The sequence below is a fragment of the Pseudomonas sp. 3-2 genome, from assembly GCF_019710535.1.
GTDB lineage: Bacteria > Pseudomonadota > Gammaproteobacteria > Pseudomonadales > Pseudomonadaceae > Aquipseudomonas > Aquipseudomonas pharyngis.
On the sequence record NZ_CP081200.1, the window covers coordinates 1779212 to 2000343 of the forward strand.

At 59.8% G+C, this 221132-nt stretch carries 232 protein-coding genes, 4 tRNA genes and 1 riboswitch (2 of these 237 running past the window's edge); of the genes, 122 read left to right on the forward strand and 114 right to left on the reverse strand.

Translation table 11 applies throughout. The annotated features are described in order from the left end of the window. The 8 genes from K3819_RS08065 to K3819_RS08100 form a co-directional block, all read left to right on the forward strand. On the forward strand, positions 1–1010 hold the 3' end of the coding sequence (locus K3819_RS08065; protein ID WP_085611521.1) for a chemotaxis protein CheA. The gene continues 1261 nt to the left of window position 1, outside the view; 1010 of the gene's 2271 nt are visible here — the last part of the coding sequence; its start codon lies beyond the left edge, outside the window; the stop codon is at positions 1008–1010. 49 nt (positions 1011–1059) lie between these two features. Continuing rightward, a complete protein-coding gene (locus tag K3819_RS08070) occupies positions 1060–2196 on the forward strand; it encodes a chemotaxis response regulator protein-glutamate methylesterase (protein ID WP_221398982.1) in 1137 nt (378 codons plus the stop codon). Then, positions 2196–2936: a flagellar motor protein gene (locus K3819_RS08075; protein ID WP_011333074.1), complete on the forward strand. Its 741-nt coding sequence runs from the start codon at positions 2196–2198 to the stop codon at positions 2934–2936. The genes K3819_RS08070 and K3819_RS08075 overlap by 1 nt, the downstream gene beginning before the upstream one ends. A 12-nt stretch (positions 2937–2948) precedes the next feature. After that, complete coding sequence (motD, locus tag K3819_RS08080; protein WP_011333075.1) at positions 2949–3839, forward strand: flagellar motor protein MotD; 891 nt, start codon at positions 2949–2951, stop codon at positions 3837–3839. Between the two features lie 43 nt (positions 3840–3882). Then, a complete protein-coding gene (locus tag K3819_RS08085; protein WP_011333076.1) occupies positions 3883–4671 on the forward strand; it encodes a ParA family protein in 789 nt (262 codons plus the stop codon). Positions 4672–4673: 2 nt separating this feature from the next. Further along, positions 4674–5627, forward strand: coding sequence for a CheW domain-containing protein (locus tag K3819_RS08090; RefSeq protein WP_221398983.1), 954 nt, complete (start codon positions 4674–4676; stop codon positions 5625–5627). A gap of 86 nt (positions 5628–5713) precedes the next feature. Then, on the forward strand, positions 5714–6199 hold the full coding sequence (locus tag K3819_RS08095; RefSeq protein ID WP_007959223.1) for a chemotaxis protein CheW: 486 nt from the start codon (positions 5714–5716) through the stop codon (positions 6197–6199). After that, positions 6200–6592 (forward strand): DUF2802 domain-containing protein, encoded by a 393-nt coding sequence (locus K3819_RS08100; RefSeq protein ID WP_085611518.1) that lies wholly within the window; start codon positions 6200–6202, stop codon positions 6590–6592. 123 nt (positions 6593–6715) lie between these two features. Here K3819_RS08100 and K3819_RS08105 read toward each other — a convergent pair whose 3' ends face one another. Together K3819_RS08105 and K3819_RS08110 are read right to left on the reverse strand one after the other, a co-directional pair. Next, on the reverse strand, positions 6716–7045 hold the full coding sequence (locus K3819_RS08105; RefSeq protein WP_221398984.1) for an EscU/YscU/HrcU family type III secretion system export apparatus switch protein: 330 nt from the start codon (positions 7043–7045) through the stop codon (positions 6716–6718). Beyond that, a complete protein-coding gene (locus tag K3819_RS08110; protein ID WP_221398985.1) occupies positions 7042–8616 on the reverse strand; it encodes a flagellar hook-length control protein FliK in 1575 nt (524 codons plus the stop codon). The genes K3819_RS08105 and K3819_RS08110 overlap by 4 nt, the downstream gene beginning before the upstream one ends. 197 nt (positions 8617–8813) lie before the next feature. Here K3819_RS08110 and ccmA point away from each other — a divergent pair, with 197 nt between their 5' ends. From ccmA to K3819_RS08170, 12 genes are all read left to right on the forward strand, one after another. Further along, positions 8814–9449, forward strand: coding sequence for a cytochrome c biogenesis heme-transporting ATPase CcmA (ccmA, locus tag K3819_RS08115; protein WP_007959232.1), 636 nt, complete (start codon positions 8814–8816; stop codon positions 9447–9449). Then, positions 9446–10114, forward strand: coding sequence for a heme exporter protein CcmB (gene ccmB, locus K3819_RS08120; RefSeq protein ID WP_011333083.1), 669 nt, complete (start codon positions 9446–9448; stop codon positions 10112–10114). The genes ccmA and ccmB overlap by 4 nt, the downstream gene beginning before the upstream one ends. 78 nt (positions 10115–10192) lie before the next feature. Further along, complete coding sequence (gene ccmC, locus K3819_RS08125) at positions 10193–10948, forward strand: heme ABC transporter permease (RefSeq protein ID WP_039769743.1); 756 nt, start codon at positions 10193–10195, stop codon at positions 10946–10948. After that, positions 10945–11121: a heme exporter protein CcmD gene (gene ccmD / locus K3819_RS08130; RefSeq protein ID WP_011333085.1), complete on the forward strand. Its 177-nt coding sequence runs from the start codon at positions 10945–10947 to the stop codon at positions 11119–11121. Before ccmC ends, ccmD begins: the two co-directional genes overlap by 4 nt. Continuing rightward, positions 11118–11573, forward strand: a complete 456-nt coding sequence (gene ccmE / locus K3819_RS08135) for a cytochrome c maturation protein CcmE (protein ID WP_011333086.1) — start codon at positions 11118–11120, stop codon at positions 11571–11573. Before ccmD ends, ccmE begins: the two co-directional genes overlap by 4 nt. 3 nt (positions 11574–11576) lie before the next feature. Further along, a complete protein-coding gene (locus tag K3819_RS08140) occupies positions 11577–13565 on the forward strand; it encodes a heme lyase CcmF/NrfE family subunit (RefSeq protein WP_221398986.1) in 1989 nt (662 codons plus the stop codon). Further along, positions 13562–14098 (forward strand): DsbE family thiol:disulfide interchange protein, encoded by a 537-nt coding sequence (locus tag K3819_RS08145; protein WP_085611514.1) that lies wholly within the window; start codon positions 13562–13564, stop codon positions 14096–14098. The genes K3819_RS08140 and K3819_RS08145 overlap by 4 nt, the downstream gene beginning before the upstream one ends. Beyond that, positions 14095–14565, forward strand: a complete 471-nt coding sequence (locus K3819_RS08150) for a cytochrome c-type biogenesis protein (RefSeq protein WP_064378637.1) — start codon at positions 14095–14097, stop codon at positions 14563–14565. The genes K3819_RS08145 and K3819_RS08150 overlap by 4 nt, the downstream gene beginning before the upstream one ends. Next, positions 14562–15764 carry a c-type cytochrome biogenesis protein CcmI gene (gene ccmI, locus K3819_RS08155; RefSeq protein WP_221398987.1) on the forward strand — a complete coding sequence of 401 codons (1203 nt, stop codon included), beginning with the start codon at positions 14562–14564 and terminating at the stop codon, positions 15762–15764. The genes K3819_RS08150 and ccmI overlap by 4 nt, the downstream gene beginning before the upstream one ends. Positions 15765–15789: 25 nt before the next feature. Beyond that, positions 15790–16197 carry a hypothetical protein gene (locus K3819_RS08160; protein ID WP_085611512.1) on the forward strand — a complete coding sequence of 136 codons (408 nt, stop codon included), beginning with the start codon at positions 15790–15792 and terminating at the stop codon, positions 16195–16197. 236 nt (positions 16198–16433) lie between these two features. Continuing rightward, positions 16434–16646 carry a type II toxin-antitoxin system HicA family toxin gene (locus tag K3819_RS08165; protein ID WP_085611511.1) on the forward strand — a complete coding sequence of 71 codons (213 nt, stop codon included), beginning with the start codon at positions 16434–16436 and terminating at the stop codon, positions 16644–16646. Further along, positions 16646–17050: a type II toxin-antitoxin system HicB family antitoxin gene (locus K3819_RS08170; RefSeq protein ID WP_221398988.1), complete on the forward strand. Its 405-nt coding sequence runs from the start codon at positions 16646–16648 to the stop codon at positions 17048–17050. The genes K3819_RS08165 and K3819_RS08170 overlap by 1 nt, the downstream gene beginning before the upstream one ends. Before the next feature lie 46 nt (positions 17051–17096). Here the strand turns inward: K3819_RS08170 and K3819_RS08175 are convergent, their stop codons facing one another. Further along, positions 17097–18284: an MFS transporter gene (locus K3819_RS08175; protein WP_085611510.1), complete on the reverse strand. Its 1188-nt coding sequence runs from the start codon at positions 18282–18284 to the stop codon at positions 17097–17099. A 241-nt stretch (positions 18285–18525) separates the two neighbouring features. On the opposite strand from K3819_RS08175, the gene K3819_RS08180 reads away from it, so the two are divergent. After that, on the forward strand, positions 18526–19146 hold the full coding sequence (locus K3819_RS08180; protein ID WP_221398989.1) for a DUF5666 domain-containing protein: 621 nt from the start codon (positions 18526–18528) through the stop codon (positions 19144–19146). A gap of 54 nt (positions 19147–19200) precedes the next feature. Here K3819_RS08180 and K3819_RS08185 read toward each other — a convergent pair whose 3' ends face one another. The 8 genes from K3819_RS08185 to gcl all read right to left on the reverse strand — a co-directional run bounded on the left by K3819_RS08185 (position 19201) and on the right by gcl (position 28805). Further along, complete coding sequence (locus tag K3819_RS08185; protein WP_221398990.1) at positions 19201–20199, reverse strand: sulfate ABC transporter substrate-binding protein; 999 nt, start codon at positions 20197–20199, stop codon at positions 19201–19203. Positions 20200–20304: 105 nt separating this feature from the next. After that, positions 20305–21129, reverse strand: a complete 825-nt coding sequence (locus K3819_RS08190; RefSeq protein WP_039769763.1) for an ion transporter — start codon at positions 21127–21129, stop codon at positions 20305–20307. Between the two features lie 21 nt (positions 21130–21150). After that, the gene (locus K3819_RS08195) at positions 21151–22065 is read right to left on the reverse strand and encodes an urea transporter (protein WP_085611507.1); all 915 of its coding nucleotides are present in this window, start codon (positions 22063–22065) and stop codon (positions 21151–21153) included. A gap of 145 nt (positions 22066–22210) precedes the next feature. Then, the gene (pyk, locus tag K3819_RS08200; RefSeq protein ID WP_221398991.1) at positions 22211–23626 is read right to left on the reverse strand and encodes a pyruvate kinase; all 1416 of its coding nucleotides are present in this window, start codon (positions 23624–23626) and stop codon (positions 22211–22213) included. Then, on the reverse strand, positions 23623–24897 hold the full coding sequence (locus tag K3819_RS08205) for a glycerate kinase (protein WP_085611505.1): 1275 nt from the start codon (positions 24895–24897) through the stop codon (positions 23623–23625). Before K3819_RS08205 ends, pyk begins: the two co-directional genes overlap by 4 nt. A gap of 156 nt (positions 24898–25053) precedes the next feature. Next, complete coding sequence (locus K3819_RS08210) at positions 25054–25947, reverse strand: 2-hydroxy-3-oxopropionate reductase (RefSeq protein ID WP_221398992.1); 894 nt, start codon at positions 25945–25947, stop codon at positions 25054–25056. A 159-nt stretch (positions 25948–26106) separates the two neighbouring features. After that, positions 26107–26889, reverse strand: a complete 783-nt coding sequence (hyi, locus tag K3819_RS08215) for a hydroxypyruvate isomerase (protein ID WP_007959286.1) — start codon at positions 26887–26889, stop codon at positions 26107–26109. A 140-nt stretch (positions 26890–27029) separates the two neighbouring features. Further along, positions 27030–28805 carry a glyoxylate carboligase gene (gene gcl, locus K3819_RS08220; RefSeq protein ID WP_064594456.1) on the reverse strand — a complete coding sequence of 592 codons (1776 nt, stop codon included), beginning with the start codon at positions 28803–28805 and terminating at the stop codon, positions 27030–27032. Positions 28806–29073: 268 nt separating this feature from the next. On the opposite strand from gcl, the gene K3819_RS08225 reads away from it, so the two are divergent. Beyond that, positions 29074–29514, forward strand: coding sequence for a heme-binding protein (locus K3819_RS08225; RefSeq protein WP_011333104.1), 441 nt, complete (start codon positions 29074–29076; stop codon positions 29512–29514). A 198-nt stretch (positions 29515–29712) separates the two neighbouring features. Then, positions 29713–30171 (forward strand): REP-associated tyrosine transposase, encoded by a 459-nt coding sequence (locus K3819_RS08230; protein ID WP_221399666.1) that lies wholly within the window; start codon positions 29713–29715, stop codon positions 30169–30171. A gap of 112 nt (positions 30172–30283) precedes the next feature. Here the strand turns inward: K3819_RS08230 and K3819_RS08235 are convergent, their stop codons facing one another. Continuing rightward, on the reverse strand, positions 30284–30889 hold the full coding sequence (locus K3819_RS08235) for a TetR/AcrR family transcriptional regulator (protein ID WP_007959290.1): 606 nt from the start codon (positions 30887–30889) through the stop codon (positions 30284–30286). Between the two features lie 134 nt (positions 30890–31023). On the opposite strand from K3819_RS08235, the gene K3819_RS08240 reads away from it, so the two are divergent. Then, positions 31024–31938, forward strand: coding sequence for a DUF808 domain-containing protein (locus K3819_RS08240; protein WP_085611503.1), 915 nt, complete (start codon positions 31024–31026; stop codon positions 31936–31938). 63 nt (positions 31939–32001) lie between these two features. Here the strand turns inward: K3819_RS08240 and K3819_RS08245 are convergent, their stop codons facing one another. Beyond that, positions 32002–32790, reverse strand: coding sequence for a VacJ family lipoprotein (locus tag K3819_RS08245; protein ID WP_007959292.1), 789 nt, complete (start codon positions 32788–32790; stop codon positions 32002–32004). Continuing rightward, complete coding sequence (locus tag K3819_RS08250) at positions 32783–34081, reverse strand: serine/threonine protein kinase (protein ID WP_085611502.1); 1299 nt, start codon at positions 34079–34081, stop codon at positions 32783–32785. Before K3819_RS08250 ends, K3819_RS08245 begins: the two co-directional genes overlap by 8 nt. A gap of 223 nt (positions 34082–34304) precedes the next feature. On the opposite strand from K3819_RS08250, the gene K3819_RS08255 reads away from it, so the two are divergent. Next, positions 34305–34673, forward strand: coding sequence for a hypothetical protein (locus tag K3819_RS08255; protein ID WP_064594465.1), 369 nt, complete (start codon positions 34305–34307; stop codon positions 34671–34673). A 122-nt stretch (positions 34674–34795) separates the two neighbouring features. On the opposite strand, the gene K3819_RS08260 is transcribed toward K3819_RS08255, so the two are convergent. After that, a complete protein-coding gene (locus K3819_RS08260; protein WP_085611500.1) occupies positions 34796–36391 on the reverse strand; it encodes a beta (1-6) glucans synthase in 1596 nt (531 codons plus the stop codon). 287 nt (positions 36392–36678) lie between these two features. Between K3819_RS08260 and K3819_RS08265 the strand changes: the two genes are divergently transcribed. The 3 genes from K3819_RS08265 to K3819_RS08275 all read left to right on the forward strand — a co-directional run bounded on the left by K3819_RS08265 (position 36679) and on the right by K3819_RS08275 (position 39727). Next, positions 36679–37530: a glycine betaine ABC transporter substrate-binding protein gene (locus tag K3819_RS08265; RefSeq protein ID WP_064594471.1), complete on the forward strand. Its 852-nt coding sequence runs from the start codon at positions 36679–36681 to the stop codon at positions 37528–37530. A 230-nt stretch (positions 37531–37760) separates the two neighbouring features. Continuing rightward, complete coding sequence (locus K3819_RS08270; protein ID WP_011333111.1) at positions 37761–38072, forward strand: DUF485 domain-containing protein; 312 nt, start codon at positions 37761–37763, stop codon at positions 38070–38072. After that, the gene (locus K3819_RS08275; RefSeq protein WP_074687559.1) at positions 38069–39727 is read left to right on the forward strand and encodes a cation acetate symporter; all 1659 of its coding nucleotides are present in this window, start codon (positions 38069–38071) and stop codon (positions 39725–39727) included. Before K3819_RS08270 ends, K3819_RS08275 begins: the two co-directional genes overlap by 4 nt. A gap of 562 nt (positions 39728–40289) precedes the next feature. Here K3819_RS08275 and K3819_RS08280 read toward each other — a convergent pair. The 6 genes from K3819_RS08280 to K3819_RS08305 form a co-directional block, all read right to left on the reverse strand. Beyond that, positions 40290–41141: a DNA cytosine methyltransferase gene (locus K3819_RS08280; protein ID WP_221398993.1), complete on the reverse strand. Its 852-nt coding sequence runs from the start codon at positions 41139–41141 to the stop codon at positions 40290–40292. Next, on the reverse strand, positions 41102–41302 hold the full coding sequence (locus K3819_RS08285; protein WP_221398994.1) for a Com family DNA-binding transcriptional regulator: 201 nt from the start codon (positions 41300–41302) through the stop codon (positions 41102–41104). Before K3819_RS08285 ends, K3819_RS08280 begins: the two co-directional genes overlap by 40 nt. 62 nt (positions 41303–41364) lie before the next feature. Further along, positions 41365–42219, reverse strand: a complete 855-nt coding sequence (locus K3819_RS08290) for a glycine-rich domain-containing protein (RefSeq protein ID WP_221398995.1) — start codon at positions 42217–42219, stop codon at positions 41365–41367. Continuing rightward, positions 42219–42773, reverse strand: a complete 555-nt coding sequence (locus tag K3819_RS08295) for a phage tail protein I (RefSeq protein WP_221398996.1) — start codon at positions 42771–42773, stop codon at positions 42219–42221. The genes K3819_RS08290 and K3819_RS08295 overlap by 1 nt, the downstream gene beginning before the upstream one ends. Further along, a complete protein-coding gene (locus K3819_RS08300) occupies positions 42766–43887 on the reverse strand; it encodes a baseplate J/gp47 family protein (protein ID WP_221398997.1) in 1122 nt (373 codons plus the stop codon). The genes K3819_RS08295 and K3819_RS08300 overlap by 8 nt, the downstream gene beginning before the upstream one ends. Next, entirely contained in the window at positions 43871–44248 is a 378-nt protein-coding gene (locus K3819_RS08305; RefSeq protein WP_221398998.1) for a GPW/gp25 family protein, read from the reverse strand. The genes K3819_RS08300 and K3819_RS08305 overlap by 17 nt, the downstream gene beginning before the upstream one ends. A 111-nt stretch (positions 44249–44359) precedes the next feature. Between K3819_RS08305 and K3819_RS08310 the strand changes: the two genes are divergently transcribed. Together K3819_RS08310 and K3819_RS08315 are read left to right on the forward strand one after the other, a co-directional pair. Further along, positions 44360–45319 (forward strand): hypothetical protein, encoded by a 960-nt coding sequence (locus K3819_RS08310; RefSeq protein WP_221398999.1) that lies wholly within the window; start codon positions 44360–44362, stop codon positions 45317–45319. A 164-nt stretch (positions 45320–45483) separates the two neighbouring features. Beyond that, the gene (locus K3819_RS08315; RefSeq protein WP_221399000.1) at positions 45484–46311 is read left to right on the forward strand and encodes a hypothetical protein; all 828 of its coding nucleotides are present in this window, start codon (positions 45484–45486) and stop codon (positions 46309–46311) included. Positions 46312–46313: 2 nt separating this feature from the next. On the opposite strand, the gene K3819_RS08320 is transcribed toward K3819_RS08315, so the two are convergent. The 5 genes from K3819_RS08320 to K3819_RS08340 form a co-directional block, all read right to left on the reverse strand. Then, positions 46314–46847, reverse strand: coding sequence for a phage baseplate assembly protein V (locus K3819_RS08320; protein ID WP_221399001.1), 534 nt, complete (start codon positions 46845–46847; stop codon positions 46314–46316). A gap of 87 nt (positions 46848–46934) precedes the next feature. Beyond that, a complete protein-coding gene (locus K3819_RS08325) occupies positions 46935–47969 on the reverse strand; it encodes a phage late control D family protein (protein ID WP_221399002.1) in 1035 nt (344 codons plus the stop codon). Continuing rightward, positions 47957–48163 (reverse strand): tail protein X, encoded by a 207-nt coding sequence (locus K3819_RS08330; protein ID WP_221399003.1) that lies wholly within the window; start codon positions 48161–48163, stop codon positions 47957–47959. The genes K3819_RS08325 and K3819_RS08330 overlap by 13 nt, the downstream gene beginning before the upstream one ends. Beyond that, the gene (locus tag K3819_RS08335) at positions 48163–49041 is read right to left on the reverse strand and encodes a phage tail protein (protein WP_221399004.1); all 879 of its coding nucleotides are present in this window, start codon (positions 49039–49041) and stop codon (positions 48163–48165) included. The genes K3819_RS08330 and K3819_RS08335 overlap by 1 nt, the downstream gene beginning before the upstream one ends. Then, positions 49041–51491, reverse strand: a complete 2451-nt coding sequence (locus K3819_RS08340) for a phage tail tape measure protein (protein WP_260329043.1) — start codon at positions 51489–51491, stop codon at positions 49041–49043. The genes K3819_RS08335 and K3819_RS08340 overlap by 1 nt, the downstream gene beginning before the upstream one ends. A 138-nt stretch (positions 51492–51629) precedes the next feature. Between K3819_RS08340 and K3819_RS08345 the strand changes: the two genes are divergently transcribed. Continuing rightward, a complete protein-coding gene (locus tag K3819_RS08345; RefSeq protein WP_221399006.1) occupies positions 51630–51890 on the forward strand; it encodes a hypothetical protein in 261 nt (86 codons plus the stop codon). Between the two features lie 59 nt (positions 51891–51949). On the opposite strand, the gene K3819_RS08350 is transcribed toward K3819_RS08345, so the two are convergent. Then, positions 51950–52264, reverse strand: a complete 315-nt coding sequence (locus tag K3819_RS08350; RefSeq protein ID WP_221399007.1) for a phage tail assembly protein — start codon at positions 52262–52264, stop codon at positions 51950–51952. Positions 52265–52439: 175 nt separating this feature from the next. On the opposite strand from K3819_RS08350, the gene K3819_RS08355 reads away from it, so the two are divergent. Next, the gene (locus K3819_RS08355) at positions 52440–52757 is read left to right on the forward strand and encodes a hypothetical protein (protein WP_221399008.1); all 318 of its coding nucleotides are present in this window, start codon (positions 52440–52442) and stop codon (positions 52755–52757) included. 45 nt (positions 52758–52802) lie between these two features. Here the strand turns inward: K3819_RS08355 and K3819_RS08360 are convergent, their stop codons facing one another. Together K3819_RS08360 and K3819_RS08365 are read right to left on the reverse strand one after the other, a co-directional pair. Further along, positions 52803–53192: a DUF6124 family protein gene (locus K3819_RS08360; RefSeq protein WP_221399009.1), complete on the reverse strand. Its 390-nt coding sequence runs from the start codon at positions 53190–53192 to the stop codon at positions 52803–52805. Between the two features lie 120 nt (positions 53193–53312). Next, positions 53313–53675 carry a DUF6124 family protein gene (locus K3819_RS08365; RefSeq protein ID WP_221399010.1) on the reverse strand — a complete coding sequence of 121 codons (363 nt, stop codon included), beginning with the start codon at positions 53673–53675 and terminating at the stop codon, positions 53313–53315. 1222 nt (positions 53676–54897) lie between these two features. Between K3819_RS08365 and K3819_RS08370 the strand changes: the two genes are divergently transcribed. Beyond that, positions 54898–55779, forward strand: a complete 882-nt coding sequence (locus K3819_RS08370; RefSeq protein ID WP_221399011.1) for a FitA-like ribbon-helix-helix domain-containing protein — start codon at positions 54898–54900, stop codon at positions 55777–55779. Between the two features lie 176 nt (positions 55780–55955). Here K3819_RS08370 and K3819_RS08375 read toward each other — a convergent pair whose 3' ends face one another. Next, complete coding sequence (locus tag K3819_RS08375) at positions 55956–57257, reverse strand: hypothetical protein (protein WP_221399012.1); 1302 nt, start codon at positions 57255–57257, stop codon at positions 55956–55958. A 263-nt stretch (positions 57258–57520) separates the two neighbouring features. Here K3819_RS08375 and K3819_RS08380 point away from each other — a divergent pair, with 263 nt between their 5' ends. Beyond that, a complete protein-coding gene (locus K3819_RS08380) occupies positions 57521–58684 on the forward strand; it encodes a hypothetical protein (protein WP_221399013.1) in 1164 nt (387 codons plus the stop codon). A 110-nt stretch (positions 58685–58794) separates the two neighbouring features. Here the strand turns inward: K3819_RS08380 and K3819_RS08385 are convergent, their stop codons facing one another. The 8 genes from K3819_RS08385 to K3819_RS08420 are packed head-to-tail and all read right to left on the reverse strand — an operon-like array spanning position 58795 to position 64133. Continuing rightward, positions 58795–59319: a phage major tail tube protein gene (locus K3819_RS08385; RefSeq protein ID WP_221399014.1), complete on the reverse strand. Its 525-nt coding sequence runs from the start codon at positions 59317–59319 to the stop codon at positions 58795–58797. After that, positions 59320–60741: a phage tail sheath subtilisin-like domain-containing protein gene (locus K3819_RS08390; protein WP_221399015.1), complete on the reverse strand. Its 1422-nt coding sequence runs from the start codon at positions 60739–60741 to the stop codon at positions 59320–59322. It lies immediately after the preceding gene. Between the two features lie 6 nt (positions 60742–60747). Beyond that, entirely contained in the window at positions 60748–60978 is a 231-nt protein-coding gene (locus K3819_RS08395) for a hypothetical protein (protein ID WP_221399016.1), read from the reverse strand. Next, on the reverse strand, positions 60975–61460 hold the full coding sequence (locus K3819_RS08400) for a Gp37 family protein (protein WP_221399017.1): 486 nt from the start codon (positions 61458–61460) through the stop codon (positions 60975–60977). The genes K3819_RS08395 and K3819_RS08400 overlap by 4 nt, the downstream gene beginning before the upstream one ends. Then, on the reverse strand, positions 61457–61891 hold the full coding sequence (locus K3819_RS08405; RefSeq protein WP_221399018.1) for a gp436 family protein: 435 nt from the start codon (positions 61889–61891) through the stop codon (positions 61457–61459). The genes K3819_RS08400 and K3819_RS08405 overlap by 4 nt, the downstream gene beginning before the upstream one ends. A 3-nt stretch (positions 61892–61894) precedes the next feature. Then, complete coding sequence (locus K3819_RS08410; RefSeq protein ID WP_221399019.1) at positions 61895–62875, reverse strand: major capsid protein; 981 nt, start codon at positions 62873–62875, stop codon at positions 61895–61897. Positions 62876–62886: 11 nt separating this feature from the next. Beyond that, entirely contained in the window at positions 62887–63255 is a 369-nt protein-coding gene (locus tag K3819_RS08415; protein ID WP_221399020.1) for a head decoration protein, read from the reverse strand. A gap of 2 nt (positions 63256–63257) precedes the next feature. Then, positions 63258–64133, reverse strand: coding sequence for a peptidase (locus K3819_RS08420; protein ID WP_221399021.1), 876 nt, complete (start codon positions 64131–64133; stop codon positions 63258–63260). A gap of 281 nt (positions 64134–64414) precedes the next feature. Between K3819_RS08420 and K3819_RS08425 the strand changes: the two genes are divergently transcribed. Continuing rightward, positions 64415–65089, forward strand: a complete 675-nt coding sequence (locus K3819_RS08425; protein ID WP_221399022.1) for a hypothetical protein — start codon at positions 64415–64417, stop codon at positions 65087–65089. Next, positions 65089–65913: a hypothetical protein gene (locus K3819_RS08430; RefSeq protein WP_221399023.1), complete on the forward strand. Its 825-nt coding sequence runs from the start codon at positions 65089–65091 to the stop codon at positions 65911–65913. The genes K3819_RS08425 and K3819_RS08430 overlap by 1 nt, the downstream gene beginning before the upstream one ends. 89 nt (positions 65914–66002) lie before the next feature. Here K3819_RS08430 and K3819_RS08435 read toward each other — a convergent pair whose 3' ends face one another. The 3 genes from K3819_RS08435 to K3819_RS08445 form a co-directional block, all read right to left on the reverse strand. Then, complete coding sequence (locus tag K3819_RS08435) at positions 66003–66899, reverse strand: hypothetical protein (protein WP_221399024.1); 897 nt, start codon at positions 66897–66899, stop codon at positions 66003–66005. Positions 66900–66982: 83 nt separating this feature from the next. Then, on the reverse strand, positions 66983–67336 hold the full coding sequence (locus tag K3819_RS08440) for a DUF6572 domain-containing protein (RefSeq protein WP_221399025.1): 354 nt from the start codon (positions 67334–67336) through the stop codon (positions 66983–66985). Positions 67337–67346: 10 nt separating this feature from the next. Further along, positions 67347–68546 carry an S-type pyocin domain-containing protein gene (locus tag K3819_RS08445; protein ID WP_221399026.1) on the reverse strand — a complete coding sequence of 400 codons (1200 nt, stop codon included), beginning with the start codon at positions 68544–68546 and terminating at the stop codon, positions 67347–67349. A gap of 196 nt (positions 68547–68742) precedes the next feature. Here K3819_RS08445 and K3819_RS08450 point away from each other — a divergent pair, with 196 nt between their 5' ends. After that, complete coding sequence (locus K3819_RS08450) at positions 68743–69756, forward strand: hypothetical protein (protein ID WP_221399027.1); 1014 nt, start codon at positions 68743–68745, stop codon at positions 69754–69756. A 46-nt stretch (positions 69757–69802) separates the two neighbouring features. On the opposite strand, the gene K3819_RS08455 is transcribed toward K3819_RS08450, so the two are convergent. The 16 genes from K3819_RS08455 to K3819_RS08530 all read right to left on the reverse strand — a co-directional run bounded on the left by K3819_RS08455 (position 69803) and on the right by K3819_RS08530 (position 80361). After that, a complete protein-coding gene (locus K3819_RS08455) occupies positions 69803–70819 on the reverse strand; it encodes a hypothetical protein (protein ID WP_221399028.1) in 1017 nt (338 codons plus the stop codon). Positions 70820–70959: 140 nt separating this feature from the next. Further along, positions 70960–71472 carry a GNAT family N-acetyltransferase gene (locus K3819_RS08460; protein WP_260329044.1) on the reverse strand — a complete coding sequence of 171 codons (513 nt, stop codon included), beginning with the start codon at positions 71470–71472 and terminating at the stop codon, positions 70960–70962. Then, on the reverse strand, positions 71430–71726 hold the full coding sequence (locus K3819_RS08465) for a DUF1778 domain-containing protein (RefSeq protein ID WP_221399029.1): 297 nt from the start codon (positions 71724–71726) through the stop codon (positions 71430–71432). The genes K3819_RS08460 and K3819_RS08465 overlap by 43 nt, the downstream gene beginning before the upstream one ends. A 347-nt stretch (positions 71727–72073) precedes the next feature. Beyond that, positions 72074–72550, reverse strand: coding sequence for a phage virion morphogenesis protein (locus tag K3819_RS08470; protein WP_221399030.1), 477 nt, complete (start codon positions 72548–72550; stop codon positions 72074–72076). Between the two features lie 88 nt (positions 72551–72638). Beyond that, complete coding sequence (locus tag K3819_RS08475; protein WP_221399031.1) at positions 72639–73385, reverse strand: phage minor head protein; 747 nt, start codon at positions 73383–73385, stop codon at positions 72639–72641. 1 nt (position 73386) lies between these two features. Continuing rightward, positions 73387–74877: a DUF935 domain-containing protein gene (locus K3819_RS08480; protein ID WP_221399032.1), complete on the reverse strand. Its 1491-nt coding sequence runs from the start codon at positions 74875–74877 to the stop codon at positions 73387–73389. Continuing rightward, on the reverse strand, positions 74874–76481 hold the full coding sequence (locus K3819_RS08485; RefSeq protein ID WP_221399033.1) for a terminase large subunit domain-containing protein: 1608 nt from the start codon (positions 76479–76481) through the stop codon (positions 74874–74876). Before K3819_RS08485 ends, K3819_RS08480 begins: the two co-directional genes overlap by 4 nt. Further along, positions 76478–77029 carry a phage protein Gp27 family protein gene (locus K3819_RS08490; protein ID WP_221399034.1) on the reverse strand — a complete coding sequence of 184 codons (552 nt, stop codon included), beginning with the start codon at positions 77027–77029 and terminating at the stop codon, positions 76478–76480. Before K3819_RS08490 ends, K3819_RS08485 begins: the two co-directional genes overlap by 4 nt. Positions 77030–77031: 2 nt before the next feature. After that, the gene (locus tag K3819_RS08495) at positions 77032–77325 is read right to left on the reverse strand and encodes an ArsR family transcriptional regulator (protein WP_221399035.1); all 294 of its coding nucleotides are present in this window, start codon (positions 77323–77325) and stop codon (positions 77032–77034) included. Next, positions 77322–77627, reverse strand: coding sequence for a DUF2730 family protein (locus tag K3819_RS08500; protein WP_221399036.1), 306 nt, complete (start codon positions 77625–77627; stop codon positions 77322–77324). Before K3819_RS08500 ends, K3819_RS08495 begins: the two co-directional genes overlap by 4 nt. 22 nt (positions 77628–77649) lie before the next feature. After that, positions 77650–78132, reverse strand: a complete 483-nt coding sequence (locus K3819_RS08505) for a structural protein (protein ID WP_221399037.1) — start codon at positions 78130–78132, stop codon at positions 77650–77652. Between the two features lie 98 nt (positions 78133–78230). After that, on the reverse strand, positions 78231–78794 hold the full coding sequence (locus tag K3819_RS08510) for a hypothetical protein (protein WP_221399038.1): 564 nt from the start codon (positions 78792–78794) through the stop codon (positions 78231–78233). Further along, on the reverse strand, positions 78794–79009 hold the full coding sequence (locus tag K3819_RS08515) for a hypothetical protein (protein WP_221399039.1): 216 nt from the start codon (positions 79007–79009) through the stop codon (positions 78794–78796). Before K3819_RS08515 ends, K3819_RS08510 begins: the two co-directional genes overlap by 1 nt. Before the next feature lie 84 nt (positions 79010–79093). Beyond that, a complete protein-coding gene (locus K3819_RS08520; protein WP_221399040.1) occupies positions 79094–79633 on the reverse strand; it encodes a hypothetical protein in 540 nt (179 codons plus the stop codon). Between the two features lie 38 nt (positions 79634–79671). Beyond that, entirely contained in the window at positions 79672–80025 is a 354-nt protein-coding gene (locus tag K3819_RS08525; protein WP_221399041.1) for a hypothetical protein, read from the reverse strand. 15 nt (positions 80026–80040) lie between these two features. Continuing rightward, complete coding sequence (locus K3819_RS08530) at positions 80041–80361, reverse strand: hypothetical protein (protein ID WP_221399042.1); 321 nt, start codon at positions 80359–80361, stop codon at positions 80041–80043. Between the two features lie 219 nt (positions 80362–80580). Between K3819_RS08530 and K3819_RS08535 the strand changes: the two genes are divergently transcribed. Genes K3819_RS08535 through K3819_RS08570 form a run of 8 tightly spaced genes read left to right on the forward strand, consistent with a single transcriptional unit; the run spans position 80581 to position 85970 of the window. Continuing rightward, the gene (locus K3819_RS08535; protein ID WP_221399043.1) at positions 80581–80817 is read left to right on the forward strand and encodes a DNA-binding protein; all 237 of its coding nucleotides are present in this window, start codon (positions 80581–80583) and stop codon (positions 80815–80817) included. A gap of 8 nt (positions 80818–80825) precedes the next feature. After that, positions 80826–81065 (forward strand): hypothetical protein, encoded by a 240-nt coding sequence (locus K3819_RS08540; RefSeq protein WP_221399044.1) that lies wholly within the window; start codon positions 80826–80828, stop codon positions 81063–81065. Continuing rightward, complete coding sequence (locus K3819_RS08545) at positions 81065–81367, forward strand: helix-turn-helix domain-containing protein (RefSeq protein WP_221399045.1); 303 nt, start codon at positions 81065–81067, stop codon at positions 81365–81367. The genes K3819_RS08540 and K3819_RS08545 overlap by 1 nt, the downstream gene beginning before the upstream one ends. A gap of 10 nt (positions 81368–81377) precedes the next feature. Beyond that, a complete protein-coding gene (locus K3819_RS08550) occupies positions 81378–82307 on the forward strand; it encodes a hypothetical protein (RefSeq protein ID WP_221399046.1) in 930 nt (309 codons plus the stop codon). A gap of 2 nt (positions 82308–82309) precedes the next feature. After that, complete coding sequence (locus K3819_RS08555) at positions 82310–84073, forward strand: DDE-type integrase/transposase/recombinase (protein ID WP_221399668.1); 1764 nt, start codon at positions 82310–82312, stop codon at positions 84071–84073. Continuing rightward, positions 84073–85254, forward strand: coding sequence for an ExeA family protein (locus K3819_RS08560; protein WP_221399047.1), 1182 nt, complete (start codon positions 84073–84075; stop codon positions 85252–85254). Before K3819_RS08555 ends, K3819_RS08560 begins: the two co-directional genes overlap by 1 nt. 1 nt (position 85255) lies before the next feature. Further along, positions 85256–85576, forward strand: coding sequence for a hypothetical protein (locus K3819_RS08565; protein WP_260329045.1), 321 nt, complete (start codon positions 85256–85258; stop codon positions 85574–85576). A 31-nt stretch (positions 85577–85607) separates the two neighbouring features. Next, positions 85608–85970, forward strand: a complete 363-nt coding sequence (locus K3819_RS08570; protein WP_221399049.1) for a Mor transcription activator family protein — start codon at positions 85608–85610, stop codon at positions 85968–85970. A 703-nt stretch (positions 85971–86673) separates the two neighbouring features. Here the strand turns inward: K3819_RS08570 and gltA are convergent. Further along, entirely contained in the window at positions 86674–87963 is a 1290-nt protein-coding gene (gltA, locus tag K3819_RS08575) for a citrate synthase (protein ID WP_007959044.1), read from the reverse strand. A 364-nt stretch (positions 87964–88327) separates the two neighbouring features. Between gltA and sdhC the strand changes: the two genes are divergently transcribed. The 12 genes from sdhC (at position 88328) to K3819_RS08635 (ending at position 102625) form a co-directional block, all read left to right on the forward strand. After that, complete coding sequence (gene sdhC, locus K3819_RS08580) at positions 88328–88702, forward strand: succinate dehydrogenase, cytochrome b556 subunit (protein ID WP_011333113.1); 375 nt, start codon at positions 88328–88330, stop codon at positions 88700–88702. Then, a complete protein-coding gene (gene sdhD, locus K3819_RS08585) occupies positions 88696–89064 on the forward strand; it encodes a succinate dehydrogenase, hydrophobic membrane anchor protein (RefSeq protein ID WP_007977503.1) in 369 nt (122 codons plus the stop codon). Before sdhC ends, sdhD begins: the two co-directional genes overlap by 7 nt. A gap of 3 nt (positions 89065–89067) precedes the next feature. After that, positions 89068–90840 carry a succinate dehydrogenase flavoprotein subunit gene (gene sdhA / locus K3819_RS08590; protein ID WP_011333114.1) on the forward strand — a complete coding sequence of 591 codons (1773 nt, stop codon included), beginning with the start codon at positions 89068–89070 and terminating at the stop codon, positions 90838–90840. A gap of 11 nt (positions 90841–90851) precedes the next feature. Next, positions 90852–91556 carry a succinate dehydrogenase iron-sulfur subunit gene (locus tag K3819_RS08595; protein WP_007959035.1) on the forward strand — a complete coding sequence of 235 codons (705 nt, stop codon included), beginning with the start codon at positions 90852–90854 and terminating at the stop codon, positions 91554–91556. Between the two features lie 253 nt (positions 91557–91809). Next, complete coding sequence (locus tag K3819_RS08600; protein WP_039769786.1) at positions 91810–94641, forward strand: 2-oxoglutarate dehydrogenase E1 component; 2832 nt, start codon at positions 91810–91812, stop codon at positions 94639–94641. A gap of 42 nt (positions 94642–94683) precedes the next feature. Then, positions 94684–95907: a 2-oxoglutarate dehydrogenase complex dihydrolipoyllysine-residue succinyltransferase gene (gene odhB / locus K3819_RS08605; RefSeq protein WP_039769789.1), complete on the forward strand. Its 1224-nt coding sequence runs from the start codon at positions 94684–94686 to the stop codon at positions 95905–95907. Positions 95908–96004: 97 nt separating this feature from the next. After that, positions 96005–97441, forward strand: a complete 1437-nt coding sequence (gene lpdA / locus K3819_RS08610; RefSeq protein WP_011333117.1) for a dihydrolipoyl dehydrogenase — start codon at positions 96005–96007, stop codon at positions 97439–97441. A gap of 201 nt (positions 97442–97642) precedes the next feature. Further along, positions 97643–98809 carry an ADP-forming succinate--CoA ligase subunit beta gene (gene sucC, locus K3819_RS08615; RefSeq protein ID WP_007959029.1) on the forward strand — a complete coding sequence of 389 codons (1167 nt, stop codon included), beginning with the start codon at positions 97643–97645 and terminating at the stop codon, positions 98807–98809. Continuing rightward, positions 98809–99693, forward strand: a complete 885-nt coding sequence (sucD, locus tag K3819_RS08620) for a succinate--CoA ligase subunit alpha (protein WP_011333119.1) — start codon at positions 98809–98811, stop codon at positions 99691–99693. Before sucC ends, sucD begins: the two co-directional genes overlap by 1 nt. Positions 99694–100021: 328 nt before the next feature. Further along, entirely contained in the window at positions 100022–101335 is a 1314-nt protein-coding gene (brnQ, locus tag K3819_RS08625) for a branched-chain amino acid transport system II carrier protein (RefSeq protein ID WP_039769790.1), read from the forward strand. 151 nt (positions 101336–101486) lie between these two features. Continuing rightward, positions 101487–102224 (forward strand): DUF599 domain-containing protein, encoded by a 738-nt coding sequence (locus K3819_RS08630; RefSeq protein ID WP_011333121.1) that lies wholly within the window; start codon positions 101487–101489, stop codon positions 102222–102224. After that, positions 102224–102625 carry an MAPEG family protein gene (locus K3819_RS08635; protein ID WP_064594489.1) on the forward strand — a complete coding sequence of 134 codons (402 nt, stop codon included), beginning with the start codon at positions 102224–102226 and terminating at the stop codon, positions 102623–102625. Before K3819_RS08630 ends, K3819_RS08635 begins: the two co-directional genes overlap by 1 nt. A gap of 77 nt (positions 102626–102702) precedes the next feature. Here the strand turns inward: K3819_RS08635 and K3819_RS08640 are convergent, their stop codons facing one another. After that, complete coding sequence (locus tag K3819_RS08640; RefSeq protein WP_007959016.1) at positions 102703–102939, reverse strand: hypothetical protein; 237 nt, start codon at positions 102937–102939, stop codon at positions 102703–102705. Between the two features lie 158 nt (positions 102940–103097). Between K3819_RS08640 and K3819_RS08645 the strand changes: the two genes are divergently transcribed. From K3819_RS08645 to K3819_RS08660, 4 genes are all read left to right on the forward strand, one after another. Continuing rightward, a complete protein-coding gene (locus K3819_RS08645) occupies positions 103098–103574 on the forward strand; it encodes a PaaI family thioesterase (protein ID WP_085611496.1) in 477 nt (158 codons plus the stop codon). After that, entirely contained in the window at positions 103571–104023 is a 453-nt protein-coding gene (locus K3819_RS08650; protein WP_085611495.1) for a PaaI family thioesterase, read from the forward strand. The genes K3819_RS08645 and K3819_RS08650 overlap by 4 nt, the downstream gene beginning before the upstream one ends. A gap of 81 nt (positions 104024–104104) precedes the next feature. Continuing rightward, entirely contained in the window at positions 104105–106009 is a 1905-nt protein-coding gene (gene htpG / locus K3819_RS08655) for a molecular chaperone HtpG (RefSeq protein WP_085611655.1), read from the forward strand. Positions 106010–106077: 68 nt separating this feature from the next. After that, entirely contained in the window at positions 106078–106806 is a 729-nt protein-coding gene (locus K3819_RS08660; RefSeq protein ID WP_221399050.1) for a dienelactone hydrolase family protein, read from the forward strand. A 42-nt stretch (positions 106807–106848) separates the two neighbouring features. Here K3819_RS08660 and K3819_RS08665 read toward each other — a convergent pair whose 3' ends face one another. Then, entirely contained in the window at positions 106849–107739 is an 891-nt protein-coding gene (locus tag K3819_RS08665; protein WP_085611494.1) for a pirin family protein, read from the reverse strand. A gap of 61 nt (positions 107740–107800) precedes the next feature. Further along, the gene (locus tag K3819_RS08670) at positions 107801–108217 is read right to left on the reverse strand and encodes an OsmC family protein (protein WP_007959010.1); all 417 of its coding nucleotides are present in this window, start codon (positions 108215–108217) and stop codon (positions 107801–107803) included. 129 nt (positions 108218–108346) lie between these two features. Between K3819_RS08670 and K3819_RS08675 the strand changes: the two genes are divergently transcribed. Further along, a complete protein-coding gene (locus K3819_RS08675) occupies positions 108347–109402 on the forward strand; it encodes an amidohydrolase family protein (protein WP_409348322.1) in 1056 nt (351 codons plus the stop codon). 131 nt (positions 109403–109533) lie between these two features. Then, positions 109534–111159 carry a methyl-accepting chemotaxis protein gene (locus K3819_RS08680; protein ID WP_085611492.1) on the forward strand — a complete coding sequence of 542 codons (1626 nt, stop codon included), beginning with the start codon at positions 109534–109536 and terminating at the stop codon, positions 111157–111159. Positions 111160–111212: 53 nt separating this feature from the next. Here K3819_RS08680 and K3819_RS08685 read toward each other — a convergent pair whose 3' ends face one another. From K3819_RS08685 to purM, 3 genes are read right to left on the reverse strand one after another with little or no spacing between them, the layout of a single operon-like run. Continuing rightward, the gene (locus K3819_RS08685) at positions 111213–111926 is read right to left on the reverse strand and encodes a DUF3108 domain-containing protein (RefSeq protein ID WP_007950391.1); all 714 of its coding nucleotides are present in this window, start codon (positions 111924–111926) and stop codon (positions 111213–111215) included. Between the two features lie 8 nt (positions 111927–111934). Continuing rightward, positions 111935–112585, reverse strand: coding sequence for a phosphoribosylglycinamide formyltransferase (gene purN / locus K3819_RS08690; protein WP_064378664.1), 651 nt, complete (start codon positions 112583–112585; stop codon positions 111935–111937). Further along, positions 112585–113643 (reverse strand): phosphoribosylformylglycinamidine cyclo-ligase, encoded by a 1059-nt coding sequence (purM, locus tag K3819_RS08695; protein ID WP_011333132.1) that lies wholly within the window; start codon positions 113641–113643, stop codon positions 112585–112587. The genes purN and purM overlap by 1 nt, the downstream gene beginning before the upstream one ends. A gap of 375 nt (positions 113644–114018) precedes the next feature. Between purM and K3819_RS08700 the strand changes: the two genes are divergently transcribed. The 5 genes from K3819_RS08700 (at position 114019) to K3819_RS08720 (ending at position 118691) form a co-directional block, all read left to right on the forward strand. Beyond that, positions 114019–115077 (forward strand): DUF2066 domain-containing protein, encoded by a 1059-nt coding sequence (locus K3819_RS08700; protein WP_221399052.1) that lies wholly within the window; start codon positions 114019–114021, stop codon positions 115075–115077. A 35-nt stretch (positions 115078–115112) separates the two neighbouring features. Continuing rightward, the gene (locus tag K3819_RS08705; protein ID WP_039769808.1) at positions 115113–116186 is read left to right on the forward strand and encodes an AI-2E family transporter; all 1074 of its coding nucleotides are present in this window, start codon (positions 115113–115115) and stop codon (positions 116184–116186) included. A gap of 209 nt (positions 116187–116395) precedes the next feature. Continuing rightward, a complete protein-coding gene (gene hda, locus K3819_RS08710; protein ID WP_007950396.1) occupies positions 116396–117100 on the forward strand; it encodes a DnaA regulatory inactivator Hda in 705 nt (234 codons plus the stop codon). 215 nt (positions 117101–117315) lie between these two features. Then, positions 117316–117936 (forward strand): C40 family peptidase, encoded by a 621-nt coding sequence (locus tag K3819_RS08715; protein ID WP_039769810.1) that lies wholly within the window; start codon positions 117316–117318, stop codon positions 117934–117936. Positions 117937–118154: 218 nt separating this feature from the next. Next, complete coding sequence (locus tag K3819_RS08720; RefSeq protein ID WP_039769812.1) at positions 118155–118691, forward strand: C40 family peptidase; 537 nt, start codon at positions 118155–118157, stop codon at positions 118689–118691. Positions 118692–118756: 65 nt separating this feature from the next. Here the strand turns inward: K3819_RS08720 and K3819_RS08725 are convergent, their stop codons facing one another. Together K3819_RS08725 and K3819_RS08730 are read right to left on the reverse strand one after the other, a co-directional pair. Then, the gene (locus tag K3819_RS08725) at positions 118757–120070 is read right to left on the reverse strand and encodes a sorbosone dehydrogenase family protein (RefSeq protein WP_221399053.1); all 1314 of its coding nucleotides are present in this window, start codon (positions 120068–120070) and stop codon (positions 118757–118759) included. 65 nt (positions 120071–120135) lie between these two features. Continuing rightward, positions 120136–120720: a hypothetical protein gene (locus K3819_RS08730; protein WP_039769816.1), complete on the reverse strand. Its 585-nt coding sequence runs from the start codon at positions 120718–120720 to the stop codon at positions 120136–120138. A 166-nt stretch (positions 120721–120886) separates the two neighbouring features. After that, a riboswitch (cobalamin riboswitch) is annotated at positions 120887–121113 on the forward strand. Positions 121114–121193: 80 nt separating this feature from the next. Here K3819_RS08730 and cobO point away from each other — a divergent pair. From cobO to K3819_RS08795, 14 genes are all read left to right on the forward strand, one after another. Beyond that, positions 121194–121805 carry a cob(I)yrinic acid a,c-diamide adenosyltransferase gene (cobO, locus tag K3819_RS08735; RefSeq protein WP_007950401.1) on the forward strand — a complete coding sequence of 204 codons (612 nt, stop codon included), beginning with the start codon at positions 121194–121196 and terminating at the stop codon, positions 121803–121805. Continuing rightward, the gene (locus K3819_RS08740; RefSeq protein WP_221399054.1) at positions 121802–123097 is read left to right on the forward strand and encodes a cobyrinate a,c-diamide synthase; all 1296 of its coding nucleotides are present in this window, start codon (positions 121802–121804) and stop codon (positions 123095–123097) included. The genes cobO and K3819_RS08740 overlap by 4 nt, the downstream gene beginning before the upstream one ends. After that, a complete protein-coding gene (gene bluB, locus K3819_RS08745) occupies positions 123094–123744 on the forward strand; it encodes a 5,6-dimethylbenzimidazole synthase (protein WP_085611486.1) in 651 nt (216 codons plus the stop codon). The genes K3819_RS08740 and bluB overlap by 4 nt, the downstream gene beginning before the upstream one ends. Next, positions 123741–124649: an adenosylcobinamide-phosphate synthase CbiB gene (gene cbiB, locus K3819_RS08750; protein WP_064594520.1), complete on the forward strand. Its 909-nt coding sequence runs from the start codon at positions 123741–123743 to the stop codon at positions 124647–124649. Before bluB ends, cbiB begins: the two co-directional genes overlap by 4 nt. After that, a complete protein-coding gene (cobD, locus tag K3819_RS08755; RefSeq protein WP_221399055.1) occupies positions 124642–125652 on the forward strand; it encodes a threonine-phosphate decarboxylase CobD in 1011 nt (336 codons plus the stop codon). The genes cbiB and cobD overlap by 8 nt, the downstream gene beginning before the upstream one ends. Continuing rightward, positions 125649–127151: a cobyric acid synthase gene (locus tag K3819_RS08760; protein WP_221399056.1), complete on the forward strand. Its 1503-nt coding sequence runs from the start codon at positions 125649–125651 to the stop codon at positions 127149–127151. Before cobD ends, K3819_RS08760 begins: the two co-directional genes overlap by 4 nt. 99 nt (positions 127152–127250) lie before the next feature. Continuing rightward, the gene (gene cobU / locus K3819_RS08765; protein WP_221399057.1) at positions 127251–127772 is read left to right on the forward strand and encodes a bifunctional adenosylcobinamide kinase/adenosylcobinamide-phosphate guanylyltransferase; all 522 of its coding nucleotides are present in this window, start codon (positions 127251–127253) and stop codon (positions 127770–127772) included. Further along, the gene (gene cobT, locus K3819_RS08770; RefSeq protein ID WP_085611482.1) at positions 127769–128824 is read left to right on the forward strand and encodes a nicotinate-nucleotide--dimethylbenzimidazole phosphoribosyltransferase; all 1056 of its coding nucleotides are present in this window, start codon (positions 127769–127771) and stop codon (positions 128822–128824) included. Before cobU ends, cobT begins: the two co-directional genes overlap by 4 nt. Continuing rightward, entirely contained in the window at positions 128821–129396 is a 576-nt protein-coding gene (gene cobC, locus K3819_RS08775; RefSeq protein ID WP_221399058.1) for an alpha-ribazole phosphatase family protein, read from the forward strand. Before cobT ends, cobC begins: the two co-directional genes overlap by 4 nt. A gap of 1 nt (position 129397) precedes the next feature. After that, the gene (locus K3819_RS08780; protein ID WP_221399059.1) at positions 129398–130129 is read left to right on the forward strand and encodes an adenosylcobinamide-GDP ribazoletransferase; all 732 of its coding nucleotides are present in this window, start codon (positions 129398–129400) and stop codon (positions 130127–130129) included. A gap of 56 nt (positions 130130–130185) precedes the next feature. After that, positions 130186–130590 (forward strand): MarR family winged helix-turn-helix transcriptional regulator, encoded by a 405-nt coding sequence (locus tag K3819_RS08785; RefSeq protein WP_007950413.1) that lies wholly within the window; start codon positions 130186–130188, stop codon positions 130588–130590. Positions 130591–130643: 53 nt separating this feature from the next. After that, on the forward strand, positions 130644–131852 hold the full coding sequence (locus K3819_RS08790) for an MFS transporter (RefSeq protein ID WP_011333148.1): 1209 nt from the start codon (positions 130644–130646) through the stop codon (positions 131850–131852). After that, a complete protein-coding gene (locus K3819_RS29385) occupies positions 131849–131971 on the forward strand; it encodes a hypothetical protein (protein ID WP_007950415.1) in 123 nt (40 codons plus the stop codon). The genes K3819_RS08790 and K3819_RS29385 overlap by 4 nt, the downstream gene beginning before the upstream one ends. A gap of 55 nt (positions 131972–132026) precedes the next feature. Next, the gene (locus K3819_RS08795) at positions 132027–132587 is read left to right on the forward strand and encodes a glutathione peroxidase (RefSeq protein WP_039769833.1); all 561 of its coding nucleotides are present in this window, start codon (positions 132027–132029) and stop codon (positions 132585–132587) included. Between the two features lie 81 nt (positions 132588–132668). On the opposite strand, the gene K3819_RS08800 is transcribed toward K3819_RS08795, so the two are convergent. From K3819_RS08800 to K3819_RS08810, 3 genes are all read right to left on the reverse strand, one after another. Then, positions 132669–133940 (reverse strand): OmpP1/FadL family transporter, encoded by a 1272-nt coding sequence (locus K3819_RS08800; RefSeq protein WP_064594534.1) that lies wholly within the window; start codon positions 133938–133940, stop codon positions 132669–132671. 146 nt (positions 133941–134086) lie between these two features. Beyond that, positions 134087–134569 carry a hypothetical protein gene (locus K3819_RS08805; RefSeq protein WP_085611479.1) on the reverse strand — a complete coding sequence of 161 codons (483 nt, stop codon included), beginning with the start codon at positions 134567–134569 and terminating at the stop codon, positions 134087–134089. Between the two features lie 276 nt (positions 134570–134845). Then, positions 134846–135070 carry a hypothetical protein gene (locus K3819_RS08810; RefSeq protein WP_007950419.1) on the reverse strand — a complete coding sequence of 75 codons (225 nt, stop codon included), beginning with the start codon at positions 135068–135070 and terminating at the stop codon, positions 134846–134848. Between the two features lie 954 nt (positions 135071–136024). Here K3819_RS08810 and K3819_RS08815 point away from each other — a divergent pair. Both K3819_RS08815 and rmuC read left to right on the forward strand, forming a co-directional pair. After that, positions 136025–136348, forward strand: coding sequence for a hypothetical protein (locus tag K3819_RS08815; protein ID WP_085611478.1), 324 nt, complete (start codon positions 136025–136027; stop codon positions 136346–136348). Between the two features lie 175 nt (positions 136349–136523). Continuing rightward, positions 136524–137888, forward strand: coding sequence for a DNA recombination protein RmuC (gene rmuC, locus K3819_RS08820; RefSeq protein WP_178076463.1), 1365 nt, complete (start codon positions 136524–136526; stop codon positions 137886–137888). Positions 137889–137897: 9 nt separating this feature from the next. On the opposite strand, the gene K3819_RS08825 is transcribed toward rmuC, so the two are convergent. Both K3819_RS08825 and K3819_RS08830 read right to left on the reverse strand, forming a co-directional pair. Next, positions 137898–141368 (reverse strand): hybrid sensor histidine kinase/response regulator, encoded by a 3471-nt coding sequence (locus K3819_RS08825; RefSeq protein WP_221399060.1) that lies wholly within the window; start codon positions 141366–141368, stop codon positions 137898–137900. A gap of 134 nt (positions 141369–141502) precedes the next feature. Beyond that, positions 141503–142045 carry a TetR/AcrR family transcriptional regulator gene (locus K3819_RS08830; protein WP_221399061.1) on the reverse strand — a complete coding sequence of 181 codons (543 nt, stop codon included), beginning with the start codon at positions 142043–142045 and terminating at the stop codon, positions 141503–141505. 91 nt (positions 142046–142136) lie between these two features. On the opposite strand from K3819_RS08830, the gene K3819_RS08835 reads away from it, so the two are divergent. The 4 genes from K3819_RS08835 (at position 142137) to K3819_RS08850 (ending at position 146931) form a co-directional block, all read left to right on the forward strand. Next, complete coding sequence (locus K3819_RS08835; protein ID WP_221399062.1) at positions 142137–143324, forward strand: MFS transporter; 1188 nt, start codon at positions 142137–142139, stop codon at positions 143322–143324. Positions 143325–143377: 53 nt separating this feature from the next. After that, positions 143378–143689: a cupin gene (locus K3819_RS08840; protein WP_221399063.1), complete on the forward strand. Its 312-nt coding sequence runs from the start codon at positions 143378–143380 to the stop codon at positions 143687–143689. A gap of 105 nt (positions 143690–143794) precedes the next feature. After that, positions 143795–144946 carry a TDT family transporter gene (locus K3819_RS08845; protein WP_221399064.1) on the forward strand — a complete coding sequence of 384 codons (1152 nt, stop codon included), beginning with the start codon at positions 143795–143797 and terminating at the stop codon, positions 144944–144946. Between the two features lie 110 nt (positions 144947–145056). Next, positions 145057–146931, forward strand: coding sequence for an MFS transporter (locus K3819_RS08850; protein ID WP_221399065.1), 1875 nt, complete (start codon positions 145057–145059; stop codon positions 146929–146931). Between the two features lie 122 nt (positions 146932–147053). Here the strand turns inward: K3819_RS08850 and sugE are convergent, their stop codons facing one another. From sugE to rdgC, 3 genes are all read right to left on the reverse strand, one after another. Continuing rightward, entirely contained in the window at positions 147054–147368 is a 315-nt protein-coding gene (sugE, locus tag K3819_RS08855) for a quaternary ammonium compound efflux SMR transporter SugE (protein WP_008077894.1), read from the reverse strand. 118 nt (positions 147369–147486) lie between these two features. Continuing rightward, the gene (locus K3819_RS08860; protein ID WP_039769848.1) at positions 147487–148452 is read right to left on the reverse strand and encodes a bile acid:sodium symporter family protein; all 966 of its coding nucleotides are present in this window, start codon (positions 148450–148452) and stop codon (positions 147487–147489) included. A gap of 74 nt (positions 148453–148526) precedes the next feature. Beyond that, positions 148527–149447: a recombination-associated protein RdgC gene (gene rdgC, locus K3819_RS08865; protein WP_007950430.1), complete on the reverse strand. Its 921-nt coding sequence runs from the start codon at positions 149445–149447 to the stop codon at positions 148527–148529. A 159-nt stretch (positions 149448–149606) separates the two neighbouring features. On the opposite strand from rdgC, the gene K3819_RS08870 reads away from it, so the two are divergent. From K3819_RS08870 to K3819_RS08885, 4 genes are all read left to right on the forward strand, one after another. Further along, positions 149607–149682, forward strand: a tRNA-Val gene (locus tag K3819_RS08870). Positions 149683–149701: 19 nt separating this feature from the next. Then, positions 149702–149778 (forward strand) — tRNA-Asp (locus K3819_RS08875). A gap of 190 nt (positions 149779–149968) precedes the next feature. Further along, a tRNA-Val gene (locus K3819_RS08880) sits at positions 149969–150044 on the forward strand. 19 nt (positions 150045–150063) lie between these two features. Beyond that, positions 150064–150140 (forward strand) — tRNA-Asp (locus tag K3819_RS08885). Between the two features lie 144 nt (positions 150141–150284). On the opposite strand, the gene K3819_RS08890 is transcribed toward K3819_RS08885, so the two are convergent. Both K3819_RS08890 and K3819_RS08895 read right to left on the reverse strand, forming a co-directional pair. Beyond that, positions 150285–151421: a catalase family protein gene (locus tag K3819_RS08890; protein ID WP_221399669.1), complete on the reverse strand. Its 1137-nt coding sequence runs from the start codon at positions 151419–151421 to the stop codon at positions 150285–150287. Positions 151422–151447: 26 nt separating this feature from the next. Then, positions 151448–153256 carry a di-heme-cytochrome C peroxidase gene (locus tag K3819_RS08895; RefSeq protein ID WP_221399066.1) on the reverse strand — a complete coding sequence of 603 codons (1809 nt, stop codon included), beginning with the start codon at positions 153254–153256 and terminating at the stop codon, positions 151448–151450. 270 nt (positions 153257–153526) lie between these two features. On the opposite strand from K3819_RS08895, the gene K3819_RS08900 reads away from it, so the two are divergent. The 7 genes from K3819_RS08900 to K3819_RS08930 all read left to right on the forward strand — a co-directional run bounded on the left by K3819_RS08900 (position 153527) and on the right by K3819_RS08930 (position 161629). Next, complete coding sequence (locus tag K3819_RS08900; RefSeq protein WP_039769851.1) at positions 153527–154249, forward strand: FKBP-type peptidyl-prolyl cis-trans isomerase; 723 nt, start codon at positions 153527–153529, stop codon at positions 154247–154249. Positions 154250–154546: 297 nt separating this feature from the next. Next, positions 154547–155002: a YkvA family protein gene (locus K3819_RS08905; RefSeq protein WP_007950434.1), complete on the forward strand. Its 456-nt coding sequence runs from the start codon at positions 154547–154549 to the stop codon at positions 155000–155002. Positions 155003–155116: 114 nt separating this feature from the next. Next, complete coding sequence (locus tag K3819_RS08910) at positions 155117–155458, forward strand: helix-turn-helix transcriptional regulator (RefSeq protein ID WP_221399067.1); 342 nt, start codon at positions 155117–155119, stop codon at positions 155456–155458. Continuing rightward, positions 155455–155826 carry a hypothetical protein gene (locus K3819_RS08915; protein ID WP_003223109.1) on the forward strand — a complete coding sequence of 124 codons (372 nt, stop codon included), beginning with the start codon at positions 155455–155457 and terminating at the stop codon, positions 155824–155826. The genes K3819_RS08910 and K3819_RS08915 overlap by 4 nt, the downstream gene beginning before the upstream one ends. Next, positions 155827–156234 carry an SEL1-like repeat protein gene (locus tag K3819_RS08920; RefSeq protein WP_039769853.1) on the forward strand — a complete coding sequence of 136 codons (408 nt, stop codon included), beginning with the start codon at positions 155827–155829 and terminating at the stop codon, positions 156232–156234. Positions 156235–156460: 226 nt separating this feature from the next. Then, positions 156461–161218 carry an RHS repeat-associated core domain-containing protein gene (locus K3819_RS08925; protein ID WP_221399068.1) on the forward strand — a complete coding sequence of 1586 codons (4758 nt, stop codon included), beginning with the start codon at positions 156461–156463 and terminating at the stop codon, positions 161216–161218. A gap of 6 nt (positions 161219–161224) precedes the next feature. After that, positions 161225–161629 (forward strand): hypothetical protein, encoded by a 405-nt coding sequence (locus tag K3819_RS08930; RefSeq protein WP_221399069.1) that lies wholly within the window; start codon positions 161225–161227, stop codon positions 161627–161629. A gap of 89 nt (positions 161630–161718) precedes the next feature. On the opposite strand, the gene K3819_RS08935 is transcribed toward K3819_RS08930, so the two are convergent. Then, on the reverse strand, positions 161719–163509 hold the full coding sequence (locus tag K3819_RS08935) for a bifunctional diguanylate cyclase/phosphodiesterase (RefSeq protein WP_221399070.1): 1791 nt from the start codon (positions 163507–163509) through the stop codon (positions 161719–161721). A gap of 133 nt (positions 163510–163642) precedes the next feature. Continuing rightward, positions 163643–165727 carry a carboxy terminal-processing peptidase gene (locus K3819_RS08940; protein ID WP_166742345.1) on the reverse strand — a complete coding sequence of 695 codons (2085 nt, stop codon included), beginning with the start codon at positions 165725–165727 and terminating at the stop codon, positions 163643–163645. A gap of 181 nt (positions 165728–165908) precedes the next feature. On the opposite strand from K3819_RS08940, the gene K3819_RS08945 reads away from it, so the two are divergent. Then, positions 165909–166871, forward strand: coding sequence for a zinc-binding dehydrogenase (locus tag K3819_RS08945; protein WP_221399071.1), 963 nt, complete (start codon positions 165909–165911; stop codon positions 166869–166871). A 45-nt stretch (positions 166872–166916) separates the two neighbouring features. On the opposite strand, the gene K3819_RS08950 is transcribed toward K3819_RS08945, so the two are convergent. From K3819_RS08950 to K3819_RS08975, 6 genes are all read right to left on the reverse strand, one after another. After that, the gene (locus K3819_RS08950; RefSeq protein ID WP_221399072.1) at positions 166917–167570 is read right to left on the reverse strand and encodes an HAD family phosphatase; all 654 of its coding nucleotides are present in this window, start codon (positions 167568–167570) and stop codon (positions 166917–166919) included. Between the two features lie 34 nt (positions 167571–167604). Beyond that, complete coding sequence (locus tag K3819_RS08955; RefSeq protein ID WP_085613510.1) at positions 167605–168594, reverse strand: ABC transporter ATP-binding protein; 990 nt, start codon at positions 168592–168594, stop codon at positions 167605–167607. Further along, a complete protein-coding gene (locus K3819_RS08960) occupies positions 168591–169391 on the reverse strand; it encodes an ABC transporter permease (protein ID WP_007960203.1) in 801 nt (266 codons plus the stop codon). Before K3819_RS08960 ends, K3819_RS08955 begins: the two co-directional genes overlap by 4 nt. After that, positions 169378–170214, reverse strand: a complete 837-nt coding sequence (locus K3819_RS08965; RefSeq protein WP_172829520.1) for an ABC transporter permease subunit — start codon at positions 170212–170214, stop codon at positions 169378–169380. Before K3819_RS08965 ends, K3819_RS08960 begins: the two co-directional genes overlap by 14 nt. A gap of 5 nt (positions 170215–170219) precedes the next feature. Beyond that, positions 170220–171026, reverse strand: a complete 807-nt coding sequence (locus tag K3819_RS08970; RefSeq protein WP_221399073.1) for an alkaline phosphatase family protein — start codon at positions 171024–171026, stop codon at positions 170220–170222. A gap of 181 nt (positions 171027–171207) precedes the next feature. Then, complete coding sequence (locus tag K3819_RS08975) at positions 171208–172272, reverse strand: ABC transporter substrate-binding protein (protein WP_221399074.1); 1065 nt, start codon at positions 172270–172272, stop codon at positions 171208–171210. Positions 172273–172623: 351 nt separating this feature from the next. Here K3819_RS08975 and K3819_RS08980 point away from each other — a divergent pair, with 351 nt between their 5' ends. Continuing rightward, entirely contained in the window at positions 172624–173337 is a 714-nt protein-coding gene (locus K3819_RS08980) for a UTRA domain-containing protein (RefSeq protein WP_011333178.1), read from the forward strand. Positions 173338–173745: 408 nt separating this feature from the next. Here K3819_RS08980 and K3819_RS08985 read toward each other — a convergent pair whose 3' ends face one another. The 8 genes from K3819_RS08985 to minC all read right to left on the reverse strand — a co-directional run bounded on the left by K3819_RS08985 (position 173746) and on the right by minC (position 181503). After that, positions 173746–175905 carry a mechanosensitive ion channel family protein gene (locus K3819_RS08985; RefSeq protein WP_221399075.1) on the reverse strand — a complete coding sequence of 720 codons (2160 nt, stop codon included), beginning with the start codon at positions 175903–175905 and terminating at the stop codon, positions 173746–173748. 76 nt (positions 175906–175981) lie between these two features. Beyond that, the gene (locus K3819_RS08990) at positions 175982–176158 is read right to left on the reverse strand and encodes a hypothetical protein (RefSeq protein ID WP_169429504.1); all 177 of its coding nucleotides are present in this window, start codon (positions 176156–176158) and stop codon (positions 175982–175984) included. Positions 176159–176289: 131 nt separating this feature from the next. Beyond that, positions 176290–177579, reverse strand: coding sequence for a M18 family aminopeptidase (locus tag K3819_RS08995; RefSeq protein WP_134334366.1), 1290 nt, complete (start codon positions 177577–177579; stop codon positions 176290–176292). A 76-nt stretch (positions 177580–177655) separates the two neighbouring features. After that, positions 177656–178756 carry a hypothetical protein gene (locus tag K3819_RS09000; RefSeq protein WP_221399076.1) on the reverse strand — a complete coding sequence of 367 codons (1101 nt, stop codon included), beginning with the start codon at positions 178754–178756 and terminating at the stop codon, positions 177656–177658. Between the two features lie 46 nt (positions 178757–178802). Beyond that, on the reverse strand, positions 178803–179438 hold the full coding sequence (locus tag K3819_RS09005; RefSeq protein ID WP_039769876.1) for an RluA family pseudouridine synthase: 636 nt from the start codon (positions 179436–179438) through the stop codon (positions 178803–178805). A gap of 91 nt (positions 179439–179529) precedes the next feature. Then, positions 179530–179784: a cell division topological specificity factor MinE gene (minE, locus tag K3819_RS09010; RefSeq protein WP_007960071.1), complete on the reverse strand. Its 255-nt coding sequence runs from the start codon at positions 179782–179784 to the stop codon at positions 179530–179532. Beyond that, complete coding sequence (gene minD / locus K3819_RS09015) at positions 179784–180596, reverse strand: septum site-determining protein MinD (protein ID WP_039769880.1); 813 nt, start codon at positions 180594–180596, stop codon at positions 179784–179786. Before minD ends, minE begins: the two co-directional genes overlap by 1 nt. A 169-nt stretch (positions 180597–180765) precedes the next feature. Further along, positions 180766–181503: a septum site-determining protein MinC gene (minC, locus tag K3819_RS09020; RefSeq protein WP_039769884.1), complete on the reverse strand. Its 738-nt coding sequence runs from the start codon at positions 181501–181503 to the stop codon at positions 180766–180768. 117 nt (positions 181504–181620) lie between these two features. Here minC and K3819_RS09025 point away from each other — a divergent pair, with 117 nt between their 5' ends. Both K3819_RS09025 and K3819_RS09030 read left to right on the forward strand, forming a co-directional pair. Next, a complete protein-coding gene (locus tag K3819_RS09025; protein WP_221399077.1) occupies positions 181621–182553 on the forward strand; it encodes a lipid A biosynthesis lauroyl acyltransferase in 933 nt (310 codons plus the stop codon). Between the two features lie 36 nt (positions 182554–182589). Continuing rightward, positions 182590–183762: a patatin-like phospholipase family protein gene (locus tag K3819_RS09030; RefSeq protein ID WP_221399078.1), complete on the forward strand. Its 1173-nt coding sequence runs from the start codon at positions 182590–182592 to the stop codon at positions 183760–183762. 123 nt (positions 183763–183885) lie between these two features. Here K3819_RS09030 and K3819_RS09035 read toward each other — a convergent pair whose 3' ends face one another. The 8 genes from K3819_RS09035 to puuE form a co-directional block, all read right to left on the reverse strand. Then, the gene (locus tag K3819_RS09035) at positions 183886–184671 is read right to left on the reverse strand and encodes an outer membrane protein OmpK (protein ID WP_064594588.1); all 786 of its coding nucleotides are present in this window, start codon (positions 184669–184671) and stop codon (positions 183886–183888) included. 372 nt (positions 184672–185043) lie between these two features. Continuing rightward, positions 185044–185829 (reverse strand): outer membrane protein OmpK, encoded by a 786-nt coding sequence (locus tag K3819_RS09040; protein ID WP_221399079.1) that lies wholly within the window; start codon positions 185827–185829, stop codon positions 185044–185046. Between the two features lie 159 nt (positions 185830–185988). After that, a complete protein-coding gene (locus K3819_RS09045) occupies positions 185989–187347 on the reverse strand; it encodes a nucleobase:cation symporter-2 family protein (protein WP_221399080.1) in 1359 nt (452 codons plus the stop codon). Between the two features lie 169 nt (positions 187348–187516). Next, positions 187517–188830 carry a urate hydroxylase PuuD gene (locus tag K3819_RS09050; RefSeq protein ID WP_039769892.1) on the reverse strand — a complete coding sequence of 438 codons (1314 nt, stop codon included), beginning with the start codon at positions 188828–188830 and terminating at the stop codon, positions 187517–187519. A gap of 51 nt (positions 188831–188881) precedes the next feature. Next, positions 188882–189385 carry an ureidoglycolate lyase gene (locus K3819_RS09055; protein WP_027613342.1) on the reverse strand — a complete coding sequence of 168 codons (504 nt, stop codon included), beginning with the start codon at positions 189383–189385 and terminating at the stop codon, positions 188882–188884. 135 nt (positions 189386–189520) lie between these two features. Beyond that, positions 189521–190516, reverse strand: coding sequence for an allantoicase (alc, locus tag K3819_RS09060; RefSeq protein ID WP_007960036.1), 996 nt, complete (start codon positions 190514–190516; stop codon positions 189521–189523). 90 nt (positions 190517–190606) lie between these two features. Then, entirely contained in the window at positions 190607–191122 is a 516-nt protein-coding gene (gene uraD / locus K3819_RS09065; protein WP_085613502.1) for a 2-oxo-4-hydroxy-4-carboxy-5-ureidoimidazoline decarboxylase, read from the reverse strand. Continuing rightward, positions 191119–192045, reverse strand: a complete 927-nt coding sequence (gene puuE / locus K3819_RS09070) for an allantoinase PuuE (RefSeq protein ID WP_064594599.1) — start codon at positions 192043–192045, stop codon at positions 191119–191121. Before puuE ends, uraD begins: the two co-directional genes overlap by 4 nt. Before the next feature lie 429 nt (positions 192046–192474). Between puuE and uraH the strand changes: the two genes are divergently transcribed. Then, positions 192475–192828: a hydroxyisourate hydrolase gene (uraH, locus tag K3819_RS09075; protein WP_011333195.1), complete on the forward strand. Its 354-nt coding sequence runs from the start codon at positions 192475–192477 to the stop codon at positions 192826–192828. Between the two features lie 122 nt (positions 192829–192950). Here uraH and K3819_RS09080 read toward each other — a convergent pair whose 3' ends face one another. The 4 genes from K3819_RS09080 to K3819_RS09095 all read right to left on the reverse strand — a co-directional run bounded on the left by K3819_RS09080 (position 192951) and on the right by K3819_RS09095 (position 197337). Then, positions 192951–194489, reverse strand: a complete 1539-nt coding sequence (locus tag K3819_RS09080; RefSeq protein ID WP_221399081.1) for a hypothetical protein — start codon at positions 194487–194489, stop codon at positions 192951–192953. A gap of 141 nt (positions 194490–194630) precedes the next feature. Continuing rightward, positions 194631–195260: a LysE family translocator gene (locus K3819_RS09085; RefSeq protein WP_221399082.1), complete on the reverse strand. Its 630-nt coding sequence runs from the start codon at positions 195258–195260 to the stop codon at positions 194631–194633. 87 nt (positions 195261–195347) lie between these two features. After that, the gene (locus K3819_RS09090) at positions 195348–196697 is read right to left on the reverse strand and encodes an NCS2 family permease (RefSeq protein WP_064594610.1); all 1350 of its coding nucleotides are present in this window, start codon (positions 196695–196697) and stop codon (positions 195348–195350) included. 196 nt (positions 196698–196893) lie between these two features. Beyond that, the gene (locus K3819_RS09095) at positions 196894–197337 is read right to left on the reverse strand and encodes a MarR family winged helix-turn-helix transcriptional regulator (RefSeq protein ID WP_039769905.1); all 444 of its coding nucleotides are present in this window, start codon (positions 197335–197337) and stop codon (positions 196894–196896) included. An 82-nt stretch (positions 197338–197419) separates the two neighbouring features. Between K3819_RS09095 and K3819_RS09100 the strand changes: the two genes are divergently transcribed. Then, the gene (locus tag K3819_RS09100; protein WP_221399083.1) at positions 197420–198586 is read left to right on the forward strand and encodes a PLP-dependent aminotransferase family protein; all 1167 of its coding nucleotides are present in this window, start codon (positions 197420–197422) and stop codon (positions 198584–198586) included. A 34-nt stretch (positions 198587–198620) separates the two neighbouring features. Here the strand turns inward: K3819_RS09100 and K3819_RS09105 are convergent, their stop codons facing one another. From K3819_RS09105 to K3819_RS09125, 5 genes are all read right to left on the reverse strand, one after another. Beyond that, positions 198621–198992 carry a glutathione S-transferase N-terminal domain-containing protein gene (locus tag K3819_RS09105; RefSeq protein ID WP_085613494.1) on the reverse strand — a complete coding sequence of 124 codons (372 nt, stop codon included), beginning with the start codon at positions 198990–198992 and terminating at the stop codon, positions 198621–198623. Between the two features lie 101 nt (positions 198993–199093). After that, on the reverse strand, positions 199094–199639 hold the full coding sequence (gene folE / locus K3819_RS09110) for a GTP cyclohydrolase I FolE (RefSeq protein ID WP_003204506.1): 546 nt from the start codon (positions 199637–199639) through the stop codon (positions 199094–199096). Between the two features lie 77 nt (positions 199640–199716). Beyond that, a complete protein-coding gene (locus K3819_RS09115) occupies positions 199717–200274 on the reverse strand; it encodes a Smr/MutS family protein (RefSeq protein WP_039769915.1) in 558 nt (185 codons plus the stop codon). 73 nt (positions 200275–200347) lie between these two features. Beyond that, positions 200348–200668, reverse strand: coding sequence for a hypothetical protein (locus K3819_RS09120; protein WP_007960009.1), 321 nt, complete (start codon positions 200666–200668; stop codon positions 200348–200350). Positions 200669–200799: 131 nt separating this feature from the next. After that, positions 200800–201390 carry a cysteine hydrolase family protein gene (locus tag K3819_RS09125; RefSeq protein WP_011333204.1) on the reverse strand — a complete coding sequence of 197 codons (591 nt, stop codon included), beginning with the start codon at positions 201388–201390 and terminating at the stop codon, positions 200800–200802. Between the two features lie 239 nt (positions 201391–201629). On the opposite strand from K3819_RS09125, the gene prmB reads away from it, so the two are divergent. Continuing rightward, positions 201630–202538, forward strand: a complete 909-nt coding sequence (gene prmB / locus K3819_RS09130) for a 50S ribosomal protein L3 N(5)-glutamine methyltransferase (protein ID WP_221399084.1) — start codon at positions 201630–201632, stop codon at positions 202536–202538. Between the two features lie 86 nt (positions 202539–202624). Here the strand turns inward: prmB and K3819_RS09135 are convergent, their stop codons facing one another. Both K3819_RS09135 and K3819_RS09140 read right to left on the reverse strand, forming a co-directional pair. Further along, positions 202625–203416, reverse strand: a complete 792-nt coding sequence (locus K3819_RS09135; RefSeq protein WP_085649374.1) for a hypothetical protein — start codon at positions 203414–203416, stop codon at positions 202625–202627. A gap of 96 nt (positions 203417–203512) precedes the next feature. Then, a complete protein-coding gene (locus K3819_RS09140; RefSeq protein WP_039769918.1) occupies positions 203513–204466 on the reverse strand; it encodes an alpha/beta hydrolase in 954 nt (317 codons plus the stop codon). 130 nt (positions 204467–204596) lie between these two features. Here K3819_RS09140 and aroC point away from each other — a divergent pair, with 130 nt between their 5' ends. From aroC to mtnC, 5 genes are all read left to right on the forward strand, one after another. Next, a complete protein-coding gene (gene aroC, locus K3819_RS09145; protein WP_221399086.1) occupies positions 204597–205688 on the forward strand; it encodes a chorismate synthase in 1092 nt (363 codons plus the stop codon). Between the two features lie 31 nt (positions 205689–205719). After that, entirely contained in the window at positions 205720–206865 is a 1146-nt protein-coding gene (locus tag K3819_RS09150; RefSeq protein WP_221399087.1) for an MFS transporter, read from the forward strand. Continuing rightward, positions 206862–207488 carry a methylthioribulose 1-phosphate dehydratase gene (locus K3819_RS09155; protein ID WP_007959997.1) on the forward strand — a complete coding sequence of 209 codons (627 nt, stop codon included), beginning with the start codon at positions 206862–206864 and terminating at the stop codon, positions 207486–207488. The genes K3819_RS09150 and K3819_RS09155 overlap by 4 nt, the downstream gene beginning before the upstream one ends. Before the next feature lie 91 nt (positions 207489–207579). After that, positions 207580–208125: an acireductone dioxygenase gene (locus K3819_RS09160; protein ID WP_039770173.1), complete on the forward strand. Its 546-nt coding sequence runs from the start codon at positions 207580–207582 to the stop codon at positions 208123–208125. Positions 208126–208129: 4 nt separating this feature from the next. Beyond that, positions 208130–208813, forward strand: coding sequence for an acireductone synthase (gene mtnC / locus K3819_RS09165; protein WP_221399088.1), 684 nt, complete (start codon positions 208130–208132; stop codon positions 208811–208813). A 78-nt stretch (positions 208814–208891) separates the two neighbouring features. On the opposite strand, the gene K3819_RS09170 is transcribed toward mtnC, so the two are convergent. Next, the gene (locus K3819_RS09170; RefSeq protein ID WP_039769924.1) at positions 208892–209170 is read right to left on the reverse strand and encodes a DUF3509 domain-containing protein; all 279 of its coding nucleotides are present in this window, start codon (positions 209168–209170) and stop codon (positions 208892–208894) included. Positions 209171–209559: 389 nt separating this feature from the next. Between K3819_RS09170 and K3819_RS09175 the strand changes: the two genes are divergently transcribed. The 10 genes from K3819_RS09175 to K3819_RS09220 all read left to right on the forward strand — a co-directional run bounded on the left by K3819_RS09175 (position 209560) and on the right by K3819_RS09220 (position 218504). Next, positions 209560–211398 (forward strand): long-chain-acyl-CoA synthetase, encoded by a 1839-nt coding sequence (locus K3819_RS09175; RefSeq protein WP_221399089.1) that lies wholly within the window; start codon positions 209560–209562, stop codon positions 211396–211398. Positions 211399–211494: 96 nt separating this feature from the next. Continuing rightward, positions 211495–212013: an ankyrin repeat domain-containing protein gene (locus K3819_RS09180; RefSeq protein WP_039769928.1), complete on the forward strand. Its 519-nt coding sequence runs from the start codon at positions 211495–211497 to the stop codon at positions 212011–212013. Positions 212014–212103: 90 nt separating this feature from the next. Beyond that, positions 212104–212634 (forward strand): hypothetical protein, encoded by a 531-nt coding sequence (locus K3819_RS09185; protein ID WP_085613486.1) that lies wholly within the window; start codon positions 212104–212106, stop codon positions 212632–212634. 71 nt (positions 212635–212705) lie between these two features. Next, positions 212706–212897 carry a PLDc N-terminal domain-containing protein gene (locus K3819_RS09190; protein ID WP_221399090.1) on the forward strand — a complete coding sequence of 64 codons (192 nt, stop codon included), beginning with the start codon at positions 212706–212708 and terminating at the stop codon, positions 212895–212897. A 134-nt stretch (positions 212898–213031) separates the two neighbouring features. Then, positions 213032–213907, forward strand: a complete 876-nt coding sequence (speE, locus tag K3819_RS09195) for a polyamine aminopropyltransferase (protein ID WP_011333216.1) — start codon at positions 213032–213034, stop codon at positions 213905–213907. 156 nt (positions 213908–214063) lie between these two features. Then, positions 214064–214297 (forward strand): hypothetical protein, encoded by a 234-nt coding sequence (locus tag K3819_RS09200; protein ID WP_085613485.1) that lies wholly within the window; start codon positions 214064–214066, stop codon positions 214295–214297. A gap of 210 nt (positions 214298–214507) precedes the next feature. Then, on the forward strand, positions 214508–214855 hold the full coding sequence (locus tag K3819_RS09205; protein WP_221399091.1) for a ribonuclease E inhibitor RraB: 348 nt from the start codon (positions 214508–214510) through the stop codon (positions 214853–214855). A 476-nt stretch (positions 214856–215331) separates the two neighbouring features. Further along, positions 215332–216741, forward strand: a complete 1410-nt coding sequence (locus K3819_RS09210) for a circularly permuted type 2 ATP-grasp protein (protein WP_039769936.1) — start codon at positions 215332–215334, stop codon at positions 216739–216741. Positions 216742–216753: 12 nt separating this feature from the next. Continuing rightward, positions 216754–217704, forward strand: coding sequence for an alpha-E domain-containing protein (locus tag K3819_RS09215; protein ID WP_007959974.1), 951 nt, complete (start codon positions 216754–216756; stop codon positions 217702–217704). Beyond that, positions 217701–218504: a transglutaminase family protein gene (locus K3819_RS09220; protein ID WP_221399092.1), complete on the forward strand. Its 804-nt coding sequence runs from the start codon at positions 217701–217703 to the stop codon at positions 218502–218504. Before K3819_RS09215 ends, K3819_RS09220 begins: the two co-directional genes overlap by 4 nt. A gap of 109 nt (positions 218505–218613) precedes the next feature. On the opposite strand, the gene K3819_RS09225 is transcribed toward K3819_RS09220, so the two are convergent. Further along, on the reverse strand, positions 218614–219393 hold the full coding sequence (locus K3819_RS09225) for a cytochrome c (RefSeq protein ID WP_221399670.1): 780 nt from the start codon (positions 219391–219393) through the stop codon (positions 218614–218616). 138 nt (positions 219394–219531) lie between these two features. Continuing rightward, complete coding sequence (locus K3819_RS09230) at positions 219532–219735, reverse strand: hypothetical protein (protein WP_143491825.1); 204 nt, start codon at positions 219733–219735, stop codon at positions 219532–219534. 284 nt (positions 219736–220019) lie between these two features. Here K3819_RS09230 and K3819_RS09235 point away from each other — a divergent pair, with 284 nt between their 5' ends. Further along, positions 220020–221132, forward strand: partial view of an acetyl-CoA C-acetyltransferase gene (locus tag K3819_RS09235; protein WP_221399093.1) — the 5' portion only. It continues 93 nt past the right edge of the window; 1113 of the gene's 1206 nt are visible here — the first part of the coding sequence; its start codon is at positions 220020–220022; the stop codon falls past the right edge of the window.

Sequence of the window (221132 nt, forward strand, 5' to 3'; positions counted from 1 at the left end):
ACTTGCAGACCGCCGTCATGAAGACCCGGATGCAGCCGATCAAGAAAGTCTTCGGCCGCTTCCCGCGTCTGGTTCGCGACCTGGCACGCCAGCTCAAGAAAGAGATCAACCTGGAACTGGTGGGCGAAGAGACCGACCTCGACAAGAACCTCGTCGAGGCATTGGCCGACCCGCTGGTCCACTTGGTGCGCAACGCGGTTGACCACGGCATCGAGTCGCCGGAAGAACGCGAAGCCTCGGGCAAGGCCCGTGGCGGCAAGGTGATCCTGGCGGCCGAGCAGGAAGGCGACCACATCCTGCTGTCGATCTCCGACGACGGCAAAGGCATGGACCCGAACGTCCTGCGTGCCATCGCCGTGAAACGCGGTGTGATGGACAAGGATGCCGCCGATCGCCTGAGCGACACCGAGTGCTACAACCTGATTTTCGCCCCGGGTTTCTCGACCAAGACCGAGATCTCCGATGTGTCCGGCCGCGGTGTCGGCATGGACGTGGTGAAGACCAAGATTTCCCAGCTCAACGGTTCGATCAACATCTACTCGACCAAGGGCCAGGGCTCGAAGATCGTCATCAAGGTGCCGCTGACGCTGGCGATCATGCCGACCCTGATGGTGATGCTCGGCAATCAGGCGTTCGCGTTCCCGCTGGTGAACGTCAACGAAATCTTCCACCTCGACCTGTCGACCACCAACGTGGTGGATGGTCAGGAAGTGGTGATCGTGCGGGACAAGGCGCTGCCATTGTTCTACCTCAAGCGCTGGCTGGTCAGCTCCGCCGCTCACGAAGAGCAGCGCGAAGGCCATGTGGTGATCCTTTCGGTGGGCACCCAGCGGATCGGCTTCGTCGTCGATCAACTGGTCGGCCAGGAAGAAGTGGTCATCAAGCCATTGGGCAAGATGCTCCAGGGAACTCCGGGCATGTCCGGCGCCACCATCACCGGTGACGGCCGCATTGCACTGATTCTCGATGTTCCGAGCATGCTCAAGCGTTACGCCGCACGGCGTATTTGAATCCGGGGTGGCGGGGCGACAACGTCCCGCCGCACCTAATGGAGTGTTTATGGCAGTCAAAGTCCTGGTGGTGGACGATTCGGGTTTTTTCCGCCGCCGCGTCTCGGAAATTCTTTCAGCGGATCCGAGCATCCAGGTTGTCGGCACGGCAACCAACGGTAAAGAGGCGATCGATCAGGCCCTGGCCCTCAAGCCGGACGTGATCACCATGGACTACGAGATGCCGATGATGGATGGCATCACGGCCGTGCGGCACATCATGCAGCGCTGCCCGACGCCGGTGTTGATGTTCTCCTCGCTGACGCACGAAGGCGCCCGGGTGACCCTGGATGCGCTGGATGCCGGCGCGGTGGATTTCCTGCCGAAGAATTTCGAAGACATCTCCCGCAACCCGGAGAAGGTCAAGCAACTGCTGTGCGAGAAGGTTCACAGCATCTCGCGCAGCAACCGTCGTTTCAGTGCCTACAGTGCGCCGGCGCCTGCCGCTGCACCGACGCCTGCGCCGGCTGCTCCTGCACCGTCGAGCTTCAGCAGTCACAGCAGCGCTCCGGCCCGTCCGGCACCTGCGCCGGCACCGACTCGCGCGCCAGCGGCCAGCGCTTCGTCGCCGGCGCCGAAACGCAAGAACTACAAACTCGTCGCCATCGGTACATCGACTGGCGGCCCGGTCGCGCTGCAACGGGTCCTGACCCAGTTGCCGGCCAGCTTCCCGGCGCCGATCGTGCTGATCCAGCACATGCCGGCGGCCTTCACCAAGGCCTTCGCCGAACGCCTGGACAAGCTGTGCCGCATCAGCGTCAAGGAAGCCGAGGATGGCGACATCCTGCGTCCGGGCCTGGCGCTGCTGGCACCGGGTGGCAAGCAGATGATGATCGACGGCCGTGGCGCGGTGAAAATCCTGCCGGGCGACGAACGTCTGAACTACAAGCCGTGCGTGGACATCACCTTCGGTTCTGCAGCCAAATCCTACAGCGACAAAGTTCTGGCGGTGGTACTGACCGGCATGGGCGCCGACGGCCGTGAAGGTGCACGCCTGCTCAAGCAGGGCGGCAGCACGGTCTGGGCCCAGGACGAAGCCAGTTGCGTGATCTACGGCATGCCGATGGCCATCGTCAAAGCTGACCTCGCCGATGCGGTGTACAGCCTGGACGATATCGGCAAGCACATCGTCGAGGCATGCGTCTGATGGATGTTCTAAGCCTTATCGGGATCATCATGGCGTTCGTCGCCATCATCGGCGGTAACTACCTTGAAGGCGGTCACCTCGGCGCGCTGGCCAACGGCCCGGCGGCGCTGATCGTGCTTGGTGGCACCATCGGTGCCGCGCTGCTGCAATCGCCGATGAGCGCGTTCAAGCGCGCCATGCAGATTCTGGCCTGGATCTTTTTCCCGCCGCGTGTGGACCTGGCCGGCGGCATCGACCGCGTGGTCAACTGGAGCCTCACCGCCCGCAAGGAAGGCCTGCTGGGTCTGGAAGGCGTGGCGGATGCCGAGCCTGACGCCTACTCGCGCAAGGGCCTGCAACTGCTGGTCGACGGCGCCGAGCCGGAAGCGATCCGCAGCATCCTCGAAGTGGATTTCTACACTCAGGAAGCCCGCGATGTCGAAGCGGCCAAAGTGTTTGAAAGCATGGGCGGCTACGCGCCGACCATCGGCATCATCGGTGCGGTAATGGGCCTGATCCACGTGATGGGCAATCTGGCCGATCCGTCGCAACTGGGTAACGGGATTGCGGTGGCGTTCGTCGCCACCATCTACGGTGTGGCCAGTGCCAACCTGATCCTGTTGCCCGTTGCCGCCAAGCTCAAGTCAATCGCGTTGCGACAGTCGCGTTATCGCGAAATGTTGTTGGAAGGTATTTTGTCGATCGCTGAAGGTGAAAACCCACGCTCCATCGAGTTGAAGCTTCAGGGCTTCATGGATTAAGGGACTGACCTCATGGCACGTCGTCGCCAGCATGAAGAGCACGTAAACCATGAACGCTGGCTGGTTTCCTACGCCGACTTCATCACCTTGCTCTTTGCCTTTTTCGTGGTGATGTACTCCATCTCGTCGATCAACGAAGGCAAATACAAGATCATCTCCGAAGCGCTGATCGGGGTCTTCACCGACTCCGACCGCGCGCTCAAGCCGATTCCGATCGGTGAAGAACGACCGAAGACCGTGACCCCGGCCAAGCCGCTGGTCAAGGACGCCGAACAGGTCGATGCCGGTATCGCCGGAGCCAGCGATCCGCTGAAAAGCATCGCCGATGACATCAGCGCTGCGTTCGGCGACCTGATCTCCTCGAACCAGATGACCGTGCGCGGCAACGAGCTGTGGGTCGAGATCGAACTCAACTCCAGCCTGTTGTTCGGCAGTGGTGATGCGATGCCGAGCGACATCGCGTTCAACATCATCGACAAGGTCGCGGCGATCCTCAAACCGTTCGACAACCCGATTCACGTCGAAGGCTTCACCGACGATCAACCGATCCGCACCGCGCAGTACCCGACCAACTGGGAGCTGTCCTCGGCGCGTTCGGCGAGCATCGTGCGCATGCTGGCGATGCAGGGTGTGAATCCTGGCCGCTTGGCTTCGGTGGGCTACGGCGAATTCCAGCCGGTGGCCAACAACGCCACCGCTGAAGGCCGGGCGAAAAACCGTCGTGTGGTGCTGGTGGTGTCGCGCAATCTCGATGTGCGCCGCAGCCTCACCGGCACCGGAACCGCTCATGCGCAACCGGATGCCGCGTTGAAGCGTGCTGGCACACAAACTGCACCGACCCCGGTCAAGACGCCGGGACGCGAGAGTGCCGTCAATTCTCCGTCGCCCGCATTAATACGCTGAACCATGTCTCGGCCGAGTATCCCGGCCGGGAGGAACGATCCGAATGAGAGTCTGGGCAGTCGCCAATCAAAAGGGTGGTGTTGGTAAAACCACTTCTTCCATCGCTTTAGCCGGTTTGCTGGCAGAGGCGGGCAAGCGCGTGGTCGTGGTTGATCTCGACCCGCACGGCTCGATGACCAGCTATTTCGGTTACGACCCCGACAGCCTGGAACACAGCAACTACGACCTGTTTCTGCACAAGGGCGGCGTGCCGCAAGGCCTGCCGGGCCAGCTGCTGTTGTCGACCAGCGATGAACGCATTTCCCTGTTGCCGTCGAGCACCGCGCTGGCCACCCTCGAGCGCCAGTCGCCAGGGCAGAGTGGCCTGGGTCTGGTGATCGCCAAGAGTCTGGCGCAGCTGTGGCAGGACTTCGATTACGCGATCATCGACAGCCCGCCATTGCTCGGCGTGCTGATGGTCAACGCGCTGGCCGCCAGTCAGCAACTGGTGATCCCGGTGCAGACCGAGCACCTGGCCGTCAAAGGCCTGGAGCGCATGGTCAACACCCTGGCGATGATCAACCGCTCACGCAAACAGGCGCTGCCGTTCAGCATCGTGCCGACCCTGTTCGACCGCCGCACCCAGGCGTCGATGGGCACCTTGCGCGTGCTGCGCGACAAATTCCCCGACGAGATCTGGCAGGGTTACATCCCGGTCGATACCCGTCTGCGTGACGCCAGTCGTGCCGGTGTCACCCCTTCGCAGTTCGACGGCAAGAGCCGTGGCGTGCTGGCCTACCGCGCGCTGCTCAAGCATCTGCTGGCGCAGCAACTCGTTCCGCAGGTGGCTTGAGCATGAATCGGCCGATCAAGCTGACGTCCAAGCCGCAACTGGCGCTGCAGTCCTATCTGGACGGCTTGCTGCAGGAAGTGACGGACGAGGTCGAGCAGGAAATCGCAGCGCCGGTCGAGGTGGTCGAGACCGCTGCGGCGCTCGATGAATTCCAGGCTGCCGTGCTCGAAGAGCAGGCCCGGGATGCGCAAAAAGCCGCCCGGCCGGTGGCCCCGGTTGCAGCGCCTGCCGCTGTAGTAGCGAAGGCAACTGCGACGTTGATCAAAGAGCCTGAGCCGGTGCGCGTGGTATCGACCCTGGCACCGCTGCTGCAAACCCAACTTCTGCAAACGCCACCGGCTCCGGCGGCGCCAGAGCCCGAGCCTGTAGCGCCTGCGCCAGCCCCGGTCGAACCGACCCTGGTTGCGCCGCTGGTGGAAGTGCATCTGCCACCCAGCAACACGCCGCCACCGGTGGAAACCGACGGCCGTCCGGCCTGGGCTTCGGAAGCGTTCGAATGCCTGCTGTTCGACGTCGCCGGGCTGACGCTGGCGGTGCCGCTGGTGTGTCTGGGCTCGATCTATTCGCTGGCCGGCCATGAGCTGACGCCGCTGTTCGGTCAGCCGGAATGGTTCCTCGGGATCCTGCCGAGCCAGGCCGGCAACCTGAAAGTGCTGGACACCGCACGCTGGGTCATGCCGGATCGCTATCGCGACGATTTCCGTCAGGGCCTGCAATACGTGATTTCGGTGCAGGGTTACGAGTGGGGCCTGGCGGTGCATCAGGTCAGTCGCTCGTTGCGTCTGGACCCGAATGAAATCAAATGGAGAAGTCACCGAGGTCAGCGGCCATGGCTCGCCGGCACGGTGATTGAACACATGTGCGCCTTGCTCGATGTTTCCGCACTGGCCGAGTTGATCGCCAGCGGTGGGGCAAGGCACATGTCCGGCAGTAAGCCGAACCACAAACCGACATAACACTTACATAACAGACATGTACCGGTATTCAAATGCCGGCGAACGAAACACACACCGCCAGGCGCGGTTTTTCGAGGGGCTAGGGTATGAACGACAAGGCTACGGCGGCAAAGGGTTCCGAAGATCCGATCCTGCAATGGGTGACCTTCAAGCTGGACAACGAAACCTACGGCATCAACGTGATGCGCGTTCAGGAAGTCCTGCGCTACACCGAGATCGCTCCGGTGCCGGGTGCGCCAAGCTACGTGCTGGGCATCATCAACCTGCGCGGCAACGTGGTGACCGTGATCGATACCCGTCAGCGCTTCGGCCTGATGAGCGGTGAGATCAGCGACAACACCCGTATCGTCATCATCGAAGCCGACAAACAAGTGGTCGGCATCATGGTCGACAGCGTGGCTGAAGTGGTTTACCTGCGTCAGTCGGAAATCGAGACCGCACCGAACGTCGGTAACGAAGAGTCGGCCAAGTTCATCCAGGGCGTGTGCAACAAGAACAACGAGTTGCTGATCCTGGTCGAGCTGGACAAGATGATGAGCGAAGAAGAGTGGTCGGAACTGGAGAACATCTGATTGATTCTCGAGGTAGCGGTCATTGTCCTGTTCCTGTTCTGGGCAGGCACGCTGGCGATGTTTCTGGCGTACATCAAGGCGCAGCGCGTAATCGCTGCGCAACAGGCCCAGGGTGATGCGCTGCGTGATCAGCGCATCAGGGACTTGGCCAAGCGTGTCGACGATTACCAGAATGGCAACGTGCGCATGGGCGAAGCCCTGCACGAACTGCGCGCGGTGGTCGGTCCGATCCCGGACAAGCTCTCCCAGCTCGAACAGCGCGATCCTTCCAGCCTGTCATTTGCCCAGGCGGCGAAACTGGTGGGGATGGGCGCGAGTGTCGATGAGCTGACCCAGTCCTGCGGGTTGACCCAGGCTGAGGCGGAGTTGATGCGCAAGCTGCACAAGAACTGATTTTTGCGTTGAGGCTGATGGCCTATTCGCGAGCAAGCCCGCTCCCACATTTGGCTGGATTCCTTCAATAGGATCGAGGACAAATGTGGGAGCGGGCTTGCTCGCGAAGGGGTCTTTAAAACCTCAGTAATCGTCGCCGCGCTCGGTGATGTCTTTCTCGACCATTGGTGCATCCGGGTCGTGTCCGGCCGGGAACTTGCCCTTGAGGTTCCAGGCGAACGCGATGATCTCGGCAATCGTGCGATACAGCTCCTCGGGAATGCTGTCGCCCAGTTCCATCCGCGCCAGCAACTTCACCAGTTCGGCGTTTTCGTAGATCGGCACTTCACAGTCGCGGGCGATCCGCAGGATTTCTTCGGCCAGTTCTTCGTCGCCCTTGGCGGTAAGAGTCGGGGCGTGGCTGCCGTCGTATTTGAGGGCGATGGCCTGGCGTGGAGCGGTGGTGTCATTCATGCGGTTTCGTCGACCCAGCGGTGTTCGAGGCGGGTTTGGATGCCTTGCGGCGGGGTGCCGAGGTGGCAGTCGAGGTCGCCGACGTTCAGCCCGGAATCCAGCAGGCGCTGGCGCAGTGCGGTCAGGTTGCTTTCGATCAGGCTCGCGGTGTAAGGCCGCTCGGCCCACAACTGGCTGGACAGGCTGCCGCTGATCAATTGCGCCTGAATCTGCATCGGCCCCAGCGGTTCCATGTCGAACGCCAGATCGACGCGCCACAGTTGTTGTTTCGGCTCGCGCTCATCGCGGCGCTGCTCGTTCGCTTGCTGTTTCTCCGGCGCTTCCTCGCGCTGGAACTTGACCTGCAATGGCACGATGTCCTGCAGGTTGCGCATCGGGATTTCCAGTTGCCAGGTGCTGAGCAGGCGACCGTCGTCGGTGACGCCGGTCTGCTCCAGGCTCGACAGCTGATGACTTTGCAGGCGCGACACGGCGGCTGCGGCGAGGCGCAGCAAATGTTCCAGATCGCCTTCGCCCTCCAGACTTTGCAGCAACCGGTCGGGCAGGGGGAAACTGCTCGGCACCGGTTTCGCGCTGACCTGACCGAGCATGCCGAGGGCGTTGCGCACGAAGCTCGGCAATGCCTGAGCCAGAGTATTGGCGGCGATGATCGCGTTCAGATTGGTGTTGCCGGGCAGGCCGGGGGTGAGCTGGGCGATCAGCTTGAGCAGATCGGCTTTCATGTCCGGAGCCAGCGTCGGGTTTTGCCCGGTCAGCAGTTTGGTTTCGAGGAACACACCGCTGTTGGCCAGCGCCTGGGCCAGACCTTTCGGCGTGCTCAGTTGCTGCACGTCCGGCAGATTGGCGAGTAGTTTGTCCACGGCCGCACGCAAATCCCGGGACGTCTGATCGGTGGCGGGGGGCAGGCTCTGGAGCATTTTCAGCAAGCCGTCGAGGGAGCCCTGACGGCTTTGCTGGCTGACCAGCTGCTGGCTGACCGCCAGTTGTTCCTGGCGATTGCTCAGCGGCAGGAACTTCAGGGTCTGCGAGTCCTGCACCAGCGCCGACAGCAGGGTGCCGATGCGCAGCGGTTGCGGGCTGTCGATGCTCAGTGTGCTGCCGCTCAACGCCGTGTTGAGCAGGCTGACCATCGAGCGGTACACCGTCGGCTGCCCCGGCACCTGCGGCAAGGCCTGAGCCGTCAGCACCTTGCCTTGCAGCAGCGTGCCAACCGGCAATTGCGCGGTGTCGATGCGGGTGAGGGTGGCGACGCTGCTGGCGATGGCCTGTTGCACGGTGATCGCCAGATTGCCCGCCGACGGCTGGGTGATCGCCAGACTGGTGCCCTGGGGCAGCGGCAGATTGCTGGTCGCCTGCACGGTGGTCTGACGGCCGCTGTCCAGTGTCACCTTGAGCAGCAACTGAAAGGTCTGATCCGCCTGCTTGAGCGACAACACCTCGGCTTTGGCGCTCTGGCCGGCGGCAATCAGCCCGTCGACCGGCGTCAGCAACTTCAGCAGCTCACCCACCTGCGGGCGAACGGTCGCCGGGGTGGTGGGCGGGAGCGGGAGGATGTTCATTTCGCCTGTCATACGCGGACACAACCTGAGGAAAATGCACTCGGGAGAGCGGGGGACGCCATGTATAATGCCGCCCGTCCTTCCATTCGTTCAAAAAACATAGCAATTGTTTGACGCAGCTCTCTGGATTGAGCCGTCATTGCATTTATGCTGCAACTCTTTAACGGCCGCGCCAGAGCCGACTTGAACCGTATAAGGCCCGTGAACCCTTGACCAGTCCTGTCCTGCAAACCGTTGCCCTCGCGTGTGAACGTGATCTCAGACTGCTCTTCGACAATCTCGAATTGAGACTGGCCAGTGGCGATATGGTGCAGATCAGCGGCCCCAACGGCAGCGGCAAGACCAGCCTGCTGCGTTTGCTGGCCGGTCTGATGCAGCCGACCGACGGTCAGGTGCTGCTCAACGGCAAGCCGCTGGGCGAGCAACGCAGCGAGCTGGCGCGCAACCTGTTGTGGATCGGCCATGCCGCCGGGATCAAGGATCTGCTCACGCCGGAAGAAAACCTCGCCTGGCTCTGCGCCCTGCATCAACCCGCCGAACGCGACGCGATCTGGCAGGCCCTGGCGGCGGTTGGATTGCGCGGTTTCGAGGATGTTCCGTGCCACAGTCTGTCCGCCGGCCAGCAGCGCCGCGTGGCGTTGGCGCGGTTGTATCTGGACAGCCCGCCGTTGTGGATTCTCGACGAACCGTTCACCGCCCTCGACAAGCAGGGCGTGGCGCAGCTTGAAGAACACCTGGCCGGGCACTGCGAACGGGGCGGCCTGGTGGTGCTCACCACGCACCACACGCTGAGCCGGATGCCAGCCGGTTATCGCGACATTGATCTGGGGAATTGGGCGGTATGAGTGTGTTCGGCCTGCTGGTTGCCCGTGAATCCCGACTGCTGTTCCGCCGCCCGGCGGAGCTGGCCAATCCGCTGATTTTCTTTGCCATCGTCATCGCGCTGTTCCCGCTGGCCGTCGGCCCGGAAACTCAAGTATTGCAAAACTTGTCCCCGGGGTTAGTCTGGGTGGCGGCACTTTTGTCGGTTCTGCTCTCGCTGGACGGGCTGTTCCGCAGTGATTTCGAAGATGGCTCCCTTGAACAGTGGGTCCTTTCGCCGCACCCCCTGCCACTTCTGGTATTGGCCAAGGTGCTGGCACACTGGCTTTTTTCCGGGCTGGCACTGGTTTTGCTCTCGCCGTTACTGGCGTTGATGCTCGGGTTGCCGGCTGCGTGTCTGCCGGTATTGCTGCTTTCGTTGCTGCTGGGAACACCGGTGCTGAGCTTGCTCGGCGCGGTGGGCGCGGCGCTGACGGTCGGTCTGAAACGCGGAGGCCTGTTGCTGGCGCTGCTGATTCTGCCGTTGTACATCCCGGTGTTGATCCTCGGCAGTGGCGCCTTGCAGGCGGCGTTGCAGGGCATGCCGGCGCTTGGTTATCTGTTGTGGCTTGGCAGCCTGACCGCCCTGGCGATAACCCTGACACCTTTTGCAATAGCGGCTGGCCTGAAGATCAGCGTCGGCGAATAATGAGGTCTGGTTAAAATTTAACCAGCAAAGACCCTGAGACTGCTCACACCGATGAGCGGCACCCGTGATGGAAACAGTATGAACTGGACCTGGTTTCACAAGCTCGGCTCGCCCAAGTGGTTCTACGGCATCAGCAGCAAGTTTTTGCCGTGGTTGAGCCTCGCCGCGTTGTTGCTGATCTGCGTTGGCGTCATCTGGGGCCTGGCCTTCGCGCCGCCGGACTATCAGCAAGGCAACAGCTTTCGCATCATCTATATCCACGTTCCCGCCGCGATGCTCGCCCAGTCGATCTACGTGATGCTGGCGGTGTGCGGCGTGGTCGGGCTGGTGTGGAAGATGAAACTGGCCGACGTCGCCCTGCAATGCGCCGCGCCGATCGGTGCCTGGATGACCGCCGTGGCGCTGGTCACCGGGGCGATCTGGGGCAAGCCGACGTGGGGTTCGTGGTGGGTCTGGGACGCGCGCCTGACCTCGATGTTGATTCTGCTGTTCCTGTACTTCGGCGTGATCGCCCTGGGCAACGCCATCAGCAATCGCGACAGCGCCGCCAAGGCCTGCGCGGTGCTGGCCATCGTCGGCGTGATCAACATTCCGATCATCAAATACTCGGTGGAGTGGTGGAACACCCTGCACCAGGGCGCGACCTTCACCCTCACCGAAAAACCGGCGATGCCCGTCGAGATGTGGCTGCCGCTGCTGCTGACGGTGCTGGGTTTCTACTGTTTCTTCGGCGCGGTGCTGTTGTTGCGCATGCGCCTTGAAGTGCTCAAGCGCGAAGCCCGCGCCAGTTGGGTGAAAGAAGAAGTGCAGAACAGCCTGGAGGCCGCTCGATGAGTTTCGCGTCATTTGGCGACTTCCTCGCCATGGGCCATCACGGCCTGTATGTCTGGTCGGCCTACGGCATCTGTCTGGCGGTACTGATCCTCAACGTAGCGGCGCCGATTGCGGCCCGCAAGCGTTATCTGCAACAAGAGGCGCGTCGTCTGCGCCGGGAGAACGGCAAGTGAATCCGCTGCGTAAAAAGCGTCTGATCATCATCCTGGCAATTCTGGTCGGGGTCGGCGCTGCCGTCGGCCTGGCCCTGAGCGCCCTGCAGCAGAACATCAACCTGTTTTACACGCCGACCCAGATCGCCAACGGCGAAGCGCCGCAGGACACCCGCATCCGCGCCGGCGGCATGGTCGAGAAGGGCTCGCTGCAACGCTCCACGGATTCGCTGGACGTCAAATTCGTGGTCACCGACTTCAACAAGTCCGTGACCATCACCTATCGCGGGATCCTGCCGGACCTGTTCCGCGAAGGGCAGGGCATCGTCGCGCTGGGCAAGCTCAACGCCGACGGCGTGGTGGTTGCCGATGAAGTGCTGGCCAAGCACGACGAGAAATACATGCCGCCGGAAGTGACCAAAGCCCTGAAGGACAGCGGTCAATCCGCGCCAACCCCTGCGAAGGAGGGTTGATCGATGACATCCAGCATTTTCATTCCCGAACTCGGCCATCTGGCCATGATCCTGGCGCTGTGTTTCGCGCTGGTGCAGGCGGTGGTGCCGTTGCTCGGTGCCTGGCGCGGCGACCGTCTGTGGATGGGCCTGGCGCAGCCAGCGGCGTGGGGGCAGTTCGCGTTTTTGCTGTTCGCCTTCGGTTGCCTGACCTATGCGTTCATGACCGACGACTTCTCCGTGGCCTACGTCGCGATGAACTCCAACAGCGCGCTGCCGTGGTACTACAAGTTCAGCGCGGTGTGGGGCGCCCACGAAGGGTCGCTGCTGCTGTGGGCGTTGATCCTCGGCGGTTGGACCTTCGCGGTGTCGGTGTTCTCCCGGCAACTGCCGCAAGTCATGCTCGCTCGTGTGCTGGCGGTGATGGGCATGATCAGCACCGGTTTTCTGCTGTTCCTGATCCTCACCTCGAACCCGTTTTCGCGGATCCTGCCGCAGATCCCGGCCGATGGTCGTGACCTCAATCCATTGCTGCAGGACATCGGTTTGATCGTGCATCCGCCGATGCTCTACATGGGTTACGTCGGTTTCTCGGTTGCGTTTGCTTTCGCCATCGCCGCATTGCTCGGCGGTCGTCTCGATGCTGCCTGGGCACGCTGGTCGCGTCCGTGGACCATCGTCGCGTGGGCCTTCCTCGGCATCGGCATCACCCTCGGTTCGTGGTGGGCCTATTACGAACTCGGCTGGGGCGGCTGGTGGTTCTGGGACCCGGTGGAAAACGCCTCGTTCATGCCATGGCTGGTGGGCACGGCGCTGATTCACTCGCTGGCGGTCACCGAGAAACGTGGCGTGTTCAAGAGCTGGACGGTGTTGCTGGCAATTGCCGCATTCTCCCTGAGCCTGCTCGGCACGTTCCTTGTGCGTTCCGGCGTGCTGACCTCGGTGCACGCGTTCGCCTCCGATCCTGAGCGTGGCGTGTTCATCCTGATTTTCCTGCTGTTCGTGGTCGGTGGTTCGCTGACGCTGTTTGCCTTGCGTGCGCCGGTGGTCAAGAGCCAGGTCGGTTTCAATCTGTGGTCGCGGGAAACCCTGCTGCTGGGCAATAACCTGGTGCTGGTGGTAGCAGCGTCGATGATCCTGCTCGGCACGCTGTATCCGCTGATCCTCGATGCGATCAGCGGCGCCAAACTGTCGGTCGGCCCGCCGTACTTCAACGCATTGTTCATTCCGTTGATGGCGCTGTTGATGCTGGTGATGGCGGCCGGAGTGATCGTGCGCTGGAAAGACACCCCGGTGAAATGGCTGGTCAGCATGCTGACGCCGGTGCTGCTGGGCAGTGTTGCGCTGGCGGTGGTGGCCGGTGTCGCCTACGGCGATTTCAACTGGGCCGTCATCGCGACGTTCCTGCTCGCGGCCTGGGTGTTGCTGGCCGGTGTGCGCGATATCTTCGACAAGACTCGTCACAAAGGCCTGATCAAAGGCCTGCCGACCCTGACCCGCAGCTACTGGGGCATGCAGATCGCGCATCTGGGCATCGCCGTCTGCGCGCTGGGTGTGGTGTTGTCGAGCCAGAACAGTGCCGAGCGCGACCTGCGCCTGGCGCCGGGCGAGTCGATGGACCTGGCCGGTTATCAGTTCGTGTTCGAAGGCGCCAAACATTTCGAAGGCCCGAACTTCACCTCCGACAAGGGCACCGTCCGGGTGATCCGCAACGGTCAGGAAGTCAGCGTGCTGCACCCGGAAAAACGCCTGTACACCGTGCAGAATTCGGTGATGACCGAGGCCGGGATCGACGCCGGTTTCACCCGCGACCTCTACGTCGCACTGGGTGAACCGCTGGGTGACGGCGCCTGGGCGGTGCGGGTGCATGTGAAGCCGTTCGTGCGCTGGATCTGGTTCGGCGGTCTGCTGACCGGTTTCGGTGGTCTGCTGGCGGCGCTGGATCGGCGTTACCGGGTCAAGGTCAAAGCCCGCGTGCGTGAAGCGCTGGGCATGGAAGGAGCCGCTGCATGAGACGTTGGTTGATGCTGGTGCCATTGGCGATTTTCCTGCTGGTGGCCGTATTCCTTTATCGCGGTCTGTACCTGGATCCGGCGGAGTTGCCGTCGGCGATGATCAACAAGCCGTTCCCGGAGTTTTCCCTGCCGGCGGTGCAGGGCGACAAGACCTTGACCCGCGCCGACATTCTCGGCAAACCGGCACTGGTCAACGTCTGGGGCACCTGGTGCATTTCCTGCCGGGTCGAGCACCCGGTGCTGAATAAGCTCGCTGAGCGCGGTGTGGTGATCTACGGCATCAACTACAAGGACACCAACGCCGATGCGTTGAAGTGGCTGGCCGAGTTCCACAATCCGTATCAACTGGACATCCGTGACGACGAAGGCTCCCTGGGCCTGAACCTGGGTGTCTATGGCGCGCCGGAAACCTTCTTCATCGACGCCAAGGGCATCATCCGCGACAAGTACGTCGGGGTGATCGACGAGCAGGTCTGGCGGGAAAAACTGGCAGCCAAGTATCAGGCGCTGGTTGACGAGGCCAAACCATGAAGCGCTTTTTAGCTGCCGTGGTGCTGGGCTTGAGCCTGGCCGGCGTGGCCCACGCCGCCATCGACACCTACGAGTTTGCCAAAGAAGGCGACCGCGAGCGTTTTCGCGAACTGACCAAGGAACTGCGCTGCCCCAAGTGCCAGAACCAGGACATCGCCGACTCCAACGCGCCGATTGCCGCTGACCTGCGCAAAGAGATTTTCCGCATGCTCGGCGAAGGCAAGGACAATCAGCAGATCATCGACTTCATGGTCGACCGCTACGGTGATTTCGTCCGCTACAAACCGGCGCTCAATGCCAAGACCGCTTTGCTCTGGTTCGGCCCGGCCGGCCTGTTGCTGGGTGGGTTCGTGGTGATTGCCGTGATCGTCCGCCGCCGTCGCGGGCAACGCGCCGAGACGCCGCAATCGCTGTCCCCTGAAGAGCGTCAGCGCCTCGACCAACTGTTGGATAAAAACCAAGAATGATTGATTTCTGGCTTGCCGCAGGGCTGTTGCTTCTGGTCGCCCTGAGTTTTCTGCTGATCCCCGTCCTGCGCGAACGTCGCGCCCAGCGTGAAGAGGATCGAACCGCTCTCAACGTCGCGCTTTATCAGGAACGCGTCGCCGAGTTGCAATCGCAGCAGGCCGAAGGCGTGCTCGACGCCGCGCAAATGGACAGCGGCCGTACCGAAGCGGCCCGGGAACTGCTGGCGGACACCGAAGGTGTGGCGCCGGCGCGGGTTTCGCGTTTGGGTAAACCACTTCCATTGCTGGCAGCGGTGCTGGTACCGGTGTTGGGCCTCGGTCTGTACCTGCACTTTGGGGCGAGCGACAAGGTCGAACTGACCCGGGAATTCGCCCAGGCGCCGCAGTCGATGGAAGAGATGACTCAGCGTCTGGAGCGCGCAGTCGCTGCGCAGCCGGATTCGGCTGAAGGCGTGTATTTCCTCGGTCGCACCTATATGGCCCAGGATCGTCCGGCGGACGCGGCGAAGATGTTCGAGCGCGCGGTCAATCTTGCCGGTCGTCAGCCGGAACTGCTCGGCCAGTGGGCGCAGGCCCAATATTTCGCCGACAACAAGAAATGGTCGGACAAGGTACAGGCCCTGACCGATGAAGCGCTGAAAGCCGATCCGAAAGAAGTCACCAGTCTTGGCCTGTTGGGTATCGCCGCGTTCGAAGGCGAGCGTTATCAGGAGGCCATCGACTACTGGAACCGTCTGCTGGCGCAACTGCCGCCACAGGACAAATCCCGCGAGGCCCTGCAAGGCGGCATCACCCGCGCTACCGAAAAACTGCAGGCCAGCGGCGGCAAGGTCGCCCAGGCACCGGCGGCAAAAGCGGCGGCGCTGTTGAAAGTGCGTGTGGATCTGGCCAGCGAGCTCAAAGCCAAGGTGCAACCGGGCGACAGCGTGTTCATTTTTGCCCGTGCGGTTTCCGGCCCTCCAGCGCCGCTGGCAGCCAAGCGCCTGACCGTCGCCGATCTGCCGGTCACCGTCGAACTGGGCGATGCCGACGCGATGATGCCGCAATTGAAACTGTCGAACTTCCCCGAAGTCCAACTGGTTGCGCGCGTCTCCCGTGCCGGTCAGCCGACCGCCGGGGAGTGGGTCGGTCGCAGCGGGCCTCTGGCCAGCAGCACCACCACGCCGCAGACACTGACCATCGACAGCCCGGACAAATAGCCGGAACCAACAGGAAAGCACCGCCATGAACGCCATCGCCCGAATCACAGTCCTCACACTGGCCCTGGGCTTGAGCGCATGTGCGGTGCAACGACCGGAGCCGACCACCAGGCTGCCGCCGATCCCGCCGTCACAACCCAGCCCGACCCCGTCGACCAGCCCGACGCCGAGCAAACCGGGCATCCCGGCCAAACCCGCCAAACCTGTCCCGCGCACCTCCGCCAGCTTCGCCCCGCCACCGGGCGGCAACAGCCACTGGGACCAGAAACTGGGCGTTTACGTGCTCGACGACCAGACCAACACCTTCTACCGTCAGCGCACCTACTACCGCTGGAACAACGGCTGGAGCCGCTCGATCAGCCCCAACGGCCCGTGGGAAGAAACCAACATCCATGGCGTACCGGCGGGACTGGGCAAGCAGTTCGGGGAGTAATGAAAAACGGCGATCTCTGGATCGCCGTTTTGCTGTCTGGGGTGATGAGCAATGCCTCACTCGTATCCTGTCATCAACGCCTGAGTTTGCTTTGCGAGAAGCGCCAATGCCAGCTCGCTGGGGCAGTGCATCAATCACATGCTGCAAAACAACCGAACGTCGTCCTGCTAATTTCTGTGCTTGAGTAAAGATAACTCTAGGGTTACTTTTGTTAAGCCGAAGCAAGGAGGCGGTTGGTGCAGAGCAGGTTATTGATCAAGGAGCTGGAGGAGGCAGGCTGGACGCTGGACCGGATAACCGGCAGCCACCACATCTTCACGCACCGTTACAACCCATACACGATCCCCGTCCCGCATCCGAAAAAGGATTTGCCGGTCGGGACGGTCAAGAGCATCAGGAGGCGTGCCGGGTTGTACAACCCGCCAGCCAGTTACAGAGGAGATCCGTAATGCAATACCCAATCTGCATCGAGTGGGGTGACGAGAACACCGCCATCGGGATTCAGATCCCCGACATTCCCGGCGCAGTAACGGCCGGGGATACGTTTGAGGATGCCTACAACGCGGCCGTCGAGATTGCCCACATCATGCTGCAGGAGATCGCGGCGGATGGTGATTTGATTCCGATGCCGACTTCGGCGGCCACCCATCGCAACAACCCGGAGTTTGCCGACATGGGCTGGGGCATGCTCGAGCTGGACATCTCGCCGTACATGGGCAAGACCGAAAAGGTCAACGTGACGTTGCCGGGCTATGTCATCCAGCGCATTGACCGCTATGTGCGTGAACACAATGTCAAAAGCCGCTCCTCTTTTCTGGCGGATGCCGCCATGGAAAAACTGGTCCGGCATTGAACCTCGAGCCCTGTCGGATCAGCGATCCGACAGGGCTTTTCAGATGCTAGGCCGTTGCCAGAACAGGCTTTTGCGAAGCACTCAAGAACCGCACCAGCGCCAGCAGCGGGAACGCGCTGCCAACGATCACGATCCACAACCAGCCGCCATGCTCGTACACCGCACTCGCCACCGACGAGCCGAAGGCGCCGCCGACGAAGATGCTGGTCATGTACAGCGCGTTGAGGCGGCCGCGGCTTTTGGCGTCGAGGGAGTAGACCGCGCGCTGGCCCAGCACCATGTTCATCTGTACGCAGAAGTCGAGCACCACACCGGTCACGGCCAGGCCGATCACGCTGTAGGCCGGGTGGATGAAGGCCGGCAGGAAGCTCAGGCTGGCGAACAGCATGGCCAGCAGCGAGGCGATGCGGGTGTGGCCGGCATCGGCCAGGCGTCCGCTGATCGGCGCGGCGATGGCACCGATGGCACCGACCAGGGCGAAGATCGCGATTTCACTCTGGGACAGGCCATGGTTGCGCGCCAGTTCCAGCGGCACGGCGGTCCAGAACAGGCTGAACGTGGCGAACATGCAGGCCTGGTAAAACGCCCGCTGACGCAGCACCGGTTGTTTGCGCAGCAGCGTCCACAACGAACCCAGCAACTGGCCGTAGGACGCGCTGTGATCCGGTTGGCGCTTGGGCACGGTCAGCGCCAGCACCACGCTGATCGCCGCCATCAAGGCTGCGGCGATCATGAACATCGCCCGCCAGCCGAGGTGGTCGGCGACCACGCTCGACACCGGACGCGCCAGCAGAATTCCCAGCAGCAAACCGCCCATGATCCCGCCGACCACCCGGCCCCGGGATTCCTCGGGCGCCAGGTGCGCCGCCAATGGAATCAGCACCTGCACCGACACCGAACTGAAACCCACCAGCAACGAAATCAGCAGGAATACATTCGGCTGATCGGTAAACGCCGCGCCGAGCAGGCTGGCGATCGCCACTACGGTGGTGATGATCATCAACCGGCGGTTTTCCAGCAGATCCGCCAGTGGCACCAGGAAGAACAGGCCCAGCGCATAGCCGATCTGGGTCAGCGACACGATGAAACTGGCCATGGTGTCGCTCAGGCCGATGTCCGGCGCGATCAGGCCGATGATCGGCTGGGCGTAGTAGATGTTGGCAACGATGGCGCCGCAGCAGAAAGCGAACAGCAGCACCATGCCTCGGGTCATTGCGTGAGTTGTGGCGGTCATAGGGTTTCTCGATCCAGCGAAAAGGAATGCGGTGAGGCTAAGGGACGGGCCGAGCCGGCAGTAGAGGCTTCTGATCGATATCAGTTATTCCGTTGCGGAACAGGTGGCGCCGAACAATCCATTGTTCATCGGCGAACCTTGCGTCCGACCGTTGAGCGTCGATGATACATTCACTTACATCTTGTTCGATAGCGTGCTTATGTTGTGACCGGGTTTCAGCATTCATCAACGGAGGATTGCGATGTTTCGTCAGTTGCTTCGCCACACCACAACGATTGCCCTGATCAGTTTGCTCGGCGCCACTGCCGCACAGGCCGCCGAAGCGCCCGGCATGCGCATGGGCGTGCGCGGCGAGATCACCGGGGTCAGTGCCGACTCGCTCAAGGTCCACGTCAACACGGGTGAAAACGTGGTGGTCCAGTTGACCCCGGACACCAAGGTCCGCGCGGTCACCCTGGCCAATATCGAAGACATCAAGCCCGGCAGCTACATCGGCTCGGCCGCCATTCCCCAGGAGGATGGCACGCTCAAGGCGCTGGAGGTTCACGTGTTCCCGCCGGAGCTGGCCGGCAGCGGCGATGGTCATCGGCCGTTCGACCTGGCCAAGGGCAGCAGCATGACCAATGGCAGCGTCGGCGATCTGGTGGTGAGCAACGGCCGGGTGCTGACCGTCAACTACAAGGGCGGCCAGCAGAAGATCCTGGTGCCGGAGGACGTGCCGATCGTCAACCTGACGCCGGGCGATCGCAGCCTGCTCAAGGTCGGGGTGAAGATCGTCACCTTCGTGACCCAGAGCGCGGACGGCACGCTGACCGCGCAATCGATCTCGGCGGGCAAGGATGGCGTCAAGCCGCCGATGTAAACGCTCACAAAAAAGGCGACCTCTGCAGGTCGCCTTTTCATGTCAGCTCACGCCTTACTGGCCGTTGTAGATCTGGTCGAAGACTCCGCCATCGTTGAAGTGGGTCTTCTGCACGGTGCGCCAGTCGCCGAAGGTCCTCTCGACCGACAGGAAGTCGACTTTCGGGAAGCGATCGGTGTACTTGGCCAGTACCGCTGGGTCACGTGGACGCAGGTAGTTGGCGGCCGCGATTTCCTGACCTTGCGGCGACCACAGGAATTTCAGGTATTCCTCGGCAGCGGCGCGGGAGCCTTTCTTCTCGACCACTTTGTCGACCACCGACACCGGCGGCTCGGCTTCGGCGGAGACGCTTGGGTAGATGACTTCGAACTGGTCGCGGCCGAACTCGCGGGCGATCATTTCGGCTTCGTTTTCGAAGGTCACCAGCACGTCGCCGATCTGGTTGGTCATGAACGTGGTGGTCGCGGCGCGGCCACCGGTATCCAGCACCGGCGCCTGTTTGAACAGCTTGCCGACGAAGTCTTTGGCCTTGTTCTCGTCACCGCCGTTTTTCAGCACGTAGCCCCAGGCCGACAGGTAGGTGTAGCGGCCGTTACCCGAGGTTTTCGGGTTCGGCACGATCACTTGCACGCCGTCCTTGAGCAGGTCCGGCCAGTCTTTCAGGGCTTTCGGGTTGCCCTTGCGCACGATAAACACCGTGGCCGAGGTGAACGGCGCGCTGTTGTTCGGCAGACGGGTGACCCAGTCCTTCGGCACCAGTTGGCCGTTGTCGGCCAGGGCGTTGATGTCGGTGGCCATGTTCATGGTAATGACGTCAGCCGGCAGACCGTCGATCACCGAACGGGCTTGCTTGCTCGAACCGCCGAAAGACATCTGCACCGTGATGTTTTCGTTGTGTTCGGCCTGCCAGTGTTTCTGGAACGCAGTGTTGTAGTCCTTGTAGAAATCGCGCATCACGTCGTAGGACACGTTGAGCAGGGTCGGTGCGGCCTGAGCCACGCTGCCGAAGGCAAGACCTGCGGCGAGAAGTGAGGCGCCAAAGAGTTTTTTCACTGCGCATTCCTTGTTCTGTGGGGGTGTTTTTGACAATGATAAGGCCATTTGCCAGCGACTATAGCGGGGCGCGCATAGTCGCTTAAAGATTAAAAAGAACTTTGCTTATTCCATTTTCTTGAATAGCGGATTACCGCATCGCGAACAGAATGCGGCGCCGCTTTCATGGCTCTTTTTCTGGCAAACCGGGCAGTCGTGTTGCAACTGTTCACCACGCATCGCATTGGCCAGTTCGGCGGTGAAGATCCCGGTGGGTACCGCGATGATCGAGTAACCAGTGATCATCACCAGCGACGAAATCACCTGGCCCAACGGAGTCTTCGGCACGATGTCGCCGAAGCCGACGGTGGTCAGGGTCACGATAGCCCAATAGATGCCCTTGGGAATGCTGGTGAAGCCGTGTTCCGGGCCTTCTATTACGTACATCAACGTGCCGAACACGGTTACGAGTGTGCAGACGCTCACCAGAAACACCACGATCTTCTGCTTGCTGCCACGCAGCGCCGACATCAGGTAGTTGGCTTGCTTGAGGTACGGACTGAGTTTGAGGACGCGGAAAATTCGCAGCATCCGGATGATCCGGATAATCAGCAAGTACTGCGCATCGCTGTAGTACAGCGCGAGGATGCCCGGCACGATCGCCAGCAGATCCACCAATCCGTAAAAACTGAAGGCATAGCGCAACGGTTTGGGCGAGCAGTACAGACGCAGAATGTACTCGCCGGCAAAGATGATGGTGAACCCCCACTCGATATACGCCAGCACATCGGCGTAATTGCGGTGAACGCTGTCGATGCTGTCGAGCATCACGATCACCAGGCTGGCGAGAATGATCAACAGCAGGATGCCGTCGAAACGTCGCCCGGCGGGGGTGTCGCTCTGGAAAATCATGACGTAAAGCTGTTCACGCCAGTGCTGGTTACTGTCCATGGATCACGCCTGAATCAAAGATCAGCGCAGCCTAGGTTGATTCTCCCCGCGAGCGCAAGGCGCGCCGCTGATCTGCGGTTGTTGCATCAGGCGAATGCCGGTGCGCAGCAGCCAGCAAGCAAGAATGAACGGTGCCGTGAGGGTTGCCAGACCCAGGGCACTGAACAGCGGCGCCAACAGCAGCGCCAGGCCGATGCCGAACAGCGGCAGCCACGGTTGCTGGCGCTGGGTGCTGAAGGCGAGGGCGGCGAGGACTGCGTTGTAACCACCCAGACCCAGCAACGCGATTTGGCTGTCATGGTGTAACAGGCTGGAACTCAAACCGATGACCGAAGCCAGCAACGCCCAGGCAAAGGCCCGGCGATCGGCGATCAGCAAACCGGCGGCGATCAAACCACCGGCCAACGGATGGTCGAGGAACATCACCTGACCGAAGCCTTTCAGGGCGGCACCGAGCAGGTTCACGGTGTTCAGTTCAAGCGCCGGTGCGGCGGACAAAGGCTCGGCGAAACACAGGAACATCCAACTCAGCAACACGAACGGGGCGGTGTAGGCGGGCAGGTATTCGGTGAGGCGTGCGCGTTTGAGCCACTGCTGCGTGATCATCGCGCTCAGCCCACCGGCCGCCAGAATCAGCGGCGGCAGCATCGGCGACCAGGGGAAATACAGGCTCAGCAACAGGCCGACCAACACGCCGTTGTAGCTGAACAGTCCGGCCTGGCGATCCGCCTTGGCGTAGTTGCGCCGTTGCGCGGTGAGCAATCCGGCGACCGCGCCGAGCAGCGCACCGGCGAACAGCACCGGCGCGGTGAATAGAATGGCCAAAAGGCACAGGAGTCCACACAGCGGATGACGCTGGAGGAAAATTTGACTGAAGCCGTTGAGCAAAGCCTCGGCCCAGTCAGGGCAGTGGGTGTTGAAATGATTGGCAGGCATGTCTGGAGAATCTGGGCAGTAGGAAAATCAAAGGGTCTTGCTTGAAGCTGTGGCGAGGGAGCTCATGCCCGGTGAATGCGGTGTCTCTTGTGGAAACCGTCATGCCGGGCGTCGGGAGCACGCTCCCTCGCCACACAGGTGTTGCTTAAATCAATGTTTCGATCCGCAGCGAATTGGTCGACCCCGGCTGCCCGAACGGCACACCCGCGGTGATCAGCAACGTATCGCCACGCTCGGCCATTCCTTGCGCCTGAGCGATTTCCAACGCGGTCGAGCACACCTCATCCACCTGACGCAGGCGATCATTGACCACCGAATGAATGCCCCACGCCACGCTGAGGCGGCGGGCGGTCTGCAGGTTCGGCGTCAGGTTGAGGATCGGCGCTTTCGGCCGCTCCCGCGCCGTACGCAGACTCGATGCACCGGACTCGCTGTAGTTGACCAGCACTGCCACCGGCAGCACGTTGCTGATCCGGCGGATCGCGCAGCTGATCGCATCGGACACGGTCGCTTCGGCTTTCGGCCGGCTGACGTCGAGTTGGGTCTGGTAGTCCGGACCGTTCTCCACCTGGCGGATGATCTTGCTCATCATCTGCACGGCTTCCAGCGGGTACTCGCCGGACGCGGTTTCCGCCGACAGCATCACCGCATCGGCGCCTTCGGCCACGGCGTTGGCCACGTCGGTGACTTCGGCGCGGGTCGGCGCCGGGGAGAAGCGCATCGACTCAAGCATCTGCGTCGCCACCACCACCGGTTTGCCGAGGTGGCGGCAGGTGGTGATGATGTTTTTCTGGATCTGCGGCACGCTCTCGGCCGGCACTTCCACGCCCAGATCACCGCGAGCCACCATGATCGCGTCGCTCAGCTCGGCGATCTCGCGCAGTTGCTCGACCGCCGACGGCTTCTCGATTTTCGCCATCAGGAACGCCTTGTCGCCGATCAGCGCGCGGGCCTCGATGATGTCTTGCGGACGCTGCACGAACGACAGCGCGACCCAGTCCACACCCAGCTCCAGACCGAAGCTCAGGTCGCGGCGATCCTTGGTGGTCAGCGGGCTCAGGTCGAGCACCGCTTGCGGCACGTTCACGCCTTTGCGATCCGACAGTTCGCCGCCATTGAGCACGGTGGTGTCGATCGCGTCGGAGTATTTGCTGACGACCCGCAGACGCAGTTTGCCGTCATCGAGCAGCAAATCCATCCCGGCTTCCAGTGCCGCAATGATCTCCGGATGCGGCAGGTTCACTCGGCGCTCATCGCCCGGCGTTGCGTCCAGATCGAGGCGGAAGGCCTGACCGCGATGCAACTGAACCTTGCCGTCAGCGAACTTGTCGACCCGCAGTTTCGGCCCTTGCAGGTCCATCAGGATCCCGAGCGGGTAGTTGAGCTGGCGCTCGACTTCGCGGATCCACTGATAGCGCTTGGCGTGGTCGGCGTGATCGCCGTGGCTGAAGTTGAGGCGGAAGATATTGACCCCGGCCTCGACCAGCTCGCGGATGTCTTCGATGCCGTCGACGGCAGGCCCGAGGGTGGCGAGGATTTTGACCTTTTTATCAGGCGTCATGATTTAGAGCTCTCGAGGATCAGGATGGCGCGGAAGTCGTTGACGTTGGTGCGGGTCGGTTCGGTGACGATCAGCGCATCGAGCGCCGCGAAGTAGCCGTAACCGTTGTTGTTATCCAGCTCGTCGCTGGCGCTCAGGCCCAGGGCGGCGGCACGGGCATAGCTGTCCGGGGTCATGATCGCGCCGGCGTTGTCTTCCGAGCCGTCGATGCCGTCGGTGTCGCCGGCCAGCGCATAGACGCCGGGCTGGCCCTTGAGGCTGTCGGTGAGGCTGAGGAGGAATTCGGCGTTGCGTCCGCCCCGGCCATTGCCGCGCACGGTCACGGTGGTTTCGCCACCGGAGAGGATCACGCACGGCGCTGCCAGGGGCTGGCCGTGATGGATGATCTGGCGCGCGATGCCGGCGTGGACTTTTGCCACTTCGCGGGATTCGCCTTCCAGGTCGCCGAGGATCAGCGTGCTGAAACCGGCCTGACGGCATTTCACCGCTGCGGCATCCAGCGATTGCTGAGGGCGGGCGATCAACTGGAAGTGACTGCGGGCCAGGCTCGGATCGCCGGGTTTGACGGTTTCCGATTCCGGGCTTTGCAGCCAGCTGCGCACCGACGCCGGAATCTCGATGCCGTAGCGCTTGATGATGGCCAGCGCTTCGGCGCTGGTGCTCGGGTCGGCCACGGTCGGGCCGGAGGCGATGACCGTGGCAAGATCGCCCGGTACATCGGAAATCGCGTAGGTGTAAACAGTCGCCGGCCAGCAGGCCTTGCCCAGGCGTCCGCCCTTGATCGCCGAGAGGTGCTTGCGCACGCAGTTCATCTCGCCGATGGTCGCGCCGGATTTGAGCAGGGCTTTGTTGATCGATTGCTTGTCGGCCAGGGTGATGCCTTCGGCCGGCAGCGCCAGCAGGGCAGAGCCGCCACCGGACAGCAGGAAAATCACGCGGTCGTCTTCGCTCAGATTGCTGACCAGTTCCAGCACGCGTTTGGCCACGGCCAGACCGGCAGCGTCCGGCACCGGGTGCGCGGCTTCGACCACTTCGATTTTTTCGCACGGGGCGCCGTGACCGTAGCGGGTCACCACCAGGCCCGAGACTTCACCTTCCCAGCAGCGCTCGACCACTTGCGCCATGGCAGCGGCAGCCTTGCCGGCGCCGATGACGATCACGCGACCGGTGCGATCGGCCGGCAGATGCGCTTCGAGGACCTGGTTCGGATGGGCCGCGTCGATGGCTGTGGCAAACAGCTCGCGCAGCAGTTGTTGCGGATCGACCGACATGGCGGGCTCCCGGAATTCTTGTTATTCGAAAGGGCAACTCAGATCCATTGTGGGAGCGGGCTTGCTCGCGAATGCGGTGGGTCAGTCAATCTCCATGTCGACTGACACGCCCTCTTCGCGAGCAAGCCCGCCCCTACATGGAAAGTGGGGCAGGGCTTACTTCTGGTCGCGAATCGAGAAGTTGGCCATGTGTTCCAGGCCCTTGATCAGCGCCGAGTGGTCCCAGTTGCTGCCACCAATGGCCGCGCAGGTGCTGAACACTTGCTGGGCGTTGGCGGTGTTCGGCAGGTTGATGTTCAGCTCCTTGGCGCCTTGCAGGGCCAGGTTCAGGTCCTTCTGGTGCAGGCTGATGCGGAAGCCCGGATCGAAAGTGCCCTTGATCATGCGCTCGCCGTGCACTTCGAGGATCTTCGAGGAGGCGAAACCGCCCATCAGCGCTTCACGCACCTTGGCCGGATCGGCACCGTTTTTCGAAGCGAACAGCAGGGCTTCGGCCACGGCCTGAATGTTCAGGGCAACGATGATCTGGTTCGCCACCTTGGCGGTCTGACCGTCGCCATTGCCGCCGACCAGGGTGATGTTCTTGCCCATGGCCTGGAACAGCGGCAGTGCGCGTTCGAAGGCATCGGCGTCGCCACCGACCATGATGCTCAGGGTTGCAGCCTTGGCGCCGACTTCACCACCGGACACCGGAGCGTCGAGGTATTGCGCGCCTTTCTCGTTGATCTTTGCCGCGAAAGCCTTGGTGGCGGTCGGCGAGATCGAACTCATGTCGATCACTACTTTGCCTTTGCCGATGCCGGCAGCGACGCCGTCCGCGCGGAACAGCACGTCTTCGACCTGGGGGGTATCCGGCACCATAACGATGATGAATTCAGCTTCCTGAGCCACTTCGCGTGGGTTGGCCAGAGCGACGGCGCCAGCGGCGACCAGGTCGGCAGGGGCAGCATCGTGGTGCGCCGACAGGAACAGGCTGTGACCGGCTTTCTGCAGGTTCGCCGCCATTGGGTGGCCCATGATGCCGGTGCCGATGAATCCGATTTTAGCCATGAGAAATTCCTCTTGTTTTTGTCTTGCTCAAGCAAATAGGGGGTGTCGATTCGGGTGGGAGCGGGCTTGCTCGCGAATGCGGTTCAACATTCAACATCTTCGGTGACTGACACACCGTCTTCGCGAGCAAGCCCGCTCCCACAGGGTTTTGCGTTGTTCTTAAATCGCGTTGTGGGTCTTCAGCCAGCCGAGGCCCGCTTCCGTGGTGGTCAGCGGTTTGTACTCGCAGCCGACCCAGCCCTGATAACCGATGCGATCGAGGTGTTCGAACAGGAAGCGGTAGTTGATCTCGCCGGTGCCCGGCTCGTTGCGGCCCGGGTTGTCGGCCAGCTGCACATGGTTGATCTCGGCCAGGTGCGATTGCAGGGTGCGGGCCAGATCGCCTTCCATGATTTGCATGTGATAGATGTCGTATTGCAGGAACAGATTGGCACTGCCGACCTGCTCGCGAATCGACAGGGCCTGCGCCGTGTTGTTCAGGTAGAAGCCCGGGATATCGCGGGTGTTGATCGCTTCCATCACCAGTTTGATGCCGACGGCTTGCAGCTTGTCGGCGGCGTACTTGAGGTTGGCGACGAAGGTCTTTTCAACGGTGGCATCGTCCACGCCCTGCGGACGGATACCGGCCAGGCAGTTGACCTGGGTGTTGCCCAGAACCTGGGCGTAAGCGATGGCCAGGTCGACCCCGGCGCGGAACTCTTCGACCCGGTCCGGCAGGCACGCGATACCGCGCTCGCCCTTGGCCCAGTCACCGGCCGGCAGGTTGAACAGCACTTGGGTCAGACCGTTGGCGTCGAGTTTGGCCTTGATTTCGGCAGAGCTGAAATCGTACGGGAACAGGTACTCGACACCGCTGAAGCCAGCCTTGGCGGCGGCGTCGAAACGGGCAAGGAAATCCTGTTCGGTGAACAGCATGGACAGGTTGGCTGCGAAACGCGGCATGGTGGTCTCCCGTATATCTTGTGAGGTTCCCCTTGTGGGAGCGGGCTTGCTCGCGAAAGCGGTAGATCAGCCAACATCGGTGTTGGATGTGAAATTGCTTTCGCGAGCAAGCCCGCTCCCACAGGGAGAGCGGTCAGCAGTTAATCGAGCAGCGAAATCGCCGTTGGCGCATCGTTGCCGACCAGCGCCAGGTCTTCGAATTCGTTGACGGCGTTGATCTCGGTCCCCATGGAGATGTTGGTCACACGCTCCAGAATGATCTCGACGATCACCGGCACCTTGAACTCTTCGATCAGCTCTTCGGCCTTGCGCAGGGCAGGGGCGATGTCAGCCGGTTCGAACACACGCAGTGCCTTGCAGCCCAGGCCTTCGGCGACTGCGACGTGGTCGACACCATAACCGTTGAGTTCCGGCGCGTTCAGGTTATCGAAGGACAGCTGCACGCAGTAGTCCATATCGAACCCGCGCTGGGCCTGACGGATCAGTCCCAGGTACGAGTTGTTCACCACGACGTGGATGTACGGCAGTTTGAACTGAGCGCCGACCGCCAGTTCTTCGATCATGAACTGGAAGTCATAGTCCCCCGACAGGGCCACGACTTTACGGTTCGGATCGGCCTTCACCACGCCCAGCGCTGCCGGAATGGTCCAGCCCAACGGGCCGGCCTGACCGCAGTTGATCCAGTGACGCGGCTTGTAGACGTGCAGGAACTGCGCGCCGGCAATCTGCGACAGACCAATGGTGCTGACGTAGCAGGTGTCCTTGCCGAACACCTGGTTCATTTCTTCGTAGACGCGCTGCGGCTTGACCGGCACGTTGTCGAAGTGGGTCTTGCGGTGCAGGCTGGCCTTGCGCTGCTGGCAGTCCTGCAGCCAGGCGCTGCGGTTTTTCAGTTTGCCGGCGGCTTGCCATTCACGGGCGACTTCGATGAACACGGTCAGCGCGGCGGCAGCGTCGGAAACGATGCCCAGGTCCGGGGTGAACACGCGGCCGATCTGGGTCGGCTCGATGTCGACGTGAATGAACTTGCGGCCTTCGGTGTAGACGTCGACCGAGCCGGTGTGACGGTTCGCCCAGCGGTTGCCGACGCCCAGCACCACGTCGGACTTGAGCAGGGTGGCGTTGCCGTAACGGTGCGAAGTCTGCAGACCGACCATGCCGACCATAAGCGGGTGATCGTCCGGAATGGTGCCCCAGCCCATCAGGGTCGGGATCACTGGAATGCCGGTCAGCTCGGCGAACTCGACCAGCAGTTCGCTGGCGTCGGCGTTGATGATGCCGCCGCCGGCCACCAGCAATGGACGCTCGGCCTGATCCAGCATTGCCAGGGCTTTTTCGACTTGCACGCGGGTCGCGCTCGGCTTGGCCAGCGGCAGTGGCTGGTAGGCGTCGATGTCGAATTCGATTTCAGCCATCTGCACATCGAACGGCAGGTCGATCAGCACCGGGCCCGGACGGCCGGAACGCATTTCGTAGAAGGCTTTCTGGAACGCATAAGGCACCTGGCCCGGCTCCAGAACGGTGGTCGCCCACTTGGTCACCGGCTTGACGATGCTGGTGATGTCGACGGCCTGGAAGTCTTCCTTGTGCATACGGGCGCGGGGTGCCTGGCCGGTAATGCAGAGGATCGGGATCGAGTCCGCGGAGGCGCTGTACAGACCGGTGACCATGTCAGTACCGGCCGGGCCGGAAGTACCGATGCACACGCCGATGTTGCCGGCCTTGGTGCGGGTGTAGCCCTCGGCCATGTGCGAGGCGCCTTCAACGTGGCGAGCGAGGACGTGATCGATGCCACCGACTTTCTGCAGGGCGGAGTACAGCGGGTTGATTGCAGCGCCCGGAATGCCAAAAGCGGTATCAACCCCTTCACGGCGCATCACCAGAACGGCGGCTTCGATTGCTCTCATTTTGCTCATGGTTTTGTGCCTCTTTACGTTTTGTAATTGTATACAAGTGGCTTTTCGCAGAGTGTATTCACGGCGGACGGCGCAGGTCAATCCATTTTCTCAAGCGCCTGTTTCATTCGTCGGAAGCCTGTTCTGCTGTGTCTTTTCGTCGCATGGAGCGCTTTTCTGGAATTATTGTATACAAAAAAATAATTCATTGTGTTCTATTTGTTGCATCGGGCTGCGGCACTTGCGCGCAGTCCAACGACTTTCCCAATAACAAAATGAGGACGGCACCATGAGCGCTTTAACCTTGAAAGTCGCAGTCAAGCTGGTCAACGAAGCCATCAATGCAGGGCGGGCCATTTCCGCCGCGCCGCTGACCATCGCGGTACTGGATACCGGCGGCCATCTGGTCACCTTGCAGCGCGAAGACGGCGCCAGCCTGCTGCGCCCGAACATCGCCATCGGCAAAGCCTGGGGCGCCATCGCCCTGGGCAAGGGCTCACGCCTGCTGGCGCTGGACGCGCAACAACGCCCGGCGTTCATCGCCGCACTCAACAGCATGGGGCAGGGCAGCGTCGTGCCGGCACCGGGCGGTGTGTTGATACGTGATCAGGCGGGGAACGTGCTGGGTGCAATCGGCATCAGCGGCGATCTCTCGGACATCGATGAGCAGGTGGCAATCAAAGCCGTAGAGGCCCTGGACCTGCGGGCGGATGCGGGGGTGGCTGCGTGATTTGCGGCGTTTGAACTGACGCCATCGCGAGCAGGCTCACGGTGACCTCATTTGTACTGAAGGAACTCGGTCGAATGTGGGAGCGGGCTTGCTCGCGAAGGCGATTTTCCAGACACATCCAGCTAAAAATCCTGCCTTCAATGTTCGATGTTCCGGGCTAGCCTTTTCATGAAGTCAATCATGAGAAAAGGCAAAGGAATGCCGGAACTGTCTGCATCACACCGACTGAGAGTCGGACGCTTTTCCGAACAAAACCACATCTATCTCCTGACAGCCAATACTCATAAGCGCGAGCCTGTCTTCAAGGATTACGCCTTGGGAAGACTAGTTGTTCATCAGTTCAGGCATGCACAAGAAAAGGGGGTTGTCGACTCATTGGCCTGGGTCGTCATGCCGGATCACTTCCACTGGCTGGTGCAATTGCAGAAAGGTTCGCTGGGGCAGTTGATGTGCCAGGTCAAATCCTTGAGTGCTAGATCAGTCAATTCAGCGACTGGCAGGAGGGGTAGCCTGTGGCAGCCAGGCTTCCATGATCATTCGCTTCGGCAGGAAGAAAGTCTGGTTAGAGTGGCGCGGTATGTCGTGGCCAACCCGTTGCGGGCTGGACTGGTGGAAAAGCTTGGTGACTATCCGCTGTGGGATGCGATCTGGGTCTGACCGTGAGACCGAGTTGCTACATTCGCGAGCAAGCCCGCTCCCACATTTGATTTGTGGTGCTCATAGATCAAATGTGGGAACAGGCTTGCCAGCGAAGCAGTCAGTGCGGACTTCAGTCCGGCTCGCAGCCCTTGAGCACCAACCGGATGATGGTTTGTGCTGCGGCTTCATAGTCGGCTTCGTCGAGCTTGTCCTTGCCGGTGACGGCGGAGATCTGCCAGTCGAAGTCGGCGTAGGTCTGGGTCGCGGCCCAGATGCTGAACATCAGGTGGTTGGGGTCGATCGGGGCGATCTGGCCGCGGTCGATCCAGGTCTGGATGCAGTCGATGTTGTGCTTGGCCTGGCCGTTGAGCTGCTCGACCAGGTCGGCGCTCAGGTGCGGGGCGCCGTGCATGATTTCGCTGGCGAACACCTTGGAGGCGAAAGGCAGGTCGCGGGAGATGCGGATCTTCGAGCGGATGTAGCCGCTCAGCACTTCGCTCGGTACGCCGTCCGGATTGAACGGGGTCGAGGCCTGCAGGATCGGCACGATGATACTTTCCAGCACCTCGCGGTAGAGGTTTTCCTTGGACTTGAAGTAGTAATAGACGTTGGGCTTGGGCAGTCCTGCCTTGGCGGCGATGTCGCTGGTTTTGGTCGCAGCGAAGCCCTTGTCGGCAAACTCTTCACTGGCTGCACGCAGGATCAGTTCTTTGTTGCGCTCGCGGATTGTGCTCATAAACCCGGTGGTTCCTTGCCTGTTCTGGCGGTTGCGCATGGTAGCACCGGCCTCGCGCGGCGCTCAACAATGCCCCGTGTGGCCCGCAGTCGCGGTATGCTGCGCGGCATTATTCACATAAGGAAACATGATTCATGGCAGGAAGCAGTTTGCTGGTGCTGATCGACGACATCGCTACCGTTCTGGACGATGTTGCGTTGATGACCAAAATGGCTGCCAAGAAGACCGCCGGCGTGCTCGGCGACGACTTGGCGCTCAATGCCCAGCAGGTCTCCGGCGTACGCGCGGAGCGGGAAATCCCGGTGGTCTGGGCGGTGGCCAAGGGCTCGTTCGTCAACAAACTGATCCTGGTGCCCTCGGCGCTGGCGATCAGTGCGTTCGTGCCGTGGCTGGTGACGCCGCTGCTGATGGTCGGCGGCGCCTACCTGTGTTTCGAGGGTTTCGAAAAGCTCGCGCACAAGTTCCTGCACAGCAAGGCCGAAGACGAGGCCGAGCATGCGCAACTGGTTGACGCCGTGGCCGATCCGGCCACCGATCTGGTGGCCTACGAGAAGGACAAGATCAAGGGCGCGATCCGCACCGACTTCATCCTCTCGGCGGAAATCATCGCCATCACCCTCGGCACCGTGGCCGATGCTTCGCTGACCCAGCAAGTGATCGTGATGTCGGGCATCGCCATTGTCATGACCGTGGGCGTTTACGGATTGGTGGCCGGTATCGTCAAACTCGATGACCTCGGTCTGTGGCTGACTCAGAAGCCCGGGCAGATGGCCAAAAGTATCGGCAACGGCATCCTGCGCGCTGCGCCGTACATGATGAAAAGCCTGTCGGTAATCGGCACGGCGGCGATGTTCCTGGTCGGTGGCGGCATCCTGACCCACGGCGTGCCGGTGGTGCATCACTGGATCGAAAGCGTCGGCGCAGCGGCCGGTGGCGCCGGGTTTGTGGTGCCGATGCTGTTGAACGGCGTGGCGGGGATCATCGCGGGTGCGGTGGTACTGGCGGGCGTGTCCGTGATCGGCAAAGTCTGGAAATCGCTGAAGGGTTGAATCTGAGGCAAACAAAAAGGCCATTCGACTCGCATCGAATGGCCTTTTTTGTGGCCGGCGTTTTTACTCGGCGATCTGCAACTTGCGCGACTCGGTGTAGACGTAGCGCACCTTTTCGTACTCGAACGGCGAGTTCAGCTGACCATAGCGGAAGCTGGTCTGGTAGCGCTTGTCGACGCCACGCAGTACCCACACTTCCGGGTGGTTGGAGCTGACTTCCGAGACGTTGAGGAAGTTGATCGCGGACTCGGCGGTGTAGTCCACGGCAAGGCCTGCAGTATCACGCAGGTTCGACGGGCCGAGAATCGGCAGCACGAAGTAAGCACCACCCGGTACGCCGTAGAAGCCCAGGGTCTGGCCGAAGTCTTCGCTCTGGCGCGGCAGGCCCATGGCGGTAGCCGGGTCCCAGAGTCCGGCGATGCCGATGGTGGTGTTGAGCAGCAGGCGCGCGGTGGTTTCCATCGAGCGCTTGCCCTTGAACTGCAACAGGCTGTTGACCAGGTTCGGCACGTCGCCAATGTTATTGAAGAAGTTGCTCACGCCGGTGCGCACGAAGCTCGGGGTGATGTAGCGATAGCCATCGACCACCGGCAGGAACACCCATTGGTCGAAGCGGTAGTTGAAGTGGTAGACGCGGCGGTTCCACTCTTCCAGCGGGTCATAGACGTTCAGCGCGCTGAGGGTCGAGCGCTCGAACTCGCGCTGATCCAGCCCCGGGTTGAACTTGAGTTTGGACAGCGGCTCCTTGAAACCGTCGCTGTCGATGACCACTGGTGCATTGGCTTTGCTGTTGTCGGCCTGGGCCATACCTGCACTGAGGAGCGCTGCAATCAGCAGGAGATATTTAGCCACGGAAGAACTCCAGCATGGCGTCGCTGTTGACGCGGTAATTAAGGTTGCCGCAATGGCCGCCCAGCGGGTAAACGGTCAGGCGATCGCCGAAGGTCCGGCGCAGGAAACCGAGGTCGCCCGGGCCGAGGATCACGTCGTCGGCGTTGTGCATGACGGCGATTTTCGGGCTGTCGTGCAGGTAATCCTTCAACGCATACAGGCTGACCTGATCGATTAGTTGCAGCAGGCTGCCGCCGTCGGTGCGGGCGCGCCACATCGGGATCACCTGTTCGGTGAGGTAGCAGTCGAAGTCGCATTGCAGCGCACGCTTGAGGAACGGCGTGAGGCTGGTGCCTTCGGTGATCGGGAATTTCGGCGGGGTGATCAGGCCGCGACGGTTGATCAGGTCCGAAGTGAACGCAATATCGGCTGCCGAGAAGCGGAACGAGGTGCCGATCAGCATCGCCATTTGCTCGTTGCTCAGGTGCTGCTTGGACTGCTGGAAGTCGTAAAGCAGCGCATCGTTGAGGTCGATGTAGCCCTTCTGCTGGAAGTAGCGGGTCAGTTTGTTCAGTACCAGTTCATAGAACGTGGTGCTGTTGTTGATGCCCTTGACCTCGGTCTGCACCAGCTTGTCGAGGTTGGTGATCGAGGTGTAAAGGTTGACCGGCGGATTCAGCAGCAGGACTTTCTTGAAGTTGAAGCTGCGACGGGTTTCATCCAGATGGGCGACGAATGCCGCGTCCAGTGCGCCGAGGCTGTAGCCGCTGAGGTAGTAGTCGGTGACCGGCAGTTTCGGGTTCTGCGCCCGTACGGCCTGCATCACCCGGTACATGTCTTCGGCGTCTTCCTTGGTCACGCCGGGGGTGGCGAAACGCGAGGCGGCGCTCATGAAGTCGAAGCTGGTCGGCGAGGACAACTGCACCACGTGGTAGCCAGCCTTGTAATAAAGCTTCTTCAGGTACTCGTTGAGCGTGCTGTCGTAGCGCGCGCCGGTGCCGGCGATCAGGAAGATCAGCGGCGCGGCCTTGTCCTGAGTGGCGATGCGGTAGGTGAGTTTTTTCACCGGCCAGAAATTGTCCGGCAGGATGAATTCGCGCTCGGGGCGCAGGGTGACGCTGCGATCGGCCTGATCGATGTCGTCGTCCAGTGGCAGTTCCGGGCGCAAGTCCGGCGGCGTGGTGGCGATGGTCGCCTCGAACGGGTTGGTCAGGGGATAGCCATAGCTGGCGGCGTCGATATCCACCGCCAGCGCGGACGCACTCAGAATAAGGCCGCCAAACAGGGCGGCGAAGCGCAAGGAACGGAGCATGACTGGATCCCTTAGAGGAAGGTGCCGAATGAAGTTCGCAGGCTATGACCACCGGGTTTGCGTCAAAGTGCCATGCCACGGCACCAAACTGACAGAATTCGGAGTAATAGTAGCCGGACGATACACTTTGCAAGGAAGGAATGACCAGTTAAGAGTTGTTAGTCCTTGCGTATGCGCGGCGGCAGATTAAGCTGGCCGCCGATTTCGTCGATTGGAGTGTTCCATGTCCCGCCGCTTGCCCGTAATTCTGCTGCTCGTTCTGTTGCCGTTGTGGCTGGCCGCCAGTTATGGCGCGCGTTATGGCTTCATGGAGGACGCGCAGTGGGTGGGCATCTGCGTGGATGAGGCGAGTCGCTGGGAATGCTCGGTGCGCTCCAACCTGGGCCTGATGATTCATTTCCAGCTGCTGGGCTGGGCGGCGGTCGCTGCAGCCGTGCTCGGTTTTGTCGTGCCGGGCCGGGCAGGGTGGTGGCTGGCGGTGCTGGCGCTGGTGTTCGGGTTGCCGGCGCTGGCGCTGTACAACACGACGCTGGCGGTGTTCGCGGTGGTGATTGCCGGGTTGCGACTGGTTAGAGAGTCTCGCGGCGTCTGACAGTCAGCCATCGCTGGCAAGCCAGCTCCCACACTTGATCCATGTAGATGCAGAACCTGTGGCAGACAGGAATCCTATGGGAGCTGGCTTGCCAGCGAAGAGGCCGGTTCAGCCTTTGAAGATCAGCCCTTGCGAACCCGCAGGCAGCGCCACAACGCAGCCACCATCAACACGCTGACCAGCGCCCAGCCCCACGCCTGCTGATTCTGCAATCCTTCACGGAACAGCTGCGGCGCAATGCCCGCGCCGATGATGAAGGTCAGCAGGGCGATCTCCCGACGGGCCACGGGCACCGGGCGGCACAGGTAAACCAGCGCCGGCAGAATGAAGGCCACGCTCGGAAAACTGCGATAACGCGGATCGAACACCAGCTCGAGCATCATCACGGCAGCGGCGAAACCGGCTGCCGCCACCAGCCAGCCGGCCCGTCGCTCGAAAGCGTTGAACGCCTGTTCACGCCAGCCATTGCGGGCGCTCAAGGTCAGTGCGGCGTGGGCCAGCACCAACAGATTCAGGATCGTCAGCAAGCCGACCCACAGCCATTCGCTGGCAAACCGCGTGGTCACCCGCGCCAGATCGCCCCAGGCGCCGATGGAGCAGGCGGCGAGGGCGCCGAGCAACGGCAGGATCAGCGCCGAGCGCGTCGTACGAACCCGACCGCCCAGCAGCAATGTGCCGAGGAAGATCACTCCGCCGACCGCCAGCCACTGCGACCAGTACGGCACATTCGACACCGGCCCGGCCAACACGCCCTTGTCCTGGCGGTCCGCATCGAACAGCCCCCAGTAACCACCGACCGCGCCTTCGCTGCCGCGCTTCCACGGCTGATCAAACGCTTCGATCAGGTTGTAACGCCAGCCTTCCTGTTCGGCGAGGGTGACAAAACCACGAATGAACTTGGCCTCGTTGACCCGGCTCGGCAGCGCGGTCTCCCGCTGGCGGCCTTCGCTCGGCCAGCCGGTTTCGCCAATCATCACGTCTTTGGGTGCGAACTTGTTGCCGAACACCTGACGTACTTGCGCTACATGATGCAGTGCGGCGTCGATGTTCGACGGATCGTCTTCCCAGTACGGCAGCAAATGAATGGTCAGGAAATCCACCGCCGGCGCGACTTCCGGGTGCTTGAGCCAGAACTCCCAGACATCCGCGTAGGTGACTGGTTGCTTGATATGGCTCTTGACCTTGTTGATCAGCTTCGCCAGTTGCGCGCCGGTGACTTCCTTGCGCAGCAAGGCTTCGTTGCCGACGATCACCGCGCTGACCACGTCCGGGTTGGCATTGGCCGAGGCGATCAGCAAGTCGACTTCCTTCTCGGTGTCGACCGGATTGCTGTTGACCCACGCGCCGATCATCAACTTCAAACCGTGCTTGCGCGCCAGATCCGGCAGCGCTTCGAGGCCGGTCATGGAATAGGTGCGGATGCATTCGAAGCGGGTGGCAAGCAGGGCGAGGTCGGCGTCCATGCGCTCCGGGCGCAGTTTGAACGGCACGTCGAACGGCGACTGGTCTTTATCGAACGGGGTGTAGGAGGCGCATTGCAACTTGTGGGTCGGGGTGGCGACGTCCGGCAGGATCACCGGTTTGCCGAGGCCGTACCAGAAGCCGCACAGGGCAAGCAGCCCGAGCAGGCAGGCGAACAGATAGGGAAGAAAGGGGAAACGGGAAGTCGCGGACATGGTCAGGCCGAGTGGCTGCAAAGCGACGCATGTTACCTGCATTTATAAGCAGGTTGGTGACCCGCATGATTTTGACATGCAAAGTTCGGGCGGATTGTCTGGCGCCAAATATCCGGACGCAGTTAATGGCTTTCTGATGTCGTTTCTCGTTGCTTCGAGGTCGCTGGCAGAGCAGGTCTTAACGGGCGTCAGGTTGATGATCGGACTCATCAGTACTCCGCTGATGATCTAGCGAGTTTGCGGTCAGGCGTGATGGGGGCGCTGTGCACCATAACAATACGTTGACGATGCCCGGCATCCGTCGGGCGCAGCATTTCGGGGAAGTAACGATGAAGATGCGACGACTTTTAGGCGCAGGTGCGGCTCTGGTGCTTGCGATGGGCTCCACTTTCGCCAGCGCTGAGAAACAGACCCTGAACATCGGTTACGTTGACGGCTGGTCCGACAGCGTCGCGACCACCCACGTGGCGGCCGAAGTGATCAAGCAGAAACTTGGCTACGACGTGAAACTGCAGGCCGTCGCCACCGGCATCATGTGGCAGGGCGTTGCCACCGGCAAACTCGACGCCATGCTCTCGGCCTGGCTGCCCGTGACCCACGGCGAATACTGGACCAAGAACAAGGATCAGGTCGTCGATTACGGCCCGAACTTCAAGGACGCGAAAATCGGTCTGATCGTGCCGGAGTACGTCAAGGCCAAGACCATCGAAGACCTGAAAACCGACGACTCCTTCAAGAAACGCATCGTCGGCATCGACGCCGGTTCAGGCGTGATGCTCAAGACCGATCAGGCGATCAAGGATTACGACCTGACCGGCTATCAACTCAAGGCCAGCTCCGGCGCCGGCATGATTGCCGAGCTGACCCGCGCCGAGAAGAAAAACGAATCCATCGCCGTTACCGGCTGGGTGCCGCACTGGATGTTTGCCAAGTGGAAACTGCGCTTCCTCGACGACCCGAAAGGCGTGTACGGCGCGGCTGAAACCGTGAACAGCATCGGCAGTAAGGAACTGGCGACCAAGGCGCCGGAAGTGGCCAAGTTCCTGAAGAACTTCCAGTGGGCTTCGAAAGACGAAATCGGCGAAGTCATGCTGGCGATTCAGGACGGTGCAAAACCTGACGCAGCGGCCAAGGATTGGGTTGCCAAGCACCCTGAGCGTGTTGCCGACTGGACCAAGTGATTTAAGCCGAAGCGTCTAATCTGCGCTTCCCAGGGCCGCCCGACATGACAGTCGGGCGGCCTTTTTTGTCTGTCCTCTATTAATAGGCAGGGGTGGCGGTTTTCGGCTGGTCTGGAAATTGGCAAAAACGTCATGGCGTTCTACTACTAAGGTCGTCTGGAACCCGGCTCGCAGCCGCATACAGTGGATACGTTCCAAAAATAAAAATCTGTGCTGCGAGGATAAAAACAATGAACGACAGCATTTACCTCTCGATTCAGAACAGCCCGCGCTTCAAGGAGCTGGTCAAGAAAAGAGAAAGGTTCGCCTGGATACTCTCGGCGATCATGCTCGGGCTCTACTCCGGCTTCATCCTTCTGATCGCGTACGGGCCGCAAGTGCTCGGGACGAAAATCAGCCCCGAATCATCCATCACCTGGGGTATCCCGATCGGTGTCGGACTGATTGTCTCGGCCTTCATCCTGACCGGCATTTACGTGCGCCGCGCCAATGGCGAGTTCGACGACCTGAACAACGCGATTCTCAAGGAGGCTCAGCAATGATCCGGCGTCTACTGGCTCTTTTGAGCATCGCAGCGTTTGCTCCAGCCGTCTGGGCCGCTGACGCCCTGACCGGCGAAGTCCACAAACAACCGCTCAACGTTTCCGCGATCGTCATGTTCGTGGCGTTCGTTGGCGCGACCCTGTGCATCACTTACTGGGCGTCCAAGCGCAACAACTCGGCGGCCGACTACTATGCGGCGGGCGGCAAGATCACCGGGTTCCAGAACGGTCTGGCGATTGCCGGTGACTACATGTCGGCGGCGTCCTTCCTGGGGATTTCCGCGCTGGTGTTCACCTCCGGCTACGACGGCCTGATCTACTCGATCGGCTTCCTGGTGGGCTGGCCGATCATTCTGTTCCTGATCGCCGAGCGCCTGCGTAACCTGGGCAAATACACCTTTGCCGACGTGGCGTCCTACCGCCTCGGGCAAACCCAGATCCGCACGCTGTCTGCCTGCGGTTCGCTGGTGGTGGTGGCGTTCTACCTGATCGCGCAAATGGTCGGTGCCGGCAAGCTGATCCAGCTGCTGTTCGGTCTCGACTACCACGTTGCGGTGATCCTGGTCGGTATCCTGATGTGCATGTACGTGCTGTTCGGCGGCATGCTGGCGACCACCTGGGTGCAGATCATCAAGGCGGTGCTGTTGCTGTCCGGTGCCTCGTTCATGGCGCTGATGGTGATGAAGCACGTCAACTTCGACTTCAACACCCTGTTCTCCGAAGCCATCAAGGTCCACGCCAAGGGCGAAGCGATCATGAGCCCGGGCGGCTTGGTAAAAGACCCGATCTCGGCGTTCTCCCTGGGTCTGGCACTGATGTTCGGTACCGCCGGCCTGCCGCACATCCTGATGCGCTTCTTCACTGTCAGCGACGCGAAAGAAGCCCGCAAGAGCGTGCTGTACGCGACCGGTTTCATTGGCTACTTCTACATCCTGACCTTCATCATCGGCTTCGGCGCGATCCTGCTGGTCAGCACCAACCCGGCCTTTAAAGATGCAGCGGGCGCTCTGCTCGGCGGCAACAACATGGCGGCGGTGCACCTGGCCAACGCCGTGGGCGGCAGCGTGTTCCTCGGCTTCATCTCGGCGGTGGCGTTCGCGACCATTCTGGCAGTAGTGGCCGGCCTGACCCTGGCCGGTGCTTCAGCGGTGTCTCACGACCTGTATGCCAGCGTGATCAAGAAGGGCAAGGCCAACGAGAAGGATGAAATCCGCGTTTCGAAGATCACCACCATCGCACTGGGCGTTCTGGCCATCGGCCTGGGCATCCTGTTCGAAAGCCAGAACATTGCGTTCATGGTTGGTCTGGCGTTCTCCATCGCGGCGAGCTGCAACTTCCCGGTACTGCTGCTTTCGATGTACTGGAAGAAACTGACCACCCGTGGCGCCATGATTGGCGGCTGGCTGGGTCTGGTGAGTGCGGTGGGTCTGATGATTCTTGGCCCGACCATCTGGGTGCAGATTCTGCATCATGAGAAGGCGATTTTCCCTTACGAGTATCCTGCGTTGTTCTCGATGATCATTGCGTTTATCGGGATCTGGTTCTTCTCGATCACCGATAAGTCGGTGGCGGCAGAGAACGAGCGTGCGGCGTTCTTCCCGCAGTTTGTGCGTTCGCAGACTGGGTTGGGGGCTAGTGGGGCGGTTTCGCACTGAGGTTTTTGTGTAGGTTAGGTTGAATGGAAATGCCCTGATCGAGAGATTGGGGCATTTTTTTGTGGGCGGTTATCGGATGTTCTTGGGGGTTGGGTGTATATCCGTTGCTGCGGTAACGGCTTCTTGGGGTTCCGCCCTTACGGCGGGTCACTTTTTCCAAACGCCCGGAATGCCGGCCCAGAAAAAAGTAACCAAAAAGGCTTTACCCTGGCGTACGGCCCTCGCTGTGGCTCGGGTTCCTTCGCTCCGGGATCGATCCGGGGGCATCGCCTACGGTTTGCTTCGCTGCACCTCCTCTCGATGCATGCGGCTGCGCCGCACGGTCGCTGCGCTCCCACCCCCGGATCAATCCCTCCACTCAGCCTGCCGACGGGCCCTGCGATCAAAAGCGGTACTCGAGCTAACGCTCATCGTTTTGAGTGGGGAGGAGCGGGGCGTGTTTGGTGATGCCGCGCGCTTAAAACTTGGGCGTTAGTGTGAGGTAAATGGGGGGCGGTGCTTTTGCGTGGGGTGCAAAGGAATTGCAGGAATGGTAGCGGGAACTAGGTTCCCGCTGTTGGTTTTAGGTGGCTTTGATTAGTTTTTCGGCGATCCATTGTGCGATTTGCGGTACGACGGCGTTTCCGGCAGCGAAAGCTTCTGCAAGGTTGGCCGCATCCAGTCCGAGGCAAAGCCCATCATTTTCAGACGCTCGCTGCCGCTCAGCCATCTGATGCCATCCGTTCGGTTGAGCGATGAAAGTGGTACAGCCCATAGCGATTTGGGAGCCGGCTTTGTTTGCCAATAGAGTATTGGCAGCCCATGCATCCGCTGGGCGTGGCCATTGGATCTTGCTAGACGCTGGAGGTATTGCTTCCACTGGCGCAGCGTCAGCCAGCAGCTCCATGGGGGGCATTCGTCGATGACCTGCGACCAGGAATATTCGGCGACGTTGCTGGGGGACTCCGAAATATTGAGCATTAAGCACTCGCCAGAATCCCACATACCCGCTGTCCGCAAGGGCCCGGATGACTGTTTCAAAGTCGTGGCTATCGTTGATAGCGAGCAGGTTAACGACATTCTCAAGCACCACCCAGCGAGGTTGTGTCTCTTGGAGGATGCGTATGACTTCCCAAAACAGGCCGCTGCGTTCGCCGCGTAGGCCTCGGGTGTGTTGGTTGCCGGGTCTGCTGCCGGCGTTGCTGATGTCTTGGCAGGGAAAGCCGGCGGTGATGACGTCGACGGGGCTGAGGTTGTGGGCGCCGCAGTGGCGTACGTCTTCGTGTTGGGTGGCGTGTGGAAATCGGTCGGTAAGGACAGCCCGGTTTGTGGGGTTGAGTTCCACTTGCCAGGCGGTGCGGTAGCCTGCGTTTTCGAATCCGACATCAAAACCTCCTATGCCTGCGAACAGGCTTCCAATGGTGGGCTGGGGCACGTCTGCGCTCTGGGGGGCAGATGCTCTGGGCATTCGGATAGGAGGCTCGGGGCCTTCAGGTGGTTGAGTGTCCCGCAGCGCGGGCACTTGATTTGTAGTTCGGTGAAGGCTCGCGCAGTTGCGAGTTTGCGGTGGCATTCGCCACAGCGGATGTTTTGCATGTTTAGGCCCTTTGGGGCTGAAGGTTCGTTGAGGTTGAGTGTGTCTCGGGCATGTAGGCTCATCACCATTGGACGGTTACCTGACCGTCCGCGCCATCGGGGGCTGCGCTGCCTCCGCGACCACCGCCGCCGTGACCAGGGGTTCTGGGTTTGAGGTCGTCGTCCCAGGACGCGCCAGACTCACCGCCCCCGCCGGCCCCGCCCAAAAAGCCCGTATTGTGGCTATCGCCAATGGGGTGTTCGCCACCACCAATGCTTTCGTTTTCGTCTCCGCCAACGCCTACGCGACCTTGAGGTGCATGACCATCGATCATGCCACCTTCGCCACCGTCGGCACGCAGGTTGGTTCCGAAAGAGGACGTACCGCCGTCTCCACCCTGGGTGTCATTACTGAGCGCGCCTTTGCCACCTGCGCCCACGGTGATGGTCACTGAGGTGATGCCGCTTAATTCGACGAGTTTTCTCGCTATGCCGCCGCCGGATCCGCCTGAGGGACCGGGTAATTTCTCAGAACGTGCACCGCCCCCGCCGGCCCCTGTGACGACGACCCATGCTTTGGTTACACCTGACGGTACGTCCCAGGTGTAGACGCCGGGTTTGGAATAGACGTTGCGGCCGCGGAATGGGTAAAGGCTGGCGAGGGTTTGAGGGGTGACGATGGTGTCGCCTTCGGTGCCCGCTTTGACGGCGAGTTGGGTTGCTATGCGGGTTATGCCGGGTAGTTTTTCGGTGGCCTCTACGACTTTGTCTGCGATGAGCCTAAGTGCTTCGATCTTCTTTTTGAGCCATAGCGTGCGGTTGGTGAGCTGTTTGATCGGTAAGTTGGTGACGCCGTCCGGGCCGCCTACGACCGGGTCGGAGGTTTCGATTTGGTAGACGCCGGGCGTCCATTGGTTTGCTTCGGGTAAGTCGGCCATTAGCTGCTTCCATGGTTGTATTGGCCGTCGTAGCGGGCGACTGCGTTGTAGCGGATGGCGACTGACTGGTAGTCGAGTGAGACCAGCCGGCAGCGTGCCGGGGCGACGGAGAGTAGGACGCGGCGCAGGAGCACCGCTTGGTCGTTGGTGATGAGGCGTTTGAGGATGACGCGGTACAGCGGCCAGATGGGCTTCGTGCCGTGGTCAATGTCGGGTTGAGTTTGTGGGCCCTCCTGGAGGGTGATTTCGCCAAAGTCCAGCAAGCGAAAGACTTCACGAATCGCCCATGGGGTGCCTTTGAAACGGTGGAGTTCGATGGCGTTTTTGATGAGGTTGCGTTTGGCTTGTTCGGACTCGGCCAGTTGCCAGGCGGCTTCATCGAGCAGTGAAAATTGATCGGCCAGGTGTGGGAGCACGTGCGGCTTCACCAGGTCGATCAGGTAGACCAACATGACGGTGCGGTCGAGGTCGGCCAATGATTGGTCGAGCAGTTCACACAGCAGTGTGAAACGTTCGTCGCCCGCCAGTGCCGGGGACATCGGTTGGTCAGCCATGGGCGACCCCGGCATCGGTCAGTTTGATTAAGGTGCAGTGGGCCCACTCGTTGCTCTGTAGCTCGCGGATGTTCTGCGGCATTTTCAGGTCGGCGCGGTAAACGCCGGGGACTTGCAGTGTGGCTGTGAGTTGTTCGGGCACCAGGTCGCGACCGAGTTCGGCGGTGCATGCTTGCACGTAGGTTTTGGCAGCGGCTTGGGCTACGGCCATGACGGCGCTGCGTTCGGCGGTTGCGTAAAAAGTGAGGTTTGCTTCGATTTGATAGCTGACTTCGACCGGGGCGATCGCTTTGACGGTGTCGCAGAGTGGGCGCAGTTTTTCGCCGCTGAGTTGGCGTTCTATGTCTTGCAGCAGTTGCGGTGTCGGCAAGCCGTCGATGGTCAGCGGGTACAGCGCGACGTGGCCGTCTGGTTGGCCTTCGTCGGGACCATGTACGGCGACGTCGATGATGGATTGGTGCACGGCCAGCGCGTGGTAGCGATAGGCGGCGCGGCTGCCGGCGTTGCTGAAGGCTTCCGGGGCCAGGATGATTCGTTCGCGGTAGCGGTCGTCGTTTTCGTCCTCGGCGCCGTCGGCTGTGGTCGTGGTGTTGCTGACGGTCAGGGCTGCGGCTGGCGAGTGACTGAGTACGTTGATCTGGCCGGCAGTCCAGCCGTTGCCTTGTTCGCCGACGGTCGTACAGGTTGCGGTGACGGTCACTTGGGATTGGTCGGCGGCCATGGTTACGTCACGGTCGGTGATGAAGGTCAGCTTGGCGTCTTGGGTGCTGACCTGTGTGCCGATCGGGATCAGGAGCGGTTGGGTTGTTTTTGTCGGCAGGTTGAAGCGCAAGGTGCAACGGGCGGCTTTGGCGAGTAGTCGCGGTGTGGCGACCAGTTCGCCCAGGTAGTCGAGGATCGGGCCGCGGGCGAAGCGCACCAGCAGCTGTTCGCCGGCGTGCTGGATGCTCATCTGCAATCGGGACACGGCATAGGCGATCTGGTCGATGTAGAGCCGTTCGATTTGGGCCGGGTACAGGGTCTTGCCGGACTTCTGTTCGTAGCGGGTGATCAGCTCGGCTTCTAGCCTGGCGGGGTCGATTTTGATGAATTCAGGTTTAGGCAGGTCGCGCATAGGGGACCTCGGTGAGCTGGGGATGTTGGCCGGCTACGCGCCATTGCACGCGCACGATGATCTGTTGTGCGTTGATCTGGGTGCTGACCTGGACTACGGAGACGCGGGGTTCCCAGCGGCGAATGGCTTCGATGGCCTCGCGCACCAAGTGTGGGGTGACGCGGTTGGTGGGCCAGTCGATGTACAGGTGCAGGTCGCTGCCGAACTCTGGCCGGTGTGGGTCGCTGCCTTTGGGGGTGGTGAGGATGATGCGCAGGGATTGGTCGATGTCGCGCAGGTCTTCGACCACCTCTGCGGTGGTGCCGAGTTTGGGTTGCCAGTGGGTGGCGGTGATGCTGGTGTGGGGGATGGGCGTTGTCATGGGCCCATGGTGAAGTCGCTCAAAGCCATTAGCTTTTAATCATCTTTAAAGATGCGAGCGCCCCGGCTGCATGGCAGACTCGTTAAATCGTGAAGACGGACTACGGCGAAGATGAAGGCAAGCGAAAAGATAAAAGCGCAAAAAGTGATCGACAAAATTCAGGCCGGAAATTTTGATGAAAATGACGTCGACAACCTTTTTATGCGTCTGCGCGCCTATTCCGGGGAGCACCGAATTTTTCGTGAAGCAGCAGATTTTGTTGCTCACAACGACGAGAGAAACAGAGGGTTGTTGAACGACTCGCTGGAGAATATGTACCTGAGTTTCAGATATTTTTTAGAATACGCGATGCCCAATGTACAAGGTCTGAATGTCGCCAACCCTATTCCGATCTACATCAAGAAGTTGATGAAATACCAGCTAAGCAGATGTAAACCTGAGGACCTTAGGGAGAGATTTAACCTAACCCCTGAAAGACTCAAATCGCGCATTGACACGTTTTTCAAAGACGATAAAAAGAGTCAAACCACGCAGCTGCAGCTTTTCAAGCTTGGCAAGGACGGTTTTGCTCCCTTTCAGTATCTGGTCAGCTTCATCGTCAGCCATCCAGCTTTCACCGGGGATCAGTTGTTAGGCGATCTGTTGGCTGTTTTGCGCTTTAACCATTTGAGCTTCGACGAACAAGCGATCATTGCTCAAAAGCCAATTATTCTGCTCTGCGTGATGCTTCTCATGCATGAGGCGCAATTTCAGCTTGCTGACGATGCGACTGCTGAATGTAGGGTCGCCGTAGAGAAAACGGTGATGGAACAGGATGCGCCGTTTGGACAAGCTGGTAAGGAAGTCGAAATGATCCAGGTCATAGGAACCGTAAGCTTAAAACGTCCAGACGGCAGACCTATGCAGGTCGCTTATCCGATTTTTCAATCCGGCCTCCGCGCCGTGGATTACTGCGATGCCTCACTCTTCGATAAGGGCATTGACCCAGAATTCCCAGAGTTGGATGCCGTGCAGCCCAATTTTAATGGCGGTCTATTCCTATCAGCCGATAGGAAACTCGGGAGACTGTGAGCCATATTGCTGCTGCCGTTGGGGTTTACGATGGTTCGGGGGCTAATTACGACAGGCTTTAAATCGGGCTACAAGAGGGGCAGAATCTGAGGCTGGAGTCCAAAAAAAAAGGTCACGGAATGAGTCGGTTTCTACTCTACATAGACATTCTGGGGTTTTCCGAAATGACTCGGACCGCGCCTCGGAAAGTAGCAAGGGTCTATTCGATCCTTGATACGCTCAATGCCCATCATCAAACCAACTTCAGCACCATCGTTTTTTCCGACACCATTCTGGTTTACAACACAGCCGATGCTGACACTGATCATGCGCGAGAGGATTGCGTTTGGCTGCTGACGGAATTTGCTGAGGACCTTCATCATCGATTGACGGGGCAGGACATCTATTTTCGCGCTGTCTTGGTAGAAGGAGACTTCACACATTACAAATTGGATAACGTTGAATGTTTTTTTGGTGGAGCGTTGATAGATGCCCACAACGCGGAAAAAGGTATTCCATCTCTAGGGCTTTTCATGAGCACGGAGTGTACAAAATACAACCGTTTTTTCCGTACGGCCCCCTTTAGTGATGACTTTGAGTTCGTTTATCTCAATCGAAGCCTAGAAGAACTGAACAAACTCTCTACCGGCCTTTACCCGTTCGACCTTGAGCTACCCGGAGAAGACTACGCACCTTACGTGCCGTGGCAGGTGCGTTTTTTGAAGGATATTCACCTTCAAATGCGTACTCATAAATCACCGCTTGTGCGGGTGAAATTTTTAACCGCTTGGGATTTTTACTACAAGCGTTATCCTGAAATGCTCCAGGCGTTGGTGGAGCATGAATTTGACCTTTCAGCCATTGGACCCGTTGGGACATGGAAAAGCGCTGAAGCAACAATGGACAAGGACATCCGATACTTCAAACGTATTGGCAGTGGCACCCCACTTTCCCTGGCTCTGACACAAAACTACAAAAAGAAAAAATTCCCATATCACTCCCCTAAGAAGTAAACCTAGTGCTTGTGGTGATTCGAGTTCCCTCCTGAATCAAGTATGGCACCCGTTGCATTGATATTGCCGATCACCTGCAGGTCACCATTGAGCGTGACCTGCGAGCTGTCCAAGGTGACCGAAGGTGCTACCACCAATACCGATTCACCCGACTCAATCGTAATATCCCTATCGCACGTCAGTATCAAAGTCCCCACGCCACTCACCGTCATCACACCAGCCGCCCGGTCATAAGACATAACCGTCCCATCACTGAACCGCACATAGTCCGTGTCCTCATCCACCATTGGCGGTGGCTCGGCTGTTGAATAGATCCCGCCCAGGTAAACACCGCCCACGCCGTCTGCGTCGAGTAGCACCGCCACTTGTTCGCCGAGTTCAGGCATGAGTGGGCGGCGTTGGGTGCCTTGGGTGTTGCGTTGGGGGATGTTGAGCCAGTAGGTCTGGAGGCCGTCGCGGTCATCGAGGCGTACGCGTAGGCGGCAGGTTTTGTGGTCTATGGCTGTGACTTCGCCGTATTCGAGTTGTAGGGTCATGGGGGCTCGGTTGGGTCTGGTGGATTGTGGGTGGATTGGCGGGCCTCTTCGCGGGCGAGCCTGCTCCAACAGTGTTTTTGGTGTGGGTTATGGGGTGGGGATTCGGCTGACTTTTTGTTCGGTGGTGTAGCCGCCGTCGCGGGTCATGCGGTGTTGGGATGAGGTGATGAGGTAGCGGCCGTTGAGTTTGCCGGTGGCGTGCAGGGTGATGACGTTGCCGCTGATGAGGTGGGGTTGGCCGGTGGTGGTCCATTGGCCGGTGGTGCGTTGGCGGTTGGTTTTGGCGAGTTGGGCGGTGGCTTGGGCTTGGGATTGTGCGGTGGTGGTGCTGCGTTGGCGGCTTTTGTGGGTGTCGGCGCTGGTGGTGGTTTGTGTGGCGTTGCTGGGGGCGGCGACGGTTTGGTTGTTGATGAGGGTGTAGGTGATGAGTTGTTTTTTGGCGGGGTCTTTGTGTTTGAGCTCGATGGTTTTCGGGAGGGTTTTGATCTGGTCGCGCAGGTGGATGTTGGCCAGGTCTGACAGGTGATGGGTGGCGACCGGTGCGGCGTTGGCCAGTTGGCTGATGGCGTGGAAGACCAGTTGGTGGCCGGTGATTTTGAAGGCGTAGTCGTAGGTGGCTGCGAGGTTGCGCAGGAAGGTCAGGTCGGTGTCTTGTTGGGTCAGGCGGTCGAGTGGGATGGGTTCGATGTGGCCGACCAAGGTCAGGCCTTGGCGTTTGGCGATTTGTTGGGCGATGGCGGCTAGCGTGAGGTTTTCGTAGGCGCGGTGTTCGAGGGTGCGCAGTGGGCCGGTGATGCCGGTGGCCAGGGCGTGGATGGTGATGGTTGAAGGTGGGCCGTTGAGTTCGACTTCGTCGATTTCCAGCCGGCCGAGGGTGCGCAAGGGTGTGCCCTCCCAACCGATGGCCAGGGTCAGGGTGTCGCCGTGGCCTGGGTACCAGGCGTCGCGCCATTTGCCTTGGGTGTCTTCGAGTTCGACTTCCAGGCTGTCGGCCTGGCCGGTCAGGTGATCGGTGTAGGTCAGTGACAGTAAGTGCTCGCTGACGTCGCGTGTGATGTTGTGCTGTTGGTAGGTCAGCACAAAACGGGCTTGCGGGATTTGTTGCGGGCTTAGCGCATCCATGGCGGTAGATCCTGTGCGTTGGGCAAGGCTTCGAGCAGCGGAATGGCCAACGTCACCCCCGCTGGCAGCGTGGCGGTCAGCGGTACGTTGGGGTTGGCTTCGGCGATGGGCCAGTAGCGATGGGCATCGCCGTAGTAACGCCAGGCCAATTGGTCCCAGCGCTCGCCTTCGGTGGTGAGGTGTGAAATGAACATCAGATGCTCCGGGTCAGGATATCGGCCGCCAGCCCGGCCAAGCGCGTGTTGGCGCTGTCGAGCACGGTGACGGCCTTGTCGAGCGCGTGGTGTGAGGCGCCGAGGCGATCGACGATGTTGGCCAGGTCTACCGGGTTGAGGCTGGCGCGGGCACCCATTACGCTGCCCAGCACGTCTTCACCTAGCCGTGACAGGTCGGCGCCGCTGCGCAACAGGCCCGCCGCGTTGACGAAGCCTTGCAGGGGCTCGATGGCGCGCGCCGTGACGCCCAACAACTGCGGGACGTGGCCGAGGATGATTGAGGGGTTGCCGCTTTTGGCGGCCTGGTAAAGGTTTTGCCCGGCACGCAAGACGTTGCCGGCGGATCGGGCTTGGCTGATGACACGTTGGGCGGTGCTGGGTAATGGTGCCTGACGGGACATCACCCCGGGTGAACCGAAACCGGTGGCGTTGTCGCTGGCTGTGGGGTCGAGCAACCCAGGGTGATGGATCTTGCGAATGAATGGCCCGGTGTATTCACGCAGGCTGATGTGTACCGTGGTGGCCAGCAACTGGCCAACGGCTGTGGCACGGCGAACGGCGTTGCTCAGGTGCGTGATGACGTAAGGCCCCAGGTATTCGCCGCTGCCCATTACAAACGCGAGCGGTTGGTGCAGGCTTTTGGCCTGGCGCAGCGCCCGCAAGCGTTGCTCAGGGTCACCCAGCGCCGGGTGCAACTGGAGGGTGAGGCTGCATTCATCGAGCCCTTCGCCGATCCATTCGAGCATGGGTTTGCCCTGGATGCGCCGGTGTTCGGCCCAGTCGGCGGAACCGCTTTGCTCCATGGCGCTGATACCACCGGCGACGGTGAATTCGATGTCCCCCAGGATGGCAAACATCAGAAGCCCCCTTGTTCTTGCGGCCCGTAGCTACGGCGACGGGTGTCGTGAAGGTAGCGTTCCATCATGCGCATCCACTCGGTGTAACTGGCTTGCAGGCCTTGCTGGATAGCGTCGGTAGCGGCGCCTGCGGGTACGTTGATGTGTGGCGAGAAATGGAAGGTCATTTGGCCTGCGCCGGCGGACATTGCCCCGGCGGCCATGCTGCTGGCTTTTGACACCTGCATAGGATTGGGTGGCGCCATGTCGACACGGCTCTGCGCGGCCATGCCGAGGGCAGCCTGGCGTACTAAACCCGCCTGAGCGCTGATGCCCAAGGCCGCGCCTTGGCTGATGTTGGCGCCGTAGCCGATGAACACACGGCTGGGTGATTCGATGCCGAGGGTTTCGGTGAACCAGCCTTTGACGGCTGAGCCGATGCCGATCACGCTTTCTTTCAGCGCGCTGGCTTTGTTGCTGATGCCATTGACCAGCCCCTTGATCAGCAGGCTGCCGAACTCGGTGAATTTGCCGGGCAGCTCGACGCCGAAATAGCTCATGACGCCGGCGAAGGCGCGATAGATCCAGCCCAACGGAGAGAAGTTGACGAATACCGCGAGAATGCCGGACAAACCACCGTTGAAGCCGGCGGTGACCTCCGACCACAAGCCGCTGAAGAACGCTTTGATCGGCTGCCAGTGGCGATAGATCAGATAGGCCGCGAGCGCGATGCCGGTGATGAGCAAGCCGATCGGGTTCATCAGCAACGCGCGGCCTAGCCAGAGGATGGCTTGGCCGGCAAGCTTGAGCCCGAACAGCAGCGTGCCGCCCAAGACCTTGCCCAGCAACCAACCGCCCTGGGCGACCAGTTTGAGTGGGCTGGCCAGTGCGATCAGCATCCCACGCAAGAACAACCCGCCGTATTTCGCGACCGTGAACAGGCCCATACCGACTCGTTTTAACGCCGTGATCAAGGGCGTGAACTTGCCCATCTGCCAAGCACCGCGCAGCAAGGTGAATTTGGCAGACAACGCGGTGATGGTGGTGGTGAGCGCCGCCATCGGTGCCATGACCAGGTTCACGCCATAGGCCACGCCGATGAAGGCCAGTTTGCCGAGCAGCAAGCCACCGACCAACCCGACCACGCCCTTGATGAGCGCCGGGTTTTCACCGGCCCACGTGGAGAACGAGCGCATGAGTGGCACCACGGCGCGGCTGACTTCCAGGATTGCGGGCAGTAAGGCATTGCCGACTGAAATACCGATGTCGGTGAGGTTGATGCGCAGTTCCTTCAACTGCTCTTTGGCGCTGCCCATGCGTTTGGCCCAATCATCATCGAGCACGCCCTGTTCGGCGGCGCCTTTGCTGCCTTGCTGGATGCCGCCCAAGTCTTTTTGGTTGGCCAGCGCTGGCCGGATGAAGGACAACACTTGCTGGTCGGCAAACAACTCGCCGAGCTTGTAGGCCTCATCCAGGCGGGCCAGTGCGATTTGCCGTTCGTGCTGATCCTTGATGTGCAGCGCTTTGCCGTACTGCACTGCGGCGTCCGGGGCTTTTTGGCCCAGGTGTTGGGTGAGGATGTTGATCATGGCCTGGGCCGGCGACAGCCCTTCGCCGACCAGATTTTGCAGACTGCCCTTGAGGTCGATGCCGGCCTTTTCGAACGCCTTGAGCGTCTCGGGTGCGGTGAGCTTGGACAGGAAGTTTTTGAAGTTATTGGCGGCCTCGTCATTGCTGCCGGCACCGCGGCGGGCGATCTGCAGCGAAGCGCCGATCTCTGCCACGGCGCGTTCGCCTGTGATGCCCAACGCAGCAAACTGTGGCGTGAGTTGCGGCAGCCATTTGGCCATGTCGGCCAGTTCAAACTGGCCGCTTTTGCCGGCGAAGGCCAGCATGTTCATCGAGCGCTCAAAGCCGCTGGCGCCAATGTTGAGGTTGTCATTTAGGGCGATGGCCACCGCGCCGAGGTGGTCCATGCTGGCGCGGGTGGCCGTTGCGGTTTTGGCCATGACGGGCGCATAAGCGGCCAGCTCTTTCAGGTGGCTGATACCACCTGCGATCAACACGGCGGTGCCCTTGGCGACTTCGGTTTGGGTCTGGTTCCATCTGAGTGCTGCGCCGCGCATGGCGATGCTGAGGCGTTGTTCTTGCGCGAGGTCGAAGCCGCCGGTGATGGCAATGTCGCGGGTCTGGTCTTGAAAGTTGATGGCGGTTTTCATCGATTGAACGACTGGCGCGCCCAACGCGGCACCGGTGCCGACGACTTCCATCGCTTGGCCGCGCAATTCACCGCGCCGGGTTCTGAGGGCTTCACCGTGCGCCATGCTGGCGGTGAGGCGTTCTTGCTTGGCGTGGAGTTGGTCGATGGTTTGGCCGACGGCGTCGTATTGGCGGCGCAGTTGCGCGATGCCCGTGCCGCCCCGGGCCAGGGATGCCGACAGTTCGTGGCCGATCTGCTGTTGTTTGCCCACGAGCCCATCAACGGCATGGCCCAATTGCCGTACGGTGGTTTTGGCGGAGCTAAACGCTGCGTTGAGGCTGCCGGAGACCACAGCACCAATTTTTAAACCGACGAGGACTTCGTTCGCCATCATTGCTACGCTTTGGGAATGTTTGAAAAAACCACGTTGCGCACCGCCCAAACTCTCTATGCACTGGCCATTGGCACCGGTGTGATCTGGCTTGCCTGGCTGTGCCTGGTGCATCTGTCTGGGTGGGCGGTGATCGTGGCGTTCTGTTTGGGGCTGCCGTTGCTGGCTTTGGTGGCCACCCCTATCGCTGCGGGTGGCGCACTGTTGGCCGGGCTGGTGGTTGGCTTGGTGACGGTGGTCAGTGGCTTGATTGTTCGGCGAGTTCGAGCCGGCGGTTAATCTCCCGCTGGCAGACGTCTACCCAGCGCCAGTAATCGACCATGTCGAGCCGTTCGATTTCAGAGGGCTGCAACCTCAGCACCAGTAGCAGTGCTTCGTCCCAGGACTGGAGCAAGGGCTCTGCCGGCTGCCATTTCCCGCAACACCTCGGTGGCGAGGGTTGAGTCGGCAATGTCGAATTCGCCGAGGTCTTCGAGGGTGATGCCCAGCAGCTTGGCGACCAGCAGGTCTTCCATGGCGCCTTCGTCTTTGGTTACTGCTTGCGCAGCGCTGATGTCTTTGCGTTTGAGGCGCTTGATGGGCAGCGTTGAAAGCTGCTCGCCATTGGCGCTGGTGAAGGGGAATTTGAGGGTGAAGGTTAGAGTGTCGGCCATCGTCGTTGCTCCGGGCTGATCGAGATGATCAGCTGTTTGGTCAGGGAGTCTTGATGATGGGTGGCCGTGACGGCGCTGGCTTTTAATCGCATTTAATGGCGAACGCATGGAGCAAATTTGGCTTAAGATTGATTAATCAACGGCATAGACTTTCAACCCCGAAGGAGATGGCTGCATGAGCACGGATAACAAATCGCAATTTAATTTGCTGACCCGCAAAGTAATAGAAATGTTGGTTGAGGCTTGCCCAGTGAGCGTAGAAATTACTGCTGAGACGTTTTCACTGCCTGAGGGGCAGTACGACAGCTCATCATCTTCGGACGTTTTCATTACTGGTTTTTACACACCATCAGCAGAAGAACATCTATTGAACAGCACGCTGAAGTGGTTGGCCGATGAAGGTTTTATCCGGGAAACCGCGACTGACCAGTATGTGGCGACCCTCAGAACTCTTAAGTTATACGATGCTATTCCTAGCGCACTCTCTGAATGACTAACGGGCGGTCTACCCGCGAGAGTTGACCGCCCTTGTCATGCATCACGCCCTTTTTTCAAGGGTGTGACTACTGCTCGTTTCTCGTTCTACGTTTTCCAACGCCCGATTCACCGCCAATTCCCCCAACATGACCACTTGCGCAATGCCCAACAGGGTCTTGCGGTTGGGGCCTTCCAGCACCCCGGCAAAATCACCGAGCATGACCGTGGCTGACGCTAGGGATTCGCAGGCGTTGGCCAGTAAGGATTCGGTGTCGGTTAGTGGGTTGACCATGAACATGGTGTTGGGGGTATAGGGCGTGGCCATGATTTGGGCTGCGGGTGTGAGGTAGTAGTCGAGGGCGCGTTCGGCCGCGTCGTGGAGTTTTCTTGAGTCGGGAAATTCGTAGGGCGATACAGGATCTTCGATCGGTGGAATGACTGTCTTGGACATCAGCTGTAACTCCGGATATAGAGTCGCTTGAGGATTTTTATAGACGACATGAAGCGTCATGGACGTACCCGATGACGGCACTGAGCCGTGAGGGGCAAGCCCCTCACGGGTGGCTGGCAACTAGCGCGCTACGCGGTGGTTATCCAGCACACGGTTGACGATCAGCTCACTCAGCATGATCACCTGTTGCAGGATCAGCATCGCTTTGCGTTGAGCGTCGTCTACTGAGCCTGCGATATCGCGGGCCATGTCGCTGGCCGATGACAGTGATTCGCACACTTCGACGAGCAACGTTTCGTCATCCACCGTGGGGTCGATGAGAAAGATGCGGCCGGGCTTGCGCGAAGGTGTTGAGGTCTTCAACCCTGGGTTGAGGTAGAAGTCGATGGCACGGTCTTTCGCCGTTTTTATGTTTTGAGCTTCAAGCGAAGCGTCGTAGGGGATCGAATCGGTATCCGGCGGGTTTGGTGTGATTTTGAACATAGATGAAGCTCCGTATCGAGAAAATAGGAGCCATCACCCTCGCTACCAAACGATGGGTGGCGGCCATGCGCGGGTTGGTAGACCGGTCGATACGGAACCCGGCGCTCACGAATGAGCCCCACGCATGTCCACCATATAAAACTGAGCCGAAAAAATAGGCTTCATAAGGTGATGCCACACGAGCGTACCGAAACGGGCTACCAAACCCGATCACTGTTTTTCAGTGACAGGGAAACGATATAGCCCACCCCTTGCCGTGTAAGCCGGCGGATTCTGGTGCACGCGTAGGTAACGACGCAAGGTGTTGTAGCCTTTATGGCGTAACAGTTGGTGTAATTTAAACGCGCATGCGGCGTTGTGTTTACGCACAGCGAAAGCCGCAAATTCATCATCCTGTTTTTGATGAAATGACCGCGTGTAGGTGGATGGCTGGGTGTTGTGCCGCAACCTCGATTACCTCACACACATCATGACGAGCGAGCGTGCGTATAAAGATCGGCAATGGCGATTTAAAGTCGGCCGCGTAGATGCTTGATCGAAGGTTTGAGGCGCCTATTGGGGCTTTTATCCGAGGGGATAGCCGCTGCGTGGGAAGCACTGCGGTTGATAAACGTTGCCCCTTTCATATTGAAAGGGAGGCAACTGTGCGAGGTTCATTTCCGTTGAGGCGAATCTAACAGCCCTCGCACAGCCGCCATAACGGAGCTGAGCTGTTGGCGGCTGCATGCCGGTAGGTGAACGTAAAAGCTTCGATAGGCCGGTTCACCTAGCCCGCATGCAGCCGTCAACACAGTTCGAGCGGTACCCAACAGCGGAGGCACTGCAACGTGCTCTGCCGCTTGAACTGGTCGCTGACTGGCAGCGACGGGGACAAAGATACCGTGTGGCCTAAGGCATGGATGCCAGCCGATTCTGTGGGTGGTGTAGGCAATGACACTTGAGGCTGTAGCATTTCAGAATTACGTTGAACCATTGGCATGAGAGCCACGAGTTGTGCAGTCAATCGAGCTCGCCCACTCGACTTTTCCTAGATTGATGTGCGTGCATCTCTCGCTTCTACTGGGCTCTCCTTCATTTAAAAGCTCATCAGGGCTTGTGATTTTTGAGAAAAAGGCAAATAGTGTCACATAGCCCTCATATGAAGGGCATTTTTTTGCCTTTGTTGACTTCATTTTGGTGCCATTTTGAAGTCATCCGGTCTTTGATAGGTTTCGGAGTTGTTATGGCGAGAATCAACATTCGTGAGTTGCCAGACCACATTCACAAAGCAATCAGTGAGTCTGCCGAGAGAAATAATCGCTCGACCGAGGGTGAGGTTCGGTCAGTTCTGCAAGCATACGTATCTGCCTTAGAAGCGAAACCTGCTCGAATAGAGACCCTGCGCGAAAGCTGGCAGAGATACATGGGAGAGCGCCTGGATCAACTCTTTGCGTGCGTACGCCATGATCAGGTTTTTACTCACAAAGAGCCTGAAAGCGTTGCTGGCATTGCACGGCTCATTGGGGAGGATAGTCCTGCCAATTTGCTGGACTGCTTGGGGGGGCTTGCCTCCCCGTCATTTGACATGCTTGATCGCGTCGCTGCGTGGTCCGGAGCCTCTTACAACTGGCTAATCTGTGGTGCGGGCTCAGTTTTTGCGACTGAAAATATTGGTAGCAGTTACCAGGAGTTTTTCCTGCACGATCTGCACAGCAAGAGCATTTCGTTCAGACTACTGCGCGTTTGCGGAGGTCGCTCAGATGGAATGCTGATGTGCATTCGCCACGACAGCTCCAGAAATACTTATGTCACAGGCTATATTTACGAGCATTTTATGCTTAAGGCGGGAATGGGCTCGGGCGGGAACGGCAACCTTTATCGGTTCATCCATTTTTTGAAGACGCAGTGCGGCCATCGCTCTTTGCAGGCCTATAACTACGACGAGATTGAAATGAATACCCAGCAAGGGGCTCATCATCCGCTGTACTACATCCGTCGAGCCACACAAGCCGAATGGTTGCGCCAGCTATTCTCTGGGGAGGATCCCTCCAATTGGCTTAAGGGCAACCTGTCATTGTGGAAAGACATGCACAATTTGCCATTTGGGGGAGAAAAGGCTGAGTGATGCGATTTCAGTTGTCCTCATCTGCTGATTCACATTGCAGCTTCGATTTCATTGCGAATGACTGTCGTGCGTCTTTTTCGAAACCAAAGTGCTTGCTTTTCTTTTAATAAGCGAACGAGCGGAAGAGGATTAGCTAAGTGAGCTCTGGCCACCCAAAGGTGGCCAGAGCTCATATTTTAAGCTGTGATGGAAACATTGAGTGTGTAACCACTTTCAGTATTTTCCGAAACCTGCCAAACCCTTTGGTCGAGTACGTGCAACCTACCGAGAAGCAGTTCGTGTGGGTGCTTAGTCCTACCAGCTGCTGCACAGGCGACCATCATCGAGCCTTTCAAACGCGTAACGACTTCATCGTGAATGCTGTCATTACTACCGTGGTGCGGCAAAACGAATACATCGACACTATCAATCAGATGCTGAAATCGCTGAAGCCATTGTGTCCTCGTATCACGCATTTCCAGATTTGCATCTCCAGTGGACAACCAAGCGCCTCCTTTTTTAACAGCTCGGCCTCCTGATGATTTAACTCTTAGATGCGGACATGGGAATGGCCAATATACAGACTCATCCGTGCTACTGATGTTGATATCTGAAGTGGCAAGGTGGGGCCCTGAATAGAGGCTCAGTGATGGTTTGTTATTGTCAGTAGATAATATTGAATAGCAAGCTTTTAGCGTCTTTCGGCTTTGCTTAACAGAAAGAATTTCCAATAAATTTTTAGTGAATGCTTTTGAAGCAACTTCACGACTGTTAAATGTCCTTGGGAGAAGCTTTCCCACTGCCTTGCGAAACAGAACGATGGCGTGGTCAGGGAACGGGTGAACATAGGGAACCAGCAACCAAGACGGTGATCCACCCTTGGCTTTGGAGGATATCGAGGAATGTTCGCTTAATGTTCGAGCGGTGATTTTCCCTGAGCTCAGAGATCTGGGCTCACCGAAAGATTGAGAGCGGATCGTGTAGGGGCTGTCTATATTAATGTTTTCATCGTGGGGTACTATGTTGTCTTCAGGCGAGCGTTCAGAGTTAGGATTGAAAGGGTGGGCATCAGCGTTTTCATCTGCGCGTTGCACGTAAAGGATTTGTTTCACGCCACGATCTGAAAACCACGTTGAAGGATCTACCAAAAATGACCGAACCGATGCAGCGATCCCGGTATCGCCAATCGCTTCACAGGCGATCATGGTAACGTGTAAGGGGTCCAAACAAGGAAGGATAACAGTGTCAATTTGCATGTGTGCCGCTAGCAAGTCGATTCCGTTAATATGATCTTTATCTAAGTGAGAAACGAACAGTATGTCGATCTTGCCTGGCGAGCAAAACGTCAGGCCTTGTTCAAAGTGTTCCCGATTTATGGACCCACAGTCGAATGCATAAGTTAATACGTGTGACTTATCATCACGAATGTGGCCAATCAGGAAGCCACCTTGACCTACCGGTAGCTGACGAATAGAGGCGTGTAGCGAAGTTTTTCTCAAAATACCCTCCTTGTTTTACTGACGCTTCTAGAGCTATGCTCCGAAAGCGATCACGAGATGGAGGCACATTGACATGATTTGAGCGGCAAGTAAAATGCCCCCCCCCCCCCCCCCCCCCCGCAAGTGCGCTTACAGATGAGTAGACCTGACTCCTCAGCAATTCAGCAACGACGTACCCATGCGCTTCTTATAAAATGATACTCACGGCTCAGATAAGACTGGCTAGATTTGCATGATTAGTAGCCACTACGCTTGGATAAGATATGACTACAGACAATGACTCACAGCCTGTTCCCGAGGAGCTTGCTGCCGTGCCCGCCGTACAGAACTGGAAGTTAAAAGCTTTTGGTCAGCAGGAACTTTCTATCACAGAATACCCGCTTTATACGGACGCCCATATTACAGGGAATATCCAAAAAAAAGATTGGCCTTACGATTTTTTGAATACCATTCCGCATGTCAATGAGCCGGGGATGGTGAGGCACTCTATTACATTGCGAATTGAAGAATATTTTTGCTCAACTGTTCCCGATTTTTCTAAAACCAGTAATTTGCTTTTTCACGGTGGTTTAATCCAAGATGAAATTGCTGCTTTAGCGTCCCTCTGTTTGGGCGCAAGAATTAAAGCGGGTGGTATGAGTCGGATTTTCGGCAGCTCAGCGAGTGATCCACTAGGACGGCCTACCGAGTGGGATTACAGGTTACCTCCATCGTTGACAGTAGATAAAAGCCGTCTGATCCTTCCTGAAGTTACAGGCACCCACTCTCTCGATGAACTGATACGGTTCGAATTGCTGCCAACTTTAAATTCGCAGCGATCAATTGCACTTGTCCGTGCTGCTCGCTTTTATCAAGATGCTTTATGGATTGCGGAATCAGAACCAAGTCTTGCTTGGTTGTTGCTTGTTTCTTCTCTTGAAACAGCAGCTAATGAATGGCGAGCAGAGAACGGGACTGCTTCACAGCGGCTAACTGAATCGAAGCCCGAACTGGTTGCAAGGTTAATGGAGTACAACGATGATAATTTGGTTCAGTTTGTGGCGGAACAGATTGAGCACACGTTAGGAGCTACAAAAAAATTCATCGATTTTACACTGAACTTTTTACCATCCCCGCCCCCGTTGCGCCCAGATCTATGTGATCAGTTTTCGTGGAAACGTAAACCAATGAAAAATATGCTGGGCACTGTATACCAATATCGTTCTTATGCACTCCATGGTGGTATTCCATTTCCACCCCCAATGTGTGACCCTACTCGAAAGTTTGATGAGTCACTTGGCTACTCGGAGGTAGGGACGACCGCATTGGCAGTTAGTTCTTACGGTGGGGTTTGGACCGCTGGCGACCTTCCAATTAATCTTCATGCTTTTCATTACATTGTTCGTGGAGCACTTCTTGGCTGGTGGGAAAGTATGGGAGCCAAATAATCGGCGGAGCAAATTGGCGGCGCATTAAATTAGGGTCAGGTGAAGAATTATTTTTGTACCTCATCAGTTGAAACGCCGCCGTCACAAGCGGCGTTTTTCTTTCGAACGTGTTAAGAAACTCCTAAATTTCTATTGTATTTGGCCAACTGATCCTCCCCACCCACCCGGAAAATATTCGCCAAATAATCCAGCAACACCACCTCTTCACCATTGATCATCTGCCGCACATAGGTCGCCGAAAACGGCGTCTCGTACTTGGTCGGGTCGCGCGGTTTATGCGTGCCTAACTGGTACTCTTTCCCAGTGATGGTCATGGTCGTGACCAGCGGAATCTCGTTGACCAGCCCGCCGTTGTTGAACACTTGCACGTTGGACCGGCACTGCAGTTGCACGGTCTTGAACGGGGTCACCAGTTTGCGGGCTGCCTCTACGTAGAGGCTGTTCCAGGTGATTTTGCCTTCCAGTTTGTCGATGCCATCTGGCAGTTCGATCAGGCCGACCATGCCCAGGCCTTGGAAGTCGCTCATTACGGTTTTGAGGGTGCCCAGGTCGATTTCTTCACACTTGCCGAAGAAGCTGGCGCCGTCCAGGTAGAGGTTGGCGTTGGTGATGCGGTGTGCGCTAAAGCCTGCCATTTATACGGCCCCCAGGTTGGCGAGGTAGTCGCCGGTGATTTGGGTTTCAAAGGTGCCACGCTCCAGTGGTAGCGGGACGGTGAGTTTGTAGTTGAACAGTGCGTGGCCTTGTTCGAGTTCGGTCTGGGGGTTGCGGGCCGGGTCGTACCAGCATTCGCCACCGAGCAAGGCGCCGTCGCCGATGAGTTTGCGCAGGAAGCCGTTGACGCTTTCAGTGATGCTGGTGATGAGCGCGGTGGTGATGGGCTGGTCGACGAATTGCAGTGCGCTGTAGCGGATGGATTCGTCGATGACGTCTTTGGTGCGGCGCACGTTTTCGAAGTTGCGCATGTGGGTGACGCTGGGCCAGGCCGCGGTGCGGTTACCCCATAAACGCAGGCCGGTGCCGAAGGAGTTGAAGACGGTGGTGATGCCGTTTTCGTTGAGTAGGTTGACTTCGCTGCTGGTGTCGTCGATGCGGGCTGTGAGTGGTCGCTCCAGGCCGATGACGCCCAGCAGTGGCTGGTTGGAGCTGCTCCACCAGTAGCCGTGGTCGCTGTCGACTTTGGCGCGCAGGCCGGCGGCGCGGATGGACAGTGGTTGCAGGCGCTGGCCGTTGACGGCGTCGTAGACACGCACGTGGGGGTAGCACAGGCGGACCCTATCGCTGCTGGTGTTGAAGTTGATGTTGCCGGCGGGCCCGCGACCGGTGAGTACTTGTTGCACGGTGGTGCCGATGGGGGCGTCGACGTAGGTGACGCCTGCGACAATGCCGGCGGCGATGGTCAGGCCGGCGGTGACTTCGTTCAGGGAGCTGAAGCCCGGGGCGATGAAGATTTTGGGGAAGAAGCCCAGCAGGTTGTAGCTGTCTTGAAAGGCTTTTAAACCGGTGCGCCGGCCGGCGGTGCTGACGCTGCCGATGATGTCGGCGGCGGTGACTGTTCTGGGGTCGGTGTAGGTGTAGTCGGCTTTGATTTGGGCGTTGGCGGGAATGCTGCCGACGGGCAGTCGGGTGATTTGGCCGGTGAATCTGTTGACGGTGTAATCAGTGCCTTCCAGGTAGACGTCTGTGCCTTCAAGGGGCATGAGTTGCAGGTGTTGCAGGCCGCTGTGTTTGAGTTGCAATGGGGTTTCGCCGGCGAACTGCTGAAGCTGACCGGTGACGGTGGTTTTGTGGATGGCGGGATCAAGGACGTTGACGACGAGTACGGTGCCGGCGCCGAAGTCGTAGATGCCTTCCAGGGCTTCGGGGATGCTGTAGCCGGCGGTGTGCGGGCCGAACTGGGTCGCGTGGGTGTCGTTGAGGCACAAGGTCAGTTCGTTGATGGGCCCGGTGGGCGCGGTGCCGATCAGGGCGATGACGGCGGATTTGACGACGCGGATGGGCCGTGGGCCGCGTTCGATTTCGGTGGTTTCGATGCCGTGCAGGTAGTTGGCGGGCATGGGCGGTTATTCCTTGGCGGCGCTTTTGGGCTCGGGCTTTTTGCCGGAGGGTTTGGTGTGGGTGGGCAACGGTTGCAGGTGTTTGAGGGCGAGTAACACAAGGGTGTATTCGTGATCGGCGGGCAGCCGGACGGTTGCGCCGGGGTGAAGCAGTACGCCCAGCGATTGGCGGTCTGCGCCTACGTATAAGGTGACGGCACTGAGTGGGCCGTCGTAGTGGTATGGCGTCAGGGTCATGGTTGTTCCTTGAAGTCGGCACGTTTGAGCACGGGGCCGTGCTGGTCGGGCATGGTTTGCAGTTGTGTGGCGCGGGTGGCGTAGTCCTGGGCGTATTGCCAGAGGCCGTTGGTGTGGCCGATGAATTGTTCTGAAACGGGGTGACAGGCCTGGTCTGTGTTGGGTGGGTACCAACCGGTGAGGCAGGCGCGCATACGGTCCAGGTGGCTGACCACGCCGTCTTGGCCGTTGAGCTGGCGAAAGATGAGCGTGAGGCGCAGAACCATGTGCCGGGCTTGCACGGTGGCGTCGGTGCTTTGGGGGTGGCCGAAGGTTGATTTGCCGTAGGCCAGCAGCACGGCGCCGCGTGGGTGGTTGAGGCGGTATTGCTGTGGGTTTTCCGGAAAACGCTCGACCCTGAGTTGGTCGCCGAAGTCGGCTTGCAGCCGCGCGAGCATGGCGTCCATCAGGTGTTCGGTTTGGGTGTTGGCTGGCGGGTTCATTGATAGGCCTGCCACGTTTGTGCGCTGAATTGTTGAGGGCGTGCGCGGACGCGGATCTCGCCGGTTTCTGGCAGCGCCTGGCCGGTGGGCAGGCCGAGGGTGATGACGCCGTCGCGGATGTTTTCGAGCAGTTTGAGGGTGTCTTTGCGGCCGCTGATGACGGCGTCCGGTAAGGCGCCTTCGGGGCGGCGCTGGTAGAGCCAGTGCCGCGCGAGGTAGACCACGGCGTCACGCAGTACGGTGGGCACGGGATCGAGCGGCAGTGGGTAGCGGCCACGCAGGTAGCCGTCGACCAGTTCTTCTGCTTGGCGGACGCTGTTGTCGAGGACGGTTTCGTCGGGTTGTGTGGCGGCCGGGTCGTCGTTGGACAGTTGGGTGAGCGTGATCAGCGGGATGGCGTTGCCGAGGTCGGCGCGGGTGCAGTAGCGCATGGCTTAGCCCGCCTTCAGTTCGACGAGGGCTTCGGGGAACAAGCACAGGGCCAGTGGGTTGGCTTGGGCTTCTATGTCCCAGCCTTTGCCCATCTTGCGTGGCTCGGCTTTGCTGTAGAACGCCTGGCCCAGGGTGTTGACGGTTTCGTTGTAGTTGGCCGGCGCGTTGAACAGACGGAACACACCACGGGCGATGGGAAAGACCTGGGCGACGTCGGCCGGGATGAAACGTTGGCCGCTGACGGTGACGTCGTACTCGATGAATTCGATGCCGCCGAAGGTGAAGCCTGAGCGCATGTCGCCGCCGATCCGGTCTTTGGCTTCCTGGTAGTGGGCGAAGGCCTGTTTGACGTTGGCGTGGGCGGTGAAAGCGTCGAACCAGTCGGGCCCGCAGAACGAGCGAAAGCCGGTGACCATGACGCCGCCCAATTTGGATTCCGCGTGACGCTTGGCGTCGAGGCAGGCTTTGCGCACGTCGGTGTCGGGGTTGCTGAGCTCTACGGTGACTTTCTTTTGCTGGACGTCGAATTCGTCAAACAGGTCGAAGAGCACGGTGCCGTCGGCGTCGAGCAGTTGGCCGCGCAGTGCGCCGACGCGCTGAAATTCGCGGGTGGTTTCGATGCTGTTTTTGAGGTCTTGGAGGTGGTCGTTGATGACGGTGGCCATGGGCGTGGTGGCGCTCTCCTGGCCGAAGGCAGCGATGCCTTGCAGTTGGCTGGGCAGGATGGGCCGACTGATGGGCAGGTGCAGGGTTTCGAAGGTGCGGCGTTTGCGCTTGTTGCCTTTGAGGGGCGCCGGGTCGTCGTTGCGTGAGGTGTTGGGCACGAGTACCAGCCGGCCTTCGCGCTCGTCGATGATGACGCTAGTGCTGGTGACGCCTTTTTCGTCGAACAGGCCCATGGCGCCGACTTTGCCGGGGATGGCCGGGAGTTTGTTGACGGCGGCCGTGAGGTTGGCGACGGTGAAGAGGTCTTGCAGGTTCATGGGGGGCTCCGTTAGAGGGTGGCGCGGGCGACGATGCCGTGGGCGTTGAGTTGGTCGAGGGCCTGGGCTTTTTGCTCTGCGGTGATGCCAGCCGGCCAGGTGAGTTCGGCCAGGGCCAGGACGGCACCGCGGGCGATGACGACGGCGGGTTTGTCGCCGCCTGTGGCGTCGATGGGTTCGGCAAGGACGGCGACGGCCTTGTTGGCGGGGGCTTTGCCGGCTGGGTCGAGGGGTTGGTGTTTGTGGTCGACCTTGGCGAGGACTTGGCCCAGGGTGTAGACGTGGCCGCCCAAGAGCGTGATGTTGTCTTTGGTCCAGCCGGGGCTGACTTGCACCAGTAGCAGGTCACCGAGGTCTTTGGGTTGGTGGTGGGTGGCCATGGTCAGCCCTGCCTTTGGGTGCGGGCTTCGGCATCGGCCAGCAAAGGGTTGGTGGTTGCATTGAGGGCTTGGCCTGCGCGTTGTTTGGTGGCGACTTCGGTGAAGCTGACGGCGCCGGCCAGGTCGTTGAAGAGGGATTTGAGGCCTTCGCTTAAAGGTTGGCGCTGGTCGCCTTCGCCGAAGTGCAAGGGTGTTGCGCCGGACTGGGCGGCATCGAGGGCGGCGATGACGACGGGGACGTGCATTGGCTTCATGCCGGCGGCGACCAGTTGTTCGGCGTAGGCGACGCTGGTGGTGTGGATGGTTTGTTGGGCGGCGATGTGGGCGGCTCGGTCACGTTGGGCGAGTTGGGCTTTGAGGCGTTGGTTTTCGGCCTGGATGGCGGCGGTGTCTGGCGCTGTGACTGGCGGTGTTTGGGTGGTGGGGTCTGGTGTTTGTGGCAGGCCTTCGCTGAAGTGGATGACGCCAGGTTCGGCTTCGGCCAGTTCGATGGCGCGCAGGCCTTTGACCGCCGGCGGCTGGGCGCCGAGGAAGCCAACGTGGCGCAGGTAGTAGACGCCGGGCACGGGGTTGTTGGGTGCGGTTGGGTGGTAGAAGGAGGCGGAGACTTTTTTGTAGCTGCCCGCGGCGAGTTGTTCGGCGAAGGTGGGGTCGATTTGTTGGGGTTCGGCAATGAGGCCTTCGGGGGTGGCGGTGAGGGTTTTGACCCAGCCGGCTGCGGGGGCGTCGTGTTGGGGGTGGCCGATGACCAGCGGGGCTTCGTGGAGGGTTGGGTTGTAGGCGGCTACGGTGGCGGTGAGGTCGGTTTGGGTGAAGTTGAGGGTGGTGCCGCAGGAGGCGGTGTGGAGGCCGGGTTTGAAGATGTGGAGGGGTTTCATGGGGCTGCGCTTTGTGGGGATGGTGGGCGCAGTTTTGGGGAATGAATGGGGTTGGGCTTTTAATCGGATTTAGAGGGATGGTCGAATTCTGAGATGGGAGAAGTCGGCTTGGCATTGCGGGGTGATCTATCGGTGCGCAATGCTACTGACAGGTTTTATAAAGCGTTTATGACTCGCGGAATGTTGGGGCGCGACTCGACGTCGGGCCGGCCTGAGTACGTCCCTAGGTTGAGCCGCTGCAATCTGCACTTTATGCATAAAAATACTGGAGCAAGAAGCGTATGGATTTGGGAAGCCCTGATGCTTACATCAGTTTGATTTCAGGCCTTGTCGGGGCATTGATTGGTGGTGCTTTCACATTGAAGGGAGCAACCAAAGCTCACGAGCTGGCTTTAAAGAAGGAGAAAGCCGCAGAAAAGGAAAAAATGGTCACTACGCTGATGCTCCTACGCACTGAGATCACTACTGCTTGGACGTTGTTCAAGCATGAGTACGCTGACGAGTTAACGGAGCTGAAACCGGAAACACCCTACCTAACAATTTTTCCAATTGGGGCATCGCCGTTTCCGATTTTTGATTCAGCGCCTGAAGCTCTCAACCTTTTACCGCCTGATCTTGCAAAAGATGTCGTGCATTTTTATATGCGGGCGAAGGGCTTGATTGCCATGATCCAGATGAATAATCGCGATTACGAGCAGGCTCTTCAACATGCACGCTCCCTATTGCTCAATAATCTTGAGCATGCGCATAAGCAGAACCTTGAGCTGTCAGCTGAGCAGCGAAATCAGATTTTTCACGGCGGTGTTGAGTTTATGGCTGCCCACCTCGGAATGGGGGATACGGCGGATGGAATGAGATCCCTTGGCCAAGAGCTAGACCCTGTTGTGCAGCGCGTCACGAGGCAAGTGGATGAACTGGTACTCCCTTTTTCGGATCAAAAGGTAAAGATGAACTGATGGCACTACCTTCTTTTGATACAGCTTGGCGTGAACGGCAGAGTGTTAAGCCACGCATCTTGGTATTGGAAATCAGAGACCAGCATCGGGTTGATGACGCTGTGCTTGGTTGGGTTGTGGTCGAGCGAGAGGAAGTGTATCGACGTGATCCGCGTAGTGGAGAGATCTATGAGGCTTCAGTTCGCTTGTCGTATCAGCGGATCACATCGAACTATCCATCACAAAGCAGTGGTAAAGGTCAGTTTAATGGTAGTTTTTCGCGTGCGCTCAATGCTGTTTCCTTGACTTCGTCTTCGATGGCTAAGGGCGCTGTGTTTCTTGACCTGCCGGGGCTACACGGGCAACGCATTGGTACATATTTGATGAACGAAGTTGTTCAGTGGGTGCAGCAGTGGCCTGAGGCTGAGGTCAACAGTATTGAGCTACTGGGTGGACAAGCGACGGGTGATAACAAAGAACGTCGCAACTGGTTCTATGAGCAATTCGGCTTGAGCTTCGAGTACCAAGATCCTGCGCATCGTGAAGGTGTCTCAAGGCCAATGCAGTCTGCGGCGCTGCGAATAGTCGAGACCTGGAAGGCGAACATTTTCGAGCATCACATGCTTCATTTTTTAGCGGTTCGTCTAGACGCCGCTGCATCTGCGCAATTTGAGTTGGAGGCTCGTAACCATGCTTGCGCTTATCTGATGGCTGAGCAGAAGAAAGCAGAGGCTCGGCCATTGCGTTGGGCGATCAGGCGTCTGTACATCCAGAACGTGGCGCAGATTACTGTCGGGTTGTGCTTAGCTATTTTCTTCAGTTTATTGTGGTTCAAAACGAGGTAGTAGCTCGGTCTTCTGGTGATTCAAATCAAGGGCCTCTGACTCGGTGACTGTAAATCAGTTTTTCGATTCGGAGGCCTGCGCAAGCTCGCTTAGCTGCGTAACGACTTGATTAGTTGTGGCATGGTCTCCATTTCCAAGCGGACTTCTGCGTTGAGATCTGTGAGCTTTGCGCTGAAGGAAAAATCCGGATTGAGGACCAATGTAGCATTTATGAGGGTATTCTCTTCGACCTTGATATCTGGAAAGTATCGATTGAAGTCGCCTCGTATTTCCCATTCGCGCACACCAAACATTCTTCGCAGGTGTGTGGCTTTCATTGTACCCAATACGCTTGAACCTCCTGCCGTCTCACCAAACCCCCTATACGTGCTGCCATCGCTGAGGGGCGTTAATGCATTGACGTGACTCTTTCTTAGATTCAAAACCTCCTCATGTGTGTAGTTAGGAATGGTCTCTACCAAATTAGGAGTATAAATATTGGAAGGCCAGTTGCGCTTCAGCGTTTCGACAATCTCCCTATTCGTCCAATGTCCATGCTCCAGCAAAGCCAACGCATGAAAGCTTTGATCATCTACGAACGCGTAAACGATGTGACTGCCCCCTTCAATCATCCCAGGGTGTTTGGGATCCTCAACAGTACCGATGTGGAAGTGGTTGATCTGCCAATGCATTAGCATTTCATCTCGCCCAAGAACGTCTTTGATTTGTCGACTTAGGTGTGGTTCTAGATCTTCCCCCCTTTCGACTTTGCTTTTTAAGAACTCCCAGCCGGTTTGCAGATCACTTGGGCACGTAAAGACATCAGAAATCTTGACCGCCCGCGGAGTTATTTTAGGTAATCTGACCATTCGATGGGCGAGCCAAATATCAGCATCAGCGCTCCGTTTTTCAGGAATGCTCAGGCCCATGTGTTTTTCTGCATAATCCTTGACGATTGCTACCCAGTCGGAAGCAAACTTGTCCTTTCCAATGAACTGCACCTTCACGTTTCCAATTCCTTTCTGGGTAAAAGATCTTTCAAATCAAAAAAACGCTAGCTGCGCCATAACCTCATACGGCTCCTGTAGTGCTAGTTGCGAACTGCGAAGTCGTCTTTGAGCACAAACTCCATTCCAATGCCCACGCCTTTGAGCACCTCGGTAACGCGATCAATGAAAATCTCGCCCTGCTCGGGAAGCTGGTACAGGCCATTGACGCGAATTTTCGGACTTTTGCCTTTGGCTGGCGGGTAGCTTTCCAGCAGTTCGCCGCTCTCAATGAAGGCGATGTAGGTGTTGATCTTCTCTTGAAGCAACAACAGATGCTCTCCCTGTTGGGCTTTGTCGCCCCATTCCAGGTGATCGGTGATGACGAGTACGACGTTGTCGGGTTCCCACTCGGGTACCGCGATGATGTCGACGACTTTTGTTTCGGTGATGGACATGTCTGCTCCCTCAGAGGGTCGGGTCAGGTCGAATGATGTCGACTCTGGTGGGTGGGATTCTGGTGCCTCCGGTGAAGCCGGGTTTGCCTTTGCCGACGACGGTCGCGCCGGACTTTTCAATTTCTGGAAAGCCGAGTTTTTGGTTGCGGGTGAGTGGCGCTGTTTCTGAAGATTTGCACTCAACGCATGAAATATTCCCTTCGGCATCGCGGCCCATCATATCAATGCGGGTACGGACTCCGCTGTCGGTTTTGACTGTGACCTCACGGGCGGCTTCAGGTTTGGTCTTGCTGAACTCTTCGAAGGACGCTTCTTCAAACGCCTTGCCCTTTTGTTTGTTCTTCTCTAGCTGCGTGCTGAGCACGATGTAGATGGGTTCTAGGCCTGCGTCATCGGGGAACCAGATGATTGCGTCCTGGAACTCAGGGGGATGCGCCGGGTTGGCAAGGAGTGTGTTCGACTGTTCGGTCGGTGGGTATACCCATACGGGTGGTAGTTGGGGCGCACCTTCTAGTGCTGGAGTACCGAGTACGCCGTCCGGGCTTGTTGCTGGCGTCCAGGTGAGGCCTATGCCGTTGCCTATGTCGGCAACGAATTTCTCTCCGTCCTTTTCTGCTTTGATGACAGGGACATTTTCCCAGTCCTTTTTGCCGCCGGTGTAGAAGCCGTATGCGTTGACGGAGCCATCGGGCAGTGTTTTTACGTTGACGCGTACGCGGGTGCGACCGCTGTCGAGCGTGGCGTATTGATCTTTTTTGTAGAAGGCGCTGTCGGGGGCGATGCTGGTGTTGGGTATTAGCAGTGCGATGGTGCCTACTACCGCGCCGGCGGCTAACGTACCAGCGCCCTCTAGCAGATTGAGTGCAAGTGAGCCGCGCAGCCGCTGGGTGATGGTGCTGCCGGTTGCGGAACCGCCGACCAGTTGCAGTGGAGTACCTTCGGCGGTGACTGCTGCCGCCGTGCCGAGCACGGCCCATAGGCCGTAGTCAGCCAGTTTTTCGACGGGCACGAACCCAGCTGGGTTGGTGTGGTTGATTTCGCCGTCGGGCAAGTTGCAGCTTTTGGCAAAGACGCAGCCCATGGTTTCGGGCTTTGTGTCTGGTGCTGGTGGGAGGTCTTTGTACTGCGCCCAGTGTTGAGCGTTGATGTCGACGGGTTCGACGCCGGTGTTGCGGTAACCCTTGGGTGGGTTGGGGACGTAGCCACTCAATCCTTGATTCCTTGTTCCGATCCTTGGTGAACGGCGGCAGGTTGCCAGTCAATATCCGAAGAGGCAACGGGTGGCACTTTGACTTCACTTGAACAGTAATCCATTCTTATAGTTTGAAGGCCTAGTTGAGCCGCAACTTTAATAGGTGGTGAGTCGTACGCCGCTGACCAGCCCGGCTTGCCAACTGGAGGAAACCATGTCAAAACAGAATCAATTGGATTTAATTATTGAGAAAAAATCTCGATCTTCTACTTGGGTGTATGCGGGATTGGGAGAGCTGTCTACTTTGCATAATGGATTCACCGCACTAATTTCGCCAGAGCCGTATCAGATATCACTTCATGTGGTTGCTATAGCCTCATGTATTGAGGCACTTGCGAAGGCTTGCATAAAAATACTTATAGACGAGGAAGATAGTCCTTATCTCGAAAAGGCCAGAGGCTTTAAGGATCTGACCTTTGACTTTGAACTTACAAAAGCACTAAGTCGTAAAGAAATAACGTTTGGGGATTTGGTTAGCCACAATATTGGTATAAGTGGGGTCGATCAATTATCGAAACATTTTGGGGTGTTGTTTCAGGGAGATCCTGGGTATAAAGATCTGAAGCACAGCCTTGCGACCATACGCGAATTTGTCGAGCCTCCAGAGGATTTTATAATGGAGGATTCCGGTTTGTACGAGCCTGAGTATGGTGATCTTATTGTCTCTGACGCCAATGCGTTGTTTCGAGACATTAAGGATATATTCGCTTCGCGTCACATAGCTGCGCATGAAGCGAACTTTAGGCTGGTGACTGCCGAGCAGTTGCTAGGCTGGTTCGAGAGCGCAATGACATTTGCGAACGCAATGTACGAGATTATTGAACAAAAACTTCACCCTCGCGCCTCTCGCAGTGCTTTCGGAAGCTCGGTTCAAGCAATGCAAAATTCAGGAGTGTTGTATTCGAAAATCGCCAGCGAGTGGGAAAGCCTTTTCGAGAAATGGGTGGTTGAATGGGAACTAGACAATGAGGAAGCTTTGAAGCTTCGAGAAAATATCCTTGAGTCGGATAAGTCTTTCAGCGAACACATAGATAAAGAGTTCGACCTGCATCATTCACGTGTTCGACTTATTCTTGGAAATGGACGCCGTCATCTGGAGGCTAAAATACAGAAAATGCTTCTTGAAACACGCTTGGAATACCTGAAACGGCTGAGGACGGAGGTATAAACTTAGCTGTGCTCATTTAAGCCCATAGGCACTATGGGCTCATATCCTACTTAGGTCGGACCGTAAAACCACCGTCCAACCCCATAAATTTTTGGCTAATATGGGGGATCTTCAATCCCAAGCTCATGAACATTGCTACCGGAACTGGCGCCACATGAATAGGTGTGACTGTTTCACCCGTTTCTGAGCGAATGGTTTCCATCATTTTGGTCGTGGACTGATTGATTCCGGTCTCCGGCAGGAGATCCATTGAGGTGCGGATTTTCCTTGCATTTATCAACGTATATATAATTGCTGATAATGTGTTAATTAATTTTCTTAACATTTTTGCCGGCCGCTTGCTCAGGCTATTTTTATACCATTCTCTTTCTGAAATAAGTAACCAAATGCGCGGCGCTCTTGTGGCAAGAAGGTAGTTGAAACTTGAAGACTCACTGAAAATATGTCTGATGTTTTTTACGTCTGCGTTGTCTCTAGGTAATCTTGTTACGCATAACCAGCTTTTAATTTTGATTTCATTGTTATGACCGCTTGCTCTGAGTTGCGCGATTGCCGCTTTTATTTTCGGTTCTTGAGAGCGGATATCAGGATTGTCTTCATCTAAATGAACAGCTAAAACGGCGCCTTTGTCATAACTTAGTGATAGTCCATTTCCTATCGGAATTGGTATTCCCTTGTTGCCTAGCACTAACTGAATTGCGAAGCCAATTAACAAAAAACCTATTCCTGCCAGATTTGGAAGGTAGTTATGATAGGGTATAAATCGAAAATCGAGCCCCGTTCCTGCTGCTGCACTGATTAGATCAATCAGAATCAAAATGCCTATCGTTGATCCGCAAAGCGCGATGGATATCAGTAGAACCCTAACAATCCGGAAGTTAAAAGCGCGCATGAGAATTATGTGATGCCAATGCTTGAGTCGATGTGAAAGATCTTTGTTTTTTCTCTTTGCGAATACGGTAGTGCCGATGTAGTAGACGATTGAACATCCCATAATGGCGAGTATCAATGCCCCCACAAATCTATAACTTACTACTATATCTAGCGACTCAATTGCGAACATGTTTACTCTTTACTTATTTGCGCCCACTCAGTCGCCACTATTTTAAAATAAATAGTGGCGATTGAGCTTGCATTTAATACATAACAAGCCCCACCTGAATTTGTTCAGTTGGGGCTTTTGGATTCGATTGAGCGGAGCTTCTATCGCAGTGACAGCATCAGTGTCAGTGGCGAGATAGGGCTTTCAATAAACCCGGCGTGCTTTTTATAAAAGTCCGCCAAATTTTGATCAAGCGCATGAACCAAAAGCGCGCGTGATCCTACGGTCTCTGATGCTGCGATTGAGCGCTCAACGGCGTCTTGCAACAGAGCTTTTGCCACGCCTTGTCCTTGGATCGTTTTATCGACACCCAAGCGACCAAGAATCGTGACGGGGCATGGATTCGGGGCATTGCGTTGCAGCTTTTTTGGAGCTTCATCACGCACGACCGCACCATTGGTGAGCGTGTAAAAGCCCAGCACCTGGGTTGAACCTTTACGGCACGTCACGTAGATGACAGCGTCTTTAGCTGCTTGTGCTTTAAGAGCCCGTTTGACGTATGCGTCGATTGAGGCTTCACCGCATTCAAAAGCGCTAAAATCATGCATTTCGTTCAGTTTTTCGGGAGCACTCAACTCCAGATTTTTGGTCTTTGCAGTAGTTCCTTGAGACATTTGTTTTCTCCGATGGGGTTGTCTTCTAAAGCCCTCTCGAATTGGTCAAATGCTACATCGTCGAGTACAAACAATCGTCTATCCAGAATTACATCCTCCGCTTTTTGGCAGGCTGCATCCACAATAAAGCTTGTTCTGTCACTTCCCAATATTGCAGCTGCCATATCGATCAGGTTTCGTTTTTTTATGTCCACCCGCATATTTATCGCGGCTGGCTTTTCCTTCATGCTTATAATTTCTAATTCTGATTTCATAATTTAATATTCCAACTTCAAACTAGCGTTAAGTTTCGCTCCTTACTTCCTCCTTAGGACTTTATCATTCCCAAAACGTTAATTTTCACTTTCATTGTTCCACTCCATTTAGGGTAGTTTGTGTGTACACACGATTTGGCTTCAGTAAGCCTAAGTGCCTGTCGGCTTCAAGGGTAAGGGCAGATGTGGTGCCACTGAGAACAAGATTAACCTCTTGTGTAGCTTTTGTCAATACCAGACTACACGTTTGCTACACATCCTGCGTCATGAGAGCTGCCGTCTTGGGAGTGAATAATCATGCGACAGTGTCGAAATCTCCCTTTCTCCTCTCTTATAGCGGTAGGCCCTCACTCAGATACCGCGCTTTGTAAATAATCGAGCGTCAGCGAAAGGATAGCGTCAGCGGCCTGTGGTTGCAGGTGGCCTTCGCTGTCTATCGGCAAATATGGCCGTGCCGGTATGTCCCCCCACAGCTGCGGAAAGTCCGACTGTTCCCCACCAAATTGCATCATCGCCGCATACGGTTTGTTACTGCCAACCATCGCCGTGCGGTCGGTCGCGTGGGTAATGATTGAGGCCGCGAGACCGGCGGCGCTGACCTGCAGGATCTGGCCCGGCCAGTAGCCGTGTTTGGCTCGGTTTTCGGTGGTGACGTCGGAGAGTTCTGGCCATTGAGGGCGGCCTTCGTGTTGGAAGTTTTCTTCGGTTTGGCTGGCGAGTTCGGTGGCGATGGTTTGCATCAGAGGTGTGAGGTCGCCGACGGCCGATTCTATTTGGTTGAGGGTTTGTTGTAGGTGTTGGTGGTTTATTTCGATGATGAGCATTTGGGGGGCTTTGTTCCGGTCAAGATTTCTTTGGGGGCTGTTGTCCGCCATCGCTGGCAAGCCAGCTCCCACAGGGATTTGGGGTGGGTCAATGGGTGTGGTTTTGGGTGACGGTTTGTTTTTGTTGTAGGGCTTGGGTCAGGCCTGTGCCTGGGGCGTGGTTGAAGCCGTGGTCGGGTTGAAATGTGATGGGTTGGCCTTGGCTGGTTTGGACAGTTAGGCCACGGCGTTTGACGGCGGCTTCGGTCAGGGCGATGACGCGGCAGCGGCAGTTGAAGCCGTTGGGTGGGTAGATGGTTTGCCAGATGGGATCGTCGTGGCGGTAGACCTGGCCGTTGAGTGCGCGGTGGCTGGGGCGGGTTTTGTTGTCGAGGATGGCGATGAGCATCCAGTACGGGTGGGTGTGGGTGGTGTGTTCCATGGCGGTTTTGCGGCCGGCCATGTAGGCGCTTTGCAGGTTGGTTTGGTAGATGGTTTTGAGGCGGCGTGGGCTGCCGAGTTGGACGGGTTGGGCGACGCCTTGGCTGTCGACGATGATGGGTTTGCCCCACCAGCCTTGGGCTTGCAGGGTCGGTTGGAGGTTGTCGGTGAATTGTTTGAGGGTGTGGCCTTGTTGCAGGGCTGTTTCGAGGGCGGCGCGGATGTCGGACAGCAGGTCCAGGTGCATGGCTTTGGCGACGGTGAAGGCTTGATCGTGGGCCTGGTCGAGCATGTCTTGCCAGTGCCAGGTGATGGCGTAGCCCTTGGCTTTGAGGTAGGCGATGGCGTTGGCGGGTTCGAGGCCGAAGATGGCTTTGAGGTCGATGGGGTTTACGGGGTGGGTTGGGGTAGCCATGTCAGTCTTCTTTGTCGGCGGTGGCGCTGAGGCGACCCCAGGTGTTGGCGATGAAGATGAGGTGGGCCAGTTGTTGTTGGAGGGTCTGGCTGTCCATGTGTGGGTAGGCTTCGGCCAGCAGGCCTAAGGCGTCGGTGTCGTTTTTGCTGTGCTGCAGGGCTTGGATCAAGGGCGTGATGGCGTATTCGGTGTGGTGTTGCAGGGTGGCGGCCGGCAGGCTGTTGATGGCTTGGTCTAGGGCCAGTTGGTCGAGTGCGAGGCTGGTGGTGGGCTCGGCGAATGCGGGTGAGCCGATGGTGGCTGGTGGTTGCAGGTCGCCGTCTTGCAGGTTGTAGGTACGTTGCCAGTAGGCGTTGGTGAATCTGACGCCGGATTCGGTGAGGGCTTTGTCGCGCTGGGCGAGGCTTTTGTCGATTTCTTCTTGTTGCCAGAGGGCGTAGACCGGGGCGGCGACGTGGGTGCCGAAGTTGAGGTCGATGACGTGGCGGATGCAGGCGTTGAGTGCGGTGGCGACGATGCTGGCGTCGCCGTCGCGGATGTCTTGGGTGACTTCGGCGCCGGCGGTGGCGCTGGCGCGGTTGGTGTCTTTTTCGGTGGTCTGGTTTTGCCCGAGCATGGCGACGTTGATTTCGCTGCGGCAGTAGTCGAGCAGTTGGCGGTAGACGTCGGCGCTGCCGGCTTTGCCGGCGGCTTCGATGATTTGGACGCTGGCGTCGTCGGGGATGGCGGCGACGGCGTCCTGGACCATGGCTTCGAGGCTGTCGAGTAGCAGGTTGGTTTCCTCGTCGGTGGCGCCGCGTGGGTGTTTGCCGATGACCCAGGGGCTGCCGTACTTTTCGGTGAATTGGACCCAGAATTTGAGGCCGCCTTTCATGAAGGTGGCCGGCCAGAAGCACATGCTGAGGTCCGGGAAGCCGTAGGGGTTGGCGTAGGTGGCGTCTTGGCGGGCGACGATGAAGCGTTGCGGGTCGCAGGGCTCGCCGTCGGGGCCTGCGTCTTTGGCGCGAAAGCGCAGTGTGTTGGTGGGGTCGTAGAAGAACCATTCAGCGGGTTTGCCGAGCAGGTCTTGGGGGACGAGGTGTTTGCCGATCGGTTGCCACATGAGTTCGATGGGTTGGTAGCCGAACAACGGTGCGTCGAGCAGTTCACGCAGGATGCGGTCGAGGTCGAGGTCTGCTAGCCAGTCGGTGATGAAGCGTTCGATTTTGGGTGTGGCTTGGCCGCGTTTGAGGCCGCGTTCCAGTGATAGGACGGCGGCTTTGCGACGGCGGATGTTGCCGCCGACCAAGGCGCTGCTGCGCAGGTCGCGGTAGACCTGGATGTCTTTGCCTTGGGCTTTGAGGATGGGGTCGGGGTTTGGCAGGTGGGCGCTGAAGCCGCCGGCCTGGGTTCGACTGCGGGTGGCGATGTGGTGGTTGAGCGCGGGACGGCGCTGGACTTCGGTGAAGCTTTTGAATTCGGTGGGGCTGACCCACAGGCCTTGGTGGTTCATGCGTACCCTTGGGTGATGCGCTGGCCCTGGCGTGGGCGGCGGGATTTGACGGTGACGGGACCGGTGGCGACTTCGAGTGTGGCGAAGTGGGCTAAGGCACCTGCGCCGGCGAAGTCGCCGTGGCGGTGCAGGTCTGGGTCTTTGAGGTCTTGTTGGCGGGCTTTGGCGATCATGGGGATGCCGTCGATGGTTTCGATGGCGCGGATGTCTTGGTGCAGTGTGTCGTCGCGCGGCAGTGTGAGGCTGGCGTCTTCGAAGAGTTGGATGAATTTGGGCATCCAGGCGCCGTACCAGGCGCGGTTGATTTTGACTTGTTGGATGCGGTTGCGACCGAATTCGTCGGCGGTTTCTTCGGCGAGGGTTTCGCCGTTGCCGGTGGCGTCGAGGGCGGCGCCGATGAAGCGCGGCAGGCCTCGCAGGATGTAGAAGATGATTTGTTTTTGTTGGCGGGTGGGCACTTTGTGCAGTTCGACGACGAAGGGTATGTCGCGGTGCCGGTTCTGGTCGACGGACATGGGGCAGATGATGGAGAAGTCGCGATGCCGGGCGTAGTCCATGCCGAGGAAGTGTCGCAGGGTTGGTGTGAGTGCCTGTTGCATGACGGGGCTCAGGTGGCGGTTGATCCAGTCGGTGACGTAGGCCTCGCGCCGGTGGATGGGTTGTTGGGTGAAGCCGTCGTCGAGGGCCAGGCGTAGGACGCTGCGACCGGGGCGCATGGCTTCGTCGATCCAGACGCCGGGGATGCAGACGCCGTTGCCGTCGCGGGGGATGGCGTCGAGTTCTTCGCGCATTTGGGCTTTGCGCGGGCCGTAGGCGTTGCGGATTTTTTTGTACCAGGCTTCTTTGCCCTCCGGGGTTGGTTGTTCCCCGGCCATGTAGCAGACGCGTTCGTAGAGGCCGTTGGCGACGGCGTCGTCGAAGGTGGCGCGGTAGACCTGGGCGCTGCTGCCGTAGCGTTTGTCGCGGATGTCGCTGACCATTTGGTTGAAGGCGTTGGCTTTGCCGTTGTGGGTGCTGATGATGACGATGCGCCCGCCCCAGATGAGGAGCGCGGTGGCGGCGTCGAGGACGGTGGCGACGTTTCGGTGGAAGGCGGCTTCGTCGATGATGACTTTGCCTTGCAGGCCGCGGACGCTGGCGGGGTTGCTGGACAGTGCGACGATTTTGAAGCCTGAGGCGTAGCGGATGCGGTAGGCGTTGATGTGGCGGGTGTTGCCGTTTTCGTCTTGATTCTGGAACAGGAATTCTTCGATCTGACTGACGCCGGAGGCTTGGGCCTGGGCGATGACGCGGCTGAATTTGGCGCAGTAGCCGATGAATTCGAGGCCTTTTTCTTTGGTGTCGCCGATGTAGAAGCCGTCCATGCCGCCGGCGCTTTTTTGCGAGGCGGCGGTGATGACGGTGTCGAGTGCTTCGGCGAAGGTGATGCCGGTGCGACGGCCTTTTTCACAGAGTTTGATTTGTGCGTCGATGGCGAGCCATTGGGCTTGGTGGGCCATGAGCAGGCCTTGGGTTTGTGGGTTGTAGCCCTCGGGGATTTGCCGAACGCTGGGTGGCAGTTCGTCCCATTCGATGACGCGCAGTGTGCTGGCGGAGGGTTTCATGGTTTGACGCCGAGGAAGGTTTGGCGCCAGTACTGGGCTTGGTCTTCGGTCATGCCTTTGGTTTTGACGGCGTTGTCGAGTTGGGCGGCTTGTTCTTGCAGGAGGCGTTCGCGGGCGGCTTTTTCGATGGTCTGGCGCTCTTTGACGCTGAGGGTTCGGGCTTCCATGGTGGCCTTGGCGGCGCGGGCCAGGGCTGAGACTTCGGCGATGGTGATTTCTGTTTTTTCGTGGGCGCCCATGGCGGCCTGGTAGGTCAGGGTCGAGATGGCTTCGACGAGCAGGACGCCGGTTTTGTCGCTGGCGTCTTCGCCGAAGGCGCCGACGAAGGCTTCGGCCATTTCGCGTTGTTGGCGGGCTTTGTCGGTGAGTTCGTCGAAGCCGAGTTTGAAGCGGCCCAGGGCGCTGCGGCTGGGGGGCGTTGCGCTGGGGAAGCGGGCCTGGAGGTCGGCGAGCATGGCGTCGAGGGTAAGGCGGTCTTCGCGCAGGAGTTTGTGCAGGTAGGCTTTTACGTCGGGCGGCAGGCGTTTGATGGTGGATTTGCCGGCCATGGTCAGGCGCCCGGCCGTTGGATGCCGGGGACGCGGGCGCGGCCGGCGGCGATGTCTTGGCCGCGTTCGGTGAGGGTGGCGACGAGGATGGGGCCGATGTCGTTGAGGGTGACGGCGTTTTGTTCGGCGAGCCAGTGGAGTTCGGTTTTGGTTTGGTCGCGGCTGGCGCTGTGGCCGTAGTGGTCGAGTGCGGTGTTGAGGACGGAACTGTTGGCGCGGTAGCCGGGCATGTCGGCGAGTAGGCGCAGGATGACGAGGCGGATGTCGTGGCGCAGGTAGTCGGTGTAGGTGTTCATGGTTTTTCTCGCAGCAGGTAGTCGTTGATGCGGTCCAGTGCGCGGGCCAGTGGGCTGAGGGCGTCTTTGACGCCAGTGAGTTCGGCGCGGATGGCTTTCATGTCGCCGAGCAGGTCGGCGATGGCGCTTTGGTCGGGCAGATGGCGGATGTGTTCTTCGAGGGCGACGATGCGGGTGCGCAGGTCGTGCAGTTGTTGGGCGCTGGCGGCGCTGCGTTTGGCGATCCAGGTGTAGAGGCTGAGGATGCTGAGGATGAGCCATTCGACAATTTGCAGGCCGGTGTTGAGGTCTTGGAGGTTCATGGGCTGCCCCGGGTGGATTCGGTTAATGGCCGTGGACGGCGCCGCGTTCGAGGCCTGCGAGGGTGAGGCTTTCGGTGATGAGGGTTTCGCCGTACCAGCGGCCTCCGGGTAATGGGCCTGGGCCGTTTTCGTGGCGGATGATGACGGTGATGAGGGCGCGCATGATGTCGAGGTCGTAGACGTCGATGGCAGCGGTGTCGGGGTTTAGGCCGAGGGCGCGGGCGACGCTGTTGGTGTAGGCGTCGGTGTTGTTTTCGTTGGGCGGCGCCCAGCGCTGGATGATGTCGCGTACGGTGTCGATGGGGCTGCCGTCGGCGGCTTGGCGTTTGTCCTGGTAGGTGATGAGGACGCGGGCGATGGCGCGGATGCCCCACCGCGGATCGGAGTATTGGACGAATTGGGGGTCGGTTTGGTGGGTGGCCATGCCTTGCCAGCGGGTGCTTTGGGCGTGGCGGATGTTGCCGGGGTTGTTGTTGCGGATGCCGCGGGGGGATTGGGGTCGCATGGGGTTGCCTCCGGTCAGGGCGCCCCGGTTTTTGGGGGGCCAGAATTGCACACGCCGCTATGGTGGGCGGCGTGTGGGTGGAGGGCTTTTAATTGGGTTTAGGGAGTGGCTTGAGGGGGATCTTTTGGCTTCGGGTTTTGGATGCTGCTTTCGCAGAGGTCAAAGAATTGAGATACCAATCTTTGAATGGGACCAATTTTGGGCAGGTCTTCTTTTGCGTATCCCATCGCGCGCATCAGTTCGTTGTGGCACATGGCATTTAAGACGTGCAGTACCGGAGGTTCTTCGGCTTCGATGGATAAGCGTTCGGCTGTGACCTCACGCAAAAGATCTTCAGATTTGTCTTTGAGCATGAGCTTTTCTAGTGCCACATACTTTCGCATGTAGTCAGTATGATCCCTTGCACGTGTTGCGCTGCCGACGACCAGATTGATGGACGAGAAGATGGTTACGATGGCGGAGGCGATCAGCGCTACGTTTTTTGCGTTGTCTTCTAGTGTCCCGTATACGGCTACCGAACCGAATATCAAGGACAGCATGTTGGATATCTTATCCAGCTTGTCGTAGAAGGCACGGCGGCGTTGGTGGTAGCGAATTGAGCGGCGCACGCCGAACAGCATCGCGTGCCATCGGATCTCAAGTGTGGCAGTCGTCGCACCCATTACGGCTTACCGCCGGGTAAAGGTGGTGGTGGAACAAGGGTGTCTGCCACTTCTGGATAATCTCCTGGCTGGTTATAGCAGTCATCTGGATCTAGATCGCCTACCCAACAACCGTCACTGTCTTCCTCTATGCTGTGATCATCTTGTTCATGTTCATGTTCATGTTCATGTTCATGCTCGTTGTCGTGATCTTGGTGATCATTCTCTCTGTTCAATTTGCCTACTCCTTGTTGTTGGGTGGGTTGATGCCTGCCTGTCGCTATTGAGCTTAGTCAGCGTCCATTTCTTGAGCTCAGTTTTTAGACGTGGGGTGCTGTTTGCCCAGCTGGATCTGCAGCCTTCACACATTCCTCTCGATTGATTTTGAATTCATCCAAATGGCTTTGAATCGCGCCGGGGACGGTTTCTTTACTTCCTTGGCGCGTAGCGCTGACTTCAGCTTGCCACCAGCTGTTGGCGAATTTGCCGGCTGAGGCGCAGTGGCCCAGGGGTTCGAAGACGGAGCGGCCGAATTGGGCCTGGCCGGTTTCGCGCAGGGTTTTGAAGTGTTGGCTGTGAGCTGAGAGGTCTTGGAGGTTGTTGGCTTTGAGGATTTGCAGGCCTTGGGTCATGGCGTTGTCTAGGTCAGCCAGGTATTGGATGGCGCTGGCCAGGGCTTGGGGGCTGGCGTTGGTGTAGAGGGTGGCTGGTGGCGGTGCTTCGTTGGCTTGGGCAGCTGGGGGCTCTACTGGAATGGGGTTGTTCGGGGTGAGCCAGTACCAGGCTATGGCGATGATGATTGCCCAGGTAATGAGTGTTGGGATTTTTTTGGGTGCTGCGTGGTTTTTGTTTTGGTTCATTTGACGCTCCTTGGGGGTGTTTCTTCCTTGGGTGTTGCTTAGTGCGAGGCCATGAGCATGAAGGCTACGCAGCCAAATGCGCCGGTGGCGATGAGGGCGTAGGCTTTGAGTGCTTCGGGCAGGTGGTCTTTCAGGGTGAAGCTTAGGGCGGCGATGCCGAGGCAGGCCATGCAGATTTTAAGGGTGTTGCGGTTGTTGTTCGGTGGGTGCGGCTGGGCTGTTGTTGGGGTGGTGTTGATGTCGAAGGTTTGGCGGCCGAGGTTGATGTTGCCGCGGTTGCCTTTGATGTTGATGGTGAGTTGATGTTCGGTTCCGTCCTTGGGGAGGTTTTGTATTTCCTCTGAAAGCCTGGCTGTGAGTTTGCTGACCAGGTCTCCGTCCTTGCTCGGCATAGTGTTCCTTCTATTTCAACGATTTATTACCAATTTCAATATGCGCTCAACGCGCGCTTCGTCGAACGTCTGTTCGTGCCCGAGCGCGTTGTAGATATCTGCGGCCACTTCGGCCAGTTTTTTGGGTGGCCAGCGCCGGCCGGCTTGTTTGGCGGCGGTTTCTAGCATTTCGATGATTCGTCCGAGTTTTTCGCTGTCGATGGGGGCCCATGTGGGGCCTTGCGTCGGGACGATGATTTTTTGGCCGGTGATGATGTAGTACATGTCGGCACCGGCGTTGGCGATGGCGGCCATGTAGTCGGCGTCGGGCACGCGGTCGCCTGCTTCGTAGAGCATTTGGGTTTTTTTGGTTACGTCGGCCAGGGCTGCGAAGTCGGTCTGGTTAAGGCCTAGTCGTGTTCGCTCGGCGCGTAGTCGTTCACAAAAGGAAACCATTCGGTTGCCTAAATCCTTTTACATGGGAACCGTTCGGTTCCATCATTGGTTCACACCGTCCAACGACGAACGGTTACTTAATCGGCACCAAGGCCGGTGCTGTTTCCCCGGAGGGATTTCATGGCGCTACGTACTGCGGATCAGGCCAGAGCTGAGCTTAAGGCCAAAGGTGTTTCGATTACCCAATGGGCAATCGCTAATCGTTTTTCGCCCAACCTGGTGTTTGAGGTGTTGGGTGGGCGTAAGAAGTGTGTGCGCGGTCAGGCGCATGAGATTGCGATCAAGTTGGGGCTTAAGGCCGGGGAGATTTGTGTTGATCCGGCGGCGGCCCTTGAGTCTTCGCGTTTTGTGGCGTGAGGCTCTGGATGAAAAATCATATCGGTTATTTGGAATCTACCGCTTTTAAACGTGCGCCGAGATGGCACGCGGAGCAAAAAAAGAGATTTCCTACAAAAAACACACTAAATGCCACTTTTTGGGGTGATGTCTGCGGTTCGCCGTATGGGCGGCTGGCGCTGGTCTTAGGTGTCGAGGCTGCCAATTTACCTGATTTTGTTGTGCAAGCTGTGTCGCGGTTTTGCGGTTGTGCGTGGAGGCGCTGGTGATGAGGCGGTCTGTGTCGGCGCCTGTTCGGGTGTTGCGGTTGCTGAAGGCGCTTAAGGGTCACACGGTGACGGGGTTGAGTAATTCGGAGTTGGCGTTTTTGACGCAGGACAGTCCGAGCAATGTGACGCGGGCGATGCAGATGTTGATTGAGGAAGGTTTGGCGTTGAAGTTGGATAACGGGCGCTTTGCTCATTCGGTGGGTGTTTTGCAGATTGCGCAGGCGCATGCCGAGCATATGGACCGTTTGACGGGACGGATGCAGGAGATCAATCAGCGTATTGCAGCGGGTTCGCAGGTTTAAGGAGCGGTGTATGGCACGGAGCAAGGGTATTTGCACGGAGGCGCTGGTGTTGCCGGCGTTGGATGGGGCGATGTTGACGGCTGATCAGAATGCGATGGCTGCGTTGCACACCGCGCACGGTGATGAGCGGGATGTGGTGAATCAGTTGTTGGGGCATGCGCAGATGGCGGGTGCGTTGGAGGCGTTTTCCCGCACGGTGCGGATTTCGAGATTGGCGTTTGTGAAGGATAACAAGCTGTATCGCTCGATTGCGGGCGGTAAAAGTCCGCACGGTGCGCAGGTGTTGAGCGGTACGTGGGAGGAGTTTTGCGGGTTGTTGGGGCGCTCGGTTGATCAGGTGGATCGGGATATTGCGAATGTTCGGGCCTTTGGTGAGGAGGCGCTGGATGCGATGTCGCGAATGGGGATTGGTTATCGCGAGTTGCGTTTGTATCGCCAGTTGCCGCAGGACCAGCAGGCGGCGCTGATTGAGGTGGCGAAGGCCGGTGATAAGGAGGCGTTTGTTGGGTTGGCTGAGGAGATTATTGCTGAGCATGGGCGTGAGAAGGATCGGTTGAGCCGGCGACTGGAGGAGACGTCTGCTGATTACGCGGCGCAGAGCGCGTTGTTGGCGAAGCGGTCTGGGGAGTTGGATCAGGCGCGCCGGGCGCTGGAGTGTTCGCGTAAGCAGGTGCAGGCGATGCCGGCCGATGAGGTGGCTAAGGCTTTGCGCGCGGAGGTGACGGCGATTGCTTTTGAAGCGGAGGCTTGTGTGTTGGGGCCGTTGCGTGAGGGGTTTGCCAGGTTGGGCGCGCTGGCCGCTCAGGGTGAGGATCATCGGGCATTTAAGGCGGCTTTGATTGGGCAGTTGGAGGTGACGCTGGGCTCGGTTCGCAGTGAGTTTAATTTGCTCGATCGGGTGGATGGTTCTGCGGTTTGGCTGACGCCGGCGGAGGTTTGATGATGGGGCCGGTTCAGCTTCAGCAGTTGGTGGAGATCGCTCGGCGGCTGGATGCCGCTGGGCATGGTGAGCGCGCTGCTATTTATCAAGCGGGTGTGTTGGAGATGGGGGTGTCGCTGTCGACGCTGCAGCGCCAGTTGAAGTTGGTGAGGGTTGCGAAGCCGCGTAAGCGCCGCAAGGACTCGGGGTGTAGTGCCTTGCCGATTGAGGAGGCTCGGTTGATTTCGGCGGTGTTGTTGGAGTCGATTCGCGCGAACGATAAGCAGTTGTCGACGATGGTGCGGGCGGTTGAGCGGTTGCGCAGTAATGGTTTGATTGCGGCGGGCCGTGTGGATGAGGTGACGGGTGTGTTCCGCCCGTTGAGCCGCAGTGCGATCAGTCGCGCGTTGCATGCTTATAGGTTGCATCCCGAGCAGTTGTTGCAGGACGCGCCGGCGGTGTCGTTGGCGAGTGAGCATCCGAATCATGTGTGGCAGGTGGATGCGTCGATTTCTACGCAGTTTTATTTGGCCGATGACGGCGCGCGGGTGATGACGAAGGCTGAGTTTTATGACGGTAAGCCGGCCAATTTGAAGCGGATTGAGCGCCAGCGGTTGTGGCGGTATGTGGTGACGGATCATACGAGCGGCACGTTGTATGTGGAGTATGTGTTGGGGGCGGAGTCGGCTGAGCATTTGTGCAGTGTGTTGATTAATGCGATGCAGAAGCGTGGTGAGTCTGATCCGTTTCATGGGGTGCCTTGGGTGTTGATGACGGATCCGGGCGCGGCGATGACGAGTGGTATTTTTCGCAATCTTTGCCGGGTGTTGTCGATTGATTTGGTGATTAATCGGGTCGGGAATGCTCGTGCCAAGGGCCAGGTTGAGCAGGCGCACAATTTGGTTGAGCGGGAGTTTGAGAGTGCGTTGAGGTTTCAGGCGGCGAAGAGTCTGGAGCAGATTAATGCGTGGGCTGGCCAGTGGATGCGGTTTTTCAATGCGACGGCGGTTCATTCGCGCACTCGCCGCACGCGGTATGGCGTTTGGCAGTTGATTAAGCCTGAGCAGTTGCGTCTGGCGCCGAGTGTTGAGGTGTGTCGTGAGTTGGCGGTGTGTACGCCGGAGTTTCGCCGGGTGAGTAATTTGCTGCGGGTGTCGTTCCGAGGGGCTTCGTTTGATGTGAGTTCGGTGCCGGCGGTGATGGTGGGTGAGAAGCTGTTGATTACGCGTAATTGCTGGCGGGATAAGGATTCGGCGATTGCGGTTGTGGTGGGTGATGACGGGCGTGAGCGGTATCACGTGATTGAGCGGATTGGGGTGGATGCGTTTGGGTTCGCTGAGTCGGCGGCGATGATTGGTGAGCAGTTTAAGCGTCATGCCGATACGCCGGCCCAGGTGTCGCGCAAGGTTTTGGAGCAGTTGGCGACCGGGACGCGTTGTGAGGCGGATGCGCAGGCGGCGCGCAAGGCGAAGGCTGTGCCGTTTGGTGGACGGATTGACCCGCATAAGTATGTGAGTGACACGGTGTTGCCGGCTTTTCTGCCGCGACGAGGTTCAAATCTGAATGTTCATACGCCAACAGTTGAGCTGGCCCCGCTGAGTTTGGTGGAGGCGGCGAAGTTGTTGCGGCCGCGCCTGGGCGATTTGTGGTCGCCGAAGTCGTTTGGCTGGTTGATGGAGCGTTTTCCGGAGGGTGTTCCGCAGGAGCAGCTTGAGGCGATTGAGGCTGAGTTGAGGTGGCCTGTTGTGGTGGGTCGAAGGCCGTTCAGTTCGGTTGGGGGTGAGTGATGTTGAGGTTGAAAGGGATTTTGCAGGGGGTGGGTCAGCCTCAGGCGGCTTTGGCGCAGTCGCTGCGTTTGAGTAGTGCGTCGGTCGCGCAGTTGGTGAATCACAATTTGTGGCCGCGCAGGTTGGATGGTGATGAGTTGCGGGGACGTATCAGGACGTTTTTGTCTGTGTCGGGTGTGAAGGATGCCGCGATTGCTTCGGCTTTCGATCTGGTGGATGAGTTGGATGTAGTTGCCGAGGTTCCGGCTGTGGTGCAGGAGATGTCCAAGGAGGACGATTTGATGTTGTTGCCTAAGCAAACGTTGCAGCCTGCTACTCGTAAGGCGTTTGGTCTTTTTCGTGATCCGTTTGATGAGTTGCAGTGTGCTCAGGATATGTGGGTGAGCCCGGATATTCGGTATGTGCGTGAGGCGATGTATCAGACGGCGCGGCACGGTGGGTTTTTGGCGGTTGAGGGGGAATCGGGGGCCGGTAAAAGTACGCTTCGCCGGGATCTGGTGAATCGTCTTGCTGAGAATAATGACCCGGTGTTGGTTATTGAGCCGTATGTGTTGGCATCTGAGGATAACGATTCGAAGGGGAAGTCGCTGAAGAGTACGCATATTGCGGAGTCGATGATGGCGGCTGTGGCGCCGCTGGCGAAGCCTAAGAGTAGTCCTGAGGCGCGGTTTGCTCAGTTGCATCGGGCGTTGAAGGAGTCGCATGCGGCCGGGTATCGCCATTGTCTGGTGATTGAGGAGGCGCACAGTTTGCCGGTGCCGACGCTTAAGCATTTGAAACGGATTCTGGAGTTGGAGGTGGGGTTCACGAAGTTGGTGAGCATCATCATGATCGGCCAGCCGGAGTTGGGGGTGAAGTTGAGTGAGCGTAATGCGGATGTGCGGGAGGTGGTGCAGCGGTGTGAGCGTGTGACGTTGACGCCGGTTGATCATTCGCGGCTGGGTGAGTTTTTGACGTTTCGATTCGATCGGGTGGGTAAGGCACTTGGGGATGTGCTCGATCAGGGGGCTATCGAGGCGATTGCGGCGCGGTTGTCTCAGCCGACTCGGCATGGTGGGCGGGAGGTGACGGTTTCGCTGTTGTATCCGCTGGCGATCGGGAATCTGGTGATTGCGGCGATGAATCTGGCGGTTCAGTTGGGTGTGCCGAAGGTGACTGCTGATGTGGTTAAGGGGGTGTGATTTGGACGCTCTTGATCTGGCTGGTGAGGGTTTGAGGCGTGTGCCGTTGAGTATTTTGGCTGAGGGTTTTCCGGTGATGCTTTCGGCATTCAATGAGTTGGTGCGGGAGATGCGTGGGGTCGGTATTGAGGTCAGGCAGCAGGTGCTGCTGGACAATAAGGTGTTTATTGATGAGGCGAGTGCTGATTTGTTTGTGGAGCATTTCGGGCATTTTCTGAGAGGTATCCGTTATGTGCCGGCGGGTCGGTTTACTTGTAATTCGGTGACGGTCCGAGGTGTTGATGTGGCTTGGATGACGTTGGTCAGGGAGCAGGATCAATGATTTCTGGCCTCGAGGGTGCGGTGGTGCCGGTATGAGTGACTTCCGTAGTAAGGGGCCGGAGTTGTTGGTTGATCTGACTGAGCATGTGGCTGCCTCGTTGGTGGAGTTGGTGTCGATGGAGGGTGAGGCTGCCCGGCATGTGGCCAAGGAGGTGGCCGATCGGATGGCGGCGCATTGGGGTGGGCAGAATGTGTATTTCCCGATGGGGCTGGCGGGTAGGTTGAGTCGGCGGGATCGGCAGATTTTTGAGGAGTTCACGGGGACGAATCATAGTGATCTGGCGCGTAAGTATTCGGTCTCGATTCAGTGGATTTATAAGATTGTGAAGGCGGTCAGGAAGGATGAGGTGGCGCGTCGCCAGGGGGATATGTTCGCCCCGTCGGTCGAGGACTGACGGGGCGTTTTTTGTTGCACTGGGTGCAAGGGAATTGCAGTTGGTGTCCCAGTTTGTGCCAGGGTAGCCCGGGATGGATCGGGTTTATGTCGCTTTTGAGGTATGGTTTAGGTCAGTCGTAAACAGTTTGGCTTTGGTTTCGGTGGGGCTGGACCTCACCCCAGCCCTCTCCCCGAGGAGAGGGGGCCGATTTTTGTGCTTTTCAAAGCCTGAATTCAACGCGGTATCGCACGTCGGCGAACCTCTCCCAAACCACTCGATCAGTTCCCTCTCCCTACGGGCGGTCCGACGTTTCGGGAGGGCTAGGGTGAGGGGCTCTTGATCTGGCTCTGGCTCTGGCTCTTGATTTTTTGCCCCTTCGGCAGGCCGAGCGGAGGTGTCCATCAGGGGGGAGGCGCGCAGCGCCGTGCGGCGAAGCCGCATACATCGAGAGGAGGTGCAGCGAAGCAAACCGTAGGCGATGCCCCCTGATGGACACCGTAGCGAGGGAACACTGAGCCTAGGCGAAGTGCCGTACGCCGGGGGCCAAGCCTTTTGGTTCCTTTTTGGCGTTTGAAAAAGGGACTCGCTGTAAGAGCGAAACCGCCAGCGGCAGCACCCGAAGCAACGGATATGCCCCCAATAAAAAAACCACAAAAAAACGGCCCCCATTCACATGGAGGCCGTTCCCGTTACAACTTAAGACGCTATCGCAAGAAAGCCCTTATTTGCGGTCTTCCAGCTTGGTGATATCCCGCGACTCGTAACCCGTGTAAAGCTGGCGCGGACGGCCAATCTTGTACGGGCTGGAGAGCATTTCCTTCCAGTGCGAGATCCAGCCGACAGTACGTGCCAGGGCGAAGATCACAGTGAACATGCTGGTCGGAATGCCGATCGCCTTGAGGATGATCCCCGAGTAGAAGTCGACGTTCGGGTAAAGCGAGCGTTCGATGAAGTACGGGTCGGTCAGGGCGATCTCTTCCAGGCGCATGGCCAGTTCGAGTTGTGGATCGTTCTGGATGCCCAGTTCCTTCAACACTTCGTCGCAGGTCTGCTTCATGACAGTCGCGCGAGGGTCGCGGTTCTTGTAGACGCGGTGACCGAAGCCCATCAGCTTGAACGGATCGTTCTTGTCCTTGGCCTTGGCGATGAACTTGTCGATGTTCGAGACATCGCCGATTTCATCGAGCATGGTCAGCACGGCTTCGTTCGCACCGCCGTGGGCAGGGCCCCACAGGGCGGCGATGCCGGCGGCGATACAGGCGAACGGGTTGGCACCCGAGGAGCCCGCCAGACGCACGGTGGAGGTCGAAGCGTTCTGCTCGTGGTCGGCGTGGAGGATGAAGATCCGGTCCATGGCCTTGGCGAGTACCGGGCTGATCGGTTTGATCTCGCACGGGGTGTTGAACATCATGTGCAGGAAGTTTTCCGCGTACGACAGGTCGTTGCGCGGGTACATCATGGGTTGGCCCATGGAGTACTTGTAAACCATCGCGGCCAGGGTCGGCATCTTCGCAACCAGGCGGATCGCGGAGATTTCGCGATGCTGCGGGTTATTGATGTCGAGGGAGTCGTGGTAGAAGGCCGAGAGGGCGCCGACTACACCGCACATGACGGCCATCGGGTGGGCGTCACGGCGGAAGCCGTTGAAGAAGGTTTTCAGCTGCTCGTGAACCATGGTGTGGTTCTTCACGGTGCCGACGAACTGGGCCTTCTGTTCTGCGGTCGGCAGTTCGCCGTTCAGCAGCAGGTAGCAGGTTTCCAGGTAGTCCGACTTTTCAGCCAGCTGTTCGATCGGGTAGCCGCGGTGCAGCAGGATGCCGTTGTCGCCGTCGATATAGGTGATCTTCGATTCGCAGGAAGCGGTCGACATGAAACCGGGGTCGAAAGTGAAGCGGCCCGTGGCCGTCAGGCCCCGAACATCGATAACATCGGGACCAACGGTGCCGGTTAAAATGGGCAGCTCGACGGGGGCTGCGCCCTCGATGATCAACTGCGCTTTTTTGTCAGCCATGTGGCCTCCTATTTATGCTTGAAATCATCAGACAGACCCCCCACGCAGGGCCCGCACCACTATAGTGAGATAAATTCGAATGTCAATTTGCCTAAAGTCTTGCTCCAGAAGGCTTTAACCGTACTTTTTCCTCGAAATTGCCTGCCATTTACGCCTTTTATACGACTTGTGCAATCCGCTATTGGGGGTAGGCGATTGCGTTGTCATTAGTAGCCTAACTGTCTATACTCGGCGACCGACCGCCAAGGGCTTTTGGGCTTGCTTTCATTGGGGGTCGCATCCCTGGGTGGTGGTTACCTGACCAGTGCACTCCCCAACAACTTTGCCCTGATTGTTAGGGGCTCTTCAGTGTGAAAAAAAAGCCGTGAAAAGCCAACGACCTGTAAACCTAGACCTAAGGACCATCAAACTCCCCATCACCGGCGTTACGTCGTTTCTTCACCGTGTTTCCGGCATCATCCTCTTCCTGGGCCTTGGCATCATGCTTTATGCATTGGGCAAATCCCTGGGTTCCGAGGAAGGTTATGTCGAGGTGAAGGCATGCTTGACCAGCCCGCTGGCCAAGTTCGTAGCATGGGGCCTCCTGTCCGCTCTTCTGTATCACCTGGTTGCCGGTGTGCGCCACTTGATCATGGACATGGGCATCGGTGAGACGCTGGAAGGCGGCCGCCTGGGCTCGAAACTGATCATCGCCGTTTCCGTGGTGCTGATCGTTCTGGCAGGAGTTTGGATATGGTAACCAGCGTTACAAACCTTTCGCGTTCGGGCCTCTATGACTGGATGGCACAGCGTGTGTCTGCGGTCGTTCTCGCGGCTTATTTCATATTCCTGATCGGCTACCTCGCCGCGAACCCGGGCATTGGCTACGACCAATGGCACGGCCTGTTCGCCCACAACGGAATGCGTATCTTCAGTCTGCTGGCACTGGTTGCCCTGGGCGCTCACGCCTGGGTCGGCATGTGGACCATCGCGACCGACTACCTGACGCCAATGGCGCTGGGCAAGTCCGCGACTGCAGTACGTTTCCTTTTCCAGGCAGTATGCGGCGTCGCGATGTTCGCTTACTTCGTCTGGGGTGTGCAGATTCTCTGGGGTATCTGATTCATGGCTAACATTCCAACGATTTCTTTCGACGCCATCATTATTGGTGGCGGCGGTGCCGGCATGCGCGCGGCGCTGCAACTGGCACAGGGCGGTCACAAGACTGCCGTGATCACCAAGGTTTTCCCGACCCGTTCGCACACTGTGTCCGCACAGGGCGGGATCACCTGCGCCATCGCTTCGGCCGACCCGAACGATGACTGGCGCTGGCACATGTACGATACCGTCAAGGGTTCCGACTACATCGGTGACCAGGACGCTATCGAATACATGTGTCAGGAAGGCCCGGCTGCCGTTTTCGAGCTGGACCACATGGGTCTGCCGTTCTCGCGTACCGAGCAAGGCCGTATCTACCAGCGTCCGTTCGGCGGTCAGTCGAAGGATTACGGTAAAGGCGGGCAGGCTGCCCGTACGTGCGCCGCTTCCGACCGTACCGGTCACGCGCTGCTGCACACCCTTTATCAGGGCAACCTGAAGGCCGGTACCACGTTCCTGAACGAGTACTACGCTGTCGACCTGGTGAAAAACCAGGAAGGCGAATTCGTCGGTGTGATCGCGATCTGCATCGAAACCGGCGAAACCACCTATATCCGCGCGAAAGCCACCGTGCTGGCTACTGGCGGTGCAGGTCGTATCTATGCATCCACCACCAACGCCCTGATCAACACCGGTGACGGCGTCGGCATGGCTCTGCGTGCTGGCGTGCCGGTACAAGACATCGAAATGTGGCAGTTCCACCCGACCGGCATCGCCGGCGCCGGTGTACTGGTTACCGAAGGTTGCCGTGGTGAAGGTGGTTACCTGATCAACAAGCACGGCGAGCGTTTCATGGAGCGTTATGCTCCGAACGCCAAAGACCTGGCCGGTCGTGACGTGGTTGCCCGTTCGATGGTTAAAGAGATCATTGCCGGTAACGGTTGCGGTCCGAATGGCGACCACGTGATGCTCAAACTCGACCACCTGGGCGAGGAAGTGCTGCACAGCCGTCTGCCAGGCATCTGCGAACTGTCGAAGACTTTCGCACACGTTGACCCGGTGGTTGCTCCGGTTCCGGTTGTTCCGACTTGCCACTACATGATGGGCGGCGTGGCCACCAACATTCATGGCCAGGCGATCACCCAGGACGCCGAAGGCGTGGATCAGATCATCCCTGGTCTGTTCGCAGTAGGTGAAGTGGCTTGCGTATCGGTTCACGGTGCCAACCGTCTGGGCGGCAACTCGCTGCTCGACCTGGTGGTATTCGGCCGCGCTGCCGGCCTGCACCTGGAGAAGGCGCTGACCGACGGCATCGAATACGACGACGCTACCGAAGCCGATATCGAAGCTGCCCTGGCACGTCTGAACGCCCTGAACAACCGTACCGACGGCGAAGACGTCGCTACCCTGCGTCGCGAGCTGCAAAGCTGCATGCAGAACTACTTCGGTGTATTCCGTACCGGCGAATACATGCAGAAGGGTATTGCCCAGCTGGCTGATCTGCGCAAGCGCATCGCCAACGTGAAGATCAACGACAAGTCGCAGGCGTTCAACACTGCACGTATCGAAGCGCTGGAACTGCAAAACCTGCTGGAAGTGGCTGAAGCTACCGCCATCGCTGCCGAAGTACGTAAAGAGTCCCGCGGCGCTCACGCCCGTGAAGACTTCGAAGACCGTGACGACGAAAACTGGCTGTGCCACACCCTGTACTTCCCGGGTGAGAAACGCGTCGCCAAGCGTGCCGTGAACTTCTCGCCGAAGACTGTTCCGACTTTCGAACCTAAAGTCCGGACTTATTAAGGGTGACCGCCATGTTGCAAGTCAGTGTTTATCGTTACAACCCTGATCAGGACGCTGCGCCGTTCATGCAGGAATTCCAGGTTGATACCGGTGGTAAAGACCTGATGGTGCTGGACGTGCTGGCCTTGATCAAAGAGCAGGACGAAGGTTTCTCCTATCGTCGCTCCTGCCGTGAAGGCGTCTGCGGCTCCGACGGCATGAACATCAACGGCAAAAACGGCCTGGCGTGCATCACGCCGCTGTCTGCTGTCGTCAAAGGTAACAAGCTGATCGTTCGTCCGCTGCCAGGTTTGCCGGTTATCCGTGACCTGGTTGTCGATATGAGCATCTTCTACAAGCAATACGAGAAGGTTAAGCCATTCCTGCAGAACGACACGCCGGCTCCGGCCATCGAGCGTCTGCAGTCCCCTGAAGAGCGTGAAAAGCTCGACGGTCTGTACGAGTGCATCCTGTGCGCCTGCTGCTCGACCTCTTGCCCGTCCTTCTGGTGGAACCCGGACAAGTTCCTGGGTCCGGCTGCCCTGCTGCAAGCGTACCGCTTCCTGGCAGACAGCCGTGATACCAAGACGTCCGAGCGTCTGGCGTCCCTCGATGACCCGTTCAGCGTCTTCCGCTGCCGGGGCATCATGAACTGCGTCAACGTATGTCCGAAAGGCCTGAACCCGACTAAGGCCATCGGTCACATCCGTAACATGCTGCTTTCAAGCGGCGTGTGATTCAGCTGCTGTAACCGCTGTACCCGCAGAGGGCTTAGGCGCGGGCTTCAACCCGCGCCATGGCTATAACCAGAGCAGCAGCCATAAGCTGCGGCTCTTATTTTGAAGAAATGAGACAAGCAGGGGCATCCGGGCTGGTACCCGGACTATCAGTGTGATCCTAAGTGGCTTGTTTTGGTCGCTGCATTCGGACTTCTGCAAGCTTGCTCGGTGTCGGCACCGATGGTGTTCCCCTAACCGAGGGTGACCAAGCATGCAAGAAAGCGTGATGCAGCGCATGTGGAACAGCGCCTACCTTTCAGGTGGAAACGCTGCCTATGTGGAAGAGCTCTACGAGCTCTACCTGCACGACCCTAACGCTGTGCCAGAAGAGTGGCGCACCTACTTTCAGAAGCTGCCTGCCGACGGCAGCTCTGCCACCGATGTTTCGCACTCCACAATTCGCGATCATTTCGTGCTGCTGGCAAAGAACCAGCGCCGCGCCCAACCGGTTTCCGCCGGCAGCGTGAGCAGTGAGCACGAGAAAAAGCAGGTTGAAGTGCTGCGATTGATCCAGGCCTACCGTATGCGTGGCCACCAGGCAGCCCAGCTTGACCCGCTGGGGCTGTGGCAGCGTCCTGCACCTGCAGACCTGTCGATCAATCACTACGGCTTGACCAATGCCGATCTTGATACGACCTTCCGTGCCGGCGACCTGTTCATCGGCAAAGAGGAAGCGAGCCTACGCGAAATTCACGAAGCGTTGCAGCAGACATATTGCCGCACCATCGGCGCTGAATTTACGCACATCACCGATTCCGAGCAGCGCCAGTGGTTCCAGCAGCGTCTGGAAAGCGTGCGTGGTCGTCCGGAATACTCCGCGGACATCAAGAGCCACCTGCTCGAGCGCGTGACGGCCGGTGAAGGCCTGGAAAAATACCTGGGCACCAAATACCCGGGCACCAAGCGTTTCGGTCTGGAAGGTGGCGAAAGCCTGATTCCGATGCTCGACGAACTGATCCAGCGTTCCGGCTCGTACGGCACCAAGGAAGTCGTCATCGGCATGGCCCACCGTGGCCGTCTGAACGTACTGGTCAACACCTTCGGCAAGAACCCGCGCGAGCTGTTCGACGAGTTCGAAGGCAAGAAGAAGGTCGAGCTGGGTTCCGGTGACGTCAAATACCACCAGGGCTTCTCGTCCAACGTAATGACCACCGGCGGTGAAGTTCACCTGGCCATGGCGTTCAACCCGTCCCACCTGGAAATCGTTTCCCCGGTGGTCGAGGGTTCGGTTCGCGCCCGTCAGGACCGTCGCAACGATTCGACCGGTGAGAAGGTTCTGCCGATCTCCATCCACGGTGATGCTGCATTCGCCGGTCAAGGCGTGGTCATGGAAACCTTCCAGATGTCGCAGACCCGCGGTTTCAAGACCGGCGGTACCGTGCACATCGTGATCAACAACCAGGTCGGTTTCACCATCAGCAACCCGCTGGACTCGCGTTCCACCGAGTACGCCACCGACGTCGCGAAAATGATCCAGGCGCCGATCCTCCATGTGAATGGTGATGATCCGGAAGCCGTATTGTTCGTAACCCAGCTGGCCATCGACTACCGCATGCAGTTCAAGCGTGACGTGGTGATCGACCTGGTCTGCTACCGTCGTCGCGGCCACAACGAGGCCGACGAGCCAAGCGGCACCCAGCCTCTGATGTATCAGCAGATCACCAAGCAGCGCACCACCCGTGAGCTGTACGCTGATCGTCTGACCCAGGCCGGTGTGCTGGACGCCGAGCGTGTTCAGGCGAAAGTCGACGAATACCGCAACGCGCTGGACAACGGTCTGCACGTCGTGAAATCGCTGGTCAAAGAGCCGAACAAAGAGCTGTTCGTGGACTGGCGTCCGTATCTGGGCCACGCCTGGACTGCGCGTCACGACACTCGCTTCGACCTCAAGACCCTGCAGGAACTGTCCGCCAAGCTGCTGGAAATTCCGGAAGGCTTCGTGGTTCAGCGTCAGGTTGCGAAGATCTACGAAGACCGTCAGAAGATGCAAGCCGGCGGCCTGCCGATCAACTGGGGTTACGCCGAAACCATGGCGTACGCGACCCTGGCGTTCGAAGGTCACCCGATCCGCATGACTGGCCAGGACATCGGCCGCGGTACGTTCTCGCACCGTCACGCTGTGCTGCACAACCAGAAAGATGCCGGTACCTACATTCCGCTCAAGCATCTGTATGAAGGTCAGCCACGCTTCGACCTGTACGATTCGTTCCTGTCGGAAGAAGCCGTACTGGCGTTCGAATACGGCTACTCGACCACCACGCCAAACGCGCTGGTGATCTGGGAAGCCCAGTTCGGCGACTTCGCCAACGGTGCGCAGGTTGTTATCGACCAGTTCATCACCAGCGGCGAGCACAAGTGGGGCCGTCTCTGCGGTCTGACCATGCTGCTGCCACACGGTTACGAAGGCCAAGGCCCTGAGCACAGCTCGGCACGTCTTGAGCGTTACCTGCAGCTGTGCGCCGAGCACAACATTCAGGTGTGCATGCCGACCACTCCGGCCCAGATCTACCACTTGCTGCGCCGTCAGGTGATTCGCCCGCTGCGCAAGCCATTGGTTGTTCTGACTCCAAAGTCGCTGCTGCGCCACAAACTGGCCATCTCGACCCTGGAAGATCTGGCCGAAGGTTCGTTCCAGACCGTTATCCCGGAAATCGATGCCCTGGACCCGAAAAAGGTCGAGCGCGTTGTTCTGTGCAGCGGCAAGGTCTACTACGACCTGCTGGAAAAACGTCGTGCCGAAGGCCGCGAAGATATCGCCATCGTGCGTATCGAGCAGCTGTACCCATTCCCTGAGGACGACTTGAAAGAAGTCCTGGCTCCTTACACCAATGCCAAAGCGGCCGTGTGGTGTCAGGAAGAGCCGATGAACCAGGGCGCCTGGTACTGCAGCCAGCACCACCTGCGTCGCAGCATCAGCAACCTCAACAAATCTCTCGTACTCGAGTACGCGGGCCGTGAGGCTTCTGCTGCACCAGCATGTGGTTACGCATCGATGCACGCCGAGCAGCAGGAACAACTGCTGCAAGACGCGTTTACCGTTTAACGCCTTCGCGCACCTGAAACCGAATTTAAGGAACCACAGATAATGGCTATCGAGATCAAAGCCCCCACTTTCCCGGAATCGGTTGCCGATGGCACCGTTGCCACCTGGCACAAACAACCGGGCGACGCCGTCAAGCGTGACGAACTGATCGTCGACATCGAAACCGACAAAGTCGTACTGGAAGTGCTGGCTACCGCCGACGGCGTGCTGGGCGCAATCGTCAAGGGCGAGGGCGACACCGTCCTGTCCGACGAAGTCCTGGGCTCCATCGTTGAAGGCGGCGCTGCTGCCGCCGCTCCGGCTGCCGCCGCTGCTCCGGCCGCTGCTGCCGCTGCACCTGCTGCCGCTGATGGCGAAGACGACCCGATCGCTGCTCCTGCCGCGCGCAAGCTGGCTGAAGAGAACGGCATCAACATCGCGTCCGTTGCCGGCACCGGCAAAGGCGGTCGCGTGACCAAGGAAGACGTGGTTGCAGCCGTTGCTGCCAAGAAAGCCGCTCCGGCTGCCGCGCCTGCCAAGGCTGCTGCTCCGGCCGCCGCCGCTCCTGTGTTCGCCGCTGGCGACCGCATCGAAAAGCGCGTTCCGATGACCCGCGTTCGTGCCACCGTTGCCAAGCGTCTGGTTGAAGCTCAATCGAACATGGCGATGCTGACCACTTTCAACGAAGTCGACATGACCGAAGTCATGGCCCTGCGTTCGAAGTACAAGGACCTGTTCGAGAAGTCCCACAACGGCGTACGCCTGGGCTTCATGTCGTTCTTCGTCAAGGCTGCCACCGAAGCGCTGAAACGCTTCCCGGCGGTCAACGCTTCGATCGACGGCAACGACATCGTTTACCACGGTTATGCCGACATCGGTGTCGCTGTTTCCAGCGACCGTGGCCTGGTAGTTCCGGTTCTGCGTAACGCCGAACACATGAGCCTGGCTGAAATCGAAGGCGGCATCGCCACCTTCGGCAAGAAAGCCCGTGACGGCAAACTGTCGATGGACGAAATGACCGGCGGCACCTTCACCATCACCAACGGTGGTACCTTCGGTTCGATGATGTCGACCCCGATCGTCAACCCGCCGCAGGCAGCGATTCTGGGCATGCACAACATCATCCAGCGTCCGATGGCCATCAACGGTCAGGTCGTGATCCGTCCGATGATGTACTTGGCACTGTCCTACGATCACCGTCTGATCGATGGCAAAGAAGCTGTAACCTTCCTGGTGACCATCAAGAACCTGCTGGAAGATCCGGCTCGTCTGTTGCTGGATATCTGATAGAAGCAGTCACGCGCTGCAAGCTTCAAGCTGCGGGAAAACGCAGCCTGGCTTGCAGCGCGCGGCTTGAAGCTTTTCGCTAAAGAGGATTTTTTGAATGTCGCAGAAATTTGACGTAGTAGTGATCGGTGCGGGCCCTGGCGGCTACGTGGCAGCTATCAAGGCCGCCCAACTCGGCCTGAGCACTGCCTGCATCGAGAAGTACACCGATGCTGAAGGCAAGCAAGCCCTGGGCGGCACCTGCCTGAACGTAGGCTGCATTCCTTCCAAGGCGCTGCTGGACAGCTCCTGGAAATACAAGGAAGCGAAAGAAAGCTTCAACGTCCACGGTATCTCGACCGGCGAAGTCAAAATGGACGTCGCTGCGATGGTTGGCCGCAAGGCTGGCATCGTCAAGAACCTGACCGGTGGTGTTGCCACTCTGTTCAAGGCCAACGGCGTCACTTCGATCCAGGGCCACGGCAAACTGCTGGCCGGCAAGAAAGTCGAAGTCACCAAGCCGGACGGCTCGGTTGAAGTCATCGAAGCCGAAAACGTCATTCTGGCTCCTGGCTCGCGTCCGATCGACATTCCACCGGCTCCGGTCGATCAGAAAGTCATCGTCGATTCGACCGGCGCTCTGGAATTCCAATCCGTACCTAAGCGTCTGGGTGTGATCGGCGCTGGCGTGATCGGTCTGGAACTGGGTTCGGTCTGGTCGCGTCTGGGTGCGGAAGTGACTGTCCTGGAAGCCCTGGACACCTTCCTGATGGCAGCGGACACCGCTGTTTCCAAGGAAGCGCTGAAAACCCTGACCAAACAGGGTCTGGACATCAAACTGGGCGCTCGCGTAACCGGCTCGAAAGTGAACGGCGACGAAGTCGTTGTGAACTACACCGACGCCAACGGCGAACAGACCATCACTTTCGACAAGCTGATCGTAGCCGTTGGTCGCCGTCCGGTGACCACTGATCTGCTGGCTGCCGACAGCGGCGTGACCCTGGACGAGCGCGGTTTCGTGCACGTTGACGATCACTGTGCCACCACCGTACCGGGCGTTTACGCCATCGGTGACGTGGTTCGCGGCATGATGCTGGCTCACAAGGCCTCGGAAGAGGGCATCATGGTTGTCGAGCGCATCAAGGGCCACAAGGCCCAGATGAACTATGACCTGATCCCTTCGGTTATTTATACTCACCCGGAAATCGCATGGGTCGGTAAAACCGAGCAGGCCTTGAAAGCTGAAGGCGTTGAAGTTAACGTCGGCACCTTCCCGTTCGCTGCATCCGGCCGTGCCATGGCCGCCAACGATACCGGTGGTTTCGTCAAGGTCATCGCCGATGCCAAGACTGACCGCGTATTGGGCGTGCACGTGATTGGCCCGAGCGCTGCAGAACTGGTTCAGCAGGGCGCGATCGGTATGGAATTCGGCACCAGCGCTGAAGACCTGGGCATGATGGTTTTCTCCCATCCGACCCTGTCTGAAGCCTTGCACGAAGCAGCTTTGGCAGTGAATGGCGGCGCCATCCACATTGCCAACCGCAAGAAGCGTTAAGACACACAATAAGAAACCACGGCGGTACGGCCCGTCGTGAGCCTTGCGTGCAAGACTCACCGCGGAATGTCCGCTGGACGCAGCCTTGCGTAGCTGCACCGGGTATCCGGCAAGGCTACGCAAGCAGCAGTCACAGGTGGCGCGGCACTCATAAAGAGCGCAGCGCCGAATGCGCAGTACCTAACGAAGACGGTAAAAAGCATGAATCTTCACGAGTATCAGGGTAAGCAGCTGTTCGCTGAATACGGCCTGCCAGTTTCCACTGGTTTCGCAGTAGACACCCCGGAAGCAGCAGCAGAAGCTTGCGACAAAATCGGCGGCAACGAGTGGGTTGTCAAAGCCCAGGTTCACGCCGGTGGTCGCGGTAAAGCGGGCGGCGTCAAGCTGGTTCGCAGCAAAGAAGACGCCAAAGCCTTCGCACAGCAGTGGCTGGGCAAGCGTCTGGTGACTTACCAGACTGACGCCAACGGCCAGCCAGTCACCAAGATCCTGGTTGAATCGTGCACTGATATCGCTAAAGAGCTGTACCTGGGCGCTGTCGTTGACCGTTCGAGCCGTCGCATCGTGTTCATGGCTTCCACCGAAGGTGGCGTGGACATCGAGAAAATCGCTCACGACACTCCAGAAAAAATTCTGAAAGCCACCATCGATCCACTGGTCGGCGCTCAGCCATTCCAGGGTCGCGAGCTGGCATTCCAGCTGGGTCTGGAAGGCAAGCAGGTTGCTCAGTTCGCCAAGATCTTCGTAGGTCTGGCCAAGCTGTTCAAGGATCACGACCTGGCTCTGCTGGAAGTGAACCCGCTGGTGATCAAGGCTGACGGCGATCTGCACTGCCTGGATGCCAAGATCAACATCGACGCCAACGCAATGTACCGCCAGCCCAAGCTGAAGACTTTCCACGATCCGTCGCAGGACGATCCGCGCGAAGCGCACGCTGCCAAGTTCGAACTGAACTACGTAGCGCTGGAAGGCAACATCGGCTGCATGGTGAACGGTGCCGGCCTGGCCATGGGTACCATGGACATCGTCAACCTGCACGGCGGCAAGCCAGCCAACTTCCTCGACGTAGGTGGTGGTGCTACCAAAGAACGCGTAACCGAAGCTTTCAAAATCATTCTGTCCGACAGCAATGTCGCTGCAGTACTGGTTAACATCTTCGGCGGCATCGTTCGTTGCGACATGATTGCCGAAGGCATCATCGGTGCAGTGAAAGAAGTCGGCGTGAAAATCCCGGTTGTTGTTCGTCTTGAAGGCAACAACGCTGAACTGGGCGCTAAAGTACTGGCAGAAAGCGGTTTGAACATCATCGCTGCTACCAGCCTGACCGACGCTGCTCAACAAGTCGTTAAAGCTGCGGAGGGCAAGTAATGAGCGTCCTGATCAATAAAGACACCAAAGTAATCTGCCAGGGCTTCACCGGTGCGCAGGGTACTTTCCACTCCGAACAAGCCATTGCCTACGGCACCAAAATGGTTGGCGGCGTGACGCCAGGCAAAGGTGGCACCACTCACCTGAACCTGCCTGTGTTCAACACCGTGAAAGAAGCTGTAGAAGCCACTGGCGCCACCGCCAGCGTGATCTACGTTCCGGCTCCTTTCTGCAAGGACTCGATCCTGGAAGCAGCTTTCGGCGGCATCAAGCTGATCGTCTGCATCACCGAAGGCATTCCTACCCTGGACATGCTGGACGCCAAAGTTAAGTGCGACGAGCTGGGTGTTACCCTGATCGGCCCTAACTGCCCAGGCGTGATCACCCCAGGCGAATGCAAGATCGGCATCATGCCAGGTCACATTCACTTGCCAGGCAAGGTCGGTATCGTTTCCCGTTCCGGCACCCTGACCTACGAAGCTGTGAAGCAGACTACTGACGCCGGTTTCGGTCAGTCGACTTGCGTCGGCATCGGTGGTGACCCGATCCCGGGTTCGAACTTCATCGACATCCTGAAGCTGTTCCAGGAAGACCCGAAGACCGAAGCGATCGTCATGATCGGCGAGATCGGCGGTTCGGCTGAAGAAGAAGCGGCTGCCTACATCAAGGCTAACGTGACCAAGCCGGTTGTTTCCTACATCGCTGGTGTGACTGCTCCTCCGGGCAAGCGCATGGGCCATGCTGGCGCAATCATCTCCGGCGGCAAAGGCACTGCAGACGAGAAATTCGCTGCTCTGCAAGACGCAGGCGTGAAAACCGTGCGTTCGCTGGCAGACATCGGCAAGGCCCTGGCCGAGCTGACTGGCTGGGAAGTGAAGAAGTAAGCTTCGGCTGACTTCTCTGCTACAGCAACAAAGGCCACCTTCGGGTGGCCTTTGTCGTTTCTGGCGTTCGGGTGGACGATGGCAATTTATAAGCACTCACCCAATAACATGCAAAAACGCGACACAGAAACGTCGCGTATCGGATAGTTCGCCCTCTAACAGTGCGTTTGTCGGGCAAATTCGTTAGGCTAGCCGCCATTTTGCGTCTGCCGCCCACAAGGCATGCAACGCGCTAAACGGGTCAGTCTTATACGGATTGACAGCATTTCCCTAACCCCACAGGGAAATCCCCCTCTAAATTCCGATTCAGTAGTGTGGTATTTCCTTAATGAAAGTTTTGAAAGGTCAGGACATCCTGGCACTTGGCTTTATGACATTCGCCCTGTTCGTCGGGGCCGGCAACATCATCTTCCCGCCTATCGTCGGTTTGCAGTCCGGGCCTAACGTCTGGATTGCGGCGCTGGGCTTTCTGATCACGGCGGTCGGTCTGCCGGTGGTCACCGTGGTCGCACTGGCCAAGGTCGGTGGCGCAATGGATGCCCTGAGCAGCCCGATCGGCAAAATCGCTGGTGGCGTGCTGGCAGCGGCTTGCTACCTGGCCGTCGGCCCATTGTTCGCCACCCCGCGAACCGCGACCGTCTCCTTTGAAGTAGGTCTGGCGCCGCTGACCGGCGAGAGCCCGCTGGCACTGTTCCTCTACAGTTCGGTGTACTTCCTGCTGGTGTTCTTCATTTCGCTCTACCCTGGGCGTCTGCTGGACACTGTCGGTCGCTTCCTCGCGCCGCTGAAAATCATCGCCCTGGCCGTGCTCGGCATCGCCGCATTCGCACTGCCGGCTGGTGATATCGGCGTGGCCACTCCGGAATACGTTGCGGCACCGTTCTCCCAGGGCTTCATCAATGGTTATCTGACCATGGATACCCTCGGCGCGCTGGTGTTCGGCATCGTCATCGTCAACGCGATCCGCTCCCGTGGCGTCGAGTCGCCGGCGCTGATCACCCGTTACGCGATCATCGCCGGGCTGATTGCCGGTGTCGGTCTGGCGCTGGTGTATGTCAGCCTGTTCCGTCTGGGTTCCGGCAGCCATGAAGTGGCGGCGGGCGCGACCAACGGCGCGGCGGTGCTGCACGCCTACGTGCAACACACCTTCGGTTCGCTGGGCAGTGGCTTCCTTGCCGTGCTGATCTCCCTGGCGTGCCTGGTGACGGCGGTTGGCCTGACCTGCGCCTGTGCCGAATACTTCAGCCGCGTACTGCCGCTGTCGTACAAGACCCTGGTGATCATCCTGGCGGCGTTCTCGCTGTTGGTGTCCAACCTGGGCCTGACCAAGCTGATCGCGTTCTCGATCCCGGTACTGACCGCGATCTACCCGCCGTGCATCGTGCTGGTGGCCCTGAGCTTCTGTGCGGCGTTCTGGCATGAACAGAGCCGCATCATGGGCCCGGTAATGTTGGTGTCGTTTGTGTTCGGTACCATCGATGCCCTGAAAGGCGCCGGTCTGGCTGACTGGATGCCATCGCAACTGGCCCACCTGCCGCTGAGCGAGCAAGGTCTGGCGTGGCTGGTGCCGTGCGTGATGACCCTGGTGGTTGCCGTGGTTTGCGACCGCCTGCTGGGCAAGCGCGCCGAAGCACTCGCTTAAGATTGCCGGGTCGCCACAAGCGGCTGCCGAGCGATTAAACAGAAATGCCCCGTATCAATCGATACGGGGCATTTTTTATGGGCTTCAGGCAGTGTCTTTTTCCGTCGACTAACGTCGAAGGGGAGCCGAAATCTTCATCACAGGGAATTGCATGTCGTTCATCCAAGCCAACCTGATCCACCTGCTGGCCGCGCTCTGGTTTGTCATCTGCTGGGGCGGCTACACCCGTTATGCCACCTGGAAGGGCCGTGACACCGCGTGCCTGGCCAGCGTGCTGCACCTGTACCGCGAAGACTGGATGCGCCGCATGCTGCTGCGCGACAACCGCATCGCCGATGCCAGCGTGATCGGCAACCTTGAGCGCAACGCCTCGTTCTTCGCTTCCAGCACACTGATTATCCTGGCGGGCATTCTGACCGTGCTCGGCGCTTCCGAGCGCGCGGTGTCATTGCTGGCGGACATTCCGATGGTGCAACAGGCTTCGCAGGGCATGTCGGAGATCAAGTTGCTGTGCCTGGCGCTGGTGTTCGTCTATGCCTTCTTCACCTTCAGCTGGTGCATGCGCCAGTACAACTTCGCCGCGATTCTGGTCGGCTCGGCCCCGATGATCGGTGAGCGGCAAGTCTCGGAGCAGGAGCGCAAGGCGTTCGCCTCGCGGGCAGCGCGGGTGATTTCGATGGCGGCCAACCAGTTCAACTTCGGTCTGCGTTCGTATTACTTCGGGATGAGCATGCTGGCGTGGTTCGTCAGCCCGTGGCTGTTCATGTTGATGAGCGCCGGCGTGGTGCTGGTGTTGTATCGCCGGGAGTTTCATTCCGACGTGCTCGATGTAATGGTCTATACCCCTACAGAGGCGCCATTGCCCGAAGCGAACAAAGAGGCTGCTTGATGAGTATTCCGTTCTGGTGTGTGTTTATTAGTGCATTGTTGATCTACGTGGCGCGTATGCCGGTCGGCAAGGCCATGAAAGAGCAGGGCGGTTACAACAACCATCTGCCGCGTCAGCAACAGGCGCAACTCACCGGTTACGGAGCGCGGGCGCTGGCGGCACATCAGAACAGCATCGAAGCGTTCATCCTGTTCGCCGTTGGCGTGCTGATGGCGCATACCACGCAGACGGCGGGATGGCTGATCGATACATTGGCGATCATCTTCGTGATCTCACGGATTTTCTATCTGTGGTTTTACCTGGCGGATATTCCCAAGCTGCGCAGTCTGGTCTGGCTGGTCGGCTTAGTGTGTTCATTGTTGCTGATGATTAGTCCGACTTTTAGAACTGTTTTGCTCTAAGACGGCATGGGCAAAAAATCACAGGCAAAAGAAAACCCGCACTTGGCGGGTTTTCTTTTTTGGCCATCAAGAGCGGCTTATTGCTTCTTGGCAGCTTCTTCTTGCGCTGCAGCGTTCGATTCGGCCTGAGCTTTGGCAGCTTCGGCGTTTTCTTTCGCTGCGTCGTTCACTTTATCCTGAGCTTTGTTCATGTCTTGCTGAGCTTGTTCAGCATGTTGGTTGGCATCTTGAGCTTTGTCCTCGGATTTTTTATCGCAGGCAGCGAGACCGAGGGAAGCGGTCAACATCAAGGCAATAGCTAAAGTCTTACGCATGGGGTGTTTCTCCTTATGGAAAATAACTACTGGCCTTAAGAGCTCAGGCCCACGGCTTAAGTTCCTCATTTCTTTCAGATATATAAGTTTGTTTTGCAATGGAACTTTTGCTGTTCTTTCCACTACTGGGAATAGCGACTAACAAGAGTAATTATCAAATGGCCGAAAACCCCGTTTTTGAGCGTGCGACACGGTTTCTCTCGGCCTTGCGCCACTGCCAGGTGCTGGGATTGAAGGTGCACAGCGCGAGTAGCGAAGGCCTGACGGTGGTGCTGCCGTACAGTGCACAAATTGTCGGTAATCCGCTGACCGGCGTGGTCCACGGCGGGGCGATCACGTCGTTGATGGACACCGCGTGCGGCATGTCGACCCTGTGCGTCCTGCCGGAATTCGAAGTCTGCCCGACCCTCGATCTGCGCATCGACTACATGCATGCCGCTGAGCCGCATAAAGATGTTTACGGCTTCGCCCAATGTTATCGAGTCACCACCGATGTGATCTTCGCTCGCGGCTTTGCCTATCAGGACGATCCCGAGCAGCCGATTGCCCATGTCGTCGGCACCTTCATGCGCATGGGCAAGGGCCTTAAAGGCACCAAAGGCTTTGGTGGCGCGATCAAGGGAGAAACCCCATGAGCGATGATTTCAAGCAGCAGCTGCAAGAGGCCCACGAGACGGGTAACTACGCGCCGCTCCTGAAGCTGATTCCCTATGCCGGGCTGATCGGCGTCGAGTGTTCGCGGGTCGGTGATGACTTGCTGTTCAAGCTGCCGGCCAACAAGGACAACATTGGTAACCCTTTATTGCCGGCGATCCACGGCGGGGTGATTGCCGGGTTCATGGAGCTGTCCGCGGCCCTGCACCTGCTGATTTTCACCGGCGCGCCCGGTGTACCGAAAATTATCGATTTTTCCCTCGATTACCTGCGGGCCGGGCAGTTTCGCGATACCTGGGCCCGGTGTCAGGTCTGCCGCCAGGGCCGGCGGGTGGCCAACGTCGCGGTCACGGCCTGGCAAAGTACCGAGAGCGAACCGATCGCCACTGCCCGCGCGCATTTCAAAATCGATGAGCCCTTGAAATCCTGAAGCACGCCCCCAACTCACAGAACAACCCGCCGCCGACCGGTAAGGTCGCGGCCAATGCCATCTGATTGGAGTTTGATGACCATGAGTGTGGAAACTCAAAAGGAAACCCTGGGCTTCCAGACCGAGGTGAAGCAACTGCTGCACCTCATGATCCATTCGCTGTATTCCAACAAGGAAATCTTCCTTCGCGAATTGATCTCGAACGCCTCTGACGCTGTCGACAAATTGCGCTTCGAAGCCCTGGCCAAGCCTGAGTTGCTCGAAGATGGCGCTGAACTGAAAATCCGTGTGAGCTTCGACAAGGACGCCAAGACCGTCACCCTCGAAGACAACGGCATCGGCATGAACCGTGACGATGTGATCACCCACCTGGGTACCATCGCCAAATCCGGCACTGCCGATTTCATGAAAAACCTGTCCGGCGATCAGAAGAAGGATTCGCACCTGATCGGTCAGTTCGGCGTGGGTTTCTACTCGGCCTTCATCGTTGCTGACAAAGTTGACGTGTACAGCCGTCGCGCCGGCACTGCTGCCAGCGAAGGCGTGCACTGGTCGTCGAAAGGCGAGGGCGAATTCGAAGTCGCCACCCTCGACAAGCCGGAGCGCGGCACCCGCATCGTCCTGCACCTGAAATCCGGTGAAGACGAGTTTGCCGATGGCTGGCGTCTGCGCAACATCATCAAGAAGTACTCCGACCACATCGCGCTGCCGATCGAGCTGCCGAAAGAAGTGGCCGCTGCCGAAGGCGAAGAGAAGCCTGAAGTTGAATGGGAAACCGTCAACCGCGCCAGCGCCCTGTGGACCCGTCCTCGCACCGAAGTGAAGGACGAGGAATACCAGGAGTTCTACAAACACATCGCTCACGACTTCGAAAACCCGCTGTCGTGGAGTCACAACAAGGTTGAAGGCAAGCTTGAGTACAGCTCGCTGCTGTACGTGCCGGCCCGCGCACCGTTCGATCTGTACCAGCGTGAAGCGCCGAAAGGCCTGAAGCTGTACGTACAGCGCGTGTTCGTGATGGATCAGGCCGAGTCGTTCCTGCCGCTGTACCTGCGCTTCATCAAGGGCGTGGTCGACTCCAACGACCTTTCGCTGAACGTGTCGCGGGAAATCCTGCAGAAAGACCCGATCATCGACTCGATGAAGTCGGCGCTGACCAAGCGCGTGCTGGACATGCTGGAAAAACTGGCGAAGAACGAGCCTGAGCAATACAAGGGCTTCTGGAAAAACTTCGGTCAGGTCATGAAAGAAGGCCCGGCAGAAGATTTCGCCAACAAGGAAAAAATTGCCGGTCTGCTGCGTTTCGCATCGACCAACGGCACCGATGGCGAGCAGATCGTCGGTCTGGCCGAGTACCTGGCGCGCGCCAAGGACGGTCAGGACAAGATCTACTACCTCACCGGCGAAACCTACGCGCAGGTCAAGAACAGCCCGCACCTGGAAGTCTTCCGCAAGAAAGGCATCGAAGTGCTGCTGCTGACCGACCGCATCGACGAGTGGCTGATGAGCTACCTGAGCGAGTTCGACGGCAAGAGCTTTGTCGACGTCGCACGCGGTGACCTGGACCTGGGCAACCTGGACTCGGAAGAGGACAAGAAGGCCGCAGAAGAAGTCGCCAAGTCGAAAGAAGGTCTGGTCGAGCGCCTGAAAACCGCACTGGGCGATTCCGTTGCCGAAGTCCGGGTTTCCCATCGCCTGACCGATTCGCCGGCCATTCTGGCGATTGGCGAGCAGGATCTGGGTCTGCAAATGCGTCAGATCCTTGAAGCCAGTGGGCAAAAGGTGCCGGATTCGAAGCCGATCTTCGAATTCAACCCGAGCCACCCGCTGATCGAGAAGCTCGACAACGAGGCCAGCGAAGATCGCTTCAGCGACCTGTCGCACATCCTCTTCGACCAGGCCGCCCTGGCGGCGGGCGACAGCTTGAAAGACCCGGCCGCTTACGTGACCCGTCTGAACAAGCTGCTGGTCGAGCTGTCGGCCTGATCAAGCTGTAGAAAAACCCGCTTCGGCGGGTTTTTTCATTCTGGAATTCAACCAATCTGGAGTCAGAAATGAGCCAAGTCACTGTACGTTCCGTGGTCTATCAGATTGACGGCCAGCCTTATGAAGGTCGCCTGGCCTTCGACGCCGAGCACAAAGGCGCGCGTCCGGGTCTGCTGATGGCGCCGAACTGGATGGGTGTCAGCGCTGGCGCTGAAGAGATCGCCAAGTCGGTGGCGGCCAAGGGTTATGTGGTGCTGATCGCTGACGTGTATGGCCAGGCCGTGCGTCCGCAGAACGCTGATCAGGCTGGTGCGGCGATGATGCCGCTGAAGAATGATCGTGCGCTGCTGCGCAAGCGTATGCAGGCCGCATTCGAGCAATTGCAGAAGCAGGGCGAGGCGGCGGTCGATATCTCGAAACTGGCGGTATTCGGTTTCTGCTTCGGCGGCTGCTGCGCGCTGGATCTGGCCCGCACCGGTGCCCCGGTGAAAGCGGCGGTGTCGTTCCACGGCACACTGGATTCGCCGACCCCGGCGGACGCGAAGAACATCAAGGGCTCGGTGCTGGTGCTGCACGGTGCTTCGGACCCGCTGGTGCCGAAAGAGCAGTTGCCGGCATTCGAGGACGAGATGAACGCTGCTGGCGTGGACTGGCAGTTGCTGAGCTACGGTGGCGCCGTGCACTCGTTCACCGATCCGCACGCCAATGTGCCGGGCAAGATGATGTACGACGCGAAGACCGCAGCGCGGGCGTTCAAGTCGATGCATGACTTGCTGGAAGAAGTGTTCAAGGGCTGAATCGGCTGAAAACACTCCCACGCCTGGCGTGGGAGTATTGGTTTACAGCGGTGTCGGCTCGCTGCGCGATTTAGGCAGTTCAATCCGCTCGACTTCCCCCGGCACCGTCGGCCAGTCCCCGGCCGCCCACTTGCGCCGCGCCTCATCGATCGCCGCCGGATCGCTTGCGACAAAATTCCAGTTGATTCGCCGTGGCCCATCCAGTGGCGCACCACCGAACAACACCGCGTGGCTGTCGCTCTCGGCGAACAGACTCATCTCTTCCCCGGCCGGCAATACCGCCAGCGCATGGGGTTCCACCGTCTCGCCATTCAGCTGCACATCACCACTCAACACATACAGCGCCCGCTCTTCATGTTCGGTCGGGATCAGCAACGTGGTCGCGGTTTGCATCTTCAGTTCGGCATACAGCGTAGGAGAAAGCACCGGCACCGGTGATTCCAGGCAAAAGCCTGACCCGGCGATCAGGCGAATCTGCACGCCGAGGTTATCGCTGACCGGCAAGGTCGAGGCCGGGTGGTGGCTGTAATGCCCCGGGCCTTGTTCGTGATCCTTGGGCGAGGCGAGCCAGATTTGCAGGCCATGCATCTTGAAGCTTTGCTCCCACAGCGGTTCGGGCGTGCGCTCGACGTGCGCGATCGCCGTACCAGCCGTCATCCAGCTGACATCGCCGGCGCTGACCACCTGATCCGAACCCAGGCTGTCCTTGTGCTGGATCTGTCCTTCGAACAAATACGTGAGGGTCGACAGACCGATGTGCGGATGCTGTCGGATGTTCATGCCTTTGCCCGCCGGATAAACCGTTTCGAGCATGTGGTCGAAAAACACAAAAGGCCCGACGCTGCGGCATTTGGCTGACGGCAGCGGGCGCAGGATCGGCTGGCCTTCGACGTCTTCGGCGCGCGGGCGGATGATCAGGGGTTGGGTGTCCATGGTCCATTCCAGGCTGAGCGGGTGATGCGTGGAGCATAACCCGCCGGTGTCATCGAGGTGATTACTGGCTGTCGAAGCCGACTGGCGCGTGGGTTTCGATGGTGACTTCGCTGGTGGTCATCAGCTTGTGGATCGGGCAGCGATCGGCGACGCGCAGCAGTTCTTCGCGCTGGGCATCGGTGAGCACGCCCTTGAGGGTGAGGGTCACGTGCAGGGCGTATTTGCCTTTCTGTTCCTGGCTGTTGTCGCGTTTGACCTCAACGCCGACGCCGGTCAGCGGGATGTCCTTTTTCTTCGCGTACAGCTTCAGGGTCAGGGCCTTGCAGGCACCGAGGGCGGCGTCGAAGTAATCGTGCGGCTCCGGAGCCGAGCCTTCGCCGCCAGCCGTCGTCGGGACGTCTGCAAACAGCTCATGCTCATCGATCTGAACGGTGTGGCGAAAACCTTCGGCGGACACGGTATTGACGGTAACGGTCATGTGAACCTCGCAAGCTGTAGGAAAAGGGATTCGATCAAAAAAGACCTTGCAGGTATAGAGCATTTCCCACACAGGCGCGTTCCACTTTCTTGCCGGGTGAACCCGCGTTGCCCGGCGAGGGTCTAGGCTATGCCTGTCTGCCGGAGAATGCTTGTGTCCGTGTTTCGTTTGAGCCTTGCCTGCCTGATGGTTTTCACCGGCGCCGCCAGTGCCCGGGAATACACCTACAGTGACGCGCACCTGCATTACGTGGATTTTTTCCAGGAAACCGCCGGCATGCCGAAATTGCTGACGGCCATGAAGGAAAATGCCATCGAGCACGTGATGATTTCCGGCATTCCCGTGGCGAAGAAATGGCACGAAGACGAGCCGAAGCGCCCGCGTTATTACGCCGGTGATGACGCCGATGCCTACTGGTACAGCGCGACTGACGTGATCGTCGCCGACGCGGTGCAGAAGCTGACGCCGGAGCAACGCCAGTACTTTCACCCGTTTCTTTCAGGCTTCAACCCCAACGACAAGAACTCCGCCGCGCACATCCAGCGCATGCTCGATCTGTATCCCGGCTTGTGGCAGGGCATCGGCGAGGTCTTCACCCGTCACGACGATCTCACCGCACTCACCTCCGGCGACACGCCACGCGCCAACAACGAAGCCATGACCCGCATCTATCACCTGGCCGCTGAAAACGATCTGCCGGTGATGCTGCATTCCAACATCACCTCCAAGCGTGAGAAGAATCCGCTGTACCTGAAGGAAATCGAAGAGCCGCTGCGTAATCATCCACACACACGGTTCATCTGGGCGCATGCCGGCACCAGTGCCGAAATCCATCGTCATCAGACGCAACTGGATTTTCTGCTGCCGACCCTCACGCGAATGCTGGAGGATTACCCGAACCTGTTCATCGATCTGTCGTGGAGCTTGCTGACGCCTTATCTGCTGGACGAAAAGGGTCAGCCGCGAGCGGAATGGGTGCAACTGGTCGAGCGCTATCCGGATCGGTTCATGATCGGTTCGGACGTGGTCGGGCGATTCAACAAACTCGGCAAGGAAATCCACGGCTTCAAGCCGTTTCTCGACGCCTTGCCGGAAGCCGTGGCGAAAAAAGTCGCACGGGACAACTTCCTGGCGATATTGCCGCGAACAGCGCTCAAGTCCGGCAAACCCGCGCTGAATCGTTAATGCCGAGGGGTTCGTAGGATCAAGGCCTTTTGATATCGCGTTTTGGTCTTACGCATTTTTTAAAAGGGCCGATACCTTCTAGAGCAACCAGCTGCAGGGTTGATGCAGCGCTTTTGGAAGGAACCAGAGCAATGAGTATCCGTAGTCTCAATATTGCGCCCCGGGCCGGGCTGGGTTTTGGCGTGCTGGCGCTGATGGTGTTTGCCCTTGGGGCGTTCGCCCTGTTGCAGATGTCGAACATGCGTGCGCAATCCGACGAGGTCGACAACAACTGGCTGCCCAGCGTGATGGCGGTGGGCGAGATGAGCCAGGACATGCTGCGCCTGCGCGCGCTGACCATGCGCCTGTTGCTCAATCGCGATCCGCAGGCGCTGGAGCAGAACGTGGCCAAGCTCAATGATTTGCGCGGTGTGCTGAGTGAAGCCCAGCAGCGTTACGACAGCCTGATCGCGTTGCCCGCAGAGCGCGCGCTATTCGACCGCTTCAAGGTCGCTGAACACAAGTACCTGGAGCTTCAGGCACAGGTGATGACGTTGTCTGCTCAGGGACGAGTGGAAGAGGCGGCCGCCATTCTCAATGGACAGATGAGCCCGCTGGCGGATGAAATTGCAGTGACCCTGCGTGAGTTGGTCGAGTTGAACAAGCACAACGCCAACCTCGCCACAGAGGCCGCACGGCTGGTGTTCACCAACTCGCGGGTGTGGGTCGGGGTGATGATCGGCATCACTGCGCTGATTACCATCGCGCTGGCGTTATTGCTGACCCGCAGCATCGTGCTGCCGCTGTCGCAATCGCTCAATGTCGCGGAAGTGGTGGCCGGAGGCGATCTGACCGGGGATATCAGCATTTCCGGCAAGGACGAACCGGCGCGGCTGCTGCACGCGCTCAAGAGCATGCAGCACAACCTGCGAGACACTATCCGCCGGATCTCCGAGTCCTCCAGTCAACTGGCCTCGGCCTCGGAAGAGTTGAGCTGCGTCACCGAAGACGCGACGCGGGGGCTGCATCAGCAGAGTCAGGAAATCGAACAGGCGGCCACGGCGGTCAATCAGATGACCGCCGCCGTGGAGGAGGTGGCGAGCAATGCCGTCGCGACTTCCGAGGCGTCCCGTGAGTCTGATCGTATTGCCCAGCATGGTCGCGAGCAGGTGCAGCAGACCGTGTCGTCCATCGAGCTGCTGGCGGACGATGTCACCGCCAATGCCACGCAGGTGGAGGACCTGGCGCAGAAGGTCTACAGCATCAGCAAAGTGCTGGATGTGATCCGCTCGATTGCCGAACAGACCAATCTGCTGGCGTTGAACGCGGCGATCGAGGCCGCACGGGCGGGAGATGCCGGACGGGGTTTTGCGGTGGTGGCGGACGAAGTGCGGGCGCTGGCCCATCGTACTCAGCAGTCGACGCAGGAGATCGAGCAGATGATCGGCGGCATCCAGCAGGGCACCGATTCGGCGGTCAGCTCGATGCAGCAGAGCAATATTCGGGCGCGCTCGACCCTGGAGCTGGCGAAGGCCGCCGGCGTTGCGCTGGAGGAAATCGCTTCGGCGTTTACCTTGATCAACGAGCGCAACCTGGTGATCGCCAGTGCGTCGGAAGAGCAGGCGGCCGTGGCGCGTGAGGTCGATCGCAACCTGATGAACATCCGTGACCTGGCGATGCAGACGTCGGCGGGTGCCAACCAGACCAGCGCTGCGAGTCAGGAGCTGTCGCGGCTGGCGGTGGACCTGAACAGCATGGTGGCCAGGTTCTCGGTCTGATCAGCGTTCGACAGGCGAAAAAAAGCCCCGCGTTTGCGGGGCTTTTTGTTGAATCAGCTGCCTTTGACTGTCTTGCCGTTGACCGTACCGTCGAGGAGCATGATGTTGTACTCCTTGCCGTCGGTTTCGACCTGTTGCAGGCGAACCAGCAGGTAATCCCAGTCCTTGGCGAACCACAGGACGGTGATGCGCTTGCTTTGTGTCGGATCGCGGACACGCTCGACCTTGATCGCATCGATCTGGCCGGCCTTGGTTTCGACTTTCTCCGAACCCAGCACGCGGAAGTCGTAGGTATCGACTTCGCCATCATCGACTACCTGATAGCTCATGCTTTTCTTGCCGGCGGCGACGTCATGCTGCAGCGCCAGTTGATAGGTGGATTTGTCGACCATGCCGCGGTTGAGCGGGATTTTCACTGCGTCGCCGCGGTCGGTGCCGGTCACCAGCTTGTTGGCCCAGTCGAAGTCCAGGTCAGCCTTTTTCGCCTTGCCCAGACCACCGCGTTCGAAGTGGTAGGACTGTGGCAGCAGGGTGTCCTTGTCCAGGGTCAGGGTGCTTTCCTCGGACAGGCTGGCAATCATCATCGAAGCCTTGAAGCTGAGCTTCCAGACGCCGTTGGCCTGTTTGGTCAGGCTGCGCTCGGCGGTGCCGCTCATGGGCAGCTGTTTCCAGTCGGCGGTGTAGCTGGCGGAGAACGGTTGAAGGTCTGCCGCCTGCGCGAAGGGCAGGGCGAGCAGAGCGCAAGCGAAGAGCAGGGCGCGACGCATAATATCTCCTAGTTTCGAATCAAGTGACCGCTGGCCGGCAGTGGCTGGCCATCCAGTAAAGCACCTTGCTCGCCGAGGCTCAGCCGTCCTTCGGCGAACCAGCGTACGGCCATCGGGTAGATCAGGTGTTCCTGAGCGTGAACCCGCTGCGCCAGACTTTGCGGCGAATCGTGCAACTCTACCGGGATTACTGCCTGTACGACCAGTGGTCCGCCATCGAGTTCCTCGGTGACGAAGTGCACGGAGCAGCCGTGTTCGGCGTCGCCAGCCTCCAGCGCGCGCTGATGAGTGTGTAACCCTTTGTATTTGGGTAGCAGCGACGGGTGGATGTTGAGCAGGCGACCCTGGTAGTGACGGACGAAGTCAGCGCTGAGAATGCGCATGAAGCCGGCCAGTACCACGAGTTTGGGGTTGAATTCGTCGATCAGTTCGATCAGGGCGGTATCGAAGGCCTCGCGGCCCTCGAATCCCTTGTGATCCAGCGAGCGGGTGGCGATACCCGCGTCACTGGCGCGTTGCAGGCCGTAGGCGTCGGCGCGGTTGGAAATCACCGCAGCGATGCGGACCGGGCTGTCGCCGGTCCGCGTGCTGTCGATCAGGGCCTGCAAGTTACTGCCGGTGCCGGACAACAGCACCACGACATCACAGGTCTGGGACATCAGTGAGCCTTGAGGTTCTTCAGTTCGACCTGAGCCGCGCCTTCGGCAGCGGCAGCGATCTGACCGATGACCCAAGGCTGCTCGCCGGCGTCACGCAGGGTGTTCAGGGCAACTTCAACGTGCTCCTGAGCCACGCAGATCACCATGCCCACGCCGCAGTTCAGCACGCGGTGCATTTCGGTTTCGTCGACGTTGCCTTTCTCTTGCAGCCAGTCGAAGACGGCCGGGCGGTTCCAGCTGGCCACGTCAACCACGGCCTGAGCGCCTTTTGGCAGAACGCGCGGGATGTTGTCCAGCAGGCCACCACCGGTGATGTGGGCCATGGCCTTGACCGCGCCGGTGTCCTTGATCAGCTTGAGCAGCGGCTTCACGTAGATGCGGGTCGGGGCCATCAGCAGTTCGGTCAGCGGCTTGCCGTCGAGCTGTACGGTTTCGATGTCGGCACCGGACACTTCGATGATCTTGCGGATCAGCGAGTAGCCGTTGGAGTGCGGGCCGGACGATGGCAGGGCGATCAGGGCATCACCGGTGGCGACTTTCGAGCCGTCGATGATTTCGGCTTTTTCCACGACGCCGACGCAGAAACCGGCCAGGTCGTAGTCTTCGCCTTCGTACATGCCAGGCATTTCAGCGGTTTCGCCGCCGACCAGCGAGCAGCCAGCCAGTTCGCAGCCTGCACCGATACCGGTAACCACGGTGGCGGCCACGTCGACGTTCAACTTGCCGGTGGCGTAGTAGTCGAGGAAGAACAGCGGCTCGGCGCCGCACACCACCAGATCGTTGACGCACATGGCGACCAGGTCCTGGCCGATGCTGTCGTGCTTGTTCAGGTTCAGCGCCAGGCGCAGTTTGGTGCCGACGCCGTCAGTACCGGAAACCAGTACCGGCTGCTTGTAACCGGCCGGGATCTCGCAGAGGGCGCCGAAACCGCCCAGGCCGCCCATGACTTCCGGGCGCGCAGTGCGCTTGGCGACGCTCTTGATGCGTTCGACCAATGCTTCACCGGCGTCGATGTCTACACCGGCGTCCTTGTAGCTCAGGGAGGGTTGCTTGCTCATGATCCAGGCCTTTAGGGGAGGGGATTCAGGGGTAACGACCGAGTTCAGCGGGAACGCCGAATCCGACAGGGGCGATTGCCTCACGCGAAGTTCGGGGTGCCCGGCTGTTGCCGGTCTGCGAAGGCGCGCGATTTTATCAGGCTTGAGGGGCAGCGGCCATCCTCACGCCGACGGGCAGGGGCATATCGATGGAAAAATTTTGCAATTGACGCTGTGGGCGACATCACGGGTGCCTGTATAAGGAACCGTCTATCGTTAGGACTGTGCAAAAACTTACCGACCGCGTGTGAATGTTTTGCGACGGCCTGTGGTCACAGGCTTGCCAGAACGGTGCACGCGGCCTGTTCCAGCCGCTCTTGTCGACGGGAATTCTCCATGCGTTTGTGTAAATTGCTGTTAGTGGGTGGTTTGTCTCTGATCAGCCTGGCGAGCCAGGCGGAAAATCTCAAAGGTCTTTATCAGGTGCGCGAACCGGTCACTGGTCAGTCGCCAGAGGAGCGCGATCGCGCGACCCAGGCTGCGCTGGATACGCTGGTGCTGCGCCTGACCGGCGACCCGAAGGCCCCGCAGAACCCGGGGCTGGCGCCGGTTCGCAAGGATCCGCAGCAGATCATCAGTCAGTTCGGTTTCGATGCCGGGCCGCCGGAAGTGCTGAAAGTCGATTTCGATCCGGGGACCACCGAGCAGGCGTTGCGCCGCGCCGGGCTGGCGCTGTGGGGCGCCAACCGGCCCTCGATCCTGAGTTGGTGGCTGAACGATTCGACCGAGGGTTCGAGCCTGGTGGGCGACGGACAGGCCAGTGCCGCACCGTTGCGCCGTGCCGCCCAGCACCGTGGATTGCCGTTGCGCCTGCCTTTGGCGGACTTGAGCGAGCAATTGGTCGCAACCGCGCCTGCGCTTGAAGGTGCCGACCCGGCGCCGCTGCGTAACGCTTCCGAGCGCTACAACGCTGACGCCTTGCTCGCCGTGCATGCCCGCGAAGACGGTGGGCAATGGCAGGCCAAATGGCAATTGTGGCTGGGCGACAAAAAAGAGGCGGGCAACGTGCAGGGCGCGGATCAGGCCGCCGTGGCCGATGCGGTGATGCTGGCGGTGACTGAACGGCTGGCGCCACGCTTTGTGGCCAAGCCGGGCGCGTCCGGCCAGCAGACCCTGGAAGTCCAGGGCATGAATCTGGAGCACTACGCGGCGCTGCTGCGGTTACTCGAACCGTTTGGCGTGCGTCTGCAGAGTGTCGATGCCGATCGCGTCCTGTATCGGGTCAACGGCAGTGCCGATCAGTTGCGGGCGCAGTTGTCGCTGGCGAAGTTGCAGGAATTGCCGGCCGAGGCGCCGGCTCCGGTCGCTGCACCTCAGCCTGCGGTCGCCGGGGCGCCACCAGTCGTTGCGCCGACGCCTGCACCGGTGGCGCCGTCTTTGCGGTTCCGCTGGTAGGTTTTCTTTCTTATATATAAGCAATGGAGTGTTACATGGCCGATACGCGGCGTTGGTTCTGGCTCGGTGGGGTGCTCCTGCTTTGCGCGTTTGTCTGGTTGCTGCATCCGATCCTTACGCCGTTTCTGGTGGCGCTGCTGCTCGCCTATCTGTTCGATCCGCTCGTCGATCGTCTGGAACGCCTGGGGTTGTCCCGCACCTGGGGTGTGATCGCGGTGTTCGCCTTGTTCACCCTGATCGTCACTGCGTTGTTGCTGGTGCTGGTGCCGATGCTCGCCAAGCAATTAGTACGGCTGTATGAACTGGCGCCGCAAATGCTCGACTGGTTGCAGCACACCGCCGTGCCATGGGCGCAATCGAAGCTGGGGCTGTCGGACGGCTTCTGGAAGTTCGACAAGGTCAAAGCCGCAATCAGCGAACACATGGGCCAGACCACGGATATCGTCGGTGTGGTGCTGAGTCAGGCGACGGCCTCGAGCCTGGCACTGATCGGCTGGCTGGCGAATCTGGTGCTGATCCCGGTGGTGAGCTTTTACCTGCTGCGTGATTGGGACGTGATGATGGCCAAGATCCGTGGCCTGTTGCCCCGTGATCGCGAAGAGCGTGTGGTGGCGCTGGCGGGTGAGTGCCATGAAGTGCTGGGCGCGTTCGTGCGCGGGCAGTTGCTGGTGATGCTGGCGCTGGGCGTGATCTATGCGGCCGGTCTGATGATTGTCGGGCTGGAGCTGGGCCTGTTGATCGGTCTGATCGCGGGGCTGGCGGCGATTGTGCCGTACATGGGATTTGTGATCGGCATCGGCGCGGCGCTGATTGCCGGGTTGTTCCAGTTCGGTGGCGATCTGTATCCGATGATCGGGATCGTGGCGGTGTTCATGGTTGGTCAGGCACTGGAAGGCATGGTGCTGACGCCTTTGCTGGTGGGGGATCGGATCGGTCTGCACCCGGTGGCGGTGATTTTCGCGATTCTGGCCGGTGGCGAGCTGTTCGGCTTCACCGGTGTGCTGCTGGCATTGCCGGTGGCGGCGGTGATCATGGTGCTGGTGCGACACGTCCACGATCTGTACAAGGATTCCGACATCTATAGCGGGGTGGATGAGCCGGAGTTGTAATGTGATGCGCGGGCTGCCCGGTGGATTGCCGGGTTGGCCCGTCTCATGCAGGCCATGGCGCCAAAGAAACTGTCATAAAACCAGCACGTTAACGCAAACCTTTGATTTTGCTTGGGGTCTGTCGCATTGTGCGCTCCGCTTCACGGGTATAAACTTCGCTCACTTTACACAGAGGCCACTAACGGTTCCTTGGGAACTGTTCAGTCAGCATGAAACCGATTCAGCTGCCCCTAGGTGTGCGTCTGCGTGACGACGCCACCTTCATCAACTACTACCCAGGCGCCAATGCCGCTGCACTCGGCTATGTCGAGCGTCTATGCGAAGCCGACGCCGGCTGGACCGAAAGCCTGATCTATCTGTGGGGCAAGCACGGGGTAGGGCGAACGCATCTGTTGCAGGCTGCGTGCCTGCGCTTCGAACAGATGGGTGAACCGGCGGTGTACCTGCCGCTGGCCGAGTTGATGGATCGCGGCATCGAAATTCTCGACAACCTCGAACAGTACGAACTGGTCTGCCTGGATGACTTGCAGGTGATTGCCGGCAAGGCGGACTGGGAAGAGGCGATGTTTCATCTGTTCAACCGTCTGCGTGACAGCGGTCGTCGTCTGCTGATCGCGGCGTCCACTTCGCCACGTGAACTGCCGATCAAACTGGCTGACCTGAAATCGCGCCTGACCCTGGCGCTGATCTTCCAGATGCGTCCGCTCTCCGATGAAGACAAATTGCGTGCCCTGCAATTGCGCGCATCCCGTCGCGGTTTGCACCTGACCGACGAGGTCGGACATTTTATCTTGACTCGCGGTACCCGCAGCATGAGCGCGCTTTTCGATCTGCTGGAGCAGCTCGATCAGGCCTCTTTGCAGGCTCAGCGCAAGCTGACCATTCCCTTCCTGAAAGAAACCCTGGGCTGGTAAAACCGGGGCTTTCAGCCGGTTTCGGCATATTTCAGGCGCCAGAAAACCCGCTTTCCTGTGGGGGTGCACAGGCCGCGTCTCGATTCAAATAGGCTTAAGCGCTTAGATGTAAACGAGAAACCGGGAAGTCACAAAAAGATCGATTGAATTTGCAAATGAGGCTGATAGCGGGCATAGTCTCGGCTTCTTTACAACTATCAGCCACGGTCGTGCCCATGCTAAAGCGCTTCGCACCCCTCGTGCCTCTCGCACTCGTCACCCTGTTGTTCGGTTGCGCTGCTCATTCACCTGTTAATCAAGAGCAGCAACAACAGGTTAAAAATTCTGCCACCGCCCAGTCCTCCGTTATTTACCAGGAAGAGCTGGACACCGAAAAAGAACTCGCCGACTTCAACGGCAAGAAGCCTTACCAGCTTCCGGTTCTGGCCGACAGCATCCTCGAACGCGGCATGTCCCTGATCGGTACCCGTTACCGTTTCGGTGGTACCTCTGAAGCCGGTTTCGATTGCAGCGGTTTCATCGGCTATCTGTTCCGTGAAGAGGCCGGCATGAACCTGCCACGCTCCACCCGCGAAATGATCAACGTTGATGCGCCGCTGGTTTCGCGCAGCAACCTCGAGCCGGGCGACCTGCTGTTCTTCGCCACCAATGGTCGTCGCGGTCGTGTCAGTCACGCCGGGATCTACCTGGGCGACAACCAGTTCATCCATTCCAGCTCTCGTCGCAGCGGCGGTGTTCGCATCGACAGCCTGGGCGACAGCTACTGGAGCAAGACCTTTATCGAAGCCAAACGCGCTTTGGCGAACGCTCCAACCGTGGTTACCGCTCGCAAGTAATCACGCATTTGTCGCCACGCTCGTGGCGACAAAGCGGCCCTTCAGAGGCAATAGACCTAAACTTTACAAGGTGAAGTTAAAGTCTTACTTGAAGTTTGCCGCGTAGCCGCTAGAATCCTGATCTATATTGATGGCAAACCGCCTGCGTCCCAACGCAGGCGGTTTTGTTTTCATCGAATCGGCAGTCAAAGCCGCAGCCAGATCAGGATGTTCTGCATATGACGATGTCGGCCCGCTTTGCCTTGATGTTCTTCGCCGCGCTGCTCAGCGCCTGCGCCAGCCGCACTCCACCCCCTGCGCCGGTGGTTCGCGCTCCGATCGTGTTCGGATCCTCCCAGACCTTTTCGCCTGCTGCCGAAGACGTGCTGTTCCGCGCGCTAGGGCTGGTCGGCACGCCTTATCGCTGGGGCGGCAATACGCCGGATTCGGGCTTCGATTGCAGTGGTCTGATTGGTTTTGTCTACCGCGATGCCGCCGGCATCAGCCTGCCGCGTTCCACCCGCGAAATGATCGTGATGCAGGCGCCGAATGTCGGCAAAGAAGGGCTGCAAACCGGCGACCTGATCTTCTTCGCCACCAATGGCGGCTCTCAGGTCAGCCATGCGGGAATTTACGTCGGGGAAGGGCGCTTCGTTCATGCGCCCGCCACCGGCGGCACGGTGAAGCTGGACAGCCTGTCGAAAGCCTATTGGCAGAAAGCCTATCTGAGCGCCAAGCGCGTTCTGCAGCCGGAGCATCTGGCGCACAACCCGTAATCCAGATACTTAAAAACCCGTGGGAGCTGAATGGCTCCCACGGGTTTTTTAATGCCTGCAATACATTAGCGGGCCGCAGATACCCGCCACACCTTGTTCCCCACGTCATCGGCTACCAGCAATCCACCTTGCTGGTCGATCACCACGCCGACCGGACGACCCAGCGCGTTTTCGTCCTTGTCGAGAAATCCAGTCAGCACGTCAACCGGTGTGCCGCTCGGCTTGCCAGCGGCAAACGGTACGAAGATCACTTTGTAACCACTGTGCGGCTTGCGGTTCCACGAGCCGTGCTGGCCGATGAATGCGCCTTCCTTGAACTGTGCCGGCAGGCGATTGCCCTCGGCGAAGGTCAGCCCCAGTGATGCGGTGTGCGGGCCGACGGCGTAGTCCGGAGCGATGGCCTTGGCCACCATGTCCGGCCGCTGGGGTTCCACGCGCACATCAACGTGCTGGCCGTAGTAGCTGAACGGCCAGCCATAGAAACCACCGTCTTTGACCGAGGTGATGTAGTCCGGCACCAGATCGCTGCCAATCTCATCGCGTTCGTTGACGGCGGTCCACAGCGCACCGCTTTGCGGTTCCCATGCCAGGCCGTTGGGGTTGCGGATGCCCGAGGCGAAGATCCGGTGGTTGCCGGTGGCGCGATCCACTTCCCAGATCGCCGCGCGGCCTTCTTCCTGATCGAGGCCGTTTTCGCCGACGTTGCTGTTCGAACCGACGGTGACGTACAGCTTGCTGCCGTCCTTGCTGGCGATGACGTTCTTGGTCCAGTGATGGTTGAGCGTGCCGCCCGGCAAATCCACGACCTTGATCGGCTGGCTCTTGATTTCGGTCGCGCCGGGCTCGTAGTTAAAGCGCAGCAGGCGATCGGTATCGGCGACGTAAAGATCGTTGCCGACCAGGGTCATGCCGAACGGCGAATTGAGGTTTTGCAGGAACACCGTGCGGGTTTCGGCCACGCCATCATGATCGGCATCGCGCAACAGTGTGATGCGGTTCGGACTGGGCACGCCGGCGCCGGCACGGCCCATGACTTTCTTCATCACCCAGCCGCGAATGCCCTTGCCGTCGTCGGGTTTGGGTGGGGCGTTGGTTTCCGCCACCAGCACATCGCCATTGGGCAGCACGTAGAGCCAGCGTGGGTGATCGAGATTTTCGGCAAACGCCGCCACCTGCGTACCTGTCGCTGCCATCGGTTTGGCGCCGGCCGGCCAGCCGATGGCCGGGGCGATGTTCACCGTCGGGATCAGGGTCTTGTTCGGTTCGGGCAGTTTCGGTGACGGACCGGTGCCGTCGGTAACTTGCAGGCTGGAGGATTCACCACAGGCGGCGAGCCCTCCGGCGATCATGATGACGAAAACGAGCTGGGGCTTGCGCATTGCTGATCTTCCCTATGAATGCATTCCTAAACATAGAGAAGCGCACAAGCCCGATGGTTCAACCCTCAGCCGCGGGCCTCCTTGAACAGCACGGCAATGCCGGGGTGATAGTTGCCGGCTTCGCTGCGCAATTTGCGGTAGGCGTAGGGGAAATACCAGGCGACGGCGCAGGTGTGTTCCTTTTGCAGGTCGTCGACCATGTCCTGCAATTCTTCCGGGCTGGCGCTGTGTTGGGCTTTTTGCGGGGCGACGAACAGGCAGCCGAGTTTCAGGTCGCTGGCGTAGCTGATGCGCTTGGCGTCGCTGGTGATATCCGCCAGGGCCTGGGTCAGATTCAGGCTGGTGACGCGCGGCCAGCGTTGGGTCGCCTGAATGAAGGCGCGATCCTCGGCGCCAGCAATAAACAAATCGGCGCGGGCGTTGCGCTCGCCTTCTTCGTTCTGTTTGCGGGTGGCAGTGTCGCGCAGGGTGACCAGTTCAGCCATCCACGCGGCGGCCGACAGCAGACCGAGGTTGGCTTTTTCGTCGTGCCAGTAGGGCGTGTCATTGTCGCCGCGCACGGCGTTGTAGCGGTCGATACAGTCAAACCAGCGTTCCAGCACCGGGCGCAGGAATTCCAGCCGCGGATTGCTGATGATCATGCCTTGCATGGGGTTCTCCCTTGTTATTGTGATGGGCTCTCTGCAGTCAAAGAGCATGGCTCTTTGATATCACTCATGCCAGTGTGGCACAAGATTGGCGTCAGTTAATTGATCGATGGCAGTTATTCGCCGCACAAGCCCCTCTTCAATTGACGCTCCACCCCCAACCCTCTAACCTTCGCGGCTTGTTTCAGGTGCTCTGTGGCGCATGTCGACAGAGTGAAACAGGGAAGCCGGTGAGGCGGGTCTTCAAGCGATGAACCCTCACGATCCCGGCGCTGCCCCCGCAACGGTAAATGAGTAAAAGCTGCGTCTGATGCCACTGCGTAAAAGCGGGAAGGCGCGCAGCCAGGCACCAGCCGCTCATGAGCCCGGAGACCGGCCTGATCCATCCAGCGGCATCACGGTGGGCGATGCCAGGCTTGTTGCCGTCTATTCTTGTGCCTGCCCGCCGTTATCCAGCCTCAACGGAGAGCTCCCCCATGACTGATTCCCCCGAGCGCGACGAGCGCCACCTGGCGCGCATGCAGCGCAAAAAAGCCGTGATCGACGAACGCATCGCCAATTCGCCAGACGAATGCGGCCTGGTGCTGGTGCTGACCGGCAACGGCAAAGGCAAAAGCAGCTCGGCATTCGGCATGCTCGCCCGCGCCATGGGCCACGGCATGCAGTGCGGCGTGGTGCAGTTCATCAAGGGCCGCAACAGCACTGGCGAAGAACTGTTCTTCCGTCGCTTCCCCGAGCAGGTGCGCTTTCATGTGATGGGCGAGGGCTTCACCTGGGAAACCCAGGACCGTCAGCGCGACATCGCCGCCGCCGAAGCGGCCTGGGAAGTCTCCCGCGAGCTGCTGCGCGATCCGTCGATCGGTCTGGTGGTGCTCGATGAACTGAACATTGCCCTCAAGCACGGTTACCTCGATCTGGATCAGGTGCTCAGCGATCTGCAGGCCCGTCCGCCGATGCAACACGTGATCGTCACTGGCCGCGCCGCCAAGCCGGAAATGATCGAGATGGGCGACACCGTCACCGAAATGGGCATGATCAAGCACGCCTTTCAGGCCGGCATCAAAGCGCAGAAAGGCGTCGAACTTTGAATCAACCACGTCACTGCCCGGCGGTACTGATCGCCGCGCCGGCCTCCGGTCAGGGCAAGACCACCGTCACCGCCGCGCTGGCCCGTCTGCATCGCAATCAGGGGCGCAAGGTCCGCGTATTCAAGTGCGGCCCGGACTTTCTCGACCCGATGATCCTCGAGCGCGCCAGCGGTGCGCCGGTCTATCAACTGGACATGTGGATGGTCGGCGAGCAGGAAAGTCGACGTCTGTTGTGGGAAGCCGCCGCCGAAGCCGATCTGATCCTGATCGAAGGCGTGATGGGCCTGTTCGATGGCACGCCGTCGAGCGCCGATCTGGCGCGGCATTTCGGCGTACCGGTGCTCGGCGTGATCGATGGCACGGCCATGGCTCAGACCTTCGGTGCACTGGCCCTGGGCCTGGCGCGCTATCAGCCGGATTTGCCGTTCGCCGGCGTGCTGGCCAACCGCGTCGGCACCGTGCGCCATGCGCAGTTGCTTGAAGGTAGCCTCACCGAAGGTCTGCGCTGGTACGGCGCGTTGTCCCGGGAAACCGGGATCGAACTGCCGAGCCGCCATCTCGGCCTGGTGCAGGCCAGCGAACTGAATGACCTCGACGTGCGCCTCGACGCCGCCGCCCAAGCGCTGGCTGGCACTTGCGAGGTAGCGCTGCCACCGGCCGTGGAATTCGCCGCGCCAGCAATCGTTGAGACCGAAAAGCTGCTCGAAGGCGTGCGAATTGCCGTCGCTCGCGACGAAGCCTTTGCCTTCACCTACGGCGCCAGTCTCGATCTGTTGCGGGCGATGGGGGCGGAGCTGAGTTTCTTCTCGCCGATCCGCGATGCGCAATTGCCTGAAGCCGACAGTTTGTACCTGCCCGGCGGTTATCCGGAATTGCACCACGTTGCCTTGTCGCAGAACACTGACATGCTCAAAGCGATCCGCGCTCACCACGCCGCCGGCAAACCGCTGCTCGCCGAGTGTGGCGGCATGCTTTATCTGCTCGACTCCCTGACCGATGTCGAAGGCACCCGTGCTGATTTGGTCGGCCTGCTGAGTGGCGACGCCGTGATGCAAAAGCGCCTCGCTGCGCTGGCCTTGCAAGAGGTCGACCTGCCGGAAGGCCTGTTGCGCGGCCACACCTATCACCATTCCCTGACCACCACCGAACTGACGCCAATCGCCCGTGGCCACAGCCCCAACGGCGGGCGCGGCGCGGAAGCGGTATACCGGCAAGGGCGGATGACCGCCTCGTACGTTCACTTCTATTTCCCGTCAAATCCGTCGGCGATTGCCGCGCTGTTGGTGCCATGAGCGACAACGCCTTCACTGACGCCGAGCGCGAAGCGGTCTACCGCGCCATCGCTGAACGCCGCGACATGCGCCACTTCAGCGGCGGTATGGTCGAGCCTGACGTGTTGCGACGATTGCTTGAAGCCGCGCACCAGGCACCGAGCGTCGGCCTGATGCAGCCGTGGCGCTTCATCCGTATCAGCGACCGCGCGCTACGTGGCCAGATCCAGAACCTTGTTGAAGAAGAACGCGTACGCACCGCCGAAGCCCTCGGCGAACGCAGTGACGAGTTCATGAAGCTCAAGGTCGAAGGCATCAAGGATTGCGCCGAAGTGCTGGTCGCCGCGTTGATGGACGATCGCGAAAAACACATCTTTGGTCGTCGCACAATGCCGGAAATGGACATGGCCTCATTGTCCTGCGCGATCCAGAACCTGTGGCTCGCCGCGCGTGCCGAAGGCCTGGGCATGGGCTGGGTGTCGCTGTTCGAACCGCAGGCGCTGGCCGACTTGCTGAAACTGCCGGCCGGGGCCAAGCCGCTGGCGGTGCTTTGCCTGGGGCCGGTCAAGGAATTTTATCCGGCGCCGATGCTGGTACTCGAAGGGTGGGCGCAGGCGCGTCCGCTCAATGAGCTGCTGTATGAAAATTTCTGGGGAGTGAGTCAATGAGTGTGGCGTTGTTGAGTGTCGCCGCGGTTGCGCTGGATGCGCTGCTGGGTGAACCGAAACGCTGGCATCCGCTGGTGGCGTTCGGCAATTTCGCCGGGCGCATCGAGCAACGTTTCAACAGCGGCGGTCGCGGTTGGCGCAGCCATGGCGTCACCGCGTGGGTGATCGCGGTGTTGCCGCTGACCCTGCTGGCCACGGCGTTTTCCTGGGCGCCTTACGTGGGCTGGATCGTCGAGATTCTTGCGCTGTATTGCGCCCTCGGCATGCGCAGCCTGGGTGAGCACGTCGAGCCGGTGGCCAAGGCCTTGCGTGCCGATGATCTGGAAGAGGCGCGCAAGCGTGTGGGGTATCTGGTCAGCCGCCAGACCGATGAGCTGGACAGCACCGCTGTCGCCCGCGCTGCTACTGAATCGGTGCTGGAGAACGGTAGCGATGCGGTGTTCGCGGCGCTGTTCTGGTTTGCCGTGGCCGGTGCGCCGGGCGTGGTGCTCTACCGTTTGAGCAATACGCTCGACGCGATGTGGGGCTATCGCAACGAACGTTTCGAGCGGTTCGGCTGGGCGGCGGCAAAAATCGACGACGTCCTCAACTACATTCCTGCGCGGCTGGTGGCGTTGACCTACGCGCTGCTCGGCAAAACCCGACTGGCGCTGAAATGCTGGCGCACCCAGGCGCCGAAATGGGACAGCCCGAACGCCGGCCCGGTGATGGCCGCCGGCGCGGGTGCCTTGGGCGTCGAACTGGGTGGTCCGGCGATTTACCACGGCGAGCTGCACGAGCGTCCGCAACTGGGCGAGGGCGTGCCGGCGGATGCCGATTCCATTGATCGCGGCTGGCAATTGGTCCAGCGCGGGGTATGGTTATGGCTGCTGATTCTCTGCGTGGGGGCTGAATTCTATGCTTGAGCACGGTGGCCGGTTGCGCAGGGCGGCGCTCGGATACGGCATCGCGGAAGAAGACTGGCTCGACCTGTCCACGGGGCTTGCGCCGTGGCCGTTTCCGGTCCCGGATATTCCGCTGCGGGCCTGGGCACGCTTGCCGGAAAACGATGACGGTCTGGAGCAGGCCGCCTGCGATTACTACGGTACCAGCCAGGTGCTGCCGGTGGCCGGTTCGCAGATGGCCATTCAGTTGTTGCCGCGATTGCGTCGGGCCGGCAAGGTCGGCGTGCTGTCGCCGTGTTATGCCGAGCATGCTGAAGCCTGGCGGCGCAGCGGCTATATCGTGCGTGAGGTGCTGGAGCAGGAAGTCGATTTCTTTCTCGACAGCCTCGACGTGCTGGTGGTAGTCAATCCGAACAACCCAACGGGCCTGAACCTGACCCCGGCGCGCCTACTCGACTGGCACGCACGGCTGGCCCAGCGCGGCGGCTGGCTGGTGGTCGACGAAGCGTTCATGGACAACACGCCGCAGCTGAGTCTCGCCCCGCATGCGCATCAAGTGGGGTTGATCGTGTTGCGCTCGTTCGGCAAGTTTTTCGGTCTGGCCGGTGTGCGGCTGGGGTTCGTGCTGGCCGAGCGCAAGTTGCTCCGGTTGCTGGCCGAACAGGTCGGGCCGTGGGCGGTCAGCGGGCCGACCCGCGTGCTCGGCCAGGCCTGTCTGCGCGACACCGAAGGCCACACGCGTCAGCGCATCCGCAGCGACGAGGCCAGCGAACGATTGGCTGCGCTGCTCGAACGTTCCGGTTTCAAACCGCAGGGCGGCTGCGCACTGTTTCAGTGGCTGATCACCGAACAGGCCTCCGCGTTGCACGAATTCATGGCCCGACGCGGCATTCTCCTGCGACTCTTCGCGCACAACAGCAGCCTGCGTTTCGGGCTGCCCGCCGATGCCGCCGACGAGGCGCGTCTTGAGCAAGCCCTGCAAGCATTCGCCCTGCAACGCTCTATGGAAAACAAACCAGCATGACCACTTTAATGGTGCAGGGCACCACCTCCGACGCCGGCAAAAGCACGCTGGTGACGGCGCTCTGCCGCTGGGCCACCCGTCAGGGCGTTGCCGTGGTGCCGTTCAAGCCGCAGAACATGGCGCTCAACAGCGCGGTGACTGCCGACGGCGGCGAGATCGGCCGCGCGCAAGCGGTGCAGGCCCAGGCGGCGTTTCTCGAGCCGCACACCGACATGAACCCGGTGCTGCTCAAGCCCAACAGCGACACCGGCGCCCAGGTCATCATCCACGGTCGTGCGGTCACCAGCATGAACGCCGTCGCCTATCACGACTACAAAGCCATCGCCATGCAGGCCGTGCTTGCTTCCCACGAACGTTTGAGTGCCGCCTATCCGCTGGTGATGGTCGAAGGCGCGGGCTCGCCGGCCGAGATCAATCTGCGCGCCGGTGACATCGCCAACATGGGCTTCGCCGAAGCGGTGGATTGCCCGGTGTTGCTGATCGCCGACATCAATCGTGGCGGCGTCTTCGCCCATCTGGTGGGCACGTTGGAACTGCTGTCGCCGAGCGAACAGGCACGGGTCAAAGGTTTCATCATCAACCGTTTTCGCGGCGATATCGCCTTGCTGCAACCGGGCCTCGACTGGCTGGAACAGCGCACCGGCAAACCGGTGGTGGGCGTGCTGCCATACGTGATGGATCTGCATCTGGAAGCCGAGGACGGCATCGACCAGCGTCAGACCGACAAGGCGGAGCAAGTCCTGAAAGTGGTGGTGCCGGTGCTGCCGCGCATCAGCAACCACACCGATTTCGATCCGCTGCGTCTGCATCCGCAGGTTGATCTGCAATTCATCGGCCCGGGGCAAGCGATACCGCCGGCCGACCTGATCGTTCTTCCGGGCTCGAAAAGCGTGCGCAGTGACTTGGCGTATCTGCGCGCCAATGGTTGGGAATCGGCCATCCGCCGTCACCTGCGTTACGGCGGGAAATTGCTCGGGATCTGCGGCGGTCTGCAAATGCTCGGCGAGCAGGTGCACGATCCGCTGGGCCTTGAAGGTGCGCCGGGTTCCAGCGCTGGTCTGGGGTTGCTGGCGTTCGAAACGCAGCTCGAAGCCGAGAAGCAGCTGCGCAATGTGCACGGGCGTCTGGCGCTGGAAGATGCCGAGGTCAGCGGTTATGAAATTCATGCCGGCGTGACCACGGGAGCGGCGCTGGAAAATGCTGCCGTGCATCTGGACGACGGCCGCTGCGACGGCGCGCAAAGTCTCGACGGGCAGATTTTCGGCACCTACCTGCATGGGCTGTTCGAGTCGCCGGCGGCCAGTGCCGCGCTGTTGCGCTGGGCCGGCCTGAACGATGTGCAGGAGGTGGATTACCACGGCTTGCGCGAACGCGATATCGAGCGGCTGGCGGATCTGGTGGAGAAGCATCTGGATACCGATCTGTTGTGTGAACTCTGTGGTATCCAGGCCGGATGTGATGGCCTCTTCGCGGGCAAGCCCGCTCCCACAGGGTGTTGAGGTGTACTCAAGTGCCATGTTTGGCCTAAATCCATTGTGGGAGCGGGCTTGCCCGCGAAGAGGTCAGTTGTCTCAACGAATTTTTTTCAGGATGCCTCCATGCTCCAGTTGATCCTCGGCGGCGCCCGCTCCGGCAAAAGTCGCCTGGCCGAAAAACTCGCTACTGACAGCGCGCTGGCCGTCACTTACATCGCCACCAGCCAGCCACAGGATGGCGAGATGAATGAACGCGTCGCCCATCATCGCGCCCGTCGTCCTGCTGAATGGGCGTTGATCGAAGAGCCGCTGGAACTGGCTCGGGTGTTGCGCGAAAACGCTGGCCCCGAGCGTTGCCTGCTGGTGGATTGCCTGACGCTGTGGCTGACCAATCTGCTGATGCTCGAAGACGCTGAACGCCTCGCCGCCGAGCGCGAAGCCTTGCTCGAATGCCTGGCGTCGCTGCCGGGTGAAATCATTTTTGTCAGCAACGAGACCGGAATGGGTGTCGTGCCGCTGGGCGAATTGACTCGCCGCTACGTCGATGAAGCCGGTTGGCTGCATCAAGCTCTGGCCGAGCGTTGTCAACGAGTCGTCCTGACGGTCGCCGGCCTGCCCCTGACTCTGAAAGGACCTGCGTTATGACCCAAGCCTGGTGGCTGAACCCGTGCAAACCGGTGGATACGCACGCCGTTGAAAACGCGGCGGCGCGTCAGCAGCAATTGACCAAACCCGCCGGCTCCCTCGGTCAGCTTGAATCGGTGGCGGTGCAGCTGGCCGGACTGCAGGGCCGGATCAAGCCGACGCTGGATCAAGTCTGGATCGCGATTTTTGCCGGCGACCACGGCGTTGTCGCCGAAGGGGTTTCCGCGTTCCCGCAGGAGGTCACCGGGCAGATGCTGCTGAACTTCGTCAGCGGCGGCGCGGCGATCAGCGTGCTGGCGCGGCAACTTGGCGCGCAGCTGGAAGTGGTGGATCTGGGCACCGTGACTCCGTCGCTGGACCTGCCGGGTGTGCGCCATTTGAACATCGGCCCGGGCACGGCGAATTTCGCCAAGGGCGCGGCGATGACTCAGGCTCAGGGTGAACTTGCCTTGCAGGGCGGCCGCGACAGTGTGCTGCGCGCGAAGGCTGCTGGTGCGCAATTGTTCATCGGCGGTGAAATGGGCATCGGCAACACCACGGCCGCCAGTGCGCTGGCCTGTGCTTTGCTCGATTGCCCGGTGGCACACCTGACCGGCCCCGGCACCGGGCTGAATGCCGAAGGCGTCAGCCACAAGGCGCAGGTGATCGAGCGGGCGCTGGCACTGCATGCGGCGCAACGTGGCGATGCGTTGCAGACGCTGTTCAATCTCGGCGGCTTCGAGATTGCGGCATTGGTCGGCGCGTATCTGGCCTGCGCACACGAGGGTGTGGCGGTGCTGGTGGATGGGTTCATCTGTACGGTCGCCGCGCTGGTAGCGGTGCGCCTGAATCCGGCCTGCCGTGAGTGGCTGCTGTTCGGTCATCGCGGTGCCGAGCCGGGCCATCGTCATGTGCTGGAAACCCTTGGCGCTGAGCCTTTGCTGGAACTGGGCCTGCGTCTGGGCGAGGGCAGTGGCGCGGCGCTGGCGGTGCCGTTGTTGCGTCTGGCCTGCGACCTGCACGGCCAGATGGCAACCTTCGCTGAAGCCGCGGTGGCGGACCGCCCGGCATGACCTTGCGCCTGGATCTGCTGCGCCACGGTGAAACCGAACTCGGCGGCGGTCTGCGCGGCAGCCTCGACGATGCGTTGACCGAAAAAGGCTGGGCGCAGATGCGCGAGGCGGTGAGCGGGCAGGGGCCGTGGAATCGGCTGATCAGCTCGCCGTTGCAGCGTTGCGCGCGGTTTGCTGAAGAGTTGAGCGCGCAGCGGGATCTGCCGGTATCTCTGGAGAATAATCTGCAAGAACTGCATTTTGGTGCCTGGGAAGGGCGGAGCGCGGCGGCGTTGATGGAGACTGATGCTGAAGCGCTGGGGCTGTTCTGGGCCAATCCGTATGGGTTTACTCCGCCGCAGGGTGAGCCGGTCAGCGATTTTTCGGCGCGGGTGCTGGCGGCGGTGATGCGACTGCACGCGGCGCACGCGGGTGAGCGGGTGTTGCTGGTCAGTCATGGCGGCGTCATGCGTCTGTTGCTGGCGCAGGCCCGTGGCTTGCCCCGTGAACAACTGCTGAATGTCGAAGTCGGCCACGGCGCGCTGTTTTCGCTGATCGTCGAGGCCGACGGTTCGCTCAGGGAAGTGTTCTGACATGCTGCCTCTGTGGATCGCCCTGCAATTTCTCAGCAGCCTGCCGATTCGTCTGCCGGGGATGCCGACGCCCGAACAGCTTGGCCGGTCGCTACTGTTTTATCCGCTGGTGGGACTGTTGTTCGGTGTCATTCTCTGGGCGCTGAACATTGCCTTGGTCGGCACGCCGTTGCTGTTGCATGCGGCGCTGTTGCTGGCGGTGTGGGTGCTGCTCAGCGGCGCGTTGCACCTTGATGGGCTGGCGGACAGCGCCGATGCGTGGCTCGGCGGCTTCGGTGATCGCGAGCGTACGCTGACGATCATGAAGGATCCGCGCAGCGGGCCGATCGCGGTGGTGACGCTGGTGCTGGTGTTGCTGCTCAAGTTTGCCGCGTTGCTGGCGTTGATCGAACAACAGCAGGGCACGGCATTGATCATGGTGCCGCTGATCGGCCGAGCGGCGTTGCTCGGGCTGTTTCTCACCACGACTTATGTGCGGGCCGGCGGGTTGGGGCAGGCGCTGGCCGATCATCTGCCGCGCAAGGCGGGTTGGCAGGTGCTGGCAGGGAGTGCGGCGGCGTGTGTGGCGATCGCCGGGTTCGACGCTGTCGTGGCGTTGCTGCTGGCGGTTGTCGTGTTCATCTGGCTGCGGCATTTGATGGTGCGACGACTGGGTGGAACCACTGGTGATACGGCGGGAGCGTTGCTGGAACTATTGGAGATGTCAGTGCTGGTCGGGCTGGCCTTGTTTTGATAAATAACTTTGATCTGTAACTTGATTTAACACAGTCGCGGGTATATACACGCATCATGCTTCCATCTCAGTGTTTGTGCACCAACCTGCGTCGCGCCGCGCGTGGCGTCAGCAGGCATTACGACGGCGCTCTCGACGGCTTCGGGATCAACGTTGCCCAGTATTCTCTGCTGTGCAATCTGCAGCGCCTGGATCAGCCGAGCATTTCCGAACTGGCCGAGGCCATGGGCCTGGATCGCAGCACCCTCGGGCGCAATCTGCGGGTGCTGGAAGGCGAGGGCCTGGTGGCGCTGGCCGAGGGCGAAGACATGCGCAACCGCATCGTCCGGCTCACTGAAACCGGTGCGCAACGCCTGGCAGCAGCCTTGCCGGCCTGGGAAGCGGCGCAACAGCGGTTGATCGACCGACTGGGTGCCGAGAAGCGTGAAACCTTGCTGCGGCTATTGGATGAACTGGCCTGAGGGCCGGTTTTTCCGAATCTAAGCGGGTATATACCCGCGACTGGAGAATAATAATGAGTTCGATGTGGCGTACGTGCGGTTGGGTGTTGCTGGGGAGTGCGCTGATTCTGGCGTTGTCATTGGGCGTGCGGCACGGCTTCGGCTTGTTTCTGTCGCCGATGAGCGCCCAGTTCGGCTGGGGTCGCGAGGTGTTCGCCTTCGCCATCGCCTTGCAGAACCTGATCTGGGGGCTGGCGCAACCGTTCACTGGCGCGCTGGCCGACCGCTTCGGCGCGGCGAAAGTGGTACTGATCGGCGGGGTGCTCTACGCCTTGGGCCTGGTGTTCATGGGCCTGTCGGAAACCGCTTTGGGCTTGTCCCTGAGCGCCGGTCTGTTGATCGGTATCGGACTGTCCGGGACCTCGTTCTCGGTGATTCTCGGTGTCGTCGGCCGCGCCGTGCCGCCGGAGAAACGCAGCATGGGCATGGGCATTGCCAGTGCTGCCGGTTCTTTCGGCCAGTTCGCCATGCTGCCGGGCACCCTCGGGTTGATCGGCTGGCTCGGCTGGTCGGCGGCATTGCTCGTGCTGGGCTTGCTGGTGGCGCTGATCGTGCCGCTGGTGAGCATGCTCAAGGACAAGCCGCTGCCGGTGCTCGGCCATGAACAAACCCTGTCCGAAGCCCTGCGCGAAGCCTGCTCGCACTCCGGTTTCTGGTTGCTGGCATTCGGTTTTTTCGTCTGCGGATTTCAGGTGGTGTTCATCGGCGTGCACTTGCCGGCGTATCTGGTTGATCAGCATCTGCCGGCCACCGTCGGCACCACCGTGCTGGCGTTGATCGGCCTGTTCAACATCTTCGGTACCTACACCGCCGGTTGGCTCGGTGGGCGGATGTCCAAACCGCGTCTGCTGACCGGGCTCTATCTGCTGCGCGCGGTGGTGATCGTGCTGTTTCTGTGGCTGCCGGTGACGACGACCTCGGCCTATCTGTTCGGCATGGCCATGGGGTTCCTGTGGCTGTCGACGGTGCCGTTGACCAACGGTACGGTGGCAACCTTGTTTGGCGTGCGAAACCTGTCCATGCTCGGCGGCATCGTGTTTCTGTTCCATCAGTTGGGTTCGTTCCTCGGCGGCTGGCTGGGCGGGGTGGTGTATGACCGAACCGGGAGTTATGACTTGATCTGGCAAGTGGCGATTCTCCTGAGCCTGCTGGCGGCGGCGCTGAACTGGCCGGTGCGCGAGCGCCCGGTCGAGCGCCTGCAACCGCGTGCGAGCGCTGCATGAACCGTTTCTGGCCGCAGATCGTCGTCACCGCACTCGGCGCCGCGTTGCTGGCGCTGGTGTGGTGGGGCTGGCATCAGGGCGGTTTGGCGCTGATGCAGTTGGGCATGGGTGCTTGCTAGACCGGCGGGAGGGCGAGTAACGTCGAGGTCTGACGATTGCTCAAGGATGCCCGACATGCTCAAGCGCTGGTGTGCTGTTCCCGCGTTGCTGATGGCGTTGACCGGACTGGCCCAGGCCGCGGACTGTCCGGATCTGTTGCAAGGCTCGTTGCCCAAGTTGCGGGCCAAGGAATCCATCGACCTGTGTCAGCGCTACGCCGACAAACCGCTGGTAGTGATCAACACGGCCAGCTTCTGTGGTTTTGCGCCGCAGTTCGAGGGGCTGGAAGCGCTGAATCAGCGCTACAAGGCCCAGGGCCTGGAAATGCTCGGCGTACCTTCCAATGACTTCAAGCAGGAGTCCAAGGACAGCGCCGAGACCGCCAAGGTCTGCTACGCCAACTACGGCGTGACGTTCACCATGACCGAACCGCAGAAGGTGCGGGGTGACGATGCGACTCATCTGTTCCAGGTGCTGGCCAAACAGAGCAGCGCACCGAAGTGGAATTTCTACAAATACGTCATCGACCGCCAGGGCAAGGTGATCGCCAATTTCTCCAGCCTGACCAAACCGGATGATCCTGAATTTCTGGCGGCCATCGAGAAAGCTATTGCCTCCCAGCCGCTGAAACCCTGATCGACGCCCATTAAAAAGCCCCGCCTCTGTGAAGAGAGCGGGGCTTTTTAGTGGGCGAGGCATTAGCCTCGCCGTACAGCATCAGAAGCGGTAGGTTGCGCCGACACCGAAGCCGTTTGCCGAGTTTTCATACTGCGAGTTGTAGCTCTGGCCACGATCGTTTTCGTTGCGGATGTTGACCTTCTCTTCCTTCAGGTACGAGTAGGCAACGTCGATGGTCAGGTCTTCGGTCGGGCTCCAGCCGGCACCGATGCTGAAGATGGTCCGGTCGCCGGTCGGGATGCGTGGCGAACGGTCGACGTTGTTGGTCGGCGACTGGTCGAACGTCAGGCCGGTACGCAGTACCCATTCCTTGTTCAACTGATAGGACGTACCGATGGCGTACGCCCAGGTGTCATGCCAGTTCTGTTCTTCGGTGATCTCGCCGAACTGGCCAGCCAGCAGTGGCTGAACGCCGGAGTTCTTGACGGTGATCTTTTCCAACTGGCTCCAGCGGGTCCAGGTGGTACCGGCGTAGACGTTCCAGCGATCGTTGATCGCCTGGGTGACCGAGAGGTCCACGGATTCAGGCGTGGTGATCTTCAGCGAAGCGTCGTACTTCTGGTTCGCACCCAGGCCGATCGCGCCCAGCACACCGTAGTTGACCTTGGTGTTGCCTTCGAGCTTGTAGTCGACCTTCGAGTGGTAGGTCAGACCCAGGCGAGTGCTGTCGGTAGCCTGTACCAGCACGCCGATGTTGTAGCCCAGTGCGGTGTCGTCGCCCTTGATCTTGACCTTGCCGTCCGGCGCTGCCTGAGTGATCGACAGGTTGGATTCCAGCGAGCCGTCGATGCGGTTGATGGTCGGGCCGAAACCGATCGACACGACATCGTTGAACTTGTAGCTGACGGTTGGCTGGAAGGTGATGATCTTGACTTCTGACTTGCTGCCGAAGTAACGGCCGGCGAAGCCGTTTTCATAGTCGGTGATCAGGCCGAAGGGTACGTACACACCCAGACCGAATGCCCAATGCTCGTCGATCGGCTTGACGTAGTAGCCCATAGGTACGGAGGTGAAGGGCACCATGTCGCCTTTGTTGCTGCCGCCGTTCGGGCTGGAGCTGGCGTCGCTGATATCGGTTTTTGCGTCGAGGAATGCAACGCCACCGGTGACTTGTTCGCGCGTGATGCGCGACATGCCGGCAGGGTTGCCATAAACGGTGCTTGCGTCGTCGGCAGAAGAAGATCGCCCGGCGTACCCAGTCCCCATCCCGCTGATGCTGTGTTCGTTGATGGCAAAGCCAGCTGCGAAGATCTGGGTGGATGCCACGGTTACGGCAAGGCTAAGGGTGGTTTTGAGCATGACTTTTTTCATTATTAGAACTCCTGGTGATCACCGGGGCGAAAATTACCAACATTTTCGTCCCGGCGCTATAGTCCGTATGCCTTGAGTTAGAGCGGTTTTGTAGGACAATCCGACCAAAATCACTGCCTGTTGGGCGATGTTGTGAAAACAGCGGGTCAGCAAGCGACCTGATTCAGCGGTGAAACACAGGTTTGCCAGGCGCAGGTGAAGTCGCGCAGACGACCTTGGGGCTGAAAGGTCTGACGCCAGATGCGCGCCATGCCCAGCAGATCGTCCGGCTCGGGGAGGGTAGTGTTTTGTTCTTCGACCAGCAGCCAGGCGATGGCTGTGGCATAACGCAAATTGACGGTCAGTTCGAGGTGCGGGCCGCTGAGGAAGGCATGCTGGCTGGCGAGGCCGCGAACCAGGCTGGCGCGTTCCGGATCCAGCGCCAGGTAATGATCCCAGAGGGCTTGGTGGCGGTTTTCGGCAATCCGGTACAGGCCGTGGCCACGGCGGTCATGCAGGGCGGAACCGAGAGCGGACTGGCTGGCGGCAATGCCCAGCAGCAGGGATTCGGCGGTTGCGCAGTGACGTCCCAGGTAGATCAGCGTAGGACGAATCACATAGCGGCACAGTTCGCTGGCAGCGATACCCATAAATCCCTCGGATCTTGTTATTGGGCGGCGAGGCCTGAAGGGGGAGCTTGGCAGCTGTGGATCGACTCAGGCTCGCCGGAAGCGGATCACGCCGCTTGAGTTGAAGTGTAGTGTCATATTCGCGACGTAAAGGACTGTTTTTAAAATATTTCCGGCGCGCCGTTATAACCGTTATACCGGTTGGTGCTTAAGCGGAAAGAGGTAAAAGTGAAACATCGGGCAATAAAAAGCCCCGCATTTCAGCAGGGCTTTTGCTTTTGCAGCCATTTCGGCTTCTCAGGCGATCAATGCCTGACGGGTGCGATCAATCACGGCCTGCAGCGGTTCGGCGCTGGAGTATTGATCGGGGTACAGACGCTCGCTATGGCGGGCGATCCCGTGTTCATTGACCACGGTGAAGCTGAAGCAGCCTTTGCGAGCGGCCATGATCAGGCAGTTCATTGGAGCAAAAGCGTTGGTTAGGGTGCGAATGGCATCCTGAGTCTGGATTTGAGTCGACATAGTTATTAGGTGTTCCTACAAATGACACGGATAAGAACCGTGCAACGTTAAAACGTTCCAGTAACGTCGACCACCATTGGTCGAACGAAGAACCCGACTGGAACAAGGCAGCCAGTTCGAGCGCTATAAAAGTTGGCGCGCTTGGGCTGGCAGGTAGGTACTTAGGAGGACAGGCAACATATCAAGGGCAGAGGTTCTGGGCCCTTGGTGAAGATCCTGATCAATTTGCAGGTTGGTTCGGTCAGAGTAAGTGGTCTTCGCAACACTCTTTGCATTCGATTCAAAGACTGTGTCGTCGCAAGATTTACCTGGAAACCATCGAGGGGTCGATCCCGCTTTTTTCAGTGAAGGTCTCTGTGAGAGAAACTTGACCGTGGGGGTGTGTTCGACCGGAATTGACTTTCAGCTTGGTACTAACGCCGCGGATACTAACGGAACGAACCGCAGAAGGCAAACCCGATAATCAAAAAAAATCAGAATCCGCTGCCCGGGCTCCCCGCCTGCCCCGATCTGGCTCACTTTACGTTCGTCGGTCCCCACCACCGGAAAGATGCTGACGCTCTGCGCAGCGGCTTATCCCCAGCACGAATGCCAAAACGACCCGAAAAGGCGCATCGATATAACCGCGTAACAGGTACTTGTGCACATTAGTTGCGCAGACTGTAACGGCGCTGTCACAACAATCCTGACCCCGATGACTGCCTGCATCGAAAGTTTAAGTCAATGAAAAACATCGCTTTTTTTAACTGGTGAAAAAATCGTCAGTTTGACTGCGAGCCCCGTTCCACAAGGCTTTGCGGCGACTGGAGGGCGGTTGTCCACTGAGTTATCCACAGCTTCTGTGGATTGTCCCGAGCGCTTGCTCTAGCACGGGCGTGCCGGGTTTTTTTCGACTTTACCTGTGCGAAAAAAAGAGTAGAGTGGCGCGCCTTCCGATCTGTCCCACAGTGCTTTATGAAGTTTCGTTCCGCTCCAGAATCTGTTACCTCCCAACTCCCTCGTGTTACCGCTCCCAAGCGATTTTCCGTGCGCGTGGCCGAATGGCTGCTGGACAGCCCGCGACTTGGCGACAGCCAGAATGCCAAGCACCTCGCCGGCCGCCTGCTCAAGCAACCGGCCCGGGAAGGGGTGGTCGCGGCGCAGAGTCGCCTCGGCCAGTTGATGTGCCGCGAGTGCGGCAATGCCCGGGATCGCCGGATCGGCCAGGACCTGCTGCGCCAGGCCGCCCGCGCCGGTGACCGACGCGCGCAACAGGAACTCGGCCTGATCGAAGACTGAGCTGTCCAAGACCAGACGCCTTGGTTAACCTTCAGGCTTTATCGGATCGGCGGGAATCACTATGGCGATGGACTTGACCAGCATCCTGCTGGGGCTGGCAGGTGCGGCGGTGCCGTTGCTGGCATTGGCCTGGCAACTGCAACGTCGGGCCAGTCAGAACCAGTCTGAAGTCGCCTTGCTCGAGGAGCGGCTGGCCATGGCGCAAATGGCCCAGGACGGCCTCACTGCACAACTTGAAGCCTGCCGCGATGAAGTCGCCGACCTTGGCCAGGCCAACGCCTCCAAACAAGCGGATCTCGCGGCTGTGCGCCGGGAAGTCGAGCTGTTGCAGATCGAGCGCGATGACGCCCGTGACGCCGCCCACGCCTGGAACCTTGAACGCGCGAACAAGGAAGCCGAGTTGCGGCGCCTGGACGCCCAGGCGGCTTCGCTGAATGCCGAATTGCGCGAGCAACAGGAAAACCATCAACAACGCCTGGATGACCTGCAAGGTTCCCGCGACGAGCTGCGCGCACAGTTCGCCGAACTGGCCGGCAAGATCTTCGATGAGCGCGAACAACGCTTTGCCGAAACCAGCCAGCAGCGCCTTGGCCAATTGCTCGACCCTTTGAAAGAGCGCATCCAGTCGTTCGAAAAGCGTGTCGAGGAAAGCTACCAGGCCGAAGCCCGCGAGCGTTTTTCGCTGGCCAAGGAACTGGAGCGTTTGCAGCAACTGAACCTGCGCCTGAGCGATGAGGCAACCAACCTGACCCGCGCCCTGAAGGGCCAGAAAACCCAGGGCAACTGGGGCGAGCTGATTCTCGAGCGCGTACTTGAGCATGCCGGGCTGGAGAAGGGCCGGGAGTACCAGACCCAGGTCAATCTCAAGGGCCCGGATGGCGAGCGTTTTCAGCCGGACGTGATCATTTACTTGCCGGGCGACAAGCAGGTAGTGGTGGATTCCAAGGTCAGTCTCACCGCGTATCAGCAATACGTGGCGGCCGACGACGACGCCATCGGCCAGATCGCCATGAAGCAGCACGTGCTGTCCCTGCGCAGCCACGTCAAAGGTCTGGCCGGTAAGGATTACAAACGTCTGGAAGGCTTGCACAGCCTCGATTTCGTCTTGCTGTTCGTGCCCATCGAAGCGGCGTTTTCCGCTGCATTGCAGGCCGAGCCGTCACTGTTTCAGGAAGCTTTTGATCGCAACATCGTGATCGTCAGTCCGACCACGCTGCTCGCCACCCTGCGGGTGATTGACAGCCTGTGGAAGCAAGAGCGCCAGAGTCAGAACGCCCGGGAAATCGCCGAGCGCGCCGGTTGGCTGTACGACAAGTTCGTGCTGTTCATTCAGGATCTGGATGAAGTCGGCAATCGCTTGCAGCAACTGGACAAGGCCTACAGCGCGGCGCGCAACAAACTGACGGAAGGGCGCGGCAACCTGGTCAGCCGCAGCGAACAGCTCAAGTTGCTCGGCGCACGAGCCAGCAAGAGCCTGCCGGCGGACCTGCTGGAGCGCGCGATGACCGATGCCGACGGCCTGGTCGAGCTGCCTGAATAAGCCGCTCTGCTAGAGCGGCAAATAACGACTCAACAACGCCCGCAACGCCGCCGGTTTCACCGGTTTGGCCAGATAATCCAGCCCCGCTGCATGAACCTGCGCCACCGTTTCCGGATGCCCGTCGGCGCTGATCACCACGCCGGGCACCGGCTCGCCCAGCCTTGTGCGCAACCAGGCCATCAGATCGGTGCCGGTTTCGCCGTGATCGAGGTGATAGTCCACCAGCGCCAATTGTGGCCGCACGCCGTCATCGAGCAGCGCCGCACATTCTTCGCGGTTGCGCGCGGTCCAGACCTGACAGCCCCAGCGCGTGAGCAGGCTGTTCATGCCGATCAGAATGCTGTCTTCGTTGTCGATGCACAGCACCTGCGCGCCGCTGTGCAATTTGCCATTGATTTCCACCGCCGCTGGCGGTTGCACGATCTGTGCTTTGGCCAATGGCACACGGACACTGAACACGCTGCCACGCCCCGGCCATGAGCGCACGCGCAAGGTATGGCCGAGCACGCGGCACAGACCGTCGGCTATCGCCAGACCCAGGCCCAGACCTTTTTCGGCGCGGGTCTGGTGGCTGTCGAGGCGTTTGAATTCCTCGAAGATCACTTGCTGTTTGTCCTCCGGAATTCCCGGCCCGCGATCCCACACTTCCAGACAGATTTCGCCTTTGCGCCGACGCACGCCCAGCAGCACCGGGCCTTTTGCGTAGCGGAACGCGTTGGTGAGGAAGTTCTGCAGAATGCGCCGCAGCAGCTTGATGTCGCTATCGATGCGCAACTGACTGCCCCGTACCCGGAAACTCAAGCCCTGTTCCTGAGCCAGTGCCTTGAATTCCGCGCCGAGAATATCGAACAGCTCATTGACCGCGAACGGCTTGCGATCCGGGTTGATCTTGCCGTTTTCCAGGCGGGAAATGTCGAGCAGGTCGCTGATCAGGTCTTCGGCCGAACGCAGCGAACTGTCCAGATGCTGCACCAGTTTCTGCGCCTCGGCGCTCAGGCCGTCTTCCTGATGGGAGAGGGCGGCGGAGAACAGCCGTGCGGCGTTCAAGGGCTGCATCAGGTCGTGACTGACGGCGGCGAGGAAGCGGGTCTTGGACTGGTTGGCCGCCTCGGCATTGCCCTTGGCTTCGGTCAGCGCGACGTTGAGTTGCGACAGTTCCTGGGTCCGTTCGCTGACCCGTTGCTCCAGCCCTTCGTTGGCTTCGGTCAGCGCCTGCTCGGCTTCGCGGAACGCGGTGATGTCGGTGAAACTCATGACGAAACCGCCGCCGGGCATCGGGTTGCCGATCAGCTCGATCACCCGGCCATTGGGGAACAGTCGCTCGGAGGTGTGGGCGCGGCCCTGACGCATCCAGTGCAGGCGCCGGGCAACGTGAACTTCCGCTTCACCGGGGCCGCACAAACCACGCTCGGCGTTGTGGCGAATAATGTCGGCAATCGGTCGGCCGACGCTGATCAAACCGTCCGGATAGTTGAACAGCTCGAGATAGCGGCGGTTCCAGGCCACCAGTCTCAGCGACTGGTCGACCACGCTGATGCCCTGGGTAATGTTCTCGATCGCGCCTTGCAGCAGCGCGCGGTTGAACTGCAGCACTTCCGAGGCTTCGTCGGCGATCCGCACGACGTCCTCCAGCTGCATTTCTCGACCTTCGATGGCGGCTTTCACGACCGCTCGCGTTGACGAAGCGCCAAGGACACCGGCCAGCAAACGCTCGGTGTGGGCGATCCATTCGCCGTCAGCGTTCTGGTTCGGGTTGAAGCCTTTGCCCTGACGGTAGGCGAAGCGAATGAAGCTCTGCCGCGCGCGTTCTTCGCCGACAAAGCGTGCCGCCAGTTGCAGCAAATCGTCGATCTGCACCGCCAGCATCGAGCGTGCATTCGGCCGGGCGCTGATTTCCTGGCCGATAAAACGCCCGGCCTGCCAGTGCTCCGACACGCGGGTGCGCGACAGCACCGAGACCCAGGCGAACAGGGTGAAGTTGCCTGCCAGCGACAGCACCACGCCTTGGGTCAGCGGGGTGATCGGCAGGTTCAACGGGTTGCTGTGCAGCCAGGCGAGTCCGGGGAAACTGTCCAGCGACCAACCGAGGCTGCGCGCAGCGATCGGCAGGATCAAGGTGTAGAACCACAGGAACGTACCGGCGGCGAGACCGGCGAATACACCACGCCGGTTGGCCTGTTTCCAGTACAGCGCGCCGAGCATCGCCGGGGCCAGTTGGGTGACGGCGGCGAAGGCGATCTGGCCGATGGTCGCCAGGCTCGCGGTCGAGCCGAGCAAACGGTAGCTGACGTAGGCCAGCAACAGAATCAGCACGATGCTGACGCGGCGCACCGAGAGCATCCACTGACGGAACACTTCGAACGGCCGCTCGGCATTGTTGCGGCGCAGCAGCCATGGCAACAGCATGTCGTTGGAGACCATGGTCGACAGCGCCACACTCGCTACGATCACCATGCCGGTGGCCGCCGATGCACCGCCGATAAACGCCAGCATCGCCAGCGCCGGATGGGCCTGGGCCAATGGCAGGCTGATAACGAAAGAGTCGGGGATGACCGAGCTGGGCAGCATCATCTGACCGGCCAGGGCGATAGGGACTACAAACAGCGCGGCCAATGCGAGGTAGGCGGGGAACACCCATTTGGCCAGACGCAGATCCTGCGGGTCAATGTTCTCGACCACCGTCACGTGGAACTGCCGGGGCAGGCAGATGATCGCCATCATCGCCACGCCGGTCTGTACCACCATCGACGGCCAGTTGATGGTTTCTTTCCAGTATTCCTCCAGGCGCGGGGCGAGCATCGCCTGATTGAACAGGTCGTCGAAGCCATCGTACAGCCCGTAGGTGACGAAGGCGCCGACGGCGAGGAAGGCGAACAGCTTGACCAGCGATTCAAAGGCAATCGCCAGCACCATGCCGCGGTGGTGCTCGGTGGCATCGAGGTTGCGCGTACCGAAGACGATGGTGAACAGCGCCAGCACCAGCGACACGATCAGCGCGGTGTCCTGTGCGCGGGTGCCCATGGCGTCGGCGCCGGCACCGATCAGCAGGTTCACGCCGAGGACGATGCCTTTGAGCTGCAAGGCGATATAAGGCAGAACGCCGACCAGACAGATCAGCGCAACCACCACCGCCAACGACTGGGACTTGCCGTAACGGGCGGCAATGAAGTCGGCGATGGAGGTGATGTTCTCCTGCTTGCTGATCATCACCATTTTCTGCAGCACCCACGGCGCACCGAGCAGCAGCAGGATCGGCCCGAGGTAGATCGGCAGGAACGACCACAGTTGTTCGGCGGCCTGACCGACCGCGCCAAAGAACGTCCAGCTGGTGCAGTAGACCGCCAGCGACAGGCTGTACACCCAGGCACGCACCCGTGGCGGCAGCGGTGTGCTGCGACGGTCGCCGTAGAAGGCGATGGCGAACATGATGGCCATATAGGCCAGGGCGACGGCGGCGATCAGCCCGGTGGACAACGACATGGAACACTCCCGACAGAAAACGACCGGACTCGCGCCCGGTCAGACAGTCTCGCACGGGCGCGGCAGTTAGTCAGTGTCGACCAAGGTCGTGGCGCGGCGGGGTGTCGCAGGAACAGAACCGGCCGGTTTTGCGGTCAGTCCGGTTTCAGCGCGATGTCGATCAAGCGGTGCAGTTCTCCGACTTCCAGCGGCGCTGCCGAAAACAGAATGCGGAACACCACCGGGGACACCACCAGATTGATCAGCCGATCCACGCTCGGCGCCGGTTCCTTGGGGTGGCGCTCGATGATGGTTTGCAACTGTGCCCCGATGATCGTCACGCAATAGCCCGGCGTCGCGCTCGCCTGCACGTCGCGCATCATGTTGCGCCCGGGTTCCGAACTCATTTCGTCGAGGTATTGTTCGGCCCACGCGCGGATGTCGCTGCGCAGGCTGCCGGTTTCAGCCGGCTCGCTGTCGGGGCGCATGCGGGCGAGGGCAACATCGGCCAGCAAGGTCGCCAGATCGCCCCAGCGCCGATAAATGGTTGATGGCGTTACCCCGGCGCGCGCCGCGATTTGCGGGACGGTCACCGTTGAGCGCTCCTGTTCTTGCAGAAGCACGCGGACTGCCGAGTGAATCGACTCCTGCACCCGGGCGCTGCGACCGCCGGGGCGTAAACCTTCTTTAATAGCCATGCGGCAGACCTTAACACAAAGAATTTGCTTTAAGCGAAAGCCAAGAGCACACTCCACAAAAGCAAAAAATTAGCTTTTGCGGAGTGTGCCCATGACCAGCCTTGCTTCCAACCGTTCCAGCCTGTGGTTTCTGGCGATCACCTTACTGAGTTTTCTCGCCGCTTCCACTGCGCCGACGCCGTTGTACCACCTGTATCAGGATCAGCTGCATTTTTCGGCAGCGGTGCTGACCCTGATTTTCGGCGTCTATGCCCTCAGTCTGCTGGCCGCGTTGCTGACGGTCGGGTCGCTGTCTGATCACCTGGGACGCAAACCGGTGATCTTCACCGCCGTGACGCTCAATGCGCTGGCGATGTTGCTATTTATCTACGCCGACAGCGTGGGCTGGCTGATCGGCGCGCGAGTGCTGCAAGGTTTCGCCACCGGCATGGCCACCGCCGTGTTGAGCGCGACGCTGCTGGACACCGACCGTCAGCAAGGGCCGTTGATCAACAGCGTTGCGCCGTTGCTGGGTATGGCGTTGGGTGGCATGGGCTGCGGCTTGCTGGCCGAGTTCGCTCCGGCGCCGTTGCAGTTGACCTATTGGTTGCTGCTCGCGCTGTTTGTGTTGCAAGGCATCTATGTGTGGCGCCTGCCGGAGAGTGTCTCGCCGCAGGCCGGGGCGTGGGCCTCGTTGCGGCCGACCCTGCATGTGCCGGTGCAGGCGCGTTCGACGCTTTGGCGGGTACTGCCGCTGAATACCGCGACCTGGGCGCTCGGCGGTTTTTATGCCTCGCTGGCACCGTCGCTGGTGCGCACGGCCACTGGCTCCACCTCCAACCTGATCGGCGGCGCGACTGTGGCGGCGTTGACCGTGACCGGTGCGTTGATGATCTTCACGTTGCGCAATCGTCCCGCCTCCCGGGCGCTGCAACTCGGGGCGAGCCTGCTGCCGGCCGGCATCGTGCTGATTCTGTTGGGCGTGCACAGCGCCAGTCTGTCGCTGTTCTTCTTCGGCACACTGGTGGCCGGGTGTGGCTTTGGCTCCGGTTTTCTCGGAGCGGTGCGCAGTCTGGTGCCGTTGGCATTGCCCCATGAGCGCGCCGGTTTGATGTCGGCGTTTTATGTGCTGAGTTACCTGGCGTTCTGCCTGCCGGCGTTGTTGGCCGGACACTTCACCCACAGCGTGGGCCTGCTGACCACCACCGATGTGTATGGCGCGGTGCTGATTGTGCTGGCGGTCGGTGCGCTGCTGATGAGTTTCCGGGCGCAAGCGGCGAAGGCCTGCAGCGCTCCATAAGCCCGTCAGATTCGGTTAGCCTTGGCCAGCCCATTCTTCTCACGGATCGACGCATGAAGATTATCCGCAGCAAGACCTTCACCGCCGAGCGCGCCTGGGGCGCGCTCGACATCGCCAACATGAACGGCATCACCACGCGTTTGCACTGGACCGACCAGCCCTACAAATGGCACATCAATGACGGCGAAGAAGTGTTTGTCGTGCTCGACGGTCAGGTGCTCATGCACTATCGCGAAGAAGGTGAGGAGAAGCAGGCCTTGCTCGACGTTGGCGATATCTTCTACGCCTCCATCGGCACCGAACACGTCGCTCATCCTCAGGGTGCGGCGCGGATTCTGGTGATCGAAACCGAAGGCAGTGCCTGACTGGTTATCTACAAAATAGATAACAGTTAGAGATATTACCCGTTATATAGATATTCGATTCGGTTCTACCATGAGCTCAACCTCACCTGAGGACAGGAGTTCATGATGATGTGCCCCAACAGCGCCAAACCCGGCATCAAGCCATTCAGCCAGTTTCAGCATCCGCGTGAAGTGATCCGCCAATTCACCCCGAACTGGTTCGCCGCCACCATGGGCACCGGCGTGCTGGCCTTGGCGCTGGCGCAATTGCCGGTGTCCATTCCCGGCCTGCGCGCGGTGGCCGAAGGGCTGTGGCTGTTCAACATTCTGTTGTTCGTGCTGTTTACCGCTGCCTACGCTGCACGTTGGATCCTCTTCTTCGACGAAGCGCGGCGGATCTTCGGTCATTCCACGGTTTCGATGTTTTTCGGCACCATTCCCATGGGCCTGGCGACCATCATCAACGGCTTTCTGCTGCTCGGTCTGCCGCGCTGGGGCGATGGGGTCATTCAACTGGCCGAAGTGTTGTGGTGGCTGGACGTGGCGATGTCGCTGGCCTGCGGCGTGCTGATTCCCTACATGATGTTTACCCGTCAGGAACACAGCATCGATCAGATGACCGCCGTCTGGCTGCTGCCGGTGGTGGCCGCGGAAGTGGCGGCGGCCAGCGGTGGACTGCTGGCGCCGCATCTCGCGGATGCGCACTCGCAACTGGTGGTGCTGGTGACCAGTTACGTGCTCTGGGCCTTTTCTCTGCCGGTGGCGTTCAGCATCCTGACCATCCTGTTGTTGCGCATGGCCTTGCACAAATTGCCCCACGAAAACATGGCGGCATCGAGCTGGCTGGCCCTAGGGCCAATCGGCACCGGCGCCCTGGGCATGTTGCTGCTGGGTGGCGACGCCCCGGCGATCTTCGCAGCGAACGGCCTGCCAGGCATCGGCGAAATGGCGTCGGGCCTGGGGCTGGTCGCCGGGATCACGCTGTGGGGCTTCGGTCTGTGGTGGATGCTGATGGCGCTGCTGATCACCGTGCGTTACCTGCGTGATGGCATCCCGTTCAACCTTGGCTGGTGGGGTTTCACCTTTCCGTTGGGCGTTTATTCGCTGGCAACCCTGAAACTGGGCAGCACCTTGCACCTGACTTTCTTCAGCGTGGCCGGTTGTGTACTGGTGGCGTTGCTGGCGGTGATGTGGCTGATCGTCGGTAAACGCACGCTGCAAGGCGCGTGGCGCGGTGAGCTGTTTGTTTCACCGTGCATTGCAGGTTTGAAGAAATAACCTGCAAAGATTAGGTAATGTGTGGCCTGGATCGCGGTTCGAGATTCTTATAAGCGTAGCCAGGCCACTCGCTACCTTCTCTTTCCAAAAACAACAGGGTCACACGGAAGATGAGTCACCCCTCACAGTTCAACCTGCTGCGTACCCGGCGCTTCCTGCCGTTCTTCATCACTCAGTCGCTGGGCGCGTTCAATGACAACGTGTTCAAGCAGTCGCTGATCCTCGCCATTCTCTATCGGCTGACCATCGAGGGTGATCGCTCGATCTGGGTCAACCTGTGTGCGCTGCTGTTTATTCTGCCGTTCTTTCTGTTCTCGGCGCTGGCCGGGCAGTTCGGGGAAAAATTCGCCAAGGACGCGTTGATCCGTCTGATCAAACTGGCAGAAATCGCCATCATGGCCGTGGGATCCGTCGGCTTTCTGTTCGATCACCTGTCGCTGATGCTGGTGGCGCTGTTCGCCATGGGCACGCACTCGGCGCTGTTCGGGCCGGTGAAATATTCGATCCTGCCGCAGGCCTTGCGCGACGATGAACTGGTCGGTGGCAACGGGCTGGTGGAGATGGGCACGTTCCTGGCGATCCTGGCCGGGACCATCGGCGCCGGGGTGATGATGTCGTCGGCCAATTACGCGCCGGTGGTATCCGCCGCGATTGTCGGTATCGCCGTGCTGGGTTATCTGGCCAGTCGCAGCATTCCCCGCGCAGCAGCGGCGACCCCGGAAATGCGCCTTAACTGGAACATCTTCAGTCAGTCCTGGGCGACCCTGAAACTCGGCCTGGGGCAGACGCCTGCGGTGTCGCGTTCGATTGTCGGCAACTCGTGGTTCTGGTTCGTCGGGGCGATTTATCTGACGCAGATCCCGGCTTATGCCAAGGAATGGATGCACGGTGACGAAACCGTGGTCACCCTGATTCTGACGGTGTTTTCGGTCGGTATCGCGCTGGGTTCGATGCTGTGCGAGAAACTTTCCGGACGCAAAGTCGAGATCGGCCTGGTGCCGTTTGGTTCGTTCGGTCTGACGGTTTTCGGGTTGTTGCTGTGGTGGCATTCCGGTGGAATTCCAGAAAGCGCTGTCGGTCATAGCTGGACCGAAGTGCTGAGTTTCGGCCATGCCTGGGCGGTGTTGATCGATGTGCTGGGCTTCGGGATCTTCGGCGGTTTCTACATCGTGCCGCTGTACGCGCTGATCCAGTCGCGCACCGCCGAGAACGAGCGTGCGCGGGTGATTGCCGCCAACAACATTCTCAACGCGCTGTTCATGGTGATTTCGGCGATTGTCACCATCGTGTTGCTGAGCGTGGTGAAGCTGTCGATTCCGCAGCTGTTCCTGGTGGTGTCGCTGCTGAACATCGGCGTCAACGCCTACATCTTCAAGATCGTCCCCGAGTTCAGCATGCGTTTCATGATCTGGCTGCTCAGCCATTCCATGTACCGCGTCGAGCATCGCAACCTTGAAGCGATTCCGGATGAGGGCGCGGCGTTGCTGGTGTGCAACCACGTGTCGTTCGTCGATGCCTTGCTGATTGGCGGCGCGGTGCGTCGGCCGATTCGCTTTGTCATGTACTACAAGATCTACAACCTGCCGGTGCTGAACTTCATCTTCCGCACGGCGGGGACCATTCCTATCGCCGGACGCCAGGAAGACATCCAGATCTACGAAAAGGCCTTCACCCGGATTGCCCAGTATCTGAAGGAAGGTGAGCTGGTGTGCATCTTCCCGGAAGGCAAGTTGACCGCTGATGGCGAGATCAACGAGTTCAAGGGCGGGCTGACGCGGATTCTCGAGGAGACGCCGGTGCCGGTGATTCCGCTGGCGTTGCAGGGGTTGTGGGGGAGTTTCTTCAGTCGCGATCCGAACAAGGGAGTGTTCCGGCGCTTGTGGTCGCGGGTGACGCTGGTGGCGGGTTCGCCGGTCGCCGTCGAAGCGGCGCAGCCAGCGGAACTGCAGGCGTTGGTCGGGGAATTGCGCGGGCCAGTCAGATAATCATTGGCTGTGCTGGCCTCATCGCGGGCAAGCCCGGCTCCCACAGGATCTCCAGTGAACATGGACTTTGTGCACAACCGAAAACCTGTTGGAGCGGGCTTGCCCGCGATGAGGCCAGTCGCTTAAGCGCTGACCTTGAGCCCGATCAATCCGGTGATGATCAGTGCAACGCTGGCCAGGCGAATCAACGCCATCGATTCGCCAAACAGGATGATCCCGGCAATCACCGTGCCCACGGCACCGACGCCAGTCCAGATCGCATAGGCCGTGCCCAGCGGCAATTCCTTCATCGCCAGACCCAGCAGGCCAAGGCTGATCGCCATGGCGGCGACGGTGAGAGCGGTGGGCAGCGGACGGCTGAAGCCGTCGGTGTATTTCAGGCCGACGGCCCAGCCGACTTCGAACAGGCCGGCGAAAAACAGAATGATCCAGGACATGAAAGACCTCCATCGATTGACGGGGCCGTCCCCAGATTGAAAACTCGATTGAGCCGCAGGGTCGTCCCCGCGTGGCGCACATACTACCTAAAAATGTGCGCCGCACCGCGATCCGGAATCAGTCGGCCGTCTGTTGTGCCAACGTCTCACGGTCTTCTTTTTCGCTCATCCGCCGGAACCAGGTCGACAGCAGCGCCCCGGAAATGTTGTGCCACACACTGAACAATGCACTTGGCACCGCCGCCAGTGGCGAAAAGTGCGCACTGGCCAGCGCAGCACCCAGCCCCGAGTTCTGCATGCCGACTTCCAGCGCCAGGGACTTGCGCTGCGGCAGCGGCAGGCCGAACAGGCGTCCGGTGAAATACCCCAGCAAATAGCCGAAGCTGTTGTGCAACATCACCACGGCCATGATCAGCAGACCGGATTCGGCAATTTTCGCCTGGCTGGCGGCGACCACGGCGGCAACGATGATCACGATGCTGACCACCGATACCAGCGGCAGCACTTCCACCGCGTGGCGCACCTTGTCCCCAAGCACACGTTGCGCCACCACGCCGAGAATGATCGGCAGCAGCACCACTTGCAGGATCGACCAGAACAATTCCATGAACGAAACCGGCAACCAGGCCGAGGCCAACAGCCAGATCAGCGCGGGCGTCAGCAGCGGGGCGAGGAGGGTGGTGACGGCGGCGATGGCCACCGACAGCGCCAGGTCGCCACGGGCCAGCCAGGTCATGACGTTCGAGGAGGTGCCACTCGGGCAGCAACCGACCAGAATCACGCCGACGGCGATTTCCGGCGGCAGATGAAAGATCTGGCACAGCAACCAGGCCATCCCCGGCATGATCACAAAGTGCGCGACCACCCCCAGTGCCACACGCCACGGATGGCGGGCGACGGCGGCGAAGTCGTCGAGTTTGAGGGTCAGGCCCATGCCGAACATCACCAGCCCGAGCAACGGCACGATCGCGCCTTTGAGGCCGAGGAACCAGGCCGGTTGCAAGAACGCGATCACCGCGAAAATCAGAACCCAGTAAGCGAAGGTGTTGCCAACAAAACGACTCAGTGCAGCCAGTGCGCGCATGGCCTGTTCCTTATTATGTGAAAACGCCACCGAAGCGGTGGCGTTTGAAGATAACCCAAAGACTGCGCAGAGGCTTAGATGCCCTGCGGAGTCTCTTCGCCGCCCAGCGCTTCAACCAGCGCCGGCAGGAAGTCGCCGAACGTCAGCATCATCAGGGTGAAGCTGGCGTCCAGTTGGCCCAAGGCTTCGTCGCCGCCGTCCTGTTCCGCCTGATCCTGCAACAGATCTTCGAATTTCAGGCGCTTGACGGTCATCTTGTCGTCGAGCATGAACGACAGTTTGTCCTGCCATGCCAGCGACAGTTGAGTCACCACCTTGCCGGTGCTCAGGTGCAGCTGGATTTCTTCGCTGGTCAGGTCCTGACGCTTGCAACGCACGATGCCGCCGTCTTCATGGGTGTCGCGCAGTTCGCACTCGTCCAGGACGAAGAAGTCCGGGGCGGCTTGCTGGGTGGTGACCCATTCGGTCATCACGGCGGTCGGCGCGGTTTTGACTGTCAGCGGACGAACCGGCAGGGTGCCGATCACCTCACGCAGGGTGGAGAGGAGGTCTTCGGCGCGTTTCGGGCTGGCCGAGTTGACCAGGATCAGGCCCTGTTTCGGCGCGATGGCGGCGAAGGTCGACGAGCGGCGGATAAACGCGCGCGGCAGGAACGCCTGGATGATTTCATCCTTGATCTGATCGCGTTCCTTCTTATAGACCTTGCGCATCTGCTCGGCTTCGATCTCTTCGACCTTCTCCTTGACCGCGTCACGCACGACGCTGCCCGGCAGGATGCGTTCTTCTTTACGGGCGGAGATCAGCAGGAAGTCACCGCTGACGTGCACCAGTGGAGCATCTTCGCCCTTGCCGAACGGCGCGACGAAACCGTAGGTGGTCAACTCCTGGCTTGCACATGGACGCGCCAGTTTGGTGGCCAGTGCAGTTTCCAGCGCCTCGGCATCGACAGGCAGGTCTTGGGTCAGGCGATAGATAAGCAGGTTCTTGAACCACATGGGGTGAGTCTCTCCTTTATACAAAGGGGGGCATTATTGTCTTCGCCGGGTCATAGGCCAACCCTTCTCTAAGCCTTTGGAAGGGCTGAGAAAATTATTTAAAAAAGTGCTTGCCAGAGGTTGGGTCGCTCCGTAGAATGCGCGCCACACCGAAGCGAAGGGTGATTAGCTCAGCTGGGAGAGCGTCTGCCTTACAAGCAGAATGTCGGCGGTTCGATCCCGTCATCACCCACCATTCGTTTCAAGTGTTTAGCGCAGCGGTAGTTCAGTCGGTTAGAATACCGGCCTGTCACGCCGGGGGTCGCGGGTTCGAGTCCCGTCCGCTGCGCCATATTCGGTAACCTGGAACACTGAACGCCAGGTCACCACGGAAAAACCCGCCAAGGCGGGTTTTTTTCTGCCTCGAGTTGTATATGCGGGATGTATCGTTTCACCGGTTTTCGGATTTTTTTGAAAAAAACTTCAATTAAATCAACACTTTACGAAAACTTGTGGCATAATGCGCCCCGTAACGAAGCGAAGGGTGATTAGCTCAGCTGGGAGAGCGTCTGCCTTACAAGCAGAATGTCGGCGGTTCGATCCCGTCATCACCCACCATTCGTTTCAAGCGTTTCGCGCAGCGGTAGTTCAGTCGGTTAGAATACCGGCCTGTCACGCCGGGGGTCGCGGGTTCGAGTCCCGTCCGCTGCGCCATATTCGGTTATCTGGAACACTGAACGCCAGATCACCACAGAAAGCCCGCCTGGTGCGGGCTTTTTGCTGTCCGGGATTTGGCTTTGCCGGGCCTGAACATGAGAAAGCGACCTTTGCCGGTCGCTTTTTTCGTTTCTGGCGCTGCTATTGCGCCGAGTTGCGGCTGTGGCGGTAATCACTCACCGCTTCATACACCGCTTTGCGCAGGCGGTTGATCCCGCCAATCGGGCGATGAGCGTCGATGCCGAACCAGGGATTGAACGACAGGTTGTCGCATTGCAGGTTCAACGCCGGGGTGTCGAAGTCCTGCGGGGGCAGGGTGATCCTCGCCACTGTCTGGAATGGGCTGTCCTGCTCGCGCCATTCGATGCTGGTGTCTTCGATCGGCATGTACTTGTTCGCGTCCTGGCGCTGGATCTGCAACACGAAACACGCCGGTATCCGGTCGGTCGACAGCTGTTGATTCAACGCGGTGCGCAGGAAGTTCGGCAGATCCCGGTTCTGTTTCGGCAAGGTATATGTGGGGCAGCGCTCCGGATCCGGCATCACCCGGAACTTGGCATTGGCCTCGCCGAACTTGTAGGGCGAGACCGAAAAGTAGGTCGTACGTGTCGGGCTCTCTGGTGGTGGCGAAAGGGTCGCCAGCGCAATGAACAGGTGCCGAATTTGCCAATGGCGCGGATCCCACCCCGGAAAAAACGCCATGACCTTCTTGCCGTCAGCCTGCGCCGCCACATTCTGACGGTACTCGGCGACATCGCTGACAAAGAAGTTCGGGTGACTGAACATCACAAAGTCCTGCTCATTCAGACCCTGGCGGTCACCCAGCAACTGCTTGCCCGGCACATCGAGCAGTTTGAGCGCCATGCCCCGGGCATCGCGGATGCTGTCGAATTGCGGATACGCGTTGCCGTTGGACAGGCGCATCGTCGCTTTCCACAGCTTGCCCGGTTCGCTGAAGACGCCCTGGCGCAACTCTTGCGCCAGATCCGGCAATACCTGCACGTCGGCCTTAACGCAGCCATGGGCCTTGGCATGGGCGTCGCGCAGGTAGCGGGTGCTTTCGCGGTGCTGGTCGACGATGCGCACGGCGGTCTGAATCACGTCCTGGGTCATGGCGGCTTCGCCATCTGGAATCTGCTCCAGCGCCGACACCGGGCCCCGGTGCTGCCAGGCGAACCAGGCGGTCGCCAGGGCCCAGCCGATCAGGCCGATCACCAGCAGGAGCAGCAAGGTTTTGCCCAGTATCCGTCCCAGCCAGAGCCAGAAACGCGCGAGCAGCGAAGGTCTTTTGAGGGAATTGAAGATCATGGCAGTTGCGCCTCCAGCGGGCCGCCCAGCACTTTCAGGTATTCCAGCAACGCCCAGCGTTCTTCAGGCTGCAACAGTCGGCCGATGACGCCGTTGCCGCGCTCGCCAGCGCGAAATTCGTGGCCGCTGTTGTGGTTGCCGGTGATGCGGGTGTCGAACAGGAAGCCGTTGGTGAAGGCTTCGGTGCGGTAGCCCAGATGGCGCGGGTCGTATTCGAAGGTGCCTTTATAGAAGGTGGTGGCGCGCTCGTCCTGAGGTGATAGCAACTGATAAAGGCTCGGCACCGAGCCGTTGTGCAGGAACGGGGCCGTGGCCCATACACCAGCAAGCGGACGCGCCTTGTAAGCGACTTTTTCGCGAACGCCGATCGGCAGACCGAAGCCGTCGAGCCGGGGTTTCTCGGCGGCGGTGACGCCGGCTTCGCGGTACGCGCGGTTCTCCACGAAGGCGGTGACGTAAGCCAGTCCCTTGGCCACCGACAGCTGGCTGAGATCCAGCGGCTCCTTGGGTTTGGGGTGCAACTTCACGTCCATTTGTTGCAACTCCGCCAGGTTCCATTGCAGAGCGGTCAGGTTGAAGCGGTGATTGGCAATGTTGTTGGCCGCATTCGGGTCGGTGCCGATGACGTCCACCGGTAGCATGTGCAGGTGCTGCACCCAGCGTTCGCCTTCCTGGGTCTGGCGCGGCACATGGCACCCTGCGCAGTTCTCGGCGAACAGGGCTCGGCCCTTGACCGCCAAGGGTTTGTCGACGACGCCGAGCACCTCTTCAGGCCAGGCCGGCGGTCGCAGTTTTTGCAGGGTTTCTTCGATCTTTTGCAGATCACGCACACGTACGCTGGAGGCATAGCGCTCATCGCCCTGCAGTGGCTGACCGTTGGCGTCGAAGAAATTCAGGGTGGCGCCGACCCCCAGCGCCTCGCCGATATTGCGCGCCATCGGTTGCTGCGCCGAGCCGTTCCATTGCACCCAGTCGAAGGTCCACATGTCCCATAGCTGCGGGTAATCCACCGGGGCGTTGGCCACGCGATAGTTGCTCGGGGAGATCGCATCGCCGAAGGTCGCGTTGGCGATACGCCCGAAGGCATCGGTGCGGCCGGGGCCTTCTTCGGTGGGGTAGAGGCCGCGATGGGTGTCATTCCAGGCCACTTTGATGAACGTGTTCAGTGAGCCTTTGAAGTCTTTGCGCAGTTGTTTGTGGCGCGCGTCGTAGTCGTCGCCCAGCACGTGGCGGGCGAAACGTTCGAATTTCCACGGGTTGTAGTAAGTCGAGGTGAGACTGGCGACCAATGCCTGTCCGAAACTTCCGCCGCGCAACGTAGGAACGCTGGAAGGCAACACGTGCTGGGCCGAGCCGCCGTCAATGCGTATTGCCTGGCCATTGAAGTGCAATTCGCCGGTGTGGCAGGCCGCGCAGGTGATGTCGAGATATTGCTCGGAGCTGCCGGGATTCTGATGCCTGGCGAAACCCACCGGCAGATTGCCCGGGTTGTCCGGCGTGGCTTTCTGCTGCGGATCGATCAGAAAGCCGAAGCGCGCGAGGTATTCCGGGGAGGCGAAGCGTTGCTGCGAGAACGGCAGCTCCAGCGCCTGGAACCACTCATAGCGCAGGCCCTTGACCTGCGTCCCCTGCGGGGTGAAGTAGTAGGTCTGGCGCTCTTGCTCAGTCCACTGATCCAGGTAATGCACCTGTTTCGCGGGCGTCGGGAAGGGCAATCTCGGATTGGCGACATAGTAAAGAACCACCGCCAGAACCAGTCCCAGCAGCACCACGATCAGCGTCAGCACACGGTATAAGAGGCGCAAGATGAACATCCTTGTCGATTTGTTGCGCTGTTATGCCTGAGGCGGGTGGTGTGCGGCAAGTGGCCATTACGTCAAGTGTTGTGGGAGGTGACATCAATTGTCGTCAGAGCCAGATGACAGAAGCTTCATCACGGCGTTGGCCAAATGCGTTTTAATCCCTGAACTTATCGGAAGATTCCTGCTCTCATGCCGGTAGCCATTGGTCGTGGCGGCCTGATAAGCTCGCGGCTTTACTCGATTGCCCTTTCGGCGCATGAACAAGGAAATAGCATGAAACAGCATCGGTTGGCGGCGGCGGTTGCCCTGGTTAGCCTGGTACTCGCGGGTTGTGATTCGCAGACCAGCGTAGAGCTGAAAACCCCGGCGCAAAAAGCTTCCTACGGTATCGGCCTGAACATGGGCAAGAGCCTTGCTCAGGAAGGCATGGATGATCTGGACTCCAAAGCGGTAGCCCAGGGCATCGAAGATGCCGTTGGCAAGAAAGAACAGAAGCTGAAAGATGAAGAGCTGGTCGAAGCTTTCGCCGCGCTGCAAAAGCGTGCCGAAGAGCGCATGGCCAAGATGAGCGAAGAGTCGGCAGCCGCCGGCAAGAAATTCCTCGAAGAAAACGGCAAGAAGGCTGGCGTGACCACCACCGCTTCCGGCTTGCAGTACGAAGTGGTCAAGAAAGCCGACGGCCCACAGCCCAAGCCTACCGATGTCGTGACCGTTCACTACACCGGCAAGCTGACCAACGGCACCGTATTCGACAGCTCCGTCGAGCGCGGCAGCCCGATCGATCTGCCGGTCAGCGGTGTGATCCCGGGTTGGGTCGAAGGCCTGCAACTGATGCACGTTGGCGAGAAGTACAAGCTGTACATCCCTAGCGATCTGGCTTACGGCGCACAATCGCCAAGCCCGGCAATCCCGGCCAACTCGGTTCTGGTCTTCGACCTGGAACTGTTGGGTATCAAGGATCCAGCCAAAGAAGACGCCGCTGCCGCCAAGCAATAAGCATCGGCACCGGTTTCAATAACAACGCCTCGCTTATGCGGGGCGTTGTTGCATCTGGACGATGGTCGGCGTAAACAGACCGAACCGATGCCGGTCATGGCAGTCCTAGACTTTAAGGTTGCTCGCGCTAGACGCCCGGAGCCGCCAAGTCAATGAAATATTGGGTTTTTTTATGTGTGTAAAAAACGCCCGATCTGAGCGCAGCCCTTATGAAACGGGGCTCTCAGCGCTGAAATGCAGCTCTGTTCACAAGGTTATCCACAATTTGTGTGGATAACATTTCAACGGGAGAAATAAATGAAAGCGCCGTGGAATTTCGCCCGATTCCTGCCTTTGGCCGGACGACTGCTGGCTCGAGGCCGCTTGCCGACCTTGTTGTTCGCCGTGGCCAGCAAAGGCGCCGCCCAAGGCAATCGCCTCGGCAAGCTGAAGGACGATTTGCGTCTGTTGCAGGCGCTGTGCCTGGCGTACTGGCGCGGCGAATACCGCGCGATCAGCGCCAAGGCGATCGTTTCGGTGGTGGCCGGTCTGATGTACTTCCTCAGCCCGGTGGATGCGATCCCGGATTTCATTCCCATGTTCGGCATGCTCGATGACATCGCCGTTCTCGCCTGGCTGATGAAAACCCTCGACGATGAACTGAACGCCTTCCGCCTGTGGCGTCAGCGCCAGGCGCCGGAAAAGCTCAGAGTGGTCGAGCGTCTGCCCGATACGCCCGAGCAACTTCAGCTTCAGGGGCCGAAAAAGTCCTGAATCACGACAGCCTCTTATACAGATAGATACCCCCCACGACCTTGGCCGCTGTTAGGATTACACTTCTAGGGAAAAGTGCCGACTCGCTAAGTGTTGTTGTCCTACGGGGTAGTCATGGATATTCAGATAATTGCACGCGATGGCGAACCCGAATATGCGGTTCTGCCATGGGCTCAGTATCAGGCTCTACTGAAAGCAGCAGGCATCAACGAAGCACCGTCGCAACCGGCTCCAGCGCCGTTTGCGGCAACCCCGGACCCGATTCTTCCAGGTCTGGATCAGTTACGCAGTTTGCGCGAAGGGAAGGGCATCGCCATCGAGGCGCTGGCCCGCACGGTAGGCATCAGCCCGTCTTACCTGGCCATGATTGAAAGTGGCGAGCGTCTGCCCGACGCCGCGATTCGCCGCAGCCTGGCCTGGGAGTTGACGGTGCCAGGGTGGAGGGAACAATCGTGAGCGTACGCATCAGTCGTCAACATTGGGACGGATTGCTGGGGGAGCTGGATCAGGCGCGCAGGCAGCGCCATCTTTTGACTTATCGAGCCTTGCTTGAACGTCTGCAACTGCCCACGCCGGCCATGCAGACATTGACTGCTGCACTGGAGCATCTCGCCGCACTGGACGCGAAAGCCGAACAACCGTTGCGCAGTTCGCTGGTGATCAGCCAGGGTGCCAGTCGCCTGCCACGCACCGGTTTCTTTGAGTGTGTCGAGCGCCTGGGGCGTTTTTCCGGGCCGTCCGACGGTGTTGCCGCCGCCTCCTGGCATGCCTCGGAAGTGGTACGGGTGTTTGAGTACGAGTACCCGGAATCGGCGGAGGCCTGAGTGTTTTTACGACTCAAGGCGCGGGCAAGTTACTGGCTGGCCCGTAGGCTGTTTCACTGGTCGTGGTTTGTTCGTCAGCCCCGCGGCTGGCGCTGGCTGGAAGGGCAGTTTGCGCGCATGGCCAACCTGGGCGATGTCGGCGCGCAAAGTTTTTACGGGCACATCCTGACGTTTCGCGGGGTTGGCCTGGGCGCGCGTGAAGAAGGTGTGCGGTTGTTGCGACTGGCAGCGCTGGCCGGGGATGGCAAAGCGGCGTATCAAGTCGGTGTCATCAGTCTTGCAGGTACACCGAGCAAAGCGCCAGATCCTTCGGAAGCCGCTCGCTGGTGGACCATGGCCGCCAGGGCCGGGCATCCGTTGGCGGAGCTCAAGTTGAAAGAGCTGGCTGGTCGAGACGCTTCTCAATAAGCAAATCACCTGTTCCGTGAACGGGGCGTGAGGGAAACCTCCCGCCCCGTTTTTGCGTCTGCAATTCGATAAAAAATCAGTTACAGACTTCTCCTACATCCTCTGCCTACTCGCCTGACTTCTTTTCTGATTGATCCCCCGCACAGTCCCTCGCCTGATTTTTGCGCGAGGGAACGCACATGTTTGACCCGGTTTTTCGTTTCGCCATGCGCATGGGAATGCGCTGATGGATGCCGTCACCCGCATCGAGCAAGAACTCGACAGCTTTCCCCGCACCCTCGATCTCTATCGCGAACAGCTGAAGCACTGGCTCAGTCGCTCGGCAGACGGCGTCAGTCATGCGGCCGATCTGCCGTCGCTGATGGGGATGGAGCGGGTCATCCGTTTCGGCGAGCACAGTACGGCAGTCGCGATTGACGACAACCGCTTCTCTTCTGCGGTCGTGCAATGCCCGGAAAGCGGGCCGATGGAGATCGAGAGCAAGTTCGAGTCGGCGTACGACATTCCGTTGGGCGGCATCGTTGTCGATGTGGTGGCGGTGGAGGGCGGCGCAGTCAAGTCCGTCACCCTTGATGCTCAGGGCAAAGGGGAGTTCACCGGTGAGGCGGGCAAGTTTTATCGGGTGGTGGTGCACGGCGAGGCCAGCGAGCAGCAGGTTGATGCGCTTTTCGAATCCTACGATGGCCTGACTCGGCAGCTGGATGGCTGGCTGCGCAGCGAATGGCAGGGCTTCAAGCCGCAATGGTCGCAGTCGGTGGCCACAGCAGCCGGGAATGGCATGCTGGCCGGGAGCTGGGCGGCGATCGAGGGGGTGTGGGACAGCATCGGGTTGCTGTCGGAGATTCTCAAGGAACCCGGAAAGTTTGCCGAGCGGTTGGGTAGTGGCGCCGCAGAGCTGATCGCGCTGGCAGAAACAGCGCCTGAAATGATGGAGAAGCTTCAGTTACTGGTCAGTGACGAGGCGGCGCTGTGCCTGTTGCTGCGTACCGCCAGCCTCTGGCTGGAAATGCTGCCACCCAGTGAAGTCGCCGGAAAAATCGCCGAGGCCGTCTCGATGGTGGTGGTGCAACTGCTGATCGATGTGTTGATCGGCGTTGTGCTGACCTTTGTCGGTGCCGGGGCGGGGATTGCGTATCTGACCTTGCGTCTGGCGGAGCGTGGCGCTCAGTTGCTGTCGGCGGTGACGCGCCTGGTGAAGGCGATGTTCGGCATTGTCAGCACCTTCATCGGCTACGTGAACCAGTACAAATCCGTCGCCGCACGGGGCATCGCCGCCGGGGTGAAAAAGGGCCGCATGCAATTGCGCTGGGATGCACGACGCAACGCTTCCCTGAAAAAAGACGAGCACCACGACGACACGCCGGATCAGGCGAAAAATCCCAACGGTGACAGCGCCGATTGTGCACCGAGGACCTGCACCAATGGCTGCCCGGTGTCGATGGTCACCGGTGAGGAACTGCTGACCCTGACTGACGGTGTGCTCGATGGGTTGTTGCCATTTGAGTTCAGCCGTTTGTATCGCAGCAGTGCGGCCGAGATCGACGTCGGGCTGGGGTTTGGCTGGAGTCACTCGCTGGCGCATCGGCTGGAGATTGATGGCGCTTCGGTGGTCTGGGTCGACCATGAGAACCGGCGCACGCGGTTTCCGTTGCCGAATGTCGAGCGGCCGGCCATTCACAACAGCTTGTCGCGGGCGGCGATCTTTCTCGGGGATGAGCCGGAGGAGTTGATCGTTGCGCTGGCGGGGGACGCGGCGCGGTTTTATCACTTTCGGGTTGGGCGTCTGACGGCTGTCAGCGATGCGTATGGCAATCGTCTGACCGTGCATCGGGATCTTTCCGACCGGATTCAGCGCCTGGACAACGGGGCTGGCCGTTCCTTGTTGCTGCGCTATGAGCGAGCGCATCTGGTTGCGGTCGATTATCAGGTTTGGCGCGATGCGGTCTGGCGCACCGAGCAAACGCTGGCCAGCTACCGCTTTGATGCCCGCCATCGATTGATCGAGGCGTCGAACGCCGTCGGCGAGACTGAGCGTTACGACTACGACGACCAGCACGTCATCCTGCAACGGCAACTGGCCGGCGGTGCGAGTTTTTACTGGGCGTGGGAGCGTGCCGGCAAGGCGGCACGTTGCGTGCGGCACTGGGCGTCGTTTTCGCAGATGGACACGCGTTACGTCTGGGATGACGCCGGCAGTGTCACGGTGCAGTACGTCGACGGCACTGAAGAAACCTACGTCCACGACGATACGGCGCGGCTGGTGCGTCAGGTCGCCGCCGATGGTGGCGAACAGCTCAAGGCCTATGACGCGCAGGGCCGGCTGGTCGCCGAGCAGGATGCGCTGGGGGCGGTCACCGAGTACCGCTACGACGATGCCGGACGGCTGATCGCGCTGATTCCGCCGGACGATGCGCCGACGTCCTACGAATACCGCAACGGTTTCCTGCACAGCCGTTCGCGTGGCGATGCGGTGTGGACGTACCGGCGCAATGCCCAGGGTGATATCACCGAAGCGGTCGACCCGGATGGCCACGTCACCCATTACCACTACGACCCGCAGGGGCGGTTGCTGTCGGTCCGTTATCCGGACAGTGGTCGCCATGTGTTCATGTGGAACGACCTGGGCCAGTTGGTCGAGGAGAGTCTGCCGGACGGTGGGGTTCGCAAGTTTTCCTACGATGCCTTGGGGCGGCGGATTACGGCGCAGGACGAACATGGCGCGGTCACCCGTCATGCCTGGGACGCCGTTGGCCGGCTGATCCAGACCACCTCGCCGAATGGTGCCACCCGCGCCTGGTCCTACAGCGCCTACGGCCAGATCACCGCCGAACGCGATGAGCTGGGGCGCATCACCCGCTACGAATATGACGATGACCTGCATTTGGTCAGCCGGCGGATCAACCCCGACGGCACGCGACTGCAATACCGCTACGACCATGCGCAGCTGCTGCTGACGGAAATCGAGAACGAGTCGGGCGAAAAGTATCGGCTGGACTACACGCCCACCGGACTGATCCGACAGGAAACCGGCTTCGATGGCCGGCGTACGGCGTATGCCTACGACCGCAACGGCCACCTGCTGGAAAAGACCGAGTTCGGCGACGACGGCTCGACGCTGGTCACCACTTACCAGCGTGACAGCGCCGGGCGATTGCTGCTCAAGACCCTGCCGGACGGGGTCGAGGTCAGCTACCGCTATGACCGCCTCGGTCGACTGGTCGGCGTGGATGACGGCCAGGATCACCCGCTGGCCTTCGAATACGACCTGCAGGACCGGCTGGTGCGCGAGCATCAGGGCTGGGGCACCTTGCGTTACACCTACGACGCCTGCGGCCAGCTCACTCGCATGCGTCTGCCGGACAACAGCAAGCTCGACTACCACTACGCCAAGGGCGGCGCGCTGACCGCGATTGACCTCAACGGCGCCTTGCTCACCCGCCACGTCTACCAGAACGGTCGTGAACAGCAACGCCAGCAAGGCCTGCTGCTCAGCGAATATGCCTACGACGAACAGGGCCGGTTGCGGGTTCATTCTGTTCATCAACATGACCGCGCGCTGTACCTGCGCCACTACAGTTACGCGGTCAATGGCAACCTCGCATCTATCGCCGACAGCCGTCACGGTCAACGTAGCTATTACTACGACGCCCTCGACCGTCTGGCCAGCGTGCGCCACACCCGCGACGACCTGCCGGAAAACTTCGCCCACGACCCGGCCGGCAACCTGCTGCTGCAGGACCGCCCGGGCCCGACACAGATCAAAGGCAATCGCCTGTTGATCCAGGGCGACCGCCATTACGACTACGACGCCTTCGGCAACCTGATCCGCGAACGCCGCGGCCGCGCGCAACAACTTGTCACTGCATACCGCTACGACAGCCAGCACCGCCTGATCGGCCTGACCCGTCCCGACGGCACCAGCGCCAGCTACCAGTACGACGCCTTCGGCCGGCGCATCCGCAAGACCGTCAATGGCCAGACCACCGAGTTTTTCTGGCAAGGCGACCACCTGATCGCCGAAAGCAGTAAAGAACAACACCGCAGCTTCATCTACGAACCCGGCACCTTCCGCCCATTGGTCATGCTCGACGGCAAAGGCCCGAAACGCGCCTGCCCGTTCTACTACCAACTCGACCACCTCGGCACCCCGCAGGAATTGACGGATTACAGCGGCGAGATCGTCTGGTCCGCCAAATACAGCGCCTACGGCAAGGTCGCCTCGCTGGAACTCGCGACCGAGGACTACCTGAACCAGCCGCTGCGCTTTCAGGGGCAGTACTTCGATGACGAAAGCGGGTTGCATTACAACCGGCACCGGTATTACGACCCGGACGTGGGACGGTACCTGACGCCGGATCCGGTGAAGCTGGCGGGTGGGTTGAATCAGTACCGGTACGTGCCGAATCCGACGGGGTGGGTGGATCCGTTGGGGTTGACATCTAACTGCCCGCCGCCGAACGGCTCGGGTTGTACGGTGGTTGGCGGACTAGCCGGTGCAAAAGTTGATGTCGGGGAACCTGAGCTTCCAGTCTCAGCCTTAAATGCAAGGGAGGCTGCAAAAAAAGAAATTATGAGGCTCAACGATAGTCAGGGAATGCATATGGTTGGAAAGCATGGACCAGAGTTGCCAGATAAAAAATTTCAAAAAAGGGCAATTGATGGGACAGATCCAATAACGGGAAAACAGAGAAAGGGAAAGTATGCAGGTCAAGGCAATCCTAGTTCAAGGTTCTATAGTTGGGAGATAATGCTTGAAGCATATGTTCTGGCTACAACTCGAGTTGAAAATGGGCTTCCTCGCTTCACCGGAACGGATGCTCAAGGAGCTAAAATAGTAAGAATGAGGCTTGCTGGTACTGGGGAAGGATATGTGCCTAATCCAAAGTCAAAAAATAATCCAAAGCTTATTAGTAACATGGGAGGGTTTGAAATGAAGTTTGACCCTGTAACGAATGTGCCATTTACACTTTTTCCAATCAAGTAGGTGTGTATGTTTATTGATCCAGAAACAATGCAGCCATATGTTCCGACACCTGCGTATTTTTTGTGTGGGTTTGATATTTATGATCGAGAGGAAACGCTGGGAGAGGAGCTTGAGCAGTATGATCCGAATGATCCTGCTGATAGAGAAGTTTTGATATTGAAATATTGCTTACCTGTTAGTCGCACGTATCAGCAGAAATATTTACTTTTTAAATGTTTGGAGGCGGCTTTACGGGAGGGGCAATATGATTTTGGAACCCTATTTGAATATGATCATGAGGCTTATTCATCATTTCCTGCCGGTTGGGATGAGATGGAGAATCCTAGAGCATTTTTTGAGGATATTTTTCGAATTATTACCGTTGAATGGGAAAGGGACTTCCAGAAGGCCAGAGAAGAATCATCAACTTGATAGGCGCGACTTGGTGCTCGCTGCGATGTAAGTTTTGAGGGCATTCATAAGGTGAGGTTTCTGGTTGCATGAGATTCGGTTAAGTCGAATCACCGATGTCCAAGTGTAAGTGCTTCTGCAGGTGCCTGCGCGAACAGGCTATCAATCAAATGCACGCTATACCCCGGAACATTCTTCGCATGATGCTTCGCCTGCGAAGCCATCTCCGCCAACTGGCTCGCATCCAGTTGCGCACACGCTTCAGGATGCAGATGCACCACGCCAATGGAGAGTGACAGCAACGGAAACTCCTGACGAATACCCTGGCGATTCGGCGCAACAAAACACCCGGCTTCAAGGTGCTCAGGTCGGTAGAAGCGCCGGCATTGGCTCTGGAAATCATCCAGCAACTGGTTGAGCCGTTTGCGCCAATCTTCCGGGCCGAGCACCAACAGGAAATCATCCCCTCCGATATGCCCGACGAAATCGCGGGACGGGTCGACGCGTTCGTTGAGGCATTGCGCCAGACACAGCAGCACTTCATCCCCACGTCCATACCCGTAGATATCGTTAAAGGGTTTGAAGCTGTCGATGTCGACATAGCAGATAACCGACTCGCGCCCCTGTTGCAGCAACCTCGTCAAACATTGCTGAATCGGCACATTTCCCGGCAGCAAGGTCAGCGGGTTGGCATAGCGGGCCTGCTGGATTTTCAGTTCGGTAATCAGTTTGAGCACATCAATCACCCGCCCCAGGCCCAGGTAGCTGCCGTTGAGGGTGATGATGAAATCCTCTTCGATGCGTTGCCGGGCGCGGCTGGTGATCAGGCGGCTGACCTGTTGCAGCGACTGGCTCATTTCCACGGCGAGGAAGTCGTCGTTCATCAGGCGGCTGATCGGTTTGCGGGCGAACAGGTCGGTGGCGAACGGTTTGAGCAGCGCATCGGATAACGAGTGACGATGAACGATGCCGCACGGCTGACCCTGTTCGTCGAGCACCGCCAGCGAGTTCAGGTTGGCCTGGCGGCGGAAGGCTTCCAGTACGGTGGCAGTCGGCGTGTCGCGATTCACGGCCGGTTGATCGTTAAGCAGAGCGCTGAGATCGCTGCCTTCATCGTTCAGTGCAACGGCGCTGCTATCGTGTTTGGGCATCAAGGCGCGGGCATCGCGCGGCGGGTGTTCCTGAGGGCGACCCAGCAGGTAGCCCTGCACCAGATCCACACCCATCTCGGTCAGCACCGCCAACTCTTCCGGCAACTCGATGCCTTCGGCAATCACTTGAGCTCGCGAGGCCTTGGCGATTTGCAGGATCGATCCGACAAACTCGCGCTTCAACGCATCCTGATGAATGCCGTCGATGAAGTGCCGGTCGATCTTCACGTAATCCGGCCGCAGCTCGGACCACAGGCGCAGGCTCGAATAACCGGCCCCAAGATCATCGAGGGCAATTGAAAATCCCATCGCCCGATAGTGATGCAGTGCGGTTTGCAGCAACTGGAAATCATCGATCGGCGTCTGTTCGGTGAGTTCGATCACCACCTGGCTCGGCGGAATACCAAAATCCTGAAGCAACTGCAGCGTGCGCCCCGGCTGGTGCGCGGCTTCAAGCAAGGATTCCGGAGAGACGTTGAGAAACAGCTTGCCCGGCAATTGCTTTTCGTTGAAACGACGACAGGCACTCTGGCGGCAGGCGATTTCCAGTTCGCTCAAGCGCCCGGCCTGACGGGCCACGGCGAACAGGGCGATGGGGGAGTGCAGCGGGCTGTTGGACGGGCCACGGGTCAGGGCTTCGTAGCCGAGAATGCGCCGTTCGGAGAGGCAAATGATCGGCTGGAACAGGCTGTGTAATCCGCTTTGAGTCAGGATCGAGCTCAAGGCACTCAGCTGTTCGGTCGTGGTCATGGCAATCTCTGGCGATAAAAAAGGACTGGGAGCGTTCTCGATGAAGAGAACAGCGCCCAGTCCTTTATTGCACGACAGAATGATGACTGTTTGATGACGATCCGGGGATCGTCAGCATTAAATTGCCATCACCTTACTTCTTTGCGACCTGGTTGCTCAGCTTCAAGTAATCCAGCAGCACTCGCCCGGTCTCGCTCAGGTAGGCGTCGTCTTCCGGTTTGACCTTGTCCGGCTCGGCGGCGGCCAGGGCGTCGTCGTCTTCTTTCTTCAGCTCTTTGAGCGGTTCTTCGCCTTTGGCCTTGCGACGGATGTTCTCCATCGCCAGTTGCTTGGCGTCGATGTCGGCGTGCTGGGCACGGCGTTCGGCTTCATTGAGGCTGACGGTTTTTTCTTCCAGCAGCTTCTGCGCCAGGGCCAGCTTGTCGCGGATGAACACGAACTCCGCGTCCTTGGCGGAACGGCTGTCATGCTCGGACTTGAGCTGGGCCAGGTACGGCTTGAACGGATCGCTCGCCGGTTTGATCGCTGCGCGGATGGTGTCCCACGGCATGGCTTCCGGCAGGGCGCTTTCGCCGATTTCCTTGGTGTCGATGATCGACGGGTAATCGATGTCCGGCAGTACGCCCTGATGCTGGGTGCTCTGGCCGGAAACCCGGTAGAACTTGGCCAGGGTCAGTTTCAGCTCGCCATGATTCAGCGGCTGGATGGTCTGCACGGTGCCTTTGCCGAAGGTCTGGCCCCCGATGATCAGCGCGCGGTGATAGTCCTGCATGGCGCCGGCGAAAATCTCCGAAGCCGAGGCGGACAGGCGGTTGACCAGCAGCGCCATCGGGCCTTTGTAGAAGGCGCCCGGGTTTTCATCTTCAAGTACATCGACCCGGCCATCGGCGTTACGCACGAGCACGGTAGGGCCCTTGTCGATGAACAGGCTGGTCAGCTCGGTGGCTTCCTGCAGGGAACCGCCGCCGTTGTTGCGCAGGTCGATGACCACGCCGTCGACTTTCTCTTTCTGCAGTTCGGTCAGCAGCTTCTTGACGTCACGGGTGGTGCTCTTGTAGTCCGGATCGCCGGCACGGAAGGCCTTGAAGTCGAGATAGAACGCCGGAATCTCGATCACGCCGAGCTTGTAGTCCTTGCCGTCCTGTTTCAGGTTCAGCACGGACTTCTTCACGGCCTGGTCTTCGAGCTTCACCGCTTCACGGGTGATCGGCACGATCTTGCTGGTCTGATCGTTCGGCGCATTGCTGGCCGGGATGACTTCCAGACGCACCACGGTGCCTTTCGGGCCACGGATCAGCTTGACCACTTCGTCCAGACGCCAGCCGACCACGTCAACCATCTCTTTGTTGCCCTGGGCAACGCCGATGATCTTGTCGGCCGGAGCAACCTGCTTGGTCTTGTCGGCCGGGCCTGCCGGCACCAGACGCACGACTTTCACCTGGTCATTGTCGCTCTGCAACACGGCGCCGATGCCCTCGAGGGACAGGCTCATGTTGATGTCGAAGTTCTCCGCGTTATCCGGCGACAGATAGTTGGTGTGCGGATCGTAAGACATGGCGAAGGTGTTGATGTACGCCTGGAAGATGTCTTCGGCGCGGGTCTGGTCCAGACGCGCCAGTTGATTCTTGTAGCGCTTGGTCAGGGTTTCCTGGATCTGCTTCGGCTCTTTGCCGGCGATCTTCTGCCGCAGCACTTCGTCCTTGACGCGTTTGCGCCACAGGTCATCGAGTTCGGCGGTGGACTTGAGCCACGGAGCATCCTTGCGATCGATCAGCAAGGTTTCCCTGGTGGTGAAGTCCATCTTGTCGACGCCTTTGTTCAGCTCGGCAAGGGCGAAGTCCAGACGCGCCTTCACGCGGTCCAGGTAGCGCTTGTAGATGGTGAACCCGGCGTTGAGGTCGCCGCTCTTGAGGAAGTCGTCGAACTGGGTCTTCCACTTGTCGAATTCGGCGATGTCGCTGGCCATGAAATAGCTGCGCGACGGGTCGAGCAGCTTGATGTAGCTGTCGTAGATGATCACCGAGCGCGCATCGTCGAGCGGCGGCTTGCTGTAGTGATGACGCTTGAGCAACTCGACGACGTTCAGACTGGCGATCACTTCGTCGCGATCAGGCTGTAACTTGTCCCAGCTGTTGGCTGCGAATGTGGTGCCCGACACCGGCAACAGACCGATACCGATGAAAAGAGCGAGGGCGGTGCTGGGGAGCAGATGCTTCATGCTGATTCGACGCGGGGACAATTGATAACGCATATTAGGCCGTCTTTGAAGTCGCCGGTACCGCTACGCTCTGTACGATAACTGCTGTTCAGCGTTCGTTCAGACCCCAGGGCCGGTCGCATAATGCAAAAAGCCCGGCGCTACAGCTTCGGGCTCAGTCCAGACTCACTATGGAGGCACTGTGAAGGCATTGCAAGGCGTTGAAGGTCAAGTGGCATGGGTTGATGAACCAAGTCCTACATGCGATGTAGGACAAGTTCGCATCCGGGTGGCGGCAGCGGGCCTCAATCGCGCGGATTTATTACAGAAAGCCGGACTTTATCCACCCCCTCCAGGTGCCAGCCAGGTGCTGGGTCTTGAGTGTTCCGGGGTGATCAGCGAGGTCGGCGCAGGCTCGTCCTGGCAGGTCGGTGACCGGGTCTGCGCCTTGCTGGCCGGGGGCGGGATGGCCGAAGAAGTGGTCGTCGACGGACGGCATGTGCTGCCGGTTCCGGAAAGCGTGTCGCTGATTGAAGCGGCGGCGTTGCCCGAGGTGTACGCGACCGTCTGGCTGAATGTGTTTCAACTCGCTGCGCTCAAACCGGGTGAGAAAGTTCTTCTGCACGCCGGAGCCAGTGGTATCGGCTCAGCCGCGATTCAACTGTGCAAGGCTTTCGGCAATCCCTGCTGGGTCAGCGTCGGCTCGGCTGAGCGGTTGGTCTATTGCGAATCGTTGGGTGCCCAGGGCGGGGTGGTTCGCACCGACGACCTGGAAAGTCTGCGGGATTTCGGGCCGTTCGATGTGATCCTGGATCCGGTGGGCGGCAACTATTCGGCGTTGAACCTCAAGCTGATGGCGCAGGACGGACGCTGGGTGCTGATCGGTCTGATGGGCGGCCGCGAGGCAAAACTGGATCTGGCCCAGGTGCTGGCCAAGCGCGTGCAACTGCTGGGTTCGACCCTGCGCAGCCGTGACGATCAGTTCAAGGCCGATCTGTTCAGCGATCTGAGCCAGCACGTGTGGCCGCTGTTTTCCGAAGGGCGCCTGAAGCCGCAACTGGCCAAGGCGTTCCCGATCAAGGATGCCGAGGCAGCGTTCGCCGAGCTGGCGAGCAACAGCGTGGCAGGGAAGCTGGTGCTGGTTATCGACGAAAGCCTGAGCTGATCATCGATGCTTGTGGGAGCAGGTCTGCTCCCACAAGACAATTGCTTACTTCCAGAGGTGGATCGGCCAGCCGGATTTCTCGGCCTCTGCCAGCAACACCGGATCCGGGTTGACCACATGTGGGTAATCCACTTTCAACAGCAGCGGCAGATCATTGCGTGAGTCGGAATAGAAACTCGCGCCCTCAAGTTTTTCCTCTTCGGCATCCAGCCATTCCAGCAGACGGGTGATCTTGCCTTCGCGGTAGGTCAGGGTGCCCACGGTGTGGCCGCTGTAGACGCCGTGCGCCACTTCCAGCTCGATTGCCAGGACCTCGTCGATGCCCAGCCGCTCGGCGATGGGTTTGACCAGGTGCGTGCCCGAGGCCGAGATCACCAGAATCCGGTCGCCGGCCTTACGGTGAGCGGCGATGGTCTTGGTGGCGTCGCTGAAGATGATCGGCTCGATGAAGTCTTCAACCCACGGCCCGACCAGATGCTCGACTTCCTCAGGGGTACGTCCGATCATCGGTTCAAGGCTGAAGTCCATGTAGTCTTCCATGCGCAACTTGCCATGGCTGTAGGCGTCCATCAGCTCGTTGTTCCTGCGCATGAACGACTCGGGATCGACCCAGCCCAGGCGCCCCATCTGCTCGCACCAGAGGGTGGCGCAGTCGCCGTGGATCAGGGTGTCGTCCAGATCAAAAATTGCCAGGGCCATCAGTTCAGTTCCCTCTTGGGTTTCAGCAAAGTCATCAGGCTACCTCACACAGGGCGGTGGAATCGATGAAAAGTGACAGGCGCTGACCGTCGGGATGCAGATCCGCCGCTGAACGGTTGAGCACATCCACCACCAGTTCCACGCCTCGGGCTTCAACGCGGTAGCGGATCACGTTGCCCAGCAGGCTGTGGCTGCGGATTTGCGCATCGGGTTCGCCGTTGAGGCTCAGCTCGATGGCCTCCGGGCGAATCGCGATGCGGTGGCTGATCGGCCGCTGCAACAGCTTCGACGCACTCTCGGCATCCAGCAGGTTGTAGTTGCCGATGAAGCCGGCGGCGAACACGTCGACCGGCGCGGTGTAGAGGGTTTCGGCATCGCCGCTTTGTACGATCTTTCCCTGATTCATCAGGAAAATCCGGTCAGACATGGTCAGGGCTTCTTCCTGATCGTGTGTGACGAAAATCGTGGTCAGGCCGAGTTCGCGCTGGATCTGACGGATCTGTTCGCGCAGGTGTTTGCGAATCCGTGCATCGAGGGCCGACAGCGGTTCATCCAGCAGCAACAGGCGCGGACGGGTCACCAGTGAGCGGGCGAGGGCTACACGCTGGCATTGACCGCCGGACAACTGATGCGGATAGCGGCTGGCGAAATCGTTGAGTTCAACCAGTTTCAACACCTCGGCAACCCGCTTGTGGCTGTCGTCGGCATTGACCTTTTGCATGCGCAAACCGAAGGCGACGTTCTGTTCGACGGTCATGTTGGGGAACAGCGCGTAGCTCTGGAACACCATGCCGATCCCGCGTTTCTGCGGGGTAAGCGGCACGATGTCGACACCATCGAGCAGAATCTTGCCGCCATCGACCGGCGTCAGCCCGGCGATGCAACGCAGCAGGGTGGATTTGCCGCAACCGGACGGGCCGAGCAGGGTGACGAATTCACCCTTCTGGATTTCGCAGTTGATGTCGCTGAACACCGTGGTGCCGGCGTAGTTTTTTTGCAGGTGTTGGACGCTGACATAGCTCATTCGCTTTTGTCCTTGTTCAAGATGTTGGCGACCCAGGTCAGGACCAGCACGAAAAAGAAGTAGGAGATCACCAGCGCGCTGGTGAAGTGGCCGCTGCTGTTGCGCATGTTGTTGAGGTAGACCTGCAGGGTCTCGTAGCGGGTGCCGACCAGGATGTTGGCGAACACGAACTCACCGAACAGGAACGAGAACGACAGCAGCAACGCGACCATCAGGCCTTTGCGCAGGTTCGGCAGCACCACCAGGAAGGCTGCCTGAAAGGTGCTGGCCCCGAGCAGTTGGGCAGCGTCCATCAGGTCGCGCAGGTTGATCGCTTGCAGGTTGTTGGTGATCGCCCGGTACATGAACGGCAGCGCCACGGTGAAGTAGCAACCGATCAGGATCCACGGCGTGCCGACCATCGCAAACGGCCCGGAACCGTAGAGCTGCAACAGCCCCACCGACGACACCACCGGCGGCACCGCGAAGGGCAGCAGGATCAGGATGTTCATCAGTGCATCGAGTTTCGGGAAGTGGTAATGCACCACGAACAGCAGCGGCAGGATCAGCACCACCGACAGGATCAGCGCGCCGACGCACACCAGCAGCGACTGGCCGAAGGCGTGCAGAAAGCGCGGATCGCTCCACAACTGGATGTACCACTTGAAGGTGAAACCGCTGGGCAGGATGGTGGCCGACCAACTGCTGGCGATCGAATAGATCAGCGTGCCCACCAGCGGCAGCAGCAGGATGGCGAACAACAGATAGACCACGACGCGGTGGTAGACGCCGGCCGGTCCGGATTCAGCGCGAGACATGGTAGCTCCTCTTCAGCAGCAGTTGATGCACGACGGTCACCAGGGTCATCAGCGCCACCAGCACCACGGCCAGGGCACTGGCCAGGTTCGGATCGAGGGAAATGTCGCCGGAGACCATCGCCGCAATCCGGATCGGCAGTACGTTGAAGTTGCCGGTGGTCAGCGCGTAGACCGTGGCGTAGGCGCCGAGGGCGTTGGCCAGCAGGATCACGAAGGTGCCGAGCAGGGCCGGGGTCAGTACCGGCAGGCCGATGTGGCGCCAGAACTGCCAGCTGTCGGCGCCGAGCAGTGCGGCGGATTCGCGCCAGTCTTCACGCAGTGCGTCGAATGCCGGGTACAGCAGCAAGACGCCGAGTGGAATCTGGAAGTAGGTGTAGAGGATGATCAGCCCGGTTTTCGAATACAGGTTGAAGTCCTCGATGATCCCGGCCTGCTTCAACATGATGGTGATGCTGCCGTTGAAGCCGAGCAGGATGATGAATGCAAACGCCAGCGGTACGCCGGCGAAGTTGCTGGTCATGTTGGCGAAGGCGTTGACGAAGTTGCGCAGTTTCGAATCGACCCGGCGCAGAGAATACGCACCCAGCACCGCGATGATGATCCCGAACACACTCGACCAGAAACTGATTTCGAGGCTGTACCGGATCGCCTGCAAATAGAACTTCGAATTGAAGATCTTGCTGAAGTTGGCGAAGCCCCAGCCGAACTCTTCCGATTGCAGACTGTTGATCATCACCCAGATCAGCGGGGCGATTTCGAACACGATAAAGAACAGCGCGAAAGGCACCAGGCACAGGGCGGCCAGCCATTTGCCGCGAGTCATTGAGTTCACTTGAGCAACTCCCGGCACACAGGTTTGTCGTGGGGCACGCCGAGCAGTTCGCACACGGTGCCGCAGATGTCGGTCTGCTTGGGTGCAGCTTCGCTGTTCAGGCTGAACGCATCACCGATCACGAACAGCGGTACCTGGCGCTCTTCCGGCAGCAGGCCGTTGTGCGAGCGGTCGTTGTTCATGCCATGGTCGGCGGTCACCAGCACCTGGCAACCGGCGTCGAGCCAGTCTTGCAGGTAGTCGGCAAGGATGATGTCGGCGCTGCGTGCGCTGTTGCGGTATTGCGGGGTGTCGAGGCCGTGCTTGTGCCCGGCGTCGTCGATGTTCATCGGATGGATCAGCAGAAAATCCGGGGCGTGGCGCAGGCGCAGGTTTTCGGCGTCGGCGAACAGGTGCGAATCCGGGTAGTGATCGTTCCAGTAGAAGTGGCCGTGCTGGATCGGTAGCGTCGGGTCATCGGTATGCCGATCCCGTGCCGCCACGAACGGCGAGCGGTTGTAGAGCTCGCTGACCCAGTGGTACGCCGCGGCAGCGGTTTTCAGGCCGGCATCGCGGGCGTAGTGATAGATGCTGCGCTGGTTGGACAGGCGCGAGACGTTGTTGTGGACGATGCCGCTGTCGATCGGCGGCACACCGGTGAGGATGCATTCGTAAAGTGGTCGGGACAGGGCCGGCAGCTCGCACTCCAACTGGTAGAGCGCGGCGCGTCCTGCGCCAACGTAAGCCTGCAGATGCCCCATGGCGTGACGCGCGACCTCGTAGTTGAGGCCGTCGAGCACGACAAGGATGACGGTGTGCTTCATAGGGGCAAAAACTCCGCGAAACAGAAAATTTCAGGTTCAACCCGGATCCCTCTGTGGGAGCGGGCTTGCTCGCGAAAGCGGAGTGTCAGTCGATAATTTTTTGACTGATCCACCGCATTCGCGAGCAAGCCCGCTCCCACATTTGGATCTTCAGCAGATCACAAAAGGGTGATCAGCCGCTTTATTTCATCTCGACGATGACTTCTTCGTTCCACTTCTGCGGCAGGGCCTTGGAGGTTTTTTCCCAGGCATCGGCGTCCTTGATCGGCGTGACCTTTTTGTACTGCTCGTTCGGCAGCAGCTTGGCCTTCACGTCTTCCGGCAGTTGCAGGTGCTCGGCGCGGATCGGGCGGGCGTTGCCACGGGCGAGGTTGGTCTGGCCGGCGTCGCTGAAGATGTATTCGCGGGTCAGCTTGGCGGCGTTCGGGTTCTTCGCGTATTTGTTGATGATGGTGGTGTAGCCGGAAATCACCGAACCGTCGGACGGGATCAGCACCACGTAGTCATCCGGGTTGGCCATCTTGGCCTTGTAGCTCAAGCCGTTGAAGTCCCAGACCACGCCGACTTCGATCTCGCCTTTTTCCATGGTGGCGATGGTCGGGTTGGCCATCGACAGGCGCCCCTGCTTGGCGATGTCCGCGAACAGCAGCAGGGCCGGCTGGATGTTTTTCTCGTCGCCGCCGTTGGCCAGTGCGGCGGCGAGTACGCCGTTGGCAGCTTGTGCGGCGGTGCTCACGTCACCGATGGAAACCTTGTATTTGCCACCCTTGAGGTCAGCCCATTTGGTCGGCACGTCGGAGCCGTGCAGCAGCTTCTTGTTGACGATGAAGGCGATGGTGCCGGTGTAGGCCAGTGCCCAGTTGCCGTCCTTGTCCTTGGCCCAGTCCGGCACCTGGTCCCAGGTACTCGGCTTGTACGGTTGCACCACGCCCTGCTTGACCGCAATCGGACCGAACGCGGCGCCGACGTCGCCGATGTCGGCGGTGGCGTTGTCTTTTTCAGCGGCGAACTTGGCGATTTCCTGGGCCGAGCTCATGTCGGTGTCGATGTGTTTCAGGCCGTATTTCTTGGCCAGGTCTTCCCAGGTGCCTTTCCAGTTGGCCCAGTCATCGGGCATGCCGACACTGTTGACGGCGCCTTCCGCTTTCGCAGCGGCTTCGAGGGTTTTCAGATCGTCAGCCGCCATGGCGGCGGTGCACATGGCAATGGTCGAGCCTAACAGTGATGCCAGGAAAAACTGTTTCATTCCAAAGCTCCTTGGTCGTGTTCAACGCTGCAATTGCGGTTTGTGTTGGTCTAGGTCAGCAATACCTGAGCCAATTTAAGGGGGCTCGATGACACTTTGATGTCGGCGATGGCTCGCCCAGCCTTTTCTATCTCCGGTATCAGCGAGTGCCCGGTAAGCGTAGACCACCCGCCAAGTCCCGGCGGGCAAGGGACTTGGCCGATGTATTGCAAGTTGTCAGGGCGACCGTTCGGTAGTTTTGTCATCTCTCGGTCATCTGCACTGCCTAGGCTTGCAACACGACCGGACGGCACGATTGCTGTGCGGTTTTGCCCCGAAACAGTGCTGGTCTAGTCCAGATAGGTAACGTTGATGCGCGATGAGGCAACAAAAGCGGTGACAGCGATTGGCCAGATCCTTCAGGAGCAACTCGACCATGGGTTGCTGGCGGCGGGGAGCAAGTTGCCGGCCGAGCGCAAGCTCAGTGAGCTGTTCGGCACGACGCGAATTACGGTACGCGAAGCCTTGTTGCAGCTGGAGGCGCAAGGGCAGATTTATCGCGAGGAGCGGCGTGGCTGGTTCGTGTCGCCACCGCGTCTGGCTTACAACCTGATGCAGCGCAGTCACTTTCACGCGATGGTCAGTGCGCAGGGGCGGGTGCCGTCGACCGAGGTGATTTCGGCGCGGTTGCAGCCGGCTTCAGCGGCGGTCTGTGCGTGGTTGCAGTTGCCGGCGTTGTCGAGCGTGATTCAGATCTGCCGGTCGCGGCGGATCGATGGGCGGTTGGTGTTGTATGTGGAGCATTATCTGAATCCGCAGTTTTTTCCGGGGATTCTGGAGTTTGATCTGAATCAGTCGATTACCGAGCTGTATGCGCGGCATTACGATTTGCACTATGGGCGGGTGCGGTTCGAGATTGTGCCTACGTCGTTGTCGGTGGATGCGGCGGCGGCTTTACGGGTGTCGGTGGGGAGTCCGGGGTTGAGGATTGCTCGGGTTAATTATGATCAGTTTGGGCGGTTGATTGATTGTGATCTGGAGTTTTGGCGGCATGATGCGATTCACGTCGGTGTTGATGTTGTTTGACCTTGGCGGCCGCTGGGCCGACCAGGTTTTGGGTTGACTGTGTACATATCCGTTTCTTCGGGTGCTGCCGCTGACGGTTTCGCCCTTACGGCGAGTCACTTTGGCAAACGCCCCAAAGTAACCAAAACGCTGGGCCCCGGCGTTCGGCCCCTCGCTTTGGCTCGGTGTTCCTTCGTTCCGGGATTCATCCGGGGGCATCGCCTACGGTTTGCTTCGCTGCACCTCCTCTCGATGCATGCGGCTGCGCCGCACGGTCGCTGCGCTCCCACCCCCGGATGAATCCCTCCACTCAGCCGGCCGATGGGGCCGGCACGTCAAAAGCGGTACTCGAGCTAACGCTCATCGTGGTGAGTGGTGGGAGTTGGCTTGCCAGCGATGGCGGCCTGAAGTCGGTCAGATTCTCCGGATCTATTCTTGAGTTTGGCCGCCACCGCCTGCGGTGATCACTTGCACATTCATCCTTGGCGTCGCCAAGTCCAGTCCGGCCTCGTCCAGATGCCGTTTCAGCGACAGGTTGAATGCCCGTGAAACTTCCCATTGTTTGATCGGTGCGGTCTTGAACCTTGCACGCAGTATCGCGTTGCCGGATTCAAAGCTTTCCACGCCCTGAAATTCCAGTGGCGACCAGATGTTGCGGCGTTGCAGTGGGTCTGTGCGCATTTTCTGGCCGACGTCGCGCATCAGTTTGATGGCTTCGTCGATGCTCATGTTGAACGGCACGGCCACGCGGAAGATCGCGTAGCCGAATTCGCGGGAGTAGTTTTTGATGCTTTTGATTTCGCTGAACGGGATGGTGTGGACGATGCCGTCGATGTCCCGCAGGCGTACGGTGCGGATGGTCAGGCCTTCGACGGTGCCGAGGTGGCCGCCGACGTCGACGTAGTCGTCGATGGCCAGGGAGTCTTCGATGATGATGAACAGGCCGGTGATCAGGTCGGCCACCAGTGACTGGGCGCCGAAGCCGATCGCCAGGCCGATTACGCCGGCACCGGCCAGCAGGGGCGTGACGTTCATGCCCATGTTCGCCAGGGCGACGATCAGGGCGATGATGAAGATCGCCACGAACAGCACGTTACGGATCAGCGGCATCATGGTTTGCGCGCGGGCGTTGGCCAGGCCTTTGCGGGAGCGGGTGAGGGCGTGGTGCACGGCGGTGTCGCTGAGGATCCAGATCAGCCAGGCGAAGATCAGCGTGCCGATCAGGCTGAACAGTTTGACGCTGACGTCGTGGCCTTCGCCTTCGGTGAAGCCGATCAGCGACATGCCCCAGACCCGCAGGCCCAGTTCGATGAAGGCCAGCCACACCAGCAAATGGGCGAGGGTGTAGAAGAAGCTTTTCAGGCGCTCGGAATACAGCGCGTGGCGCTTCGGCCCACGTTGAGGCTTGAGGGCATGGCGGCGGACGAGGCCGTTGATCACCATGCACAACACCAGCAGCACGGTGCAGATCAGCGACTGGCGCAGGGCGGTGCTGGTGTCGCCGGCGGAGACGAAGGTGGCGAACAGCGAAATGCCCACCAGCACCAGCGCCGGGACGTACCAGAAGGTGCCGAGGATTTCGATGGTGTCGCTGAGGGCGCGGCGGGTCAGGCGGCGGGACAGTGGCTGGTTGCGGATCAGGTGGGCGATCGGTCGGCGGAAGCGCAGGATGAACAGGCCGGTCGACAGCGCCGCGAGGACGTTGGCGACGGTGGCGGCGGTGTGGGCCAGGTGCACGCCGAGGCCGGCTATCAGTCGCGGATCGCTCAGGGCTTCCCCGAATGCGGCGAAGCTGCCGATCAGCCACAGCGGGCGGAAGGCCTGGTGGCGCAGGATGTACAGCGCGCGATGGCGGTGCGGGCCGTCGAGTACGGAAAAGGCAATCACGCAGATGGCCGAGAAGCAGGTGCCGACCACCAGCGCGTAGGCCAGCACCATCGCCAGGCTTTTGCCCAGTGACGAGGGCAATGCGTAGCTCAGGTAGACCGTGATGACCAGAGCGATCATCCATGGCCCGAGCTTGCGCAGGGCGAAGCGCAGCATGTCGAGGGCTCGGGGATGTTGCGGCAGTTCTTCGGTCAGACCGAAGCGCATGCGTACCCGATGACCAAGCCAGATCAGCGCGGCGGCGAGCAGGCTCCAGACCGCGAGGATCACGGCGAAGGCGAAGATGATCGGCAGCCATTCGCTGGCCGGCAGCATCAGGCCTCTGAGCTCGTCCTTGGCCATGTCGAATTCGGCAGACCAGCGATTGAGTGGGCTGTCGGCACCGGAGAACTGTTTTTCGAAAGTGGCGAGGGTGCCGCCGATCAGTCCCAGCACCCCTTCTTCCGGGGTGGCCTGGGCTTTTTTCGTGGCGTCGCGCAGTTTTTTCAGATCAGTCAGCAACTGGGCGCGTTGCTTGTCGTTTTCCAGCGACTTGATGACTTCGTCCAGGGACTGGCCGAGTGGTTCCTGAGCTTCGGGCTGAGCCTTGCCGGCGCCCGTGAGCAATCCCGGCAGACCGGCAGCGTCGGCAGGCGCCGGCGACACCAGGGTCATCAGGCAAACGAGAAAGAGGCAGGGCAGGGCAAAAAGACGAGCAAACACTAGGCGGTCAACCTCGCAAGGGGCGGATCGGGCGAGTGTACGAGCCCGCCAGATTCAATGCGAGCCGGGCGCGGATTTATTCGTTGAGTTTGGCGAGGATCTTGTAGACCACGGTGGCCAGGATCATCAGCATGCCGATCCACATGGCGAACACACCGGCGTTCTTGTCACGGAAGTTGAAGCCGATGGCCAGCAGAATCATTCCGCTGAGGATGGGAATGAGCATGGAGTGAAACGCAGACATCGAGATCATGACGACAGCCTTGTCGAAGGGAATGATGCAAGTCTAGGTGGGTTTTCGATGGACGGTGCTGATGTGTATCAGAAATGAGCCGGTTCTAAAGGCCGGGGATCGCAGCTCGACGCTGCGATCCCGGCTGTTTCCTATGGCAATTCGCGACTGGCGTAGAACGCGCTCAGCACTTTGACCAGGTGTGCCAGATCATGGCTGCCACACAGTTCGCGGATCGAGTGCATGGCGAAGGTCGGCAGGCCGATGTCGACGGTGCGCACGCCGAGGTGGCTGGCGGTGATCGGGCCGATGGTCGAGCCGCAGCCCATGTCGCTGCGCACCACGAAGCTTTGCACCGGCACTTCTTCGGCCATGCACAGATGGCGGAAGAAGCCGGCGGTTTCGCTGTTGGTGGCGTAGCGCTGGTTGCTGTTGACCTTGATCACCGGGCCGGCGTTGAGTTTCGGGCCGTGGTTGGCGTCGTGCTTGTCGGCGTAGTTCGGGTGTACGCCGTGGGCGTTGTCGGCTGACACGAGCAGGGATTTCTGGATGGTGCGTACGAACTCTTCACCTTCCGGCAGCAGGCGGCGCAGGGTCTGTTCCAGCATCGGGCCGTCGGCGCCGCAGGCCGAGCAGGAACCGACTTCTTCGTGGTCGTTGCACACCAGCACGCAGGTTTCTTCAGTGTCGGCGGTCAGCAGGGCTTGCAGGCCGGCGTAACACGACAGCAGGTTGTCCAGGCGCGCGCCGGCGATGAAGTCGCCATGCAGGCCGATGACCGCAGCACTCTGGGTGTCGTAGAAACTCAGCTCGTAATCCAGCACCACGTCGGCGTTGAGGCCGTGTTCGCGAGCCAGTTGATCGGTGAGCACCGCGCGAAAGTCCACGCGCTCGTCACCGGCGAACTGCGCGAGAATCGGCGGCAGTTCGGTCTGGGCGTTGATCGCCCAGCCCTGATTGGCTTCACGATTGAGGTGGATCGCGAGGTTGGGAATGATCGCGATCGGGGCCTTGAAGTCGATCAGCTGGCTTTCGACCTTGCCGTCGCGGCGGAAGGTGACGCGGCCGGCCAGCGACAGGTCGCGGTCGAACCATGGCGCGAGCAGCGCACCGCCGTAGACTTCGACGCCGAGCTGCCAGAAGCCCTGGCGTTGCAGTTCAGGTTGGGGCTTGACCCGCAGGCACGGGCTGTCGGTGTGGGCGCCGACCAGACGGATGCCGTCGTGCAGCGGCGAGTTGCGGCCCATCTTGATCGCGACAATCGAGGAATCGTTACGGGTGACGTAGTAACGACCATTGGCTTCGGTGTGCCAGGTTTCGCGCTCGTCGAGGCGCACATAACCGGCGGCCTCCAGGCGTTGAACAAGGCTGGCGGTGGCGTGGAACGGGGTAGGGGAGGCCTTGAGGAAGTCGATCAGGCCTTGGTTCAACTCTTCGCGCATAAGAAGCTCCAGACAGCAATGGGCGGGAGTTTAACGCATCGGCCTGATGCTTGGGACATGACATGTGCCGCTCGCGTCAACGAGCGGCGGTCACGCGTTTTTTCAGGTAGTTCATGATCACTTTTTCGTCTTCAGGCTTGTCCGGACGGGGCAGCTGCTTTGGCCAGCGACTCTGTTCCAGAAGCTTTTTCTGACGGCTCTCGTCCCAGCGCAGAATCTCCCGCGAGGCGCATTCCCACCACTCATGACGACAGGCACTGTAATACGGGTGATCCGGTGCGGCGCTGCCGTACAACAGATCCCGACCCACCTTGCGCATGGCGCCGCTCTGGTTACGCAGTTTCCACTTGATCTTCAGGCGCTGCCAGGCGGACGGAAAGGGTTTGACCCGAGGCACGTCAGCGCACAGGTCCACCAGTCGCTGGCTGAATTTCTCGCCGTGCTGAGCGAAGAAAAACGCCTGCATCGCGTGGAAGAAGCGTTTTTCCGCGAAGTAGTGATAGACATGATTGCGCGCTTCCACCACCGGCCGTTCGCGCATCGCGTAGGACAGGGCGATCTGCTCGATGGTGTGAATCTCGAATCCGTCGGCCGTCCATTCATCGATCAGGCGGATCGATTCCTCGAACAGCGCCGAATCGCGGTCGGTGACACCACACAGGCCGCTGTTGTAGAGCTTGAAACCGTTCTGCGGGCAAACGCCATGGGCTCTGAGGTCGCGAGCGAGCTTCAGGTAATCCGGTCGCTCGAAGACATCTTTCCAGTCGTATTCGAAGCGATCCATCACCGACTGATTTGCATCGATGTGTTGGAACAGGCTGTTCGGGTTGCTGGTGAACAGGGTGTCGGTGTCGACGAACAGGGTTTTCTCGGCCAGTTGCAGGCCGGCGGCGATCGCGCAGGCCTTGCGCCGATGGTGATAGCCGTTCTGCCCTTGCCAGCGGGTCAGGGTCGCTTCGTCGAGCAGCACGGTGTCGACCGGCCAGCCTTCGTAATCCTGCGGCCGGTCAGTGAGGATTCTGATCGCCGGGCGCTTGCCGTTTTTGGCCTGGGACAGGGCGGTCAGGATGCTGAACTTGGCTTCGCGCCGGTAGACATCCTGATTGCCGTAAATCAGGTAGAGCAGTTGATGACGGGTCTTCTTGACGGGTGTTGCCAGGGAATCAGTACAACTCATCCGGAACAAAATCCTATAAATCGGGCAGCTGTCGGTCCGACAGTGCTTAAAACGGTGCCGGGCATTCGAAACGCAAGCGTTCGCCGGACTGAGGATGGGTGAAGCTGAGCATGCTCGCGTGCAGGCACAGACGCGGCCAGGCGGCCAGGGCTTGTTCGTGGGCGTAAAGGCCATCACCGAGCAACGGATGACCGATGGACAACATGTGCACCCGCAACTGGTGCGAACGGCCGGTGATCGGTGTCAGTTCGACGCGGCACCAGTCGCCGCAGCGTTCCAGCACACGCCAGAAGGTCAGGGCGTGCTTGCCGTGTTCGTGATCGACCACGTGGCGCGGCTTGGTCGGCGGATCGTAGCGCAGGGGCAGATCGATGCTGCCGCTGTCCAGTTCCGGCTGACCCCAGCAGAGCGCAGTGTAGGCTTTCTCTGTTTCACGATCGTGAAACTGGCGCGACAGTTCACGGTGGGTGTCGGCGTCGCGGGCCAGCAGAATGATCCCCGAGGTTTCCCAGTCCAGGCGATGGACGATGCGTGCTTCCGGGTAGCCGTTTTCCTGCAGACGGGTGATCAGGCAGTCCTTGTTGTCATCGGCCCGGCCGGGGACGGAGAGCAACAGGGTCGGTTTGTTCACCACCAGAACGGCGGCGTCCTGATGAATGATTTGGACGTTGGACAACGGCATTAAAACAGCCTCGTAACAAATGCCAACGGCGGCTCAGGGCCCCTCCGGTGTCGGAAGGGCCCTGAGCCGCCGTCGTTCCTGCCGGATCGACTCAGCGGTCTGGCAGGGTGATGTTGAGTTCCAGAATCGAGCAGCTGCCCTGGCTTTCCAGTGCCACGTGCACGTCGTCGTTGCCGATGTTGACGTACTTGCGGATCACTTCCACCAGTTCCTTCTGCAAGGAGGGCAGGTAGTCCGGGGTGCTGCGCTGGCCGCGTTCATGCGCCACGATGATCTGTAGACGCTCTTTCGCGACCGAGGCGGTACTTGGCTTTTTGTTGGCACGAAAGAAGTCAAAAAGGTTCATTACCTACCTCCAAACAGACGCTCGAAGAATCCCTTCTTCTCGACATTCAGGAACCGGTGTTCTTTTTCCTTGCCCAGCAGGCGATCAACGGTATCGCTGTAGGCCTGGCCGGCGTCGCTTTGATCATCGAGGATCACAGGTACGCCCTGGTTGGAGGCCTTGAGCACGGCCTGGGATTCCGGGATGACGCCCAGCAGGCGTACGGCGAGGATTTCCTTGACGTCTTCGACGCCGAGCATTTCGCCTTTTTCGACGCGCTCCGGGTGGTAGCGGGTGATCAGCAGGTGTTCCTGGATCGGCTCTTCGCCGCGTTCGGCGCGACGGGACTTGCTGGCCAGCAGGCCGAGCATGCGGTCGGAGTCACGTACCGAGGAGACTTCCGGGTTGGTCACGACGATCGCTTCGTCAGCGAAGTACATGGCCAGGTGCGCGCCTTTCTCGATACCCGCCGGGGAGTCGCAGACGACGAAGTCGAATTGTTCCTTGAGCTCCATCAGGACTTTTTCCACGCCTTCGACGGTCAGCGCGTCTTTGTCGCGGGTCTGGCTGGCGGCCAGTACATAGAGGTTTTCCAGGCGTTTGTCTTTGATCAGGGCCTGTTGCAGGTTGGCTTCGCCGTTCACCACGTTGACGAAGTCATACACCACGCGGCGTTCGCAACCCATGATCAGGTCGAGGTTACGCAAGCCCACGTCGAAGTCGACGATCACTGTTTTGTGGCCGCGCAGAGCGAGGCCGGTACCGATAGCGGCGCTGGTGGTGGTCTTACCCACACCACCCTTGCCGGATGTAACCACGAGAATCTTGGCCAAGGTGTTTCACCCCTAAGGAAGAAGGACTGTTCAGCCCCTGAAAAACATCTCTAGAAAACTACTGCAGTCGGACAGCCTTGGCTGGAATTCGGCTTTTGGCCTTTTTCCTACTTCGTTTGAGCCGTTTTCGCTACGTTTTAGAGATGCTTGGAAAATGCGGCAGTATCCGTTAAAGCCGAATGATGTTCAACACGTCGCCCGACAGGCTGACCTGTACGCCCGAACCCCACATCGGATCGCGACGCAGGTCCTCGGAAACCTTGTAATGGCCTGCGATGGAGATCAGTTCAGCGCTCAATTGCTGACAGAAAATCCGCGCCTTGGTGTCGCCCTTGACCCCGGCCAGCGCACGACCGCGCATCGGGCCGTATACATGGATGTTGCCATCGGCGAGAAGTTCCGCCCCCGGGCTGACCGAGGAAACCACCACCAGATCGCCACCTTGCGCATATATCTGTTGGCCACCACGTACTGGCGTGGTGATGACGCGGGTCGGTTTGACGGCCGGCTCCGACGGCTTTTCCGGCTTCTTCGGGGCGACGGGTTCGGCTGCTTCCAGCGGTCGTTCGCGGGCGCCGGACGGCGGCAGCACCGGGATGTCGATGGCGATGGCGGCGGCGATGTCTTCGATGCGGCTGGCGCGGATCGCCAGGGTACGCAGGCCGTGCTGACGGCACACGCGCATCAGGCCCGGCAGGTCGACGGCGCCTTCGCTTGGCGGCAGTTTGTCCAGCGCCAGAACCAGCGGCGCGTTGCTGAAGAAATTCGGTGCCTGGGCGACTTTGGCGGCCAATTGCCGATCGAGGCTGTCCAGGTCGTTGCGGGACAGCTCCAGCACCGTAATGGCGAGCATGCTGCCCTTCAGCTGGAACACGGGATCTTGGTCTTTCGGTTCGGTTTGGCTCATGTCGGCATACAACGGCTTGTCACTAAAAGTGCCGAGACTTATAACGAGAACGCCCGCAGGCCGCAAGCCGGGTCGAACGATGTAGAATGCGCGGCCACTGTATTTACGGAAGCTTTAATGGATCGCCCGCGTTTTCGAAAAGCATTTCTTGCCCCACGCTTCTGGCCGCTCTGGTGCGGCCTCGGGCTGTTGTGGCTGACCGTGCAACTGCCGTATCCGGCGTTGCTGGCCATCGGTCGTTTTCTCGGTGCCCTGATGTATCGCTTCGCCGGCGACCGGCGGCGCATCGCCAAGCGCAATCTGGAACTGTGTTTCCCGGAAAAGTCCGCCGCCGAGCGCAAGCGACTGCTCAAGGAAAACTTCGCCTCCACCGGCATCGCCTTCTTTGAAATGGCGATGAGCTGGTGGTGGTCGCGTCAGCGCCTGGCGAAACTGGCCAACGTCGAAGGTCTTGAGCATTTGCAGAAGGCCCAGCGCGAAGGCAAGGGCGTGATTCTGATGGCGGTGCATTTCACCACCCTGGAAATCGGCGCGGCGCTGCTCGGCCAGCAACACACCATCGACGGCATGTACCGCGAACACAAGAACCCGCTGTTCGACTTCGTCCAGCGTCAGGGCCGCGAGCGGCACAATCTTGATTCGCTGGCGGTGGAACGTGACGACGTGCGCGGCATGCTCAAGCTGCTGCGCGCAGGTCGGGCGATCTGGTATGCACCGGATCAGGACTACGGCGCCAAGCAGAGCATCTTCGTGCCGCTGTTCGGCATTCAGGCTGCAACGGTCACCGCCACCAGCAAGTTCGCGCGGTTGGGCAAGGCGCTGGTGGTGCCGTTCACCCAGGAACGTCTGGCCGACGGCAGCGGTTATCGTCTGGTGATTCATCCGCCGTTGGAAGGTTTCCCGGGCGAGACCGAAGAAGAAGATTGCATCCGCATCAATCAGTGGGTCGAAGGCGTGTTGCGTGAGTGCCCCGAGCAATACCTGTGGGCACACCGGCGCTTCAAGAGCCGGCCACCGGGCGAGCCGAAGCTGTACGCCAAACGCGGTTGATTTGACCCATCCCCACAAGCACCACGGAGCGTTGCGATGAGCCCAGCTGAACCGGTCACAGGTTTGATTCTTTCCGGCGGCGGGGCTCGGGCGGCGTATCAGGTGGGGGTGCTGGCGGCGATTGCCGAATTGTTGCCGCTGGGGGCGGACAATCCGTTTCCGGTGATCGTCGGCACCTCCGCCGGGGCGATCAACGCGGTCAGCCTGGCCAGCGGTGCGACGGACTTTCGCGCTGCCATCGAACGCCTGACCCTGTTCTGGCAAGGCTTTCGCAGCCATCGCGTGTTGCGCAGCGACTGGCCGGGAGTGATCCGCCAGGCCAGTCGTTTCGTCAGCCACAGCCTGTTGGGCATGGGCCGGCAACTGCCGGTGGCGCTGCTCGACAGCTCGCCGCTGCGTCATCTTCTCAACGAAAAACTGCACCTGCCCGGCATCGCCGAGTCCATCGCGCGCAAGCAATTGCACGCGGTGGCAGTGACGGCGTTCGGCTACGAGTCCGGGCAAGCCGTGACCTTCTATCAGGGTGGCGGCACCATCGATTCCTGGCTGCGTCATCGGCGCATCGGTGTGCCGACGCAGTTGTCGGTGGAACACTTGCTGGCCAGTTCGGCGATCCCGCTGTTGTTCGCGCCGGTGAAGATCGGCGATGAATATTTCGGTGATGGCGCGGTGCGGCAATCGGCACCGATCAGCCCGGCGCTGCACCTGGGCGCGAGCCGGGTGCTGGTGGTGGGTGTCAGCGGCAACCCGCGCGGTTTCGATCCGGCGCAACCGCTGGAGCGCGCCTATACCGGGCAGCAGCCGACGCTGGCGCAGATCGGCGGGCACATGCTCAACAGCACCTTCATTGATAGCCTGGAAAGCGACATTGAGCTGCTTCAGCGTCTCAACCAGTTCAGCCGTCTGATGCCCGAAGGCACGCCGACCCGCGCTCTGGGTGTGGCGCCGGTGGAAGTGTTGGTGATTTCACCAAGTCAGCCGATCGATGAAATCGCGGCGCGGCATCGTCAGGAGTTGCCGGCGGCGTTGCGGCTGTTCTTGCGTGGGCCGGGAGCGACCAAAACGAGCGGGGCAGGGGTGTTGAGTTACTTGCTGTTCGAGGCGGGGTATTGCAGCGAATTGATCGACCTGGGGCGGCGCGATGCCTTGGCCAAGCGCGATGAGCTGTGCCGGTTTCTCGGGATTGGCGAGGCGGTGGCTCCCGCTTGAGATTTGTGGTGCCGCCATTCGCGAGCAAGCCCGCTCCCACACTGGTTTTGTGAACGACACAAAACCAGTGTGGGAGCGGGCTTGCTCGCGAAGGCGTCCTTTCAGACGCCACTGACACCAGGATCAGAAGTGGAACTTCACCAGGAAGCTCGTGGTGCTCTGATCGGTCTTGAAGTACTGGCTGTCCTTGATCCCGTACTTGTCCGACCAGTAGTCGTACTCGACACCCACATACAGCTGCTTCTCGCCAATGCTCAGCGCTTTGCCCAGGTCGTATTTGACCTGTGGGTTGAAGTGCAGGTTGGCGTGGTAATCGCCTTTGGAGTTGGAGTCGTTGTCGACCACCCAGTCCATGAAGCCGTCGATCAGGATGTTCGAGTCGCCGACCGGAATCGTGTAGGACCAGACCGGGGTGATCTGCCAGACGTTGTCACCGGCGCGGGAGCCTTCGGTGTGGCGCTGGTAGAAGTTCAGCTGGAAGTAGTCGAAGCCCGGGATCGCCAGGTCAAAGCCTGGACCGATCAGGTACGACTCGGTATCGCCTTCACCGAATTCGTAGGTCATGGCCAGCAGTACGTCGGTGACCGGACCGAAAGCCAGTTTCTGATCGAAGATCTTGCCGAACGACAGACGCGGGCTGATTTCGCCGTAGTAGGTGTTCGAACCCACACCGCCGTCATCCTTGCCGTTGTAGAAGATCTTGTCGACGAACACGAAGTTGTCGCCGTACTTCCAGGCATCGGCGTGCTCGAAGGTGACGGTCTGCTGAATGCGCGGGTTGACCTGGAAGTCCTTGCCATAGAGGTAGGTCAGGCTGTTGTTCTGCCATTGCAGCAGGCCGTCGGCCATGGCCTGACCCCCTGCCAGCAGCGATCCCGCAAGCATCAGGCTGGTGCACATACGTTTCATTCGGTTGCTCCCAAAGTAGGTGTTCCACGTTTATTTTTTTGAGTCGGCGCTCTGGTGTGGCGCCTTTTTTCATTGCTGCAAAAGTCATCCATCCGGTCAGCTTTCATGCTGTTAGCAAGAGCTGAGCCAAGGCTTTTCGAAAAGCAAAAAAAAGCCCGTCGGCTGCTGAAAAACAGTCGATTGAGCGTGTTTTCGGGATGCCTCGGTACTGACCGAAGCCTGGATAAGTTGGCTTTTCGGTCAGGAATTAAATTCGGGCTTTTTTTTAGACCGAATTCAGGAGGCCGCGGAGAATACTGACTCAACGGCCAGGCCTCAAGTGCCCCGCAACAGAGCACCGACGACAGGTACGGGGCACGGTTGCGGGTCATCTTAGAAGTGCACCTTGACCAGCAGGCTGGCGGTGTTCTGGTTGGTGTCGAAACTGTGGGTGTTTTCGACCCCGTATTTGTTTTTCCAGTAGCTGTATTCGGTGCCGACGTACACCTGCTTTTCACCCCAGCCGAGGGCTTTGCCCAGGTCGTATTTGATCTGCGGGTTGATGTGCAGGTTGGCGTGATAGGTGCCGCGCGAGTTCTGATCGTTGTCGACCACCCAGTCCAGATAGCCGTCGATCAACAGGTCGGAATTGCCCACGGGAATGCTGTAGGACCAGCCGGGGGTGATCTGCCAGACGCCGTCGCCGGGGCGCGGGCCTTCGGTCTGGCGGCGGTAGAAGTTCAGGGTGAAATAGTTGAAGCCCGGCACCTTGAGGTCGAAGCCGGGTCCGATCAGGTAGGCCTCGCTGTCGCCTTCGCCGTACTCGTAGGTCATGGCCAGCAGTACGTCCTTGATCGGGCCGAACTCCAGCTTTTTGTCGAAGATCTTGCCGAACGACAGGCGCGGGCTGAATTCGCCATAGAACGCGTGGGGCCCTTTGTTGCGGTCTTCCTGGCCGTTGTAGAAGATCTTGTCGACGAACAGGAAGTTGTCGCCGTACTTCCACTTGTCGGCGTGCTCGAACGTCACCGTCTGCTGGATCGACGGGTTGATCGCGAAGTTCTTGCCGTACAGGTAGCTCAGGCTGTTGGTCTGCCACAGCAATAAATCGCCGGCCATGGCTTGCGATGCGGCCAGCAGGCCGCCGCCCAACAACACGCTGGTTTGAGTCCGGATCATCTGTTGCTCCCTCTTGTTTTTTTTGTTGAGGCAGGGCGTTGCTTACCCCTGTGGGAGCGGGCTTGCTCGCGAAAGCGGAGGGTCATTCAACAGTGATGGTGACTGACATGACCCTTTCGCGAGCAAGCCCGCTCCCACAAGGGGATTTTTGTGTCGCTGTTAATGTTGGTGTGCGTGACAGTCGTTGATCGCAGCGCGTTCGGCGCCACCGAGGATGTTGAACAACAGGTTCAGCGTCAGCGCGCTGAGGGTGGCCATGGCGATCCCGCTGTGGGTGATCGGGCTCATCCACAATGGCAGGTGGGCGAAGAACTCCGGACGCACCACCGGGATCAGGCCCATGCCGATGCTCACGGCTACCAGCAATTGGTTGCGACGGTCGCCGATGTCGGCCTCTTGCAGAATCTTGATGCCGGTGGCCGCGACCATGCCGAACATCGCAATCGCCGCGCCACCGAGCACCGCTGGTGGAATCGACGCCACCAGGAACGCGGCTTTGGGCAGCAGGCTCAGGACGATCAGCAGACCGCCGGCGACGATGGTCACCGAGCGGCAGCGCACGCCGGTCATCTGCACCAGGCCGATGTTCTGCGCGAAGGAGGAGTGGGTGAAGGTGTTGAAGAAACCGGCGAAGAACGACGCGCCGGCATCACACAGCAGGCCGCGACGCAGCATGCGCGGGCAGACTTCCTGACCGGTGATCTTGCCCAGCGCGAGGAACATCCCGGTGGACTCGACGAAGATGATCACCACCACCAGGCACATCGACAGGATCGGTGCCAGTTCGAACTTCGGCATGCCGAAATGCAGCGGGGTGACGAACTGAACCCACGGCGCGTTGGCCATGCCGCTCAGGTCGACCATGCCGATGGCGCCGCAGAGCACGTAGCCCAGGCACATGCCGATCAGCACGGAAATATTGACCCAGAAACCGCGCATGAAGCGGTGGATCAACAGAATGGTAGCCAGTACCAGTGCGGCGATGGCCAGGTAAATCGGTGAACCGAATTGAGCAGCGGCGGCGCCGCCACCGGCCCAGTTCACGGCCACGGGGAACAGCGACAAACCGATCGAGGTGATGACCGTGCCGGTCACCAGCGGCGGGAAGAAGCGGACGACCTTGGACATGAACGGCGCGATGATCATGCCGAAGAACCCGGCGGCGATGGTGGCGCCAAAGATTCCCTGCAGACCGATGCCGGGCATGCCGGCCATGGCGACCATGCTGCCGACGGCGGCGAAACTGGCGCCCATCATCACCGGCATGCGGATGCCCATCGGGCCGATGCCCAAGGACTGCACGATGGTGGCAATGCCGGCGACCAGCAGGTCGGCGTTGATCAGGAAGGCGATTTCTTCACGACTCAGGCCAGCGGCCTGTCCGATGATCAGCGGTACCGCGATGGCGCCGCCATACATCAGCAGTACATGTTGCAGACCGACCAGGATCAGTTGCAAAAGGGGCAAACGCTGAATGGCGGGTGCGTCGGGGATGCGCGCTTTGGACAGCTCGGACATGCAACACCTCGGATCTTTTTTATTCTTGTGATTGAACAGCTGCCGGGTTGCTCACAGCTGTTTCTTTGCATCAGGTAAACCGCGTTGCGGCTAATCGCTGGCAAGCCAGCTCCCGCACAGGCAGTGCAAAACCCTGTGGGAGCTGGCTTGCCAGCGATGCTTTTACTGCTTAGTTGGTCTGGGCTCCCTGGGCGATCCATGCACCGATCAGGTCACGTTCCTGCTGGGTCATCTGCGTGATGTTGCCCAGTGGCATGATCTGCGTGGTGATGGCTTGCGCCTGGATCCGCGCCGCGTTCTGGCGGATCTGCTCGGGGGTGTCGAACATCACACCGGCCGGTGCCGCGCTGAACAGCGGGCTGGTCGGTTTGGCCGAGTGGCAGACCGCGCAGCGTTCCTGGATCACCGAGTGCACCTTGTCGAAACCCGGGCCCGCATTGGACGCCTGAGCGGGAGCTGCGGCCGGTGCAGCAGGGGCGGCTGGTTGTGCCGCTTCAGCCGGTTTCGCGCCACCACCCAGCGCCGTTTCCGGCAGTGGCTGGTACTCGATTTTCGCAGGTGCCTTGGCCACGTCCGGCGCGGTCGACATCGGCGCCGGGCCGGTGACGTACGCCAGGCTGATCATGCCCACCGCTGCCACTGGCAGGGTCCAGGCAAACTTGTGGCTGTCGTGACGGGTGTTGAAGTAGTGACGCACCAACACCGCCAACACCGCGATCCCGGCCAGGATCAGCCAGTTGTACTGGCTGCCGTAGGTGCTCGGGAAGTGGTTGCTGATCATGATGAACAGCACCGGCAGGGTGAAGTAGTTGTTATGACGCGAACGCAGCAGGCCTTTGGCCGGCAGGGCCGGATCCGGCGTGCGGTTCTCGGCGATCGCGGCGACCAGGGCGCGCTGGGCCGGCATGATGATGCGGAACACGTTGCCGACCATGATGGTGCCGATGATCGCGCCGACGTGAAGGTAGGCACCGCGACCGCTGAATACCTTGCTGAAGCCATACGCCGCGCCGATGATCAGCACGAACAGGATGAAGCCGAGCAGGGCAGGTTTCTTGCCCAGAGGCGAGTCGCAGAGGAAGTCGTAGATGAACCAGCCGGCGATCAGCGAACCGATGCCGATGGCCACGCCTTCAGGGCCGGTCAGGCCGCTGCCGGGTGCCACGAGGTAGAGCACGGGGTTGGAGTAGAACACCACGCACAGCAGCGCGATCCCCGACATCCAGGTGAAATAGGCTTCCCATTTGAACCAGTGCAGGTTCTCCGGCATCGACGGAGGGGCCAGTTTGTATTTTTCCAGGTGATAGATACCGCCGCCGTGGATCGCCCACAGATCACCGGCAAGACCGGTTTTCGGATTGACGCGGTTGAGGTTGTTCTCCAGCCAGACGAAGTAGAACGACGCGCCGATCCAGGCCACGCCAGTGATCATGTGAACCCAGCGCACGCTCAGGTTCAGCCATTCCAACAGATGTGCTTCCACAGTCTTTACCTCTCGCCTGTCACTCTTGTTGTCGAGTGATCAGACCTTCTCTTATTGGTGGGGGGCGAGGATCAAACGCTCATCCTCTTTGAAAAAATGCTCATCGCAGTTATTGCCTGTGCCACTGCGATCAACCACCAGGAAGTCATCCCGCTTTTCGATCGTCAGCACCGGGTGGTGCCAGACGCCGCGATGGTAATTGATGCCCTGCCTGCCGTTGGTGACGAAGGCGCGGACCAAGCCTGATACAGGTACATCGCCAAGTGGCGCGACCACGATCAGAAAGGGGTTGCCGAGCAGCGGAATGAAAGCCTGGCTGCCCAGCGGATGGCGTTCCAGCATGCTGACGGTCAGTGGCATGTCCTGCGCGTCGGCGCGGAAGATGCTGATGATCGCGTTGTCCTCAGGCGTCGCGGTTTCGACCGTCGCCAGTTTGTGGAAGCGCATGGTCGAACCGTTGTTGATCATGAAGTGATCGCTGCCGTCGGTTTCGATCACGTCACCGAAAGGGGCGAAGGCTTCTTTGGTCAGCGGTTCAATCGTCAGTGTGCGCATGCTGTTCTTCTTTTCGTTGAGTTCTGTGTTGTTGGTTCTGACGCCTTCGCGAGCAAGCCCGCTCCCACATTCGATCGCATTCCCCTGTGGGAGCGGCGGTGCGACGATTCGACTTGCTCGCGAAGGGCGCACCGCTTATTTAGCGACCTTGCCGAGAACGCGCAGGCGGCTCACACCACCATCCGGGAACACGTTCAGACGGATGTGGGTGATCGGGCCCAGTGCCTTGATCTGCTCGACGAAGGTGTGTTCGGCGTGCATTTCCAGCTTCTGGCTCGGCAGCAGTTCACGCCAGAACAGCGACTGGGTTTCGATCTGGCTGTCGGTGCCGCCCTTGACGAACGCGCCCTGGATCGAGCAGGTGTCCGGGTAGTTGCCCTTGAAGTGCAGCGTGTCGACGATGATTTTTTCGATCTCGCCCGGGTGGCCCAGCGCGACGATCACCCAGTCATTGCCCGGGGTACGACGACGTGCGGTTTCCCAGCCGTCGCCCATGTTGATGCCACGGCCCGGGTTGAGAATGTTGCTCATGCGGCCGAAGTGTTCGTCGGAGCAGGCGAGGGCGCGGCCACCGTTGAGGGCTGCGGCCAGGTCGACTTGCTCGTTGTCGCCAACAGCCGACCAGTCGCGGAACGGAATGCCGTACACGCGCAGACGGGCCACGCCGCCATCCGGGTAGATGTTGAAGCGCAGGTGGCTGAACGCCTTGTCGTTGCTGATTTCGTGGTAGTGGTGGCTGTTGCCTTGCAGTTCGACGGCCGACAGCACTTCAGTCCACTGGGTGTTTTCGTCCGGCTCGCCCGACGCCAGGAAGCACGCTTCCAGCGAGGCCGATGGCGGGAAGTTGCCGGTGAAGAATGAAGTGTCGATGTCCACGCCTTTGATCGAACCCGGTACGCCCAGGCGGATCACCGCGCTGTCGTAGCCTTCGAAGCGCTTGCGGCGGGACTCCCAGCCGTCCATCCACTTGCCGTTGTCATCGAACACGCCCTCCTTCCACACGGCCGGGGTCGGCTGAAACAGACGATTGGCGTCTGCAAACCAGTCATCGGTGACCGAGATGATTTTGGTGCCCAGACGGGCATCGGCCAGGTTGACGAACTTCTCGAAAGGTACGGCGTAAGCTTTCATTCTTCTTGTCTGCCTTTAAATAAGTGGCTGGGGATGCTTGCAGGGCCCTGGGAAACACAAGCGTTCTAGAGGTTTCTCGGGCCAGGCTTGCTAGAGAGTCAGTAATCGGAACAGGGCGATCTTGTTGATCTCCGCCAGCGCGCATTTGAACTCGGTGTCGACCGGGTTGTGAATGCGCGTTTCGAACGCCGCGAGGATCTGATGCCGGTTGCTGCCTTTTACCGCCATGATGAAGGGAAACTTGAACTTGGCTTTGTAGGCGTCGTTCAGCTCGGTGAAGCGCTGGAACTCTTCGGCCGTGCATTGGTGAATACCGGCGCCAGCCTGTTCATGGGTGCTGGCTTCGGTCAACTCGCCCTGGACGGCAGCTTTGCCGGCCAGGTCCGGGTGAGCGTTGATCAGTGCCAGCTGACTGGCGTGATCGGCGCTCAACAGGATGTCGCTCATGCGCTGGTGCAGGGTTTCGATCTGGTCGATCGACGCGTCCTGGCCCAGATCGAAGGCCTTCTCGGCCACCCATGGCGAATGTTCGTAGATGTCGGCGAAGGCGTTGACGAAGGCGTCGCGGCTCAGGGTCGACGGTTGCAGGGTTTGAAAGGTGCTCATTTGGCAGCCCCTTGGTACGGGTGGGTTTCGTGCCAGTGACGTGCGATGTCGACGCGACGGCTGAACCACACCTGTTCATGACTTTTAGCGTATTCGATAAAGCGCTTGAGCGAAGCCAGACGCGCCGGACGGCCGATCAGACGGCAGTGCAGACCGATCGACAGCATCTTCGGCGCTTCGGCGCCTTCGGCATAAAGCACGTCGAACGCATCCTTGAGGTATTCGAAGAAATCGTCGCCCTTGTTGAAACCCTGGACCTGGGTGAAGCGCATGTCGTTGGTGTCCAGGGTGTACGGGATCACCAGGTGCGGCTTGCCGGTCGGGTTGTTCGGTTCCCAGTAGGGCAGGTCGTCGTCGTAGGTGTCGCAGTCGTAGAGGAAACCGCCTTCTTCCATCACCAGACGACGAGTGTTGGGGCCGGTGCGACCGGTGTACCAGCCCAGCGGGCGCTCGCCGGTGAGTTCGGTGAGGATGCGGATCGCTTCGAGCATGTGCTCGCGTTCCTGCGCCTCGTCCATGTACTGGTAGTCGATCCAGCGGTAGCCGTGGCTGCAGATCTCGTGACCGGCCGCAACCATCGCGCGGATCACGTCCGGGTGGCGCTGGGCGGCCATGGCCACGGCGAAGATGGTCAGCGGAATGTCGAATTCCTTGAACAGTTTCAGGATCCGCCAGACGCCGGCGCGACTGCCATACTCGTAAAGCGATTCCATGCTCATGTTGCGCGCGCCTTGCAGAGGCTGGGCCGCGACCATTTCCGAGAGGAAGGCTTCCGATTCTTTGTCGCCATGCAGGATGTTGCGCTCGCCACCTTCTTCGTAATTGAGTACGAAGGACAGGGCGATCCGGGCATTGCCCGGCCAGTGTGGGTGAGGAGGGTTACTGCCGTAACCGATCAGGTCGCGTGGGTAGTCAGCGCTCACTGCAGTCTTCCTTCTTATTCGTTGACAGATTGTGTGGCGCCTTGAAGATGGGATGGCAGCTGGCGTCACAGCGATGGGCTGATTGTATACAACTTTATTCTCAATTTGTAAGCCTGAATTTTCGCATTTTTCACCGGCCGTCCTCTTTTGCTGATAAAGGCGAGAGCCTGCAAGAAATCTGCCTGATCAGTCAGCTAATGGATCAGAGGTTCAATGAATGCATGGTTCGAGGCCTGAGCAGCGGAAAATCGGCGGAGGCTGGGGGTGGGAGGAAAAATGTCGTTTTTATTGTGTACAATTTTTTTGAAAAGTGTCTTAATCAGTCGCTCGCCGCAGCTTTTCGTGCTCCGAAACGGTGCGGTCTCCTTTTCAACTGACTTCGGGAGGCGCGAGGTCTGACTGCTCCACGCAGGCAGGCGCGCAGAATCAATGGGACGTTTGACAACACACGTTTTGGACGCTGCACACGGTTGCCCGGGCAGCTCGATCAAGGTCGAGCTGTACCGCGTTGAAGGTTCGCACCTGGAATTGGTCGCCAGCGCGCTTACCAACAGCGATGGCCGGGTCGATGCGCCGCTGCTGCAAGGCGATGACTACCGTACCGGTGTCTATCAGGTTCAGTTCCACGCCGGCGATTACTACCGCGCCCGTGGCGTCCAGTTGCCGGAGCCGGCATTTCTGGACGTGGTGGTGCTGCGGTTCGGCATCTCTGCCGAACAGGATCACTACCACGTGCCGTTGCTGATCTCGCCTTACAGCTATTCCACCTATCGGGGCAGCTGACCCCCAAGCAGCTGCCCCCACCGGGAAGCGACTGCGCATATAGCTTCTTTGGTCTTTCGCCCGCTCACACTGCGGGCTTTTTTTTGCGTTTCGAACCACCCCCGGCAGGCAGAGTCACGGCTTCAAAGCCTCGCGTCATTGTCCCTGACGATGAAAACGGTATCCGCGTGGGAGGCGAGTATTTGAGATCCACCCTTGAGCCAGATCAACCGGTTTTGTGCATGTGCCTCTCTGACCACCTGTGCTGCCGGCGGGTCGACCAGATGCTCCAGTCGTGCGTCGAAGTCGTTCGGCTCGAGATTCGTCAGCCGATGAATTTTCCGGCCCCTGACGCGATATAGGCTCAGGCAATACACAAAGTCGTGCATCTTCTGGCGAAGAACCAGTGTTGGATATACGGTTGCCCTGCTGGGATCGAAAACTTCGTAGCCATTGTGTCGCAGCACGTACGCCATGAAGCGCTTCAGGTCGACCGCTGACTGCGTCAACATGTAATTTCGCCATTGCGGCCGAAACCTCTCCGGATCGAAGTCCAGTCGTTGCAGGGAGCCGTCCGTATTGGGAGTCGGAAGCTCCAGCGTCAGATCGTTGCTGTGGGCGTTGCTGGACGTATGCAGTATCGGCAGCATCAGCAGTGGATCGGCCAGCTCCGGGCGCAGTGCATCGTTGCCCATGCGCCAGTCATTGAAGGTTTGCCTGAGCCGGGTAAGTCCGCTGCCCGTGGCAATGTCGCCGCCATTGGCGAGGACGAACTGGTGTCTGGCCACGTTGCGGACCGTGGTTTGGGACAGTTGTGGAAACCGATTGGCGACATAGTCCGTCAACGGTTGCTGGAAGGGCGGATTCGGGTCGATTTCCCAGTGAAACGCAGGAGGTACGCGGATCGCGCCACGGGGTTGTTGCATGAAATCTCTTCGCAGAACCCGCTCCAGCAGCGCGAAGTCGTAAATCATGTGCTCCGGGTTCTTGATATATACGATCGGATCTCCGGCATCGGTGCCACGCGGCAGCAATTTGTAATGGATTCCGTCGACGATGATGTCGTCTGGCGATCGGTGATGGAGAGGAGGTTCCCATTGCCGCCACGGGTCAGCCCATTGTCCGGATGTGGCAGCATCCTGCGGCATTGGCACGCGACTGATGAACAGCGTGGAAGGCGCGTCGTCGGTTTCAGCCCTCGAGCGTACGCGCCATTGAAGTGAGCCTTCTATCTGTTCGAGCCGAGGGCCGGAAGGGTTGATTTCACTCGCAAGCCTGGCCCTGAAGCCGTTTTCCGCATCGTTGCCGACCAGCACTGTTCCACCTTCCTGGAGATCGACATAGTGCCTCAGCGCCCCGGCTGATCGAATGCCGGATTGTGGATCGGGATCGGGCAGGCGGGTGAGCAGTCTCGGTGGGAGAAAATACTGGTCGATCGGCATGTGGGGAGCGACAGGGGTGATCAGCGTGTCAGCGGGGAGGTCGACGATCTCAAGGACACTGTGTTCGGGATATGTATGAACAAACTCGCGCGGGGCGATTGTGGGTATTGCGTCGATACCGTGATGAGGGGCTGTCGGGGGTGGACGTGAAATGATCGGAATAGTTGAATCGCGGATCCCGACGTTCGATTCCTGTGATGAGGTTGCTGGTTTGGGGCGTGTTGGATGCTTGGGGCTCATGGGATATAGGTACTCGCAGAGTCGATTCATGTCTCTCCGGACGGGAGAGGCTGGATGTTCAATGAATCGACTCGGCGAAATGCGGTAGATATGTCTACGCACCGAATCAGATGTTTCCAGGTGTCAGCCGGTGTGCCGGGGTCAGTGGCTGCTCAGCAACGATGCCGCCCCTGCGCCACCAAACAATCCGGCGCTGATGCGGTTAAACCAGCTCTGACCCCTGCCGCTGCGCAGGTAACGCGCCGCGCCGTGGGCGCCGAGGCCGTAGGTCAGCTTGCACAGCAGATCAAGTACGGTCCAGGTTGCGATCATCACCATTAGTTGTGGCAGAAACGGCTGCCCGGCGTTGAGGAACTGCGGCAGGAAAGCGGCAAAGAACAGAATGTCTTTTGGATTACTGGCACCCAGCACGAATGCTCGACCGAAGAGTGCACGGAAGCGCGGAACCGGCGCCGCGTCGGGCACTTCGGCACCCACCGACGGCTGGCGCGATTGCTGCCAGCTCTGCCAGGCGAGGTAGAACAGATAAATCGCGCCGACGATCTTCAGGGCGCTGAACAGTTTTTCGGACGCCAGCAGCAGAGCACCCAGCCCCAGCGCCGAGGCACTGAGCAGGCAGATCGAGGCGAACACGCCACCGAGAAACGCCGGGTACGAACGACGCAGACCGTAATTCAGACTGTTGCTGATCATCAGCAACGACAGCGGCCCCGGAATCAGGATCACCACCAGCGCAGCGCCGCTGAACAGCAGCCAGGTTTCCAGACTCATCACTTGCTCCTTTTTATCGTTATCAAGAATGTGCAAAAGCCCCACCCGGTGAGGTGAGGCTGTTTTGAAGCATGAACCGCGTAGTGCTTACAGGAAGATGAACTTGGCGATGAAGATCGCGCAGAGCACCCACAGGCTGACGGAGATTTCCTTGTATTTACCGGTGCCGGCCTTCAGCGCGACATAGGTAATAAAGCCCAGCGCGATACCGTCGGCGACCGAGAAGGTCAGCGGCATCATGATCGCGGTGACGATCGCCGGAATGCTGTCGGTCGCTTCGTCCCATTCGATGTGCGCCATGCCGCCCATCATCAGCATCGCTACATAAATCAGCGCGCCAGCGGTGGCATAGGCGGGAATCATGCCGGCCAGCGGTGCAAAGAACATCGCGGCTATAAATAGCACACCCACGGTGACGGCGGTAAGACCAGTCCGACCACCAGCGGCCACGCCGGCGGCACTTTCCACGTAGCTGGTGACGGGAGGGACACCAACCACCGCGCCGAATACGCTGGAGGCGGAGTCGGCTTTCATGGCGCGGGACAGGTTTTCGATGCGCCCGTCAGGGTTCACCAGGTTAGCGCGCTGGGCGACGCCCATCAGGGTGCCGGCGGTGTCGAACATGTGCACGAACAGGAAGGCCAGCACCACGCTGATCATGCTGACGTTGAACACGCCGGCGACGTTCATGGCCATGAAGGTTGGCGCCAGGCTTGGCGGCGCGGACATGATGCCCTCGTAGTGCACCAGACCAATTCCCCAACCGGCCAGTGTCACGGTGATGATGCTGATGAGGATTGCGCCGAACACTTTGTGATAGCTGAGGATCGCGATCATCAGGAAGCAGATGGCGGCAAGTAGCGGACCGGGTTCACGCAGCGAGCCAAGCTTGATCAGGGTGGCCGGGCTATCGACGACGATGCCGGCGGTTTTCAGGCCGATCAGCCCGAGGAACAGACCCACGCCGGCGCCCATCGCATAGCGCAGGCTGACCGGAATACTGTTGAGCAGCCATTCGCGAATCCGCGAAAAGGTCAGGATCATGAACAGCACGCCCGAGACGAACACCGCACCGAGCGCGGTTTCCCAGTTGTAGCCCATGGTGCCGACCACGGTGTAGGTGAAGAACGCGTTGAGGCCCATGCCCGGCGCCAGGCCCACCGGCCAGTTGGCGTAGAGGCCCATCAGCAGGCAGCCCAGCGCGGCGGCGATACAGGTGGCGACGAAGGCTGCACCGTGATCGATCCCGGCATCGGCCATGATGTTCGGGTTGACGAAGATGATGTAGGCCATGGTGATGAAGGTTGTCAGACCGGCAATCAGCTCGGTCTTCACCGTGGTGCCATGCAAGCTGAGTTTGAAGATGCGCTCAAGCAGGCCAGTGCGTAACGGCGGCGAGAGTTCCAGCGTCGATGCTTCGGATTTGCGGCTTTCCACAGCGAGTACTCCTCAAGAGTTTTATTGTTATTTCCAGGACCGGACCCATGAGGGGTGGCAGCGGTCCTTTGAGGCATACGCGAATTTGTTGACCATGCGGTCAGGAACTCGCACGCTGTGGATTATGCTTTTGTGTACAAATAAAGCAAATATTGTTTTTGGTTTTGTAGACGAAAAGACTGGTGATCGAGCTATATCACTCGGTTGGGCGATTGGTTCCCAGCGCCAGATTGACCGCCAGCCAGCCGTTGACCGCCGTTTCGCCGGCTTCGGCAAAGACGCGCTCGAGCAATTTCACCTGTTCACGACGCAGCGCCTGCTCAAATTTCGCACCTTCGACGGTCAGCTCCAGCAGGCGTTTACGTTTATCGGTCTCGGACGCCACGCTGTTCACCAGGTGCATTTCCTGCAATTGCCGCAACGGCATGTTCAGCGCCTGCTTGCTGACGCCGAGCAGCGCGAGCAATTCCTTGACGCTCAGGTTCGGATAGCGAGCTATGAAAAACACGATGCGTTGGTGGACTCGGGACAGGCCGCGACGCTCGAGCATTTCGTCAGCCTTGGCGGTGAACGCCTGATAACCGAAGAAGAAGGCTTCCATGGCCTGTTGTTGGCTGGCGCAGTTTTTAAGGTCAAGCATGTTGACGTTTCCGAGTGAGGTGTCGTAATTTCAGTCAATAAGTTTGACTCATTTTTCCCATGCCTCGCTAGCGGTGACTTCCATGGCTTTTTCCGAACGTGTCTCGCGCCTCAAAAGTTCTCTGATCCGTGAAATCCTTGCCGCGGCCCAGCGTCCGGAAGTGATGTCTTTCGCTGGCGGTTTGCCGGCTGAAGCCATGTTGCCGAAGGTCGAGTGGGCCGACATGCCGCTGTCTCTCGGCCAGTACGGCATGAGCGAAGGTGAGCCGGCATTGCGCGAAGCGCTGGCGGCAGAGGCGAGGGCGTTGGGTTTACCGTGTGAGGCGAGTCAGGTGCTGGTAGTCAGTGGTTCCCAGCAGACTCTGGACCTGGCGGCCAAGCTGTACATCGACAAGGGCACCGAAATCCTGCTCGAAGCACCGACCTATCTGGCGGCCTTGCAGATTTTTCAGCTGTTCGGCGCCGATTGCCTGACCGTGCCGCTGGAGGCTGATGGCCCGAACCTCGCACAGTTGCGCCAGCGTCTGGAGCAGCACCGCCCGGCGTTCATTTATTTGATTCCGACCTTCCAGAACCCATCGGCCGTGCGCTACAGCGAAGCCAAGCGCGAAGCCGTTGCGACATTGCTCGACGAATTCGGCGTGACCCTGATCGAAGACGAGCCTTACCGCGAGCTGACCTTCGACGGCGCCAGCGCCCAGCCGATTGCCGGGCGCCTCAAGAAATCCAGCTGGATCTACACCGGCACCGTGTCCAAAACCCTTTTGCCGGGTCTGCGCGTCGGCTACCTGATCGCCAGTCCGGACCTGTTTCCGCATCTGCTCAAACTCAAGCAGTCGGCGGATCTGCACACCAACCGCATCGGTCAGTGGCAGGCATTGCAGTGGATTGGCAGTGAGAAATATCAGCAGCACTTGAGTGAATTGCGTGGCTTCTATCGTCAGCGCCGCGATGCCTTTCAAGTGGCGCTGGAAACCCATTTCGCCGATCTGGCGGACTGGAACACGCCGCAGGGCGGGCTGTTTTTCTGGCTGACCCTGAAGCAACCGCTGGACACCCGCACGTTGCTGAACACCGCGCTGGCCAACGATGTGGCGTTCATGCCCGGCGAACCGTTCTTCCCCGATCCGGATCGCAACCCCGGTCATCTGCGCCTGAACTTCAGTCACATCGACCCGGCTCGACTGGACGAAGGGCTCAAACGCCTGGCAGCGGTGGTGCGCCAGGCGCAGGCCGCCGAGGCCGCATGAAAAAACCGGCCTTCATCAGGCCGGTTTTTTTGATTCAGACTGCGGCGAACCGCTGGTTCAGATACTCGATGATGGTGTTGGACTCATACATCCAGGTGGTCTGGCCGTTCTCTTCGATGCGCAGGCACGGCACTTTGATCTTGCCGCCCTCTTCCAGCAGGGTCTGGCGATCCTGCTCGTTGTTCTTCGCATCCTTCAGGGCCACCGGAACGTTCAGGCGGCGCAGGCTGCGGCGGGTCTTCACGCAGAACGGGCAGGCGTGGAACTGATACAGGGTCAGGCTCCTGGCGGCGGCATCAACCTGAGCCTGGGCAGCGGCGGGGCGCTGCTTCTTGCCCGGGCGGGTGAGGAAATCAAGGAAGATGATCAGTTGGCCGAGGCCGACACGAAGCGCTTTGACGAACACGTTACAAGCCTCACAGGGACATTGAAGAAGGCGCGCAGCTTACCCGATTTTTCACGGACGAAAAAAAACCGGCGATCAACGCCGGTTTTTTCTGTCACGCATTACTTGATCAGGCTGAGAAACTCGCTGCGGGTCGCCGCGTTTTCACGGAACTCACCGAGCATCACCGAAGTGATCATCGACGAATTCTGTTTCTCCACACCGCGCATCATCATGCACATGTGCTTGGCCTCGATCACCACGGCCACGCCCAGCGCGCCGGTGACCTGCTGGACCGCATCGGCGATCTGGCGGCTGAGGTTTTCCTGAATCTGCAGGCGACGGGCGTACATGTCGACGATCCGCGCGACCTTCGACAGGCCCAACACTTTGCCGCTCGGGATGTACGCGACGTGGGCCTTGCCGATGAACGGCAGCAGGTGGTGTTCGCACAACGAGTAGAGCTCGATGTCCTTGACCAGCACCATTTCGCTGTTGTCGGAGCTGAACAGGGCACCGTTGGTGACCTCTTCGAGCGTCTGTTCATAACCGCGGCAGAGGTACTGCATGGCTTTGGCGGCACGCTTTGGCGTGTCGAGCAGGCCCTCGCGGGAGACGTCCTCGCCCAGTTGGCCGAGAATCGCGGTGTAATTCTGTTCCAGGGACATGAAACTACCTGTGGGGATTTTCGCAAAGGGCAAGGGTACGGTGGCGGACACGACCCTGCAAGTTCGGTGTGACGGGATTATTCGTCGCGGCCTTCCATCATGGTGCGTTTGAGCATCACATACACGGCGCCGGCGCCGCCATGTTTCGCCTGGCACGAGCAGAAACCCAGCACTTGCGCATGCTGGCGCAGCCAGGTGTTGACGTGGCTTTTGATCATCGGCCGCTTGCCGTCCAGACGCACAGCCTTGCCGTGGGTGACGCGCACGCAGCGGATTTCGAATTTGGTCGCTTCGGCGAGAAACGCCCAGAGGGTTTCGCGGGCTTTTTCTACGCTCATGCCGTGCAGGTCGAGGCTGCCTTCGAACGGGATCTGCCCGATCTTGAGCTTGCGCATCTGGCTTTCCTGCACGCCGTCACGGGCCCACATCAGCTCGTCTTCGGGGCCGACGTCAATCACGAACTGATCGGACAGGCCGTCAACGGTGGTGGTGTCGGTGCGCACGGTGGCGGACTGGCGCAGCTTGGCGATCCGGTCTCGGTCAGCCTTGGGTTTGCCGGTGTCGGCGCGGTCGTGCTTGATCGGCTTGACGCCTTGGATCGCACTTTTGAACAGGGAAAAATCGTCGTCTTGCATATCAGCCTCCGCGAAGGGCGGCCAGTTTACCCAAACGGATACAAAACGGCCCGGCAAAAAGCCAGGCCGTCGATCAATCGTGTTTTTTCATCAGGTGCGGGGACATGTTCAATTCTCGCGATTGCCGTGCGCGACGCCGGCAACGACGCCACAGGGCCACGCCGAAATACAGGAACAGCAGGCCGACTGCGAGAATGATTGCGGAGCCGAGCGGGGTTGCGTTCAGGTCGCCGAGCGCCGGTGGGCGCCCCAGCAGGCTGGCGGCCCCGGCCATCGCCAGCAGCACGCCGAACGTCGCCAGTATGGCCGCAATCGCCGCGCCGAATCGAAATCGCCAGTTGCTTTGGCCTTTGGGCCGCAAGCGGCGTGCGTCAAATCCATCGGATAACTTCATTCCGACCTTCCTCAATGGGTATCGGCCCTTCGACCGGGAGTTGACCGGGTTGTTCCTGAGGCTAGGGTAATTGAAGCAAATGCGAGGTTTTTGCAGATGAGCGGCGGGCTGAGCCGCTCATTTACGGAAGATCAGATCAGATCCTGGGTCAGGGCGAGGGTAGCGAAGTTGTCAGCCATGATCGCCATTTCCGCTTCCTGCACCTGTTCGGCGCTGAGCACGCGGCCCTTGAATGGCAGATCGCGGGTGGCACAGGCATCTTCGACCAGGGTGCAGCGGAAACCCAGGTTCTTCGCCGCGCGCACGGTGGTGCTGACGCTGGAGTGACTCATGAAACCGCAGACGATCAGGTCCAGCGAGCCGATGGTTTGCAGACGATCGTAGAGTTCGGTGCCGTGAAAGGCGCTCGGCAGCAACTTGCCGATGATGGTTTCATCGCCCTGGGGTTCCAGGCCGGGGATGAACTCGCCGCGTTCGCCCTGCGGGTCGAACAGACCGCCGACGGTGCCGAGGTGGCGCACATGCACGATCGGCCGGCCGGCCGCGCGGGCGGCGGCAACCAGTTGTTTGATGTTCGCGACAGCCGCGTCCATGCCGCTCAGGGCCAGCGGGCCGCTGAGGTACTCTTTCTGGGCATCGATGATGACCACGGTGGCATGGCTCAACGTGGCCGCTGCGTAACCGCGACCGCTGAGTTGAAACATCGTTTTTGGAACGGACATTCTGGGGCTCCTTCGGGTGGGGCTTTTGCGACATTGTCCTCTGGCTGAGCGGTTCTGTGAATCGCTACCATCGTAGACACCGTCGTTGCTGGCCTGCAGCCTTGTCAAGTTACACGATCTGTTCAATAGCCGAGGGGAAAATCGGAAGAGTCCTACCGTCGCCCCGGAATCTTTCCTGCGTCGTCGCGGCGCGTTTTGGCTGCTAGAATCGCCAGTCGTTTTTTCTGGAGTTCTGCCCCGTGATCACTTCCCGACTTCGTACCCTGCGCGACCACATTCGTTGGGCCGTCAGCCGCTTCCATGGGGAGGATCTGTTTTTCGGCCATGGCACCGACAATGCCTGGGACGAAGCCCGGCAGCTCGTGCTCGGTGCCTTGCACCTACCATGGGAAATCGCTGACAGCTATCTGGATTGCGCGCTGGAAGACGATGAACTGGTCAATCTTCAGCGCCTGCTCAAGCGCCGCATCGAAGAACGCATTCCCACCGCTTACCTGCTGGGCGAAGCCTGGTTCTGCGGCATGTCGTTCATCGTCGATGAGCGCGTGCTGATCCCGCGTTCGCCGATTGGCGAGCTGATCGAAAACCGTTTTGCCCCATGGATCGGTGACGAACCTGCGCGGATTCTCGACCTGTGCACCGGCTCCGGTTGCATCGGCATCGCCTGCGCCTACGAGTTCCAGAATGCCGAAGTGGTGCTGGCGGATCTGTCGTTCGAAGCGCTGGAAGTGGCGAACCAGAACATTGAGCGCCATGGCGTCGATGAGCGGGTGTTCACCGTGCAGGGCGATGGTTTCGATGGCCTGCCGGGCCAGCGTTTCGACCTGATCGTGTCGAACCCGCCTTACGTCGATGCGGAAGATTTCGCCGACATGCCGGACGAATACCAGCACGAGCCGGAACTGGGCCTGGCCTGCGGCGACGACGGTTTGAACCTGGTACGCCGGATGCTCGCCGAAGCGGCGGATCATCTGACCGAGAAGGGTCTGCTGATTGTCGAGGTGGGCAACAGCCAGGTACACGTCGAAGCGCTGTACCCGGAAGTCGATTTCGCCTGGCTGGAGTTCCAGCGCGGCGGGCATGGCGTGTTCATGCTGACCGCCGAACAGTGCCGCGCCCATCAGGCATTCTTCGCTTCCCGCGTCTAAATGGCATGAATCGCTCCCACAGCTGAAATGCATTCCCCTGTGGGAGCGAGCCTGCTCGCGAATGGCGGTACCGCGGTCTCAAGCCATCAACGGTGCGTTGCAATCCAGATCAGCAACCCAGCCTGAAACACCGCAAACGCTACCAGACAGGTAATGGTGAAACGCAACCCGGCGTCTTCACGTTTGAACTTGCTGACCTTGTCTTCCTGCTTCTTCAGCTTCACTTCCTGCTCGGCGAGGTTCTGCTCGGCCTGCTGCAGCATTTGCGCAGCTTCAAGAATTTCGACGATCTGCAACTTCTCGCTGTTCCAGTCGCCCAGCAAGTCACCAACCTTCACTTCCTTGACGCTGCCCTTCAAATGCTGGGCATCGGCGTAAACCACATCAAAGCCATGCACCCGCAAAAAGTGATCGCGGCGCAGGCGAGTGTCTTCATTCAGCGCGTCCTTGTTGTTCAAGTCCATGCCGTCGACGGTGTAGGTGGGCCAGCGTTTTTTTGCCCAGTTGATGCCCTGGGCAGCCATGAAGCGGCCGATGCCACGGTTCATCGGTTCGATCTGCAGACCGCTGTCCGGGCCGAAATGCACGCGTTTGGTCGTGTGATCGACCCACACGTCCAGATGATTCTGTTCTTTGCGCACACGCTGAGCAGGCAACTTGATCGCCATGCGCATCAGGCTGTGTTCTTTGCCGTTGCGCTCGGCGTATCCGAATTCAACGAAGCGCAGCGGCCGTCCGCCGGTATTGCGGTCAGTCTGCAACGGCGCCAGGCGGAGCATCTTGTGGTGCTCGACGTGGACATCCGCCCATGGCAGCTCGACCGCTGGCGGTGCGTCTTTTTCAGCGGTGGTGTCGGGTGAAGTCTGGGTATCGGTCATAACGGCGAGATCCTGTCCAAGCTGCTTGCCGCCAGCCAGTACGCTGGCGACAAAGGCTTATCGGCCGTTTTCTGCAAGACTGGAGGGTAAAAGAGCTTAACGGGTGCGAAGTCCGTCAATAAATTCAAGGACGCGTGTCCCCAGTTCAGCCGCCAAGGGCAAATTCGGATCCTTGTAGGACGCCAATTGCCGCTTCACGTCGTTTGGCACGATGCGCAACACGTGGTTCATGCCTTCGATCAGCGCCAGTTGCGCGTCCGGTTTGGCAGCCTTGAGCAATTTCGCATCATCGACCTGAACCTGAATGTCGTTGCTGCCCTGCACGATCAGCGCCGGCATTTGCAGTTGAGCGAAGGCCGCCGCCGGATCCTGACGGAACAGCGAAATCAGGTACGGCTGCACACTCGGACGGAAAATCACCTGTAAGGGCGCCGGCACATTGTCGTCGGTGCGCCCGGCCTTGAGGCTGTCGAGCAATTCGTTGCTGCGCAGCATCAAAGGAGGAGGGAGGCTGCGGGCCAGTTGCCGGCGCAGTACCTGATCAATGGGCCGGGCTGTGCCAGAGAGGGAGATCACCGCGGCGGCGTCCACCTTCGGCGCCGCCAGGCTGGCGATCAATGCACCTTCGCTGTGGCCCAGCAAAATCAACGGACCGAAGCGCGGATCGGCTTTCAGTTTCTGCCCCCAGGCCACAGCGTCCGCCACGTAGGCTTCCACCGACAGGTTTCGCTCGTCCGGGGTTGCCGCCAGGCTGGCGGCCACGCCGCGCTTGTCGAAACGCACACTGGCGATGTTGTGTTTGGCCAGCACCCAGGCCAGTCGCTTGAGGCTGTCATTGCGTCCACCGTCGGGGTTGTTTCCGTCACGATCGGTAGGACCCGAGCCTGAAAGGATCAGGACAACCGGCACGGGGTTGTCGGATTTGGGCAGCAACAGCGAGCCGAAAAGTTCGCCGTTGTCAGTCGTCAACGTGACCGGACGTTGCAGGACAGTCGCCTGGACGAAGCCGGTAAACAGGGAAAGGCTCAAGATCAAAACTCGCAGCATCATCACGCCATCATTTGCCAAGGTGCCGGTTGGACTCACCCACACCGCTAAGGTTCGAGGATGAACTACTCGGTTAGCCTGCGTATACTGGCGCGCATCACGAATCTGGGTTCGATTTAACGGAGCGTCCTGCATGTCCGGCAATACCTACGGCAAGCTGTTCACTGTCACCACCGCGGGCGAAAGCCATGGTCCGGCGTTGGTCGCCATTGTCGACGGCTGCCCGCCGGGCCTGGAGATTTCCCTTGAAGACCTGCAACGCGACCTTGACCGTCGCAAGCCGGGCACCAGCCGCCACACCACCCAGCGCCAGGAAGCCGACGAAGTCGAAATCCTCTCCGGCGTGTTCGAGGGCCGCACCACCGGTTGCTCCATCGGCCTGCTGATCCGCAACACCGACCAGAAGTCCAAGGACTACTCGGCGATCAAGGACCTGTTCCGCCCGGCCCACGCCGACTACACGTACCACCACAAATACGGCGAGCGCGACTATCGCGGCGGCGGTCGCAGCTCGGCGCGGGAAACCGCCATGCGCGTCGCGGCCGGCGCCATCGCCAAGAAGTACCTGGCCAGCCAGGGCATCATCATTCGCGGCTACATGAGCCAGCTCGGCCCGATCGAAATCCCGTTCAAGACCTGGGAATCGGTCGAGCAGAACGCCTTCTTCAGCCCGGATCCGGACAAAGTGCCGGAGCTGGAAGCCTACATGGACCAGCTGCGTCGCGATCAGGACTCCGTCGGCGCCAGGATCACTGTGGTTGCCGAAGGCGTGATGCCGGGCCTGGGCGAGCCTATCTTCGACCGTCTCGACGCCGAACTGGCCCATGCGCTGATGAGCATCAACGCGGTCAAAGGCGTGGAAATCGGCGCCGGTTTCGCCTGCGTTGCCCAACGTGGCACCGAGCACCGCGATGAAATGACTCCGGAAGGTTTCCTCAGCAACAACGCGGGCGGCATCCTTGGCGGGATTTCTTCGGGTCAGCCGATCGTCGCGCATCTGGCGTTGAAGCCGACTTCGAGCATCACCACCCCGGGCCGTTCGATCGACATCGACGGCAATCCGGTCGAAGTGATCACCAAGGGTCGACACGATCCATGCGTCGGCATCCGCGCCACGCCGATTGCCGAGGCAATGATGGCCATCGTGCTGATGGATCACCTGCTGCGCCACCGTGGCCAGAACGCCGATGTGCGCGTGAGCACCCCGGTGCTGGGCCAGCTCTGATGGGTCAACTCACTGCCGCTGCGGTCTGAGCGTGGCGGCGCTCCCGTACTGGCGGCTGTCCAGTTTCTATCTCTTCTATTTCGCCTTGCTCGGTTCGACGGCGCCGTTTCTGGCGCTGTACTTCGATCATCTCGGATTCAGCGCCGCGCGCATCGGCGAGCTGGTGGCAATCCCGATGCTGATGCGCTGCGTGGCGCCGAACATCTGGGGCTGGCTCGGCGATTACACCGGCAGGCGCCTGGCCATTGTGCGCTTTGGTGCGGTTTGCACGCTGTTGACCTTCTCGCTGATTTTCGTCAGCAAGACCTACGCCTGGCTGGCGATGGTCATGGCCTTGCATGCATTCTTCTGGCACGCGGTGCTGCCGCAGTTCGAAGTCATCACCCTGGCGCATTTGCAGGGCCAGACCTCCCGCTACAGTCAGATCAGGCTGTGGGGCTCGATCGGTTTCATCATCACCGTGGTCGCCCTCGGTCGCCTGTTCGAGTGGCTCAGCCTCGATATCTACCCGGCGGCGCTGGTGTTGATCATGGCCGGCATCGTGCTCAGTAGCCTGTGGGTGCCGAACGCACAACCGCCTCAGGGCAACCGGCCGACGGGCGAAGGCTTTCTCAAGCAACTGCGCAATCCCGGGGTGCTGGCGTTTTACGGTTGCGTGGCGCTGATGCAGATGAGCCACGGGCCGTATTACACATTTTTGACCCTGCACCTCGAACGCTTGGGCTACAGCCGTGGCGTGATCGGCATGCTCTGGGCGGTCGGCGTGGTGGCAGAAGTGCTGATGTTCATGGCCATGAGCCTGATCCTCGCGCGTTTTTCCCTGCGGCGGGTGCTGATGGCGAGTTTTCTGCTGGCGGCGTTGCGCTGGTTGCTGCTAGGTTCGTTCGCCGAATTCCTGTGGGTCCTGTTGTTTGCCCAGGTGCTGCATGCGGCGACGTTCGGCAGCTTTCATGCGGCTGCCATCGCGTTCGTGCAACGTAGCTTTGGCGCGCGTCAGCAAGGGCAGGGCCAGGCGCTGTATGCAGCGCTGGCCGGCACCGGTGGCGCGCTCGGCGCGTTGTATTCCGGCTACAGCTGGAATGCCCTCGGCGCGACATTGACCTTTAGTATTGCCAGTCTCGCAGCGCTCGCCGCTGCCGTTATCATTGCCATTCGAATGCAAGAGGACAGGCCATGAGCCTTACCCGTGAACAGCTTGCCCAGCAAATTGTCGACGCCGGGCGTTTTCTTTATGGTCGCGGCTGGTCGCCGGCCACCAGCAGCAATTACTCGACGCGCCTGTCACCGAGCGAAGCGCTGCTGACGGTGTCCGGCAAGCACAAGGGCCAGTTGGGCCTGGACGACGTGCTCGCCACCGACCTGTCCGGCAACAGCCTGGAGCCCGGCAAAAAACCGTCCGCCGAAACCCTCCTGCATACCCAGCTCTACAGCTGGCGCCCGGAGATCGGCGCGGTGCTGCACACCCACTCGGTGAACGCCACGGTGCTGTCGCGCCTGACGCCGCAAGACTTCATCGAGTTCGAAGATTACGAATTGCAAAAAGCCTTCAGCGGCATCTCGACCCACGAATCCCGGGTGCGCGTGCCGATCTTCGACAACGATCAGGACATTGCGCGCCTCGCCGCCAAGGTGCAGCCTTGGCTCGACGCCCATCCCGATTGCGTGGGTTATCTGATTCGCGGCCACGGCCTCTACACCTGGGGCGCGCAGATGAGTGACGCGCTGCGTCAGATCGAGGCCTTTGAATTCCTGTTTGAATGCGAATTGAAGACCCGCAGCGTCATGAACCGCCAAGGCTGACTTCACCAGAACCAGCCCCTTTGCCTGATGAATGCAGTGCCCGACCGGTCTGAAAGAACCGGACGGCAAGGCCGATACCGAGGAATGCCCCATGAGCAGCCTGTCCGTCTATCACGTTTCCAGCCCCGAGATTCCGAACAAGGTGCTGACCCATTTCGAAGACATCGCCTCGACCCTGGCCGAGCAGGGCGTGCGCTTCGACCGCTGGCAAGCCGCCGCGAAGATCCAGCCGGGCGCCAGCCAGGAAGAAGTGATCGGTGCCTACAAAGAGCAGATCGACAAACTGATGACCGAGCGCGGCTACATCACGGTCGACGTGATCAGCCTCAACAGCGACCACCCGCAGAAAGCCGAACTGCGCGCCAAGTTCCTCGAAGAGCATCGGCATGGCGAAGACGAAGTACGTTTCTTCGTCGCCGGTCGTGGCCTGTTTACCCTGCACATCGATGATTACGTCTACGCCGTGCTGTGCGAGAAGAACGACCTGATTTCGGTGCCGGCCGGCACCAAACACTGGTTTGACATGGGCGAGAACCCGCACTTCGTGGCGATCCGCCTGTTCAACAACCCTGAAGGCTGGGTCGCCAATTTCACCGGCGAAGACATCGCTGGCCGCTTCCCGCGTCTGGAGGACTGAGCCAATGTCGATCAAGGTCATTCTCACCGACATCGAAGGCACCACCAGCGCGGTGAGTTTTGTGTTCGACGTGCTGTTTCCGTATGCCGCCAAGCACCTGCCGGACTTCGTTCGCCAGAACGCTCAGCGCGCAGATGTTGCCGAGCAACTGGACGCCGTGCGCCGCGACAGCAACGAACCGCAGGCTGACGTCGAGCGGGTCGTGGAAATTCTGCTGGCGTGGATCGCCGAAGACCGCAAAGCCACGCCGCTCAAAGCGTTGCAGGGCATGGTCTGGGAGCAGGGTTATCAGGCCGGCCAGTTGAAAGGCCATGTTTACCCGGACGCCGTTGAAGCGCTGCAGCGCTGGCATCAGGCCGGATATCAACTGTTTGTTTATTCGTCCGGTTCGATCCAGGCGCAGAAGCTGATTTTCGGCTGCTCGGAAGCAGGGGATCTGACGCCGCTGTTCAGTGGCTACTTCGATACCACGTCGGGCCCCAAGCGCGAAGCGCAGTCGTACAGCAACATCCAGCAGGCCATCGGGGTCGAGCCGCAGGAGATCCTGTTCCTGTCCGACATCGTCCAGGAACTCGACGCCGCCCAGGCTGCCGGCCTGCAAACCTGCGGGCTGGCCCGTGAAGGCGGGGAGTTGGCAGGGCATGTGACCGTCGACAGCTTTACCGGGATTGAGCCGGAAGCGTTCTGAGTTCACCCAATCGACGCGCAAAAAAAACAGGCCGTGAAGCGAAAGCTCCACGGCCTGTCTGTTTATACGGTGTTCGAATTACATCGAGTGATAAGTCGGCAGGGCGAAACGCTGCTGGCTTTGCAACATGCCGATCTGCGGCAGCTCGCTGGCTTGTTCTGCCAGATCACGACGGATCGCGCTGATCGCCCACGACAGTTGGTCACCGGTATGCAATTGCTGATAGGTGAGTGCACGCTTGAACACTTTGCCGTCGGCACTCTTCAGCGTCAGCAAAATCCCGCCATCGGGACGGGGCTGGGTGGTGACGGCGAAGTTGGAGAACAGGGAGGTAAATTTTTCTTGGATCAGGTTCATGTCTTTCAGCTCCGTATGCACTTGAATGGCAAGCATGTATAGGGAGTTGCAGCGATTGTGCCAGCATTTATGTTTTTTAAAATCTTTATAAATCAATGACTTATGATTAAGTAGAATTTTGTCCGTCGTGCAATCTGCATGAATGGCCATCGTGCATCCTGCATTTTGCGGGATCATTGTCGATCCGATGGAACCAATATCTCCGGCCGGAATCCCGCTGTGCGTTGCAGCGCCGGGCGGATACAAAACATTGCAAAAACCGCGTGTACAGCCTGAGAAGCCCTGACGTATTTTCGGCCTCGACCCTCGCTCGAGAAGCGCCGGTTCCGTCACCCGATTGCCCGACAATAAAAATCCGGCCTGCACGTCAAGGTCGAACGGGAGCTGCCATGCGCCACGCGCCTAGCGACACGATTACCTGGGGCATGATGCTCCGCAAGCTGCCGATGATTGCCAAAGCCATCCCTCGGGTGGTGAAAGGCATGAAGGTGGCCAACGTCACGGATCCGACCCAAACCTGTGGCCTGGGCTGGACATTCGAGCAGGCGACCCTGCGCAATCCCGAGGGCCCCGCGCTGCTGTCGGGCGAGGTGGTGCTGAGTTATTCACAGGTCAACCAGTGGGCCAACCGCATCGCCCACTATCTGAACGGGCAGGGCATCGGTAAAGGCGATGTGGTGGCGGTCTTCATCGAGAACCGCCCGGAATTGCTGGTGACGATTCTGGCGCTGGCCAAGGTCGGCGCGGTCAGCGCGCTGCTCAATACCTCGCAGACCCGCGATACGCTGATCCACAGTATCAATCTGGTGACGCCGGCGGCGATTGTCGTCGGTGAAGAGTTGTTGCCGGCGTTTGCGGCGGTACGCGAGCAAGTGTCGATCCCGGCAGCGCGCGCCTGGTTCGTTGCCGATCAGGATACCTTCAGCCATCCGGGCATCGCGCCCAAGGGCTATATCAACCTGATCAGCGCCAGTGCCGACGCCTCGGGCGACAACCCGGCCAGCAGCCGGCAGATTTTTTTCGACGACCCCTGTTTCTATATTTACACCTCCGGCACCACCGGTTTGCCCAAGGCCGGCGTGTTCAAGCACGGACGCTGGATGCGCAGCTCGGCGAGCTTCGGCATGATCGCCCTCGATATGCGCCCGGACGACATCGTCTATTGCACCTTGCCGCTGTACCACGCCACCGGGCTTTGCGTGTGCTGGGGTTCGGCGGTCAATGGCGCGTCGGGTTTCGCCATTCGCCGCAAGTTCAGCGCCCGGCAGTTCTGGAGCGATGTGCGCCGCTATCGCGCAACTACCATCGGTTACGTCGGCGAGTTGTGCCGGTATCTGGTGGATCAGCCGCTCAGCGCCGACGACAGCCGTCACGACGTGCGCAAGATGATCGGCAACGGCCTGCGGCCCGGCGCGTGGGCCGAGTTCAAGACCCGCTTCGGCGTGGATCACATTTGCGAGCTGTACGCGGCCAGCGACGGCAATATCGGCTTCACCAACATCCTCAATTTCGACAACACCATCGGTTTCTCGCTGATGGCCTGGGAACTGGTCGCCTATGACCAGGACAGCGGCGAGCCGATTCGCGGCGATGACGGATTCATGCGCAAGGTCGGCCGGGGCGAGCGGGGCCTGCTGCTGGCGCGGATCGACGACAAGGCACCGCTGGACGGCTACACCGATCCACAGAAAACCGCCAAGGTCGTGTTGCAGGACGTGTTCACCAAGGGCGACCGCTTCTTCAACACCGGCGATCTGCTGCGCAACATCGGTTTCGGCCATGCGCAGTTTGTCGACCGCCTCGGCGACACCTACCGCTGGAAGGGCGAGAACGTCTCGACCACCGAGGTCGAAAACCTGCTGCTCCAGCATCCGCACATTTCCGAAGCCGTGGCCTATGGCGTGGAAATCCCCAACACCAACGGTCGCGCCGGGATGGCGGCGATCACCCCGGCCGAGTCTTTAGCGACCCTGGATTTCGCCGAATTGCTGGCCTTCGCCCGCCAACGCATGCCGGCCTACGCGGTGCCGCTGTTCCTGCGGGTCAAGGTCAAGATGGAAACCACCGGCACCTTCAAGTACCAGAAGACGCGCCTGAAAAACGAAGGCTTCGACCCCAGCCTGACGGGGGATGACCCGATTTATGCCTGGCTGCCGGGGACCGAAACCTACGTGCAGGTGACGGATGAAATTCTTGCCGACATTCGGGCAGGCAAATACCGCTATTGATATTGGCTATCGGCGGACTTGGAAAAAAGGGGATGACAGCTATCGCCGCGCTCGGGAAACTATCGGCTTTCCGATTGACCGAAAGTGGAGTGAACCATGTCTGACCAAAGCCGCCAGATGACCCCCGAAGAAGCCGCCGAATTCACCGAGCAGGTATTCAACAAGGCGCGCGAGGGCGATGCGGTAATGCTGGATCGCCTGATCACTGCCGGTCTGCCGGTGAACCTGACCAACAGCAAGGGCGATACCCTGCTGATGCTTGCCAGTTACTACGGCCACGTGGACGCGGTGCAAGTGCTGCTCAAGCACAAGGCCGATCCGGAACAACGCAATGGCAACGGCCAGAGCCCGATTGCCGGCGCGGCGTTCAAGGGCGATCTGGCCGTGGTCAAGGCCCTGGTCGAGGGCGGGGCGCAGATTGAAGGCGCCTCCTTCGATGGCCGCACGGCGCTGATGATGGCGGCGATGTTCAACCGGGTTGAAATCGTCGACTACTTGATCGATCAGGGCGCCGACCCGAAAGCCAAAGATGCCAATGGCGTCACCGCGCTGGACGCGGCCCGCACCATGGGCGCCGTGGACACCACCGCACAGCTGGAAAAACTGCTGGGCTGAGGCCGCTGGCCGGAACCCGCTCTGTGGCGAAGGCGAGAATGCGCTATCCTTCGCGCCCTCAAAATTCTCTTCGCCACAGGATCCGCCCCCATGAAAGCTGCACTCGCCGAACTCATCAGCAAAATCAGCTCCGGCTGCATGGGCGAAGACGAGATCCTGAAGGTCGCTGACGAAGCGGCACAGGCCTACGCCGATGCCGATGCTTTTCTGACCGCCAACCCGGACATCAACTACGACGACACTTTCCCGATTCCGCTGGGCGAGTGGGTGGTGGTCGGCAGCCTGCCGGAGACCGTGCTGTTCCAGGCCGACACCTACGCCGACCTGTTCGCGCAGATCGTTGCCTCGTTCGGCCCGGGCGTCGAATTCAACCTCAAGTCCAAGCAACTGGCCAAAACCGAGGCGCTGACCGCGCTCAACCGCATCCAGGTGCAGATGAGCAGCCTGAACAAGGAAAACGGCGGTTACACGTTGATGAACTTCAGCCAGTTGCTCGACGACGAGCTGCAAGTGGTGCTGGTCTACGGCAACGATGTGCCGCGCGTACTGGAACTGTGCGCCGAAGTCGGCATTGCCGCCGCGCCGTCGCTGGAAGCCCTGAAGGTCGCCGTTCACGTCTGAACGCAATAAAAGGGAACCCTGTGCGCGACCGTCTATCCTAAAAGTGCATGCCACTATTCTGGAGCGACACCATGGGTTCCACGTTCAACGGCCTGGTCGGCCTGATCATTCTTGCGCTCGACATCTGGGCGATCATCAATGTGCTGAAAAGCGGCGTCGAGACCGGGATGAAAATCCTCTGGGTACTGCTGATCATCCTCCTGCCGGTGCTGGGCCTGATTATCTGGGCGATTGCCGGGCCGCGGGGCAATGTGCGGATCTGACCGTTCGCACCCTGATCGGGTCGGGCCGATGAACTGAGGTTCGACCTGTCATCTTCGGCAACGTAGAATGCGCGCCTTTCCCGGGCAATCGAACCTGACGATTGGCGCCCGCGCATTCATCGGAGCACTTCACCATGACCGTCACCAAGACCAGCGAATACCTGGAAACCCTCTACGAAGGCTACGGCCAGCGTTTTCGCATGGAAAAACTGCTGCACGAAGTGCGCACCGAACACCAGCACCTGGTGATCTTCCAGAACCCGCGCATGGGCCGGGTGATGGCGCTGGACGGCGTGATCCAGACCACCGAAGCCGATGAATTCATCTACCACGAAATGCTCACCCACGTGCCGATCCTCGCCCACGGCACCGCCAAGCGTGTACTGATCATCGGCGGCGGCGACGGCGGCATGCTGCGCGAAGTGACCAAACACGCCAGCGTCGAGCACATCACCATGGTCGAGATCGACGGCACCGTGGTCGACATGTGCAAAGAGTTTCTGCCGAACCACTCCAGCGGTGCTTACGACGATCCGCGCCTGAACCTGGTGATCGACGACGGCATGCGCTTCGTCGCGACCACCACCGAAAAGTTCGACGTGATCATTTCCGACTCCACCGACCCGATCGGCCCGGGCGAAGTGCTGTTCTCGGAAAACTTTTACCAGGCCTGCCACCGCTGCCTGAACGAGGGCGGTATCCTCGTGACCCAGAACGGCACGCCGTTCATGCAGATCGAAGAGGTGAAAACCACTGCCGGCCGCCTGCGCAGCCTGTTCCCGGACTGGCACTTCTATCAGGCGGCCGTGCCGACCTACATCGGCGGTTCGATGACCTTCGCCTGGGGCTCGACCAACCCGGCCTACCGCAAGCTGAGCCGCGAAGTTCTGCAACAGCGCTTTATCGGCAGTGGCATCGTCACCCGCTACTACAACCCGGAAATCCACATCGGTGCTTTCGCCTTGCCGCAATACGTGCTGCAGGCGGTGAACAAGCCAAGCAACGACTGATCGTTCGCGGGTAAGAAAAAGCCGAGGCCGGTGTGTGAAAACACACCGGCCTCGGCTTTTTTCATGTTGCATCGGTGTAAACCTTTTGAACGATCAATCCTGACAAAAGTCGAGATAGAGGTAAGCCCATTTGCGGGTTTGTTCGAGGAGGCTCCAATGCAAAAGTGGAAAGTCACTTTCGTGGATGATCACGGTGAAATTGTCGATGAAGTCTTCGAGCGTGCGGAATGCCCCAGCGATGATGAGGCCGCACGACTGATCAAGGAACGACTGCTTCCCGTCGCCGCCGAGCTTGACCTGAACGATCTGGAGGGGCGCACCGCCGATGCCGGCGTGAAAAGCCTGAAAACCCAGAACAGCATCGAAATCCGCAGCATCACCCCAATCTGAATCTTCATTTTCTTCATGTACCAGGCCTTGGCAGCGGCTCTATCTTGGGGCTACTCTGCAAGCGAGATCAGCGAACGGATCGCTAAGGTCTGGTCTTGTCAGCTACATGCTTGTTTCCCGCCGGCAACGCGGTTGCCGTAAGCACCCGGGCCCTTTGGGCCAGTGCAGGGAATACGGAAAGTCTATCCATCTATGCGAGGGGGACGATTCATGAGCACAGCCTATCAAGAAGACATCAGCAGCAGCGTGCTGCGCCGCATGAAAGAAGGCGGTTTCGATTTTTCCCGATTCCATCCCATCGAGTTCTACGCCATTTTCCCGGACGAGGAGCGGGCACGCAGGGCGGCAGGCAAATTTCGCGGTGAATCCATCAATGCCCAGGTCAGCGCGCGCGAGGACGGCGCCTGGTCTCTGGAATTGAGCAAGGTGATGTACGCAACCTACGACGACATTGGCGATTTCGAGCAGGGCTTTTCGGCGGTGGTCGAGCCCTTGGGCGGCATCATCGAGGGCTGGGGCGTGAAACAGGAGATCCGCAACCGGCACCGTTTGAACTGATCACTCTCGCAACACGTCGAGCTACGGCTGACCTTCGGGTCGGCCGTTGTCGTTTCTACGGCCCGAAAGCGCATGGCAAAACCCTGAAACAAGAAACCGGCGCAAAAAAAAGCCACCTGAAAAGGTGGCTGAAAGGGAAGACCGGAAGGAGAGGAAACCGGTCAGGGTTACGGCCGGGAGGGCTGCCGAGGCAAGCCGGATCAGTGAGGCTGCATTCTTCGTCAACGACGTTTTTGCAGCGGATGCGCGGATTATCCGCAGTGGCCTGCGGGCAGTGAAATCAACTCTGACTATGCTGGTGATAGGCGACGGGACTGCGTCGCAATGAAGCGGGGGCGATCAGGTTGGAGCATTTGCCGCACAGGAATGGTGCGGTGCGTGTGGCGTGAATATCCAACCGATTGAAATCAAAGCGTTTATGCCGATGGCACGGGCCTTGCGAAGGCCTGTATGTCCGGAGTGACAAGGAGTACGGCATGATCCGCACCTATTTTGATGAGATGTATGATGCCGGCGGCCAGATCCGCCCGCATTACCGGGAGTTTGCCCGGTGGCTGGCCGAGACACCTGACGAGCTGCTGGCCCAGCGGCGACGCGAGGCCGATCTGCTGTTCCATCGCGCCGGGATCACCTTCACGCTCTACGGGGACGAGCAGGGGACAGAGCGTCTGATTCCCTTCGACACCATTCCGCGCAGCATTCCCGCCAGCGAATGGCGGATTGTCGAGCGCGGCTGCATTCAGCGAGTCAAGGCGTTGAACATGTTCCTCGCCGACCTTTACCACGAGCAGCGCATCATCAAGGCCGGGATCATTCCCGCCGAACAAGTGCTGGCCAACGAGCAATACCAGTTGGCGATGCAGGGGCTGGATCTGCACCGCGATATCTATTCGCACATCTCCGGCGTCGATCTGGTGCGCGACGGCGACGGCACGTATTACGTGCTCGAGGACAACCTGCGTACGCCGAGCGGCGTGAGCTACATGCTCGAAGACCGCAAGATGATGATGCGTCTGTTTCCCGAGCTGTTCGCGGCCCAGCGCATCGCCCCGATCGACCATTACCCGAACCTGCTGCTCGATACCCTGAAAAGCTCGAGTCCGATCGACGACCCGAGTGTGGTGGTGCTGACACCGGGACGGTTCAACAGCGCGTTTTTCGAGCATGCGTTTCTCGCCCGGGAAATGGGCGTGGAACTGGTGGAGGGCGCGGACCTGTTCGTGCGCGACGACAAAGTCTTCATGCGCACCACCGACGGCCCGAAAGCGGTGGACGTGATCTACCGCCGGCTCGACGACGCGTTCCTCGATCCGCTGGCCTTCCGCCCGGACTCGATGCTCGGCGTGCCGGGACTGCTGTCGTCCTATCGCTCCGGCAACGTGGTGCTGGCCAATGCCATCGGCACCGGCGTGGCGGATGACAAATCGGTGTATCCGTTTGTCACCGAGATGATCCGTTTCTACCTCGACGAAGAACCGATCCTGAAGAACGTGCCGACCTGGCAATGCCGTAACCCGTCCGAGCTTTCCCATGTCCTGGCCAATCTTCCAGATCTGGTGGTCAAGGAAACCCAGGGCTCCGGCGGTTACGGAATGCTCGTGGGGCCGGCAGCGACGACCGCGGAAATCGATGCGTTCCGCGAGCGGATCAAGGCCAAGCCTCACGCGTACATCGCGCAACCGACGCTGTCGCTGTCGACCTGTCCGACCTTTGTCGAAAACGGCATTGCGCCGCGCCATATCGACCTGCGCCCGTTCGTATTGTCCGGCCGCGAAACCCGGGTCGTACCCGGCGGATTGACCCGTGTCGCCCTGCGTGAAGGCTCTCTGGTGGTGAATTCATCCCAGGGCGGCGGAACCAAGGACACCTGGGTGGTCGAGGATTGAAGGAAGCCTGCCATGTTAAGTAGAACTGCCTCGGATCTGTACTGGATGTCGCGTTACCTGGAGCGGGCGGAAAACCTCGCACGGATGCTCGATGTCAGCTATTCGCTGTCGCTGATGCCGCAGGACGGCCGTGGCGACGGTTTGCACGAACTGGCGATGCCGTTGCTGATCACAGGCACGCTGGACGATTACCTGGAACGCCACGGCGAGCTGCATGCCGAGCGCTTGCTGCACTTCTTCGCCCTCGACGCGGCCAACCCGGCGAGCATCTACAGCTGCCTCGGCGCGGCGCGAGCCAGCGCCCACGCGGTGCGCGGGCGGATCACCGCGGACATGTGGGAAAACATCAACGCCACCTGGCTGGAAATCCGCGGGATCGCCAATCAGGGCCTCAGCCGCTACGGCATGAGTCGCTTCTGCGAGTGGATCAAGGAGCGTTCGCACCTGTTCCGTGGTGCGTCCTACGGCACCATCATGCGCAACGATGCGTTCCGTTTCATTCGCCTGGGTACGTTCATTGAGCGGGCGGACAACACCTTGCGTCTGCTCGACGCCCGTTACGAGATGGCCGGCGATCAGGCCGAAGCGGTCAGCGACGGCACGGCCCACGCCTATTACCAGTGGAGTGCGTTGTTGCGGGCGCTGTCCTCGTTCGAGGCGTACACCGAGATCTATCGCGACGCGCCCGGCGCCCGGCATGTGGCCGAGCTTCTTTTGTTGCGTGCGGATGTGCCGCGCTCGCTGCGGGCCTGCACCGAAGAAATCGACCAGATTCTGGCGCAGTTGCCTGGGGCCAACGGTCGTCCCGCGCAACGACTGGCGGCGGAAATGGACGCGCGTCTGCGCTACACCGGTATTCAAGAAATTCTCGAGGAAGGGCTGCACGCCTGGCTCACCGAATTCATCCCGCTGGTGCGCCAGTTGGGCAACGCCATTCACAGTTCCTACCTGGAGGCCGCATGAGACTTTCCATCAGCCACGAGACCACCTATCACTACGAAGATCAGGTGCGCGCGAGCATCCAGTACCTGCGCCTGACACCCCACGACAGCGAGCGTCAGCACGTGCTGAGCTGGCAGCTTGACCTGCCGCGCCCGGTGCGGGCCCAGCTCGATCCGTTCGGCAACATCCTGCACGTCCTGACCATGGACGAGCCCCACGAAGCGATCATCATCGGCGCCCGGGGGCAGGTTGATATCGACGAGTTGCGCGAAGCGGAGCACGAGAGCCAGTCGGCGCTGCCGTTCCTGCGTTTCACCCGGCTCACCGAGGCTGACGAGGCATTGCGCGCGTTTGCGGAGAAATCCTGCAAACAACGCCGCGACCGCAACGCATTGATCGATCTGATGCACGGTTTGAACCAGCACATGACTTACAAGCCGGGTTCCACTGAAGTCGACACCAGCGCCGCCGAGGCATTCGCCGGGCGAGCGGGTGTTTGCCAGGATCACGCCCACGCGTTTCTGGCCTGCGCGCGCAGTCTCGGGGTGCCGTCACGTTATGTGTCGGGTTATCTGTACAGCGAGGATTGCGAGCATCTCGCCAGTCACGCCTGGGCCGAAGCCTGGATCGATGACGCCTGGTACAGCTTTGACGTGACCAATGAACTGGCGCGGCCGGAGCGGCACCTGAAACTGGCGGTGGGTCTGGATTATCTGGATGCCTGCCCGGTGCGCGGCATGCGTCGGGGCGGCGGGTCAGAGCAGATGCATGCGAAAGTGCTGGTGTCGCCGACGCCAGTGATCTCGGTTCAGCAGCAATAACCGCACTACTCCTGTGGGAGCGAGCCTGCTCGCGATGGCAATCTTTCAGCCGGCACGTGCATGACTGAGACACCGCATCGCGAGCAGGCTCGCTCCCACAAGGAAGGCATCAAGGCTTAACCTTGCGCCCGGCCATATGCTGCAAATACCCGATCAGCTTTTGCAGATCTGCATCCGGCAACACCTCGGCAGAAAACCCCGGCATCTTCGCCTGCGGCCACTGACGCAGACTCTGAGGATCGCGGATGTAGCGCTTGAGGAAGTCCGCGCCGAAGTACTCCGTCGGGTTGTAGGGAATATTGAGATCCGGCCCGAACTGCGCATCCCCTGCGCCATTCAGGCGATGGCAGGCCAGGCAGTTCTTCTGGAACAGCGCAAACCCCTGATTCACCGGGTCATCGGCCTTCAACGCAGGGTCAGGCAACAGGGCAGGGAAGCGCTCGGCCACCGGTGCCATGCGCTTGATGCTCGCCACTTCGAATGGCCATTGTTCCGGGCTGATATTGCCGGCCTGCGGATCGGTCCACACCAGATAAAACGGCCCGGCGCTGTGCTTGCCTTCCGACAGCGGCGGCCAGGGCTGCGCCGGATCCTCGATGGCCAGCCAGGCGCGCGAGCCTTTATTGTTCAGTAGCGGCGCGGCGGACAGCTCGGCGGCGAAACCGTCCAGCGCTACGGCTTGCAGGTGATCGTCCGGTTTGATGCCGGTCAGCAGCGCGGCCATCGGCACGGCGCGATAAGTCATGTCCTTCTTGTAGGACACATCATTCTTGACCGTGAGGGTTTGTACCTGAGGATGCTTGAGCAATTCCTCGGTCTGCCAGGTGCGGCTGTTCGCGCCCAGCTCCAGGTTCAGCTGCGCGGCAGACAGGGGCAGGCTCAGCAGCATGGCCCCGAACAGAATGAGCGTTTTCAAAATGATCGCCGTCCGTGTCGTGGAAGTGCGCAAAGGTTGGCACAGCCACGCTGGCCCGGATAGCGGGCCAGTCACATTTTCAGTGGCGATGAACAATACCTGCCGCTTGAATCAGCCGATGACCTTGGTCAGGTTCGGCAGAATCAACAACAGCGTCGTGGCGAAAAGAATGAGTCCTGCTTGACGAACTTTCGGTTGTTTGAACATGGCTTGACCGCCTTTTTTGTTATTTCCTGATGCCTGCCTGCATATCCATGATGGCAAGCGCTGCACTTCCTGTTGAAGAACGTCTGCCTCGGCAAAACCCGACGACAACAACGTACATCTTCACCTTAGGGCCCGCGTCACGCTTTGCTTAGATCCATTTCGTATGTACTTGCTGCCGATCGCGATTAAAAAGGCATGAGGCCCATTGCCAGCTTCTTTGCCGCCCGTTTGCTAGACAGCTCGCTCACCTGAACCGGTTAACCAAGCCATGGATGACCGTCCGTCTGAGCGTGCGCGTCAACGTCATTGAGCGCTGTGGTCATTGAATCCGTCGCCTGCGAAGACAACAGTGACAGCACGAATTTCACTCACCGCACAGGTTCGAGGACGTCATGACCCAAGCTTTGATTTTCGACGCGTTACGCACGCCCCGTGGCAAGGGCAAGGCCGACGGTTCGCTGCACAGCGTCAAGCCGGTGAACCTGGTGGCCGGGCTGCTGACCGCTTTGCAGGCACGCACGGCGCTGGACACCAGCCAGGTCGATGACGTGGTGCTTGGCTGTGTTACGCCGATTGGCGATCAGGGCTCGGACATCGCCAAGACCGCCGTGCAGGTGGCCGATTGGGACGTCAGCGTCGCCGGCGTGCAGATCAACCGCTTCTGCGCTTCCGGGCTGGAAGCGGTGAACCTGGGAGCGATGAAAGTGCGCTCCGGGTTCGAAGAGCTGGTGGTGGTCGGCGGCGTCGAATCCATGTCCCGCGTGCCGATGGGCAGCGACGGCGGCGCCTGGGCGCTGGACCCGCAGACCAATCTGCACAGCCATTTCACGCCACAAGGCGTCGGCGCCGACCTGATCGCCACCCTTGAAGGCTTCAGCCGGCAGGACGTCGATGCCTACGCGCTGCACTCGCAACAGAAAGCCGCCCGTGCCCGGGCCGACGGTTCGTTCAGCAAGTCGCTGGTGCCGGTGCAGGACCAGAACGGCATTATCCTGCTCGATCACGATGAGTTCATCCGAGCCGAGTCGACCCTTGAAGGTCTGGGAAAGCTCAAACCGAGTTTCGAAATGATTGGCCAGATGGGCTTCGACGCCACGGCGCTGCGGGTCTACAGCCACGTCGAACGGATCAATCATGTGCACACGCCGGGCAACAGCTCGGGGATCGTCGACGGCGCGGCGCTGATGTTGATCGGCTCCGAGGCCAAGGGACGCGCGTTGGGCCTGCAACCCCGGGCGCGGATTGTCGCCACGGCGGTCACCAGCACCGATCCGACCATTATGCTCACCGGCCCGGCGCCGGCCACTCGCAAGGCGTTGGCCAAGGCCGGGCTGCGGGTGGAAGACATCGACCTGTTTGAAGTCAACGAGGCGTTCGCCTCGGTGGTGCTGAAATTCATCAAGGACATGGCCGTAGATCCGGACAAGGTCAACGTCAATGGTGGCTCGATCGCCATGGGCCATCCGCTGGGTGCCACCGGTTGCGCGATCCTCGGCACCTTGCTC

Bases quoted from the DNA above. Each gene is read 5' to 3' on its own strand.
- ccmC (WP_039769743.1), top strand. From the start codon at position 10,193: ATGAACTGGACCTGGTTTCACAAGCTCGGCTCGCCCAAGTGGTTCTAC.
- folE (WP_003204506.1), bottom strand. From the start codon at position 199,639: ATGTCCCTGGAACAGAATTACACCGCGATTCTCGGCCAACTGGGCGAG.
- K3819_RS08235 (WP_007959290.1), bottom strand. From the start codon at position 30,889: ATGAGCACAATCCGCGAGCGCAACAAAGAACTGATCCTGCGTGCAGCC.
- K3819_RS08545 (WP_221399045.1), top strand. From the start codon at position 81,065: ATGAGGCGGTCTGTGTCGGCGCCTGTTCGGGTGTTGCGGTTGCTGAAG.
- K3819_RS08665 (WP_085611494.1), bottom strand. From the start codon at position 107,739: ATGGACACCCAACCCCTGATCATCCGCCCGCGCGCCGAAGACGTCGAA.
- K3819_RS08355 (WP_221399008.1), top strand. From the start codon at position 52,440: ATGAGCACGGATAACAAATCGCAATTTAATTTGCTGACCCGCAAAGTA.
- K3819_RS08905 (WP_007950434.1), top strand. From the start codon at position 154,547: ATGAAAGCGCCGTGGAATTTCGCCCGATTCCTGCCTTTGGCCGGACGA.
- K3819_RS08330 (WP_221399003.1), bottom strand. From the start codon at position 48,163: ATGTTCATTTCACACCTCACCACCGAAGGCGAGCGCTGGGACCAATTG.
- K3819_RS08630 (WP_011333121.1), top strand. From the start codon at position 101,487: ATGTCGTTCATCCAAGCCAACCTGATCCACCTGCTGGCCGCGCTCTGG.
- K3819_RS08320 (WP_221399001.1), bottom strand. From the start codon at position 46,847: ATGACCCTACAACTCGAATACGGCGAAGTCACAGCCATAGACCACAAA.
- K3819_RS08800 (WP_064594534.1), bottom strand. From the start codon at position 133,940: ATGAAAAAAGTCATGCTCAAAACCACCCTTAGCCTTGCCGTAACCGTG.
- K3819_RS08310 (WP_221398999.1), top strand. From the start codon at position 44,360: ATGAAGGCAAGCGAAAAGATAAAAGCGCAAAAAGTGATCGACAAAATT.
- minC (WP_039769884.1), bottom strand. From the start codon at position 181,503: ATGAGCCAAACCGAACCGAAAGACCAAGATCCCGTGTTCCAGCTGAAG.
- K3819_RS08640 (WP_007959016.1), bottom strand. From the start codon at position 102,939: ATGCGTAAGACTTTAGCTATTGCCTTGATGTTGACCGCTTCCCTCGGT.
- lpdA (WP_011333117.1), top strand. From the start codon at position 96,005: ATGTCGCAGAAATTTGACGTAGTAGTGATCGGTGCGGGCCCTGGCGGC.
- K3819_RS29385 (WP_007950415.1), top strand. From the start codon at position 131,849: ATGAACCGTTTCTGGCCGCAGATCGTCGTCACCGCACTCGGCGCCGCG.
- K3819_RS08900 (WP_039769851.1), top strand. From the start codon at position 153,527: ATGAAACAGCATCGGTTGGCGGCGGCGGTTGCCCTGGTTAGCCTGGTA.
- K3819_RS08205 (WP_085611505.1), bottom strand. From the start codon at position 24,897: ATGTCGGTCGATCCGCAACAACTGCTGCGCGAGCTGTTTGCCACAGCC.
- K3819_RS08325 (WP_221399002.1), bottom strand. From the start codon at position 47,969: ATGGATGCGCTAAGCCCGCAACAAATCCCGCAAGCCCGTTTTGTGCTG.
- K3819_RS08570 (WP_221399049.1), top strand. From the start codon at position 85,608: ATGAGTGACTTCCGTAGTAAGGGGCCGGAGTTGTTGGTTGATCTGACT.
- K3819_RS08345 (WP_221399006.1), top strand. From the start codon at position 51,630: ATGTTTGAAAAAACCACGTTGCGCACCGCCCAAACTCTCTATGCACTG.
- aroC (WP_221399086.1), top strand. From the start codon at position 204,597: ATGTCCGGCAATACCTACGGCAAGCTGTTCACTGTCACCACCGCGGGC.
- K3819_RS08465 (WP_221399029.1), bottom strand. From the start codon at position 71,726: ATGAAATCAGAATTAGAAATTATAAGCATGAAGGAAAAGCCAGCCGCG.
- K3819_RS08675 (WP_409348322.1), top strand. From the start codon at position 108,347: ATGCCTGTCTGCCGGAGAATGCTTGTGTCCGTGTTTCGTTTGAGCCTT.
- K3819_RS08315 (WP_221399000.1), top strand. From the start codon at position 45,484: ATGACTCGGACCGCGCCTCGGAAAGTAGCAAGGGTCTATTCGATCCTT.
- K3819_RS08455 (WP_221399028.1), bottom strand. From the start codon at position 70,819: ATGTTCGCAATTGAGTCGCTAGATATAGTAGTAAGTTATAGATTTGTG.
- K3819_RS08705 (WP_039769808.1), top strand. From the start codon at position 115,113: ATGGCCGATACGCGGCGTTGGTTCTGGCTCGGTGGGGTGCTCCTGCTT.
- K3819_RS08495 (WP_221399035.1), bottom strand. From the start codon at position 77,325: ATGAACACCTACACCGACTACCTGCGCCACGACATCCGCCTCGTCATC.
- K3819_RS08925 (WP_221399068.1), top strand. From the start codon at position 156,461: ATGGATGCCGTCACCCGCATCGAGCAAGAACTCGACAGCTTTCCCCGC.
- K3819_RS08450 (WP_221399027.1), top strand. From the start codon at position 68,743: ATGTCAAAACAGAATCAATTGGATTTAATTATTGAGAAAAAATCTCGA.
- K3819_RS08175 (WP_085611510.1), bottom strand. From the start codon at position 18,284: ATGACCGCCACAACTCACGCAATGACCCGAGGCATGGTGCTGCTGTTC.
- purM (WP_011333132.1), bottom strand. From the start codon at position 113,643: ATGAGCAAGCAACCCTCCCTGAGCTACAAGGACGCCGGTGTAGACATC.
- K3819_RS09030 (WP_221399078.1), top strand. From the start codon at position 182,590: ATGAGCCCAGCTGAACCGGTCACAGGTTTGATTCTTTCCGGCGGCGGG.
- K3819_RS08420 (WP_221399021.1), bottom strand. From the start codon at position 64,133: ATGAAACCCCTCCACATCTTCAAACCCGGCCTCCACACCGCCTCCTGC.
- K3819_RS08105 (WP_221398984.1), bottom strand. From the start codon at position 7,045: ATGAATGACACCACCGCTCCACGCCAGGCCATCGCCCTCAAATACGAC.
- K3819_RS08285 (WP_221398994.1), bottom strand. From the start codon at position 41,302: ATGCAAAACATCCGCTGTGGCGAATGCCACCGCAAACTCGCAACTGCG.
- K3819_RS08230 (WP_221399666.1), top strand. From the start codon at position 29,713: ATGCCGGAACTGTCTGCATCACACCGACTGAGAGTCGGACGCTTTTCC.
- K3819_RS08380 (WP_221399013.1), top strand. From the start codon at position 57,521: ATGACTACAGACAATGACTCACAGCCTGTTCCCGAGGAGCTTGCTGCC.
- K3819_RS09210 (WP_039769936.1), top strand. From the start codon at position 215,332: ATGATCCGCACCTATTTTGATGAGATGTATGATGCCGGCGGCCAGATC.
- K3819_RS08085 (WP_011333076.1), top strand. From the start codon at position 3,883: ATGAGAGTCTGGGCAGTCGCCAATCAAAAGGGTGGTGTTGGTAAAACC.
- K3819_RS08140 (WP_221398986.1), top strand. From the start codon at position 11,577: ATGACATCCAGCATTTTCATTCCCGAACTCGGCCATCTGGCCATGATC.
- K3819_RS08990 (WP_169429504.1), bottom strand. From the start codon at position 176,158: ATGATCTCGATGTCTGCGTTTCACTCCATGCTCATTCCCATCCTCAGC.
- K3819_RS08720 (WP_039769812.1), top strand. From the start codon at position 118,155: ATGACGATGTCGGCCCGCTTTGCCTTGATGTTCTTCGCCGCGCTGCTC.
- K3819_RS08860 (WP_039769848.1), bottom strand. From the start codon at position 148,452: ATGCGCGCACTGGCTGCACTGAGTCGTTTTGTTGGCAACACCTTCGCT.
- K3819_RS08180 (WP_221398989.1), top strand. From the start codon at position 18,526: ATGTTTCGTCAGTTGCTTCGCCACACCACAACGATTGCCCTGATCAGT.
- K3819_RS08195 (WP_085611507.1), bottom strand. From the start codon at position 22,065: ATGCCTGCCAATCATTTCAACACCCACTGCCCTGACTGGGCCGAGGCT.
- K3819_RS08490 (WP_221399034.1), bottom strand. From the start codon at position 77,029: ATGGCCGGCAAATCCACCATCAAACGCCTGCCGCCCGACGTAAAAGCC.
- K3819_RS08335 (WP_221399004.1), bottom strand. From the start codon at position 49,041: ATGTTTGCCATCCTGGGGGACATCGAATTCACCGTCGCCGGTGGTATC.
- hda (WP_007950396.1), top strand. From the start codon at position 116,396: ATGAAACCGATTCAGCTGCCCCTAGGTGTGCGTCTGCGTGACGACGCC.
- K3819_RS09135 (WP_085649374.1), bottom strand. From the start codon at position 203,416: ATGACCGATACCCAGACTTCACCCGACACCACCGCTGAAAAAGACGCA.
- K3819_RS09045 (WP_221399080.1), bottom strand. From the start codon at position 187,347: ATGTCCGAGCTGTCCAAAGCGCGCATCCCCGACGCACCCGCCATTCAG.
- bluB (WP_085611486.1), top strand. From the start codon at position 123,094: ATGAGCGACAACGCCTTCACTGACGCCGAGCGCGAAGCGGTCTACCGC.
- K3819_RS08385 (WP_221399014.1), bottom strand. From the start codon at position 59,319: ATGGCAGGCTTTAGCGCACACCGCATCACCAACGCCAACCTCTACCTG.
- K3819_RS08595 (WP_007959035.1), top strand. From the start codon at position 90,852: ATGTTGCAAGTCAGTGTTTATCGTTACAACCCTGATCAGGACGCTGCG.
- gcl (WP_064594456.1), bottom strand. From the start codon at position 28,805: ATGAGCAAAATGAGAGCAATCGAAGCCGCCGTTCTGGTGATGCGCCGT.
- K3819_RS09225 (WP_221399670.1), bottom strand. From the start codon at position 219,393: ATGCTGCTGAGCCTGCCCCTGTCTGCCGCGCAGCTGAACCTGGAGCTG.
- K3819_RS08160 (WP_085611512.1), top strand. From the start codon at position 15,790: ATGAACGCCATCGCCCGAATCACAGTCCTCACACTGGCCCTGGGCTTG.
- K3819_RS08810 (WP_007950419.1), bottom strand. From the start codon at position 135,070: ATGTCGACTCAAATCCAGACTCAGGATGCCATTCGCACCCTAACCAAC.
- K3819_RS08265 (WP_064594471.1), top strand. From the start codon at position 36,679: ATGAAGATGCGACGACTTTTAGGCGCAGGTGCGGCTCTGGTGCTTGCG.
- K3819_RS09025 (WP_221399077.1), top strand. From the start codon at position 181,621: ATGGATCGCCCGCGTTTTCGAAAAGCATTTCTTGCCCCACGCTTCTGG.
- K3819_RS08780 (WP_221399059.1), top strand. From the start codon at position 129,398: ATGCTGCCTCTGTGGATCGCCCTGCAATTTCTCAGCAGCCTGCCGATT.
- K3819_RS08670 (WP_007959010.1), bottom strand. From the start codon at position 108,217: ATGACCGTTACCGTCAATACCGTGTCCGCCGAAGGTTTTCGCCACACC.
- K3819_RS09205 (WP_221399091.1), top strand. From the start codon at position 214,508: ATGAGCACAGCCTATCAAGAAGACATCAGCAGCAGCGTGCTGCGCCGC.
- K3819_RS09190 (WP_221399090.1), top strand. From the start codon at position 212,706: ATGGGTTCCACGTTCAACGGCCTGGTCGGCCTGATCATTCTTGCGCTC.
- motD (WP_011333075.1), top strand. From the start codon at position 2,949: ATGGCACGTCGTCGCCAGCATGAAGAGCACGTAAACCATGAACGCTGG.
- K3819_RS09155 (WP_007959997.1), top strand. From the start codon at position 206,862: ATGAGCCTTACCCGTGAACAGCTTGCCCAGCAAATTGTCGACGCCGGG.
- K3819_RS08975 (WP_221399074.1), bottom strand. From the start codon at position 172,272: ATGAAACAGTTTTTCCTGGCATCACTGTTAGGCTCGACCATTGCCATG.
- K3819_RS08405 (WP_221399018.1), bottom strand. From the start codon at position 61,891: ATGCGCTACTGCACCCGCGCCGACCTCGGCAACGCCATCCCGCTGATC.
- cbiB (WP_064594520.1), top strand. From the start codon at position 123,741: ATGAGTGTGGCGTTGTTGAGTGTCGCCGCGGTTGCGCTGGATGCGCTG.
- K3819_RS09095 (WP_039769905.1), bottom strand. From the start codon at position 197,337: ATGCTTGACCTTAAAAACTGCGCCAGCCAACAACAGGCCATGGAAGCC.
- K3819_RS08505 (WP_221399037.1), bottom strand. From the start codon at position 78,132: ATGCGACCCCAATCCCCCCGCGGCATCCGCAACAACAACCCCGGCAAC.
- K3819_RS09125 (WP_011333204.1), bottom strand. From the start codon at position 201,390: ATGTCCGTTCCAAAAACGATGTTTCAACTCAGCGGTCGCGGTTACGCA.
- K3819_RS08250 (WP_085611502.1), bottom strand. From the start codon at position 34,081: ATGCTCCGTTCCTTGCGCTTCGCCGCCCTGTTTGGCGGCCTTATTCTG.
- K3819_RS08785 (WP_007950413.1), top strand. From the start codon at position 130,186: ATGCTTCCATCTCAGTGTTTGTGCACCAACCTGCGTCGCGCCGCGCGT.
- K3819_RS09085 (WP_221399082.1), bottom strand. From the start codon at position 195,260: ATGAGTCTGGAAACCTGGCTGCTGTTCAGCGGCGCTGCGCTGGTGGTG.
- K3819_RS08930 (WP_221399069.1), top strand. From the start codon at position 161,225: ATGTTTATTGATCCAGAAACAATGCAGCCATATGTTCCGACACCTGCG.
- K3819_RS08290 (WP_221398995.1), bottom strand. From the start codon at position 42,219: ATGGCCGACTTACCCGAAGCAAACCAATGGACGCCCGGCGTCTACCAA.
- K3819_RS08075 (WP_011333074.1), top strand. From the start codon at position 2,196: ATGGATGTTCTAAGCCTTATCGGGATCATCATGGCGTTCGTCGCCATC.
- K3819_RS08095 (WP_007959223.1), top strand. From the start codon at position 5,714: ATGAACGACAAGGCTACGGCGGCAAAGGGTTCCGAAGATCCGATCCTG.
- K3819_RS08190 (WP_039769763.1), bottom strand. From the start codon at position 21,129: ATGGACAGTAACCAGCACTGGCGTGAACAGCTTTACGTCATGATTTTC.
- cobO (WP_007950401.1), top strand. From the start codon at position 121,194: ATGACTGATTCCCCCGAGCGCGACGAGCGCCACCTGGCGCGCATGCAG.
- K3819_RS08525 (WP_221399041.1), bottom strand. From the start codon at position 80,025: ATGCCGAGCAAGGACGGAGACCTGGTCAGCAAACTCACAGCCAGGCTT.
- K3819_RS08790 (WP_011333148.1), top strand. From the start codon at position 130,644: ATGAGTTCGATGTGGCGTACGTGCGGTTGGGTGTTGCTGGGGAGTGCG.
- sdhD (WP_007977503.1), top strand. From the start codon at position 88,696: ATGGTAACCAGCGTTACAAACCTTTCGCGTTCGGGCCTCTATGACTGG.
- K3819_RS08530 (WP_221399042.1), bottom strand. From the start codon at position 80,361: ATGCTCTACGAAGCAGGCGACCGCGTGCCCGACGCCGACTACATGGCC.
- K3819_RS08360 (WP_221399009.1), bottom strand. From the start codon at position 53,192: ATGTCCAAGACAGTCATTCCACCGATCGAAGATCCTGTATCGCCCTAC.
- K3819_RS08520 (WP_221399040.1), bottom strand. From the start codon at position 79,633: ATGAACCAAAACAAAAACCACGCAGCACCCAAAAAAATCCCAACACTC.
- K3819_RS08760 (WP_221399056.1), top strand. From the start codon at position 125,649: ATGACCACTTTAATGGTGCAGGGCACCACCTCCGACGCCGGCAAAAGC.
- K3819_RS08365 (WP_221399010.1), bottom strand. From the start codon at position 53,675: ATGTTCAAAATCACACCAAACCCGCCGGATACCGATTCGATCCCCTAC.
- K3819_RS08430 (WP_221399023.1), top strand. From the start codon at position 65,089: ATGGCACTACCTTCTTTTGATACAGCTTGGCGTGAACGGCAGAGTGTT.
- K3819_RS08485 (WP_221399033.1), bottom strand. From the start codon at position 76,481: ATGAAACCCTCCGCCAGCACACTGCGCGTCATCGAATGGGACGAACTG.
- K3819_RS08730 (WP_039769816.1), bottom strand. From the start codon at position 120,720: ATGCAAGGCATGATCATCAGCAATCCGCGGCTGGAATTCCTGCGCCCG.
- K3819_RS08995 (WP_134334366.1), bottom strand. From the start codon at position 177,579: ATGCGCGAAGAGTTGAACCAAGGCCTGATCGACTTCCTCAAGGCCTCC.
- uraH (WP_011333195.1), top strand. From the start codon at position 192,475: ATGGGACGTTTGACAACACACGTTTTGGACGCTGCACACGGTTGCCCG.
- brnQ (WP_039769790.1), top strand. From the start codon at position 100,022: ATGAAAGTTTTGAAAGGTCAGGACATCCTGGCACTTGGCTTTATGACA.
- cobU (WP_221399057.1), top strand. From the start codon at position 127,251: ATGCTCCAGTTGATCCTCGGCGGCGCCCGCTCCGGCAAAAGTCGCCTG.
- odhB (WP_039769789.1), top strand. From the start codon at position 94,684: ATGGCTATCGAGATCAAAGCCCCCACTTTCCCGGAATCGGTTGCCGAT.
- K3819_RS08955 (WP_085613510.1), bottom strand. From the start codon at position 168,594: ATGAGCTATGTCAGCGTCCAACACCTGCAAAAAAACTACGCCGGCACC.
- K3819_RS09185 (WP_085613486.1), top strand. From the start codon at position 212,104: ATGAAAGCTGCACTCGCCGAACTCATCAGCAAAATCAGCTCCGGCTGC.
- K3819_RS08965 (WP_172829520.1), bottom strand. From the start codon at position 170,214: ATGACTCGCGGCAAATGGCTGGCCGCCCTGTGCCTGGTGCCTTTCGCG.
- K3819_RS08500 (WP_221399036.1), bottom strand. From the start codon at position 77,627: ATGAACCTCCAAGACCTCAACACCGGCCTGCAAATTGTCGAATGGCTC.
- ccmI (WP_221398987.1), top strand. From the start codon at position 14,562: ATGATTGATTTCTGGCTTGCCGCAGGGCTGTTGCTTCTGGTCGCCCTG.
- K3819_RS09200 (WP_085613485.1), top strand. From the start codon at position 214,064: ATGCAAAAGTGGAAAGTCACTTTCGTGGATGATCACGGTGAAATTGTC.
- K3819_RS08470 (WP_221399030.1), bottom strand. From the start codon at position 72,550: ATGCTCATCATCGAAATAAACCACCAACACCTACAACAAACCCTCAAC.
- K3819_RS08815 (WP_085611478.1), top strand. From the start codon at position 136,025: ATGAAGTTTCGTTCCGCTCCAGAATCTGTTACCTCCCAACTCCCTCGT.
- K3819_RS08440 (WP_221399025.1), bottom strand. From the start codon at position 67,336: ATGTCCATCACCGAAACAAAAGTCGTCGACATCATCGCGGTACCCGAG.
- K3819_RS08410 (WP_221399019.1), bottom strand. From the start codon at position 62,875: ATGAACCTGCAAGACCTCTTCACCGTCGCCAACCTCACGGCCGCCGTC.
- K3819_RS08835 (WP_221399062.1), top strand. From the start codon at position 142,137: ATGACCAGCCTTGCTTCCAACCGTTCCAGCCTGTGGTTTCTGGCGATC.
- alc (WP_007960036.1), bottom strand. From the start codon at position 190,516: ATGAAAGCTTACGCCGTACCTTTCGAGAAGTTCGTCAACCTGGCCGAT.
- K3819_RS08645 (WP_085611496.1), top strand. From the start codon at position 103,098: ATGGCCGAAAACCCCGTTTTTGAGCGTGCGACACGGTTTCTCTCGGCC.
- K3819_RS09170 (WP_039769924.1), bottom strand. From the start codon at position 209,170: ATGAACCTGATCCAAGAAAAATTTACCTCCCTGTTCTCCAACTTCGCC.
- htpG (WP_085611655.1), top strand. From the start codon at position 104,105: ATGAGTGTGGAAACTCAAAAGGAAACCCTGGGCTTCCAGACCGAGGTG.
- speE (WP_011333216.1), top strand. From the start codon at position 213,032: ATGACCGTCACCAAGACCAGCGAATACCTGGAAACCCTCTACGAAGGC.
- K3819_RS08550 (WP_221399046.1), top strand. From the start codon at position 81,378: ATGGCACGGAGCAAGGGTATTTGCACGGAGGCGCTGGTGTTGCCGGCG.
- K3819_RS08845 (WP_221399064.1), top strand. From the start codon at position 143,795: ATGATGTGCCCCAACAGCGCCAAACCCGGCATCAAGCCATTCAGCCAG.
- K3819_RS08415 (WP_221399020.1), bottom strand. From the start codon at position 63,255: ATGGCCACCCACCACCAACCCAAAGACCTCGGTGACCTGCTACTGGTG.
- K3819_RS09100 (WP_221399083.1), top strand. From the start codon at position 197,420: ATGGCTTTTTCCGAACGTGTCTCGCGCCTCAAAAGTTCTCTGATCCGT.
- K3819_RS08395 (WP_221399016.1), bottom strand. From the start codon at position 60,978: ATGACCCTGACGCCATACCACTACGACGGCCCACTCAGTGCCGTCACC.
- cobD (WP_221399055.1), top strand. From the start codon at position 124,642: ATGCTTGAGCACGGTGGCCGGTTGCGCAGGGCGGCGCTCGGATACGGC.
- hyi (WP_007959286.1), bottom strand. From the start codon at position 26,889: ATGCCGCGTTTCGCAGCCAACCTGTCCATGCTGTTCACCGAACAGGAT.
- cobT (WP_085611482.1), top strand. From the start codon at position 127,769: ATGACCCAAGCCTGGTGGCTGAACCCGTGCAAACCGGTGGATACGCAC.
- K3819_RS09005 (WP_039769876.1), bottom strand. From the start codon at position 179,438: ATGCCGTTGTCCAACGTCCAAATCATTCATCAGGACGCCGCCGTTCTG.
- K3819_RS09160 (WP_039770173.1), top strand. From the start codon at position 207,580: ATGAGCAGCCTGTCCGTCTATCACGTTTCCAGCCCCGAGATTCCGAAC.
- K3819_RS08390 (WP_221399015.1), bottom strand. From the start codon at position 60,741: ATGCCCGCCAACTACCTGCACGGCATCGAAACCACCGAAATCGAACGC.
- ccmB (WP_011333083.1), top strand. From the start codon at position 9,446: ATGAGTGTGTTCGGCCTGCTGGTTGCCCGTGAATCCCGACTGCTGTTC.
- K3819_RS08600 (WP_039769786.1), top strand. From the start codon at position 91,810: ATGCAAGAAAGCGTGATGCAGCGCATGTGGAACAGCGCCTACCTTTCA.
- K3819_RS08090 (WP_221398983.1), top strand. From the start codon at position 4,674: ATGAATCGGCCGATCAAGCTGACGTCCAAGCCGCAACTGGCGCTGCAG.
- K3819_RS08170 (WP_221398988.1), top strand. From the start codon at position 16,646: ATGCAATACCCAATCTGCATCGAGTGGGGTGACGAGAACACCGCCATC.
- K3819_RS09140 (WP_039769918.1), bottom strand. From the start codon at position 204,466: ATGATGCTGCGAGTTTTGATCTTGAGCCTTTCCCTGTTTACCGGCTTC.
- K3819_RS09035 (WP_064594588.1), bottom strand. From the start codon at position 184,671: ATGAAACGTATGTGCACCAGCCTGATGCTTGCGGGATCGCTGCTGGCA.
- K3819_RS08650 (WP_085611495.1), top strand. From the start codon at position 103,571: ATGAGCGATGATTTCAAGCAGCAGCTGCAAGAGGCCCACGAGACGGGT.
- K3819_RS08660 (WP_221399050.1), top strand. From the start codon at position 106,078: ATGAGCCAAGTCACTGTACGTTCCGTGGTCTATCAGATTGACGGCCAG.
- sucD (WP_011333119.1), top strand. From the start codon at position 98,809: ATGAGCGTCCTGATCAATAAAGACACCAAAGTAATCTGCCAGGGCTTC.
- purN (WP_064378664.1), bottom strand. From the start codon at position 112,585: ATGTCCCAGACCTGTGATGTCGTGGTGCTGTTGTCCGGCACCGGCAGT.
- K3819_RS08635 (WP_064594489.1), top strand. From the start codon at position 102,224: ATGAGTATTCCGTTCTGGTGTGTGTTTATTAGTGCATTGTTGATCTAC.
- K3819_RS08560 (WP_221399047.1), top strand. From the start codon at position 84,073: ATGTTGAGGTTGAAAGGGATTTTGCAGGGGGTGGGTCAGCCTCAGGCG.
- K3819_RS08970 (WP_221399073.1), bottom strand. From the start codon at position 171,026: ATGAAGCACACCGTCATCCTTGTCGTGCTCGACGGCCTCAACTACGAG.
- K3819_RS08850 (WP_221399065.1), top strand. From the start codon at position 145,057: ATGAGTCACCCCTCACAGTTCAACCTGCTGCGTACCCGGCGCTTCCTG.
- K3819_RS08400 (WP_221399017.1), bottom strand. From the start codon at position 61,460: ATGAACCCGCCAGCCAACACCCAAACCGAACACCTGATGGACGCCATG.
- sugE (WP_008077894.1), bottom strand. From the start codon at position 147,368: ATGTCCTGGATCATTCTGTTTTTCGCCGGCCTGTTCGAAGTCGGCTGG.
- K3819_RS08475 (WP_221399031.1), bottom strand. From the start codon at position 73,385: ATGGCTACCCCAACCCACCCCGTAAACCCCATCGACCTCAAAGCCATC.
- K3819_RS08840 (WP_221399063.1), top strand. From the start codon at position 143,378: ATGAAGATTATCCGCAGCAAGACCTTCACCGCCGAGCGCGCCTGGGGC.
- K3819_RS08305 (WP_221398998.1), bottom strand. From the start codon at position 44,248: ATGACAACGCCCATCCCCCACACCAGCATCACCGCCACCCACTGGCAA.
- minE (WP_007960071.1), bottom strand. From the start codon at position 179,784: ATGAACCTTTTTGACTTCTTTCGTGCCAACAAAAAGCCAAGTACCGCC.
- K3819_RS08370 (WP_221399011.1), top strand. From the start codon at position 54,898: ATGGCGAGAATCAACATTCGTGAGTTGCCAGACCACATTCACAAAGCA.
- K3819_RS08685 (WP_007950391.1), bottom strand. From the start codon at position 111,926: ATGCGTCGCGCCCTGCTCTTCGCTTGCGCTCTGCTCGCCCTGCCCTTC.
- K3819_RS08805 (WP_085611479.1), bottom strand. From the start codon at position 134,569: ATGGGTATCGCTGCCAGCGAACTGTGCCGCTATGTGATTCGTCCTACG.
- sdhA (WP_011333114.1), top strand. From the start codon at position 89,068: ATGGCTAACATTCCAACGATTTCTTTCGACGCCATCATTATTGGTGGC.
- K3819_RS09055 (WP_027613342.1), bottom strand. From the start codon at position 189,385: ATGCGCACACTGACGATTGAACCGCTGACCAAAGAAGCCTTCGCCCCT.
- rdgC (WP_007950430.1), bottom strand. From the start codon at position 149,447: ATGTGGTTCAAGAACCTGCTTATCTATCGCCTGACCCAAGACCTGCCT.
- K3819_RS09080 (WP_221399081.1), bottom strand. From the start codon at position 194,489: ATGAGCCCCAAGCATCCAACACGCCCCAAACCAGCAACCTCATCACAG.
- K3819_RS08225 (WP_011333104.1), top strand. From the start codon at position 29,074: ATGAGCGCTTTAACCTTGAAAGTCGCAGTCAAGCTGGTCAACGAAGCC.
- K3819_RS08260 (WP_085611500.1), bottom strand. From the start codon at position 36,391: ATGCAGGTAACATGCGTCGCTTTGCAGCCACTCGGCCTGACCATGTCC.
- K3819_RS08300 (WP_221398997.1), bottom strand. From the start codon at position 43,887: ATGCGCGACCTGCCTAAACCTGAATTCATCAAAATCGACCCCGCCAGG.
- K3819_RS08070 (WP_221398982.1), top strand. From the start codon at position 1,060: ATGGCAGTCAAAGTCCTGGTGGTGGACGATTCGGGTTTTTTCCGCCGC.
- K3819_RS08555 (WP_221399668.1), top strand. From the start codon at position 82,310: ATGGGGCCGGTTCAGCTTCAGCAGTTGGTGGAGATCGCTCGGCGGCTG.
- K3819_RS08210 (WP_221398992.1), bottom strand. From the start codon at position 25,947: ATGGCTAAAATCGGATTCATCGGCACCGGCATCATGGGCCACCCAATG.
- K3819_RS08910 (WP_221399067.1), top strand. From the start codon at position 155,117: ATGGATATTCAGATAATTGCACGCGATGGCGAACCCGAATATGCGGTT.
- K3819_RS08830 (WP_221399061.1), bottom strand. From the start codon at position 142,045: ATGGCTATTAAAGAAGGTTTACGCCCCGGCGGTCGCAGCGCCCGGGTG.
- K3819_RS08255 (WP_064594465.1), top strand. From the start codon at position 34,305: ATGTCCCGCCGCTTGCCCGTAATTCTGCTGCTCGTTCTGTTGCCGTTG.
- K3819_RS08510 (WP_221399038.1), bottom strand. From the start codon at position 78,794: ATGGGTGCGACGACTGCCACACTTGAGATCCGATGGCACGCGATGCTG.
- ccmD (WP_011333085.1), top strand. From the start codon at position 10,945: ATGAGTTTCGCGTCATTTGGCGACTTCCTCGCCATGGGCCATCACGGC.
- K3819_RS08940 (WP_166742345.1), bottom strand. From the start codon at position 165,727: ATGAAGCATCTGCTCCCCAGCACCGCCCTCGCTCTTTTCATCGGTATC.
- K3819_RS08240 (WP_085611503.1), top strand. From the start codon at position 31,024: ATGGCAGGAAGCAGTTTGCTGGTGCTGATCGACGACATCGCTACCGTT.
- K3819_RS09040 (WP_221399079.1), bottom strand. From the start codon at position 185,829: ATGATCCGGACTCAAACCAGCGTGTTGTTGGGCGGCGGCCTGCTGGCC.
- uraD (WP_085613502.1), bottom strand. From the start codon at position 191,122: ATGAGCACCTTTCAAACCCTGCAACCGTCGACCCTGAGCCGCGACGCC.
- K3819_RS08275 (WP_074687559.1), top strand. From the start codon at position 38,069: ATGATCCGGCGTCTACTGGCTCTTTTGAGCATCGCAGCGTTTGCTCCA.
- K3819_RS08425 (WP_221399022.1), top strand. From the start codon at position 64,415: ATGGATTTGGGAAGCCCTGATGCTTACATCAGTTTGATTTCAGGCCTT.
- K3819_RS08935 (WP_221399070.1), bottom strand. From the start codon at position 163,509: ATGACCACGACCGAACAGCTGAGTGCCTTGAGCTCGATCCTGACTCAA.
- K3819_RS08350 (WP_221399007.1), bottom strand. From the start codon at position 52,264: ATGGCCGACACTCTAACCTTCACCCTCAAATTCCCCTTCACCAGCGCC.
- K3819_RS08270 (WP_011333111.1), top strand. From the start codon at position 37,761: ATGAACGACAGCATTTACCTCTCGATTCAGAACAGCCCGCGCTTCAAG.
- mtnC (WP_221399088.1), top strand. From the start codon at position 208,130: ATGTCGATCAAGGTCATTCTCACCGACATCGAAGGCACCACCAGCGCG.
- K3819_RS08295 (WP_221398996.1), bottom strand. From the start codon at position 42,773: ATGGCTGACCAACCGATGTCCCCGGCACTGGCGGGCGACGAACGTTTC.
- pyk (WP_221398991.1), bottom strand. From the start codon at position 23,626: ATGACGCCTGATAAAAAGGTCAAAATCCTCGCCACCCTCGGGCCTGCC.
- gltA (WP_007959044.1), bottom strand. From the start codon at position 87,963: ATGGCTGACAAAAAAGCGCAGTTGATCATCGAGGGCGCAGCCCCCGTC.
- K3819_RS09180 (WP_039769928.1), top strand. From the start codon at position 211,495: ATGTCTGACCAAAGCCGCCAGATGACCCCCGAAGAAGCCGCCGAATTC.
- K3819_RS08795 (WP_039769833.1), top strand. From the start codon at position 132,027: ATGCTCAAGCGCTGGTGTGCTGTTCCCGCGTTGCTGATGGCGTTGACC.
- K3819_RS09175 (WP_221399089.1), top strand. From the start codon at position 209,560: ATGCGCCACGCGCCTAGCGACACGATTACCTGGGGCATGATGCTCCGC.
- K3819_RS08535 (WP_221399043.1), top strand. From the start codon at position 80,581: ATGGCGCTACGTACTGCGGATCAGGCCAGAGCTGAGCTTAAGGCCAAA.
- K3819_RS08680 (WP_085611492.1), top strand. From the start codon at position 109,534: ATGAGTATCCGTAGTCTCAATATTGCGCCCCGGGCCGGGCTGGGTTTT.
- K3819_RS08150 (WP_064378637.1), top strand. From the start codon at position 14,095: ATGAAGCGCTTTTTAGCTGCCGTGGTGCTGGGCTTGAGCCTGGCCGGC.
- K3819_RS09220 (WP_221399092.1), top strand. From the start codon at position 217,701: ATGAGACTTTCCATCAGCCACGAGACCACCTATCACTACGAAGATCAG.
- K3819_RS08715 (WP_039769810.1), top strand. From the start codon at position 117,316: ATGCTAAAGCGCTTCGCACCCCTCGTGCCTCTCGCACTCGTCACCCTG.
- K3819_RS08980 (WP_011333178.1), top strand. From the start codon at position 172,624: ATGCGCGATGAGGCAACAAAAGCGGTGACAGCGATTGGCCAGATCCTT.
- K3819_RS08480 (WP_221399032.1), bottom strand. From the start codon at position 74,877: ATGAACCACCAAGGCCTGTGGGTCAGCCCCACCGAATTCAAAAGCTTC.
- K3819_RS08700 (WP_221399052.1), top strand. From the start codon at position 114,019: ATGCGTTTGTGTAAATTGCTGTTAGTGGGTGGTTTGTCTCTGATCAGC.
- K3819_RS08825 (WP_221399060.1), bottom strand. From the start codon at position 141,368: ATGTCGTTGTCCACCGGGCTGATCGCCGCCGTCGCCCTGGCCTATATG.
- K3819_RS08725 (WP_221399053.1), bottom strand. From the start codon at position 120,070: ATGCGCAAGCCCCAGCTCGTTTTCGTCATCATGATCGCCGGAGGGCTC.
- K3819_RS09115 (WP_039769915.1), bottom strand. From the start codon at position 200,274: ATGCAAGACGACGATTTTTCCCTGTTCAAAAGTGCGATCCAAGGCGTC.
- sucC (WP_007959029.1), top strand. From the start codon at position 97,643: ATGAATCTTCACGAGTATCAGGGTAAGCAGCTGTTCGCTGAATACGGC.
- cobC (WP_221399058.1), top strand. From the start codon at position 128,821: ATGACCTTGCGCCTGGATCTGCTGCGCCACGGTGAAACCGAACTCGGC.
- K3819_RS09000 (WP_221399076.1), bottom strand. From the start codon at position 178,756: ATGAGTTGTACTGATTCCCTGGCAACACCCGTCAAGAAGACCCGTCAT.
- K3819_RS09215 (WP_007959974.1), top strand. From the start codon at position 216,754: ATGTTAAGTAGAACTGCCTCGGATCTGTACTGGATGTCGCGTTACCTG.
- K3819_RS08540 (WP_221399044.1), top strand. From the start codon at position 80,826: ATGAAAAATCATATCGGTTATTTGGAATCTACCGCTTTTAAACGTGCG.
- K3819_RS08960 (WP_007960203.1), bottom strand. From the start codon at position 169,391: ATGTCTCGCGCTGAATCCGGACCGGCCGGCGTCTACCACCGCGTCGTG.
- K3819_RS08950 (WP_221399072.1), bottom strand. From the start codon at position 167,570: ATGGCCCTGGCAATTTTTGATCTGGACGACACCCTGATCCACGGCGAC.
- K3819_RS09120 (WP_007960009.1), bottom strand. From the start codon at position 200,668: ATGAAGTTATCCGATGGATTTGACGCACGCCGCTTGCGGCCCAAAGGC.
- K3819_RS08110 (WP_221398985.1), bottom strand. From the start codon at position 8,616: ATGACAGGCGAAATGAACATCCTCCCGCTCCCGCCCACCACCCCGGCG.
- K3819_RS08460 (WP_260329044.1), bottom strand. From the start codon at position 71,472: ATGTCTCAAGGAACTACTGCAAAGACCAAAAATCTGGAGTTGAGTGCT.
- K3819_RS08145 (WP_085611514.1), top strand. From the start codon at position 13,562: ATGAGACGTTGGTTGATGCTGGTGCCATTGGCGATTTTCCTGCTGGTG.